Origin of the sequence: Sphingorhabdus profundilacus (genome assembly GCF_009769755.1) — a bacterium.
Taxonomy (GTDB): Bacteria; Pseudomonadota; Alphaproteobacteria; order Sphingomonadales; family Sphingomonadaceae; genus Sphingorhabdus_B; species Sphingorhabdus_B profundilacus.
The window spans coordinates 1,206,608-1,437,293 of record NZ_SDWJ01000001.1; the positions used below are offsets into that span (position 1 = coordinate 1,206,608).

207 protein-coding genes, 3 tRNA genes, 1 other RNA gene and 1 riboswitch (2 of these 212 cut by a window edge) are annotated in these 230,686 nt (G+C 55.3%); of the genes, 88 read left to right on the top strand and 123 right to left on the bottom strand.

Features of this window, described 5'->3' with window-relative positions:
• Positions 1–60: the end of a LemA family protein gene (locus EUU23_RS05615; RefSeq protein WP_160353074.1), read on the top strand. It extends 498 nt beyond the left edge of the window; 60 of the gene's 558 nt are visible here — the last part of the coding sequence; its start codon lies off the left edge, out of view; its stop codon occupies positions 58–60.
• Between the two features lie 35 nt (positions 61–95).
• Here EUU23_RS05615 and EUU23_RS05620 read toward each other — a convergent pair whose 3' ends face one another.
• A complete protein-coding gene (locus EUU23_RS05620) occupies positions 96–2,615 on the bottom strand; it encodes a penicillin-binding protein 1A (RefSeq protein ID WP_160353075.1) in 2,520 nt (839 codons plus the stop codon).
• Between the two features lie 69 nt (positions 2,616–2,684).
• A complete protein-coding gene (locus tag EUU23_RS05625) occupies positions 2,685–3,611 on the bottom strand; it encodes an N-acetylmuramoyl-L-alanine amidase family protein (protein WP_160353076.1) in 927 nt (308 codons plus the stop codon).
• A gap of 440 nt (positions 3,612–4,051) precedes the next feature.
• Here EUU23_RS05625 and EUU23_RS05630 point away from each other — a divergent pair, with 440 nt between their 5' ends.
• From EUU23_RS05630 to EUU23_RS05640, 3 genes are all read left to right on the top strand, one after another.
• A complete protein-coding gene (locus EUU23_RS05630; RefSeq protein ID WP_160353077.1) occupies positions 4,052–6,676 on the top strand; it encodes an Rne/Rng family ribonuclease in 2,625 nt (874 codons plus the stop codon).
• A 172-nt stretch (positions 6,677–6,848) separates the two neighbouring features.
• Positions 6,849–8,186 carry a M48 family metalloprotease gene (locus EUU23_RS05635; RefSeq protein WP_246156123.1) on the top strand — a complete coding sequence of 446 codons (1,338 nt, stop codon included), beginning with the start codon at positions 6,849–6,851 and terminating at the stop codon, positions 8,184–8,186.
• A gap of 97 nt (positions 8,187–8,283) precedes the next feature.
• The gene (locus EUU23_RS05640) at positions 8,284–9,108 is read left to right on the top strand and encodes a DsbA family protein (RefSeq protein ID WP_160353079.1); all 825 of its coding nucleotides are present in this window, start codon (positions 8,284–8,286) and stop codon (positions 9,106–9,108) included.
• Between the two features lie 22 nt (positions 9,109–9,130).
• Here the strand turns inward: EUU23_RS05640 and EUU23_RS05645 are convergent, their stop codons facing one another.
• Together EUU23_RS05645 and EUU23_RS05650 are read right to left on the bottom strand one after the other, a co-directional pair.
• Entirely contained in the window at positions 9,131–9,817 is a 687-nt protein-coding gene (locus EUU23_RS05645) for an RlmE family RNA methyltransferase (protein ID WP_160353080.1), read from the bottom strand.
• 2 nt (positions 9,818–9,819) lie between these two features.
• Complete coding sequence (locus tag EUU23_RS05650) at positions 9,820–11,043, bottom strand: Ppx/GppA phosphatase family protein (protein WP_246156126.1); 1,224 nt, start codon at positions 11,041–11,043, stop codon at positions 9,820–9,822.
• A 170-nt stretch (positions 11,044–11,213) separates the two neighbouring features.
• Here EUU23_RS05650 and EUU23_RS05655 point away from each other — a divergent pair.
• Together EUU23_RS05655 and EUU23_RS05660 are read left to right on the top strand one after the other, a co-directional pair.
• Positions 11,214–11,287 (top strand) — tRNA-Gln (locus tag EUU23_RS05655).
• 353 nt (positions 11,288–11,640) lie between these two features.
• Positions 11,641–12,126: a hypothetical protein gene (locus EUU23_RS05660; RefSeq protein WP_160353081.1), complete on the top strand. Its 486-nt coding sequence runs from the start codon at positions 11,641–11,643 to the stop codon at positions 12,124–12,126.
• A gap of 601 nt (positions 12,127–12,727) precedes the next feature.
• Here the strand turns inward: EUU23_RS05660 and EUU23_RS05665 are convergent.
• The 8 genes from EUU23_RS05665 to EUU23_RS05700 are packed head-to-tail and all read right to left on the bottom strand — an operon-like array spanning position 12,728 to position 24,535.
• Positions 12,728–13,264, bottom strand: a complete 537-nt coding sequence (locus EUU23_RS05665; protein ID WP_160353082.1) for a molybdenum cofactor synthesis domain-containing protein — start codon at positions 13,262–13,264, stop codon at positions 12,728–12,730.
• Between the two features lie 2 nt (positions 13,265–13,266).
• Entirely contained in the window at positions 13,267–14,274 is a 1,008-nt protein-coding gene (moaA, locus tag EUU23_RS05670; protein WP_160353567.1) for a GTP 3',8-cyclase MoaA, read from the bottom strand.
• 2 nt (positions 14,275–14,276) lie between these two features.
• Entirely contained in the window at positions 14,277–15,089 is an 813-nt protein-coding gene (locus EUU23_RS05675; RefSeq protein ID WP_160353083.1) for a peptidylprolyl isomerase, read from the bottom strand.
• Positions 15,082–15,840, bottom strand: a complete 759-nt coding sequence (gene narI, locus EUU23_RS05680) for a respiratory nitrate reductase subunit gamma (RefSeq protein WP_218939508.1) — start codon at positions 15,838–15,840, stop codon at positions 15,082–15,084. Before narI ends, EUU23_RS05675 begins: the two co-directional genes overlap by 8 nt.
• Positions 15,841–15,842: 2 nt before the next feature.
• Positions 15,843–16,535 carry a nitrate reductase molybdenum cofactor assembly chaperone gene (gene narJ, locus EUU23_RS05685; RefSeq protein ID WP_160353084.1) on the bottom strand — a complete coding sequence of 231 codons (693 nt, stop codon included), beginning with the start codon at positions 16,533–16,535 and terminating at the stop codon, positions 15,843–15,845.
• Entirely contained in the window at positions 16,535–18,073 is a 1,539-nt protein-coding gene (gene narH, locus EUU23_RS05690) for a nitrate reductase subunit beta (RefSeq protein ID WP_160353085.1), read from the bottom strand. The genes narJ and narH overlap by 1 nt, the downstream gene beginning before the upstream one ends.
• Positions 18,070–21,807: a nitrate reductase subunit alpha gene (locus EUU23_RS05695; protein ID WP_160353086.1), complete on the bottom strand. Its 3,738-nt coding sequence runs from the start codon at positions 21,805–21,807 to the stop codon at positions 18,070–18,072. The genes narH and EUU23_RS05695 overlap by 4 nt, the downstream gene beginning before the upstream one ends.
• 13 nt (positions 21,808–21,820) lie before the next feature.
• On the bottom strand, positions 21,821–24,535 hold the full coding sequence (locus tag EUU23_RS05700) for a nitrate/nitrite transporter (RefSeq protein WP_160353087.1): 2,715 nt from the start codon (positions 24,533–24,535) through the stop codon (positions 21,821–21,823).
• Between the two features lie 214 nt (positions 24,536–24,749).
• On the opposite strand from EUU23_RS05700, the gene EUU23_RS05705 reads away from it, so the two are divergent.
• On the top strand, positions 24,750–25,451 hold the full coding sequence (locus EUU23_RS05705) for a helix-turn-helix domain-containing protein (protein WP_160353088.1): 702 nt from the start codon (positions 24,750–24,752) through the stop codon (positions 25,449–25,451).
• Positions 25,452–25,492: 41 nt separating this feature from the next.
• Here EUU23_RS05705 and EUU23_RS05710 read toward each other — a convergent pair whose 3' ends face one another.
• Positions 25,493–26,713, bottom strand: coding sequence for an alginate export family protein (locus EUU23_RS05710; RefSeq protein ID WP_160353089.1), 1,221 nt, complete (start codon positions 26,711–26,713; stop codon positions 25,493–25,495).
• 90 nt (positions 26,714–26,803) lie between these two features.
• Between EUU23_RS05710 and EUU23_RS05715 the strand changes: the two genes are divergently transcribed.
• A complete protein-coding gene (locus EUU23_RS05715; protein WP_160353090.1) occupies positions 26,804–27,268 on the top strand; it encodes a hypothetical protein in 465 nt (154 codons plus the stop codon).
• Entirely contained in the window at positions 27,262–28,461 is a 1,200-nt protein-coding gene (locus EUU23_RS05720; RefSeq protein ID WP_160353091.1) for an NnrS family protein, read from the top strand. Before EUU23_RS05715 ends, EUU23_RS05720 begins: the two co-directional genes overlap by 7 nt.
• Positions 28,462–28,471: 10 nt before the next feature.
• On the opposite strand, the gene EUU23_RS05725 is transcribed toward EUU23_RS05720, so the two are convergent.
• Together EUU23_RS05725 and EUU23_RS05730 are read right to left on the bottom strand one after the other, a co-directional pair.
• Entirely contained in the window at positions 28,472–28,906 is a 435-nt protein-coding gene (locus tag EUU23_RS05725) for a hypothetical protein (RefSeq protein ID WP_160353092.1), read from the bottom strand.
• On the bottom strand, positions 28,890–29,357 hold the full coding sequence (locus EUU23_RS05730; RefSeq protein ID WP_160353093.1) for a group III truncated hemoglobin: 468 nt from the start codon (positions 29,355–29,357) through the stop codon (positions 28,890–28,892). The genes EUU23_RS05725 and EUU23_RS05730 overlap by 17 nt, the downstream gene beginning before the upstream one ends.
• An 81-nt stretch (positions 29,358–29,438) precedes the next feature.
• Between EUU23_RS05730 and EUU23_RS05735 the strand changes: the two genes are divergently transcribed.
• Positions 29,439–29,876, top strand: a complete 438-nt coding sequence (locus tag EUU23_RS05735; RefSeq protein ID WP_160353094.1) for an RrF2 family transcriptional regulator — start codon at positions 29,439–29,441, stop codon at positions 29,874–29,876.
• A 691-nt stretch (positions 29,877–30,567) separates the two neighbouring features.
• Here the strand turns inward: EUU23_RS05735 and EUU23_RS05740 are convergent.
• The 7 genes from EUU23_RS05740 to EUU23_RS05770 form a co-directional block, all read right to left on the bottom strand.
• Entirely contained in the window at positions 30,568–31,431 is an 864-nt protein-coding gene (locus EUU23_RS05740) for a CheR family methyltransferase (RefSeq protein ID WP_246156128.1), read from the bottom strand.
• Positions 31,428–32,483, bottom strand: coding sequence for a chemotaxis-specific protein-glutamate methyltransferase CheB (gene cheB / locus EUU23_RS05745; RefSeq protein ID WP_160353095.1), 1,056 nt, complete (start codon positions 32,481–32,483; stop codon positions 31,428–31,430). The genes EUU23_RS05740 and cheB overlap by 4 nt, the downstream gene beginning before the upstream one ends.
• A 42-nt stretch (positions 32,484–32,525) precedes the next feature.
• Positions 32,526–32,891 (bottom strand): response regulator, encoded by a 366-nt coding sequence (locus EUU23_RS05750; protein ID WP_160353096.1) that lies wholly within the window; start codon positions 32,889–32,891, stop codon positions 32,526–32,528.
• Positions 32,892–32,977: 86 nt separating this feature from the next.
• Positions 32,978–33,412: a chemotaxis protein CheW gene (locus EUU23_RS05755; protein ID WP_160353097.1), complete on the bottom strand. Its 435-nt coding sequence runs from the start codon at positions 33,410–33,412 to the stop codon at positions 32,978–32,980.
• The gene (locus EUU23_RS05760; RefSeq protein ID WP_160353098.1) at positions 33,412–35,787 is read right to left on the bottom strand and encodes a chemotaxis protein CheA; all 2,376 of its coding nucleotides are present in this window, start codon (positions 35,785–35,787) and stop codon (positions 33,412–33,414) included. The genes EUU23_RS05755 and EUU23_RS05760 overlap by 1 nt, the downstream gene beginning before the upstream one ends.
• A gap of 82 nt (positions 35,788–35,869) precedes the next feature.
• Positions 35,870–36,511: a histidine phosphotransferase family protein gene (locus EUU23_RS05765; RefSeq protein ID WP_160353099.1), complete on the bottom strand. Its 642-nt coding sequence runs from the start codon at positions 36,509–36,511 to the stop codon at positions 35,870–35,872.
• A gap of 57 nt (positions 36,512–36,568) precedes the next feature.
• The gene (locus tag EUU23_RS05770) at positions 36,569–36,976 is read right to left on the bottom strand and encodes a M67 family metallopeptidase (RefSeq protein WP_160353100.1); all 408 of its coding nucleotides are present in this window, start codon (positions 36,974–36,976) and stop codon (positions 36,569–36,571) included.
• 16 nt (positions 36,977–36,992) lie between these two features.
• Here EUU23_RS05770 and EUU23_RS05775 point away from each other — a divergent pair, with 16 nt between their 5' ends.
• From EUU23_RS05775 to mtgA, 3 genes are all read left to right on the top strand, one after another.
• Positions 36,993–37,934: an RluA family pseudouridine synthase gene (locus EUU23_RS05775; protein ID WP_160353101.1), complete on the top strand. Its 942-nt coding sequence runs from the start codon at positions 36,993–36,995 to the stop codon at positions 37,932–37,934.
• 73 nt (positions 37,935–38,007) lie between these two features.
• The gene (gene rpoH / locus EUU23_RS05780) at positions 38,008–38,913 is read left to right on the top strand and encodes an RNA polymerase sigma factor RpoH (protein ID WP_158898999.1); all 906 of its coding nucleotides are present in this window, start codon (positions 38,008–38,010) and stop codon (positions 38,911–38,913) included.
• A gap of 53 nt (positions 38,914–38,966) precedes the next feature.
• Positions 38,967–39,668, top strand: a complete 702-nt coding sequence (mtgA, locus tag EUU23_RS05785; RefSeq protein ID WP_160353102.1) for a monofunctional biosynthetic peptidoglycan transglycosylase — start codon at positions 38,967–38,969, stop codon at positions 39,666–39,668.
• 49 nt (positions 39,669–39,717) lie between these two features.
• Here the strand turns inward: mtgA and EUU23_RS05790 are convergent, their stop codons facing one another.
• The 9 genes from EUU23_RS05790 to gatC form a co-directional block, all read right to left on the bottom strand.
• Entirely contained in the window at positions 39,718–43,128 is a 3,411-nt protein-coding gene (locus tag EUU23_RS05790) for a TonB-dependent receptor (protein ID WP_160353103.1), read from the bottom strand.
• Positions 43,129–43,333: 205 nt separating this feature from the next.
• A complete protein-coding gene (locus EUU23_RS05795; protein WP_160353104.1) occupies positions 43,334–46,714 on the bottom strand; it encodes a TonB-dependent receptor in 3,381 nt (1,126 codons plus the stop codon).
• Between the two features lie 279 nt (positions 46,715–46,993).
• Entirely contained in the window at positions 46,994–48,265 is a 1,272-nt protein-coding gene (clpX, locus tag EUU23_RS05800) for an ATP-dependent Clp protease ATP-binding subunit ClpX (protein ID WP_160353105.1), read from the bottom strand.
• A 135-nt stretch (positions 48,266–48,400) separates the two neighbouring features.
• Positions 48,401–49,036 (bottom strand): ATP-dependent Clp protease proteolytic subunit, encoded by a 636-nt coding sequence (locus EUU23_RS05805; RefSeq protein ID WP_160353106.1) that lies wholly within the window; start codon positions 49,034–49,036, stop codon positions 48,401–48,403.
• 159 nt (positions 49,037–49,195) lie between these two features.
• Positions 49,196–50,713 (bottom strand): trigger factor, encoded by a 1,518-nt coding sequence (gene tig, locus EUU23_RS05810; protein ID WP_160353107.1) that lies wholly within the window; start codon positions 50,711–50,713, stop codon positions 49,196–49,198.
• 93 nt (positions 50,714–50,806) lie between these two features.
• Positions 50,807–50,891: transfer RNA gene (locus tag EUU23_RS05815), tRNA-Leu, on the bottom strand.
• 106 nt (positions 50,892–50,997) lie between these two features.
• On the bottom strand, positions 50,998–52,464 hold the full coding sequence (gatB, locus tag EUU23_RS05820) for an Asp-tRNA(Asn)/Glu-tRNA(Gln) amidotransferase subunit GatB (RefSeq protein ID WP_160353108.1): 1,467 nt from the start codon (positions 52,462–52,464) through the stop codon (positions 50,998–51,000).
• Between the two features lies 1 nt (position 52,465).
• Positions 52,466–53,950: an Asp-tRNA(Asn)/Glu-tRNA(Gln) amidotransferase subunit GatA gene (gene gatA / locus EUU23_RS05825; protein ID WP_160353109.1), complete on the bottom strand. Its 1,485-nt coding sequence runs from the start codon at positions 53,948–53,950 to the stop codon at positions 52,466–52,468.
• A gap of 124 nt (positions 53,951–54,074) precedes the next feature.
• Positions 54,075–54,362 (bottom strand): Asp-tRNA(Asn)/Glu-tRNA(Gln) amidotransferase subunit GatC, encoded by a 288-nt coding sequence (gatC, locus tag EUU23_RS05830; protein ID WP_160353110.1) that lies wholly within the window; start codon positions 54,360–54,362, stop codon positions 54,075–54,077.
• A 144-nt stretch (positions 54,363–54,506) separates the two neighbouring features.
• Between gatC and EUU23_RS05835 the strand changes: the two genes are divergently transcribed.
• The 4 genes from EUU23_RS05835 to EUU23_RS05850 are packed head-to-tail and all read left to right on the top strand — an operon-like array spanning position 54,507 to position 58,341.
• The gene (locus EUU23_RS05835) at positions 54,507–55,628 is read left to right on the top strand and encodes a DUF3089 domain-containing protein (protein ID WP_160353111.1); all 1,122 of its coding nucleotides are present in this window, start codon (positions 54,507–54,509) and stop codon (positions 55,626–55,628) included.
• On the top strand, positions 55,625–56,083 hold the full coding sequence (ruvX, locus tag EUU23_RS05840; protein ID WP_160353112.1) for a Holliday junction resolvase RuvX: 459 nt from the start codon (positions 55,625–55,627) through the stop codon (positions 56,081–56,083). Before EUU23_RS05835 ends, ruvX begins: the two co-directional genes overlap by 4 nt.
• A gap of 42 nt (positions 56,084–56,125) precedes the next feature.
• Positions 56,126–57,121: an aspartate carbamoyltransferase catalytic subunit gene (locus EUU23_RS05845; RefSeq protein WP_160353113.1), complete on the top strand. Its 996-nt coding sequence runs from the start codon at positions 56,126–56,128 to the stop codon at positions 57,119–57,121.
• Positions 57,118–58,341: a dihydroorotase gene (locus EUU23_RS05850; RefSeq protein WP_160353114.1), complete on the top strand. Its 1,224-nt coding sequence runs from the start codon at positions 57,118–57,120 to the stop codon at positions 58,339–58,341. The genes EUU23_RS05845 and EUU23_RS05850 overlap by 4 nt, the downstream gene beginning before the upstream one ends.
• 45 nt (positions 58,342–58,386) lie before the next feature.
• Here EUU23_RS05850 and EUU23_RS05855 read toward each other — a convergent pair whose 3' ends face one another.
• Genes EUU23_RS05855 through EUU23_RS05865 form a run of 3 tightly spaced genes read right to left on the bottom strand, consistent with a single transcriptional unit; the run spans position 58,387 to position 61,118 of the window.
• Positions 58,387–59,727, bottom strand: a complete 1,341-nt coding sequence (locus EUU23_RS05855) for an SPOR domain-containing protein (RefSeq protein WP_160353115.1) — start codon at positions 59,725–59,727, stop codon at positions 58,387–58,389.
• 30 nt (positions 59,728–59,757) lie between these two features.
• A complete protein-coding gene (locus EUU23_RS05860; RefSeq protein WP_160353116.1) occupies positions 59,758–60,375 on the bottom strand; it encodes a hypothetical protein in 618 nt (205 codons plus the stop codon).
• Between the two features lie 23 nt (positions 60,376–60,398).
• A complete protein-coding gene (locus tag EUU23_RS05865) occupies positions 60,399–61,118 on the bottom strand; it encodes an AAA family ATPase (RefSeq protein WP_160353117.1) in 720 nt (239 codons plus the stop codon).
• A 245-nt stretch (positions 61,119–61,363) separates the two neighbouring features.
• On the opposite strand from EUU23_RS05865, the gene EUU23_RS05870 reads away from it, so the two are divergent.
• Positions 61,364–62,287, top strand: coding sequence for an SPOR domain-containing protein (locus EUU23_RS05870; protein ID WP_160353118.1), 924 nt, complete (start codon positions 61,364–61,366; stop codon positions 62,285–62,287).
• Positions 62,288–62,311: 24 nt separating this feature from the next.
• Here the strand turns inward: EUU23_RS05870 and EUU23_RS05875 are convergent, their stop codons facing one another.
• Positions 62,312–62,839, bottom strand: a complete 528-nt coding sequence (locus tag EUU23_RS05875) for a hypothetical protein (protein WP_160353119.1) — start codon at positions 62,837–62,839, stop codon at positions 62,312–62,314.
• On the bottom strand, positions 62,836–63,195 hold the full coding sequence (hisI, locus tag EUU23_RS05880) for a phosphoribosyl-AMP cyclohydrolase (protein WP_160353120.1): 360 nt from the start codon (positions 63,193–63,195) through the stop codon (positions 62,836–62,838). The genes EUU23_RS05875 and hisI overlap by 4 nt, the downstream gene beginning before the upstream one ends.
• A gap of 130 nt (positions 63,196–63,325) precedes the next feature.
• On the opposite strand from hisI, the gene purF reads away from it, so the two are divergent.
• Together purF and EUU23_RS05890 are read left to right on the top strand one after the other, a co-directional pair.
• Positions 63,326–64,783: an amidophosphoribosyltransferase gene (gene purF, locus EUU23_RS05885; protein WP_160353121.1), complete on the top strand. Its 1,458-nt coding sequence runs from the start codon at positions 63,326–63,328 to the stop codon at positions 64,781–64,783.
• A gap of 3 nt (positions 64,784–64,786) precedes the next feature.
• A complete protein-coding gene (locus EUU23_RS05890; protein WP_160353122.1) occupies positions 64,787–65,497 on the top strand; it encodes an SDR family NAD(P)-dependent oxidoreductase in 711 nt (236 codons plus the stop codon).
• Between the two features lie 6 nt (positions 65,498–65,503).
• On the opposite strand, the gene EUU23_RS05895 is transcribed toward EUU23_RS05890, so the two are convergent.
• Genes EUU23_RS05895 through EUU23_RS05910 form a run of 4 tightly spaced genes read right to left on the bottom strand, consistent with a single transcriptional unit; the run spans position 65,504 to position 70,861 of the window.
• Positions 65,504–66,901 (bottom strand): cryptochrome/photolyase family protein, encoded by a 1,398-nt coding sequence (locus EUU23_RS05895; protein ID WP_160353123.1) that lies wholly within the window; start codon positions 66,899–66,901, stop codon positions 65,504–65,506.
• A complete protein-coding gene (locus tag EUU23_RS05900) occupies positions 66,898–67,860 on the bottom strand; it encodes a metal-dependent hydrolase (protein WP_160353124.1) in 963 nt (320 codons plus the stop codon). Before EUU23_RS05900 ends, EUU23_RS05895 begins: the two co-directional genes overlap by 4 nt.
• A 59-nt stretch (positions 67,861–67,919) precedes the next feature.
• Positions 67,920–68,954, bottom strand: coding sequence for a 2-oxoacid:ferredoxin oxidoreductase subunit beta (locus tag EUU23_RS05905; protein WP_160353125.1), 1,035 nt, complete (start codon positions 68,952–68,954; stop codon positions 67,920–67,922).
• Positions 68,955–68,989: 35 nt separating this feature from the next.
• Positions 68,990–70,861 (bottom strand): 2-oxoacid:acceptor oxidoreductase subunit alpha, encoded by a 1,872-nt coding sequence (locus EUU23_RS05910; RefSeq protein WP_160353126.1) that lies wholly within the window; start codon positions 70,859–70,861, stop codon positions 68,990–68,992.
• Between the two features lie 146 nt (positions 70,862–71,007).
• On the opposite strand from EUU23_RS05910, the gene EUU23_RS05915 reads away from it, so the two are divergent.
• A complete protein-coding gene (locus EUU23_RS05915; RefSeq protein ID WP_160353127.1) occupies positions 71,008–71,967 on the top strand; it encodes an alpha/beta hydrolase in 960 nt (319 codons plus the stop codon).
• Positions 71,964–72,449 carry an RNA pyrophosphohydrolase gene (locus tag EUU23_RS05920; protein WP_160353128.1) on the top strand — a complete coding sequence of 162 codons (486 nt, stop codon included), beginning with the start codon at positions 71,964–71,966 and terminating at the stop codon, positions 72,447–72,449. The genes EUU23_RS05915 and EUU23_RS05920 overlap by 4 nt, the downstream gene beginning before the upstream one ends.
• A gap of 313 nt (positions 72,450–72,762) precedes the next feature.
• Here the strand turns inward: EUU23_RS05920 and EUU23_RS05925 are convergent, their stop codons facing one another.
• From EUU23_RS05925 to EUU23_RS05945, 5 genes are all read right to left on the bottom strand, one after another.
• The gene (locus tag EUU23_RS05925) at positions 72,763–73,287 is read right to left on the bottom strand and encodes a tetratricopeptide repeat protein (protein ID WP_218939509.1); all 525 of its coding nucleotides are present in this window, start codon (positions 73,285–73,287) and stop codon (positions 72,763–72,765) included.
• A gap of 35 nt (positions 73,288–73,322) precedes the next feature.
• Entirely contained in the window at positions 73,323–74,504 is a 1,182-nt protein-coding gene (locus tag EUU23_RS05930) for an RsmB/NOP family class I SAM-dependent RNA methyltransferase (RefSeq protein ID WP_160353129.1), read from the bottom strand.
• 3 nt (positions 74,505–74,507) lie between these two features.
• Positions 74,508–75,968 carry an IMP dehydrogenase gene (gene guaB / locus EUU23_RS05935; RefSeq protein ID WP_160353130.1) on the bottom strand — a complete coding sequence of 487 codons (1,461 nt, stop codon included), beginning with the start codon at positions 75,966–75,968 and terminating at the stop codon, positions 74,508–74,510.
• 66 nt (positions 75,969–76,034) lie between these two features.
• Positions 76,035–77,519: a M28 family peptidase gene (locus tag EUU23_RS05940; RefSeq protein WP_160353131.1), complete on the bottom strand. Its 1,485-nt coding sequence runs from the start codon at positions 77,517–77,519 to the stop codon at positions 76,035–76,037.
• A gap of 25 nt (positions 77,520–77,544) precedes the next feature.
• Entirely contained in the window at positions 77,545–78,366 is an 822-nt protein-coding gene (locus EUU23_RS05945; protein WP_246156131.1) for an HpcH/HpaI aldolase/citrate lyase family protein, read from the bottom strand.
• Between the two features lie 142 nt (positions 78,367–78,508).
• Between EUU23_RS05945 and EUU23_RS05950 the strand changes: the two genes are divergently transcribed.
• Positions 78,509–79,426 carry an SPFH domain-containing protein gene (locus tag EUU23_RS05950; protein WP_160353132.1) on the top strand — a complete coding sequence of 306 codons (918 nt, stop codon included), beginning with the start codon at positions 78,509–78,511 and terminating at the stop codon, positions 79,424–79,426.
• A 113-nt stretch (positions 79,427–79,539) separates the two neighbouring features.
• Complete coding sequence (locus EUU23_RS05955; protein ID WP_160353133.1) at positions 79,540–79,986, top strand: NfeD family protein; 447 nt, start codon at positions 79,540–79,542, stop codon at positions 79,984–79,986.
• Between the two features lie 274 nt (positions 79,987–80,260).
• Here EUU23_RS05955 and EUU23_RS05960 read toward each other — a convergent pair whose 3' ends face one another.
• Together EUU23_RS05960 and EUU23_RS05965 are read right to left on the bottom strand one after the other, a co-directional pair.
• Complete coding sequence (locus EUU23_RS05960) at positions 80,261–80,713, bottom strand: hypothetical protein (RefSeq protein ID WP_160353134.1); 453 nt, start codon at positions 80,711–80,713, stop codon at positions 80,261–80,263.
• A gap of 38 nt (positions 80,714–80,751) precedes the next feature.
• Complete coding sequence (locus EUU23_RS05965; protein WP_160353135.1) at positions 80,752–82,353, bottom strand: phosphoenolpyruvate carboxykinase; 1,602 nt, start codon at positions 82,351–82,353, stop codon at positions 80,752–80,754.
• A gap of 145 nt (positions 82,354–82,498) precedes the next feature.
• Here EUU23_RS05965 and EUU23_RS05970 point away from each other — a divergent pair, with 145 nt between their 5' ends.
• Genes EUU23_RS05970 through EUU23_RS06000 form a run of 7 tightly spaced genes read left to right on the top strand, consistent with a single transcriptional unit; the run spans position 82,499 to position 87,671 of the window.
• Complete coding sequence (locus tag EUU23_RS05970; RefSeq protein WP_160353136.1) at positions 82,499–83,206, top strand: response regulator transcription factor; 708 nt, start codon at positions 82,499–82,501, stop codon at positions 83,204–83,206.
• Entirely contained in the window at positions 83,175–84,755 is a 1,581-nt protein-coding gene (locus EUU23_RS05975) for a sensor histidine kinase (RefSeq protein WP_160353137.1), read from the top strand. Before EUU23_RS05970 ends, EUU23_RS05975 begins: the two co-directional genes overlap by 32 nt.
• Entirely contained in the window at positions 84,752–85,228 is a 477-nt protein-coding gene (locus EUU23_RS05980; protein ID WP_160353138.1) for an HPr kinase/phosphorylase, read from the top strand. The genes EUU23_RS05975 and EUU23_RS05980 overlap by 4 nt, the downstream gene beginning before the upstream one ends.
• A gap of 20 nt (positions 85,229–85,248) precedes the next feature.
• On the top strand, positions 85,249–86,190 hold the full coding sequence (rapZ, locus tag EUU23_RS05985) for an RNase adapter RapZ (protein WP_343032684.1): 942 nt from the start codon (positions 85,249–85,251) through the stop codon (positions 86,188–86,190).
• Positions 86,187–86,600 (top strand): PTS sugar transporter subunit IIA, encoded by a 414-nt coding sequence (locus tag EUU23_RS05990; RefSeq protein WP_160353140.1) that lies wholly within the window; start codon positions 86,187–86,189, stop codon positions 86,598–86,600. The genes rapZ and EUU23_RS05990 overlap by 4 nt, the downstream gene beginning before the upstream one ends.
• Positions 86,587–86,865 carry an HPr family phosphocarrier protein gene (locus EUU23_RS05995; protein WP_160353141.1) on the top strand — a complete coding sequence of 93 codons (279 nt, stop codon included), beginning with the start codon at positions 86,587–86,589 and terminating at the stop codon, positions 86,863–86,865. Before EUU23_RS05990 ends, EUU23_RS05995 begins: the two co-directional genes overlap by 14 nt.
• Entirely contained in the window at positions 86,865–87,671 is an 807-nt protein-coding gene (locus EUU23_RS06000; protein ID WP_160353142.1) for a TrmH family RNA methyltransferase, read from the top strand. The genes EUU23_RS05995 and EUU23_RS06000 overlap by 1 nt, the downstream gene beginning before the upstream one ends.
• A 9-nt stretch (positions 87,672–87,680) precedes the next feature.
• On the opposite strand, the gene EUU23_RS06005 is transcribed toward EUU23_RS06000, so the two are convergent.
• From EUU23_RS06005 to EUU23_RS06015, 3 genes are read right to left on the bottom strand one after another with little or no spacing between them, the layout of a single operon-like run.
• Entirely contained in the window at positions 87,681–89,021 is a 1,341-nt protein-coding gene (locus EUU23_RS06005) for a DNA recombination protein RmuC (protein ID WP_160353143.1), read from the bottom strand.
• A 51-nt stretch (positions 89,022–89,072) separates the two neighbouring features.
• Positions 89,073–89,840 (bottom strand): CDP-alcohol phosphatidyltransferase family protein, encoded by a 768-nt coding sequence (locus EUU23_RS06010; RefSeq protein WP_160353144.1) that lies wholly within the window; start codon positions 89,838–89,840, stop codon positions 89,073–89,075.
• Positions 89,840–90,574 (bottom strand): phosphatidylserine decarboxylase, encoded by a 735-nt coding sequence (locus EUU23_RS06015; protein ID WP_160353145.1) that lies wholly within the window; start codon positions 90,572–90,574, stop codon positions 89,840–89,842. The genes EUU23_RS06010 and EUU23_RS06015 overlap by 1 nt, the downstream gene beginning before the upstream one ends.
• A 143-nt stretch (positions 90,575–90,717) precedes the next feature.
• On the opposite strand from EUU23_RS06015, the gene EUU23_RS06020 reads away from it, so the two are divergent.
• The 3 genes from EUU23_RS06020 to EUU23_RS06030 all read left to right on the top strand — a co-directional run bounded on the left by EUU23_RS06020 (position 90,718) and on the right by EUU23_RS06030 (position 94,720).
• Positions 90,718–91,938 (top strand): NADP-dependent isocitrate dehydrogenase, encoded by a 1,221-nt coding sequence (locus EUU23_RS06020; protein ID WP_160353572.1) that lies wholly within the window; start codon positions 90,718–90,720, stop codon positions 91,936–91,938.
• Between the two features lie 104 nt (positions 91,939–92,042).
• A complete protein-coding gene (locus EUU23_RS06025) occupies positions 92,043–93,812 on the top strand; it encodes a cation:proton antiporter domain-containing protein (RefSeq protein ID WP_160353146.1) in 1,770 nt (589 codons plus the stop codon).
• A 125-nt stretch (positions 93,813–93,937) separates the two neighbouring features.
• Positions 93,938–94,720 carry a hypothetical protein gene (locus tag EUU23_RS06030; RefSeq protein ID WP_160353147.1) on the top strand — a complete coding sequence of 261 codons (783 nt, stop codon included), beginning with the start codon at positions 93,938–93,940 and terminating at the stop codon, positions 94,718–94,720.
• 18 nt (positions 94,721–94,738) lie between these two features.
• Here the strand turns inward: EUU23_RS06030 and alaS are convergent, their stop codons facing one another.
• From alaS to dapA, 8 genes are all read right to left on the bottom strand, one after another.
• Positions 94,739–97,381: an alanine--tRNA ligase gene (gene alaS / locus EUU23_RS06035; protein WP_160353148.1), complete on the bottom strand. Its 2,643-nt coding sequence runs from the start codon at positions 97,379–97,381 to the stop codon at positions 94,739–94,741.
• A gap of 76 nt (positions 97,382–97,457) precedes the next feature.
• Positions 97,458–98,084, bottom strand: a complete 627-nt coding sequence (locus EUU23_RS06040) for a glutathione S-transferase family protein (RefSeq protein WP_160353149.1) — start codon at positions 98,082–98,084, stop codon at positions 97,458–97,460.
• Between the two features lie 182 nt (positions 98,085–98,266).
• The gene (gene recA, locus EUU23_RS06045; protein ID WP_160353150.1) at positions 98,267–99,352 is read right to left on the bottom strand and encodes a recombinase RecA; all 1,086 of its coding nucleotides are present in this window, start codon (positions 99,350–99,352) and stop codon (positions 98,267–98,269) included.
• 180 nt (positions 99,353–99,532) lie between these two features.
• Positions 99,533–101,938, bottom strand: a complete 2,406-nt coding sequence (locus tag EUU23_RS06050; RefSeq protein WP_246156133.1) for a hybrid sensor histidine kinase/response regulator — start codon at positions 101,936–101,938, stop codon at positions 99,533–99,535.
• A 9-nt stretch (positions 101,939–101,947) separates the two neighbouring features.
• Positions 101,948–103,993, bottom strand: coding sequence for a M13 family metallopeptidase (locus EUU23_RS06055; protein ID WP_246156140.1), 2,046 nt, complete (start codon positions 103,991–103,993; stop codon positions 101,948–101,950).
• Positions 103,994–104,055: 62 nt separating this feature from the next.
• A complete protein-coding gene (locus EUU23_RS06060; RefSeq protein WP_160353151.1) occupies positions 104,056–104,622 on the bottom strand; it encodes a DUF2062 domain-containing protein in 567 nt (188 codons plus the stop codon).
• Complete coding sequence (gene smpB, locus EUU23_RS06065) at positions 104,619–105,101, bottom strand: SsrA-binding protein SmpB (RefSeq protein ID WP_160353152.1); 483 nt, start codon at positions 105,099–105,101, stop codon at positions 104,619–104,621. The genes EUU23_RS06060 and smpB overlap by 4 nt, the downstream gene beginning before the upstream one ends.
• The gene (gene dapA, locus EUU23_RS06070) at positions 105,101–106,000 is read right to left on the bottom strand and encodes a 4-hydroxy-tetrahydrodipicolinate synthase (protein ID WP_160353153.1); all 900 of its coding nucleotides are present in this window, start codon (positions 105,998–106,000) and stop codon (positions 105,101–105,103) included. Before dapA ends, smpB begins: the two co-directional genes overlap by 1 nt.
• 88 nt (positions 106,001–106,088) lie before the next feature.
• Between dapA and EUU23_RS06075 the strand changes: the two genes are divergently transcribed.
• Together EUU23_RS06075 and EUU23_RS06080 are read left to right on the top strand one after the other, a co-directional pair.
• The gene (locus tag EUU23_RS06075) at positions 106,089–108,122 is read left to right on the top strand and encodes a transglycosylase SLT domain-containing protein (protein ID WP_160353154.1); all 2,034 of its coding nucleotides are present in this window, start codon (positions 106,089–106,091) and stop codon (positions 108,120–108,122) included.
• Complete coding sequence (locus EUU23_RS06080; RefSeq protein ID WP_343032685.1) at positions 108,119–108,625, top strand: GreA/GreB family elongation factor; 507 nt, start codon at positions 108,119–108,121, stop codon at positions 108,623–108,625. Before EUU23_RS06075 ends, EUU23_RS06080 begins: the two co-directional genes overlap by 4 nt.
• Positions 108,626–109,189: 564 nt before the next feature.
• On the opposite strand, the gene EUU23_RS06085 is transcribed toward EUU23_RS06080, so the two are convergent.
• Together EUU23_RS06085 and aspS are read right to left on the bottom strand one after the other, a co-directional pair.
• Positions 109,190–109,972 carry a polyphosphate kinase 2 family protein gene (locus tag EUU23_RS06085; protein WP_160353155.1) on the bottom strand — a complete coding sequence of 261 codons (783 nt, stop codon included), beginning with the start codon at positions 109,970–109,972 and terminating at the stop codon, positions 109,190–109,192.
• A 68-nt stretch (positions 109,973–110,040) separates the two neighbouring features.
• On the bottom strand, positions 110,041–111,825 hold the full coding sequence (aspS, locus tag EUU23_RS06090) for an aspartate--tRNA ligase (protein WP_160353156.1): 1,785 nt from the start codon (positions 111,823–111,825) through the stop codon (positions 110,041–110,043).
• Positions 111,826–111,920: 95 nt separating this feature from the next.
• Between aspS and rnd the strand changes: the two genes are divergently transcribed.
• Together rnd and EUU23_RS06100 are read left to right on the top strand one after the other, a co-directional pair.
• Entirely contained in the window at positions 111,921–113,105 is a 1,185-nt protein-coding gene (gene rnd / locus EUU23_RS06095; RefSeq protein ID WP_160353157.1) for a ribonuclease D, read from the top strand.
• Positions 113,102–113,413, top strand: a complete 312-nt coding sequence (locus EUU23_RS06100; protein ID WP_160353158.1) for an I78 family peptidase inhibitor — start codon at positions 113,102–113,104, stop codon at positions 113,411–113,413. Before rnd ends, EUU23_RS06100 begins: the two co-directional genes overlap by 4 nt.
• A 201-nt stretch (positions 113,414–113,614) precedes the next feature.
• On the opposite strand, the gene EUU23_RS06105 is transcribed toward EUU23_RS06100, so the two are convergent.
• The gene (locus EUU23_RS06105; protein WP_160353159.1) at positions 113,615–114,199 is read right to left on the bottom strand and encodes a P-loop NTPase family protein; all 585 of its coding nucleotides are present in this window, start codon (positions 114,197–114,199) and stop codon (positions 113,615–113,617) included.
• Between the two features lie 12 nt (positions 114,200–114,211).
• Positions 114,212–115,261, bottom strand: a complete 1,050-nt coding sequence (locus tag EUU23_RS06110; protein WP_160353160.1) for a heavy-metal-associated domain-containing protein — start codon at positions 115,259–115,261, stop codon at positions 114,212–114,214.
• 70 nt (positions 115,262–115,331) lie between these two features.
• Here EUU23_RS06110 and purM point away from each other — a divergent pair, with 70 nt between their 5' ends.
• Together purM and purN are read left to right on the top strand one after the other, a co-directional pair.
• Complete coding sequence (gene purM, locus EUU23_RS06115) at positions 115,332–116,438, top strand: phosphoribosylformylglycinamidine cyclo-ligase (protein ID WP_160353161.1); 1,107 nt, start codon at positions 115,332–115,334, stop codon at positions 116,436–116,438.
• Between the two features lie 114 nt (positions 116,439–116,552).
• A complete protein-coding gene (gene purN / locus EUU23_RS06120; RefSeq protein ID WP_160353162.1) occupies positions 116,553–117,503 on the top strand; it encodes a phosphoribosylglycinamide formyltransferase in 951 nt (316 codons plus the stop codon).
• Positions 117,504–118,072: 569 nt separating this feature from the next.
• Here purN and ndk read toward each other — a convergent pair.
• From ndk to EUU23_RS06135, 3 genes are all read right to left on the bottom strand, one after another.
• Positions 118,073–118,495 (bottom strand): nucleoside-diphosphate kinase, encoded by a 423-nt coding sequence (gene ndk, locus EUU23_RS06125; protein ID WP_160353163.1) that lies wholly within the window; start codon positions 118,493–118,495, stop codon positions 118,073–118,075.
• Between the two features lie 135 nt (positions 118,496–118,630).
• Positions 118,631–119,068 (bottom strand): DNA polymerase III subunit chi, encoded by a 438-nt coding sequence (locus tag EUU23_RS06130; protein WP_160353164.1) that lies wholly within the window; start codon positions 119,066–119,068, stop codon positions 118,631–118,633.
• A 100-nt stretch (positions 119,069–119,168) separates the two neighbouring features.
• Positions 119,169–120,626, bottom strand: coding sequence for a leucyl aminopeptidase (locus tag EUU23_RS06135; protein ID WP_160353165.1), 1,458 nt, complete (start codon positions 120,624–120,626; stop codon positions 119,169–119,171).
• Between the two features lie 179 nt (positions 120,627–120,805).
• On the opposite strand from EUU23_RS06135, the gene EUU23_RS06140 reads away from it, so the two are divergent.
• The 8 genes from EUU23_RS06140 (at position 120,806) to EUU23_RS06175 (ending at position 131,100) form a co-directional block, all read left to right on the top strand.
• Positions 120,806–123,037: an LPS-assembly protein LptD gene (locus EUU23_RS06140; RefSeq protein WP_246156147.1), complete on the top strand. Its 2,232-nt coding sequence runs from the start codon at positions 120,806–120,808 to the stop codon at positions 123,035–123,037.
• Between the two features lie 103 nt (positions 123,038–123,140).
• Positions 123,141–124,481, top strand: a complete 1,341-nt coding sequence (locus EUU23_RS06145) for a peptidylprolyl isomerase (RefSeq protein ID WP_160353166.1) — start codon at positions 123,141–123,143, stop codon at positions 124,479–124,481.
• On the top strand, positions 124,481–125,494 hold the full coding sequence (gene pdxA, locus EUU23_RS06150; RefSeq protein ID WP_160353167.1) for a 4-hydroxythreonine-4-phosphate dehydrogenase PdxA: 1,014 nt from the start codon (positions 124,481–124,483) through the stop codon (positions 125,492–125,494). The genes EUU23_RS06145 and pdxA overlap by 1 nt, the downstream gene beginning before the upstream one ends.
• A complete protein-coding gene (gene rsmA / locus EUU23_RS06155; protein ID WP_160353168.1) occupies positions 125,491–126,315 on the top strand; it encodes a 16S rRNA (adenine(1518)-N(6)/adenine(1519)-N(6))-dimethyltransferase RsmA in 825 nt (274 codons plus the stop codon). Before pdxA ends, rsmA begins: the two co-directional genes overlap by 4 nt.
• Positions 126,316–127,287: 972 nt before the next feature.
• Positions 127,288–128,496 (top strand): hydrolase, encoded by a 1,209-nt coding sequence (locus tag EUU23_RS06160; RefSeq protein ID WP_160353169.1) that lies wholly within the window; start codon positions 127,288–127,290, stop codon positions 128,494–128,496.
• Entirely contained in the window at positions 128,493–129,524 is a 1,032-nt protein-coding gene (locus tag EUU23_RS06165; protein ID WP_160353170.1) for an arginine N-succinyltransferase, read from the top strand. Before EUU23_RS06160 ends, EUU23_RS06165 begins: the two co-directional genes overlap by 4 nt.
• 3 nt (positions 129,525–129,527) lie before the next feature.
• Positions 129,528–130,781, top strand: coding sequence for an N-succinylarginine dihydrolase (locus EUU23_RS06170; RefSeq protein ID WP_160353171.1), 1,254 nt, complete (start codon positions 129,528–129,530; stop codon positions 130,779–130,781).
• Between the two features lie 94 nt (positions 130,782–130,875).
• Positions 130,876–131,100 (top strand): hypothetical protein, encoded by a 225-nt coding sequence (locus tag EUU23_RS06175; protein ID WP_160353172.1) that lies wholly within the window; start codon positions 130,876–130,878, stop codon positions 131,098–131,100.
• A gap of 42 nt (positions 131,101–131,142) precedes the next feature.
• Here the strand turns inward: EUU23_RS06175 and ssrA are convergent.
• Positions 131,143–131,487: a transfer-messenger RNA gene (gene ssrA / locus EUU23_RS06180) on the bottom strand.
• A gap of 66 nt (positions 131,488–131,553) precedes the next feature.
• Here ssrA and EUU23_RS06185 point away from each other — a divergent pair.
• A complete protein-coding gene (locus tag EUU23_RS06185) occupies positions 131,554–131,817 on the top strand; it encodes a hypothetical protein (RefSeq protein ID WP_160353173.1) in 264 nt (87 codons plus the stop codon).
• Positions 131,818–131,836: 19 nt separating this feature from the next.
• Here EUU23_RS06185 and EUU23_RS06190 read toward each other — a convergent pair whose 3' ends face one another.
• Genes EUU23_RS06190 through EUU23_RS06200 form a run of 3 tightly spaced genes read right to left on the bottom strand, consistent with a single transcriptional unit; the run spans position 131,837 to position 134,249 of the window.
• Positions 131,837–132,169, bottom strand: coding sequence for a 2Fe-2S iron-sulfur cluster-binding protein (locus EUU23_RS06190; RefSeq protein WP_160353174.1), 333 nt, complete (start codon positions 132,167–132,169; stop codon positions 131,837–131,839).
• Positions 132,166–133,212 carry a cysteine desulfurase family protein gene (locus tag EUU23_RS06195; RefSeq protein WP_160353175.1) on the bottom strand — a complete coding sequence of 349 codons (1,047 nt, stop codon included), beginning with the start codon at positions 133,210–133,212 and terminating at the stop codon, positions 132,166–132,168. The genes EUU23_RS06190 and EUU23_RS06195 overlap by 4 nt, the downstream gene beginning before the upstream one ends.
• Complete coding sequence (locus tag EUU23_RS06200; RefSeq protein ID WP_160353176.1) at positions 133,209–134,249, bottom strand: cysteine desulfurase family protein; 1,041 nt, start codon at positions 134,247–134,249, stop codon at positions 133,209–133,211. Before EUU23_RS06200 ends, EUU23_RS06195 begins: the two co-directional genes overlap by 4 nt.
• Before the next feature lie 114 nt (positions 134,250–134,363).
• Here EUU23_RS06200 and EUU23_RS06205 point away from each other — a divergent pair, with 114 nt between their 5' ends.
• Positions 134,364–135,020 (top strand): alpha/beta hydrolase, encoded by a 657-nt coding sequence (locus EUU23_RS06205; protein WP_160353177.1) that lies wholly within the window; start codon positions 134,364–134,366, stop codon positions 135,018–135,020.
• A gap of 31 nt (positions 135,021–135,051) precedes the next feature.
• Here EUU23_RS06205 and EUU23_RS06210 read toward each other — a convergent pair whose 3' ends face one another.
• Positions 135,052–135,303: a hypothetical protein gene (locus EUU23_RS06210; RefSeq protein ID WP_246156149.1), complete on the bottom strand. Its 252-nt coding sequence runs from the start codon at positions 135,301–135,303 to the stop codon at positions 135,052–135,054.
• Between the two features lie 69 nt (positions 135,304–135,372).
• Here EUU23_RS06210 and rpiB point away from each other — a divergent pair, with 69 nt between their 5' ends.
• Positions 135,373–135,825 (top strand): ribose 5-phosphate isomerase B, encoded by a 453-nt coding sequence (rpiB, locus tag EUU23_RS06215; RefSeq protein WP_179956513.1) that lies wholly within the window; start codon positions 135,373–135,375, stop codon positions 135,823–135,825.
• Complete coding sequence (gene glyA / locus EUU23_RS06220; RefSeq protein WP_160353179.1) at positions 135,822–137,126, top strand: serine hydroxymethyltransferase; 1,305 nt, start codon at positions 135,822–135,824, stop codon at positions 137,124–137,126. Before rpiB ends, glyA begins: the two co-directional genes overlap by 4 nt.
• Positions 137,127–137,154: 28 nt before the next feature.
• On the opposite strand, the gene EUU23_RS06225 is transcribed toward glyA, so the two are convergent.
• Positions 137,155–137,376 carry a hypothetical protein gene (locus EUU23_RS06225; protein WP_160353180.1) on the bottom strand — a complete coding sequence of 74 codons (222 nt, stop codon included), beginning with the start codon at positions 137,374–137,376 and terminating at the stop codon, positions 137,155–137,157.
• Between the two features lie 61 nt (positions 137,377–137,437).
• Between EUU23_RS06225 and EUU23_RS06230 the strand changes: the two genes are divergently transcribed.
• The 4 genes from EUU23_RS06230 to EUU23_RS06245 all read left to right on the top strand — a co-directional run bounded on the left by EUU23_RS06230 (position 137,438) and on the right by EUU23_RS06245 (position 139,264).
• Entirely contained in the window at positions 137,438–137,788 is a 351-nt protein-coding gene (locus EUU23_RS06230) for a zinc ribbon domain-containing protein (RefSeq protein WP_160353181.1), read from the top strand.
• Positions 137,789–138,250: a transcriptional regulator NrdR gene (gene nrdR / locus EUU23_RS06235; RefSeq protein WP_160353182.1), complete on the top strand. Its 462-nt coding sequence runs from the start codon at positions 137,789–137,791 to the stop codon at positions 138,248–138,250. It abuts the gene before it with no gap.
• A complete protein-coding gene (locus EUU23_RS06240) occupies positions 138,247–138,975 on the top strand; it encodes an RNA methyltransferase (protein WP_160353183.1) in 729 nt (242 codons plus the stop codon). The genes nrdR and EUU23_RS06240 overlap by 4 nt, the downstream gene beginning before the upstream one ends.
• Before the next feature lie 61 nt (positions 138,976–139,036).
• Positions 139,037–139,264 carry a hypothetical protein gene (locus EUU23_RS06245; RefSeq protein WP_160353184.1) on the top strand — a complete coding sequence of 76 codons (228 nt, stop codon included), beginning with the start codon at positions 139,037–139,039 and terminating at the stop codon, positions 139,262–139,264.
• Between the two features lie 26 nt (positions 139,265–139,290).
• Here the strand turns inward: EUU23_RS06245 and EUU23_RS06250 are convergent, their stop codons facing one another.
• Positions 139,291–139,611: a chorismate mutase gene (locus tag EUU23_RS06250; protein ID WP_160353185.1), complete on the bottom strand. Its 321-nt coding sequence runs from the start codon at positions 139,609–139,611 to the stop codon at positions 139,291–139,293.
• A 179-nt stretch (positions 139,612–139,790) separates the two neighbouring features.
• Between EUU23_RS06250 and rpsD the strand changes: the two genes are divergently transcribed.
• The 9 genes from rpsD (at position 139,791) to EUU23_RS06295 (ending at position 147,534) form a co-directional block, all read left to right on the top strand.
• The gene (gene rpsD, locus EUU23_RS06255) at positions 139,791–140,405 is read left to right on the top strand and encodes a 30S ribosomal protein S4 (protein WP_160353186.1); all 615 of its coding nucleotides are present in this window, start codon (positions 139,791–139,793) and stop codon (positions 140,403–140,405) included.
• A gap of 172 nt (positions 140,406–140,577) precedes the next feature.
• Positions 140,578–142,197, top strand: coding sequence for a M28 family metallopeptidase (locus EUU23_RS06260; RefSeq protein ID WP_425505102.1), 1,620 nt, complete (start codon positions 140,578–140,580; stop codon positions 142,195–142,197).
• 6 nt (positions 142,198–142,203) lie between these two features.
• Positions 142,204–143,184, top strand: coding sequence for an agmatine deiminase family protein (locus EUU23_RS06265; RefSeq protein ID WP_160353188.1), 981 nt, complete (start codon positions 142,204–142,206; stop codon positions 143,182–143,184).
• 65 nt (positions 143,185–143,249) lie between these two features.
• Complete coding sequence (locus EUU23_RS06270) at positions 143,250–144,116, top strand: class I SAM-dependent methyltransferase (RefSeq protein WP_160353189.1); 867 nt, start codon at positions 143,250–143,252, stop codon at positions 144,114–144,116.
• 7 nt (positions 144,117–144,123) lie between these two features.
• The gene (locus EUU23_RS06275) at positions 144,124–144,474 is read left to right on the top strand and encodes a DUF3147 family protein (RefSeq protein WP_160353190.1); all 351 of its coding nucleotides are present in this window, start codon (positions 144,124–144,126) and stop codon (positions 144,472–144,474) included.
• 7 nt (positions 144,475–144,481) lie between these two features.
• The gene (gene aguB, locus EUU23_RS06280) at positions 144,482–145,348 is read left to right on the top strand and encodes an N-carbamoylputrescine amidase (protein WP_160353191.1); all 867 of its coding nucleotides are present in this window, start codon (positions 144,482–144,484) and stop codon (positions 145,346–145,348) included.
• A gap of 1 nt (position 145,349) precedes the next feature.
• On the top strand, positions 145,350–145,856 hold the full coding sequence (gene folK / locus EUU23_RS06285) for a 2-amino-4-hydroxy-6-hydroxymethyldihydropteridine diphosphokinase (protein WP_160353578.1): 507 nt from the start codon (positions 145,350–145,352) through the stop codon (positions 145,854–145,856).
• A gap of 50 nt (positions 145,857–145,906) precedes the next feature.
• A tRNA-Lys gene (locus tag EUU23_RS06290) sits at positions 145,907–145,982 on the top strand.
• A gap of 121 nt (positions 145,983–146,103) precedes the next feature.
• Positions 146,104–147,534 carry a S41 family peptidase gene (locus EUU23_RS06295; protein ID WP_160353579.1) on the top strand — a complete coding sequence of 477 codons (1,431 nt, stop codon included), beginning with the start codon at positions 146,104–146,106 and terminating at the stop codon, positions 147,532–147,534.
• On the opposite strand, the gene EUU23_RS06300 is transcribed toward EUU23_RS06295, so the two are convergent.
• Complete coding sequence (locus tag EUU23_RS06300) at positions 147,531–149,024, bottom strand: MFS transporter (protein ID WP_160353192.1); 1,494 nt, start codon at positions 149,022–149,024, stop codon at positions 147,531–147,533. The two genes, EUU23_RS06295 and EUU23_RS06300, sit on opposite strands and share 4 nt — an antisense overlap.
• A gap of 105 nt (positions 149,025–149,129) precedes the next feature.
• Positions 149,130–150,155, bottom strand: a complete 1,026-nt coding sequence (locus EUU23_RS06305) for a LacI family DNA-binding transcriptional regulator (RefSeq protein ID WP_160353193.1) — start codon at positions 150,153–150,155, stop codon at positions 149,130–149,132.
• Between the two features lie 281 nt (positions 150,156–150,436).
• Here EUU23_RS06305 and EUU23_RS06310 point away from each other — a divergent pair, with 281 nt between their 5' ends.
• The 7 genes from EUU23_RS06310 to wecC all read left to right on the top strand — a co-directional run bounded on the left by EUU23_RS06310 (position 150,437) and on the right by wecC (position 162,315).
• Complete coding sequence (locus tag EUU23_RS06310; RefSeq protein WP_160353194.1) at positions 150,437–153,319, top strand: TonB-dependent receptor; 2,883 nt, start codon at positions 150,437–150,439, stop codon at positions 153,317–153,319.
• A gap of 118 nt (positions 153,320–153,437) precedes the next feature.
• A complete protein-coding gene (locus tag EUU23_RS06315) occupies positions 153,438–155,156 on the top strand; it encodes an alpha-amylase family glycosyl hydrolase (protein WP_160353195.1) in 1,719 nt (572 codons plus the stop codon).
• Entirely contained in the window at positions 155,153–156,778 is a 1,626-nt protein-coding gene (locus EUU23_RS06320; protein WP_160353196.1) for an alpha-glucosidase, read from the top strand. Before EUU23_RS06315 ends, EUU23_RS06320 begins: the two co-directional genes overlap by 4 nt.
• 22 nt (positions 156,779–156,800) lie before the next feature.
• The gene (locus EUU23_RS06325; protein WP_425505098.1) at positions 156,801–158,861 is read left to right on the top strand and encodes a glycoside hydrolase family 97 protein; all 2,061 of its coding nucleotides are present in this window, start codon (positions 156,801–156,803) and stop codon (positions 158,859–158,861) included.
• Entirely contained in the window at positions 158,858–159,787 is a 930-nt protein-coding gene (locus tag EUU23_RS06330) for an alpha/beta hydrolase (RefSeq protein WP_246156153.1), read from the top strand. The genes EUU23_RS06325 and EUU23_RS06330 overlap by 4 nt, the downstream gene beginning before the upstream one ends.
• Positions 159,788–159,911: 124 nt before the next feature.
• Positions 159,912–161,042 carry a non-hydrolyzing UDP-N-acetylglucosamine 2-epimerase gene (gene wecB / locus EUU23_RS06335; RefSeq protein WP_160353197.1) on the top strand — a complete coding sequence of 377 codons (1,131 nt, stop codon included), beginning with the start codon at positions 159,912–159,914 and terminating at the stop codon, positions 161,040–161,042.
• The gene (wecC, locus tag EUU23_RS06340) at positions 161,020–162,315 is read left to right on the top strand and encodes a UDP-N-acetyl-D-mannosamine dehydrogenase (RefSeq protein WP_160353198.1); all 1,296 of its coding nucleotides are present in this window, start codon (positions 161,020–161,022) and stop codon (positions 162,313–162,315) included. Before wecB ends, wecC begins: the two co-directional genes overlap by 23 nt.
• Here wecC and EUU23_RS06345 read toward each other — a convergent pair whose 3' ends face one another.
• From EUU23_RS06345 to EUU23_RS06475, 27 genes are all read right to left on the bottom strand, one after another.
• Positions 162,316–163,875 carry a fatty acid--CoA ligase gene (locus EUU23_RS06345; protein WP_160353199.1) on the bottom strand — a complete coding sequence of 520 codons (1,560 nt, stop codon included), beginning with the start codon at positions 163,873–163,875 and terminating at the stop codon, positions 162,316–162,318.
• Positions 163,876–163,978: 103 nt separating this feature from the next.
• Positions 163,979–164,608, bottom strand: a complete 630-nt coding sequence (locus tag EUU23_RS06350) for a DUF938 domain-containing protein (RefSeq protein ID WP_160353200.1) — start codon at positions 164,606–164,608, stop codon at positions 163,979–163,981.
• Positions 164,605–166,176: an aminomethyl-transferring glycine dehydrogenase subunit GcvPB gene (gene gcvPB, locus EUU23_RS06355; protein WP_160353201.1), complete on the bottom strand. Its 1,572-nt coding sequence runs from the start codon at positions 166,174–166,176 to the stop codon at positions 164,605–164,607. Before gcvPB ends, EUU23_RS06350 begins: the two co-directional genes overlap by 4 nt.
• Positions 166,173–167,531: an aminomethyl-transferring glycine dehydrogenase subunit GcvPA gene (gene gcvPA, locus EUU23_RS06360; protein ID WP_160353202.1), complete on the bottom strand. Its 1,359-nt coding sequence runs from the start codon at positions 167,529–167,531 to the stop codon at positions 166,173–166,175. Before gcvPA ends, gcvPB begins: the two co-directional genes overlap by 4 nt.
• A 42-nt stretch (positions 167,532–167,573) precedes the next feature.
• Complete coding sequence (gcvH, locus tag EUU23_RS06365; RefSeq protein WP_158899432.1) at positions 167,574–167,945, bottom strand: glycine cleavage system protein GcvH; 372 nt, start codon at positions 167,943–167,945, stop codon at positions 167,574–167,576.
• Entirely contained in the window at positions 167,942–169,081 is a 1,140-nt protein-coding gene (gene gcvT, locus EUU23_RS06370) for a glycine cleavage system aminomethyltransferase GcvT (protein WP_160353203.1), read from the bottom strand. The genes gcvH and gcvT overlap by 4 nt, the downstream gene beginning before the upstream one ends.
• A gap of 132 nt (positions 169,082–169,213) precedes the next feature.
• Positions 169,214–169,303, bottom strand: a riboswitch (glycine riboswitch).
• A 141-nt stretch (positions 169,304–169,444) separates the two neighbouring features.
• Complete coding sequence (locus EUU23_RS06375) at positions 169,445–170,587, bottom strand: deoxyguanosinetriphosphate triphosphohydrolase (protein WP_160353204.1); 1,143 nt, start codon at positions 170,585–170,587, stop codon at positions 169,445–169,447.
• A 39-nt stretch (positions 170,588–170,626) separates the two neighbouring features.
• Positions 170,627–172,423, bottom strand: coding sequence for a hypothetical protein (locus EUU23_RS06380; RefSeq protein WP_160353205.1), 1,797 nt, complete (start codon positions 172,421–172,423; stop codon positions 170,627–170,629).
• Between the two features lie 154 nt (positions 172,424–172,577).
• Positions 172,578–174,077, bottom strand: coding sequence for a cell division protein FtsZ (ftsZ, locus tag EUU23_RS06385; protein ID WP_160353206.1), 1,500 nt, complete (start codon positions 174,075–174,077; stop codon positions 172,578–172,580).
• A gap of 104 nt (positions 174,078–174,181) precedes the next feature.
• Positions 174,182–175,447, bottom strand: a complete 1,266-nt coding sequence (gene ftsA / locus EUU23_RS06390) for a cell division protein FtsA (RefSeq protein WP_160353207.1) — start codon at positions 175,445–175,447, stop codon at positions 174,182–174,184.
• Positions 175,444–176,358 (bottom strand): cell division protein FtsQ/DivIB, encoded by a 915-nt coding sequence (locus EUU23_RS06395; protein WP_160353208.1) that lies wholly within the window; start codon positions 176,356–176,358, stop codon positions 175,444–175,446. Before EUU23_RS06395 ends, ftsA begins: the two co-directional genes overlap by 4 nt.
• The gene (locus tag EUU23_RS06400; RefSeq protein WP_160353209.1) at positions 176,358–177,281 is read right to left on the bottom strand and encodes a D-alanine--D-alanine ligase; all 924 of its coding nucleotides are present in this window, start codon (positions 177,279–177,281) and stop codon (positions 176,358–176,360) included. The genes EUU23_RS06395 and EUU23_RS06400 overlap by 1 nt, the downstream gene beginning before the upstream one ends.
• A complete protein-coding gene (murB, locus tag EUU23_RS06405) occupies positions 177,278–178,174 on the bottom strand; it encodes a UDP-N-acetylmuramate dehydrogenase (protein ID WP_160353210.1) in 897 nt (298 codons plus the stop codon). The genes EUU23_RS06400 and murB overlap by 4 nt, the downstream gene beginning before the upstream one ends.
• Positions 178,171–179,577: a UDP-N-acetylmuramate--L-alanine ligase gene (gene murC / locus EUU23_RS06410; protein ID WP_160353211.1), complete on the bottom strand. Its 1,407-nt coding sequence runs from the start codon at positions 179,575–179,577 to the stop codon at positions 178,171–178,173. The genes murB and murC overlap by 4 nt, the downstream gene beginning before the upstream one ends.
• On the bottom strand, positions 179,574–180,755 hold the full coding sequence (gene murG, locus EUU23_RS06415) for an undecaprenyldiphospho-muramoylpentapeptide beta-N-acetylglucosaminyltransferase (protein ID WP_160353212.1): 1,182 nt from the start codon (positions 180,753–180,755) through the stop codon (positions 179,574–179,576). Before murG ends, murC begins: the two co-directional genes overlap by 4 nt.
• The gene (locus EUU23_RS06420) at positions 180,752–181,975 is read right to left on the bottom strand and encodes an FtsW/RodA/SpoVE family cell cycle protein (protein WP_160353213.1); all 1,224 of its coding nucleotides are present in this window, start codon (positions 181,973–181,975) and stop codon (positions 180,752–180,754) included. Before EUU23_RS06420 ends, murG begins: the two co-directional genes overlap by 4 nt.
• Positions 181,972–183,261, bottom strand: coding sequence for a UDP-N-acetylmuramoyl-L-alanine--D-glutamate ligase (murD, locus tag EUU23_RS06425; protein WP_160353214.1), 1,290 nt, complete (start codon positions 183,259–183,261; stop codon positions 181,972–181,974). The genes EUU23_RS06420 and murD overlap by 4 nt, the downstream gene beginning before the upstream one ends.
• Positions 183,258–184,328, bottom strand: a complete 1,071-nt coding sequence (mraY, locus tag EUU23_RS06430; protein WP_160353215.1) for a phospho-N-acetylmuramoyl-pentapeptide-transferase — start codon at positions 184,326–184,328, stop codon at positions 183,258–183,260. The genes murD and mraY overlap by 4 nt, the downstream gene beginning before the upstream one ends.
• Positions 184,328–185,713 carry a UDP-N-acetylmuramoyl-tripeptide--D-alanyl-D-alanine ligase gene (locus EUU23_RS06435; RefSeq protein ID WP_160353216.1) on the bottom strand — a complete coding sequence of 462 codons (1,386 nt, stop codon included), beginning with the start codon at positions 185,711–185,713 and terminating at the stop codon, positions 184,328–184,330. Before EUU23_RS06435 ends, mraY begins: the two co-directional genes overlap by 1 nt.
• On the bottom strand, positions 185,710–187,137 hold the full coding sequence (locus EUU23_RS06440) for a UDP-N-acetylmuramoyl-L-alanyl-D-glutamate--2,6-diaminopimelate ligase (protein WP_160353217.1): 1,428 nt from the start codon (positions 187,135–187,137) through the stop codon (positions 185,710–185,712). The genes EUU23_RS06435 and EUU23_RS06440 overlap by 4 nt, the downstream gene beginning before the upstream one ends.
• Positions 187,138–187,139: 2 nt before the next feature.
• Positions 187,140–188,873 (bottom strand): peptidoglycan D,D-transpeptidase FtsI family protein, encoded by a 1,734-nt coding sequence (locus EUU23_RS06445; RefSeq protein WP_160353218.1) that lies wholly within the window; start codon positions 188,871–188,873, stop codon positions 187,140–187,142.
• The gene (locus EUU23_RS06450) at positions 188,870–189,430 is read right to left on the bottom strand and encodes a hypothetical protein (RefSeq protein WP_160353219.1); all 561 of its coding nucleotides are present in this window, start codon (positions 189,428–189,430) and stop codon (positions 188,870–188,872) included. The genes EUU23_RS06445 and EUU23_RS06450 overlap by 4 nt, the downstream gene beginning before the upstream one ends.
• Positions 189,427–190,383 carry a 16S rRNA (cytosine(1402)-N(4))-methyltransferase RsmH gene (gene rsmH, locus EUU23_RS06455; RefSeq protein ID WP_160353220.1) on the bottom strand — a complete coding sequence of 319 codons (957 nt, stop codon included), beginning with the start codon at positions 190,381–190,383 and terminating at the stop codon, positions 189,427–189,429. The genes EUU23_RS06450 and rsmH overlap by 4 nt, the downstream gene beginning before the upstream one ends.
• Positions 190,380–190,871, bottom strand: a complete 492-nt coding sequence (locus tag EUU23_RS06460; protein WP_160353221.1) for a division/cell wall cluster transcriptional repressor MraZ — start codon at positions 190,869–190,871, stop codon at positions 190,380–190,382. Before EUU23_RS06460 ends, rsmH begins: the two co-directional genes overlap by 4 nt.
• Positions 190,872–191,103: 232 nt before the next feature.
• On the bottom strand, positions 191,104–191,940 hold the full coding sequence (locus EUU23_RS06465; RefSeq protein WP_160353222.1) for a Gldg family protein: 837 nt from the start codon (positions 191,938–191,940) through the stop codon (positions 191,104–191,106).
• Between the two features lie 2 nt (positions 191,941–191,942).
• The gene (locus tag EUU23_RS06470; protein ID WP_160353223.1) at positions 191,943–192,233 is read right to left on the bottom strand and encodes a hypothetical protein; all 291 of its coding nucleotides are present in this window, start codon (positions 192,231–192,233) and stop codon (positions 191,943–191,945) included.
• A gap of 56 nt (positions 192,234–192,289) precedes the next feature.
• Positions 192,290–193,282 carry a cysteine synthase A gene (locus EUU23_RS06475; RefSeq protein WP_160353224.1) on the bottom strand — a complete coding sequence of 331 codons (993 nt, stop codon included), beginning with the start codon at positions 193,280–193,282 and terminating at the stop codon, positions 192,290–192,292.
• A gap of 202 nt (positions 193,283–193,484) precedes the next feature.
• Here EUU23_RS06475 and EUU23_RS06480 point away from each other — a divergent pair, with 202 nt between their 5' ends.
• Both EUU23_RS06480 and EUU23_RS06485 read left to right on the top strand, forming a co-directional pair.
• Positions 193,485–195,578 (top strand): TonB-dependent receptor, encoded by a 2,094-nt coding sequence (locus EUU23_RS06480; protein WP_160353225.1) that lies wholly within the window; start codon positions 193,485–193,487, stop codon positions 195,576–195,578.
• Between the two features lie 92 nt (positions 195,579–195,670).
• Entirely contained in the window at positions 195,671–195,793 is a 123-nt protein-coding gene (locus tag EUU23_RS06485) for an entericidin A/B family lipoprotein (protein ID WP_160353226.1), read from the top strand.
• A gap of 4 nt (positions 195,794–195,797) precedes the next feature.
• Here EUU23_RS06485 and tatC read toward each other — a convergent pair whose 3' ends face one another.
• From tatC to EUU23_RS06530, 9 genes are all read right to left on the bottom strand, one after another.
• Positions 195,798–196,571, bottom strand: a complete 774-nt coding sequence (gene tatC / locus EUU23_RS06490; RefSeq protein WP_160353227.1) for a twin-arginine translocase subunit TatC — start codon at positions 196,569–196,571, stop codon at positions 195,798–195,800.
• Complete coding sequence (gene tatB / locus EUU23_RS06495) at positions 196,568–196,903, bottom strand: Sec-independent protein translocase protein TatB (RefSeq protein ID WP_160353228.1); 336 nt, start codon at positions 196,901–196,903, stop codon at positions 196,568–196,570. Before tatB ends, tatC begins: the two co-directional genes overlap by 4 nt.
• A gap of 48 nt (positions 196,904–196,951) precedes the next feature.
• Positions 196,952–197,173, bottom strand: coding sequence for a twin-arginine translocase TatA/TatE family subunit (locus EUU23_RS06500; RefSeq protein WP_160353229.1), 222 nt, complete (start codon positions 197,171–197,173; stop codon positions 196,952–196,954).
• A 68-nt stretch (positions 197,174–197,241) separates the two neighbouring features.
• A complete protein-coding gene (scpB, locus tag EUU23_RS06505) occupies positions 197,242–197,847 on the bottom strand; it encodes an SMC-Scp complex subunit ScpB (protein WP_160353230.1) in 606 nt (201 codons plus the stop codon).
• Positions 197,844–198,623, bottom strand: coding sequence for a segregation and condensation protein A (locus EUU23_RS06510; protein WP_160353231.1), 780 nt, complete (start codon positions 198,621–198,623; stop codon positions 197,844–197,846). Before EUU23_RS06510 ends, scpB begins: the two co-directional genes overlap by 4 nt.
• The gene (gene nagZ, locus EUU23_RS06515) at positions 198,620–199,669 is read right to left on the bottom strand and encodes a beta-N-acetylhexosaminidase (protein WP_160353232.1); all 1,050 of its coding nucleotides are present in this window, start codon (positions 199,667–199,669) and stop codon (positions 198,620–198,622) included. Before nagZ ends, EUU23_RS06510 begins: the two co-directional genes overlap by 4 nt.
• Positions 199,670–199,750: 81 nt before the next feature.
• Positions 199,751–200,437, bottom strand: a complete 687-nt coding sequence (locus EUU23_RS06520) for an SPOR domain-containing protein (RefSeq protein WP_160353233.1) — start codon at positions 200,435–200,437, stop codon at positions 199,751–199,753.
• 25 nt (positions 200,438–200,462) lie between these two features.
• Positions 200,463–202,184 carry an arginine--tRNA ligase gene (gene argS / locus EUU23_RS06525; RefSeq protein ID WP_160353234.1) on the bottom strand — a complete coding sequence of 574 codons (1,722 nt, stop codon included), beginning with the start codon at positions 202,182–202,184 and terminating at the stop codon, positions 200,463–200,465.
• A gap of 26 nt (positions 202,185–202,210) precedes the next feature.
• Positions 202,211–202,861 carry a hypothetical protein gene (locus EUU23_RS06530; protein WP_160353235.1) on the bottom strand — a complete coding sequence of 217 codons (651 nt, stop codon included), beginning with the start codon at positions 202,859–202,861 and terminating at the stop codon, positions 202,211–202,213.
• 148 nt (positions 202,862–203,009) lie between these two features.
• Between EUU23_RS06530 and ispH the strand changes: the two genes are divergently transcribed.
• Genes ispH through rnhA form a run of 3 tightly spaced genes read left to right on the top strand, consistent with a single transcriptional unit; the run spans position 203,010 to position 205,396 of the window.
• The gene (gene ispH / locus EUU23_RS06535) at positions 203,010–203,975 is read left to right on the top strand and encodes a 4-hydroxy-3-methylbut-2-enyl diphosphate reductase (protein ID WP_160353236.1); all 966 of its coding nucleotides are present in this window, start codon (positions 203,010–203,012) and stop codon (positions 203,973–203,975) included.
• A gap of 1 nt (position 203,976) precedes the next feature.
• Positions 203,977–204,942, top strand: a complete 966-nt coding sequence (gene thrB, locus EUU23_RS06540; RefSeq protein WP_160353237.1) for a homoserine kinase — start codon at positions 203,977–203,979, stop codon at positions 204,940–204,942.
• Positions 204,943–204,955: 13 nt separating this feature from the next.
• Positions 204,956–205,396, top strand: coding sequence for a ribonuclease HI (rnhA, locus tag EUU23_RS06545; protein ID WP_160353238.1), 441 nt, complete (start codon positions 204,956–204,958; stop codon positions 205,394–205,396).
• 62 nt (positions 205,397–205,458) lie between these two features.
• Here the strand turns inward: rnhA and EUU23_RS06550 are convergent, their stop codons facing one another.
• From EUU23_RS06550 to EUU23_RS06560, 3 genes are all read right to left on the bottom strand, one after another.
• A complete protein-coding gene (locus EUU23_RS06550) occupies positions 205,459–205,635 on the bottom strand; it encodes a YegP family protein (protein ID WP_160353239.1) in 177 nt (58 codons plus the stop codon).
• A 132-nt stretch (positions 205,636–205,767) separates the two neighbouring features.
• A complete protein-coding gene (locus tag EUU23_RS06555) occupies positions 205,768–206,877 on the bottom strand; it encodes an NAD(P)/FAD-dependent oxidoreductase (RefSeq protein ID WP_160353240.1) in 1,110 nt (369 codons plus the stop codon).
• A complete protein-coding gene (locus EUU23_RS06560) occupies positions 206,874–207,830 on the bottom strand; it encodes an alpha/beta fold hydrolase (protein ID WP_160353241.1) in 957 nt (318 codons plus the stop codon). Before EUU23_RS06560 ends, EUU23_RS06555 begins: the two co-directional genes overlap by 4 nt.
• Positions 207,831–207,870: 40 nt before the next feature.
• Here EUU23_RS06560 and EUU23_RS06565 point away from each other — a divergent pair, with 40 nt between their 5' ends.
• The 7 genes from EUU23_RS06565 to EUU23_RS06595 all read left to right on the top strand — a co-directional run bounded on the left by EUU23_RS06565 (position 207,871) and on the right by EUU23_RS06595 (position 214,875).
• Positions 207,871–208,344 carry an A24 family peptidase gene (locus EUU23_RS06565; protein ID WP_160353242.1) on the top strand — a complete coding sequence of 158 codons (474 nt, stop codon included), beginning with the start codon at positions 207,871–207,873 and terminating at the stop codon, positions 208,342–208,344.
• 44 nt (positions 208,345–208,388) lie between these two features.
• Entirely contained in the window at positions 208,389–209,438 is a 1,050-nt protein-coding gene (gene cpaB, locus EUU23_RS06570; RefSeq protein WP_160353243.1) for a Flp pilus assembly protein CpaB, read from the top strand.
• A 1-nt stretch (position 209,439) separates the two neighbouring features.
• Entirely contained in the window at positions 209,440–210,942 is a 1,503-nt protein-coding gene (locus EUU23_RS06575) for a type II and III secretion system protein family protein (protein WP_160353244.1), read from the top strand.
• A gap of 21 nt (positions 210,943–210,963) precedes the next feature.
• Positions 210,964–211,569 (top strand): CpaD family pilus assembly protein, encoded by a 606-nt coding sequence (locus EUU23_RS06580; protein ID WP_160353245.1) that lies wholly within the window; start codon positions 210,964–210,966, stop codon positions 211,567–211,569.
• Positions 211,569–212,825 carry a P-loop NTPase family protein gene (locus tag EUU23_RS06585; protein ID WP_160353246.1) on the top strand — a complete coding sequence of 419 codons (1,257 nt, stop codon included), beginning with the start codon at positions 211,569–211,571 and terminating at the stop codon, positions 212,823–212,825. The genes EUU23_RS06580 and EUU23_RS06585 overlap by 1 nt, the downstream gene beginning before the upstream one ends.
• A 67-nt stretch (positions 212,826–212,892) precedes the next feature.
• A complete protein-coding gene (locus tag EUU23_RS06590) occupies positions 212,893–213,858 on the top strand; it encodes a type II secretion system F family protein (protein ID WP_160353247.1) in 966 nt (321 codons plus the stop codon).
• Positions 213,859–213,879: 21 nt separating this feature from the next.
• Positions 213,880–214,875, top strand: coding sequence for a type II secretion system F family protein (locus EUU23_RS06595; RefSeq protein ID WP_160353248.1), 996 nt, complete (start codon positions 213,880–213,882; stop codon positions 214,873–214,875).
• A 52-nt stretch (positions 214,876–214,927) separates the two neighbouring features.
• On the opposite strand, the gene EUU23_RS06600 is transcribed toward EUU23_RS06595, so the two are convergent.
• From EUU23_RS06600 to maiA, 6 genes are all read right to left on the bottom strand, one after another.
• Complete coding sequence (locus EUU23_RS06600) at positions 214,928–215,935, bottom strand: fumarylacetoacetate hydrolase family protein (protein ID WP_160353249.1); 1,008 nt, start codon at positions 215,933–215,935, stop codon at positions 214,928–214,930.
• Between the two features lie 69 nt (positions 215,936–216,004).
• On the bottom strand, positions 216,005–216,553 hold the full coding sequence (locus tag EUU23_RS06605; protein ID WP_160353250.1) for a VOC family protein: 549 nt from the start codon (positions 216,551–216,553) through the stop codon (positions 216,005–216,007).
• Entirely contained in the window at positions 216,550–217,644 is a 1,095-nt protein-coding gene (hppD, locus tag EUU23_RS06610; RefSeq protein ID WP_160353251.1) for a 4-hydroxyphenylpyruvate dioxygenase, read from the bottom strand. The genes EUU23_RS06605 and hppD overlap by 4 nt, the downstream gene beginning before the upstream one ends.
• An 82-nt stretch (positions 217,645–217,726) precedes the next feature.
• Entirely contained in the window at positions 217,727–218,179 is a 453-nt protein-coding gene (locus tag EUU23_RS06615; RefSeq protein ID WP_160353252.1) for a MarR family winged helix-turn-helix transcriptional regulator, read from the bottom strand.
• Positions 218,179–220,287 (bottom strand): TonB-dependent receptor, encoded by a 2,109-nt coding sequence (locus EUU23_RS06620; RefSeq protein ID WP_160353253.1) that lies wholly within the window; start codon positions 220,285–220,287, stop codon positions 218,179–218,181. Before EUU23_RS06620 ends, EUU23_RS06615 begins: the two co-directional genes overlap by 1 nt.
• 8 nt (positions 220,288–220,295) lie before the next feature.
• A complete protein-coding gene (gene maiA, locus EUU23_RS06625; protein WP_160353254.1) occupies positions 220,296–220,931 on the bottom strand; it encodes a maleylacetoacetate isomerase in 636 nt (211 codons plus the stop codon).
• Positions 220,932–221,025: 94 nt separating this feature from the next.
• Here maiA and EUU23_RS06630 point away from each other — a divergent pair, with 94 nt between their 5' ends.
• Positions 221,026–221,448 carry a DUF2147 domain-containing protein gene (locus tag EUU23_RS06630; protein WP_160353255.1) on the top strand — a complete coding sequence of 141 codons (423 nt, stop codon included), beginning with the start codon at positions 221,026–221,028 and terminating at the stop codon, positions 221,446–221,448.
• Here the strand turns inward: EUU23_RS06630 and EUU23_RS06635 are convergent.
• Together EUU23_RS06635 and EUU23_RS06640 are read right to left on the bottom strand one after the other, a co-directional pair.
• Complete coding sequence (locus EUU23_RS06635; protein ID WP_160353256.1) at positions 221,393–221,656, bottom strand: hypothetical protein; 264 nt, start codon at positions 221,654–221,656, stop codon at positions 221,393–221,395. The genes EUU23_RS06630 and EUU23_RS06635 overlap by 56 nt on opposite strands.
• A gap of 78 nt (positions 221,657–221,734) precedes the next feature.
• Positions 221,735–222,592 (bottom strand): ABC transporter permease, encoded by an 858-nt coding sequence (locus EUU23_RS06640; protein WP_160353257.1) that lies wholly within the window; start codon positions 222,590–222,592, stop codon positions 221,735–221,737.
• A 93-nt stretch (positions 222,593–222,685) separates the two neighbouring features.
• Between EUU23_RS06640 and EUU23_RS06645 the strand changes: the two genes are divergently transcribed.
• Positions 222,686–223,348 (top strand): GcrA family cell cycle regulator, encoded by a 663-nt coding sequence (locus EUU23_RS06645; protein ID WP_160353258.1) that lies wholly within the window; start codon positions 222,686–222,688, stop codon positions 223,346–223,348.
• A 42-nt stretch (positions 223,349–223,390) separates the two neighbouring features.
• Here EUU23_RS06645 and EUU23_RS06650 read toward each other — a convergent pair whose 3' ends face one another.
• A complete protein-coding gene (locus EUU23_RS06650) occupies positions 223,391–226,981 on the bottom strand; it encodes an ABC transporter permease/M1 family aminopeptidase (protein WP_160353259.1) in 3,591 nt (1,196 codons plus the stop codon).
• 12 nt (positions 226,982–226,993) lie between these two features.
• The gene (locus EUU23_RS06655) at positions 226,994–227,869 is read right to left on the bottom strand and encodes an ABC transporter ATP-binding protein (protein WP_160353260.1); all 876 of its coding nucleotides are present in this window, start codon (positions 227,867–227,869) and stop codon (positions 226,994–226,996) included.
• Between the two features lie 160 nt (positions 227,870–228,029).
• Here EUU23_RS06655 and parE point away from each other — a divergent pair, with 160 nt between their 5' ends.
• Both parE and EUU23_RS06665 read left to right on the top strand, forming a co-directional pair.
• Entirely contained in the window at positions 228,030–230,018 is a 1,989-nt protein-coding gene (parE, locus tag EUU23_RS06660; RefSeq protein WP_160353261.1) for a DNA topoisomerase IV subunit B, read from the top strand.
• A 20-nt stretch (positions 230,019–230,038) separates the two neighbouring features.
• Positions 230,039–230,686, top strand: the 5' end (the start) of a protein-coding gene (locus EUU23_RS06665) for a serine hydrolase (RefSeq protein ID WP_160353262.1). It continues 651 nt past the right edge of the window; the window shows 648 of its 1,299 coding nt (coding positions 1–648); it begins with the start codon at positions 230,039–230,041; its stop codon lies off the right edge, out of view.

Consider the following 230,686-nt stretch of genomic DNA (forward strand, 5'->3'; position numbering starts at 1 on the left):
TGGGAATTGGGCGCAGAAGAACGTCCGACGATCAGCGCGGCGCCGGAGGTGAAGTTCTAGGCAAGGGGGCGCGCCCTGGCGAAATGTCCATATCCCTAATAAATCCCGCCTTCTTGCTGGATAAACTCCTGATCGCGTTTTGTGCCTGCGCTTGGGCCTTGGGGTGTTCCGCCGCTGTTGGAACCCGTGTCGGACGAAGCCGTTGTCTTTTTCTTTGGCTTGTCGCCGCGTGCTTCGATATCTTCGCGCCGGATCGAGCGTTTGGGTTCCGTTTCGGCCTTGAACGCCTCCCAGATTACGGCGCTTTTGGGGTCGTCGCCGGGCCATGATCCATAGACGCGCTTGCCACTCTTGCGGTCGATGCGGACCAACCTTGTGCCATAGGGCGCGACAAAAGGTGTTTTGGGCATGCCGGCCATCGCGGTGCGGGCAAATTGCTTGAACACCGGGGCGGCGAGTGATCCGCCCTGGGCATAGCCGCCCATATTGCGTGGCTGGTCAAAGCCCAGGTAAAGCCCCGCGACCAAATGGGGTGATCCGCCGATAAACCAGACATTGGTCGGTCCGGTCGTTGTTCCTGTTTTGCCGAAAAGCGGGCGGTCAAGATCACGCAGGATCGTCGCGGTTCCGCGCTGGATCACACCTTCCAGCATGTGGACGGTTTGATAGGCGGTGATAGGGTCCATCACCTGTTTACCGGTTGCGATAAAGCGTGGCATGGGCTTCCCATCCCAATCTTTCGCGCGGCAGCGTTGGCATGGCTTCCATTTGTCCGGAAAGATGACTTTCCCTTTCCGGTTTTGGACAAAGTCGATCAATGTAGGCTTCAATTCGCGGCCATGGTTGACCAGCATCGAATAGGCATTCACCATCTTTAACACCGTCGTATCCCCTGCCCCCAAAGCATAGGCCAGATAATCGGGATAATCGCCAATGCCCATGGCCCGGAATGTATCGGTGACATTGTCCATGCCCGAATCCGCGGCCGCACGCACGGTCATCAGGTTTCGCGACTGTTCCAGACCCCAACGCATCGTTTGCGGCCCTGCCCCGCTACCGCTAAAGTTCCGGAAACATTTCTGGCCTAGCGAGGCACCTTGCCACACACAATAGGGACCATCGACAATGATGGACGTGGGCGTCATGCCATTGTCGAGCGCAGTTGCATAAACAAAGGGCTTGATGGTCGAACCGGGCTGACGCTGCGCCTGTGTGGCGCGGTTGAAACTGGATATGCGGTTGTCAAACCCGCCCTGTATGGCAAGCACCCGGCCATTTAAGGGGTTTTGTACCACCATCCCGCCGCCGACTTCGGGGACGGTTCGTACCGAATAACTGCCACCGCCATTGGGAACGACCGCGATAACATCGCCTGCCTTCATCGCCGCGGGACCGCCGTTCAGAAGCCCAATGGTACCATCGGCAAAACCAACACGGTTTTTGCCCAACGCGACCCCTGCCCGCCAATTGGAATAATCGATACTGATGTTGGTGGATGCAAAGCGTGACGACCATTTGTCATCGGATACATCAATTGTACCCATATTGGCCTTCCACGCCTTGCCAGCATTGTACCGCAAAAGGCCGTCGCGCAACGCCTGCGTCGTCAGCTTTTGATATTCCGGATTCATCGATGTGCGAACCCACAGCCCGCCTGCATAGACGCTATAAGGCCCATCCTTATCAGTTTCGCCAAATTTCTCGATCAATTGGCGGCGCACCTCTTCGGTGAAATAGCCGCCGATATTCTTATACCCCGTCCCGCGCTGGACGATCAGGCCGAGCGGCTGGGCGCGTGCCTGCGTCAACTGTGCCCTAGTGATCCAGCCATTGGCGAACATTTCGCCCAATACCCAGTTGCGCCGACTGATTGCAGCATCCTTGTTTTTGGCCCGGCCATAGCGTTCAGGTGCCTTGGGAAGGATCGCCAGAAACGCCATTTCGTGCAGGACAAGCTGGTCCACACTTTTGCCAAAATAGGCTTGCGCCGCCGCCTCTACACCAAATGACTGACGCCCAAGCGCAATTTCATTGAGATAAAGCGACAAGATTTGCGGCTTGGTCAGCGCGCCTTCGATACGCTTGGCAAGGATCGCCTCTTTCACCTTGCGGGTATAGCTATATTCATTGGTCAGCAGCAGGTTTTTGGCCACTTGCTGGGTAATCGTCGAAGCCCCGCGTGATCGGCCGCTGCTAAATATATTGGCAAATACCGCCGATGCTATTCCGGGATAATCGATGCCGCCATGGCTGAAAAATGTCTTGTCTTCAGCCGCCAGATAGGCGCGGATCAGGAGGCGCGGGAAATCCGCATATTCCAATTGCACCCGGCGTTCGCGCGCATAGCTTTGAAATGGCTCACCATTCACATCGCGGACAACAGTGGGCAGTGGCGATTCATATTCGATAAGCGCGTCTGCATCGGGCAGATTTCGAGCAAAAACGACCCAAAACAGGGCCAGGAACAGGAACAGGGCGCCCACCGCATAGATGGCCCAACGAAAGCGTTTTCGTTGCCACCAAATTTGCCAACGGCCAACAAATCCATCAACATCACGTTTCAACTTATAGCTGATGCTCGCGGATTCTTCAGGTGGGGTCACTGCGCCTGTCATTATCGCGTCTCTCTAACCGATTTGCCGCCAAGGTCCAGATTGTTCCTGCCCTGGATCGCGAATTTACCTCTATTTTGTCGCAAGCCGGCGGGCAAAATGGATCTGCACCGCACGCGCCACACTTTGCGCGACCTTCTTTTGTCCCGCATCAGAGCCCAGAAAATCGACATCATCCTTATTGCTCAGATACCCCGTTTCAAAAAGCACCGACGGCATGTCCGGCGCTTTTAAAACAATGAAGGAGGCAAAGCGGTGCGAATTTGTCCGCATCCGCATATTGGGCCGCGATTCGCGTAACAGCAATTTGGCAAAATCCGCAGACACATTCATCGTTTCGCGCTGGGTCAGATCGATCAGGATGGAAGACACATTGGCATCCGCCGTCCCCAGATTGATGCCATTGATGATGTCGGACTTGTTTTCACGCGCCGCCATTCGCTGCGCCTCCCTGTCGGATGCGACTTCCGACAATGTATATACGGTTCCACCGCTGGCCTCAGGATTTTCGGCGCTATCGGCGTGAATGGAAATAAACAGATCCGCCTTCATTTTTCGCGCGATGCCATAACGATCCTGCAATATCAGAAATTTGTCCGAATCCCGGGTCAACGCCACCCTGATCCGTCCGGTTTTCAGCAATTCCGTGCGGATCGACCTGGCTATTGCGAGTGTCACGTCTTTTTCAAATTTCCCCCCATGCGGACTGATCGCACCGGGGTCATGTCCGCCATGCCCGGCATCAAGCACGACCAAAGGAAGCGTCCGGTCGGCAGGGCCGCTGATTTTGGGAAGGTTTCGGGTGATTGCCGGTTTTATCGGCGCAGTTACTTCATAACGCCGTCTGGTTGTTTTCGTTCGATAACTGGCCAAATTTGGTGTTGTCGCGCCCGCCGCCAATATGACTGCCTCGCCAGAACCAGCATGAGGCATCGCCCCTGCGATCGTGGGCAATATGGTCCATGAAAAGGCAGCGATGATCGCCGGTAACAACATCATCGCCTTATGCGTTTTTGATTGCCAATCGGTCCAGAAATTTCTTCAATCGGGCCGTTTCAGGTAAATAGGTGGTCAGTGACACAGCTTTTTACGCATTCCCTTGCCCATATTGCAAACGGGTGCTAGCTAGCCCTTATGGGGCTCATATATCTTTGTCCCTCTTATCGGGTGCAGATAATTTACTGCCCATTTAACAGGTTGACGCTGCATGAAGCATGATATTTCCGCCACCGCCGCCCTTCAAGGGTATGGCGTATGGGCTGGAAATCAAGCGCGCGCGATATTCGCCCGCCATGCACAAGCAGCAGACGCAATTTTTTCTTACCAACCATATCGCCATGCCGCCGCCGACGCACTGCGTCCCATGCGGCAGGGCTTCAACAATAGAGCAGGCGGCCAAGGGCTGACAACCGGAACGGTCACCTGCTGGAGTAATTTCAATGACCACGCGTATGCTAATCGACGCGCGTCACCGGGAAGAAACCCGGGTCGCAGTCGTCACAGGAAACCGGATTGAGGAGTTCGATTTTGAATCAGCCGAGCACAAGCAGCTCAAAGGCAATATCTATCTCGCAAAAGTAACCCGCGTCGAACCGTCGCTTCAGGCGGCCTTTGTCGACTATGGCGGCAACCGCCACGGATTCCTGGCTTTTGCAGAAATCCATCCTGACTATTACCAGATTCCCAAGGAAGACCGCGAACGTCTTTTGGCTGAAGAGGCCGAAGCTGCTGCCGAAGAAGCCGCGCTTCGCGAACAGGAAGAAGAGGAAAGCGAAGAGCCTTCCGATATTATGCAAGGCTCGGAAGAGCGTGAAGATGAAGTGTCCGATTTCATCGAAATCGACAGCGATGATAGCGTCGACACTATCGACATGAGCGAAGGCGAAGAGCCTGACCTTAGCGAAAATGGCGGCGATTCTAACGACGAAAATGGCCGGGATGAAACCAACGCCCGCAACAATCGCCGTCGTCGTGGCCGTGGTGGCCGCAATGGTGGTGAAGGCCGTGCGCCCAAGGCCAGCGACGAAGTCCGCGCCAAGCGCATGAACCTGCGCCGCCGCTACAAAATTCAGGACGTCATCCACCGCCGTCAGGTGTTGTTGGTGCAAGTCGTCAAGGAAGAGCGTGGCAATAAAGGTGCGGCGCTTACCACCTATCTCAGCCTTGCCGGCCGGTATTGCGTATTGATGCCCAACACCTCGCATGGCGGCGGCATCAGCCGCAAGATCCACAGCGCGGCGGATCGCAAGCGCCTGAAGTCGATCATTTCCGACCTCACCCTGCCCGCGACCATGGGTTGCATCATACGCACCGCAGGACTTGCCCGCACAAAGCCTGAAATCAAGCGCGACTTCGATTATCTTGCGCGTTTGTGGGATGAAATCCGCGAGCGGACGCTGCGCGGCGCTGCGCCGATGCTGATCCATACCGACAGTGACCTGATCAAGCGTGCCATCCGCGATATATATAACAAGGATATCGAGGAAGTTTTCGTCGAAGGTCCGGAAGGGTATAAAGCCGCCAAGGATTTCATGAAGCTGCTGATGCCAAGCCATGCCAAGCGTGTGCAGCATTATGCCGACCCTGTGCCTTTGTTCCAGCGCTACCATGTCGAAGACCAGTTGAACGCGATGTACCAACCGATCGTACAGCTGAAATCGGGCGGCTATATCGTGATCAACCCGACCGAAGCACTGGTGTCGATCGACATCAACTCCGGCCGGTCGACCAAGGAACATGGCATCGAAGCCACCGCGCTTTCGACCAACCTCGAAGCCGCGCGCGAAATTGCCCGTCAATTGCGCTTGCGCGACATGGCTGGTCTGGTCGTCATCGACTTCATCGATATGGAGCATCATGGCAACGCGCGCAAAGTAGAGCGCGCCATGAAAGAGGCGCTCAAGCACGACCGGGCCCGCATTCAGGTCGGACGGATATCCGGCTTTGGCCTGATGGAAATGAGCCGCCAGCGTTTGCGTACCGGTGTCTTGGAAGCATCGACCCGCCAATGCCCGCATTGCGAAGGAACGGGCCTTGTCCGCACTGCATCTTCGGCGGCGCTGTCTGCCCTGCGCCTGATTGAAGAGGAAGCGGCGAAGGGCAATGGCAACCAGATCGTGCTACAGGCGAGCCAGGAAGCCACCATCTATTGCCTGAACAACAAACGCGGCGAGTTGGCAGATATCGAAGAACGCTATCATGTCCGCGTGCTGATTGTTCCTAATGGAGAGACCGAAGGTGCCAAGCTGGCCGTAAGCAGCTCAGGCCCGCGCCCCGAGGCGCCGATTGCCTTGCCCCCGATCATCGACATTGAAGAGGATGATTTCGACGAAGAAATCGACGATTTCGACGCCGAAGAAGAAGAGGCAAATGAACCGCGCCGCGCTCGTGAGGATCGTCCACGGGACGATAGCGAGGGTGGCGAAGGACGTCGGCGCAAACGGCGTCGTGGTCGCCGTGGCGGTAAATCACGTGAGCGGGATGAACGGGGCGAAAATGCCGATGGACAAACCGATCAGGCGGACGAACCCCGCGAAGACAATGCCGAAACACCGGCAGACGCGACGGTCGCATCTTCTGATGACGCAAAACCCAAGGCCCGCCGGGGACGTCGGGGTGGACGCGGACGCGGCCGGACCGACGCGGATATGTCGGACGCTGGTGTGGAAACGGTATCAGCGACCGATAACAAAGCGGAAGAACAGCCCGCCCCTGCGCCGGTTGCCGATGAACCAGCCGCAGAAAAGCCCAAACGCCGCAGCCGTGCAAAGCCAAAAGCCGAAGCCGAGATCGTGGCTGTGACGGATACAGCCGAAACCGCTGCACCCTCGGAAGAAAAGCCGGCGCCCAAAAAGCGCAGCAGGGCCAAAGCAGCCAATACCGATGCCAAAGCGGCACCTGCGCCTGCGCCTGAACCGGTGGCTGAAGAAGCGCCTGTGGCAAAGCCCAAGCCGGGCCGCAAAAAAGCCCCGGCAAAGGCGGTCAAGGATGAAGCCGTTACAGAACAGCCAGCCGAAAATGACGGCCCTGCGCGCACCGGTTGGTGGCAACGCACTTTCGGTTGACGCCTTGATACGCTAGGCCGTCAAGGCATGTTTAGAAAACCCCGCCCGTTCCGACTGGCGGGGTTTTCTTTTCACGTGCATGGCGGGATCACCTACCGTTTCTTCATTGCCTGTTCACTTAGTTAGCGGCACAACCCTGATCATGGCTCTATCTTCCTCCAAATGTCTTCGGATGCTTATTGCATATGTGCTGGCGTTATCGTTGACTGTGCAACCTGCAATGGCGCAATCGATTTTGAGGGACGCAGAAACCGAGGCCTTTTTCGAAGAAATTTCCGCACCCTTGATAAGGGCAGCCGGACTTGAACCCGCCAATGTCGATATTGTTTTGATAAATGATTCGTCGATCAATGCTTTTGTCGCCGGTGGCCAGATCGTTTACGTGCATAGCGGCCTGATCGAAGCAGCGAAGTCCGCAAATGAAGTACAGGGCGTCATCGCCCACGAACTGGGCCATATCGAAGGCGGCCACGTCATCCGCTTTTCCGAGGGCGTTGGGGCCGCCAACGGGATCAGTATTGCAACACTGATATTGGCGGCGGCGGCGATCGCTGCGGGTGCAGGTGAAGCGGGCATGGGCATTATGGCCGCCGGTCAGCAAGCCGCATTGGGCAAATTCCTCGCGTTCAGCCGCGCTCAGGAAGGTACAGCCGATGCGTCTGGCGCACGATATCTCTCCGCGGCAGGTATCACCGGGAGGGGATCGATCAACTTTTTCAAAACCTTGCAAAATTACGAATTTCGCCTCGGGATTCCGCAAGAGGACAGCTATGGCCGAACGCACCCCTTGTCGGGCGAACGCATATCGGTTCTTGAAGATACCTATTCTGCCGATCCGGCTTGGGACAAACCCTTGAACCAGAAATGGGAAACGGATTTCAAACGCATCAAGGCGAAATTAACGGGTTTTCTGGCGGACCCTACCGAAACAATGCGGGATTACCCCGAAACGGACAAAAGCATCCCTGCCCGTTATGCACGCGCCTATGCCTGGCATAAAGGGGCCTATCCACAAAAAGCGCTGGAAGAATCCTCCGCATTGGTGGCGGCTGCGCCTGACGACCCGTATTTCCTTGAACTTCATGGCCAGATATTGCTTGAATCGGGCAAGCCGGTGGATGCTGTCCAACCTTTACGCAAAGCTGTCGAACTGACCGGCAGCCAGCCGCTGATTGCGGCAATATTTGGCCACGCGCTTGTCGCCACAGAAGACAAGGCAAATCTCGATGAAGCCGCCACAGTTTTGAAAGCGGCGGTGGCAAAAGATAATCAGAACCCGTTCGCCTGGTATCAGCTGGGCGTTGTCTACGCCCAAAAAGGCGACACATCCCGCGCAGCGCTGGCCAGTGCGGAACGCTATCTCATGGAGGGTGCCCCGCAATTCGCCCTGCCCAACGCCCAAACCGCAATGGCCGGCCTGACTGAATATACCCCCGACTGGATCAGAGCGCAGGATATTAGCATGGTGGCAGAGGCACAATTGGCGCAGTTGAAAAAACGACGGCGTTAGGGGGCTTCACTCCGGGATAGAAACCCGGGGTCAGGACCTAAAGCGCCACTATCCAAATGACTGGCATCTCCCCGATTTACCTTATAAGCGCAAAGCCATGAACGATATCGCCCAAAATAGCCGAATTCCAATTTACCTCACTGCCTTGGCGTTGGCTGCGCTTGCATTGGCCGGTGCCTATATATTCTGGCAGCATTCGCCGGAGGCCGATAATGGTCAGGTCGGCCAAAATGCCCGGCAGGCATCGACCGCCGCCGATGCAGCAGTCGCCGCCGCCGGTATGTCGGACGCACAGCGCAAGGCAACCGAGGCGCTGGTTCGCGCCTATATATTGGATAATCCGGAAATCATCACCGAAGCTGTAGAAATCTTGCAACAGCGTGAAACGGCAAAGCGGCTGACATCGGTCCAAAAGGAAATCGCCACCCCCTTCCCCGGTGCAGAGTCAGGAAACCCGAAAGGCGATATCACCATCGTCGAATTCACTGATTATAGCTGCGGATTTTGCCGAGCCAGTGTTGCCGATGTAAAGCGCCTGCTGACCGACGACCCGCAAATCCGTCTTATATATCGCGAGCTTCCGATCCTTTCACCTGCAAGCCGTGAGGCCGCAGCCTGGGCCCTTGCCGCCGCACGTCAGGGGAAGCATCAGGCATTTCATGACGCCATGTTTGCAGCAGGGCCACCAAACGCGCAACGTATCCGTGCCGCCGCGTCCAAGGCGGGGCTGAACCTGTCGGCGGCCGAAAATTTCGTCGCATCCGCGCAGGCCAAAAGAGAGATTGAGAGCAATCTGTCGATCATGCAGCAGGTCGGATTTAACGGGACCCCCACCTTTATAATCGGCGACCAGATTTTGGAGGGCGCATTGGGGTACGAAGCCTTGAAAGCAGCGGTAAAAAAGGCGCGTGACCAAGGTTGAGCACCTCGATCAGGGTCAGGGCCTAACCCTTTTTGCCTTGCGCGATGACATACCATTCAACCGACCCCTTCCGGCTGGCCGGAGGTTTTGCGTGTTTAACGGTGGTAAAACTGCTTTTCAATATGGATAGCAACGCAGGGTCGGTTCCGCCCGCAAATACTTTTGCAACGAAATCTCCACCGGGTTTCAAGACATTGACCGCAAAATCCACCGCTGCTTCGACAAGGCCCATTGTGCGTAAATGATCGGTTTGCTTATGGCCAACGGTGTTGGCGGCCATATCCGACAGGATCAGATCCGGGGCGTCGCCCAACGCTTCAATCAACCGGCCGGGCGCGGCGTCATCCATGAAATCCATTTCGAACAGGATAACGCCCTCGAGCGGCTCTACAGGCAATAGATCAATGCCGACGACGCTTGCTTTGGGGTTTTGCCGCCGGACAACCTGCGCCCACCCGCCCGGCGCAACGCCAAGATCGAGTACGGACTTTTTACCGCGCAATATATGAAATTTCTCATCCAGCTCGACCAGCTTATATGCCGCCCGGCTCCGATATCCTTCGGAATGCGCGCGGCGGACATAGGGATCGTTCAATTGCCGCTCAAGCCAACGCGTGGATTGCATAGAACGACGCTTGGCGGTTTTTACCTTTTGCCGCCCGGCAAGGCTGCGCCCCGAATTTTTCCCGCCAAAAAGATTATCTGCCATATTCAGTTCCGCCGGTTGCGACGTTTTGCGTCGCTTGCCATAAGGGCGCGTAAAATACCTTCACGAATGCCCCGGTCAGCAACGCCCAAACGTTCGCCCGGCCAGATATCAAATATAGATTCCAGAATGGCGCATCCGGCGACGACAAGATCGGCGCGTTCATGGCCAATCGTCGGGAATTCCGCCCTGCCCTTGATTGATCGGCGGGCAAGCTCGCGGCTGATTTCGCGCATTTTCTCCGTGGGCAAATGCAGCCCGTCGACGGCACGGCGATCATAGCTGGGCAGTTTCAGGTAAACGCTGGCCAAGGTTGTAACTGTCCCCGATGTGCCAAGCAACCGATGATCGCCGCCATCCTTTGGCAGGCGTGCCGCAAATTCGGTAAAGCTTGCCGAAACCTTGTCGCGCATGGCTTTATAGGTGTCGGCAAGGCTTTCCGCATCTTCGGCGTCCTGGCGTTCGCTCTCGGTCAGGGACACTACGCCCCAGGGTACGCTCACCCAATCAATTATTTCGGGAACCACGCCATTGGTCGACACCAAAACCAGTTCGGTCGAACCGCCGCCGATATCAAATATCAACGCAGGCCCCTCGCCCGCCTCTAACAAGGCATGGCAGCCCATTACCGCAAGCCGCGCTTCTTCTTTCGGGCTGATGATATCGAGATGGATGCCCGTCTCACGCTTTACCCGTTCGATAAATTGGGCACCGTTGACGGCTTGGCGGCACGCCTCGGTCGCGACCGACCGCGCGAGAACAACATTGCGCTTTTTCAGCTTGTCGGCGCAGACAGACAGGGCTTCCACCGCACGGTCCATCGCCTCGTCGCTCATGCGCCCGGTTGATGTGAGCCCCTCACCCAACCGCACGACGCGGGAAAAAGCGTCCACCACAGTGAAATCATCCCCGCCGGCCTTGGCAATGAGTAACCGGCAATTATTGGTGCCAAGATCAAGCGCGGCATAGGCTGTGCGCTCAAACCAGCTCCGCCGGGCGGATTGCGCGTTGGGCCGCGCCGCGTTTGCGGAATTTTCAGCTTTGGATTCGCCGCCACGTTCCTGTCTGGAATCGCCATTAGGCGCTAACCGGACAGCAGAACGCGACGCGCCATTGGCCGAAGCCGGCTGCCCGTTAGCAGCCATTGGTGCCGCTTTTTTGCGACGGGGCGTCTTCTTGTTTTTACGCCCACGTCCCTTTTGCGGCGATGGTGCGATATGTTCGCCCATGGCCGTAACTCTCTTCTTATATTCTATCCGGATCGGATATGCCGCCGGTACCTGACGCCAGTGCTACGACGAACAGGTTAAAATATCAAGATTTTTGCAAACCCGCCGCAATACCACCGATTCAGCGACTTGACCGCCCCCCGACACAGGCATATAGGCCCGCCCACTGCTCCCCGGTCGTCTAACGGTAAGACTACGGACTCTGACTCCGTCTATTGAGGTTCGAATCCTTACCGGGGAACCAGAATAAATTACTGATTTATTTCAATTATTATTGTCAGAATAGCTGCCAAATCGCGGTGGCTGCTTTACGTGAAAGTATCACGCATTTCCGTGGGTTTCCCTCCTTTTACGCTGGGTTCCGGCAGCTCCATGCAACATGGGCCAATGCCCGTCGAGACTAAAACGACCACGCAAATGACTGGGTATTCCTGCCGACTACGGGCCGTGTTCGTCATCACACAAGTGTATTCGGTATCCATGCGTTGTTGAAATACCGTTTTGAAGATTCACATTAGAGTGGAGACAAACGTGATACCCGCGGTCAAAGATAACCCATTCCCTCATGCGGACACAGACGCCGCCCTTGCTCTACAGTTGGCGATAAACACAGCCAAAGTAAAAAACAAAACTAGCCTTCGAACAATCGCAAAGCAGTTAAACTATAAACAGGCTGCGGTATTGAGTCATATGGCAAATGGTCGAATACCAATCCCGGTTAAGCGTATAAAAGACATCGCGATTGTGCTGGATTTAAACCCTGAGGCGTTCTTTAAATTGGTGCTGAAGCAGCGGTGTCCTGAGATTTCGTCATCGGTTGAAGATGACGGGACCAATCATTATGCTTTATTAAGCGATCTTCGCCATCCGGACATGCCTCTCGGCCTTGCCAATGCGACGCCATCCCAGATGCGTATTATTCGAGAAGTCCCCCATGATGATCATGCCGCTGAACGATGGCTATCACCGCACGAAATTCGATATGTAAATGAGATACGGAAGCTCAAACCGGAGGTCGTAACAGACCGATTGTCGCCCCGTGATTTGCAACTGTTATCCCTTGCGTTGGGGCCGCTGCCTTAGCAGGAGAAGTGGGGTACCTGACCCTTCCCATATTTGCAATGCTGGAGTCATCGACTCTAATTCTTAAATTATATTATATTTTTCAATAATTTAAATCTTATATTTGGGAACGATGCGGGCGTGATTTTTCTTCAGGCAAGCACTGGGCTAGCACCTTAAGTGTTGTACAGGCCGCAGTGATGCGGTCTATTGCAGGAGCTTAAGCCTTATAGCGTGCTGCGGAATGGCCTCTTTGCGTCCACCACCGGTCATTCAAAACATTTTCCGATGACCCAATTCGGCCGGCCGTTAACCTCTGCATTCGATAGCCATTCGAATGAAAGCCATGGTTTCCTGGTCAAAGAGCTTCGGTGCAATCCATTGACCTGCCAAATGCACCTCCACCTGAAGAGAAAGAACCAATATTCGGAAGCGGCGGTCCTATTTGTCTGCAATGTGGTTGTGTCGGCATGATCCGCGAGGAAGGGTGTAATAAATGCTTAAGCTGCGGCTATTCAAAATGCGGTTGAACAAGCCCAGCAGGTCAATGTACCTTATAGGAATCGACGGAAGATCAAGACACTGATGATGATTTAAACGTCCGTCAAAATTCCAAAATCAATCATGAACAAATGTCACGCAACCGCGGCAGAGCGCCGGCTATCGAGCAAGGTTTATGTCTGCTGTCGAGTTCAAGTTCCAACAGCCCATCCCATGCATCACGACAAGCTCCGGTCGATCCCGGCACGCAAAAAATGAAACTGTCGCCTGCCTGCCCAGCAAAAGCGCGTGATTGCATTGCGGCGACGCCAACAGTTCCTAGGCTCTTTTGCTGGAAGGCGATAGCAAAGCCGTCCATTTCGCGGCGCAGTAACGGCTTCACAGCCTCGGGCGTGTTATCGCGCGGAGAAAACCCTGTGCCTCCGGTTGTCAGAATGATCTCGATTTTCTCATCGGTTATCCACTGCCGTAAACTCTTTTGAATCGCCTCGATATCGTCGCGAACAATCGCTCGCTCGATCAATATATGTCCGGCGCTTGTCAGTCGCTCGACGAGCAACGCGCCGGACGTATCTGTCTCCTCGTCACGCGTGTCCGAGATCGTCAGTACCGCAATACCGAGCGGGTAAAAAGTCAGATTTTCGTCAATTCCGGCCATGATTATCCCCCTATGGATGCAAGGTGCGGGGTGGCACCGCTATTGCCCTGATGCAGCAAATGCGCAGGTGCTTTTCCGGCTACCAGCTTTTGCAATCGGGCGATCAGTTCTTCCTTCTGCGCATCATCTTGCAACCACGGCTTCAAGTCGACGCCGCCATCGCCAAACAGGCAAAGGTGCAACTTACCCGTCGCGGACACTCTCAACCGATTACAACTGGCACAAAAGTCTTTGGAATAAGGGGCAATGATGCCTATCCGGCCGGGACCCGTTGGGTTTGCGTATTCAATCGCTGGCCCGGCACCGGCCTGTCGCGATTGACGCAGCCAGCCGGAAGATTTCAACCGGTCGCTGACAAAACTGCCGGGTAAGTGATGCTCGATAAAATATCCCGGATTATCGTTCGTCCGCATTACTTCAATGAATCGCAATGTAAGGTCGTGCTCCACCACAAACGCGATGAAATCGTCCAGTTCGTCATCGTTCAATCCTTTGAGCAGCACTGAATTCAGTTTGATTGATGCTATTCCAGCCGCTTTGCATGCATCGATTCCACTCAAAATTTCAGCGAGTCGGTCATGACCAGTGATGGCGTGAAATTTCTCAGGCTTCAGCGAATCCATGCTGATATTGATCGCGCTGATACCATGATCGGCATAATGCTGCGCACGCGCCTCAAGCCGGTAACCGTTGGTCGTGATTGCGATCTGCCGAATACCTTCGATGCCAGAGACGGCTTTAGCAATTTCAAGAAACTCCGTCCGCAGCGTCGGCTCGCCGCCCGTTAGACGAATTTTCCAAAGTCCAAGCGTGGCAAAACCGCCAACCAGCCTGCGGATTTCGTCGACTGAAAGATGGGTTGGTGCACCCTTTGTTTTACGATATCCATCAGGCAGACAATAGCTGCACCGGAAGTTGCAAACATCGGTGAGCGACAACCTCAGATATTCAAACCGGCGGCCGTGGAGGTCGGTCAGTTCGGGTCCAGCTGGGTTGGACGTTAAAACCATCGTCACTGGACCAGTGGCCCGTCCGCACCGCTGATTTCAACGCCTTCTATTTTGGCCGCCGATGCCAATATCGACAGATATTGGGAAACAGCGCGTCGGAAGCTCGCTTCCTCCAGATATTGGGCAATCTTTTCGTGCACGAGATCGAACGGCAATTGCTGCCCCTCAACCCGCCGCCCGGCGCGGATCACATGGACACCGAAACGCGTCTTAACCGGTTCGGGGTGCAACGCACCTGCTGGTAACTTCAACAGCACGTCCTCGAATTCCTTAACAGTCTGGCCGGGACCAATTTGTCCAAGATTGCCGCCCTGCTCCTTTGAAGGACATGCCGAATGCTTTTGCGCCAGCACCGCAAAACTCTCTGGTGCGGCTTGCAACGCGCGGATGGTTGTCCGGGCATCACCAGTCGCAAGACCGTAAGCAAGGGCATCATCGGGCGATGCAGCAAACAGTATATGTTCTGCCTCAACCAAAGTTGGCGAGGTAAACCGATCCAAATGCTGATCATAGAACCGGCGTGTCACCGCTTCGTCGGCCGCCGGACATTGCACCTCCTGTTCAAGCAATGCCTCAATCCTCGCATCTTCTTCGGCAAGCGTTCGTCCCTCGGCATCGGTCAGCTCGTCGCTGACAATGTCGAGCCGGTCGGCCTCGTCAAGAAGGAGCTGCCGCAAAACGAGTGCCCGCGCAGCAGCTGCCCACGCTTCGACTGCATCGGTGGCAGGGTGGTTTTGCACCTCGGCAGCAATCATCGCTGCGCTGATTTCCCTGCCGTTTACGATTACGGGCGAGTGATCAAGAACGTCAACCATGACCCGCTCCCAGCTTACGCGAACGCACGATCTGATATCCAGGCCGCCAGACGTAGCGGATGGGCACCGACAGCATGTGAACAAGACGAGTGAATGGGAAAATTAAGAATATCAGCATCCCAAGCACAAGATGGACCTGATATGGCCAATCTAGCCCTGCAACATAGTTTGCTATGCCCGGCTGAAACGTGAAGATGCCCTGCGCCCAAGCGGAAAGTCTTAGCATGACTTCTGCGTCGCCATGCGCCAGCGAAAATGGGACAGTGGCCAAACCAAGCATCAACTGCACAAACAATATGATCAGGACCGCATTATCGTTGATGGTAGATGTCTGCCTGATCCGCGCATCGAAGAAACGGCGATGCATTAGCAATATCAACCCTGTGAGGCATACTGCGCCTGCAAGTGAGCCAGCAATTATGGCCACCAGCTGTTTGTTCTCAGCTGAAATGACATGCTGATATATGCTGTGCGGTGTCAGCAAGCCGACAAAGTGACCCATCAATAGGAACAAAACGCCGCCGTGGAATAGCACCGAGCCCCACATGAGCTGCCTGCGGCGGAGCAATTGGCTTGATCCAGTACGCCATGTATATGGCTCTCGATCATAACGAATGATCGACCCGACGACCATTACTGCAAGTGCGATATATGGAAGAATGCCAAACAAAAAGGTGTTTATCCAAAGCTCGATTGGGATTGACCCGAGGGCTTCATGCCCGGCCGGGGAGGCATTAGGGGTTACGGACATAATCATGCTCCTTGTTCCAGCTGCATTGCCAAAATTTGCCGATTTGAAATCGGACAGGCGGGTTCTGCTAAGGGGGCGGCAGGTGCCATTGCGCCAAAAGTTATTTCCTCTTCCTCCCATGCTGCATCCAACGCTTCTAAATCATTTGGGTCATCGACAGGTGTCAAGGCTTCTGCCGGAACACTCTGGTCGCCGGACAGGTCACGCAATACCCCAAGCAGACCGGCATAGTCGGTCCCACGCGACTCCAACCGTTCCGCCAAAGTCGCAATAATCGTTCCCGCCTCCGCAAGCTCTGTCAAAGCCGTGCTGCGTGGCAGTGTCGAACAATATTCGAGAAACAATGGCAAATAGTCGGGCAGTTCATTTGTTGCCGGATCAAGCCCGGCTTCTATGTAACGCTCTCGAAGGTCAACCATCGCTTGGCCGCGGTCACGGCTTTCGCCGTGGACATATTCAAACAGATGCAGGCTGTGTGTTCGGCCCCGATCGAAAAGCTCGACGTAATGCTCTTGAAGCGCGATTAGGTCACCGCCCGAGAGTCTGAACAATAGCGGATCCAAACGAAGCATCTGCTTTTCGCTGACGATACGTTCTACCAGCAAGGTCGCCCGAATGTCGGGAACCGCAGCGCGCAGATTTTCATCAGGATAGTGCAACAGCGCAGACAGCGCGCGCAAGGTTATCATGCTCATCAGAACATCTCCCCAGTTATATGTGACGTTGGAGTTTGCAGTTTCTTGCGGGTAGGGCCACCAAATATGTTGGTTTTCGTTTCGCCGCTCGAACAGCCATTGCCGAAGGAAAAGCCGCAGTCACCGCGCTCTTCGAACATATCTTCGGCATCTTCGCGGTGGCCCGTTGGGATGACGAAGCGGTCCTCGTAATTAGCAATTGCCATGACGTGATACATGTTTTCGATCTGCGAACCGGTAAGGCCGACGGCAGTGGCGATGCTCTCATCAATCACGCCCTCGACAGTTTTGGATCGCATATAACCGCGCATGGCGAGCATGCGTTCAAGGCAAAGCGCAATTGGCTCCTCATCACCTGCCGTCAGCAGGTTCGCAAGATATTTGAGCGGAATGCGCAATGACCGAACATCGGGCATATTGTTGTTGACCGAAATTTGCCCGGCATTGGCGGCCGAACTTATCGGCGACAATGGCGGCACGTACCAGACCATTGGCAAGGTCCGATATTCGGGATGGAGCGGGAACGCAATTTTCCATTCCATCGCCATTTTCCATATCGGCGAGCGGCGCGCAGACTCCAGCCAATTTTCGGGAACACCATCTTTGCGTGCTTGTTCGATGACTGCCGGATCATTGGGGTCAAGGAAGATGTCGAGCTGTGCCTGATACAAATCCTCAACATTTTCCGCCGAAGCGGCCTCTTCGATCCGGTCGGCATCATAGAGCATGACTCCCAAATAACGGATGCGCCCGACACAGGTTTCCGAACAGACGGTCGGTTGCCCTGCCTCTATGCGCGGATAGCAGAAGATGCACTTTTCCGACTTGCCCGATTTCCAGTTATAATAGATTTTCTTGTAGGGGCAGCCCGACACGCACATCCGCCAGCCACGGCATTTTTCCTGATCGATCAAGACAATGCCGTCTTCCTCGCGCTTGTAGATCGACCCCGAAGGACAAGCTGCGACGCAGGTGGGGTTGAGGCAATGTTCGCACAGCCTTGGCAGATACATCATGAAGGTGTTTTCGAACTGACCGTATATCTCCTTCTGTACGCCTTCGAAATTATAGTCTTTAGACCGTTTGGAAAACTCTCCGCCCAGGATTTCTTCCCAGTTGGGGCCCCAGTTGATTTTCTCCATCCGTTTGCCCGTAATTAGCGAGCGTGGACGTGCCGTCGGAAAAGCCTTGCTCTCCTTCGCTTCTTGAAGGTGGGAATAATCGAAGGTGAAGGGTTCGTAATAATCGTCGATTTCTGGCAGGTCGGGATTAGCGAAAATCTTTGACAACAGTCGCCATTTACCACCCATTCTGGGCTTTAATCGTCCACCTTTGACATCCCAGCCGCCATTCCAGCGCTTCTGGTTCTCCCAATCCTTGGGATAGCCGATGCCCGGTTTGGTTTCGACATTATTGAACCACGCATATTCCATGCCTTCGCGGCTGGTCCATACATTCTTGCAAGTGACCGAGCAGGTGTGGCAGCCGATACATTTATCAAGGTTCAAGACCTTGCCGATTTGCGCGCGGACTTTCATTGGGTTGCCTCCAGTGCGGTCATCGGCCCTTCGAGCCAGTCGACCTTTTCAAGCTTGCGGACGATGACATATTCGTCGCGGTTGGAACCGACTGTTCCGTAGTAATTGAAGCCGTAGCTCTGCTGGACGTAACCACCGATCATGTGCGTGGGTTTCAGTACCGCGCGTGTGACGCTGTTATGAATGCCGCCACGCTGGCCTGTGAGCGGGGACCCTGGGACGTTCACGATCTTTTCCTGTGCGTGATACATGAAGAGCGTGCCGTCTTTCATGCGTTGCGAAACGACGACACGAGCGACTAATGCGCCGTTCGAATTGAACGCCTCCACCCAGTCATTGTCGACCAGCCCTGCCTTGGCTGCGTCGGTCTCTGACATCCAAACAATCGGGCCACCGCGTGACAGCGTTAGCATCAGTTGATTGTCGGTGTATGTGGAATGGATGCCCCATTTCTGGTGCGGCGTGATGAAGTTCAGGATCACATGCGGCGCGTCTTTCGCCCGGTCGAGCATCGGCTTTACGGCCTTTGTGTCGATCGGTGGGCGGTAGACGCAGAAACCCTCGCCAAAGGCGCGCATCCATTTATGATCCTGATAGAGCTGTTGCCGTCCCGTCAGTGTCCGCCAAGGGATCAACTCGTGGACATTGGTGTGCCCCGCATTATAGCAAACATGCTCACTTTCGATGCCGGACCATGTGGGTGACGATATGATCTTGCGCGGTTGTGCCTGTACGTCACGGAAGCGAATTTTTTCTTCCTCCTTAGGACGGGCAAGATGCGTGTGGTCGCGGCCGGTATTCTTGGACAAGGCAGCCCATGCCTTTACCGCGACCTCACCATTGGTTTCAGGCGCCAAGCTCAGGATAACCTCACAGGCATCGATGGCGGTCTCGATTTTTGCCATGCCTTTTGAGGTTCCTTCTTCGCGCACCTCTCCGTTTAAACGGCGAAGCAGTTCGACCTCGGGTTCGGTATTCCAAGCGATACCTTTACCGCCATTGCCGATCATTTCCATGAGCGGACCAAGAGCGGTAAAACGTTTGTATACATTGGGGTAATCGCGGGTAACGACCGCAATATTCGCCATCGTCTTGCCTGGTAATGGCAACACTTCGCCCTTGCCCCAGTCGGCGACATCAAATGGCTGCGCGATTTCACCCGGCGTATCATGCAGGATTGGCGTCAGCACTACGTCCTCTTCGACACCCAGGACTTCCGGGGCGACCTCGGAGAATTTCTTCGCAATTTCTCTATAGATATCCCAATCGGACTTGGACTCCCAAACCGGATCAATCGCAGCCGATAGTGGGTGGATGAACGGGTGCATATCCGATGTGTTCAAGTCATCCTTTTCGTACCAGCTTGCAGTCGGTAGAACGATGTCGGAATAGACACATGTTGTCGACATGCGGAAATCGAGAGTGACCAGCAGGTCGAGTTTGCCTTGCGGTGCATCTTCATGCCAGACGACTTCAACTGGCTTCTGCGCGCCGGTTTCACCAAGATCCTTGCCCTGAACGCCATGCTGCGTACCCAGCAAATGTTTGAGGAAATATTCGTGGCCTTTACCCGAAGATCCGAGCAAATTTGAACGCCAGACAAACATGTTACGCGGCCAGTTCGCTGGGTCGTCGGGGTCATTGCATGACATTTCAAGGTCGCCCGATTGGAGCGCCGAAACGACATAATCCTTGGGCTCCATCCCAACGGCTTTCGCCGCCTTGGTAATATCCAGCGGGTTAGACTTCAGCTGAGGCGAGCTGGGTAACCAGCCCATGCGTTCGGCGCGGACATTGTAATCAATGAGCGAACCCGACCAATCTCCGTCAGGCGCCGTCGGCGACAGGATTTCATCAACATCTAGCGTTTCGTACCGCCACTGGTCGCTATGCGCGTAGAAGAAACTGGTCGAGTTCATCTGACGCGGCGGGCGAACCCAGTCGAGTCCAAAGGCGAGCGGTGCCCAGCCGGTTTGCGGACGCAGCTTTTCCTGCCCTACATAATGTGACCAGCCACCGCCCGACTGGCCGACACACCCGCACATCACCAACATGTTGATAATGCCGCGGTAGTTCATGTCCATATGGTACCAATGGTTTAATCCAGCCCCCAAAATGACCATCGACTTGCCTTTGGTTTTTTCAGCGTTGGTTGCAAATTCACGGGCAACGGTGATGATTTGTTCAGCGGGAACACCAGTAATTTTCTCCGCCCAAGCAGGTGTATAAGGCTCATTATCCGCATAGTTTTTGCTGACATGATCGCCGCCCAATCCGCGATCCAGACCGTAATTGGCGCAAAACAGATCAAACACCGTGGCTACAAACGCTTTGCCTTCCTTGGTATCAATCTGACGCACCGGCACACGGCGCTTCAAAACATCAGGATGGTCGGTTCCTTTGAAATGGTCATGTTCACGATTGCCAAAATAGGGGAAGGCAACATCAACCACATCGTCGCGGTCTGCGTCCAGAATGGCGGTCATTCGCAGCTTTACATCTGCGCCTTGTCCGTCCTTCTCCTCGAGGTTCCACTTGCCTTCCTGACCCCAGCGAAAACCAGCTGAACCCAAAGGTGCCACGAGCTTCCCATTGGCATCATCAAAAGCGACGGTTTTCCATTCGGGATTATTACGCTCGCCCAGATCGCCCTTTACGTCAGACGCGCGCAATAGTCGTTCGGGGATATAGGCCCCATCCTTTTCAACCAGCCGGACGAGCATCGGGAAATCGCTATAACGGCGGCAATAATTCTCAAAATATTCCACCTGCCGGTCAAGGTGATATTCACGAAGGATGACATGGCCAATCGCCATTGCGAGCGCGGCGTCAGTCCCTTGTTTGGGGTTGAGCCAAATATCCGCAAACTTCGTCGCCTCCGCATAATCAGGCGAAACGACCGCAACCTTTGCTCCGCGATAGCGCGCTTCGGTCATGAAATGCGCGTCGGGCGTGCGTGTCTGCGGGACGTTCGATCCCCACATCATCAGGAAACCGGCATTATACCAGTCGGCGCTTTCGGGGACGTCAGTCTGTTCGCCCCATGTCATCGGGCTGGCCGGCGGCAAGTCGCAATACCAGTCGTAGAACGACATGCAGGTGCCGCCGATCAGCGATAAATAGCGCGAGCCGGCAGCATAGCTGACCATCGACATAGCGGGGATAGGAGAGAATCCGATAATCCGGTCCGGTCCATATTTCCGAGCAGTGTACGCATTGGCGGCGGCGATTATTTCCGTGACCTCATCCCAGCGCGCGCGAACAAAGCCTCCATGGCCGCGGATCGACGTGTAGCTCTTCCGCTTGGCATCATCCTCAACAATCGATGCCCAAGCTGCGACCGGAGTCATCGACTTACGTGCTTCGCGCCACAGACGGACGAGGCGCGAGCGGATCAGTGGATATTTCAGCCGCTGGGCCGAATAAATATACCAGCTGTAGCTTGCGCCGCGCGGGCAACCGCGCGGTTCATGGTTAGGCAGCTCAGGCCGCGTGCGGGGATAATCGGTTTGCTGCGTTTCCCAGGTGATGATCCCGCCCTTGACGTAAATCTTCCACGAACAGCTGCCGGTGCAGTTCACCCCGTGGGTCGAGCGCACGATCTTGTCATGCTGCCAGCGTTTGCGATAGCCATCCTCCCAATCGCGCGCCTCACTATTGGTGACGCCGTGGCCGTCGGAGAATGTCTCACGATTACGGTTGAAGAAGGTCAATCGGTCGAGAAGTTGGCTCATGGTCTTAACCCTTTCAAGCGGTGGCTAATGTGGATTTTGGCGTGCGTTCGATTGCGTGGAGGAGCCCGCCCGGCCGTGTGTATACAAACCATGTCAGCACGGCGCAGCTGGCGTAGAAGAGAGAGAACCCGATGAGCGCGGCCATAGGCGATCCGGTCGCGGCAATGGCGCTACCAAAGCTTTTCGGAATGAAGAAAGCGCCATACGCAGCAATGGCCGAGGTGAAGCCGACAATCGCCGCCGATTCCGTTTCCGCCTGCCGCACTTGTTCGGGCTTGCCAAGTTCGGGCATCAGACGCGGAATTTCGCTGCGCATGATGCTGGGGATCATCTGGAAGGTGGAGGCATTGCCGACGCCGGTGACAAAAAACATGAAAATGAACATGCCGAGGAAACCCCACCAACTGGCGGCTTGCAGGAAATACATCACGCCGACGACGCCGATCATCATGAAGATGAACACCCAAAAGGTTACGCGGCCACCGCCCCAGCGATCCGAAACCCATCCCGTGGCAGCGCGGCTAATCGCACCCACCAGAGGTCCGAGGAAAACGAACTTCAGCACATCGACATCGGGGAACTGGTGCTTGGCAAGCAACGGCAGGCCAGCGGAGAATCCGATGAACGAACCGAACGTTCCGGTGTAAAGCCAGCACATCAGCCAGTTATGCTTGCGCTGAAAGATGACGGCCTGTTCGGCAAAGCTTGCCTTCGCATCGGCAATGTCGTTCATCCCGATCCACGCAAGCAGCGAAGAGGCAATGATAAACGGCACCCAGATGAAGCCTGCATTTTGTAGCCACAACTCGCCGCCTTCTTTGTTTGGAAGCGGATCGCCACCCAATGCACCAAAAACGCTCGCAGTAATCACCAGAGGAATGATGAATTGCATCACTGACACGCCCAGATTGCCGAGCCCGGCATTTAGCGCCATCGCATTGCCTTTTTGCGCCTTTGGAAAGAAGAAGCTGATGTTCGACATCGACGACGCGAAATTGCCGCCGCCAAAGCCGCAAAGCAGCGCAAGCACCAGGAAGATGATGTAGGGCGTTTCTGTATTCTGCACGGCGTAGCCAATTCCGAAAGCCGGAATGAGCAAGGATGCCGTGCTCAGAGTCGTCCATAGGCGTCCACCAAATATCGGCACCATGAAGCTGTAGAATATACGGAATGTCGCGCCGGAGAGACCCGGCAAGGCTGCGAGCCAGAAGAGCTGGTCCGTGGTATATTCAAACCCGATCAGCGGTAGCTTGGCGACCACAATTGACCAGACCATCCAAACCGAAAAAGCCAGCAGTAAAGCGGGGATCGAGATGTACAGATTGCGCCGCGCGATCCTTTCGCCTGTTGTTTCCCAAAACGCGGTATCTTCGGGCTTCCACTCTTTGATCAGCATGCCATCGCTTGGCGCATGCTTGGCAGCATCGTGCAGTTCGGCCATTTCGGGGAATTGCGGTAAGCTGCGGGCGTCGATGCCGCTCGCTTTCTGTTCCATCTGACGGATCGCGGTGTGCATCCAGCCGAGCGCGACTACTACCAGTGCGAACAGCACCATGAAGCAGCTGGTCCAGATATTGGTCAGGTCGCTGACAACGCCGAAAATAATGGGGAGGATGAAGCCGCCCAGTCCGCCCACCATCCCCACCATGCCGCCTACAGCGCCAACATGATCGGGGTAGTAAACCGGAATATGCTTGTAGACCGCAGCTTTGCCGAGCGACATGAAAAAGCCGAGCACAAACACCGTCAGGACGAAAGGCACCAGCCCCATGGATGTGGAAAAGGCGATGTCTCCCTTCACCCCGTGAATAACATAGTCGGTTGATGGATAGCTGAGCATGAACAGGCAGATCATCGACATGCCAAAGGTCGCATACATGACCTTGCGCGCACCAAATTTGTCCGAAAGCATCCCGCCATAAGCGCGGAACAGGCTGGCCGAGAGCGAAAAAGTGGCGGCCAGCATGCCTGCGACCTTCACATCGAGATCATAGACCTCGATCAAATATTTGGGCAGCCATAAAGCGAGCGCAACAAAGGCGCCAAAGACAAAGAAATAATAGAGGGAAAAACGCCAGACCTGCTGGTGACGGAGCGGTTCGAGTTGCTCGGTGAGTGATTTTGGTTTCGTACCGCTCAGCTTACGCGCGGCAAAGTCAGGGTCGTCTTTTGCAAATATGAAGAAGATCACAGCCATAACGGCGAGCACTGCAGCCCATATTTGTGCGACTGCAGTCCACCCCATAGCCACCATCACTATAGGCGCTGCAAATTTGGTAACCGCCGCGCCAACGTTCCCCATACCGAAAAAGCCAAGCGCTGTTCCCTGCTTTTCTTGCGGAAACCATTTGGAAACATAGGCGACACCAACCGCAAATCCGCCGCCTGCAAGCCCAAGCCCCAAAGCGGCGAACAGCATCATGACGTAGGTGTCAGCATAAGAAAGAAGTAAAGTCGACGCGGCCGAGGCCAGCATTGTCAGCGGAAAAACAAGCCGCCCGCCATATTGATCCGCCCATATCCCTAAGAAAACCCGAATCAGCGAGCCCGTCAGAATCGGTGTGCCGACGAGAAGGCCGAACTGGGTATCGCTGAGCCCCAACTCAGCCTTGATCTCGATCCCGATTATGGCGAAAATAGTCCAGACGGCAAAGCAAACCGTGAAAGCGGTTGTACTGAGCCAAAGGGCGCCTTGCTGTTGTTGCGGCGTGACCGTTGATGAAACCATGACCTGCCCCTTGTGCGGAGAGAATAATCTGGTTCTTCGATGACGGTTCTAGCTGTGCCGTTTGTTGACATGGATCAATATGATTGGCGGAAAATGTTCAAACTCGGTTTGGGATAACGAGCGTCATGGCTCGCCGCATTATGCATCATTTGAATGATTGATATTTATCAATTGGCCGCTAATACTTCCGGCTATCCAAGCGGAGGAACAATGCATGCGCGCTGCAGAAAAGCCGGAAATTGCCGCATTGCCCTTTTTCGCCTCGATGGCTCCCGATGAGCGCGAGCGAATATTTTCCGCGTCATTCCTTCAGGTGTTTCCACCATCGCTGAAATTGTTCGATGCAGGGCAAAAGCCAGACTTCCTGCACATACTTATCGACGGCATGGTCGAGTTGTTCACCGGTAACGGGGACCGCACGACGACGATGGCCATCATACGTCCCGTGCGCAGCTTCATTCTGGCAGCATCCTATACCGATCAGCCATATTTGATGTCGGCACGAACACTGACCGCTTCGCGCATCTTGATGATCCCTTCACCGCTTGTTCGCGAAACCATCGACAATGACCGTGCCTTGATGCGCGGAGCAATGCAGGAACTGGCATTCGGTTTTCGCTATTTTGTGCGTGCACTCACCGACATGAAGCTAAGGCAGTCGGTCGAACGGTTGGGGAATTATCTATTGGTCGAAAGCGATGAGCGCGGCGGCGCGTTCCAGTTTGAAATTCCGATAGAAAAACGGACACTGGCATCGTTGCTGGGAATGACACCTGAAAATCTCTCCCGCGCTTTCGGCGCTCTGGCCGCGCACGGTGCCCTTGTTGAAGGATCGACGGTTCAGATTGTGGACCGGGATAGGCTGGTCGCGTTTGTTCGGCCCGACCCCAATCCCGTCAGAGACGAAATCTGGTAACGAAGTTGAGTTCCAGAAGTTCGTGAAGGAGGGGCTTTCAATCAAAACTTGGCATCAAGCGCAAACCAGAGTTTAGTCGTGTCAGTGGCAAAACGATCTGCATTAAAGTGCGCGAATTTCAGCGTGGCGGCGAGCCATTTATTTATTGGTGCGACCACCAACCCGCCCCATTCAAGACCATAAGCAATGTCACCCCGCGTTGAGTGGTAATCGTGATATTGCAGCCGCAGAGTCGTCCCCTTAACACCGGCAATAAGGGGAAGCTTCACAGACATATCCGCATAGCCGTCGCGCAGGCCATCGGCTGGAGTCGACAGAAATTTGTCGGCCCAACCGTTAAACGCATGCAGTGTCGCCAGTGGCGTTTGTAACGCAGTAACCCCATCGCCCTCCAATCGCTCCAGCCCTAATTTCATGGTTACAGCGCCGACGGTGATCCCAGGTTCGATAAGCAGATAGTCATGCGAAAAACTGCGCGGATTTGGGCTTAGGTCACGCTGATTGGCATACTCTAAATAGTATAGCAGTTTTGCTTTGCTTGATAATTTCTGATCACCCGAAATGCGGATTCCGACAGTCTTTGAAGACAAAGCAACTGCATCAGGCAATTCGAGGAAATAGCCGTATGCAGTCAATGTGCCAACCGGCTTAACCTCAAAGCTCGCACGAAGCAGATGAATGTCGCTGTCGCGCCAGATGCCCTGCATGGAGTTCGGACCGAATATCCGGTTGACCCGCCAAGCATAGCTGTATTCAGCCGTTACACCCGCAATTGGCTTAACCGCCACCCGGGCTGCATCTAAGGTTTGGTCATTCTGGCGCCAGCCAACCGAACCCACCCAGCGCTGATTGTCATAATTCAATGTTTGCCGACCCACAATGGCCTCGACTTCCTTGGAGGGCTTGAAACGCACCCAGGCTTGATTGAGCAATATATCAGACGGATCGGCAACTACGGGATAGTCGGTCCTGCCATTCACGGTATCGTTATAATGCCTCCGGCCCAGGCGTGCGATCGCCTCACCTTCGATGAGCGCACTCAACCCATGCCACTCGGTCGTTTTAAGTCCGGCTCTAAATCGGGCCGTCGATGCCGTCGCATTTTCCGGCACACCTTCTTGGTCGACGAGTTCAAGCCGGTACCGGATTTCGGCATAGGGTTTCACAGTGATCGGTTCGCCAGCAGATTGCGCCAGCACGGGCGTTGGGGCAGATAGCTCGACGAGCGCGCACGAGATTGATACGAGAAGAAGCTTGTTCATGCCCGCTGAATAGCGCAAACCGTAGCAACGATATTTGATTTTAGTCAATGAACTTGATGATCATCAATCGTAATAAGGCCGAGGTGGAAAATGGATGATTTGGCAATCGCTCGCGTGGTTCATGTCGTCGCTGTCCTGATGTGGATTGGCGGGGTAGCATTTGTGACGACTGTAGCGATGCCGGCAATCCGCCGACAATATGGCGCACCAGCTCGCCTGTCCGCCTTTCATGATCTCGAAAGTGGCTTTTCATGGCAGGCAAAGATTTGGGTGTTGCTTGCGGGTGCCAGCGGTTTCTGGATGACGTGGCGGGCCGACATGTGGAGCCGCTTCAAAGAGGCGCAATATTGGTGGATGTGGGCGATGCTGCTGATCTGGACTATATTTTCAGTCATGCTCTTCGTTCTTGAGCCGCTATTCCTTCACAGGCGTATGGCAACATCGCCAAGTCCTGAGAAAGATTTCAGGCGCATGGAGATTGTACACCGCGTTTTGCTGGCCGCATCAATTGTTGCAACCATAGGTGCTGTCGGCGGCGTTCACGGGCTATGGTGAAATCGGCGATCCTGTTTGCCGCGCCGCATCGTTTGCTGTTTCTGACAGGCATCGTGCAACTGGCCGCGACGATGCTGTGGTGGACGGTCGCGCTTGCGGGCATCCACTTCGGCACGGTGGCACTACCTACCGAGGACATTCCCGCGTCGCTGCTCCATGCTCCGATATTGATCTACCTCGTTTTGCCGCCTTTATTTTTCGGTTTCTTGCTAACAGTCTTTCCGCGGTGGATGGGATATCCTGACCTTGAGCGGCGTGCTTACGCTCCTGTGGCCATTGGCTATGCGTTATCGGCTGTGTTGTGCTGGGCCGGACTATTTGTGGGTAGAGATATATTGTTGACCGGAGCCTTCGGCACCGCATTTCTCGCCAGCCTTTGGGGTGCGTTTTTATTGGCTTCGATTGCGAACCGCGAGGTTCGCGATAGCAAAAGCCCTACATGGCATGGATGGTCGATCCTCGCTGCTTTTGCTTGTGGCATCGTGGGGCAAATCGCCTTGCTAGCATTCATGGCTGATCTGGCGACTGACACCCTGCCTTTTGCCAATAGGATCGGGCTGTGGGCGTTTGTACTTCCAGTCTTTTTCACCGTCTGTCACCGGATGGTTCCATTTTTCGCCGGTAATGTTGTCGAAGGATATGTCCGGTGGCGGCCGTTCTGGCTTCTCACTGCATTTTGGGTTGGAACAGTGTTACTGATTGCCGCAGAGGTAACGGGCCGGATGATGTTGCTAAGCCTCGGCAGCGCTTTTATAACCACGGTCACGGCGATGATGGTCTTAAAATGGTGGCCGCGTGCTAAGGCGCCAGCATTGCTGTGGGTTTTAATCATTGGCTTTGCTTGGGCACCTATAGGCTATGCATTAGCTTTTTTGGGTTCGATCGGAATCGAATTAGGTCGTGCGCCGGAGCATGCGCTGACGATCGGATTTGCAAGCAGCATCCTCGTGGCCATGGTCACCCGAGTTACCCATGGCCATTCAGGCCGACCGTTATCCTTCCCCGCAGTCGCATGGATTGCTTTTGTCGGCATGCAGACCGCCGCGCTGGCCCGCATCGCCGCCGCCGTGCGTTATGACAATCCAGCGTGGCTGCTTGCTTCTGCGATAATTTTTGTCGCCTGTTTTGCGCCATGGATGCTGCGCAATGGTGCCATATACTTACAGGCGCGAATTGATGGCAAAGCAGGATAGGACGCGAATTTTACGGCGTTACACTCACCCAGATTAGCGCAATCACAACGCCAAAAAATGCGACCATAATTGGCACAATTAGAATTTGTGCAAAGGCCGCCGCTTTGCCAAGTTGACCCGTGAAGGTATCGATATCGCCATACACAGTTGCCGGTCTGCCCGGGGCGCCGACTGTGTTCATGGCTGCGGCAGTCCCGAAATACATCAGCGTATAGCACGCGCTGATCGCGATCATGAACAGCGCGCTTTTGTCATGACCCGTTACCATGATGAGTGCGCCAAAGAATATGGCATAGGCAAGAAACATTGTCGCCCAGACTGATTTTGGCAGAGCGAATGTCCTGAGTTCCTGGGTGGGCTTGATCGGCATAACCAGATCAACATCGTGCTGCTGATATTCGACTGACCGAGTTTCGGCGGCTATCAGATTAAAATCCATCAACATCGATTTTCTCCTTTGTGAGAGAGGCGAGACCGCCATGGTGCAAGGCGATCCCCGTTTGCAGGCTGGCCGCGATCCGATGTGCGCGGTCGCGGAAGAGGTCTTGGGCATCAGGATGAGCGACCACTTCAGTCACCGTCTCATCCCAAAGGCGAAGCCACATCACGAAATGTTCAGGCACAATACCGGATATCGCGACATGCTTGAGCATCGGATTGCCGCGAAACCGGCCGGATTCCATTGAGATTGACGCCCAAAAATCCTTCATTCTTGCCAGATGGGGCTCCCAGTTCACGATCTTACCTGCAAACATCGGTCCGAGCACGACATGTCCCCGGATGTGCGCGTAAAATGTTTCGACTAGCCGAGAGATCAGAGCATCATTTATCCCGATTGCATCGGCTTCAGCAGCCTTTCGAAGCCTGGCTTGTTCTACATAAGAATGCGCGCTCATCAGTTCGACTCTATATCATATATTTGATATGCCTTTTATAAACTGATTGCCCCGATAAGCAATATATAATATGCATGTTTTATGAGATTGACTGTCCAAACCGATTTCGCGCTCCGCACATTGATGTTTCTTGCCGCAAGCGAAGGACATCAAACCATTGAAATAATTGCAACCCATTATGGCATTTCCAAAAACCACTTGATGAAAGTGGCGCAGCGGCTTGTCGCCGAAGGATATGTCGAAAGCGTTCGTGGGCGTGGCGGCGGATTAGCACTTGCCCGCGCACCTGGAGCGCTGAACGTTGGTGAGATCATCCGTAAGTTTGAAGATGTCGGGACGTTCGTAGAGTGTTTTGACCCGGTAACAAACCAGTGCACAGCCACCCCCGCCTGCGGCCTGAAGCATATTCTGGCAGGCGGAGTAACAGCCTTCATGACCCACTTAGACAGGTTTAGCGTTGCTGACCTGATCAAGAACCGGACTGATTTTAGATTAGCGCTGAATCTTGTTGGGGCGTAGGCAGAACATGCGAACGCCATATTTATAGAAAGCTGAATGAAGGGCAGTTCTGGTCGTTCCGGCGAACTTTTTGAATGTCCGCAGTGTTAGCGGGAGCATCCAGTCGTTTTGGGATGCCTCAACGGCAGCAACTGATCGATACCTACAAAGAACCGGACAGTCGGCTCCCTGCCCAATTCCAGTCGTCAAAGTTTAAAAACGCCGGTGGATGGGTCGGCGATATTTTGGACCGCCAAGTCGGCACGATCAGGGTGGCTATATTACTTTCATTTCTGGGACTTCTCAATTGCAATCCGCTCATCATGTGCGGAGTCTTGGGTCATAGGGCATCCAGTCGATGCACTTATGTCAGCATTGTCGTGTATCAATATGGTATACCCTCCCTGAGCAGCTTCACGAGACACCCAAACTGACTCAATAGACTTAACTACGCAATTTTGGGCCAGCATAGCTCAATGGTCTAAACTCATTTGAGACATGGGATGGTATGCTGGTAGGTTATCGGCGGTGTTTGGGGGAAAAGCGATTGCGCCAATAAGATTCCCTAGGGTCAAAATCGGACTCCGACTCCGTCTATTGAGGTTCGAATCCTTACCGGGGAATCAGTTTAAACCACTGATTTATAACAATAATCATTGCCCCGACGGCTATATAAACTGGCGGAGCAATTGCCAGATCATAGCCTTACCGTTTACCCGAAAATGCGGTGTGCGGCATTGAGATGAGAGGCGGCGCGGCTTACCGGTTCATAGAAACCGCGAAATTCCTGGCTGGCCCTGAAATCTTGCGTTTGGCCGATCACGGTTTCCGCCGCGCCCAGCATTAAAATCCCGTCATCCGCCATTCTGGTGCCGATGGCGTCCAGCACCTGCGTCCGCCTTTTTTCGCCAAGATACATCAGCATGTTGCGACATAAAACAACGTCGAACTTACCAAAATGTGGCGCAGGATTTAGCATATTATGTTCGGTAAATGTCACCGCACGGCGCAGATTTTCCTTGGCAATCCAGTCTTCGCCACTTTGGTCGAAATAGCGCAGCATCTGCATGACCGGAAGCCCGCGCTGGATTTCAAACTGGGAATAGCGACCGGCACGCGCCTGTGCCAGTGCTGAGCTAGACACGTCCGTCGCAAAAATCTGGATGTTCCAACCACGCCATTTTTCGGCATTTTCATTGAATGCCATGGCGAGCGAATAAGGCTCCTGTCCGGTCGAGCAAGCCGCTGACCAGATACGCAGCTTTTTCGTGCCCATGCGCTGTTCGCGCAGCATATCGAGCACAGGGCCGGTCAATAGCGCAAAATTAGCTTGGTCCCTAAAGAAACAGGTTTCATTATTGACCATTGCTTCAACACAGGCGCTAGTCAGTTTTGGATCGGCGTCGATATCGATCAGCGAAATCAACGTATCGAGATCAGGTATCGAGTTTTCCCGCATCAACGGTTTCAACGCCATATCGATACGCCAGTGACGGTTGGCCATCAGAGTCTGGCCCGTATGTTTTTCCAGCAGGTTCGACAAGGATGTATAGGCTTGCGACTGGACCATGCTCATCTCGACTTCGCAATCCGGCCAAGCAATTCCGTCATTTGCGCAGGCGATAAAATCGCACTCGCACATCCGGCTTTGGCAACTGCCCCTGGCATTCCCCAGACGACCGAAGATTCGACATCCTGAACAAGCGTTGTTCCACCTGCTGCAAAAATGTCGGATGCCCCGGCCGCGCCGTCATTACCCATTCCGCTAAAAATCATTCCCATACAGCCCGCCCCGTAAATGCCGGCGAGCGACGCGAACATTGCGTCGACCGACGGACAATAGCGGCTGTGTGAATATTGATCCAAACGATCAATGATGATGCGGTCTTTTCCCCGCCTGCACGTCAGATGCGCGTCGCCGGGTGCGATATAAATATGGTTCTTTTTGACGACCTCACCGGCCGTTGCCACCGAAACGGTCCGTTCGGTCAGCCCACCCAATTGCCGTGCGAAAAAGCTCATAAATGCGTCGGGCAGATGCTGCGTAATGAAAATAGGACAATCAAGCGCTGGAACAAGATTGCGAATGATTTCATAAATTGGCGGAATGCCGCCGGTTGACGCACCAATGGCGATGCATTCCGGTCGGGACAGGCTCTGATATTCGACCGCCAATTTTGCAACGGCTATGGCGTCACCATGCTTTGTATTGCGTCTGGATCGCCCCAGCCGAACCACTTTATCGATCAGAATTTCAGAAAATTTTCCCGAAAACCCGGACTTTCCGGGTTTTGCCAATGTGTCACACGCACCTAGCGACAGGGCATTGAGCGCCGCTGAACCATTTTCTTCGGCAAAAGCCGAGACAACCAGAATGCGCGCACCATTTGACCTGACAAGAATATCCGGCAAGGCGTCCAAGCCGGATCTTTTGGGCATTTCGATATCGAGCAAGATGATATCGACATCATTGCAATTAAGCTGCGCTAACGCAGCATCGCCGTCGGCGGCTTCACAGACAATCTCGATATCCCGATGCTGCCCAAGCACACGGGAGAATATCGACCGGGCAACAACGCTGTCATCCACAAGCATTACGCGGATCGGTGCCATTTCCAATTCAGGCACCGCGCAAGTCGATAAGTGAGGGACAGTCACAATCAATGATTTCTATAAGCAACCGACGATTTGCAGCTTTGCCTCAAGCGTTTCGCGATCAAAGGGTTTCATGACATATTCGTCAGCCCCGGCATCAATCGCCGCTTTAATATGGCCAACCCCGTTTTCTGTGGTGCAAAAAATTACTTTGGCTTTCGGCAATTCCACCGTCGAGCGATAGGCGCGCAGAAAATCCATTCCGCTCATCACCGGCATATTCCAATCGAGCAAAATGACATCCGGCGTTGTTCCGGAACAATGGTCGAGCGCTTCCTTGCCATCGGACGCTTCGGCCACGTCGAATTGCATCGTTTCAAGAATATGGCGGGCAACCTTTCGGATGACCTTGCTGTCGTCAACGATCAAACAGGTTCTCATTATATATTCACTTTCATTCTGGTCCTGAACGAAACCTATACTGCTGTTGTTATCGACACGTTAATATGCAGGTTTCACTTTTGAATTCAGGCCGCCATCGACAAATCGCCCTGCACCAGTTTTGCAGGATTAAGGATCATTACCAATTGATCCCCCACTAAAGCTGTTTCCGAAACGACGGATTTCCATTGCGCCGATGGCTGGATGGATTTCTGGATCTGTTCAGCGGCAATCGAAACAACATCTTCCACCTTGTCCACGGCCAAACCAAAATGATGTCCTGCAATTTCTGCCACGACCGCAAGGCATCCCTTTTCCAGCCGACGGCGAATTCCGGTGACGGCATATTGGCTATCGATCAAAGTCAGCACCCTGCTGCGTAAAGCGAACAATCCGGCTATGGACGGGTCCGCGCGGGGAACGAAGATGATATCGGGAATCTGTACGATGGATTCGATACGGTCGCTGTTGATGGCAACCCGGCAGCCGTTGATATGCGCGATCAAAAATAAACTGGTCATCACGCTGCTCCTGCTAATTTCAGCTCAATCGCCGAGAGCAGGCCGATCCGGTCATATCGGTAAATACTGGAAGACGGCATTTGCGATGCGTGAACAGTGTCGCGCAAATGCAGCGTTCTGGTATCGTCTATGTCCTGCGTTCCGCTCCCCCGGCAAAGGACAATCGCCGCATTTTTCCGGTCGGCGTCGTCAAAGCTGACAGCATAGCCCGACGCGGTCAACAACGGGGCTAGAATGCGCTTTTCCCATTCGGCGTCTCCCACGGTCCCGATAAAGCAAAGGGCTTTGGTGTTCGATGCAAGGGCGACATCGGAACAGGTTTCGAAATAATGGTAAATGTTGACCAGTTCGACGCTTTCATCTTGCGCCATGACAACGCCTTCAAAAATTTCGGGCTGTGCGCTTGGATAGATTTCGCCATCAAGTGTGAAAATATCCAGCACGTCCTCAACAGCGAGAAATTTGATATTTTGACCATCGCTGAGGCGGAGCAATTTTATCTGGCCGGTATCAGCTATGCTGTCCAATTCGCATATGTCATACAGTCGATCGGCGATTTTTGCCCGCATTTTACCGCCGACAAATGTGATGTCTGCGACATCGATATCCTCAATTCGGTCGACGACATTTAACCGGATCGCCCGCTTCACCCCATTGGTTGCAATGAACAGCAGGGCCGATGGGCGCTTTATGGTCTGCTGCACAATTTCGTCGGATTTGCCGGCACCATCATCCTGGACCTGTTCGACACCTATGGCTGCCCCCAGTCCGCTGGTGTCGAGCAAAAGCATGGGACGTCCATTGTCAGGCAAGGTTGTTCCGGCATAAAGACCCGTGGCCATGATGATCGGCGCGCCGGGTTTTACGACAAGTTCTTCATTGTCGATCACGCTTTCGACATCAAGTACATAAGTCGCGCCAATAGCAGGCTTGATCACGATCAGTGTCCGGCTGACCGGAGATGAATCCACAACCTCCCCGATGTCCAGCAATTCTTCCAGCCTTGCGTAAGGATAGCGTTGACCGCGTATGTGCGCCACGCTGATGCCGCCTAATTCTTCTATTTTCACATTCTTGTTTGTTGCCGACAGAATTTCCACGACAGAGCTGCGCGATACGCCAAAGAATTGATCGCCTGCCTTGATCGAAAGACCCGCTATGATGGACAGGGTTAGCGGCAAACGCAGGGTCATTTTCAAACCCTGTCCTTCGAAATTTTCCAGATCGACGGTGCCGCCAATGACCTGAAGATTACTTCTGACGATATCCATTCCGACACCCCGACCGGAAATCGACGTAACCTGCTGTGCGGTCGATAAGCCCGGCACGAATATGGTGTTAAGCTTCGCCTTTTCGCTCCAGATTTGCCAGTCAGCCGCAGTGGCTATTTTCGCCGCAATTGCACGACTGCCGAGTTTCTCCAAATCTATGCCGCGGCCATCATCTATGATCTCAATCAGAATCTGGTTCCCCGACTGCCGCGCAACAATCTGGATTTGACCTTTTGGATTCTTTCCGGCGGCCATTCTTTCGTCGGCCGTTTCAATGCCGTGATCGACCGCATTTCGTAAGATATGCTTCAACGGATCACGCAGTGCCTCCACCATTTCGCGGTCGACTTCAACTTCGCTTCCCTCAATCCGCAATTCGACATCCTTGCCCAGTTCAATCGAAATGTCGCGCAACAGACGGGGCAAAGAGGAAAATAGCCGATCGATATTCTGCATCCGCATCAGGCCGACAGCATCGCGCATTTCCGCAACAGATGCCGACAGTCGGGCGAATGCATGATCGACCTCTGCGCCTGTTTGCGACTTTCGCAATTGCCGGGATACTTCATTTCGGGCCAGCACCATGTCCGAAACGCCGCTCATCAACCTGTCGAGCAAGTTCAAAGATACCCGGACAGTCCGCGATTTTGCAGGTCCTGCGGCGGCGAATATCCCGGCGTCGTCAGGCAATTCGGAATCAATGATGACGTCGGCACCATCCTGTGTTCGTTGCGATGGAAGAAAGCCCAGCATGGCATCAATAAGATGGGCGTCATCATCATAAAGAGCGCGGCCGGATTCCAACGCCTCGGTCAATGCGGCAATGCGATCAACGACCGCTAAAATGGCAGAAACGAGGGCCGGCGATGCTATAATCTGGCCATCGCGCGCGCAGCTTAACACATCTTCGGCGGCATGGCTGAGCCGCAGCAGGCGCGGCAGGTCGAGAAAGCCGCAGCTGCCCTTTACCGTGTGAACAAAGCGAAAGACACTGTCGATCAGTGTGCGGTCTTGGGGATTTTTTTCCCATTGAACCAATTGCCAAGCAAGTGTTTCCAGCGTTTCGCGCGTTTCAGCGATGAAATCGTCAAGCAATTCGTCCATGTATCAGGCCTCGATAACCGAAGCCAAATATGTGACGTCATATGGTTAAGATGCCGTTTACGCGGCCCCTGATGGCGATCTGCTAATTACGGATCAGCGCGCCGATGATCAGATGTTCAGGGTCCGGTTCGGCAAGCTGCACCAAGCCACCACCCCGAATCGCCAAGTTGCGCGCCATCCAGGCCGCAGCCGTGCGCGAATCCACCAGCGAAGCATCAAGATTGCCGGCTAGCGTTGCCCGAATGGCATCATCCATGACGATTCTAGGCCCATTCGCCCGGATCACGATTTCATGTTCCCCGTCACGGCTTTCGGTTCCGACAAAAAGCGTTCCGCCCCGAACCAACGAGTCATTTGCAAGCAGCACAAGATTTAGCAGAATCTTGATCGCGCGCTTTGGCATGAATGCCGGTGGGACAGCCCATTCCAGCGTCGTGCGGCCACTGGCGGTCACCAATGGTTCGATCACAGCTTTTGCATCATTCGGATCTACTTCAGCGCCGAACCCTCCGGCAGCACCGAAGGCGAGCCGGAAGAATTTCAACTTGTCGGCCGCAGACTTCGCACTTTCCGCCAGCAAATCCATGCAGCGTTGGCGCATTTCCGGATCATGTTCGTCGGCCAACAGTTCCAGACCATTGTTCATGGCACCAACCGGGCTCAACAAGTCATGGCACAGCCGAGAGCATAACAGGCTGGCAAGGTCTACTTCAGACTCCATCATTGAAAAATGTCCCCAATTAGCTTGTTGCTGCGCTCATGGACGTTGTTTCCAGCGGATTCAACCCTCGACTAGGATGGGAATGGATTCAAATCGGTTTACATGCGCGCCTTCGCCAAGGGGGCGCCATGCCGTCACATTGTCCCGCGCGATAATCAGCCAATAGCGCCCATCAGCCACCGCCTGCGCTGCGTCGGTTGCCGATGGCCGGGAAAGACCGTTGGGATGCGAATGATAATGGCCGATAATCGGCAACCCACCGTCACGCATCGCCTTGTGACGGGACAACAATATTGCTGGTTCCAGCTCGAAATTCCGTTCGGGGTCCTTGGCGATATTGGCACAGGGTACAAGTTGCGTCAGGCAATCGTTCCGTCCCAAGAGAAGCCCGCAACATTCGAGATTTCCGGCCGCCGCTGCCTGTTCCAGCAGTTCGTTGAGGTGCTTCCTTGATATTCGCAGCGGCATCACCCATGTCTAGGCGATGCTTGGGGAAAATACCATATTTTCAGGTGTGTTAGGCGAAGGTCGCCTGGACAGTGCATTGGCCCATGCCCTGCCCCAATTTTCGCGCGCCCGTATCCAGGGCCTGATCGCGGACGATGCCCTGCGTATTGGCGGCAAGGCGACCAATGATGCCGCGTCGAAGAAATTTGCCGGACAGAGTTTCGAACTCTGCGTCCCCGCCCCGCGCCCGGACAAGGCGGAGGCGCAGGATATTGGGCTGACCGTCATTTTTGAAGACGAACATCTCATCGTCGTCGACAAGCCGGCTGGCCTTGTCGTGCATCCCGCTGCGGGCCATGCCGACGGCACTTTGGTCAATGCCCTGCTGCACCATTGCAAGGGCCAATTATCCGGAATCGGCGGGGTCGAGCGCCCCGGAATAGTCCATCGAATCGACAAGGATACTTCGGGCCTTCTGGTCGTGGCCAAGAGCAATGCCGCGCATGAGGGGCTAGCCAGGCTATTTGCCGCCCATGATATCGAACGCCGCTATTTCGCGGTCGTTAGCGGAGTGCCTGCACCGCCTGCCGGAACAGTCAAAACGCAGATCGGCCGATCAACAACGAACCGCAAAAAAATGGCGGTATTGCCGGAAAACAAGGGAAAACATGCAGTTACCCATTATCGGACGGTCGAGCATTTCGCCAAAACCGCGCTGGTCGAATGCAGATTGGAAACAGGCCGCACGCATCAGGTCCGCGTCCATATGGCGCATCTGGGACACCCGTTGATCGGTGATTCCGTTTATTCTAATCGACAAAACCCATACAGAATCGGACAAAACCAGTCCAAATTCGATAGACAGGCATTGCACGCCGCGTCGCTGGGGTTTATTCACCCGATATCTGGAGAAACATTATTGTTCGAAAGCAGTTTACCAGAAGATATGCAGCTTCTGTTAAGTCATCTTCGGCTATAAGGTTTCGATAGGGAACGCTTGCTATCGGGTGCTTGATGAGGCCCGCGCGCAGGCAAAACTGAAAGAGAGAAACATGTCTGATCGTAAGAATGTTCCGGCAACGATCCCTGCTCTTGGGGGGGATGCAAGCCTTAATCGTTATTTGAGTGAAATCCGGAAGTTCCCGGTCTTGAAGCCCGAGCAAGAATATATGCTTGCCAAGCGCTATCAGGAACATGGCGACCCCAAAGCTGCTGAGCAGCTGGTCACGTCACATCTGCGCCTCGTTTCGAAAATCGCAATGGGATACCGCGGCTACGGCCTGCCGGTGTCCGAGCTGATTTCCGAAGGAAATATCGGGTTGATGCAGGGCGTGAAGAAATTCGATCCCGACCGTGGTTTCCGCCTTGCGACCTACGCAATGTGGTGGATCCGCGCATCGATGCAGGAATTCATCCTTCGCAGCTGGAGCTTGGTGAAAATCGGTACCACCGCCGCGCAGAAGAAACTGTTTTTCAACCTTCGCCGGATGAAGAACAATCTGCAAGCCTTTGAAGATGGCGACTTAAATCCTGAAGCCGTTGCCAAGATCGCGACCGATCTGGGCGTATCGGAAGAAGAAGTGCACAATATGAACCGGCGCATGGCAATGGGCGGCGATACATCGCTGAACGTACCCATGCGCGAAGACGGCGATGGACAGTGGCAGGACTGGCTTGTCGATAATGAACCATTGCAGGACGAACGTGTCGCCGACGCACAGGAAGGCGATATGCGGCACGCCATGCTTTCCGAAGCACTGGACAGCCTGAATGACCGCGAAAAGCATATTTTGACCGAGCGTCGCCTGATCGATGAGCCCAAGACGCTCGAAGAACTGAGCCAGACCTATAATGTCAGCCGCGAGCGTGTGCGCCAGATTGAAGTACGCGCATTTGAAAAGCTGCAAAAGGCCATGATGCGAATTGCGGGCGAAAAGCGTTTAATCCTCGCTAATTAACGCAATGTGTAAAAATAGGTGACGGGCGGATTGCGCTGCGCTAGCTTTGATCCATGATCAAACCGAAGCGCTCGTTTTCCGCCCGTTTCTCTCGCTTTACCTTCAAATGGTTGTTATATTTCGTAATCGGCAGCGTCGCGCTGACCGCGATTTATGCTATTGTCCCGGTACCAACCACCCTCACCATGCTGTTCGACAGCAATGGCGCGACGCGGGACTGGACGCGATTGTCCAATATCTCCCCCAATCTGGTGCGTGCGGTCATCGCGGCAGAAGACGGCAAATTCTGCATTCATGACGGATTTGACCGCGAAGCGATTGAACAGGCGTTGCAGCGCAACAAAAGCGGACGCCGCATGCGCGGTGGCTCTACAATCAGCCAGCAAACCGCCAAAAATGTCTTTCTGTGGCAAGGCAGCGGCTGGACCCGTTATCTTCGCAAAGTACCCGAAGTGTATTTCACATTTCTGATCGAAACCATTTGGGGCAAGCGCCGGATCATGGAAGTCTATCTGAACGTCGCAGAAACAGGCATCGGCACTTATGGCGCCGAGGCAGGGGCGCACCGTTATTACAGGAAAAGCGCAAAAGACCTGACCCGGATCGAAGCGGCACGGCTGGCTGCCATATTACCCTTGCCCAAAAAGCGGGCGGTCAACGGGGTCGGCGGCTTCACCCGCCGCTATGGCAACAGCATCGCCGCCCGCATCCGCGTGGTCCAGCGCGACGGGCTGGATAGCTGTATTTATAAATGAAAAGGGCGCGGGGATTGCTCCCCACGCCCTTGTTTTTATTGAATTCGGATCAGAACTTATAGCTCACCCCAACCTGCATGCGCCACAATGAGGAGCTGGTTTGGATGGAGTTATTCTGCTGTTCGAACGAGTTGCTGACGATATAGCGGCCTGCGCTATCGATGCCGCTAAGGCCGACTGGGCTAACTTCAAATCCGAAACGACGGAACACATTCGCACTGTCGCTGATTAAATTCAAGAAGTTGTCAAAGTCGACAAACAAGCGGACTGAATCTTCTACACCGAACAATCGTCCTGGCCCAGGCAGTTCCTGACTAAACCGAAGGTCAAGATCGTAGAATGAATCGTTGGTACAGCTGTTGCGTGGTAAAGTCCGACCCCGGAATTTTGCTACGCAAGGATTAGCCGCCACAAACTTTTCGAGTTCGGCGACACCGGCGGCATTGGAAGTCGGCGAGAGATTGGGGTCCGTGATGCCCGTTGGAACATAGAGCAATGCATTGTCCGCACCTGAGGCTGCGTCGTTGAATACCGCTCCGTCGTTCCATGTCACGCTATATGGACGGCCTGAACGTGCAACAAAAACAAATCCGAACTGCGTGTCATAATCTCCAAAGAACTTCTCTTTGAAGTTCATCGAGAAAGTGAGATTATGCTTGTTTGCAAATTCGCTCGTCGCAACAGCCGAATTTTGGCGATCAAATGCGGCGGCAAAGTCGTAATTGGAAGTTGCCGTTGCGCTATTGTTGAAACGGTTGTTTTTTGCATCGGTAAATGCATAACCTAGGTTGAAGTTTACACTGCCACCGTCCGTAAACACACCACTACCGAACCGTTTTGACAATACAACCGACGCAACATGGCTATCGAAAGCCGCGCCATTTGTCAGCTGTATTTCATCGTCGCGACCGGTGTTGAAACACGCCGGTGAAACGTTGGAAAACGTAAATCCAGGACCACCGGTGCCGTTCAACTTAGCCGTACATCCGGCTACGGTCGGATCGATCGCACGATAAATGGGCCGGCCATCGACCGTAAATCCATTGAGGCCTAACCGGGTATCGACCACTTGGGCGAGGTCGACAAAATCAACAGGGTTTTTGAAATGGCTGTAAATATAATCGAAGTTAAAACCCCAATTGTCAAAGAAGCCACCGTCACCTGAACCAAATTTGGTACCTATGCCGATATTGGCACGTATGACTGTGGGAACTTTAAAGTTTGGATCAGTGGATTGCGTATCCGCCAGGCCACGCGCCGAATTCACTCCGGCATCTTTGGCGACGCAAGCCGGGAGACCGGTAAACTGGCCATTCACAACAACATCTACACGCGCGCCATTGGCGGGGAAACAACTGGCAACACCAGTTTGACCTGCACCGGTTGCAAATCCGTCGTTCGAAAAAGCGTTAGACACAAAGACAGCCGGATCGCCGCCGGTGAACACGCCAACCCCGCCTTTGATCTGCGTCGAGCTTAAAAACCCGTCATTGCCGACATCATAAGTGAACCCTAAGCGCGGTAAAAGAACGGGATCGAATTTTCCGAACGACACTCTGTTGCTAAAGCCATAACGAGCCAGGAAATTGGGGTTGGCTTTCGGTGCATCGCCTTGATACCATTCAAGCCTGACACCAGCCAAAATGTTTAGGCTATCCGAAGCTTGCCATTTATCCTGCGCCAACACCGAAAAAGTGCGACGCTTCCAAGAAGCTGCGGCATCATTGACGTCGCCCGTTGCGGTGAAGTTACCAAAAGCACCCGCAGCTTGAGCGGCAAGAACAGCAGCTGCGTTTGGATTGGTGTTATTTCCGCCCGACAATATTCCGTTTCGGAAATCGTTAATGTTGGCAAAGACCAACGTTCCAGTCGAGTTTGGCGCAAACAAATTGAACACATCAAGTTCGTTAAAGTCGACTCCGAACAAGAAATCATGGCTATTGCGCTTTAATGAAGCTTGGGCACGAACCTGTGTTATTGTTGTTGCTAGATCATTTGCTGCTCTGAAGAATCCGGGCCCGGCCTGCAAAGTCCCAACAAATGTTGTTCCGTTTACAACATTGCTGGTTCCAACGATAAAGCGCGGTATTGGATTATCAGACTGTGCTTCACCACCACCGACTGGTCCCTGCACGTCTTGTACTTCGGCGCGCGAAATACGGATCTGGGTCGAAAAATCGTCCGTCCATTGTGAATAGATGCGGCCTGAGTAGTAATTGGATTGCGTGCCTTCCTGCTCAAACGTATTCAAACCCGTAAAGTTCGTGCCCGAAAAGTCATCCGGTTCGACATTGAGTTCGTCAAGACGCTGATAGCTGAGTTCGACCCGATGATCTTCATTGATATATGCGTCAATACGGCCGAACAAGCGGCGGTTCTTCTCAGGCAAAGTCCGGGCGATGCCGCCAGTATCTTGGCCATAAACATTCTTCAGCACGTCAGAAAATTCATTGAATTGAGCTTCATTGACGAATTTCAGTTCGTTGGCAAAGCCAGCGCCGACAGGACCGTCATCTTGGCTGTCACCCGTATCGGTTTCTTCATATCCTAAAGAAAAGAACAGGCGGTCCTTGATAATCGGACCGGAAAGTGTTGCCCCCCAACGATATTCTTTGAATGGAGCTGGCGTAAAATCAGTTCCTGCAATTGAGTCACCTTGCAAGCCGTCGCTGGCAAAGGTGAAAAAGGCTGTGCCGTGAAAATCATTTTGGCCGGCCTTGGTTACAACGTTGATCGCGCAACCGGTAAAGGCACCATATTGAACGTCAAAAGGTGCAAATTCGACTGACGTTTCCGCAATCGAATCAAATGGCAATGGCAAAGAGTTACGCGATGCGAATGGCGTTCCGTTCAGGCCAAAAACATCGGACTGAAGTATGCCGTCAACAGAAAATGCGTTCGATCGATCATTCCCGCCGAGACAAGAAATACGGTCAACTTCGTCGGTACGATCTAGGCTGACGCGCGGGTCAATGCGGATGATATCGCGGATGTCGCGGGTAATGGAAGGAAGATTTTCAAGTTCATCTGCACCGAAAGACGCGCCTGGCCCGATTGCCAAACGAGTCAATTGTGCTCGGGCCCCTGAAACAACAATGGTCTCCGCATCGGCACCGCTTGCCAGCGCGAATTTGAGTTGGGAATTGCCCTGCAGGTTGATGTTTACATTTTCAACAGTCTGCCCTTCATAACCATCGGCTGTAGTCGTTACCGAATAGGGTCCGCCAGTTGTCAACGTATCGGCACGGAAAAAGCCGTTGCTGTCTGTCGTCAATGTGCGCGTGTTTCCTGTACGGGTATCGGTTACTTTAACCGAGGCGCCCGATATCGCGGCGCCTGATGCATCGTTCACTTGGCCTTCAATACCCGATGTGATTTGCTGGGCAGAGGCAGGAACAGCAACGACAGACGCAATCGAAAGGGCCGCAGCACTGGCGGCCAAAAAATAACGAAGTTGCATATACTTAGATCCTCAATACTTTTGGTCTGTCGCAAGTTCCGCATCTAGCGTGACGAATCCGTGCGAATTGAGTGATCGTAACGCGCCCCCATTGGCGCTAAATAATTGCAGTTATATGACAAAATCAAGGTCTATGCCGCAGTTGCGAACAACAAAAAAAGGCGGAGCCGAAGCCCCGCCTTATTATTTTTCATTGGCTTAAGAGTTAGAAGCTAACTTTTACACCCACGCGAATGCCATAAAGCGACTGGCGTGAAACCAGGTCAACATTGGGCGATACCACGTTAGAATAGCGATATTGCGCGCATGTCTGTGTGCTTGTTGTATTCACAACCGCAGGCAGATTGTTCGGGTTTTGGGCCGGTGTGCTGCCAATGTTTACAACGCCCGTTCCGCTTGGAACCGCGGTGCTCAGACACTGAACATTGGCGATTGTCGCAGCATAGGGGAATGCCACCTGACGCAGCGCGCCCCAATCATGGTCGATGATGTTCAAGACATTTTCGATATCCGCAAACAGCTTCAATTTGGCACCGCCGATAAACAAGGGCAATTCCTGGCTGACGCTCAGGTCGACCTTGAAAAAGTCAGGCGATGTCTGCGAATTCTTCGGCAAGATCTTGCCGCGGAATTTCTCAAGACCAAGGCTGGTGACCAGCGAGTTAAACGCGGTTTCGGCCTGTGCTGCTGTTTGGACGACGACATTGTTCACAACATTGTCGCCAAAGGAAACCCGTGTATCGCCAATTGTCGGAACATAGAGCAAATGGCGGCTGCCTGTGCCGGTTGTTCCAAACACCGCGCTTCGTGCAGATGAGCTTGTTCCGGTGCTGTCAAATGAGGTCAGGCTGAACGGACGGCCTGATCGATATTCACCAAACAGGCTAAAACGTGTTTCATTGTCGCCAAAGAATTCCCGCTTGAAGTTAACACCGAATTTCCATTGATCCTTGATCTCATAGATCGAGCGACCGTAAGATGCTGCATTTGGCGTGTTGAACACATTGTTGTTGTACAAGGAACCGGCTGTCGTCGATGTAATGGCATTTTCATCCTTTACATCTGACCGCGTATAGCTGCCTTCGATACCAAGCCCGAAGTCCCATTGTTTGGAGATACGCGCCACGGCAACATAGCTGCGTCCGCGTGTGCTGTTGGTCATCAAAAGGTCCTGGTTGGGACCCGATGTGCCTGGCAAATTGCCAAAGCGCGCGCGGCCATCAGGCAATGTGCCAATCTGCACCGAACGGATGTCGGTCCATTGATAGGCCTGCAAGACGTCGCCATAAAGGAAGTTGCCGCCAAGCAACCAGCCATCGCCCAAAGGACCAAGGTCCGCGTCATAATCGACCGACAATGTCGCCCGCAATTGACGCGCAATCTTCAAATCAGGGTCGATTGCATTGACTGGCGCATTTTGGAGCGACGAGACGTTGGTCGCAAGAAACTGGCCAACCAAACCCGGAATGGTTGAAAGCGAAACATTGTTTAACGCAGCCGCACAAATGGCCGCCACATTCGGTGTCGTTGCCGCAATATTGCACCCTGCAGCTGACGTATTACGGTCAATGGTTACAGAATTGGTAAGCTGACCCGTGTTCGAAAAGCTGTTCGACAGGAACACGTCCGGTGTACCGCCGGCAAAAATCCCAACGCCGCCCTTGATAATCAGCCGGTCCGTCGCTTCATAGCTAAAGCCGACCCGTGGCTGAAATACGCCGCGACCATCAAAGGTTACGCGGTTTGAAAAGCCTTGGCGGGTCACAAAATTGGGGTTCAACAGCGGCTTTTCTTCGTTCGCAAACAGGTCATAACGGGCACCGAGATTCAATAGAAGCTTATCGGTAACCTGCCAATCATCCTGCAGACCAAAGGTAAAGCTGGAGCTGCCAAATTCGGCTGCGCCGTCATTGGGATCAAGGCTTGGCACCGCATTTTGATAGATTAAGCGCCCTGCATTGCCCGCCTGAAAATCGGCGACCGAGTCAAAATAGAATACACCCAGTGAACTTGGAACAAACAAGTTGAAAACATTCGTCTGTGAATAGCCGAACAATGCCTTGAACTGGTGATCGCCCGCATCCAGCCGTGCCGTGAAATCAATCGACAGATTGTCGGTGTTCAAAGCGTTCGCATGACGGAACTGATCGGGGCCGAAGAAGATGCGGGGAACGCCATTGGTGCACGACGTCACCGATCCTGCGGTAACGGCATCGGCGCACACAGCGATTTCGCCAAGCGTTGTCGCGCCATAAGGCGTCTGACCACGATTATAGTCACGGTAAGAAGCGCGTAGCTCGGTCGAGAATTTTTCCGACCAGTTGCTGTTCAGTTGGAACACACCGGAATTCACTTCTTCCGACAATTCATAGCCGGTCGAGAACAGGCCAAGCGTCGGGCTGGACGTGCTGGTCGAGGTGTTGCGCTGGTTGGCCTGTGTGCCGACGTTGCGGATATAGGTGAATGACGCACGGTGGTCGTCATTGACGTTCCAATCGAGCTTGGCGACGATTTTCTCGTCTTCTTCAATACCGTTCAGAATAACGCCCAATGTGTCGTAGCTGTACCGGGTTTGGGCAATCGTGCTGATTTGATCAACCAGTGCCTGGCTCACGCCCGGAATTGGCGCGGAGAATCCCTGACCTTGCGGGCCACTATCAAATGGATCGCTTTCTTCGGTCTTTTCATATGCAATCATGAAGAACAATTTGTCCTTGATGATTGGACCCGAAAGTACGCCGCCATATTGCTTCGAATCGAAATCCAGAATGATGTCGCGGCCCTTGGTGCGCGAGCCGGTCAGATTTTCATCGGTGTAGGAATAAAAGGCGGAGCCATGGAATTTATTTCCGCCGGAACGCAGCAAGACGTTGATCGCGCCGCCCTGAAAGTCACCTTCCGAAACATCATAAGGGGCAACCTTGACCGAAAACTGTTCGATGGCATCCAGTGGTACAGGACCGCGTGATGTTGGCAAGCCACCGTTGTTGAGGCCGAAATCGTCGGAAAACTGGGCGCCATCAACCGAGAAACGGTTCAAACGGCCATTTTGCCCTGCGATTTCAATCGTCCGGCTATTGGTAAGGTCGATGGTTGCGAACGGATCGCGGCGTGCAAGGTCGCGAATGTCGCGGTTAATTGATGCGACGCCTTCAATATCTTCACGGTTCAATACGGTGATCGGACCGCTTGAACTTTCCGTAGCCCCTTGAAGTGCAGACGCGGTTACGACGATTTCCTGCTGGGATTGCAGAATGATCGGCAAGCGAAACGCCTGGCCTGCGCTCAGCGAGAGGTCGGTAATTTGCGCTGTTTCAAAACCGGCCGCGTCAACGGTTACGGTGAATGGCCCGCCGATGCGAAGGCCATTGGCGCTGAAATTGCCGTCCGCGTCAGACGTGCTGGTTGCCGTTGTACCCGATGGCTCATGCACAACCGTTACCGTCGCGCCAGCAACAGGACCTTTGTCACTCTCGATCGTCCCACGAACTGACGACGTTGTTTCCTGCGCCATAACTGGTGTGGAAACAGAAACCGCGATTGATAACGCAGCGGCACTGGCGGCTAAATAGTAGCGAATTTTCATGTGTTGGATTCCCATTATTTTATAATCCATCCGGATATTCGCATCTTGTGTGTCGAATTTAGCCGAACGGGGAGGTGATGTTTTTCGCCATGAAAGCAAAAAATTGCAGTTATGTGACAGCCAAATCGACTGGTGGACGCATACGTATCAATGGTAGATAGCAAGCAAAATATTGCAGCGCACAATTTTATGCAACGCCCTAAAATTGCTTCTATTTTTGGTGCAATGTTGCGTTATTGCAACAGTGAAGGTTTATTCAGCCCACACCGGGAATTTGGCCTAGGCTGCGTCTTCCTTGTCTGCTTTTGCCGATTTTGCGTAGACCAGAACGGGTGTCTTGCGGCCTTCGACAACATCCTTGTCGACCACGACCTCATCCACACCGTCAAAAGTGGGCAAATCAAACATCGTATCCAGCAGGATCGCCTCAAGGATTGACCGCAGGCCGCGCGCACCGGTCTTGCGTTCGATAGCCTTTTTGGCAACCGCCTCGAGCGCGTCATCGGTGAAGCTGAGCCCCACATCTTCCATCTCGAACAATTTGCGATATTGCTTCACCAGCGCATTTTTCGGTTCGGACAGAATCTTGACCAAAGCAGCGATGTCGAGATCTTCAAGCGTTGCCGTCACGGGCAAACGGCCCACAAATTCAGGGATCAGGCCATATTTCAGCAAATCTTCTGGCTCAATCTGCTTCAACACCTCGCCCGTGCGGCGTTCATCAGGATCGGCGACATGCGCGCCAAAGCCGATGGACTTGCCTTCCAGCCGGTTGGAAATAATCTTCTCCAGACCCGCAAAAGCACCGCCGCAGATGAACAGGATGTTGGTCGTGTCGACCTGTAGAAATTCCTGCTGCGGATGCTTGCGGCCGCCCTGCGGTGGAACGCTGGCCGTGGTGCCTTCCATCAACTTCAGCAAAGCCTGCTGAACGCCCTCCCCACTGACGTCGCGGGTAATGGACGGGTTTTCTGCCTTCCGGCTGATCTTGTCGATTTCATCGATATAGACAATGCCGCGCTGCGCCTTTTCGACATTATAATCGGATGCCTGCAACAGCTTCAAAATGATATTCTCGACATCTTCACCGACATAGCCGGCTTCGGTCAATGTCGTCGCATCGGCCATCGTGAACGGCACGTCGAAAGTCTTGGCCAATGTTTGCGCCAGCAAGGTCTTGCCGCAACCGGTCGGCCCGACGAGCAGGATGTTCGACTTCGCCAGTTCGACGTCGGCACCCTTTGCCCCATGGTTCAGACGCTTATAATGATTATGCACCGCCACCGACAGAACGCGTTTTGCCTGTGGTTGGCCAATGACATAATCATCCAGAACATCGCAGATTTCCTGCGGGCTGGGCACTTCGCCTTCCTTGCGGCCGGTCAACGTCCCCTTGGTTTCTTCGCGGATGATATCATTGCACAATTCCACGCACTCATCACAAATGAATACCGTAGGCCCGGCAATAAGCTTGCGGACTTCGTGCTGCGATTTGCCGCAGAATGAGCAATATAAGGTGCTCTTGGTGTCAGATCCGCTTAACTTCGTCATAATTCGTCCTGCTTTCACGTCAAAGCGACGCGAATTGTAATCAAAACGTCATCCTAAAGATGCGTTCGATTTTGGCAATAGCCCAAAAGGGGGTGTGTCTTGTTAGCAAATCTGGTGGATGAAAAGCTAACAGTATCAGCCCGCCTCTGCTTCCGCATTGGCCGGGCGCTTGTCAAAAACCTCGTCCACAAGGCCGAAAGCCTTGGCTTCGTCGGCCTCAAGGAAGGTGTCACGATCCATAGCTTTTTCAATATCCTTGAGCGGCTTGCCGGTATATTTGGCATAAAGATCATTCATCCGCTTGCGAATACGCAAGATTTCATTGGCCTGAATCTGGATGTCCGACGCCATACCGCGGGCACCGCCCGAAGGCTGATGCACCATGATGCGGCTGTTGGTGAGCGCAACGCGCATGCCTGGCTCGCCCGCGGCCAAGAGGAAACTGCCCATTGATGCCGCCTGCCCGATGCACACTGTGCCAACCTTGGGACGAATATATTGCATCGTGTCGTGAATCGCCATGCCCGCAGTCACTACGCCGCCGGGCGAGTTGATGTACATCCAGATATCCTTTTTGGGATTATCCGATTCGAGGAACAGCAACTGCGCCGTAATGATCGAGGCCATGCCGTCTTCGACTTCGCCCGTCACAAATATGATGCGTTCACGCAAGAGCCTTGAGAAAATATCCCAACTGCGCTCGCCTCTGTTAGATTGCTCAATAACGACAGGAACAAGTGCGGTTGTGGGATCGAAATAAGGATCGTGCATAAATACCTCTGCTTTGGCTCAATTGCCTTTGCGCCTACATCGGCGTCGCGCGTCAAAGTTTCAAGCAGGAAAAGGGTTAAGATCAGGTTCGCCCTGCCCTTGTCGCGCAAAAAAAAGGCCCCGGAAACGCCGGAGCCCTTTTTTGCCCTTAAAGCCAAATTATTTTTTAGCAGGCGCTGCCTTTTTTGCCGGTGCCTTTTTGGCAACCGCTTTTTCAGCCTTGGGTTCATCTGCGTCTTTTTTGGCAGCCGCCTTCTTGGCCGCTGGCTTGGCTTCCTTGGCAGGCGCCTCGTCCTTGGCCGCGGCCTTTTTTGCAGGTGCCTTTTTCGCGGGCGCAGGCTTTGCGTCCGGTTCGGCCTCAATGGCCGCTTCCAATACATCCTTCGTTACCGTCTTTTCAGTGACAGTCGCCTTGTCGAAGAGGAAATCCACAACCTTGTCTTCGAACAGGGGTGCCCGCAACTGCGCGGCTGCCATCGGGTTTTCCTGCAGATATTGCACGAAACGCTGACGGTCTTCGGGACGATATTGCTGGGCCGCTTGCTGGACCAGCATGTTCATTTCCTGGTTGCTGACTTCAACGCCATTTGCCTGACCGATTTCGGACAGCAACAGGCCCAAACGCACGCGGCGAACGGCGATGTCGCGATAATCTTCGCGCTCTGCTTCCATTTCCTTCTTGGCCGCTTCGGGATCTTCCTCGCGTGCAGCTTCCTGCTCGAGTTGCGCCCAGATTTGCTCGAACTCCGCTTCCACCATCGATGGCGGAACTTCGAAATCATGTCCGGCGGCCAATTGGTCCAAAAGCTGACGCTTCATATATGTACGGGTCAGACCATTATGTTCCTGTTCGACTTGGACTTTCATCAGCTCGCGCAGCTTGTCGATACCTTCAAGACCGAACATCTTGGCCAGATTATCGTCGGCTTTCGCTTCGACCGGCTTGCGGACTTCGGCGACAACGATGTCGAAGGTCGCAGCTTTACCTTTCAGGTTCTCGGCGTTGTAATCTTCGGGGAAGGTTACGTTGATGACCTTTGCATCATTGGCTTTGACGCCGACCAACTGGTCTTCAAATCCGGGAATAAGCTGACCCGAGCCAAGCTCGACCGCCATGCCTTCGCCCTTGCCGCCGTCGAACGGGACGCCATCAACCTTGCCTTCAAAATCGATGACGACGCTGTCGCCCAGTTTGGCGGCATATTTCTTGTCGGCCGCTTCAAAGCTTTTTTGGCCAGCGGCCAGCTTCAAGATCGATTCGTCGACAGCGGCGTCGGTGACCTCGACCGTCAAACGCTCAAGCGCAATCCCGTCAATCGAGGGGGCCGCAATCGCGGGCAGCACTTCGAGGTGAAAATCAACAACGGCGTCTTTCCCGGGCGCATAATCATTATCGAGATGCACATGCGGTTGCGTCGCAGGGCGCAGCTTGTTGTCGCTGATCGCTTTCTGCACACCTTCTTGAATGGAACTGTTCAGCGCGTCCTGCAACAAGGAGTCCTTGTGCATTTTCTTGACCAGATTGGCCGGAACCTTGCCGGCGCGAAAACCGGGCATCCGCACTTGCGGCGCAATTTTCTTTACCTCGGCATCAATGCGCGATTCGACGTCTTTTGCGGTAATCGTCATCCGATATGCGCGCTTCAGGCCTTCATTCTGTGTCTCGACGGTCTGCATGTTATCTTCTCTATCTGGGACAAGCGGTGGGCTTGCCTTAAACTGTTAAATGGCTTTCGGGTTCAACAACAGCTTGGGAAAAATCCCATTTCGTGGTGCGGGCGAAGGGACTCGAACCCCCACACCTTGCGATGCCAGAACCTAAATCTGGTGCGTCTACCAATTCCGCCACGCCCGCTTACGAAAAGCTGCCGTTTCACAAACGACGGGAGCCTCTAACGGGAAAGGCAAAGGAGGGCAAGGGGGTTGCGGTGATTAGCTTATCCCAATCCTGCCCGCTGCAATCATCCCAAGACCTTCTTCAAAAGATCATTGATAACCTGAGGATTTGCCTTGCCTTGCATCGCCTTCATCGTTTGACCGACAAAAAAGCCGAACAGCTTGTCCTTGCCCGAGCGATATTCGGCGACCTTGTCTTCGTTCGCGGCCATGATCTTGGCGATTTCGGCTTCGATGGCGTCGGTATCATTGGTCTGCTTCAGGCCACGTTCGTCGACGATGGCTGCGGCGCCCTGCCCGGTTTCGAGCATGATTTCAAAGACCTGTTTGGCGATGCTGCCACTGATTGTGCCATCTGCCACCAGCCCCAGCAATTCCGCGGCTTGCGCCGGATTTACCGGGCTTTCGTCCAACGACTTGCCCAATTTGTTGAGCGCACCGAACAGTTCGGACATCAGCCAGTTCGACCCCTGCTTGGCATCCACGCCATGGCCCAGCAGGTCTTCAAACCAGAACGCCGTCTCCGCCTCTGCCGTTAAAACAGCCGCATTATAAGCTGTTAGCCCCATTTCCTCATAACGCTTGCGCTTAGCATCGGGCAGTTCGGGCAAGCTCGCCCGGCACTCCTCCAGAAACGCATCGTCCAGTTCGACGGGCAATAGGTCGGGGTCCGGGAAATAGCGGTAATCATGCGCGTCTTCCTTGGAACGCATGGACCGGGTTTCCATTTTATTGGGGTCAAACAGGCGCGTTTCCTGCACGACAGCGCCACCGCCTTCGATCAGATCGACCTGACGCTGCGCCTCATATTCAATCGCTTGCATCATGAAGCGGATCGAGTTTACATTCTTCGTCTCGGTCCGTGTGCCGAGTTCACCGCCCGGCTTGCGGACCGATACGTTGACGTCGGCGCGCATGGAGCCCTGTTCCATATTGCCGTCGCACGACCCCACATAACGCAGGATCGACCGCAGCTTTTTCAGATACGCCCCTGCCTCTTGCGGCGAACTCATGTCCGGCCGCGAGACGATTTCCATCAAAGCGACTCCCGAACGGTTGAGGTCGACAAAGGACATCGTCGGATGCTGGTCGTGCATCAGCTTACCGGCGTCCTGCTCGACATGGATCCGTTCGATGCCGATTCTCTTGGTCGGGCTATCGGGATCTTTCTCGTTCAGCGTCACCTCGATTTCGCCCTCGCCCACGATCGGGTGGTATAACTGCGAAATCTGGTAGCCCTGCGGCAAATCGGCGTAGAAATAATTCTTGCGGTCAAAACGCGACCAGCGGTTAATCTGCGCGTTGATCGCCATGCCGGTACGCACAGCTTGACGTAGGCATTCGCGGTTCGGCACCGGCAACATCCCCGGCATCGCGGCATCGACCAGCGACACATGGCTGTTCGGCTCCCCGCCGAAAGCTGCGGAAGCACCCGAAAAGAGCTTGGCATTGGACGTCACCTGCGCGTGAACTTCAAGGCCAATCACGACCTCCCATTCGCCTGTGTTTCCTTGGATACGGTATTCACTCATATTACCACCACTCTCCGGCTTCCGCCGTAAATCCTGACCGCTCCTCAATTGCCAGACCCGCGTTCAGCACGGCTTGCTCATCGAGCGCCTTGCCGATGATTTGCAAGCCAAGCGGCAATCCATCTTTGCTGAGGCCGCCGGGGACCGACATGGCGGGAAGACCTGCCAAGGATGCGGGTACGGCAAATACGTCGTTGAGGTACATTGACAATGGGTCGCTGGTTTTCTCGCCTAGACCGAAGGCTGCGCTCGGCGCGGTGGGTGCGAGGATCAGGTCGCAGCTTGCCCATGCCTGTTCGAAATCGCGGGCGATCAGCGCGCGGACCTTTTGCGCCTGCGTATAGTAGGCGTCATAGAAACCGGCGGACAGCACATAGGTACCGATCATGATGCGGCGGCGGACTTCTTCGCCGAAACCGGCGGCGCGGGTCGCGGCGTACATGTCCTGCAGCCCCGAACCTTCGGGCAAGTCACGCAGGCCGAAACGGACACCGTCATAGCGCGCCAGATTGGACGATGCCTCGGCAGGCGCGATGATATAATAGGCCGGTAAGGCATATTTGGTGTGCGGCAGGCTGACGTCGACGACTTCGGCGCCAGCGTCTTTCAGCCAGGCAATGCCATTGTCCCACATGGCGGCGATGTCATCGTCAATGCCGTCGAGGCGATATTCGCGGGGGATACCGATCCGCTTGCCCTTCAAATCGCTGTTCAGACCAGCCTCCCATGCAGGCACGGGCAAATCGAGCGACGTCGAATCCTTGGGATCAAATCCCGCCATCGCCTCCAGCATGATCGCGCAATCGCGCACATCGCGCGCCATCGGGCCTGCCTGGTCGAGCGAGCTTGCAAACGCGACAATGCCCCAGCGTGAGCAGCGGCCATAGGTCGGCTTGATCCCGCTAATGCCGGTGAACGCGGCAGGCTGGCGGATCGAGCCGCCGGTGTCGGTTCCGGTTGCCGCGGGGCATAAACGCGCGGCGATGGCGGTGGATGATCCCCCCGAGGAACCGCCGGGCGCAAGTGCGGCGTTGCCACCGTCGTTGCGCCGCCAAGGCGAGATGACATTGCCGAAATAGCTGGTTTCGTTGGACGACCCCATGGCGAACTGGTCGAGGTTGAGCTTACCCAGCATCCCGGCGCCCGCTTTCCACAAATTGGCAGACACGGTCGATTCGTAGGTCGGCACAAAGCCTTCGAGAATGTGGCTCGCCGCTGTGGTCTGCACGCCTTCGGTGCAGAACAGATCTTTCATGCCGATCGGCACACCCGCCATCTTGCCAAGCGGCTTGCCTGCGGCGCGGTCAGCGTCAACGGCCGCCGCGGCCTCAAGCGCCTTTTCCGGCGTTTCGACGATGAAGGCATTCAGCGCCTTGGCATTGGCGACGCGGGTGTTCAGGGCTTCGGCAACTTCGACGGCCTTGAATTCGCCATTGGCCACGCCGTCGCGGATGGCGGCAACGCCCAGTTTTGAAAAATCGGTCATTTCACCGCTCCGTCACCCTGAACTTGTTTCAGGGTCCATTTATCCGTTCCTGCTCCGGTTAAGCTGCACGATAGACCCTGAAACAAGTTCAGAGTGACGGCTGTGTGGAGAGATAATCTACCCATCATTCAATCACCTTTGGCACGCCAAAAAAGCTGCCTTCACGCGCCGGGGCGTTGGCAAGGACCTTTTCGCGCACATCGCCATCGGTGACGACGTCGTCGCGCAGGCGCAGCTTGTTGGCGATGACGGCAGTCATCGGCTCTACGCCGGTGACGTCCACCTCGCCCAATTGCTCTACCCAGGCCAGAATGCCATTGAGCTCGCCGACCATTTTGTCAGCCTCTGCATCGCTGATCGCGATGCGCGAAAGCCGTGCGATTTTGTTCACGGTATCTTTATCTACAGACATAGCAGCGCCGCTAGCATTGCGTATGGCTCGCTTCAACGGAAAAGCGGCGCTTGTCAGGCCACATTCAATTTTGCGATGCTATTTTCGCCAAATAGACTAAATGCGCTGGCTGTTTCAGCCGCACGATTATCGGGAATTACAACTTTGGCTCGCAAATTTCTCTATCTGTTCGCTTGCCTGATCGTATTGGTCATTGCTGGCGGGTTTGTCTTACGCATCTATCAGGACGAGTTGACCGACTTTGCGATTGGCCAGTTGGAACCCACGGTAAAGTTCGAAAAACAGGCGGCGCTGGCCACCAATGTCTATGAAGATCCCGCCATGTGGTTTTCGCGGGCCGGGCAAAAAGACAATAACCCGACTCTATGGGAACCTGTCGGTGCGCCAAAGGCCGAAATGCCGGGTTCGGCTGCGATCTTCTTTATCCATCCCACATCGTTCATGGCCCGCACCCATTGGAACGCACCATTGGATGATCAGGAATCGCAAGCAAGGGCGCGGTTATTCCTACGCGGGTTGGCAACACCCTTTGCCGCATCGGGCGAAATCTGGGCACCGCGCTACCGTCAGGCCGGGATTGGTGCGTTTCTGACGACCAAGCCCGAAGGGGCGCAGGCGCTGAACGATGCCTATCAGGATATCCTGCTTGCCTTCGACCATTTTGTAAAAACGGTGCAAAAAGACCGGCCGATCATCCTAGCGGGCCACAGCCAGGGCGCGCTGCATTTGACGCATTTGCTGAAAGACCGGATCGCGGGCAAGCCTATCGCGAGGCGCATCGTTGCGGCCTATGTCGTCGGCTGGCCAGTGTCGGTTACGACCGACATTCCGGAAATGGGCCTTCCGATATGTACGTCGCCCGATGACATAGGCTGTATCATGGGCTGGGAAAGCTATGCCGAGCCAGCGAGATATAGCAAAATCCTCGAACTTTATAACGCCACGACGGGGTTTAATGGCGAACCGCGCAAGGACACGCCGATTCTGTGCACCAATCCCCTCAATGGCGGGGCACAGGCCAAGGCGCTGGCCGAGGCCAATCTGGGGACGCTTAAGCCATCGGGCGATATGAGCACTGGCGAACTGATCCCGACCACCGTCCCTGCCCGCTGCGATGAAAAGGGCTTTTTACTGATCGGTGATCCGGTCGATATGGGCCCCTATGTGTTGCCCGGTAACAATTATCATGTGTATGATTACCCGCTGTTCTGGGCCAATATCCGCGCCGATGCGCTGTGGCGGGTACGGAAATATCTGGCCAGATGATTTTTGAAAAAGTCTCTGATTTTCGGGACGCCTTGCCGGATGGGGGTGTGCTGATCGGCCTGGATGTCGGCAGCAAGACGATTGGCACCGCCTTTTGCGACGCAGGATGGACCTTCGCTTCGCCTGCCGACCTTATCAAGCGGAGCAAGTTTTCGAAGGATAAGGTGGCACTGATCGGTGCGATCGCCACTCGCCCGACCAAGGGGATCGTCATCGGCCTGCCCCTGAACATGGACGGCAGCGAAAGTCCGCGCAGCCAGTCGAGTCGCGCCTTTGCCCGCAACATTGCCGATATCGGGCTACCCATCCTGCTGCGCGATGAACGGTGGTCAACGCAGGCGGTCGAGCGTGATATGATAGCGGCCGATATGAGTCGCGCCAAAAGAGCCGAAAAGATCGACAGCGGCGCGGCAGCATTCATCCTGCAGGGTGCGATTGACGCGTTGACCGCGTGAAGCTTGCTAAGTATCTGCTTTCCCTCTAAGGGCATCGCTTTAATGACATGGACACAGAATTTTACCGCCGACGCTTTCCCAGCCGGATCGGATGCTTTTCAGCATAAACATTTGCTGGGCATATCCGGACTTCAGAAATGGGAAATTCTCTACATTTTGAAAGAGGCCGAACATTGGGTCGCGTTGAACCGGTCCGGCCCTGCAAAACATGATGACCGATTGTCGGGCATGACCATCATCAACGCCTTTTTTGAAAATTCGACCCGGACGCTACTTTCTTTTGAAATTGCCGGGAAAAGGCTGGGCGCCGATGTCGTCAACATGCACGCCGCGCAGTCCAGCGTGAAAAAAGGCGAAACACTGATCGACACGGCTATGACGCTGAACGCCATGCGCGCCGACGCGATCGTCATCCGCCATGCCAGTTCGGGCGCAGTCCAGCTCATTTCTAGCAAGGTGGATTGCCCCGTTTTGAACGCAGGCGATGGCAGCCATGAACACCCCACTCAGGCATTGCTCGACGCGCTGACCATCATGCGGCGCAGGGGCAGTGTGGAAGGCCAAACGGTGGTTATTTGTGGCGACGTTCTGCATAGCCGGGTCGCCCGATCCAACCTGTTTTGCTTAAAAAGCCTGGGGGCCGAGGTCCGCGTTGTTGCCCCGCCCGCATTGATGCCGCATGCAATAGAGGCTTTCGGTGCCAAGGCCTTCAGCAATTTTGACGAGGCCTTGTCCGGGGCCGATGTTGTTATGATGTTGCGCTTGCAAAATGAACGGATGCAGGGTGATTTCATCCCGTCACCACGTGAATATTATCATTTATACGGCCTTGACGAAAGGCGATTGTCCCTTGCCAAAACCGACGCGCTGGTGATGCATCCCGGGCCGATGAACCGTGGTGTCGAAATTGCCAGCAATGTCGCCGACCATATTGAACGATCGGCCATTACCGAACAGGTCGAAATGGGGGTTGCGGTCCGCATGGCATGTCTGGACATCCTGACACGAAAGGCACGTGCTGTGGAGGGTTGGGCATGACCGCGATCAGTATTTTAAACGGCCACGCCCTGCTGCCCGGCACCGATAAAGCCGAGGCTATGCCGCTGCAAATTCAAGATGGTAAAATTGCTTCATTCGGCGATTCCACCGGAAAACCTGTGCAGCTTGACGCCACCAATCTTTTGATAGCGCCGGGCATTATCGACTTTGGCGTGTTCAAAACCGACAAGCCTGCCTTTCGTTTCGGCGGGATAACGCGCGCGGCGTTGATGCCGGACCAATCACCGGTTCATGATGACCCGGCAACGGTCCGTTATGCCGCACTGAAGGGCAAACCCGACCTATGGGTCCATCCCCTCGCAGCCGCCACGCAAGGATTGGCTGGTTTGCAGATGGCAGAAATCGCCCTGATGAAAGAGGCGGGGGCGGTGGGCGTTGCCACGGGCCGAAAATGGATTGGCGATAGCGGCATCATGCTGCGGATCATGCGCTATTGCGCCGCACTTGATCTGCCCGTGATTGTGCACAGTGAAGATGCGGCTTTGGCCGGTAATGCAGTGGCAACCGAAAGCGAAACTGCCACATTATTGGGGCTTTCCAGCGCATCGCCAATAACCGAAACCTTGGCAATTGCGCGCGATTTGATGCTTGCGGAAGAAAGCGGCGCACATGTGCATTTCCGGCAGGTCACGACCGCACGCAGCCTGGACCTGATTCGGGAAGGCAAAGCCAGGGGGCTGAAAATCAGCTGCGGAATAACGCCGGGGCATCTGTTTTTGTCGAACAATGCGATTTTCGATTTTCGGACCTTCGCCCGACTTTCGCCGCCTTTAAGGGACGAAAGCGATCGGCTGGCCTGCATCGCGGCCATAGCCGACGGCACCATTGATGTGATTGCATCAGGGCACGATCCGCGCGGCCCCGAAGACAAGCGACTGCCATTTTCAGAAGCGGCACCCGGTATGGCCGGTGCGGAAACGCTTCTGGCCCTGACGCTTAATCTGGTGCGTGATGAAATCATCACGACGGGACGGCTGTTTGAGCTTTTGGCAACCAATCCGGCACGCATATTGGGCCTGAATAGCGGACAGATTTCCATCGGATATGAAGCGGACCTGATCCTTATCGACCCATATGCGCCGTGGCAGGTCGATAGTAACCGGATGACCGCGCTGGCGGGCAATACGCCTTTTGACAAACTGCCGGTTCAAGGACGAGTGCGGCACATGCTAAAGGGCGGCAAGATTATTGCAGCCTAGGGTCAGGAACCTAGGTGGTGTTGACCCTAGTTAATTTCGCCTATTTTAGCGCGCTGCAATCCGGCGGCTTTTGGCAATGGCCATGCGAACCGGCTTGTCAGCGGCCATATTGCGGACCAGACATGCACCGCCTTGCGACTTTATCTGTTCACACGCGGCTTTGGCCGTTGAACCATTGGCAAATCCCATGGCTGCCAGACGCACCAGTTTTTTGCCATTGACGGTCACCGTCGAACTGGCGGAGTTCTTGCCGCTCAACGCTTTGTAATTTTTGCTATATTTTGCCCAGGCAGCGGCGGCGTTGGCTGTGTTTGAAAATGCGCCAAGTTGCACAATAAAGCCTGACGAAGCCATGCTGGACGTCGATGATGGCACATCAGCGATGGCCAGCTTGACCGGTGCCTTCGTCATTTCGGTCTTCATCGGGCCGACCTGTGCTTTTATCAGTTCGGCGTCCGAGATTTTCAGAACAGGTGCAGGCTCACTGGTCTGGACCGCAGCTTCGACGGCAGCAAAGCCGACGCTGTCGGCGGCTGGTGCAGGTCCGATGGCGGCAAGTTCTGTTTCAGCGACAACGGGTGCGATTTCAGCGGCGGACGAAGCTGTGTCAACCATCGCCAATCCCGGATTCTGGCCGGAATTCAGTGCCAGACGGACCGGCTGACCGGTATCGGCCAAATTCGGGCGGACTTTCAACAGACCTGCCACACGCAGGGTATAGGCTTCGGGGCGGGCGAATTGGGCCCATTCGGCGATACGGTCATTGACCGCTGTTTGCGCCATATCCTGCGACGCCATGACCCGCGCATCGCGCCACCGCCCGTCGAGCGCATAGGCAAGAGCGAGATTTTGCCGTGTCCGTGCGTTGGCACCATCCATGCGGATCGCATCGGTCAAAATAGTGATGGCGTCGCCCGAGCGTCCGGCGAGTGCAAGTGTTAGACCATAGTCGCTCACCGGAACAATCGCGCGGTTCGCCTCGACCAGCATCACTGCGGAATCCACATTGCCCTGCGCGATGCGCGACAGGGCCAGGCTGATGACCGTGCGTGGATCAACCTGCCCCAGTTCCATGACGTCCATCAAGGTGCGTTCGGCGGAGACAAAGCGTCCCTGTGCCATGTAAATCCGGGCGAGAAGCCCACGATAATTGCGATTTTGCAGGTCCGCTTCGACAGCAAGCTCAGCAAAGGTCAGTGCGCGTTCGGTCTTGCCTTTTGCAAGCGCCTTTTCGGCTTTTTTCGCCCAGGCATAAGCTTTTTCAGGTCCTGCCTTTTTGGCCGAGACGTTTTCGGTGCTACCGAAACCGGCGGTCGAGGTTGTCATCGCAGGAACCGCCACAAAGGCAGTTGATAGTGCGAGCTTTACAACAAAATTGCTATTCATGGTGTCACCTCAAAAAAGCTCAACTCGGGTTCAATGTTTCTTGGTCGGCACATGCGCCGCCAAATGACCAATTTCCGGCATGGATTCGAGAAATGCGTCCAGCGCATCGGTCACCAGATTTTGGGCCGACTGATGGCGGACCGCGCATGCCAGACGCAGCTTCAGATGCCGCTCGCCGTCAAGGCGCAGCGTGAATGCTGCCTTTTCTTTCAGTCCCGGCTTTGACCGGGCCCTTGACCGGGGCGCATCTGTTTTGCCGCGTCGAGAAATCGGCTGAACGGGTGGTTCAGGGATCATGCTGACAACGGTTAACGTAGGCTCAACTTCGGGGTCCGCCGCGCCAAGGCTTTCAAAACCGGCGCCAAAATCGGATTCAAATTCTCCGAAAATGCGGTCCTGCTGGTTTTTCACTTCGGGCACAGCGCCGGCCAGAGGATTTTGTCCATGGAAGCCATGTTCATAATCCATCGGTGTATTGGGATCGGGATCGACATCATAGCCCATGTCGTTCCAGCCGAGATCATCCTGCGACAAGGCCGCATTCCCGTTGCTGCCGAGCATCGAAGGCCGACGCATTGCGGGACGTGCCAGTCCCTTGCGCGCCAGCAAAATTCCCGAAAGTGATGCAATTGGTTTTGGTTCGCCCATTTTAGTTGCCCCTTATCCTGCGTTTAACCAACAACCCGGCGACCAAAGCCGCCCATTGGTCTGGCGGTGGCAGCTTGCGGATTGGCCGCGGCGGCAGGGGCGCTGAATACAGTGCGGCGGAAATTCTTTTCCAGACGATCGGAAATATACGCCCAAAGCTGGATCACTTCTTGTGAGGAACGGCCATTGGGGTCGATTTCCATCACGGTGCGCCCGTCGATCATGGATGCTGCAAAATCTGTGCGGTGATGCAGGGTGATGGGTGCGACCGTGCCATGTTGCGAAAGCGCAACGGCGGCTTCGGATGTAATCTTGGCCTTGGGGGTCGCTGCGTTGACCACAAAGATCAAGGGCTTGCCAGCGCGTTCGCACAAATCAACCGTCGCCCCCACAGCACGCAGATCATGCGGACTTGGCCGGGTTGGCACGACGATCAGTTCCGACACTGAAATAACGCTTTGAATGGCCATGGTGATGGCAGGCGGGGTGTCAATGACAGCCAGTTTGAAACCCTGTTGCCGAAGAACCGCCAGATCCGCCGCGAGGCGTGCGACCGTGGTCTGTGCAAAAGCGGGAAGTTCAGCCTCACGTTCATTCCACCAATCGGCGAGGGAACCTTGCGGATCGATATCGATCAATACGACTGGTCCGGCACCGGCAAGTTGCGCCTGAACCGCCAAGTGGCCAGACAGCGTGGTTTTGCCCGACCCGCCCTTCTGTGATGCTAATGCGAGAACCCTCACATCATTCCCCTTTGTAAATGTTTCAAAAGGGGATGTGACAGAACAGGGCTAAAAATCCGTTAACGCTGCGGGGGATTTCAATGCGCTAAAATTGGCTGGCACCGCCTGACTCTTAAATTTTATAGCAACCAAGCCTGTTTTGCTTTGGATATTGCCCGCGATATTGGATATGGGACATATAAAGTCGAATTCGGAGGAAACCAATGAAGATAGGGTCGCACCTTTCAAAGTTTTTGATCACCGCCATGGCATGTTCCATCGCCGCAGCACCCGTTGCCGCTGACGTCAAGTCAGGCGTTGATGCATGGAGCCGTGGGGATTATGAAGCAGCCGTCAAAGAATGGCGTGAACCTGCCTTAAAGGGCGATCCCGACGCCCAGTTTAACATGGGGCAAGCCTATAAAACCGGACGCGGTGTCCAAACCGATCTGAACATTGCCCTGGAATGGTATAAAAAGGCCGCCGCGCAGGGTCATTTGAAAGCGACGGACAGTTACGGCCATCTCCTTCATTATCAAGGGAAAGTTGCTGAAGCTTTGCCTATTTTGCAAGCGTCTTCTGACCGGGGCGACCCGCGCGCGCGCTATTTGCTCGCAACGGAATTGTTCAACGGAACCCATATCGCCAAGGATTGGGTTAGCGCCTATGCGTTAATGTCGCTGGCTTCTTCGGCCGGAATGACACCCGCATCGGAAAGCCTTGCCCAAATGGACAAATATATTCCGTTGGAACAGCGGCAGGCAGCAAGCGTTCTGGCCGGAAATCTGGAACAGAGCGCAACCCGCAATGCGGCCCAGCAAGCCGATGCCTTTCCGATCAACACGCAACCACCTGTAAAAACAACCAAGCAGGTTGCCGTGCCGCCTGCGCCTCAACCACAACCAAAGCCAAAGCCTGTTCCTGTCAAAGCGGCACCCACCGTCGCAACCAATAGTGCAAGCCCGTGGCGTATTCAGCTCGGTGCCTTTGGCGAAGAAGCAAATGCGAAGAAACTATGGTCTTCGTTGAAAAGCGGCATGACCGAAATGGCCGCGCTTCAGCCTATCTATAAAAGCGCCGGAAATATAACGCGGTTGCAAGCCGGTCCTTTTGCCAGCAAATCGGCGGCGGACGCGATGTGCGCCAAGTTAAAAGCCGCTGGCAAGGCATGTCTGGTCGTTCCGGCCTAGGCCGTGCGTTCGCGGCATAAAGTCCTAATCGCAAAGGCGCTCGATTTCGCGTCCTAGCGTTCCGCGTGCAGCCTCATTTCCCGGCTGGACCATGAAATAATGGGTGCCTGACAGACTCGCTTTGTCCGAACAATAGGCCGTGCATCCATTTTCAACTACCCCGGGAAAGCGCAATTCTGTGCCGTCATAACGCGCGTCAAATGCACATTGCCCCTTGCCGGTAAAAACCAGATGGACATTCTCGCCTTTGACAGAAGCCGTCCCCACCGCTTCACATTTGCTTTCATCGCCAAAAACGGCCAAAAATCCGATGTCATATTGTCCCGAGCCATTGGACACCGCACAAAATTTATCCGTGCCCAATTCACTGCGGGTTTCATAACGACCGGCAAATTCCATATCTTTGGGGTCCGGTAATAGGCCCGCGTCGATCGCCTGCAAATCGAGCGCATTACCGGCACTTGAACCACCCTTGGGGCTGGTAGTTTCGGTTTTGCCGCAGGCGGACAGCAGCAGCGCCGCGATAGTTGCGATGACGAGTGGTCTTTTCAAATGCTTTCCAGTTTTCCGTTGACGATCCGCCGGTAGAAACAACTGCGCGCGCCTGTATGGCAGGTCGGACCTTCGGGTTTTGCGATGATCCATATGGCGTCCTGATCGCAGTCAACCCGCATTTCCACGATATGAAGAAAATGTCCGCTGGTTTCGCCCTTTTGCCACAATTGCTGACGGCTGCGGGAAAAAAAGACCACCGTCCCGCTTTCCTGACTTTTTGCCAGTGAATCGGCGTTCATATGCCCGACCATCAATAAAGTACCGTCGGTTGAATCGGTGACGACCGCCGTCAACAGTCCATCGCCATCAAATTTCGGATCGAGCGCCAAGCCTGTTTCACGTAAGTTGGTCATGAAAATGCGATTAAACCATGCAAAAAATCTGCGCCAACAATTTCTTTATGACACTATCACGACAAGGGGGAAGACAATCAGGCGAAGCATGCCTATATGCAGCCAGCGCAGCGCAGCGGGATTCGATAAAATGCTGACCACCGACCCTTTTGATGACGACAAACTTCGGGAGGAGTGCGGGATTTTCGGCGTCTATGACACCGAAGGCGCTTCCGCCATGGTGGCGCTCGGCCTCCATGCCCTTCAGCATCGCGGTCAGGAAGCGGCTGGTATCACCAGCTATGATGACCATGATTTTCATACCCACCGGGCAATGGGGCATGTTGCCGGAAATTTCGACCGTGAAGAAATTATCGGCGGATTGGTCGGGCGTTGCGCGATCGGTCATGTGCGATATTCGACGACCGGCGAAACTTCGCTTCGCAATGTGCAGCCGCTATATGCGGACCTTGCAACCGGCGGGTTCGCAATCGCGCATAATGGCAATATTTCCAATGCGATGGCAGTTCGCAAAGATCTGGTACGCCGTGGTTCGATATTCCAGTCAACGTCCGATACCGAAGTCATCATCCATCTCGTCGCAACATCAGGTTATCGAACATTACTCGACCGTTTGATCGACGCGTTGAAACGGGTTGAGGGCGCCTATTCGCTGATCTGCCTCACCACAGAAGGGATGATCGCCTGCCGCGACCCGCTGGGCATTCGCCCATTGGTTATGGGCAAGCTTGGCGATACGATTATTTTTGCGTCGGAAACCGTTGCGCTGGATATTGTTGGCGCAGAATATATCCGTTCCGTCGAACCGGGCGAACTGATCGTCGTCCGCAATGGCGAGATTCATTCACACAAACCCTTCATTCCGGTCGCCCAGCGCCCGTGCATATTTGAACATGTCTATTTTTCCCGCCCGGACTCGATTGTCGAAGGCATCAGCGTTTATTCGGTGCGTAAGGCCATTGGTGCCGAATTGGCGCGCGAAAACGGGATTGATGTCGATTATGTCATTCCTGTCCCCGATAGCGGAACACCCGCCGCCATCGGCTATGCCGAAGCGGCAGGCATCCCCTTTGAACTGGGGATCATCCGGTCGCATTATGTCGGTCGCACCTTCATTCAGCCCGGCGACGGCGTGCGCCATTTAGGTGTGAAGTTGAAGCATAATGCGAACAAGAATCTTGTCGCGGGCAAGAAAATTGTCCTCATTGACGATTCGATCGTGCGCGGCACGACGTCGCTGAAAATCGTGCAGATGATGCGCGAAGCAGGCGCCGCAGAGGTGCATATGCGGATCGCCAGCCCGCCCACGATGAACAGTTGCTTTTACGGCGTCGACACGCCCGAACGGTCCAAATTGCTCGCCAGCCGGATGGATGTCGAAGAAATGCGGAACTTTATTCAGGCCGACAGTTTGGCATTTCTGTCGATAGACGGACTGTATCGTGCCTTGGGTGAAGACGCGCGGAACAATGGCAAGCCGCAATATTGCGATGCATGTTTCACCGGCGATTATCCCACAAGCCTGACCGACCATGAAGAGGCAGAAGCTGGTGACCTCATCATGCTTGGCGAAAGAAAGCTTGCCTGATTCATGAGCGGTATTTTTGAAGACAAGGTCGCACTGGTGACCGGTGCCAGCCGGGGGATCGGTGCCGCAACGGCAAAGGCGCTGGCCGCGCAAGGCGCGCATGTGATCATCACGGCGCGTACCGCAAAAGATCTGGAAGCCGTTGAGGACGAAATTTTTGAAGCCGGTGGCAGCGCAACCATCGCACCGCTGGATCTAACCGACGGTGACAGCATCGCCCGCCTTGCCGCCGCAGTGACCGAGCGTTGGGGCAAGCTTGATCATCTGGTGCTCAATGCCGCGATGCTCGGAACTTTGGCCCCTGTGCCGGCCATTGACGGGGCGGAATTTGCCCGGCTGTTCACATTGAACGTCACTGCACAGCAGGTATTGATCGCATCTTTTGACGCCTTGCTTCGCAAGAGCGAGGCGGGACGCCTGATCGCCCTCACCTCGTCCGTAGGCGCAACACCGCGCGCATTTTGGGGCGCTTATGGCGCGTCCAAGGCTGCGCTAGAAACATTGGTACGCAGCTATGGCGAAGAGGTGAAGAATATCTCCGCCGTCCGCGTGGCTATTATCGACCCCGGCAAAACCCGCACCAAAATGCGTGCCGCCGCCTATCCCGGCGAGGACCCGTCCACCCTGAAGGAACCGTCGGTCGTTGCACATGCCATAGTGGATATGTTGCAGCATGCGTGTGAAACGGGCACACGCATCGCCGTCGACGGGTAATTCAACTCAGCCTTTCGTACCCGCAAAAGCCCCCAAGGCCCGCTCACGCGCCTGTTTATGCCCGATCAATTTGCGCGGATAGCCTTTTGGCCGGACCCCATGTTCTTCAGGGTCGTGGATATAAGGTTCGCCCAAATCGGATAGCTCAGGCACCCAATGCCGGATATAGTGCGCCGCATCGAATTTTTCGGACTGCGATAGCGGTGCCATGATGCGGACGAACATATTGCTGTCGACACCGGACCCCGCCGTCCATTGCCAGTTCACGGCGTTCGATCCATAGTCGGCATCGACAAGTGTGTCCCAAAACCACTTTTCCCCTGCCCGCCAATCAATGAGCAAATGCTTGATCAGAAAAGACGCAGCAATCATCCGCACGCGATTGTGCATCCAGCCTGTTGCCCACAACTGACGCATCCCTGCGTCGACAATGGGATATCCCGTCTGCCCTTTTGTCCAGGCGGTATAATCGGCCTTTACCGCCGGATCATCAAGGTCACGCCACGGCATCCGGTCAAAGGCGTCGCGCGCATTCCTGCCGCCATATTCGGGAAACTGGCAGATGACATTTTGGGCATAATCCCGCCACACCAGCTCTTTCAGAAAAACATCGACCGATCCGCCGGCCGCCATGGTGGCATGCCAGCAACTCGCGGCCGATATTTCGCCAAAATGCAGGTGCGGCGATAAAAAGGAAGAACCCGCAATAGAAGGCAGATTGCGCTTTTCGTCATAGAATTTCGCCTTGTCGGCAAAGGCTTCCAACCGCGCTTTTGCGCTCTGTTCGCCGGGCGTCCACAGCTGCTGCATGCCACCCGCCCAATCGGGTTTAACCGGAAGCAATCCCCAATCCGAAAGGGCATCGCTGGTGGGCCAATGGGCAAGCGCGGTCAGTTTTTCAGGCGCTGGTACAGGCTTGGCCGGGGGCATATGCTGCCACAATGCCCGCATGAACGGCGTGTAAATCTTATACTGCCCGCCGCTGCCTGTGGTGACACTGCCCGGGGGAAGCAGATAATTGCCATCATGGCATTCAAGGTCGCAACCTGCGGGCAACGCCTTTGCCAACGATTTTTCGGCATTTCGCCACCATGGTTCATAGTGTTTGATAAAATGGATTGCCGAAGCGCCCGTTTCTTTGGCAAGCAGAGATAATATATCATCGGACTTTCCGCGGCGCAAAATCAGGCGCGCGCCGATTGATTGCAAATCGGCGTCCAGCGATGCGAGACTGTGGTGCAACCACCAGCGCGATGCGCCGCCCATCTTGCGATGCCTGGGTGTTTCGTCGTCGAGGATATAGACGGGTATGACGGGCGCGCCGCTCGCAACCGCAGCCGCCAACGCCGGTTGATCGGCAAGGCGTAAATCGCGACGAAACCAAAGGATGACGGGCCGGGTCATTGTGCAGTGCGGGGCGCGGGTACCTCGACCCTGAAACGGTCTTGCACCATCGGATTGCCAAAACGCTGGTCGGTCAGGATTCGCACCTTGGACGATCCACGCTGTTCCTCGCGCAGTATCGGCATGCGTGACCAGAACAGATAGGCCTTGGCGTTTTTGTCCCGGGACATTTCAGCTAGGGCAGACACATCGGTCATGCGGTGCTGGCCAATTTTGGGATCGAGCATAACAGCATCGGGTGCCGAGAAGGTGCCTTGTCCGTAATGATTTGAATCACGCCACAGCATTTCTCGTTTCCAGAACTGCACAGGCACCGGATTAGCAACTACCATGGCAGGAACGATACCAAATTGGCTCTGCACAGCTTTGCCAGTCAGTTGCTCCGCCCGACCGGTGATCAATCCATTGGCGGCGATATATAGGAAAATGGCGAACATGCTCATAAGCGCGGGCATGCGCCAATTCGGCGTTCCGCGCCGTTCCCCCCGAAGCGACAGCCAAACGCCTGCAACCAAGGCGATCCACAACCAGATATCGATGATAAAAATCGTGTCGCCATAAAACCACTGGCTGGAAAAAGGTTCGAGCAAGCGGATGCCATAGCTGTTGAACCAGTCGAACAGCGGATGGCTTAGGCACCCGATATAGGCGAGCGCCAACAGCCATTTTGCATGGACGGGCAACCGCTTTTCCGGACGCGTGCCCCGCATGCTTTGCCAACGGTCAAACCATAGCATGATGCCCCAAAGCAACAGCGGCAGCAGCAACATGGCGACCGGACCATGGGTCAACCCGCGCCGAAGTGCCAAATGCTGGTCCCCGCCAAGCAGCACCGCGACCGCGTCGATATCGGGTATATTGGCAGCGATAATGAGGGTCGGCATCGCCAAACCGGTTTTGCGCTTCAATCCTGCCTGCCCCAGCAATGCGCCGACCAGGCTATGCGTAAGATTATCCATAACATTGTGCTGGCGCAGGTATCCACCGATTGCAATACGGCTTCATGTCGGCACCGGCGTCAGACTTCCGGATGCCCGTCTGCCACGGTCCAGGTCTGTCCCTTGGCCAGAAGCTTTCCAAGGTCGGCTGTCTTGCCAACGCTGGCGGAGGCATTTTGCGCGATGACCGCGTCGTTGAAGGTCGGACGCGGATCGTCATACAGGACGCCCAAGGCCATTGGAAATTCGCCAAAGGGCATTTCCACCAGCATATGCGCCACCGAACGGTTGGTCACATCATGAACGATGACGCCTGCCGATTGCCAGTCGCCGTCAACCACATCGACAACTTTCAGGTTCAGGGCCTCTGCGTCGAGCGCGATGCCCTTGGTGCCTTTGGCAAAGATCATCGGCTCGCCATTGTGCAACCACAGTTGATGGTCCTCCGCCCCCTTGGGCGCGGCAAAATCTTCGAACACATCCTTGTTATACACAATGCAGTTCTGGAAAATTTCGATGAAGGCCGCGCCGCGGTGGGCGTGGGCGGCTTTCAACACTTCGGGCAGATTCTTGGAGACGTCAAACCCGCGGGCAACAAATCGCGCGCCAGAGCCCAAGGCAAAAGCGCATGGTGTCGCAGGACGGTCGACGGAACCATAAGGCGTCGAGGGGCTTGTGGTCCCGACACGGCTCGTGGGCGAATATTGCCCCTTGGTCAGGCCGTAAATCTCGTTATTGAACAGCATGATCTGGCAGTCCAGATTGCGGCGCAGCAGGTGCATGGTGTGGTTGCCGCCGATGGACAGGGCATCGCCGTCACCAGTGATAATCCAGACGTCAAGGTCGGGATTGGCAAGCTTCACGCCCGTCGCTACGGCCGGTGCGCGGCCGTGGATTGTGTGGAATCCATAGGTTTCCATATAATAGGGAAATCGCGACGAACAGCCGATGCCGCTGATGAAAACGGTATTTTCGGGCGTGCTGCCCAATTCGGGCATCGTGCGCTGCACCGCCTTCAATATGGCATAGTCGCCGCAGCCGGGGCACCAGCGGACTTCCTGATCGGTTTCCCAATCCTTGGGGCTTGTCGCTTTGACAGGGGTCATGTCGTTCATGGGCGTTTCCTTAATGGGGCAGCAACGCGTGCGCGTCAGCCCAATGCACTCTCGATCGCGGCTTCGATTTCGGCGATGGTAAAAGGTTGTCCGGAGACCTTGTTGACCGGTTTGGCATCGACAAGAAACTGGTCGCGCAGCACCGTTTTCAACTGGCCCGTATTCATTTCCGGCACGATGACCTTGTCAAAACTCTTCAGCAACGCGCCCATATTCTTGGGCATTGGCCAGATATGACGGATATGGATATGGGCAACATCAACGCCCTCCGCGCGCTTGCGGCGGACCGCCTGCTTGATCGGCCCATAGGTCGAGCCCCAACCGACGACCGCCAGTTTAGCGCCTGCGCCGCCCTGTTCCACGATCTGGTCAGGGATGCTGTCCGCAACGCCGTTTACCTTTGCCGAACGGATGTCCGTCATCGCCTGATGGTTTGCTGGCCCATAATTGATATGGCCAGTATCGACTTCCTTTTCGATCCCGCCGATACGGTGGAGCAGACCCGGCGTACCGGGCTTGACCCAGGGCCGTTTCAGCTTGTGGTCGCGCGAATAAGGTTTAAAACCATCTTCCGGCGCACTTTCCAGAAACGCGACGGGGAACGGCGTATAGCTGTCCAGATCGGGCACCAGCCAGGGTTCCGCCGCATTGGCGATATACCCATCGGTCAGCAACATCACCGGGGTCATATATTCCACGGCAATCCGAACCGCTTCAACGGCGCAATCGAACGCATCGACGGGCGAGCGTGCGGCGATGACCGGCATTGGCGCGTCGCCATTGCGGCCATAGACCGCCTGATACAGGTCGGACTGTTCCGTCTTCGTAGGAAGACCGGTCGATGGCCCCCCGCGCTGGCTGTTGACGATAACCAACGGCAACTCGGTCATGATCGCAAGGCCCATCGCCTCACCTTTCAGCGCAATTCCTGGGCCGGACGAACTGGTCACACCCAACTGCCCGGCATAGCTTGCGCCGATAGCCGAACAGATCGCTGCAATCTCGTCCTCTGCCTGGAATGTGGTGATGCCATATTCCTTCAACCGGCTTAGATGGTGCAAGATCGCCGATGCAGGCGTAATCGGATACCCACCGAAAAACATTTTCAGACCAGCCAGCTGCGCGCCAGCGACCAGACCATAAGAAATCGACTCGGCACCGGTTACTGTTCGATACAGACCGGCAACCGCTGGCGCTGCATCGACATGATATTGCTTCAAAGGCCCCGCAAGCTCGGCGGTTTCGCCATAAGCATGCCCTGCATTCAGCGCGGCGACATTGGCGTCGGCCAGAACCTGGTTCTTGGCGAATTTTGCATTGAGCCAGTCGATAATCGGCTGACGGTCACGGTCGAACATCCACAGCGCCAGACCCAGCGTCCACATATTCTTGCAGCGCAAAGCATCCTTGTTACCCATGCCGAACGGTTTGACCGCCTCCAGAGTCAAGGCGCTGATGTCAAACGCCAACACCTGCCATTTGGCGAGGCTGCCATCTTCGAACGGGTTACTGCTATATTTGGCCTTATCTAGGTTCCGCTGATTAAACTCACCGGTGTCCGCGATAATCAGCCCGCCTTCGCGCAAGGCACCGACATTGGTTTTCAATGCCGCAGGGTTCATCGCAATCAACACATCAGGCTGATCGCCAGCTGTATCGATGGCCGACGATCCAAAATTGATCTGGAAAGCCGAAACGCCGAACAATGTCCCTATCGGTGCCCGGATTTCCGCCGGGAAATCGGGAAATGTCGCAAAGTCATTGCCTGCCAGAGCCGCAGACAGCGTGAACTGCCCGCCGGTCAATTGCATGCCGTCGCCGCTATCACCTGCAAAGCGCACGACAACCGCATCGCTATGGACAGGCGTATGCGCGCCTGTATGCTCTTCTTTGAATGCCGTAGCCATTCGTTCCAGCCCGTCTAAAATTGCTTGTCTATTGGCAGTTTGCCTAATCCCATTATGACGACACTGCAATGTTAGAAAATCTATGTACGGATATGCTAGACCTGTCTGGCACGGCACCGTATCACAGGTGGCAGAGGGAGAATAAGATGAGCGATACCAAACCCTATGTGCGGCCCGATGTCGCCCTGTTCCTGCAATTTCTGAATGCAGTGCCCGGTCCGAAATTTTGGGAAGTGCCAGCGGACGACGCACGGGCCATGACCGCGGCGATGCGCGACGTCGCCGACGCTCCTGTTGGCGAATTGGCGGTTATTCGCGATATTTCCATTCCAGGTCCGGCGGGCCCTATCCCTGCCCGCATATATAACAAGCGGGCGGACCGAAGCGCGGGACCGGTCATGGTCTTTTACCATGGCGGCGGCTTTGTCATCGGCAGTCTTTACACCTATGAACCCTATTGCGCCGAAGTTGCGCGTCTGCTCGATCTGCCGGTTATTTCCATTGACTACCGCCTGTCGCCCGAACACCCTTTCCCCGCCCCTGCCGAGGATTGTGAAACCGCGACCCGCTGGATTGCCAGCAGTCCGGCAGAATTGGGATTGACCGTAACCGGGCTTATTACATCGGGCGATAGCGCGGGGGGGAATTTGGCAATTGTGACAACGATGGCGCTGCGCGACAATCCCGCTGCTGTTCCGGTTCTTGTTCAGCATCCCATTTATCCGGTCGTCACGCTGGATGCCGACTGGCCGAGCATGCGGGAATTTGCGACTGGCTATTTGCTGACCGACGAAGCCATGGCATATTTCGGTGAAGGCCATGCGGCAACAGCCGGTGATTATCGCGCAGAGCCGCTCAACTTCGATCAGCGCGGCATGCCGCCCAGCCTTGTCACCACGGCCAGCCTTGATCCATTGCGGGACCAAGGCATTGCCTATGTTGAAAAGCTGAAGCAGGCCGGTGTCCGGGTCGAACATCGCAGCGCCGAAGGCACGATTCATGGCCATATCAACATCCGTCAGGCCATCCCTTCCACCCAGCAAGATGTGGAGGGCAATATTGATGCCTTGAAATCCATGCTCGCAGAGGTCATGGCCATCGCATGAACCCGAAATTAGACGATTTACCTTACCGCCCCTGTGCGGGAATCATGCTTGCCAATACCGAAGGAAAGGTCTTTGTCGGGCAACGCATCGATAAAGCCCCCGAAGGCGACGCCTGGCAAATGCCCCAAGGCGGCATAGATGATGGCGAGGACGCCGAACAGGCCGCATTGCGGGAACTGACCGAAGAAACCGGCATTTCGCCCGAACTTGTCGATGTCATCGCCCGCAGCCGGAACGAACATTTCTATGACTTACCCGATGAATTGCTGGGTAAAATCTGGAAAGGCAAATATCGCGGCCAGCGCCAATGGTGGTTCCTGATGCGTTTCAAAGGTACGGATAGCGAGATTGATATCCAAACCGACCACCCCGAATTTTCCCGCTGGCAATGGGTCACGCCGGACCGGCTGCCGCAATTGATCGTCCCGTTCAAGCGAAGGCTGTATGAAAGTCTGGTCACGGAATTTGGCGAATTGATCTGACGGATCGATATTTCCAACATATCGTCACCCTGAACCCCCAACTACCGTCACCCTGAACTTGGTTCAGGGTCCATCGTGCAGCGGTTCCCTTTGCGTGAGAAGAAACCCGACCGCGCGTCGCTGTTTGGCGAACAACAACACGGCAGGAACAACCTGACAAATAGACCCTGAACTCGTTTCAGGGTGACGGGCTTGGGGTGGGGTTATGTGTTGCGTTAACTTTCACCGAGGGAGGGTTCACGCAAAGGCGCGAGCCATCCCCTATACCCTTCAGCGCAGAGACGCGCAGCGACCGGGTGGTAGGCGTTAAAAATTATGGCTTTGATTCCGGTACGTCGCCAACGCTTGGCTTAATTTCGACGGCGCTGGCCTGCATTTGCGATTTTTCGCTGGCCTTTGTTGCGGCAATCGCCAGCTTGTCCACATCTGCACATTCGCTGCGGCACAGCATTTTCAGGCGCGCAATATTTTTCCGCGCCGGTTCGATCGCGCCTTTCGCAATCATGGCCTCGGCCTGGCCACCCAACGCCATTTGGTCATTGGGCTCTATTTCAAGCGCCTCTTTATAAAAGCGAATGGCTTTGCCATTCAAACCCTGTTTTCTGACTGCCCCGGCCATGGCGACATAGGCCGCACGATTGCGGGGATCGACGGCCAGTGCCGTTTCATACCATCCAATGGCATCCTCGACCTGACCGGCCTTCAGTGCATCATTGCCCGATTGGAGCAGCGCGATCGACTGAGGATCTATATCATCGTCGGCGCGGCCGCTGATACCAGCGCTCGAAATCATGGCAAGGGTCAGGGAAAGGGCAATAGCAGCCGGAGAAAAACGCATAATCAATATCCAAATTTGTTTAAGTTGCATCACTATCACGGCTTTGCCAGTTTCGCGAAGAAAAATCCATCGCTGCCGTCATGATAGGGCGTCACGATTATACCGTCGCCTTCCGGACGTCCGGCACCAACACCGGGTTCGACGGCGCGCCAGCCAATGTGCGACTTTAGAAAATTGGACACTTGGCCCCTGCCCTCATTCGCGATGATCGAGCAGACCGCATAAACCAAATGTCCGCCCGGCGCGACCATATGTGCGCCGATGTTCAACAGCTTTTCCTGTTCCCTCAACACGCGGTCAAGACGCACGGGATTAAGCCGCCACCGGGTTTCCGGGTTACGCCGCCACGTCCCGCTGCCCGAACAGGGCGCATCGATCAGCACAACATCGCAATGGCCTACCAAGTCGGAGAGCATGTCGATTTCCCGGCCCGGATTCAGTAACCGGGTTTCCACAATGGTCGCCCCTGCCCTGTTTGCCCTTGGCTTTAACTGGTCGAGCCGGTTCCGGTTCGTATCGCTGGCGATCAGATGGCCGTCATTCTTCATGGCCGCGGCCAACCCCAGCGTTTTGCCGCCTGCCCCCGCGCATAAATCGAGCACGGTCATGCCGGGCCGGACAGTGCAGGCATCGACGATAAGCTGACTGCCCAAGTCCTGAATTTCGACAAGACCATCGAGAAGCAATGGGTGATTTTCAACCTGATAGCCCGTTGGCAATCGTAACGCATGGGATGTTTGCACCAGCACGTCCGCATCGGGCAACTGGGCGGCTACATCCTCGCGGTTCGTTTTAAGCGCATTGGCCCGCAGGTCCAGCGGCGCCCGATCAAGCAATGCGGGCCGCTCATGCGTTTCGATCAGGTCGCTGAGATGCGGGATAATCCATAAAGGAAGCGGCCCGCCCCTGGCGCGGGGTTCATCGGCACCCATTGTTGCTGGACCATAGTCGCTTCCATCAAACAGATTGGCCAGTTCCACATCTTCTTCAGCCAGTGCAACAAAGGCAGATCGGGCGCTTTCGGGGCGTTCACCGAAACGTCGTATCGCCTGCCAGGCCAGCTCGCGCACGGCTCTTCGGTCCTTCGAACCTGCATATCGCCGCTGGGCAAAAAAGGCTTTCGCAAGCTGATCGGCCGACGCCCCACCCTCTTTCGCCGCGACCAGTATCGCGTCGAGCAACTCGATTGCCGATTGCAGACGTGCCGATGGCGTCATGGATTATCGCGTCGGATAATTGGGTGCTTCGCGCGTTATCGTCACGTCGTGCACATGGCTTTCACGCAAGCCTGCATTGGTGATGCGGACAAATTGCGCGCGCTGTTGCAAATCGGCAATGGTCCGCGAACCGGTATATCCCATCGCGGCTTTGACCCCACCGACCAGTTGATGAATGATATCGCGCGCGGGGCCTTTGAAAGGCACCTGCCCTTCAATACCTTCAGGCACCAGTTTTAGCTGGTCTTTGATATCCTGTTGGAAATACCGGTCCGCCGAACCGCGCGCCATTGCACCAACCGACCCCATGCCGCGATAGCTTTTATATGTTCGGCCCTGATAAAGAAATGTTTCGCCCGGCGCTTCTTCGGTACCTGCCAACAAAGACCCGACCATGACGGATGATGCGCCTGCCGCCAACGCCTTGGCAATGTCACCCGATGTCCGCAATCCACCATCGGCTATGACCGGTATGTTGGACTTGGCAGCTTCGGCGGCGCAATCCATAACCGCTGTAAGTTGCGGCACGCCCACGCCTGCAACGACGCGGGTGGTGCAAATCGACCCCGGTCCGATCCCGACTTTAATGCCATCGGCGCCGGCATCAATCAGGGCGCGGGTTGCCCCGGCGGTTGCGACATTGCCCGCAACGATTTGGATTTCGGGTGCCATTCTTTTGATTTCAGCGACTGCTGCGGCGACCATGGCGCTGTGTCCATGGGCCGTATCCACCACGATCAGGTCGCATTCCGCATCGATCAGGGCCTTGGTGTAGGCCAGGCCTTTTTCCCCCACGGTGGTGGCCGCAGCGACCCGCAACCGGCCCGAAAAATCCTTTGTGGCATTGGGATAAAGTACCGCTTTTTCTATGTCTTTGACCGTAATCAGGCCGATGCACCGATATCCATCATCCACGACAAGAAGCTTTTCGATCCGCCGATGATGCAGCAGGCGGCGCGCTTCTTCCTGCGTTACGCCCGACGATACCGTTGCCAGATCTTCATGGGTCATAAGCTCGGACACAGGTTGCAGGGGATTTTCGGCAAAGCGGACATCGCGGTTGGTCAATATTCCGGCAAGCTTGCCGCCTGCCTCCACCACCGGAATGCCCGATATGGCATTGGTCGCCATCAACGCCTGGGCTTCGGCAAGCGTGGCGTCGGGCGCGATTGTGATCGGGTTCACCACCATGCCGCTTTCAAAGCGCTTGACCTGCCGTACCGCGGCGCATTGTTCTTCGATGCTCAGATTGCGGTGCAACACGCCAATGCCGCCCAGCTGCGCCATCACGATCGCCATGCGGGCCTCGGTGACGGTGTCCATCGCGGATGACAAGATCGGGATGTTCAGCGAAATCGCGTTGGTCAGGCGGGTTTGTGTATCGGCCTGGCTGGGCAGCAGGTCGGACGGTCCGGGCTGTAACAGCACATCGTCAAAAGTAAGGCCGAGGGGAATTTCTTTCATGCTGCCACCGCTTCTTCATTCGCGTTATCGTTCGATTCGTGGCGGCCCATGTAAACAGTAAGCCTTTTATTCGCCAGCCTTCGTCGATTTATATTTTCGGGTATCGGCAAAATATTGCCCGAGCGCGATGTGCAGATCCGCATCTTCGGCGGCACCGCCCAGTTCGGTCTTGTCCGTCAGCTCGTCATTGGGGCCATGATAGTCGCTGCCCAGAAACTTCTGCATCAGGTCAAGATCGGCGAACGAACCACCGACCATCAACGCAGGCACACCCTTTTGCGCCAGCGCCCATCCGTCCTGCCGCTGGATAAAATCATTCGCGTCGGTCGAGCTTTCGATCGCCCGCCCCGTCTTTCGCGCCACCGCCTCCACCGTCGCATCCAGCGGGGTCGTCCCCCGGCCGATGATGGCAACTTTCGAATTGCGTTTCGCAATCGCGATCGTATCGATGTTGAGCGAAATGACGATATCCTCCAACGGGAAGACCGGTTTGTCCGCATAGGCATAGGCGCCCAAAAGGCCGCTTTCCTCAGCGGTGGTGGCGATAAAGTAGATATCGCGATCATGGCGTTTCCGGGCCAGCCGCTGCGCGACCTCGGTCAACACCGCAATGCCGCTCGCATTATCGACTGCGCCATTGCAAATCCGGTCGGTCGCATCTTCAGGGCCGCACAAGCCCAGATGGTCCCAATGCCCCATAAAAAGCACGGCCCCGCTGCCCTTTTTCCGGCCCGTCAGCTTGCCGATGACATTGGAGCTGTTAAAACGGTAGATATCCGTGCTGACATTGAAATCGGCATCCACGCCCAAGGCTTCGCCGGTATAATCAGCGCCCTTGGCGTGCGCCCGCAATTTGTCCCAGTCGCGTCCCGCCGCAGTGACCAGAGCAACTGCGAACTCTGTGCTCATCGCGCCTTCGAGCTCTGCCCGTTTCTCCCGGCTTTCCAAGCCTATCGGGCGCGACAAAAGCTGCCGCCGGAGTGTCGGCCAATTGCCCTGACTGTCGCCAACAAAAATGACAGCTTCCGCCCCGGCTGCAATCAACGCCTCGCGCCGCGCGCGCGGGGATTTCATTTTTGGCGGGGCATTGTCCGCTTCAAATAGCACCAGCGCAAGCTTTCCTGCGACATCGGCGGCAACACCGCCATCCGCCGTAACCCCGATGCCGACAAAAACCACCGGCAAGCCGGTTTTGGCATATTGGGCGTCTTTTCCGATCAAGATGATTTCGTCCGAAACAATCCGCAATTTTCGACCGCCGGAATGAAAAACAAAGGTCGCATCCCCCCGGCCACGCTGGATAAGGGGAACCGGTTCAAACCAGCCGTGGTCCGACGCGGCGGGTTTCAAGCCTGCTTTTGCCCATTGCTCCGCGATATATTTGACGGTCTTCGCCTCGCCCGGCGTACCGGGCTTGCGGCCTTCAAATTCATCACTTGCCAGCACGGCAATATGTTCGCGCAGCTCGATTTCGCTGACGCCCTTTGCCACCGCAGGCGCCGTCACCAAAAAGGTGAAGGTTGCAAAAACCGCTAATTTAAAAAGTCGCATTCCATTCCACTCCAGATAGAATGATTCAGCCGTCACCCATCGTATGCCGGGAACGTTCTATCGTTAATTTTGCCTCCTCTACATGCATCGATTCAATCATGCGACCCTTAAAACGCTGCGCCCCTCCCTGACTTGCGGCGACAAGTTCCAACGCTTCTGCAATTTCCGCTTCGCCGGGGCCAAAAGCTGCATTTGCGATGGCGATTTGGTTCGGGTGGATCACTGTTTTTCCGGTAAAACCAAATGTGGCCCCCTGTCGGCATTCAAAATCGAAGCCATCCATGTCATCAAGCCGGTTGCACACCCCATCAAAGCGCGGCTTGCCCGATGCCGATGCCGCAAGGACAATCATCTGTAGCGAAAGTTCCAACCCTTCCCGATGCGGCCCGGGACATATTCCTGTTTCCGCCGCGATATCGTTTGTTCCCGCGATCAAACCAGCCACAGCGGATTGGGCCGCGATCTCGCGGGCGGCATATAGCCCTTTTGGCGTTTCGATCATGGCCAGCACAGGCCGGTTAAACCCATTTACATCCGAAATATCCTCAACCTTGGGCAATATAAGCAGATTGGCGGCACAGCCCGCCAGCGCCGCCATATCCGCCTGGTGATCCGGACTATCGATACCATTTACCCTGATCGCCAAAAGCTTGCCACCTGCACCTGCCGCCACAAATGCTATCGCTGCTGCGCGCGCGCCTGCCTTGGCTTCTCCGGCAACAGAATCCTCAAGATCGATAATCAGCATGTCGGCATCCAGTCCCCGCGCTTTTTCAAGCGCACGGGCGTTTGATCCGGGTACGTACAGCGCCGAACGAACGAACCTTAACATGTTTGCGACATCCATAAGAGAAACTCCATATCCCGCTAAAGTCCAAAGCGGGTGGCGGGACGAAAATGACGATTATTCGCATGCCCGTTCCGATTTTCCTTGGCAAGTCGTCCCATATTTACGACAGGTATAGCGACGTCAAACGGAGGGGTTTTCTATGGAATATTTTTTCGGTCTGCTGGTGCTGATCGTCATCATTTTCGTGATGATGGGTGTCACCGTCGTTCAGCAGGGATTTGTATATACCATCGAAAGATTCGGTCGCTTCACCCATGCGGCACAACCTGGCCTGACGATCATCATACCCTTTTTTGACCGGGTCGGGCGAAAAGTGAATGTGATGGAACAGGTGCTGGACATTCCCGGGCAAGAAATCATCACCAAGGACAACGCCATGGTTGGCGTCGATGCGGTAGTGTTCTTTCAGGTGCTCGACGCCGCCAAGGCCGCCTATGAGGTCAGCGACCTATATGTCGCCATCATGCAGATTACGACGACCAATCTTCGCACCGTCATGGGCAGCATGGATCTTGATGAAACCTTGTCGAAACGCGACGATATCAACGGCCGCCTGTTGTCCGTAGTGGATCATGCGACCAGCCCGTGGGGCGTGAAAATTACGCGCGTAGAGGTCAAGGATATCCGTCCGCCCGCCGACATCAGCAATGCGATGGCGCGTCAAATGAAGGCAGAGCGTGAAAAGCGCGCACAAATTCTGGAAGCCGAAGGGATGCGTGCTGCTGAAATCTTGCGCGCAGAGGGTGAAAAACAGGGCGCGATCCTGCAGGCCGAAGGCCGCAAGGAAGCCGCCTTCCGCGACGCCGAAGCGCGCGAGCGCGAAGCAGAGGCCGAGGCCAAGGCAACGGTGATGGTTTCTGAATCCATTGCCTCTTCGGGAACACAGGCCCTGAATTACTTCATCGCCCAAAAATACACCGAAGCCATAAGCCAGTTTGCGACATCGCCCAACGCCAAAACAATCCTGTTCCCGGTTGAAGCAACGCAATTGATCGGGTCCCTTGGTGGAATTGGTGAATTGACCAAGTCCATGCTGGCCGATCAGGAAAAGAAATAACTGATCCCAAATGCCGGATAATCCGCCAAGCCTCATTCCTCCACATGCGGGCCTAAACATGCGGAAATGCCAAAATTCGGTCATGTTAAAACCGAACAGAAAAGGACAGCAAAATGGCCGAATGGCTCGATAGCATTTCGACACATTGGTTCTGGCTTTCGCTGGGCCTGATCCTCGGCGCAGCCGAAATGGTCGCACCGGGATTTTTCCTGATGTGGCTGGGCCTTGCTGCCATCATCGTCGGGGTTCTCGATTATTTCTTGCCAATCACCGTCGCCTATCAGGTCGCAATGTTTGCCACATTATCGGTGTTGACCGTTTTTGCCGGCAAGAAATTCCTCGCCGACAACCCGATTGAAACCGACGACCCGAATTTGAACAACCGGGGCGCGCGGCTGACCGGGGAAATTGTGTCGGTGGTTGAGGCGATTGCCGACGGCCAAGGGCGCGTCAAGGTTGGCGATACCGTCTGGGCGGCGCGCGGCACGGATGCAGACGTCGGCGCACGGGTCCGTGTAACAGGCGCGGACGGCGCGGTTTTGCTGGTGGAAAAAGTATAGGCGGCAAACCTCTCCTCTTTGCGGGACGAAACGGTTGGGGACAGTCCCCTTGCCCCCTGCACGAACCAATCCCCCATCCCCACACCGTCCCACTGAACACCCAATTACCGTCACCCTGAACTTGTTTCAGGGTGACGGATTCGATGGGAAGGGAACTAAAGTTCGGGATGAAGTCTATCTCCTCCGCGCTCTCCGCGCACTCCGCGTGAACCAAAAAACGCCGCGCTAGTGGGTTCACGCGGAGTGCGCGGAGAATTTAGCATAGCAGCTTCGCCTAAATGGCGGATAGTGGTGCGATATCGGGTGCGACAAAACCCCGCCGCGCCGGAACCGAAAACAGCAATTCTTTCGAATAGAAATGTAAAGCCAGATCGCGGCGGCCGCGCGGAGACAGCAGCAGAGTATTCACCGCCTCCCGCAATGGAGTTCCGTCGGGCGTTTCAGACAAATGCGCTTTTACACCCGCAATATAAACCTGCGTAATTGTTTCATGATAGCCTTGGTGATCGTCATTCACGCCACCTGCCGCTTCGTTATAACCCGAAATGATGGCCGCCATGTCCCGTTCCGGCGCGATATCGGCACGATCGCGTACTATCCATAGGCACGCGGCCAGATGTGCCTCATGCGTCCAAGCTTCGCGGGGCAGCGTGCGGGCAAGCAAGCCCTCGCCTATCGCAATGATTGCGGCATCATCTTGGAACAGGCGGACTTCAAATTCGGACATTTCCGGGCTTTCACTTGGGCCCGGAAATGTCCGGGCGATTACGCTGCTTTTGGTGCGGACTGCCTTACACCTTCATCGACATGATCGGCAAATTGCGCGAAATTATCAATGAATTGCTGGACCAGATTGCGGGCCGTTGCATCATAATCCGCTTTGTCAGCCCAGGCTTCGCGCGGATTGAGGATGGCGCTGTCGACGCCGGGAACCGCTACGGGGAATTCGAAACCGAAATTCGGATCCTTCTGGAATTCCGCATTGTTCAGGCTGCCGTCAAGCGCGGCATTCAACAGGGCGCGCGTTGCTTTGATGGGCATGCGGCTGATGCCGGGCATCGTCGCTTTGCCGCCGGTCCAGCCGGTGTTGACCAGCCAGCATTGCACGGCGCCCTTGGCAATCCGCTCTTTCAGAAGATTGCCATATATGCTGGGGTGACGCGGCATGAAGGGCGCGCCAAAACAGGTCGAAAAGGTTGCTTCGGGCTCGGTCACGCCGATTTCCGTACCCGCGACGCGTGCGGTGTAGCCTGACAGGAAATGGTACATCGCCTGTTCCGGTGTCAATTTCGCGATGGGAGGCAGGACGCCATAGGCATCGGCGGTCAGCATGATGATATTCTTGGGCACAGGGCCCATATTCTTTTCCGACGCATTCGGGATGAACTCGATCGGGTAAGACCCACGGCTGTTTTCGGCCAGGGTCGCATCGTCAAAGTCGAGTTCGCGCGTTTCGGGGTCCATGACAACATTTTCCAGCACGGTGCCGAAACGCTTTGTCGTCGCGAAGATTTCTGGCTCGGCTTCTTCGGACAGGCGGATCATCTTGGCGTAGCAGCCGCCTTCGAAATTGAATACGGCCGTGTCGGACCAGCCATGTTCATCATCGCCGATCAAAGTGCGGCTGGCATCAGCGGACAATGTCGTCTTGCCGGTACCTGATAGACCGAAAAACACCGCCGTATCGCCCTTTGGCCCGATATTGGCGGAACAGTGCATCGGCATGACACCCTTTACCGGCAACAAATAGTTGAGAATACCGAATACCGATTTTTTCATTTCGCCGGCATAGGCCGTGCCGCCAATCAGGATCAGCTTTTCGGTAAAATTGACCGCAATCACCGTTTCGCTGCGGCAGCCGTGGCGCGCAGGGTCAGCCCGGAAACTGGGCAGATCAATGATGGTATATTCGGGAATGAAGGTCGCCAATTCGGCATGTGTTGGCCGAACCAGCAATGTGCGGATGAACAGATTGTGCCAAGCCAGTTCATTGATGACGCGCACGTTGACGCGGTGTTCGGGTTGCGAGCCGCCAAAAAGATCGGCCACATACAGCTTTTCCTTGCCACCAAGAGCCGCAAGAAAATCTTCCTTCAGCGCAGCAAAATGGGCAGGATCCATCGCCACATTTGTCTTGCCCCACCAGATGCTCTGTTCCGTTTCGGCATCACGAACAATGAACTTGTCCTTGGCGGAACGGCCCGTGTGCGTGCCTGTTTTTACAACCAGCGGGCCATTTTTGGCCAAATGGCCCTCACCATTTTGAAGTGCGGCCTCCACCAGAGGGGCGGTGCCCAAGTTTGAAAGCACATTCGCAGTGGTTGCAATGCCTTGCTGTTCAAGTGAGATATTCAAAGCCACGGACATCACAAAACTCCCCAGTCGGAAAATAGCAGATCGCGAATCTAGGGCATACGTATGCACTAGATGTTGCGGCGCCGGTAGCCGAGACAAAAGAAAACGTCAAATGCAATGGATTGAACCTGCGCCCGGACGGCCCTATAGCCATCCTATGAGCGCAACAATCGCCCTTGTGGATGATGACCGAAATATCCTGACATCCGTCTCAATCGCGATGCAGGCCGAAGGATATGTGACCCGGCTTTATCCGGATGGGGAAAGCGCGTTAAAGGCGATCATCGATAATCCTGCGGATCTTGGTATATTCGATATCAAGATGCCGCGCATGGACGGCCTCGAACTGCTCCGCAGGTTGCGTGAAAAAAGTGATATGCCGGTGATTTTTCTGACCTCGAAAGACGAAGAATTGGACGAGGCGCTGGGGCTTGCGATGGGCGCCGACGATTATATCACCAAACCATTTTCGCAACGTTTGTTGATCGCGCGGGTGAAGGCCATATTGCGGCGCGCCACATATGATCGGCCCACGGCCAGCGGCGAACCTACCGAGGAACCCGAACCGATGGTGCGTGGCCGATTGGAAATGGACCCTGCGCGGCACCACGTGAAGTGGGACGGAAAATCACTGACCCTGACCGTGACCGAATTCATGATTTTGGAGGCGCTGGCCAACCGGCCCGGTGTGGTCCGCACGCGCGATCAATTGATGGATGCGGCGTATCAGGACGATGTCTATGTCGATGATCGCACGATCGACAGCCATATCAAACGCTTACGACGCAAGTTCCGGGAAGTAGACCCTGATTTTGCCGCTATCGACACATTATATGGGGCCGGTTATCGCTTCGCCGATAGTTGAGCCCGCTGATTTGCAGTTGGGTTGGAGCCGGGGGTTATCGTTGACCGCCCGTATTCTGGCCGTGAATCTGTTTGTTCTGGCCTTGCTTGGTGCCGGGCTGTTCTTTCTGGACAGCTATCGGGTCAGGTTGATTGAAGAGCGTCAATCCGCCGCGCGAACCCAAACCGAATTTCTGGTGCGAAGCCTGCCGCTGGTTCCTGTCGAAAAAAGGGGTGTATATGTTGCAGCATTCGGCGCGAAAAACATGTCGCGAATCCGGATTTATGACGGATCCGGACGCAAGCTGCTGGATAGTTTCGAGCTGGGTGAACCCACTTATGTTTTCCGGGATCCCGAAAAGGAACCGGTAAGGAAAATTGCGGCGCGCTTTATTGATCGGGTATTCGATTTCCTCGTTCTTTCTCCGGAGCTGGACGCCTTTATCGAACCGAAAATCGACACCGCGCGCGCCTGGCCTGAACTCCGGCAGGGCAAGGCCGGGGTTGCACACTCCTCGGCAAGATTTGCGCCGGATCTTACCCATGTAATTAGCGCAGGGGCCGCAGCGCCCAGCGGCAATTTTAGCGTACTTAGCACGGCCAATGAACGGGATATCCGCCTGTTTGTGCGGGCAGAGCGCTTCAAAATCGGTATGTTTTTCCTGCTTGCATTGGGTATCGGGATATTGCTGTCGATGTTTTTGGCCCGCACGATTGTCCGGCCGTTGCGGCATCTTGCCCGGGCGGCGGTCAAGGTGCGGCTGGGCCGGGCGCAAGAGGTAACCGTTCCGCGATTGCCTTCGCGCCGTGATGAAATCGGCATGCTGGCGCGGGCATTGTCGGATATGAGCATAGCGTTGCGGCAGCGCATTGACGCTACCGAAGCTTTTGCCGCGGATGTGGCGCACGAAATCAAAAACCCGCTGGCATCGCTCAGATCGGCACTTGACGGGGCAGAACGGATCGAAGACCCTGCACTTCGCAAACAATTGATGGATGTGGCAAAAGCGGATGTGCTGCGGATGGATCGGCTGATTAGTGACATTTCAGATGCCAGCCGCGTGGACTCTCAATTGGCAAAGGCCAAGTTCGAACCTATTGATCTGGGCGACATGATCGAACAATTGCTCCAGGCCCGCGAACACAGGGATAGTGATGGCGATGTTAACATAGCCTATGCCCGCCCCCACAAAACAATCGCGACGGTTATGGGTGAAGACGTGCGGCTGGAACGTATGCTGACGAATTTGATCGACAATGCGGTTTCTTTTTCTCCACGCGGTTCAGTTGTTGAAATTTCAGCCACTCTAGCAGAAGATGAAGTCATTATACGCGTTAGCGATGAAGGCCCCGGAGTTCCAGAGCAAGACCGCGAGGCGATATTCCGCCGATTTCATAGCGAACGACCAGCTTCTGAAAATTTTGGCAAACATAGCGGGCTAGGCCTCGCAATTGCACGAACAATTGTCGAAGGACATCATGGCCGTATTTCGGTTAGAGATCGAGTCGATGGCAAACAAGGCGCCTGCTTTGAAATTGCCCTGCCTTGTGCCTCATCATCGAGCCAATGAAACGCGAGTTGGTTCATGCTACCGCAGTCGCTGTGAACGGCCATGGTGTTTTGTTGATTGGCCCGTCCGGTTCTGGAAAGTCCGATCTTGCCCTCCGTCTCATTGATCGCGGTGCTGTTTTAATAAGTGACGATGTCGTGCTGGTCGAAACTGGCAAGCGCGCGCCTTCAATCGGTATCGCGCCCAATATTGAAGGCCAAATCGAGTTGAGAGGTGTTGGAATCGTCCAAGTCAGCCATATCCAAAGCGCCAGTTTGCGAATCATAGCCCAAATGGTACCCAGTGTAGAGCGCATGCCACCAAGTGAACTTAAAACCGAATTGGCTGGCTATATTGTCCCACTTTTAAAAGTAACTCCATTTGAAGCCAGCGCACCTTTGAAAGTCGAGTATGCTTTACGTTCGGTCATTGACGATGACATATGGCCAATGGCACTGTCCTCTAATCGACCTTCCGAAAGCCCGTTCCATTGACCCGAAAATCCAGCCATAAAGTGCAAACTATATTACTGGTGACCGGTCTGTCGGGAGCTGGAAAAACCACTGTTTTGAAAACGTTAGAGGATTTGGGATGGGAAGCTGTCGATAACTTCCCTATTCGTCTCGCGGGTGCGTTGCTCGACATACCGGCATCTGGCGGGCGTTCAAATCCATCAATCCCGTTAGCTCTTGGGTTTGATAGTCGCACCCGCGGTTTCAAGGCAGACGCCCTTATACGACAGATAATGCAGCTTCAAAAGCGCGCAGAACTTAACATCATGACGCTTTTTCTGGATTGTTCCGGTGCGGAAATCGAACGGCGTTACACAGAGACACGCCGCCGTCACCCTATGGCCCTCGACCGGCCTGCAATGGACGGGATTGCCCAAGAACGCATGATGATGGAGCCACTGCGCCGCTGGGCCGAAACGGTCGTCGACACTAGCAAAATGTCCGCCAATGAACTGCAAAACGATATTCGGACTCGCTTTTCAAACAATGCAAATTTGCATTCGACAATATCAATCACCAGTTTCGGCTTTTCCCGCGGTGTGCCGCATAATGTTGATCTGGTATTTGATTTGAGATTTCTCAGGAATCCACATTGGGACAATGCGCTTCGTCCGTTGACTGGAATGGATCCGGAAGTGGCCCAATATGTCGAATCCGACCCGGCATATGCAGAGGCCATGTTCAAGATTAGAGAGTTACTGAGATTCCTTTTGCCGCTTTATGACGCGCAAGGAAAAGCTTATGTCAACATCGCATTTGGCTGCACTGGTGGGCGTCACAGGTCGGTACATGTTGCAGAGCAATTCGGCAAATGGTTGCGTGATGACGGTTTTTCGCCCACGGTTGTTCATCGTAATCTGACGTCAAGACCGATTGACGCACTGGAGGGGCCTGCTAACGGCGCCAATAACAAAAAGGCTAAACGGGGTAGCGAACGCAAATGATCGGGTTGATTTTGGTAACGCATGGCAGATTGGCGGAAGAATTTCTTGTGGCGCTCGAACATGTCGTGGGCCCTCAACAAAACATTGCAACTGTGTGCATAGGGCCACGCGATGATATGGAGGGACGGCGTAAAGAAATCGCCGCCGCGATTAAGCAGGTCGAAATCGGCGATGGCGTCATCATTCTCACCGACCTTTTTGGAGGAACACCCTCCAACCTATCCATCTCTCTTTTGGATGCAGGGCGGGTTGAGGTTATTGCGGGTGTCAACCTGCCAATGCTAATCAGGCTGGACAGTGCACGCAAGAATATGAACGTGCGTGAAGCGGTTGCTGCTGCGCGTGAGGCTGGCCGGAAATATATCAGCGTCGCCTCCGAAGTTTTGGAGGCATCGCGTGAGCAGGCTTAGCGGTCAGGTCACTATCGTAAATCAAAAGGGCCTGCACGCCCGTGCCAGCGCCAAATTCGTCACTTTTGTCAGCCGCCTGCCGGACGGAATCAAGGTCGAGGTGGAAAAAGACGGGCAAAGTGTCACCGGAACCTCGATCATGGGCCTCATGATGCTGGGCGCCGCCAAAGGCAGTGAAATCACCATATATGTCGAAGGCGAACAAGCCGAATTGGCTTTGGGCAAACTGGTCGGTTTGGTCGTAGATGGTTTTGGCGAAGACTGATGCGCCGTGAAATCACGGGATTTTCCAACCCCCTATTAAAGGAAATTCGCGGGTTACGGGAAAAAAAGCTACGCAAACGCGCCGGCCTTTTTCTGGCCGAAGGCTTGCGGATCATGACAGAAGCGCGCGACGCAGGTTTCTTGCCCGAAATGCTGTTCCGGGTAAAAGACCGCGACGTCCACGCATTGGAAATCGCGCTTGAAACCGCGGTATTAGCTGCCGGCGGTGACGTGATCGAAACCAGTCCCGACATCTTGGCGAAATTGTCGGGCAAGGAAAATGCCCAAATAATCATGGGTGTGTACAAGGACCATCCCACCGCTTTGGAAGATATTGACCGCGAACAAGCGCCAATCTGGCTGGTCGCACACGCGATGCGGGACCCCGGAAATCTTGGTACAATGCTGCGGACGGGTGATGCCGTCGGCGCAGGTGGCTTGATTTTGATCGATGATTGCACCGACCCGTTTTCAGTCGAATCGGTCCGTGCCAGCATGGGCGCGATTTTTACACAGAAAGTGGTTCAATGCCGGTGGGACAATTTCCTGCCCTGGTTGCGCGCCGGCAAGGGCCAATTGGTCGGCACCAGCCTTCAGACCAGTGTCGACTATCAAGCCGCGGCCTACACCGCGCCTTGCTTCATCCTTACCGGTAATGAAGCCCAGGGATTGCCTGACGATTATGAATCCCAGTGCGACCTGCGCGTAAAAATGCCGATGTGCGGCAAAGCCGACAGCCTGAACGCCGCCGTTGCAACTGCGGTCATGGCCTATGAGGTGTTGAACCAGTTTCGGCGGCCAAGCTAAAGTTCATCGCTATTCCGCTGCGTCCCGCTGGTCATCGATCAATGCTTTGGGAAGATCGTCATTGTACCGCGGCAACGCCTCCACCGCATGAACGTCATCAAGTTCACGCTTCCCGGTTTCGATGTTCAATTCCGCGAATTTTCGGCCGGTCGAAAGGACATTCCTTTCAAAACTTCCGACAAAGTCATTATATTGCCCAACGGTTCGGCCCAAACTTGAGCCCACTTTTTTCAGATGTTCCGCCGCGACGGCCAATCGGTCGTACATTTCTTTACCCAATGCACCAATTTGTCGCGCTTCATCACTCAATTTTTTCTGACGCCACATCCCTGCGATTGTTTTTGCCAACGGAAAAAAGGTGGCAGGGCCGGATACGATGACCCTGTTTCGTGCGGCCCGTTCCCACAAATCAAGATCATGCTCCAACGCAGCCGAAAGGAAATTGTCTCCGGGAATATAAAGGACAACATAATCGGGGGCTTTTTCAAACTGGCTCCAATACGCTTTTGATGCCAGGGATTGGACATGTCCGCTAACCGCATTTGCATGCCGCTTCATATGAACTAGCCGGCCATCGGCTTCTGATTCGTCGACGGCCGCCAAATATGCGTCGAGCGGACATTTGATGTCGACGATCAGCGTCTGGTCACCGGGTAAGTTTATAACGAAATCAGGACGGAAAACACCGTCCTGCGTTGTAACACTGACTTCCTTTCGATAGTCGATCCCATTTTTCAAGCCCGCAATTTCAAGTAAATTTTCAAATTGTTGCTCGCCCCATCTGCCGCTTGCTTTTGGCGCGGAGCGGAGCGAATTTACAATCTTGGCCGCTTCGGTTGTTACACGCTCCTGGCCCTGCCTCATCTCTCCAAGCAGACCTTTGAGATCACCGAATGCAGCAGAACGTTCCTTTTCTATGCGTTCAACCTGTTCTTCATATGCTTTAAGCTTATCCCCCACAGGTGTCAGCAATTGCTTGATTTTGGCTTCATTCTTCTCACCGGCTTGATCAAAACGCTCATTGGCCCGTTGCAGGAATGTGGTTTGCGCTTCTTGAAGCAATTTTTGGCTTATTTCGGAAAATTGTCCAGCGAGCGAATTCTTTGCATCCGCCAAGATCGCCAATTGCGCCTCAAAAGCATGCTCGCGTTCTTTTAATGCTGTTTCGGCTTGGATAAGCCTCATCTTCGCCTCGTCCCGTTCCTCGACAACGCCATCCAGACTCAACCGCATGGAAGCAACGGTGTCGGCCCCGTCATTGATACTGCGGCGGCCGGCAAACCAGCCCATGGCTAACCCCAGAAGCAGGGCACCAATGGCGGCAAAGGTGATCAATAAAGGCTCCAACATGCATCTCCGGGAACAGAACGAAAATGGAACATAGTCCGTTGGAAAACGAGGTCAAGTTTCTAAAACCGGTTCCTTACGCGCACGCTTTACCTTTGCGTAGCTGAATATGCTGAAAGGCAAAAGCCCGACATAAACTATACTCGCCCCGATTAACGCAACCCAAGGGGCTGCGACCAGAGTCGCGCCAAAGAGGCCAACCCCTGCCAGAGCAAGAAAGCGGAAGCTTCGCCGCACCTTTATCGACGACCAGCTAAATGTCGCTACGTTGGAAATCATCAGCACAGCCACGATGAGCAGCCAAGGGGCGATAAAGCGATAATCCCGCACCCAATCCTGGCCGGTTTCAAACCAGACCAGCATCGGAAGCAGCGCCAACCCGGCGCCTGGCGGGGATGGTACGCCTGTATTGAAACCCGCAGATTTATGAGGCTGGTCATCTGTATCTATCCGGGCATTAAACCGCGCCAGACGCAACGCGGCACAAAGCACGAAAAACACAGAAATCGTCCACCCGAACCGTGGCATATCCTGCATCACCCAGATATAGATGATTAAAGCAGGCGTAGCGCCAAATGCAATCACATCGGACAGGGAATCCAATTCCGCACCAAAACGGCTTTCCCCCTTGAGCATCCTTGCGATACGCCCGTCCATCGCATCCAGAACGCCCGCGACAACAATCGCGGCGACCGCATTTTCCCATCGACCCTGCAACGCAAACCATGCACCGGACAAGCCCGTACAAAGCGCAATCGCGGTCACAGCGTTCGGCGCAAGGGCCCGCAATGAAATGCCGGGTAAGGACGTGCCTTTACGCATCAGTGTGCAACAGCGATCAGATCTTGGTCAACGCCAAGCTCCGCAATAACGGTTTCCCCGGCGATGCACCTTTGGCCCTTTATGACCCGTGAAGCTGTGCCTTGCGGGAGATATACGTCGACGCGGCTACCAAAACGGATAAGCCCCACGCGTTGCCCGTTGGCAACGCTATCGCCCTCTTTCACAAATGCGACGATCCTGCGGGCGACCAACCCGGCAATTTGCGTAAAGCCAATACGCACACCATCACTGCGTTCGACAAGGAAATGCTGACGTTCATTTTCTTCACTGGCTTTGTCCAGATCGGCATTCAGGAATTTGCCGGCAATATAGACCACAAGCTTTATCGTTCCGCGAATTGGGGTCCGGTTGATATGAACGTCAAACACACTCATAAATATGGAAACCCGGGTCAAAGGTTGATCGCCTAGTCCGTCCGGACCGGACAGTTCAGCAGGCGGCGGGACACGTTCAATCAACGTCACCAGGCCATCGGCTGGCGATACTACAAACCGGTCATCAATAGGCGTTGCGCGCACGGGATCGCGGAAAAATGCCAATGTCCAGATCGTGACCGCAGCCATAGGCCATGCAAGGGTTTCCCACGCCATGATGGCGAAGAATAAAGTTAATCCCCCAGCAATCAGACCGAATTTCCGGCCTTCTGGATGAACGGGAGGAAACGACCATTTTGCGACCCCGGTTCCCCGGTTCGTCAGTTCTTGTCTGCTCATAGGCCCTAGCTAGGGGATGGCGTGCGATGTTACAACCATTTCCGCCAAATGCCGCGCTTGTGATAGCGCAGTTGAACATATGGCAGACTTTGCTATGGCACCGCTCAAAGATCCAATCATCCCAATGGAAAGCGCGTCCCGTCATGGCCAAAATCAAGGTGAAAAATCCAGTCGTCGAACTAGATGGCGACGAAATGACCCGCATCATCTGGGAATGGATTCGCGAACGCCTCATTCTCCCATATCTTGATATAGATCTTAAATATTACGATCTTGGCGTCGAAAAGCGTGACGAAACCGATGACCGCATCACGGTTGATTCGGCCAATGCCATCCGTGAATATGGCGTAGGCGTCAAATGCGCGACGATTACACCGGACGAGGCGCGCGTTGAAGAATTTGGCCTTAAAAAAATGTGGAAGTCACCCAATGGCACTATCCGCAACATATTGGGCGGCGTTGTTTTTCGTGAACCTATTGTCATTCAAAATGTTCCCCGCCTAATTCCCGGCTGGACCGACCCCATTGTTGTCGGCCGTCACGCCTTTGGCGACCAATATCGCGCAACCGATTTCCTTGTTCCCGGACCGGGCACATTGCGCCTTGTATGGGATGGTGACGATGGCCGGACTATCGACGAAGAAGTGTTCCGTTATCCGTCATCGGGCGTTGCAATGGCGATGTACAATCTTGACGATTCGATCCGCGATTTTGCCCGCGCCTCGCTGAATTATGGTGTGGGTCGACAATGGCCGGTATATCTGTCGACAAAAAACACAATATTGAAGGCCTATGACGGCCGGTTCAAAGATATTTTTCAAGATGTATATGAAAATGAATTTGAGGCGAAGTTCAAGGAACTGGGCATTGTTTACGAACATCGCCTGATTGACGACATGGTTGCATCGGCCTTGAAATGGTCGGGCAAGTTCATTTGGGCCTGTAAGAATTATGACGGTGATGTGCAGTCGGACCAGGTTGCCCAAGGCTTTGGCTCACTCGGCTTGATGACTTCAATCTTGATGACACCAGACGGTAAAACCGTCGAAGCAGAGGCCGCACATGGCACGGTAACCCGCCATTTCCGCCAGCATCAGCAAGGAAAGGCAACGTCCACCAACCCGATTGCCTCGATCTTTGCATGGACAGGTGGATTGAAATTCCGTGGTAAATTCGACGAAACTCCCGACGTTACCCGCTTTGCCGAAACCTTGGAAGAAGTGTGCATTCAAACGGTTGAAAACGGCCATATGACCAAGGATCTCGCCATATTGATCGGACCAGATCAGGCATGGATGACCACTGAACAGTTTTTCGAACAGGTACGTTTGAACCTCGAAAACAAAATGGGCAGCTGGCAATAAACGCCGCCTGTTAACAGCGACAATCGAAGCGCGGGGCGTTTGTCCCGCGCTTTTTTGTTGGCACCGCCCTTCCCTTTACATCATGCTTGTGCGTAAAAAGCACAATGGCAGGCGAACTCCAGACAGAAGGCCTCAGCAACGCGCTGGTGATATTAGGCGCCGCCGGAGTTGTCATTCCGGCATTTGCCCGGGTGCGTATCAACCCGATTGTCGGATTTCTCCTTGTCGGGCTATTGGTTGGTCCCTTTGGCCTTGGGTCTTTGGCTGACAGTTTCCCGTGGCTTCGCTGGATTACCATTTCTGATATCGAAGAAATTAGTCCGCTGGGCGATTATGGAATCATCCTGCTTTTGTTCACTATCGGTCTGGAATTGTCGTTCCGTCGGCTGTGGAAAATGCGAAGGACGGTTTTTGGTTTAGGCCCGGCGCAGCTTTTTGGCGGTGGCCTGCTGATTGCATTCGGGCTGTCATTTCTCGATTATAGTGCGGCAAGTGCCGTTGGTTTAGGGCTGGCACTGGCACTTTCGTCGACGGCGTTGGTCGTTCCTATCGCAGGCACCCAATCCGCCGTTGGCCAACGCGCACTCGGTATGCTCTTATTTGAAGATCTGGCGATTGTACCGATCATCTTTTTCCTGGGGGCATTGGCTCCAAAAGCGGCCAGCGGGTCTTTCGACGGGTTGGTTACGGTCATCATGGAAGGTGCATTGGTTGTTGGCATCATGCTGGTACTTGGCCGGTTTTTGCTGCCATATCTATTCGGACAGGCAGCGCGCACCAAAAGCCCGGAACTATTTTTGGCGGCCAGTTTGCTGGTGGTCATCATTGCCAGTCTGGCAACCAGCGCCGTTGGCCTGTCGCCCATTTTCGGCGCGTTGATTGCAGGCTTACTGATCGCCGAAACCGATTACCGGCATGAAGTGGAAGTCATCACAGCGCCGTTCAAGGGCCTCGCCTTGGGGGTGTTTCTGATCACCATAGGGATGCAAATCGATCTGAACTTCATTCGCCAAAACTGGACTTTATTGGTGGCGGCTGTGTCGGGCATCATCATTGTGAAGTCGCTGGTAACCGGTGGGTTGCTGAAAATTGCCGGTGCGCGGACTGGCACTGCGACAGAAACAGGTCTTTTAATGTCCAGTCCGTCCGAGACAACTCTGATCGTGCTGGCCGCCGCGAGTGCGGCGCAATTGATCGACCCCGATACCGCCACTTTCTGGCAAGCGACCACGGCCATCGGGTTGACAATCACACCCATTCTAGCGCGGATCGGCCATGATATGGCGAAGCGGATTGAATTGCGGGAAAGCGAACCGCTGCGTCTGGTAACAGTACCAGATGGTGAGCGTGCGATCATTGTGGGTTTTGGACGTGTTGGTATGTTGATTGCCGATATGCTGTCTAAACATGACCAGCCCTATATTGCCGTGGAGGCGAACGTTGATGCGGTCACGTCGGCGCGGCGGCGGGGTTATGATGTCATGTTTGGCGACGTGTCGCGGCACGAAGTGCTGGAAAGGATCGACATCGCCAAGGCCAAGGCGCTTATATTGACGATGGATGAGCCGGTTCTGACGGCCCGGATTGTCAAGCGCATCAGGTCTGAATTTCCTGACCTGACCATCATCTCCCGCGCGCGGGACGCCGATCATGCGGCGGAATTATACCGGGCCGGGGTGACCGATGCGGTGCCCGAAACGCTCGAAAGTTCGCTCCAATTATCAGAGGCCGTACTGGTCGATCTTGGCATACCGATGGGCTTTGTCATCGCCTCCATCCATGAAAAACGCGACGAATTCCGCCGTATCATCATGGAACAAGGCGGGTTGGACGAAGCGCCAAAATTGAAGTTGCGAACAACCGAAAGAAGTTAGCTCTTTATAGGCGTAATTGACCCCATTGGCCCCTGATCTTTACCAAAGACTGGTCATCAATTCGTCATACGCGACGCGCAACATTTGCGGAAATCTGCCCTGCTCCTGCAAAGAAAGCATTCATAATGTCGAAATTGAAACCGCCGCACATGGTCCGGCACCTGATGACTAAAGGGTGCATGGGTGAATTCGCGTCTGGTACAAGCGCATTCAATCCCGATGAGAGTGTTGCATTGGTGCGCTACTTCGCCCGGCTGGCAGCAGAGCGCACACCGGACACAAACGACCAACTCGTCGAAATCTATCGCGCGATCGGCGACGTCAGCATGGCGCGGCACAAACCTTCGCAAAAACTCGCATGCAGCAAAGGTTGCGAAAGCTGTTGTTATCAACAAGTGTCCGTCAACGGGGTGGAAGTGTTCTACATTGCCCGCCGTCTTCGCCGTGCAAAATTGATCGGCGAACATGAGGCGCGGATTGCCAAGAAGCTGGCGAGTGCCGACCGCGATTCCGGCAGGTTACTCGACCCGGCCAACCCTTGCGCCTTCCTGGTTGATGGTGTGTGTAGTATCCATGTCGACCGACCTTTTGCATGTCGAGCCATGGTGTCCCTCGACCTATCGGCCTGCCTTCGCCGATTTGAAAGCGGTACAGGTCTTATTCCTTACCCGATTGCAAACGAACCGATCAAGCAATGGCTCAATGTTTCATTGTGGACAGCATTGAGAGTGAATGGTTTCCCGCCGCACAGTTACGAATTGACCGCCGCCATTGATGCTGTGCTGCGCGATCCCACAATTGAACGCGACTGGTATGCGGGCGATGATCGTATGGCGGCAGCTATTGACGACCGTGTCCCCGATCACTTCCCGCCATCGGATGCGCTGAGGGCGTTGGCGCGAATTTGATACTATTGTATCCGTTCTTTAATCCGCCATTGCCCTCTTAACCGCATCAATCGCAGCCTGCGCCTGTTCTGCGCCTGCCAGGCCGCCACCCTGCGCCATATCAGGCCGACCACCACCGCCCTGCCCGCCCATTGCCGCCGTTGCGGCGCGGACGAGGTCGGGTGCGGTGACTTTTCCGTGCAGCTCGGCAGAAACTGCGACGACGATCGTGTTGCTCGCTTCGTTCGCCGCGACAATTGCGACCACGCCGGTGCCAATCACCTTCATTTGGTCATCAGCAAGGCCGCGCAGCGCCTTGGGTTCGATGCCGTTTATGACCTGGCCCAGGAAGGCTGTGCCATTGACATCTTCTGCCTCGGCCTTCGGGCCAGAGCCGCCCGAAAGCGCCAATGCCGTCTTGGCGTCGCCCAGCTCCTTTTCGAGCCGTTTGCGTTCCGCAAGCAAGGTTTCCACACGCGCCGCAACCTCATCAGGTGCGGTTTTCAGCATCGCGGCGATTTCTTTCAACTGGTTTTCGCGACCTGACAGATATTGACGCGCCGCCTCACCGGTCAGGGCCTCTATACGGCGAATGCCACTGGCCACGGCGCCCTCGGAAATCACCGTGAACAGGGCGATATCACCCAGTGCATTGACATGCGTGCCGCCACACAGTTCGACCGAATAATTCACCCCGTCCGCATCGCCCATACTCAGCACCCGCACTTCGTCACCATATTTTTCGCCAAATAAAGCGAGCGCGCCGGCTGCGACAGCATCGTCCGGGGTCATCAGCCGCGTCGAAACCAAACGATTGCCGCGGATTTGCGCGTTCACATCGGCTTCAATCTGCGCCATATCATCGGCGCTGACGGCCTGATTATGCGAGAAGTCAAAGCGCAAGCGATCTGGCGCAACAAGGCTGCCCTTTTGGGTCACATGGCCGCCCAACCTGTTCCGCAACGCCGCGTGCAGCAGGTGGGTCGCGCTATGGTTCGCGCGCAGGGCATCGCGGCGTTTAGTGTCTATTTTCAACGTGACGACATCGCCAACCTTGATCTCGCCGCTTTGCAGCGTGACCTGATGCGCGTGCAATCGTCCGAGAGGCTTGGCAGTGTCGGTCACTTCACCCCGCATGGACGCGCTGGTGATTGCGCCCGCATCGCCCATCTGCCCGCCACTTTCGCCGTAAAATGGGGTCTGGTTGGTAATCACCGTCACCGTGTCATTCGCGACAGCAGATTGCACCTCGACACCGTCATTGACGAGGGCCAGCACCTGACCTTCACCCTCACTGGCGGAATAACCGGTAAATTCGGTCGAACCGACGCGTTCGGCAATATCGAACCACACATCATCCGAAGCCTTGGCGCCCGATCCTTTCCACGCCGCCCGCGCGCGTTCTTTTTGCGCCGTCATTGCCGCGTCAAAGCCAGCGGCATCAATGCCAAATCCTTGCGCGCGCAAGGCATCTTCGGTCAAATCATAGGGAAAGCCGAACGTGTCATAAAGCTTGAATGCGGTCTCACCGGCAAGCGTATCGCCCACCTTCATGCCCGCCGTTGCTTCATCCAGAAGCTTCAGTCCCTTGTCCAAGGTGCGACGAAACTGGGTCTCTTCCTGATTGAGGGTCGCCTCGATCAACTGTTGCGCGCGCACCAATTCGGGATAAGCGGCCCCCATTTCCGACACCAGATTGCCCACAAGGCGGTGCATCAAGGGTTCTTTCGCCCCCAGGATATGGGCATGGCGCATAGCGCGGCGCATGATGCGGCGCAGAACATAGCCGCGCCCTTCATTGGACGGCATGACCCCGTCGGCCAACAGGAAGCTGGTCGAACGCAAATGATCGGCAATGACCCGGTGGCTGGCCATCTGTTCGCCTTTGGCCTTGGTTCCCGTCAATTCCTGCGACGCAGCAATCAGGGATTTGAACGTGTCGGTATCGTAATTGTCGTGCACACCCTGCAACACCGCCGCGATGCGTTCCAGACCCATGCCGGTGTCGATCGACGGTTTGGGCAAAGCGGTCTGCGAGCCATCATCATGCCGTTCAAACTGCATGAAGACCAAGTTCCAGATTTCAACAAAGCGGTCGCCATCTTCATCCGGGCTTCCGGGAGGGCCGCCAAAAATATGGTCGCCATGATCGTAGAAAATTTCGCTGCATGGGCCGCATGGGCCGGTGTCACCCATGGACCAGAAATTGTCATTGGTCGCAATCCGGATGATCCGTTCTTCAGGAAGTCCGGCGATCTTGCGCCACAGGTCGAACGCTTCGTCATCGGTATGATAAACAGTGGTCGTCAGCCGGTGGGGATCAAGCCCCCAGACTTTCGTTAGCAATGTCCATGCATGAACAATCGCCTCTTCCTTGAAATAATCGCCGAACGAGAAATTGCCCAGCATTTCAAAGAAAGTATGGTGCCGCGCGGTATAGCCGACATTATCAAGGTCATTATGCTTGCCACCGGCGCGCACGCATTTCTGGCTCGACGTCGCGCGCGGAATCTCCCGGCTTTCAAGGCCCGTGAAGACATTTTTGAACGGCACCATCCCTGCGTTGACGAACATCAACGTCGGGTCATTATAGGGAACGAGCGGGGCAGACTGCACCACATCATGGCTGGCATTGCCGAAATAGTCGAGAAAACCGCGGCGGATATCATTTGTTGAGGTCATAGCGTGTGCGACTTAGATGGATTTCTGCTTAGATGGAACCTGTAACGGACAGCATTTTGCGCCGATCCGTAAAAATTCAGGCATAGGCATAAGGCCCACCTTTTTCGAGCGCCCGTTGAAAGGCAGGCCGCGCATGAATGGCGGCGACAAAGGCCGTAAGTTTAGGCTTGCCGGATGCATGGCCCATTTTGACAGCGGCTTCTGCTGGAAAACTGAGCATGATATCTGCACCGGTCAGATTATCACCGACGAACCAGCCCGATGGCAAAAGCCGGTCTTCCATATATTGGAAATGGCTTTGCAATTGTTGATCAATACGGGGACGGAGGGGAGCCGCTGCATCGCCAAGTCGTGCTGTATAGATGTTGAGCAAGATCGGCGTCATCGCCGAACCTTCGGCAAAGTGCAGATATTCGAGATAGCGAATATGGTCAGCCGTCCCACGCGCAGGAACAAGATGGTCGCCGCCATGCCGTTCGCAAATATATTCAACGATTGCAGCTGATTCATAAATGATATGGCCATCATCTTCAATCACCGGAGATTTACCCAGGGGGTGAATCGCCAGCAATTCGGGCGGGGCCAGGTTGGTGACGGCATCGCGCTGATGGTGGTGGATGGTATAGGGAATTTCCAATTCCTCCAGCAACCAGAGGATACGTTGGGAACGCGAATTGTTCAAATGATGTACGGTCAATGCCATTTTGCTGTCCTTGGATGCTGGTTTGTTAACTCGGCTGAACGTTAAAAAGGTTTTTTCGTTAAAGATAGCAAATGCTGACCCGGCCCCAAAAAGAATGACCCGCCCCGGGGTGGACCAGGGCGGGTCGTAAGCATCGGTCTCAGGCAAGACCGCGCTTAATCCTCTTTAGGGGGAGAGGAAATTTATTCGATGATATCATCTTCCGCGTCGGAACCGGTCATCATCACTTCGGCCACTTCCTCGGTCTTGCCGCGGATCGCGGCCTCAAGTTTTGCGGCCACTTCGGGATTTTCGGTCAGATAGGTTTTGGAGTTTTCACGCCCCTGCCCGATGCGGATCGAATCATAGCTGAACCAGCTGCCCGATTTTTCGACGATACCGGCCTTCACACCCAGATCGAGCAACTCGCCGGTCTTGGAAATGCCCTGCCCGTACATGATGTCGAATTCGACCTGCTTGAAGGGCGGTGCCACCTTGTTCTTCACAACCTTCACGCGGGTGGTGTTGCCGACAATATCCTCACCCTGCTTGATCTGGCCGGTGCGGCGGATGTCGAGACGGACCGATGCGTAGAATTTGAGCGCGTTACCGCCAGTCGTGGTTTCAGGCGAACCGTACATCACGCCGATTTTCATGCGGATCTGGTTGATGAAGATGACCATGCAGTTCGACCGGCTGATCGAACCTGTAATCTTGCGAAGCGCCTGGCTCATCAAACGGGCCTGCAGACCGACATGGCTGTCGCCCATTTCGCCCTCGATTTCGGCGCGTGGAACCAGCGCGGCCACCGAGTCGATGACCAAAATGTCGACGGCGTTGGACCGGACCAGCGTATCGGCAATTTCCAGCGCCTGTTCGCCCGTATCCGGCTGCGACACGATCAGATTATCGATATCGACGCCCAGTTTCTTGGCATAGGCGGGGTCGAGCGCATGTTCTGCGTCGATAAAGGCCGCCGTGCCCCCTGCCTTTTGCGCCTCCGCAATGGCGTGCAGGGTCAGGGTCGTCTTGCCCGAGCTTTCCGGACCGTAAATTTCAATCACACGCCCCTTTGGCAAACCGCCAATTCCGAGTGCGATGTCGAGGCCCAGCGAGCCGGTCGAAACCGCATCAATGGCAATCGCCTCCCGACTACCCAGCTTCATGGCGGAACCCTTGCCAAAGGCGCGGTCAATCTGCGCCAACGCTGCTTCCAGCGCTTTATCACGATCTGAACTGTTCATATTCTTTGCCTGAACTCCATCGATTACTTTAAGACTTGCTGCCATTTTTCCACTCCTTAGCGTCATGCCTGGGTCCGGAACATCACCGGAACGAAGCATGATGTACGATATTTGTTCTAAAAGAACAAGAGCGGAACATATTTTTTATTAGCGTTATTTTTTAGATAGTTAAACTGTTTTTTCTGAAAATCCCTGTTGTTGGGGACAGTCCCCAACCCTTACGCCTTACTCCATCGCCATGGCATCATGCACAGCTTCTGCAATTTGCTGCACCGAAAAGGGTTTGGGCAGGAACGATACATTGTCCAGACTGATGGTTTCGCGCAATTGTTCCTCGGCATAGCCGGACATGAAGAGCAACCTTATGTCGCCAAATTGTCCACGCAAATTGCGGGCCATTGTCGGGCCGTCCATATTGGGCATCACCACATCGGACACGACAAGATCATAGCGTTTGCCATCTGCGAACAGCGCCAGCGCCTCTTCGCCGTCGCAGGCAGTTTCAACGACATAGCCCTGCCGGACCAGCGCGCGTTCCGCCACCGCGCGGACCATATCTTCATCCTCGACAATCAATATCCGGCCGCTGCCCCACAAATCCTTGGGCCGGTAAAATTCCTTTTTGCCGGTATCGGCCGCCGGGGCTTCGCCCACATGCACCGGAAGATAGATATCAAACCGTGTTCCCTGGCCCAATTCGGATTCGGCAAAGATGAACCCGCCAGATTGTTTTACAATACCATAGACCGTCGACAGGCCAAGACCCGTGCCCTTGCCCACTTCCTTGGTCGTAAAAAACGGTTCGAAGATCTTGCCCAGATTTTCCTTGGATATGCCCGTTCCACTATCTTCCACCGACAGCAAGGCATAGTCGCCAATGGGCAAAATATCGCTGCCCATCGCGCGGACATCATCCTGCGACACCGATTTGGTGCTGATATGCACCACGCCGCCCTTGTCCATCGCGTCACGGGCATTCAGGCCCAGATTAACAATGACCTGTTCAAGCTGGCCCGGGTCAGCGCGCACCGGCCCCAGTGAACGGCCATGATGCACTTCCAACCGGACAGTTTCACCAAGCAGGCGTTTGAGCAAGCTGGACACATCGGCGACCACATCGGGCAATTGCAATATCTGCGGTCGCAAGGTTTGCTGCCGCGAAAAGGCGAGCAATTGCCGCGTCAGGCTGGCCGCGCGATTGGAATTATTCTTGATCTGCTGGATATCGTCATAATCGCCATCACCCGGCTGGTGCCGCAACAGCATCAGGTCGCAATAGCCAATGATCGCGGTCAGGATATTGTTGAAATCATGCGCCACACCGCCGGCCAGCTGCCCGATGGATTCCATCTTCGTTTGTTGTGCGACCTGCCGTTTTAGCTTCGTTTCCTCGCTATTATCTTTCAGGCCGAGCAGCACCGCCGCCTCACCCAAGCCACGCACACCGGCAATGGAAAGCGCGATAACCTCGTCCGGACGTTCTTTAAGGCGGACCGCGATATCGCCCGATGTCATCGCACCACTGCCATAGCGGCGGATGCTGTCGAGCACGGCGGCGGTATCTTCGGCTATGACAAGATCGCCGGGATAGGGAGGAATCGCCTCTGGCGACAGGTCAAGCACCCGGGCAAAGGCATCATTGGCAAATAGAAACCGGCCGTTGCGGTCGACCAGCGCCAGCCCCAAAGGCAGCGTCGATAAAAGCTGTTCGACATGCGCCAGGGCAAGGCCGCGTTCAACCTTTGCCCCTTCCTCATCGACGGCGAGCAGCAAGGATGATCCATCCGCCTTTTCTTCGGCCAATGCGATATTCAACAGGCGGATCGGCAAGCCGCGCCGACCTTCTCGTTCGAAAAACACGCTGCCGCCTTCGTCCATCCGCATATAGCTGGCAAACGGCTTTCCAGTAATGACGTCAGTGTCGCTGCCGGTGGCGCGTAATGTGAAGGCGATATTGGCGGCGCGAATATGGCCATCGGCTCCTATGGACACAGCCATGATTCCATTTTGCGCCATGGCCCGGCCGATGCGCCCGCTGACCAGTTCCATCGCCCGGCTTTCGATATCCAGCCGCTCGATCACGGCCAGCCGCCACAGCAGATATTCATCCGCCGTTCCGGCCCGCGCGACCTTTACACTATATTGCCGATCGCCCATCGACAGCACGTCAATCCGTGCGCTGCCGTCGCGCCATGCGGCGCGACCTGCGGTAACCAGAAATTCGCGGTTGGCATCGTCAACACCCAGATCTGGCGGCGCTTTCAACCCGGGAAAGGCTTTGATAAAATGGTCATTGGCGCACACCAGACGACCGGCGCGGTCACTTATTGCAATGGCGGCGGCGCTCAACTGTGCGGCGGCGTGGGTAATCGACCAGTCAGGTGGCAACATCTGCGCTGTCACCTCGACCGGGCGGGTGCGCCGGACAAAATTGACCAGTCCCCACGCCGCGATCATCGCAGCGGCGCAGCTTCCCAGCAGCACCGGATTTTCAGTTACAACCCATAAAATGCCGAGCGAGACGAGTGTCGCACCCGCCAGCCACAATATGGGTTGAAACTCGACCTGCGAAGCGTCCTCCCCCTCCTGCCCGAAAAGTGTCAATTGCGGTGGGGGGACTCGGCTAGTCAAATTGGTTCCTTACCAGATGCGGACGCGTTCCTCGGGTTTGAGGTATAATTTGCCGTCCGCTTTCGGCTGGAACGCATCGTACCATTTGTCAAGATTGCGTACCACCCATACCCGCTGGGCCGAAGGGCTGTGCGGGTCGGTTATCAACCGCTGACGCAAATTGGCCTCGCGATAATTGCGCCGCCAAACCTGCGCCCAGCCCAGGAAAAAGCGCTGATCGCCGGTCATGCCATCGATAACCGGCGCCTCTTTGCCGTTCAAAGACGTGCGATAGGCATCATAAGCAATGGTCAATCCGGCCAAATCTCCAATATTCTCGCCCAGCGTAAATTCGCCCTTCACCGATGCGTCGGGGAAAATCTGATAGGCATCATATTGCGCGATCAGTTGCTTTCCAGCGGCCTCAAACGCCTTGACGTCGCTTTCGGTCCACCAGTCGGCCAGCTTGCCATTCTGGTCATATTTCGCGCCCTGATCATCGAAATGGTGGCTGACCTCATGCCCGATAACCGCGCCGATGCCGCCATAGTTGACGGCTGGGTCCGCCTTGGGGTCAAAGAAAGGCGGCTGCAAAATCGCAGCGGGAAAGACGATTTCGTTCATACCGAAATTCGCATAGGCGTTCACCGTTTGCGGCAACATGCCCCATTCCCAGCGGCGGATGGGACCGCCAAGCTTGGAGATATTATCATCAAAGCCCCATTGGTTGGACCGCATATCATTGCCAAACAGGTCGCCCCGCACGATTTTGAGCTTGGAATAATCTTTCCATCGGTCGGGATAGCCGATCTTGGTCGTGAAATTGGCCAGCTTTGCCCGGGCCTTGACCTTGGTTTCGGGCTGCATCCACGAAAGATTGTCAATTCGGCGACCCAATGCAGCAAGGACATTTTGCACCAGAACATTCATCGATGCCTTGGTTTCGGGCGGGAAATATTTGGCGGCATAGGCTTTGCCCACTTCGTCACCCAATGTACCCTCGGTCAACGCCACGCCGCGTTTCCAGCGCGGTTCGCGCTGGGGTGTGCCCTGCAAAGTGGTGCCATAAAATGCAAATGTGGTGTCCGAAACCGAATCAGGCAACACATTGGAATAGGCCGCCAGACTGTTGACGATCATCTGGTCCTTCAGAACGGCCAAATCGGTCTCGGCAAAAATCTTTGAAATGCCGGTGATGGCGCTTGGTTGTCCCACGACGACTTCGGTAATGTTCTTGCTGACACCTGTCAGCACCGATGACAGCTTCAGGCCGGGCGTGATACCGTCCAACTGCGCCAAAGTCATCTTGTTGTAGGTTTTGGTCGCGTCCGAACTATCTTCCCTAGTCCATTGAACTTCTGCAATTTTCTTTTCCATTGCAAAAATGGCATCGGCGCGCGCCGCAGGGTTCTTCTCCCCCGCCAAAGTCAGCATCTTGCCCAGATATTCCTTATAGGCCTTGCGAATGGACTCGAATTTGTCATTTTCGACCAGATACATGTCGCGGTCGGGCAAACCGGTTCCGCCCTGGAAAATCTGGAAAATATAAGCTTCGGGATTTTTATCGTCCTGCCCCACAAAACCGCCGAACAATGCGCCCACGCCGTTGCGCGCTGCGGTCGGCAGCAGCTTTTCAAACGCCGCCTTGCTCTTGATGCCACGCACCTGTTTCAGCCATGGCTGGATGGGCTTCAGACCTTTTTTCTCGACTGTCGCGATATCCAGATAGCTCGCATAGACGTCACCTGCCTTGCTGCCCTTCACATCCTTTTCCGCATCCAGCACCAGCTTTACCCGATCTTTCGACAAGTCGTCGAGCGCGGTAAACATGCCATAGTTGGACTTGTCGGCCGGAATTTCGGTCTTTGCCGCCCATTTGCCATTGGCAAAAAGGTAGAAATCATCGCCCGGCGCAACCGATGCGTCCATGCCGCTATCGTCAAAACCAAAGCTGCCCAATTGTGGGCCGTCCTTGGCCGGTGCATCTGCGGCCGGCGCTGTCTGCGCCAAGGCCGGCGAGGCCAAAGCCAATGTGGATACAGACGCGGCCAAAGCCATTTGTTTCAAGAATTTCATGTTCAACTCCCCATAGCTAAAGTGGGAGCCGGTCTATAATCCTGCCGAAAAGGCGCGAGTGCTTATCTACTAGCGGCAATAGCTTTCGACCGGCGTCGCCATTTCGAGCTGATCCACCAACGCCAGAACCATGCCGCGAGCACATATCCGACGGCCGCGGCCACGATTGAAATAATCGCAAGCCCCGCAACGCCCTGAACAAGCGCCAATGGAGCCTCAGTCCAGAGGAAATCGAGCCATTGTGACAAAGGCGCACCTGACTCGATCAATTCATAAAAGCGACCCGAACCTCCACTGAGCCGCAAAACCGATTCGCCGACATAAACCGATGCAATCAGGATGAACGGCGTGGTCGCAGGCATGCTCAAAAAGGTCATGGCCGCGCCGATCGGAATATTGGCGCGCGCCGGAAGGGCAAGCAATGCCACCCCGGCGATCTGGACACCGGGTATCAAGAGGAAAATCCCGACGAGCAATCCAAGCGCAACCCCGCGCGGGACCGAGCGGCGCGTAAAACGCCACAAGGCAGGGTGAAACACCCGCTTGGCAAATGGGCGCAGAAAACGGCTGCGTTCAAAGCTGTCGCGGGTCGGGGCCTGCCTGTTTATCCAAGCGCCTATTCTGCTCATCCACGGTCTCGCATGATACGTCCCTGTTCGCGCTTCCAATCGCGTTCTTTTTCCGTTGCCCGTTTGTCGGGCGCCTTTTTGCCCTTGGCCAGCGCCAGTTCCACCTTTGCCCGTCCTTTACCATTGAAATAGATCGACAGTGGGACAAGCGTCATGCCCTGACGCATCACAGCACCATGCAGCTTGTATATTTCACGAAGATTAAGGAGCAATTTACGGGGGCGCTTGGGTTCGTGATTGTAGCGATTTCCGTGGCTGAATTCGGGAATATTGGCATTGATCAGCCAGATTTGGTCATCCTTGACCTCGGCATAGCTCTCCGCAATCGACCCTTCGCCAAAGCGCAGCGATTTGACTTCGGTCCCGGTCAGCACGATCCCGGCCTCATATTTATCGTCGATATGGTAGTCATACCGTGCGCGCCGGTTTTCGGCGACGGTTTTGACTTTGTTAAACTCTTCGGTTTTGGGACGCGACATCAAATAAGTCCTGCATTCTCCAAAGAAATAAGTCCTGCATTCTCCAAAGCGACGTCAACCTGACGACGGCTAGCCTCGCTCGGCGGGGTCATGGGAAGGCGCAATTCGGTGGGGAAGCCCTCGATTACGCGCGACAAGGCATATTTGATCGGCCCCGGCGATGCATCAGAAAATAGCGCCAAATGAAGCGGATAGAGCTTATCATTCAGATTACGCGCCAACTCATAGTCCCCCGACGCACAGGCCGCCTGAAACTCCGCGCACAGCTTCGGCGCGACGTTGGCGGTCACTGAAATGCAGCCCACCCCGCCCGCAGCGTTGAAGGCGAGCGATTGTTCATCGACACCCGACAACAGGCAGAAGTCCGGACCACAGGCGAGACGATGGTCGGTTACCCGCGGCATATCGCCGCTCGCGTCCTTGATGCCGATAACGGTCGGCAGCTGCGCCAGCCGCGCCACAGTCTCGGGCTTGATGTCCGTCACCGTCCGCGCCGGGACGTTGTACAGCACGATCGGCAGGTCATTTTTCTTCGTCATGGCCTCAAAATGGGCGTAAATGCCCTCCTGATTGGGCCGGTTGTAATAAGGCGCAACCACGAGTCCCGCCGCAGCCCCGCTCTTTTTCGAAAAATTGAGGTGCAGGATCGCGTTGTTCGTATCATTCGACCCGCATCCCGCAATCACCGGCACGCGCCCGGCGGCCTGTTCAATACACACCTCAATCACGCGATGATGCTCTGCATTGGACAGCGTCGATGCTTCTCCAGTGGTCCCGGCAGGTACCAATGCGCTTGATCCCTGCTCGATTTGCCAGTCAATCAAGGCCCGAAAATGCTTCTCGCTAAACGCTCCGTCGCAAAAAGGAGTCACTAGAGCGGGTATTGAGCCTGAAAACATGGCAAATATCTTTCAATTTGGACCATAGGGTTAATCTATGGGGAATATAGTCGTTCGTTCAGCACCTGATAAGGATGGGGCACATAATATGTCCAGCATGGTAAAGCATCTCATTTCAGCATCGATGCTGATTCTTCCGGCCACAGCGATGGCTGCGGCGCAGCAAGAACCTGAAATTCAGTGGCAACGCGGCACCGGGGAACCTGCACAGCCCAGCGCCACCGGCACTCCGACAATCGCGCCAGCCGTCATCCAATATGACCCCAGCGAGGGTAAAATCCCCGCTGCCTTGCAACAATGGAAGATGTTGAGCGCGTCGACTGTTTACAGTTTTAGCGAATATGCGTCCTTTTTAATAAACTACCCTGATTGGCCCAATGCCGAAGAGATGCGGAAAAATGCGGAACAGGCCATCAATCCGCTGACCTATTCCCCCAATCAGGCCGTCGCCTATTTTGACCGACTGCCGCCATTGACCAATACCGGTCGCGCAAAATATGCGATGGCGCTTGATGCCACCGGGGACAAGGCCCGCGCCGCCGCGATGACGCGTGAAGCATGGCGCAGCGGCCCTTTGAGCGATGATGACGAAACGCGCCTGTTCAAGATTGCAGGGACCGCGCTAACCTCGGCAGATCATGATGCGCGGGTCGACCGCCTGCTCTGGTCAAGCGCGACACGCGCGGCGCAAAGGTGGATTGACTATACATCGCCGCAACGCCGGCCTGCCTTTATCGCCGCCCTTGCGACCCGCCTGAACAGCCCCGATGCGGCCCTGAAAGTGCAGGAAGCAGGCGACAGCGCGAATGGAGAGGCAAGCTTGCTCGCCGCCCGGGCGGATGCCTTGCGCCTGTCTGGCAACAGTTTTGCTGCGCGCGAATTATTGGCCAACCGGTCACGTCTGGTTGCGCCGGCGCCGGTTTTGAAAGACTGGTACAAGCTGCTTTTGACCCATGCCCAGGCCGCAGCGAATGATGGCCAATATGATATTGCCTACCGGATCGCATCACGTCTGGACGATGCCCCGCCTGCGGGATTGGTGATGGTCGATCAGGATCTGTCGACACGCGATAATTATACCAGCCTGACATGGATGGCAGGCAGCCTTGCGCTTGAACGGCTGGGCCGTCCGGGTGATGCCACCGCAATGTTTGCCCTGTATGCGGCAGCAGCGAAATCACCGCAAACGCGGTCCAAGGGCTTGCATTGGGCCGGAAAGGCCGCCGCCCAAAATGGCGACCCAGCCCGGGCTGCAAATTATTACGAACAAGCTGCTGTATATTATGACAGTTTTTTCGGGCAATTATCGCTTGAGCAACTCAGACGTCCTTTGCCGCCTGTTCCGCAAGTGGCGGTCACGCCTGCGCCTTTGACAGACGCCAGCACACCGGCCGTGTTCCTCGCCGCTGCACTGGCATCAAAATATGGCAGCTGGAAAGACCAGAGCAATTTCCTGCGGGCCATTTCCAAAAATGCTAAAACACCGCAGGATTTTGTCGCAGCGATCAACTTGTCGAAAAAGATCAACCGCCCCGATCTGGCGGTGATGGCCGGACGCAGCGCGCGGTATTTCGGCTATGCCGATCTGCTGGGCAATGGCTATCCGACGGTCGATGTCCCTGCGTCACAAAGTCATAACTGGACGCTGGCGCACGCCATCATGCGGCAGGAAAGCCAGTTTGACAAAGCCGCTGTAAGCCATGCTGGCGCGCGCGGTTTGATGCAATTGATGCCCGGCACGGCGCGCGAAACCTCTGGCAAGATCGCGATGGCCTATCGTCCCGAAGATCTGACCATTGATACCGATTATAACATATCGCTCGGATCGACCTATATCCAGCGGATGCTCGATTATTATGACGGCAGCTATCCCTTGGCGATAGCCGCCTATAATGGCGGCCCGGGCAATGTGAACAAATGGCTGAAAGCCTTTGGCGATCCGCGCACCGGAAGCATCGGCATGTTAGAATGGATCGAAAAAATTCCGCTCAGCGAAACCCGCGATTATGTGTACCGCGTCCTCGAAAACGCCGTGATGTATGATCACTTGCATCCCGAAAAAGCGCGGGTGCGTTCGGCAACGCCGCTCAGCACCTATCTAGGCAAATCGACACCGGGGTGACCAATCACCGCCCGCTGGAACGCACCAATCCGATAACACCCGCCGGGTTCGCCGCCTTGCGCGAACGCTATGAACAGCTTTTCGCCATCGACCGCCCGGCGGTGGTCGAAATCGTGCATTGGGCGGCGGGTAATGGCGACCGCAGCGAAAATGGCGATTATATTTACGGCCGCCAAAAACTGCGCGCCATTGACCGCGAACTCGGGCAGCTTTCAAAGAAGATGAAGGTTGCCAAAATACTCGATCCGTCCCGCCAGGAAGACCGCAGCCGCGTATTTTTCGGGGCGTCCGTCACCATCGCCGATACCGATGATGTGCATCGCACGATCACACTGGTCGGCGATGACGAAGCCGATGCTGGCGCAGGCCGGATCGGATGGAACTCCCCCCTCGCCCGCGCATTGCGCGGGTCGTCTGTGGGGGATGTGAAGACGGTAATGCTGCCGACAGGTCCGAAAGAATGGGAAGTGATCGGGATTATATATCCTGAACAGGCGGGGTAAGGGGCGGCGCAAGCTGGGTAGAAGGCGGCTCGCGCCTAACCCGTCACGCTGAATTTATGACTCAAACCCGTCACCCTGAACTTGTTTCAGGGTCTTACTACTGCGGCGCTGAAAACTAAGACCCTGAAACAAGTTCAGGGTGACGGGAGAGGAGGAGAAAGTCACGGGATGGCAGTTTAAGATCAAAGCTAGCTCCTCCGCGTCCTCCGCGCACTCTGCGTGAACCCTAAATGCACAAGTTATTTGGTTCACGCAGAGAGCGCAAAGTTCGCGGAGGTTAAAACCGGGCCGTTTTTTCTCTCTCTTCGTCACCCTAAACATTTAGTCCGTCACCAACTCAAACCCGTCACCCTGAACTTGTTTCAGGGTCTATCATGCAGCGGCAACTTATAGCCCGAAAGAGAGCACACCCGTGCGTCCTAGCTTGATTTTTCTACGCACAACAAAGGAATAAGCTGACAAATGGACCCTGAAACAAGTTGTGCTCTGCACGCCTTCGGCTCCAGGGTGACGACGGGTGTGAATTTGCTGTGCGTCACCAAGGAGACCGCAAGCACCTACCCCTCAATCCGCCTTATACCCCAATGTCGCCGTCGCCAGTGCCATGATCCCTGCATCCACCTCGGGAAATTCCTGCGGTACGCTGGCTTCGAGTTCCTTCACGACATGGCTCAGCACCGCCATGCGCGCCGCTTTCTGGTTATTGCCGTCAATGACAGTCCAGGGTGCCCAATGGGTGTCGGTGCGTTTGAACATATCTTTCATCGCGTCCAGATAGGCGTCGCGCTTGGCGCGATTGCGAAAATCTTCTGCCGTCACCTTCCAGCGTTTAGACGGATCGTTCAAACGCTCAGTTAACACCTTATCTTGTGTTTCCTGTGTAACATGCAGAAAAAACTTGATGATCTTTGTACCAATTTCACCTTGCCGCGATTCAAATTCGTTGATTTCGTCAAAGCCGCGCCGCCATTCGGCTTCGCTACAGAATCCTTCGACCCGTTCGACAAGCACACGGCCATAATGGCTGCGGTCCCAGATGTTGATTTCGCATTTGCCCGGTAATTTGTTCCAGAACCGCCAGAGGAAATGCTTGTCCTTTTCCTCGGTCGTCGGGGCGGAAACCGGATAGACCTGATAAAAACGCGGGTCGAGTGTGGCCGTCATCCGCTTGATCGCACCGCCCTTGCCCGCGGCGTCCCAGCCTTCCATGACGATTAATGTACGCGCGCCATGCAGAATATGCAGGGATTGTTGCACGGCCAGCCGGTCCTGAAGTGATTTCAGGCCTTCATCATAGTCCCGGTCATATTTATTGCCGGACTCAAAATCGGAAAGATCGATTGCCATCGGCGCGGTTCAGCACCTTACGCCGGCCTAGACAAGGGCGTCAAAAAGCCCGTCCGATTTCGGGACAATCAGGCTTTAGAAGGTTGCTCCACCACGCGGATATGCAATTCGCGCAATTGCTTCGCCATGGCGGGCGACGGTGCGCCCATCAACAGGTCTTCGGCGCGCTGGTTCATTGGGAATAGCGTGATTTCGCGCAGATTTTGTACGCCGCACAGCAGCATCACCATACGGTCGACACCTGCCGCCATGCCGCCATGCGGGGGGGCGCCATATTGGAAAGCACGGTACATGCCGCCAAAGCGTTCCTCGACATCCGCCTGCGTCAGGCCGGTCAGTTCGAACGCCTTGACCATCAGGTCGGGATGCTGGTTCCGGATCGAGCCAGAGGCAAGTTCATAGCCGTTGCAAACCATGTCATATTGGAATGCCTTGATGGTCAGCGGGTCCTGCGTTTCCAATGCTTCGAGGCCACCTTGCGGCATCGAGAAGGGGTTGTGCGCGAAATCGACCTTCTTTTCCTCTTCGCTCCATTCGTAGAAGGGGAAATCGATAATCCAGCAGAAACGGAACGCGTCCTTTTCAATCACGTCGAGCTGCTCGCCGGTGCGGGTGCGTGCGGCACCGGCCAGCTTCGCCGCCTGATCTTCCTTGCCAGCGGCAAAGAAACAGCCGTCATCGGGGCCAAGGCCAATGGCCTCGTAGAGCGCCTTCATACCCTCTTCGCCATGGTTCTTCGCGATCGGTCCGCCAAATTCGCCGCCCTTGCGCGTGACATAGCCAAGGCCTGCATGGCCTTCGCTGCGCGCCCAGTCGTTCATGTCGTCGAAGAATTTGCGGCTTTTCTCAGCCGTGTTCGGCGCAGGGATAGCGCGCACGACGCCGCCGCCTTCGACGATGCGTTCAAACAGGCCAAAGCCGCTTTTACGGAAATGCTCGGTCACATCATGGATGATGATCGGGTTACGCAGGTCGGGTTTGTCCGTTCCGTAATCAAGCATCGCCTTGGAATAGGGAATGCGGGGGAATTCGCCTGCGGGGGTGACCTTACGGCCTTCGGCAAAGCTTTCGAACACACCCGCCATGACGGGTTCCATCGTCTCCCACACTTCTTCCTGCGTGACGAAGCTCATTTCGAGGTCGAGCTGGTAAAATTCACCCGGCAGACGATCGGCACGCGGGTCTTCGTCGCGAAAGCACGGCGCGATCTGGAAATAGCGGTCGAAACCGGCGACCATCAGCAATTGCTTATACTGCTGCGGCGCCTGCGGCAGGGCGAAGAATTTGCCCGGATGGATACGGCTGGGCACGAGGAAGTCGCGCGCGCCTTCCGGGCTGGATGCGGTCAGGATCGGAGTTGAATATTCGGTGAAGCCGATATCTTCCATCCGGCGGCGGGTTTCGCGGATAATCTGCGTACGCTTGACGATATTGGCGTGCAGCGTTTCGCGGCGCAGGTCGAGAAAACGATATTTCAGGCGCGTTTCTTCGGGATATTCCTGCTCCCCTGCGACCGGCAGCGGCAATTCTTCGGATTTGCTGAGGATGGTTACGCTGCGCGCAAATACTTCAATATCACCGGTGGGCAAATTGGCGTTTATGGTCGCGGCACTGCGCGCCTTAACGTCGCCGTCAATGGTGACCACGCTTTCGAGCCGCAACCCTTCGAGAATCGGCAAGGCTGGACTGTCACTGTCCGCGACAATCTGAGTCATGCCATAATGGTCACGCAGATCGACGAACAACACCCCGCCATGGTCGCGCTTGCGATGGACCCAGCCCGACAGGCGGACCGTGTCTCCGACATTGGAAGCGCGAAGTTCCGCGCATTTGTGCGTGCGATAGGCGTGCATTGTTCACTCAATTCAAAAAAGCTGTGGAAAGCGCGCCTAACAACCTTGCAGCAACACTTTGTCAAGTCGTGAATGCCTGTTATGGCCCATGCCACATGCAGATTCATCCACTCATCACCGACAGCAAACGCCTCGCCGAATTATGCGCGCGCCTTGCACACTCGCCTTTTGTTGCGGTTGATACCGAATTTATGCGGGAAAATACCTATTATCCCGACCTTTGCCTGATCCAGTTGGCCGACGCCAATGAAGCGGCGGCGATCGATCCCAAGGCCGACGGGCTGGATATGACCCCGATGCTCGATCTTTTGTGCAATAACGAAGATGTGCTGAAGGTTTTCCATGCTGGTGGGCAGGATATCGAAATCTTCTTCAATCTGACCGGCAAGACACCGCACCCTATGTTCGACACGCAGATCGCGGCAATGGCGCTGGGCCAAGGCGAACAGATTGGCTATTCCAATCTGGTTGATCTGTGGATGGGTATCCAGCTCGACAAGGGCGCGCGTTTTACCGACTGGTCGCGCCGCCCGCTCGACAAAAGGCAGATTGATTACGCGATTGCCGATGTGACGCATCTGTCGGTGATTTTTCCGATGATGCTGGAAAAGCTGAAGTCAACCGGGCGCGGCATGTGGCTGAATGACGAGATGGAGCGCATTTCGGACGCTGCCAATTATCGCAATGATCCCGAAAATGCGTGGAGCCGGATCAAGGTGCAATCGCGCAAGCCCGATGTGCTCGGCCGCTTGCAGGCGATGGCCGCATGGCGCGAGAAAGAGGCGCAGCGCAAGAATATCCCGCGCGGGCGGATCATGAAGGACGAAACCCTCGCCGACATCGCCGCACATCCGCCCAAGTCGCAGGCCGATCTGCCCAAGGTACGCGGCCTGTCGCCCGCCTGGCGCGATAATGAGATCGGCGCGCGCCTGATTGCCGTGATCGAATCGAGCCAGCCCATGGCACGCGACGCCTTGCCCGATCGAATTCGAAGCGCGCCCGGTGGTGGCAAGGACGGATCGCTGGTTGCCGACTTGCTCAAGCTTTTGCTGAAAATCCGGTCCCGCGAAATCAACGTCGCGCCGCGCCTGATTGTCCGCACCGAAGAACTGGAACGGCTCGCGGCGGGTGAGCGGGACGATCTGGAAATGCTGACGGGTTGGCGTTTCGAACAATTTGGGCGCGATGCGCTGGATTTGGTCGAGGGACGGTTGGCCTTTGCGGTGGTCAATGGTAAGTTGAAGATGACGCGCACCCTTGATGAGGAATTGCTTTCATGAACAGGTTTGCCCCCATTGCGATTCTGGCATTATCCGCTTGCACCAACCCCGTCCGCGAAGCGCCCTATACAACCGAGGTGGTTCCGATCGAAAAGGCCGGTGGCTTTGCCTGTGCTGCCGAATCGGTGCAATATGCCATAGGTCAGAAAACCAGCGCCGAATTGGGCAGCAAATTGGTCGCCCAAAGCGGATCGGCGTCGCTGCGCTGGTTGCCACCGCATTCGATGGCAACCATGGATTATCGTGCCGACCGGCTGAATGTGCATTATAATGACGACATGATCATCACCCGCGTCAATTGCGGCTAGGTTTTTGGTAGACTTCTTAATTTGCCGTCACCCTGAATAAATCCAACACCGTCACCCGGAACAAATCCAACACCGTCACCCTGAATAAATCCAACACCGTCACCCTGAACTTGTTTCAGGGTCTTATTTCTTCAGCGTCTAAAACTAAGACCCTGAAACAAGTTCAGGGTGACGGTGAAGATATCGGAAATTTGTTTGCCGTTAAACTTCCAGTATCTTCTTCACCAAAGCCAGGTTGACCGGCGCATTGTCTGCCAGCGCCTTTGCGTTGGCGTTGCGCGCAAAGCTTTCGATTGCCGCATAGCTGCGTTCGATGCGGCGCGTGACATAGCGGAGCGCGTCGATGCTGATAACGGCACCGCGATCCGCCAGTTGTTTTTGCAGCAATTGTTCGATCATTTCATCATCCGGGGCGCCGATCTCAAGCAACAGCGCAGCCCCGATCCGCGATTGCAGGTCGGGCAACACAATGTTCCAATCCACCGGGTGCCATCGCGATAACAGAAGCAACGGGACGGCACTTTCCTGCGACCGGTTCCATGCATTAAACAAAGCTTCAGCCGCGCTCGCTTCTGCATCGTCAATCACCGTGCCACCCTGCCCTGAAAAATAGCGCGCCATGAGGCTTTTGCCCGAGCGCGCCGGGCCGGTCAAAATGGCGCAGCCCTTGGGCCAGTTCGCACTACTGCTTATGCCTGCAAAAGCGTTTGCGTTGGATGGCGTGATGATCAGACTGGATGACGCGCCACCGCGCAATTCGTCCAAAGGCAAAGCTATCTGGCGCATGGTGCGATAAGCTTAAGGCCGGGGCTGAGCAGGAGCAGCGGGTGTAGGCGGTGTTTCAGGAACAATGGAGCGCACAACATCGTCGAGCGACTGGACAATAGGCGCCTCGATATTCGGGTCAATTTCACCGGACGGCATCGCCTCTTCTTCGGCATCCAGCTCCTCGTCTTCGACAACCTCTTTTTCAAGAACAAGCGAAGCATCAGCGCGCAGACGGCCATCGGCGAGCGCCGATTGGAAAAGCTGGTCCATCCGCACCACGGCCTGGTCCATCATGGCCGGAATGCCTGCGCTGCTGCCGGTGCGAAGTATAAATGACCCCAGAAATTTGTTATCAGGCCCATAGCGTGCCGAAAATTTTCCGACCACGGGTCCGCCGGGCCATTGTCGTTCGATCCTCGCGATCGGTATGATGACATCGGCTGCACCAAATTGATCCAAAATCGTCCGCCACCAGATACGGCTGCGCCGATCCATCTGTCCGGCGTTGAGCAGCAATGATTCGCCCCCTGCCCCGCTTGGGCGGACATAATCCACCCGGCTGTCGGCGGTACGAAACTTTGCCCAGCTTCTTTGCCATGATGTGCGTTGTTCAAACACTGTCGGCGCACCTGCCGAATAGGTCACGGGCAACAGCAACAGCGGCGCGGATCGCTGGGTGACGCCGCTGAATCCCAGCAGCTGTCCCGCGCGTGCGCGATCAAACAGCACGCTGAGTTTTGCGATATAGCGGCGGGGACCTGTTTGTTCATTTTCCACGACAATCGCCGCAACAATGCCGTCGAGGGTCGAATCCGATAGTGTTGAACCGGCGGCCCCATGTGTCTTGCGCCAAAGCGCTGACCATGCCAGCCGCTGCGCCTCTTCCCAGCCTTTTTGCCGGGCTTCAAAGGCGTTTTTACCTGTGACATTGACCGAAACACCCGTCACTTCAAAATCACCGGTGCTGGCAATCGGCGCTATGCCGCGCTTGGGGCCTTCGATCTGAGCCACAACAATCCCGCCGCCGATCAGCGCCAGAGGCAGGCCGATCGCCGCAATGCCAAACCATTTCCTGCCCATTTTTAACATCATCCTGCCTTTAGGCGACATAGACGTGGAATTCCAACCCTGATCTCGCTAACGGCGACAAATGGACGCAAAAGATCAGCAATCCGAATCCTATACCTATGCCAAGGCGGGTGTATCCATCGAAACCGGCAACGCACTGGTGCGCGCTATCGCACCACTGGCCAAGGCGACACGCCGCGCGGGGGCAGACGCCGATCTTGGCGGATTTGGCGGCTTTTTCGACCTGAAAGCAGCAGGATTTAACGATCCCCTTTTGGTGGCCGCCAATGATGGTGTCGGTACAAAGTTGAAGCTCGCCATCGAATCGGGCCGTCATGAAGGCGTCGGCATCGACCTCGTCGCCATGTGCGTCAACGATCTGATCGTACAGGGCGCAGAGCCACTCTTCTTCCTCGATTATTACGCCACCGGCAAACTCGACAATGACGTGGCGACCGCCGTCGTCGCCAGCATCGCCGAAGGCTGCAAACAGGCGGGCTGCGCGCTGATCGGCGGGGAAACGGCCGAAATGCCGGGCATGTATAGCGAAGGCGATTATGACCTCGCCGGATTCTGCGTCGGCGCGGTCGAGCGTGATCGGGTGCTGACCTCCGACAAGGTCGCCGACGGCGATGTCATCCTTGGCCTCGCATCATCGGGTGTGCACAGCAACGGCTTCTCGCTTGTCCGCCGCCTTGCCGCCGACAAGGGCTGGAAACTCGACCGCCCTGCCCTTTTTGACCAGAATGTCCTGCTGATCGATGCGCTGATGGCGCCGACACGTATCTATGTGAAATCGCTGTTGCCGCTCGTCCGCACGGGCAAGGTGCATGCGATGGCGCACATCACCGGCGGCGGTCTGCTGGAAAATATCCCCCGCGTCCTGCCCGCCGGTCTGCACGCACATATCGATGCGGACGCATGGGAACAGCCCCGCCTGATGGCATTCCTGCAGGCGCAGGGACATATCGAACCTGAGGAAATGGCGCGCACATTCAACTGCGGCATCGGCATGGCAGTTGTCGTCGCGGCTGCCGATATGGCCGATGTGCTGGCGGCGATGGAAGCCGCCGGGGAAACCGCACATCGCATCGGCCATATCGCGGCCGGTGAAAAAGGCTGCACGGTGACAGGCAGTACCGAGACGTGGAGCGCAAAAAGCGATTGGACCGCAACGCATGCGGGATAACAATCCTGTGCCCAAAACTCCCGTCACCCTGAACTTGTTTCAGGGTCTTGGTCTTCCGATGTTGAAAACTAAGATGCTGAAACAAGTTCAGCATGACGATCTAAAGGCGGCACAATGACCAGAGCCAAAGTCGCCGTCCTGATCTCGGGCAGTGGCACCAACATGGCCGCTTTGCTCTACGCCGCCAAGCACCCCGATTGCCCCTATGAAATCGTTCTGGTGGCCAGCAACAATCCCGATGCCGAGGGGCTGACCTTGGCGCAAGGCGAAGGCATTGCGACCTTTGCCCATGCACATAAGGGAATGGACAGGACAGCGCACGACGCGATCATGCATGCCAAGATTTTGGAATCGGGCGCGACCCATGTCGCGTTGGCCGGATATATGCGGATAGTAAGCGAGACTTTTGTGGAGCAATGGGAAGGCCGGATGCTCAACATCCACCCGTCGCTCCTCCCCAAATATCAGGGGCTGCACACGCATCAAAGGGCGCTGGATGCGGGCGACAAAGTGGCCGGATGCAGCGTGCACCTTGTGACGGCGGAGCTGGACGCCGGTCCTATTTTGGGCCAGACCGAAGTGGCCATATTGCCGGACGACACCGCCGAAACACTTGCGGCCCGCGTCCTGTTTGCGGAGCATCAGCTTTATAGCCGCACACTCGCCGCTTTTGTATCGCGCGACACCGACCCCGAATGGCTGGTGGCGCAAGTGCGCGAACGCGCGATGGCGCAACCCGAAGCCGACGAGGTGTCGTCCCACGGCATGCCCTGTTTCGGCATCATCGGCGGCAAGAAATTCGCTTATGTGTCGGTCGACCATCATGGCGACGGCAAAACCGCGCTTTTGGTGAAAATCAGTGGCGCGGAAGAACAGGCGATGCTGATCGACAGCGACGAAGACCGCTATTACCGCCCCGCCTATTTCGGCGACGGCTGGATCGGCATCCGGCTGGATCTGGGCGACACAGACTGGGACCATATCGCCGACTGGCTCGCCAAAAGCTGGCGCGCGGTGGCACCCAAGAAGCTGACCAAGCTGATGGATGTGGCTGGGGAGTTTTGATCTGACCTGCCACTCTCCGACACCGTCACCCTGAACTTGTTTCAGGGTCCATCGGTCAGCGAAGCCCTGCATTTCAGGGGGCAGCGCCATAGTGCGTCGCGGTGGCGCATCCATCAAGGTTCGGGGGTAACTTCGAAATGGACCCTGAAACAAGTTCAGGGTGACGGGTCGGAGATGATTGCAACCTTCTCCGCGTCCTCGGCGAACTCTGCGTGAATCATGTACGCGTCCGTTCTTAGTTCACGCAGAGAGCGCAAAGTTCGCAGAGGCTGGAAATGTCTTGGGCCCACCTAGACAGGGTATGTTCGAGCCATATTCTCGCACCCGTTACCCTGATGCCGAAGATGTGCAGAGCACACCCTGTCTCTACCCGTCACCCTGAACTTGTTTCAGGGTCTTAGTCAGCAACGTTGCAGTAATAAGACCCTGAAACAAGTTCAGGGTGACGGGCGGTTGGGTTTGGGTTTGCTGACCAACCGACAAATTCCGCCTCACTGCGTGACCTCAGCAGCCATGAAAAAAGGCCGCCGAATTGCTCCGGCGACCTTGAATTCTTCGTGTAAGTACCCTTACCCAACAATTTCTTCCGGCTTGAAGAAGTAAGCGATTTCGATCGCGGCGTTCTCGTCGCTGTCCGAACCGTGGACGGTGTTGGCTTCGATGCTTTCGGCCAGTTCCTTGCGGATCGTGCCGGGTTCAGCATTGGCAGGGTTGGTTGCGCCCATGATGTCGCGGTTGCGCTGCATGGCGTTTTCGCCTTCCAGAACCTGCACGACGACGGGGCCGCTGATCATGAAATCAACCAGTTCGCCGAAGAAGGGGCGCTCTTTGTGCACGGCGTAGAAGCCTTCGGCCTGTTCGCGGCTCATGTGGATGCGCTTGGACGCAACGACGCGCAGGCCGGCTTCTTCCAGCATCTTGGTGACCGCACCGGTCAGGTTACGGCGGGTTGCGTCGGGTTTGATGATCGAAAAGGTGCGGGTGGTCGCCATGGGAGATGCTCCTGATAAGTATGCGTGAAAAACTGGCGCGCCTCTAGCCGCTGCGGTGCAGCATGGCAAGGGTTGTGATATCCGGGTGGCTTCAGTTCTTCGCGCCGCCTGTGATGACGGCGCACTATAACAAGTTTAAGGCCCCTGCACCCATTTGCCGCCATCCTGTTTCCAATAGCGGCGCTCGACATCCTCGCGATTGGCAAGTGTGCGCCAGGCGGTGCGGGCATTGTCCGTGTGGCTGGGCGGAAACAGGTAGAAAATGCGGTCGAAACCCAGGGCCTCATCGCGCCATTCGCCATCGGCCAGCGCCACGAAGCGTGCGCCGTTGGCCGCGTCCGGCGCGGTGGAGAGCAGGATGGGCTGCAACGCATCGTCCCCCTCGCCCGCCTTGGCATGGGCGAGGAAGCTGTCGGGCTTGGCATTCCACAGCGCGGTCGACAGCCGGTTCAGTTGATCCCCTTCCCCGCTAACCACCAGCATCCGCCCGCCCCCGTCCAGCACGCGCTGGGCGAGAACGGGTATCACCTTTTCGGCAGGGTCACGGGTCAGCTGGTAAAAATCGACTTGCACTTGCTCCCCTCCCGCTTGCGGGAGGGGCTGGGGGAGGGTCAGTCTTGCCTTCCGCCACAGTCACCCTCCCCTAGCCCCTCCCGCAAGCGGGAGGGGAACTTTAGCCTTCGAAATTATCGGCCACAAAGCGGTCGAGCAGGCGCACGCCGAAACCGGTCGCGCCCTTGTCCCAGACGGCGCCGGGCTTGTCGGCCCAGACCGTACCGGCGATGTCGAGATGCGCCCATTTCACGCCATCCTTGATGAAGCGCTGCAGGAACTGGGCCGCGGTGATCGAGCCTGCGCCCTTACCGCCGATATTCTTCATATCGGCAATGGGGCTGTCGATCATCTTGTCATAGGCCTTGGACAGCGGGAAGCGCCAGAGCGGGTCGCCCGAGGCCTTACCTGCGGCGGTCAGCTTGTCGGCAAGCCCATCATCGTTGGTGAACATACCGGCATATTCGCTGCCCAGCGAAACGATGATCGCACCCGTCAGGGTCGCGAGATCGACGATATATTCAGGGTTATAGGTTTCCTGCGTCCAGTGCAGCGCATCGCAGAGGACCAGACGGCCTTCGGCATCGGTGTTCAGCACTTCGATGGTCTGCCCCGACATGGAGGTGACGATGTCGCCCGGACGCTGTGCATTGCCGTCGGGCATATTTTCGACAAGGCCGCAAATGCCGACGACATGGGCCTTGGCCTTGCGTCCGGCGAGCGCCTTCATCACGCCTGCAACGGCACCTGCGCCGCCCATATCCCACTTCATATCTTCCATACCTGCGGCAGGCTTGATGGAAATGCCGCCGGTATCAAAGGTCACGCCCTTGCCGACGAAGGCTACGGGACGTGCCTGCGCGCCGCCGGTTCCGTCCCATTTCATCGCCAACAGACGTGCCGGACGACGAGAGCCTTGCGCCACGCCCAACAGCGCGCCCATACCGAGTTCGGCCATTTGCTTGTCGTCGAGGATGGTGATTTCAATGCCCAGATCCGCCAGATGCTTGCACCGTTCAACGAAGCTTTCGGGGTAGATGATATTGGCAGGTTCCGTGACCAGTTCCCTGGTCAGTGCGACACCGTCCGCGATGGCGGCATAACGCGACCAGAGCGTTGCGGCCTCTGCCGGTGCGCCAGCGACGCTCAGCGCCTCGACCGAGGGTTTCGACGTATCGGCAAGCTTGGTGCGGTATTTGTCCATCCGCCAGTTGCGTAAAGTTGCGCCATAGGCGGCCTCGGCAGCGGCCTGCGCCGACAGGTTTTCGGCGTGGATCGCGATATGCTTGGCGCCCGAGGTCTGCACCTTGGCGATGATTTCGCCGCCTGCTTTTTGATAATCGCCTGCATCCCCCTCCGCAACGCCCAGCAAAACAATCCGCACCAGCTTTCCACCTTCACTTGCGATCAGCAAAAAGCTTTGCCCTGCATCCCCCTTGAAACGGGCGAGTTTCGCGGTGTCGTGCACCATTTGTGCGTTATCGAGCGGGAATGCGAATCCTTCAAAACTGCTTTTTGTAACAATGAATGCAAGCACATCGGCTGCTTCGGGTCGTGTTGTGGCAAATTCAATCTTCATGAAAATGGTCAGCCTTTCCGCTGGGCGTTATGTATTGACGCTTTCTATAGGCTCAATTGTGTGCGCTATTAAAGCAAAAGATAGGCTTGGTTGCCGCCCCGTTAACCGCATATACAGTGATCGGGCGCAAGATGGGTGGACCTGAGCTTAGAGCGGCTATAAAGGACGTGCCGGTTTATATGATGATCCCCGCCCTTCGGCCCTCCTATATACAGCTTTTGCTGGCACTCTTGCTGATTGGCGGCATCACTGTGCCATCGACCGCTATGGCGCAGGATGTACCAGCGCCTGCCAAAGATCCCGCCTCCGAAGACAAGATCGGATTTGCAGCAGCGACGGTCGAATATGATTCGAACAGCGATATTGTGACAGCAAAAGGCGATGTTTTCGTGGATCGCGATGGTTACACGCTGCGTGCCGATATGGTTGTATGGAACCGCAAAAGTGGCGAAGTCACCGCTGAGGGCAATATCCGGTCAGTCGGCCCCGAAGGCGATGTGGCCTATGGCGACAAAATTTCTGTAAATGACAGCCTGAAAGATGGCATTGTCGACAATTTGCTGGTCGTTCTGGCCGACGAAAGTCGTCTGGCGGCGCATCGGGGGTCGCGCAAGGACGGTATCTATAAACTCGACTATGCAGCCTATACCGCATGCAAAGTCGAGGGACCCGACGGATGCCCCAAAAATCCTAGTTGGGAAGTGAAGGCCGTCAAAGTCATATATGATCCGGCCACAAAACGTGTCAAATATGAAGGCGCGCGGATCGAATTGTTCGGATTACCCATCGTTCCCCTGCCCTTTTTGTCGCACCCGGTCGATGCAAAGGCGGGCAGTGGTTTCCTTGTCCCCAGCGTCGGCTTTTCGCGCAATAACGGCCTTGAAGTCGAACAGTCCTATTTCTGGCGTATTTCCCAGAACCGCGATCTCACCGGTGCGATTACCGCATTTTCCGACGCCGCTCCGCTGGGGCAGGTCAAATTTCGGTCGCTTGAAAAAACAGGTGCGTTCCAAATCGCCGCCTATGGAACGTACAGCAACCGAATCGACACCAGCGGTGCCGTCGTTCCGGCCGGGAACAATGTTTTCCGCGGCTATATAGAGGGTTCCGGCAAGTTCCAGCTTAACCCCAACTGGTCGATTTCAGCATCGGGTCGAAGGGCGTCGGACCGGACATTTCTGCGCCGCTATGATATCAGCCGCGATGACCGGTTGCGATCCACCTTCGCGGCTGAACGCATCGACAGCGACAGCTATTTTTCATTGTCCGGCTGGGCAGTGCAAACTCTGCGTACCGGCGACCGTCAGGGCCTCGCCCCGATTGCCTTGCCTGAGATCGACTATCGTCGCCGGATCAATGACCCGCTTTTTGGCGGAAAATTCAATATTCAGGCGAACAGCCTGGCCATTGGCCGCACCGCCGGGCAGGATACCCAGCGGGCTTTCGGGTCGGTCAAATGGGACTTGCGGAAATTAACCGGGCTGGGACAGGAAGTCACTTTTACAGCGCTGGCCCGGGGCGATGTTTATCACAGCGACGAAAATGCGAGCACCGCAACGGTTATTTATCGCGGCCAAAGCGGATGGCAAGCAAGGGCGATATTTGCCGGTGCGGCCGACATAAAATGGCCCTTTGTTGGCAAGGCGCTTGGCGGGTCGCAGATATTTACACCGCGCGTGCAACTGGTCGCCGCGCCGTCGGTAAAAAATCTCAAAATCCCCAACGAAGATTCGCGCGCAGTCGAGTTGGAAGACAGCAACCTGTTCGCGCTGAATCGTTTCCCGGGCTATGACCGGTTTGAAGATGACTATCGCATCACCTATGGTTTTGATTGGGCGCTGCGAAAAACGAGCTTTACCGCAGATGTGAACATCGGCCAAAGCTATCGTTTATCGAACCGTGCCTCGATTTTCCCGGATGGAACCGGGCTATCCGATAAGGCATCCGATTTTGTCGGCCGCAGTGAATTTCGTTTCAAGGACATAATAAAGCTGACCCACCGTTTCCGGCTCGACAAGGACAATCTGGCGATCCGGCGCAACGAAGTGGACGCGACAATCGGGTCGCGGGGCACTTATGTGCAAGCAGGTTATCTCAAACTGAACCGCAACATCGGGCCAACGGTCGAAGATCTTTCGGACCGCGAGGAAATCCGGTTGGCCGGGCGCGTGCGTGTTGCGCGCTATTGGTCGGTTTTCGGATCGACGATTATCGACCTTACCGACACGACCGAGGATTCAACCACATTGGCAGACGGGTTCGACCCCATTCGGCACCGCTTAGGCGTGGCTTATGACGATGACTGCCTGTCACTCAGCCTGACCTGGCGCCGGGATTATCAACCGACGGGCGATGCGCGGCGCGGCAACAGCTTCCTGTTCCGGCTGGCATTTCGCAATCTGGGTGTGTAAGGCCCTGTGACTTGGGGGATAAGGTCCGGTATTGCTCATCTGCTGTTCAGCAGGTTCTGGCTATTTCCCAATCTTGTTTTGATTTAGTACTGGATTGACATCGATGAAGTTTTCCAAGCGCCTTTCCATTGCTGCCATGCTTGCAACCGCAACAGCATTGACGCCATTGATCGCGCAGACCGTGTCCGATGATGCGCCACCCAAAGCGCAGCTTGATATACCCGAGGGCCAGACGCTTTTCGGCAAAAATGACCCCAATGTCCGCCGCGCCACAGCGCAGGTGAATGGGGAAATCATTACCGGCACCGACATCGATCACCGGCTTGCGTTGATTGTCGCGGCCAATAACAACCAGTTACCCCCAGAAGAAGTCGCCCGTTTCCGCGCGCAAATTCTGGCCAATCTGATCGACGAAACCCTTCAGATTCAAGAGGCGGCTGCCAATGAAATTGACGTGACCGAGGGCGAAGTTAACCAGTATTTCTTCCGAGTCGCCCAACAGAATTTCAACCGGCCTGCGAATGAAGTTGAGAAATATCTGTTGTCCATCGGGTCATCGGTGGCAACGTTGAAACGCCAGATAAAGGGCGAATTATCGTGGAGCCGGCTTCTTTCGCGCAATGTACGCCCTTCGGCCAATGTCAGTGACGACGAAGTGAACGCCATCATCGAACGCATAAAGGCAACCAAGGGAACCACCGAATTCAGGCTTGGCGAAATCTATCTTTCCGCGACCCCCGAAACGATCGAAGCAGTGAGTGAAAACGCCAAGAAAATTATCGAACAACTTCGGCAGGGCGGCAATTTTGTTGCCTATGCCCGGCAGTTTTCCGAAGCATCGACCGCGTCGGTCGGCGGTGATCTGGGCTGGTTGTCGCTGGCGCAATTGCCGCAATCGCTCGCAACGGCGGCAACAGAAATGGGACCAAATGAAATTCGCGTGGTGGAATCGCCGGGCGGCCTATCGATCCTGCTGCTGATCGACAAACGTCAGGTTGCAACTTCTGACCCGCGCGATTCGGTATTGAGCCTCAAGCAGATCGCAATCAACTTCCCGGCAGGGACCAAAGAAGCGGACGTGGCACCGTTGGTGAAGCAGTTCAGCGAAGAAACGCGGAATATTACCGGCTGTGGCGCAGCAGATGAGATGGCAAAAAAATTGGGGGCCGATGTCGTGAACCGCGATGGCATAAAAGTCCGTGACCTCCCCGCCCCGTTACAACAGGTCATGCTTGATCTTCAAGTCGGCCAGTCAACACCGCCTTATGGTTCGTTAGACGACGGCGTCCGTGTCTTCGTCATGTGTGGACGCGATGCCCCGCAGGAAGCTGCTTCGGAATCGTTCGACGAAATCATGTCGCGGCTTGAGGAAGAACGGGTCAACAAAAGGGCGCGTATCTATCTGCGCGACCTTCGCCGTGACGCAGTCATCGAATATAACTGATGCCGTCAAGGCGACTTGATCTGCCGTTGGCGATTTCGGTCGGCGATCCGGCAGGTATTGGACCTGAAATCATAGGCAAGGCATGGGAAGCGCGTAAAGCCGCGAATCTGCCGCCCTTTTTTGCCATTGGTGACATGGGCAGCTTTACCCCACATTGGGATGGGCCCGTCGTCAAGATCGACGATCCCGCCGATAGCTTCGCGCATTTTAATTCCGCCCTACCGGTTATCGAGGTGCACAATTGCATCTCGGTCATCCCCGGCGAACCCGATCTGGACGGCGCGCATTGCGCCTATCAGGCGCTGGAAATGGCCATCGGCTTCGCCCGTGCAGGCAGCGCGGCAGCATTGGTCACAGGGCCTGTTTCAAAAACCCAGCTATATGCCGTTGGCTTCACCCATCCCGGACAGACTGAATTCATCGCCGAACGCTGCGGCGTGTCCAAGAATAATGCGGTCATGATGCTCGCGGGTCCAGACCTTCGCGTCGTACCGATGACGACCCATATCCCGCTCGCGTCGGTGGCGTCCAAACTGGACGGGCGTTTGATCCGGCAACGGCTGCGCGCCACGGCCAAGGGGTTACAGCGCAATTTCGGGATCGAAAACCCGCGTCTGGCAGTCGCCGGTTTCAACCCCCATGCGGGCGAATCGGGCAATATGGGCCGCGAGGAAATCGACATTTTCGAACCCGCCATCGCGCAAATACGCAGCGAGGGCTTTGACGTTGTCGGCCCCCTGTCCGCCGACACCATGTTCCATGCCGAGGCGCGTTCGCATTATGATGCAGCTTTGTGCGCCTATCATGATCAGGCGCTGATCCCCTTAAAAACACTCTACTTCCATGATGCCGTCAACATCACGCTTGGTCTGCCCGTGGTCCGGACATCGCCAGACCACGGCACCGCCTTTGGCATTGCGGGCCAGAATATCGCGATGCCCAATTCAATGATCGCGGCCATTAAAATGGCGGAAATGGCGGCGCTGAACCGCCAAGCCGCAGACGCGGCATGACCCTGCCCACATTGCCCCCGCTTCGGGATGTTATCGCCCGCCATGGCCTGTCGGCCAGCAAAGCATTGGGCCAGAATTTCCTGTTTGACGAACAATTGCTCGACCGCATTGCCGCCATCCCGGGATCACTCAAGGGACAGAATGTCTATGAAGTCGGCCCCGGCCCCGGTGGCCTGACCCGCGCATTACTTCGCGCCGGGGCAAATGTTCTTGCAGTGGAACGCGACCATCGCTGCCTGCCCGCGCTCGCCGAATTGGCGGAGGCGTTTCCCGGACAGTTGCGGGTGATCGAGGGCGACGCCCTGAAAATAGATCCGGCAAAGGAAATCGGCGGACCGTTCCACATCCTGTCCAACCTGCCTTATAATGTCGGCACGGCGCTCGCTGTCGGCTGGCTTGGCGGCGACACATGGCCGCCCGAATGGCTATCGCTGACACTGATGTTCCAGCGCGAAGTCGCTGACCGCATCGTCGCGCCTGCGGCCAGCGATGCTTATGGACGGCTGGCCATATTGGCGCAGTGGCGCTCGCACGCAAAGATCGCGATGCCCGTCCACCGCTCCGCTTTCACGCCCCCGCCAAAAGTCATGTCGGCCGTCGTGCACATCACCCCCGGCGAAGCGCCCGAAGGCGTGAAGATGGCGGTTCTCGAAAAACTGACCGGCGCCGCGTTCGGGCAACGACGGAAAATGCTGCGGCAAAGCCTGAAGGCTGTTCCCGGCGCGCTGGATGCCTTGGAAAAGGCCGGGATTGCAGCGGATCGCAGGCCGGAAACGGTGACAATCCCCGAATGGTGTGACTTGGCGCGGCAGTTGGGGTAAGCGCCTTCAATATATTTGAAACCGCCGTCACCGACCTCTCCGCACCGTCACCCTGCCGCCCTGCACCATACTCCGTCACCCTGAACTCGTTTCAGGGTCTTAGTCCTTCGACGGTGAAAACTAAGACCCTGAAACAAGTTCAGGGTGACGGCGGTTTTGGTTGGAAAAGGTGCGTACAGGTTTAATTGGGTTAGCTTTTCGAACGTCGACTTGCAGCACTTCCACATTAATTCACCGTCACCCTGAACTTGTTTCAGGGTCCATTTGTCAGTTCTTCCCCGCCTTGTCGTGACACGCCAAACGGTGACGCACGGATGGGTTTTAACTCGGACAATAGGTGCCGCTGCACTATGGACCCTGGAACGAAGTCACCGAAGGTGAAACGAGTTCAGGGTGACGGGGGTTTTGGTTGGAAAAGGTGCGTATAAGTTCAACTGGGGTAGCTCTAAGGGGATCATCCTACCGGACTTCCACATTAATTCACCGTCACCCTGAACTTGTTTCAGGGTCCATTTATCAGCCCTTCCCCGCCTTGTCGTGACACGCCAAACGGTGACGCACGGGTGGGTTTTAACTCGACCAAAGGGTGCCGCTGCACGATGGACCCTGAAACGAGTTCAGGGTGACGGGTGTTTTTGATTGGAGATGGTGCGTACAGGTTTAATTGGGTTAGCTTTAAGGGGATCATCCTACCGGACTTCCACATTAATTCACCGTCACCCTGAACTCGTTTCAGGGTCCATTTATCAGCCCTTCCCTGCCCCGTCGTGGCACGCCAAACAGTGACGCACGGGTGGGTTTTAACTCGACCAAAGGGTGCCGCTGCACGATGGACCCTGAAACGAGTTCAGGGTGACGGTTGTATTTACAAAACAACAGTTCAATCATCGAGAAGCCGCATTTTCAGCTCAAGACCCATGTTCCATTCCGCTAGGGGTGGCGCTTCGCTTTGTGCGCGGCTAAAGGCGGTGGATGCAAAACCTGCCTTCATCCGAACGCGCTGCGCTTGAAAGGATCACCCATGATCCGATGCTGGCACAGGTGCAGCAATGGGCCGCGATAAATAGCGGATCGGGTAATCTTGCAGGATTGAAAGCAACCGCCGAACTGTTGGCCGATGCCTTTGCCGTTCTTCCCGGAATCATCGACTTGCGCGAACCCGCACCTGTCGAAAAAGTGCGCGCCGACGGGGTAGTCGAAATCGTCGAACATGGCCGCCATCTGGTCGTGACCGTCCGGCCTGAAGCGCCGGTGCAACTGCTTTTTACCGGCCATATGGACACCGTCTTCCCCGCCGACCACAGCTTTCAGCAGCAGCGTTGGCTGGAGGACGGCGTGTTGAACGGCCCCGGCGTCGCCGATATGAAGGGCGGCATTGCCGTCATGCTGGCCGCCCTCACCGCTGCCGAAACGGCGGCTGAATTTGCGAATGTCGGCTATCAGGTGATGATCAACAGCGATGAGGAAGTCGGTTCGCCCTCGTCCGCGCCGCTGATTACTGCCCTCGCCAAGGGGAAGACCGCGGCGCTGACCTATGAACCAGCCCTGCCCGATGGAACCTTGGCCGGTGAACGCGGGGGCAGCGGGAATTTCTCGATCATCTTTACCGGTAAAAGCGCGCATGCCGGACGCAACCCGCAAGATGGCCGCAATGCCTTGCTCGCCGCCGCCGACCTCGCCTTGCGGTTGAAGGCGCTCACCCGCCCCGGTCTTAACGTCAATCCGGCGCGGATCGAGGGGGGCAGCCCCAATAATGTCGTGCCCGACCACGCCATTTTGCGCGTCAATTTCCGGCCCATGACACCACAAATTGTCGAGGAAACCGATCTTGCGCTTCGCATGTTGATTGCCGACATTGAGCGGGAGCATGACGTCAGCGCCCATGTGCACGGCAGCTTCGGCCGCCCGCCCAAGCCCATTGATGCAGGGGCTGCCAAGCTGTTCGATCTGGTCAAGCAATGCGGGGCCGACCTTGGCCTGTCGATTGCGTGGAGAGCCAGTGGCGGCGTGTGCGACGGCAATAATATAGCCGCCTGCGGCATCCCCGTGGTCGACACCATGGGCGTGCGCGGCGGTGCGATCCACAGTGCCGATGAATTTCTGATTACCGAAAGCCTGGTCGAGCGCGCGCGCCTGTCCGCCTTGACCATATTGCGTATCGCCAAAAAGGGAGCCTTATGACTTTCATCATCCGTCCGGCAAATATGGACGATTTGCAACCCATCTACGAAATGGCCAAGCGGACCGGTGGCGGGTTCACTAACCTGCCGCCTGACCGCACGGCGTTGACGGCAAAGCTGGAGCGGTCGGTTGCAGGGTTCAGCCGCGTTGAAGATGGCGTCAGCGATGATCTTTATGTCTTCGTTTTGCAGAACACCGAGACGGGCGAAGTCCGCGGCACCTGCCAGATTTTCGGCACGGTCGGCCAAAAATGGCCGTTCTACAGCTATCGCATCGGGGCGTTGACGCAGCATAGCGAAGAGCTTGGCCGGACCTTTCGCGCCGATATTTTGAACCTGTCGACCGATCTGGAAGGCACCACCGAAGTCGGTGGCCTGTTCCTGCATCCCGGCGAACGCGCCGGCGGCCTTGGCATGTTGATTGCGCGCAGCCGCTATCTGTTCATCCGCAACCATCGGACGCGCTTTGCCGACCGGACCATTGCCGAGCTGCGCGGTGTCATTGACGAAGCGGGTGGTTCGCCCTTCTGGGACGGCGTTGCAGGCCGCTTTTTCGGGATGAGCTTTCAGGAAGCGGACGAATTCAACGCCAAGTTCGGCAACCAGTTCATCGCCGACCTGATGCCCAAGCACCCCGTCTATATCGCGATGCTGCCCGAAAATGCGAAATCCGTGATTGGCGTTCCGCACCCCTCTGGCCGGGCAGCTATGCGGATGCTGGAAAATGAAGGTTTCGCCTGGGAAAATTATGTCGACATATTTGACGGTGGTCCCACAATGACCGCACGCACCGACCAAATCCGCAGTGTTCGCGAAGCCAAAGACACCATTGTTTCGAAAATCAGCGACATGCTGGGTGAGCATAAGGAAGGCGACAAAATGCTGATGAGTAGCGGACGGCTTAATGATTTCATCGCCGCCTATGGCTGGGTAACCGACCAAGATGGCGGCGTTGCCATCGACCCGGTCAGCGCCAAGACATTGAAGCTTTCGGTGGGCGACGCAATCACTTGTGTCCCGAGGTGGTAAGGTATGACAATTGCAGAAATCAACTTTGACGGCATCATTGGCCCAAGCCATAATTATGCGGGCCTGAGCCTCGGCAACATTGCGTCGGCCAATAATGCAGGGGCAGTATCGGAACCGCGTGCTGCCGCGTTGCAGGGTGTCGAAAAAATGCGCGCCAATCTGCGCCTTGGCCTGTCGCAGGGTTTCTTCATGCCGCTCGACCGGCCGAACACCGCATGGCTGGCGGGACTTGCGACCGACATGGAAAGCGCCGAGCCGCACATTCGCGCCGCCGCTTTTTCCGCATCGGCCATGTGGGCAGCAAACGCCGCGACGGTGTCGCCTGCGCCCGATACGCTGGACGGCAAATGCCATCTGTCGGCGGCGAACCTGCTGACCATGGCGCACCGCAGTCATGAATGGACAGGAACGCTCGCGCAACTGCGTTTGGCCTTTGCCGATGAACGGTACTTCACCGTCCACGGCCCCGTCCCGCCGCCCTATGGCGACGAAGGGGCCGCCAATTTCATGCGGCTATGCCCTTCGCATGGCGAGGCGGGCATCGAGATTTTTGTCTATGGCAAGGCGGGCGGCCCCTTCCCTGCGCGGCAGCATGTCGAATCGTCCAAAGCCATCGCCCGCGCCCACCGGCTGGACCCGGCAAAGACGCTGTTCGTGCAGCAATCGGAAACGGCCATTGCCGCCGGGGCCTTCCACAATGACGTCGTTGCCGTCGCCAATGAGCGCGTGCTGTTCACCCATGAACAGGCTTTTGAATATCCGGACGAAACCTATGCCGACATCAAAAGGCTGATGCCCGAGGCGGAGATTGTGATTGTCCCTGCCGACCGCGTGTCACTCGCCGATGCGATCCAGAGCTATTTGTTCAACGCGCAGCTTGTGACCCTGCCCGATGGCGGCATGGCGCTGATCCTGCCCAGCGAGGCGCAGGAAAACACGCGGGTCTGGGGCTGGCTGAGCGAGATGGTCGCAGGCAATGGCCCGATCCGCACGCTCATCCCGGTCGACGTGCGCCAGTCCATGGCCAATGGCGGCGGACCCGCCTGCCTGCGGCTGCGCGTCGCCTGCGGTCCCGCCACGGTCGATCCGCGCTTCATGGCGGACGAGGGGAAACTGGACCGGATTTCGGACGTTATCGCGGCGCATTGGCCCGAAACAATCGCGCCCGATCAACTCGGCGATTCCGCGCTGGTTTCCACCGTCCTCAAGGCCCGCGAAGCGTTGCTGGATGTGTGCGGTCTGGCGGAGCTGTCCTAACCGTCGAAATCCTTTACAAAAGCCGTCGGCGTTAACCATTGTGACGCCTGCAAATGCTCAACTGGCACAGGCATTGCTGTTTAGTTTCTTAACTATGAAAAAAATCGCGCGCCTGTTCTCGATCAAGACCAAATTGGAGGTCTTCCTCATCACCTACGCGCTCGGTCTGGGCGCGGCTGAACGGGGTAAGGACTATATGGTCCAATATCCGGGCAATGTGGGCAAGATGTTCTTTGTGCTGTGCACCGTCGCGGTGTTCATCGCGGCGTCCAAGATGCTGGAGGCGATCGAGCTGCACAAGGCGTTCGGGGTGGATTGAAGGCAAAAGTCCCCGGATTCTGTTGCCCGGCTCCGGGGGGCCGCTGTAACCTTTCTGTTGCCCGGCCGGTTCGGCCGCGTTCTTTTAGGATAATTTCAGACCGTGAGGCCCAAAATTACGCTGCGAGAGCAAGTGCTTCGTTATCGTTTGCACTTATGAGTTTTGAACCATTTAACGGCTTATCCATGCCGGGCAAAAACAATGCTTTTCAACGCACGTCGATCCTAGTTCAGCCCCTTCAAAACGCCCGGAAATCCGGGAGATATGGTGGAGCTGCCGGGTACCGCCCCCGGGTCCGCTGCATCTATTGCACATCGCAATTTATCGCCATAGCCGGGCGAACCCGGCAAGGACCCATATAGGCGATCTTTCGTGAATGGGAAGTGAAGAGCGTTAAATTAAACATTGTAACAGCATGATTAGCCATTAAAGTTTGCCCAAAGGGGCGTTGAAATGGATATTGATTACTCTAGGATCCTAGCAATTGCAGTGGCAACTGGACTTCTCGGAGTTTGGCGAGGTTGGAAAGAATATCGAAACAATCTGCCGGATGACATGCGCAGTGAAATATTTTGGAACGATCGCAGATACGAAGCCCTCAAAAAGGCGATGGCTGCAGCTTGGAAAGTATATTTTTGGGCGCTCGTTGTAGTTAGTGCGATTGTGGCTCTTTTTATATTTGAAATCGTTCCACCTGAGTGGGTCTTTGGCCCTTAATTACTTCGTGGTTTAGAATTCAAACGCCCTGCATATTCCGGCTCTCCGCCGGAATACGGACGATGAGGCCGTCGAGTTCGTCGGTCAACAGTATCTGGCAGGACAAGCGGCTTGTGCGCCGTGCGCCGCTGGCGAGGTCGAGCATGTCTTCTTCATCTTCGACGGCGGGCGGCAATTTGTCGAACCATGCCTTGTCGACAATCACATGGCAGGTGGAGCAGGCCATCTGCCCTTCGCACGTCCCTTCGAGCGGCATTCCGGCACCCTGTGCGACTTCCAGCAACCCCAGGCCCGTTTCAGCCTCCACCTCTTGGGCGTCGCCTTCGGCGTTGATGAAGGTTATTTTGATCATATCATCGCCCCTGCTGCATGGTTGATTGCATCGGCGGCAATATCAATTTCCGCAAGCGTCGTATAGCGCCCAAAACCAAGCCTTATCGAAGATTTTGCCTGTGTTTGGGACAGTCCGAGCGCCGACAGGACATGGCTGGGACGGCCCGACCCGCTGGCGCAGGCGGAACCTGCGGAAAAGGCAATGTCGCGGCATTCGGACATCAGGCGGCCCACATCCACCCCGTCGCGGCGGATGTTGAGATTGCCTTTGTAGCGGTGGGTTATCGAACCGTTCACGGTCCAGTCCGAAAATGCCGCAATGGCGTGGTCCCATAAGGATGCAACATGCGCGGCATCCTGCTCCATCCGCCGGGCAGCCAGCTGCGCGGCTGCACCGAACCCCGCGCACAAGGCAGGTGACAAGGTTCCCGAACGCAACCCCTGTTCCTGCCCGCCGCCATGCATCAAGGGTGTAAGTTCAATCCCGTCACGCACCCACAAAGCACCGATGCCCTTGGGTCCATGAATCTTGTGCGCGGACACGGCAATCATATCCGGCCCGTCGGGGATTGGCATCCGGCCAAAGGCCTGCACCGCATCGCACAGCAACAGGCCGCCCTGCATATGGCATTGCTCCGCCAGCTCGGCGACCGGCTGGATCGTTCCGATTTCATTATTCACGAGCATGGCCGCAAACAGGTCCTGCCCCGCACCATCAAACCCCGCGCGTCCGTCGGTCCCGACCGGCACAACCGCCCCGCCCAGATGGGCCACGCAATCCAGCACGGCCGCATGTTCGGTGGAAAGCGCCGCAACCGGCAAGCCGCAGCCTTTGATGGCAAGGTTGAGCGCCTCGGTAGCACCGCTGGTGAAAATTACCCTGCCCCCTTTGGGCAGCAAGGCGGCAATCTGGTCCCGCGCCACTTCCACAGCCGCCGCCGCTTTCCGGCCCCCGGCATGGGTACTGTGCGGGTTCCAGAAACCGTCTTTCAACCAGGGCTCCATCGCCGCAAAGGCTTCGGGGGCCATGGGCGTTGTGGCCTGATAATCGAGGTAGATCATGCCGCCTTTGTCCGCGCAGATATGCCGCGCCACACATCGACAAAGCGGTCGATATGGGCTGCGTTGGTTTCGGGGCCGAAGCTGACCCGGATGACTTGCGATGCCGCCTTTTCATCCCAGCCCATTGCGCCCAGCACATGGCTGGTTTTCAGCGTACCCGACGAACAGGCGCTGCCCGCGGATACCGCAATCCCTGCCATATCGAAGTTGATCAACTGGCTCGATGCCGCCGCGCCCGGCATCTGGTAACTGGCGATGGTCGCAAGCCTGTTGCTCGCATCGGCAACCACAATGCCGCCCGCCTCACGCACCGCCGCATCGAGGACGGCCCGCAGGCGTGCGGCTTCGGCAAGCCATGCAAATCCGGCTTCCAACGCAACGGCCAAGCCAATCGCAGCGGGCAGGTTTTCGGTGCCCCGGCGATAGCCCTGCTCTTGCCCGCCGGTCGGTTGCAACAACCCCAGATTGCGGGTCAGCAACGCGCCGACACCCGGCGGTCCGCCCAATTTGTGCGCGGATATGGCAATCAGGTCCGTGTCGGGTAGCGGCAGCTTTCCCGCGCTTTGCGAACAATCGGCGAATAAAGTCCCGCCCACGGCCCGAACCGCTGCCGCTATATCCGACAACGGCTGGATCACGCCGGTTTCGTTATTGACCGACTGCACGGCATAGCGGGCGGCCGCCTGAATCGCGCCTAGCTCGACATAACCGTCTGCCTTGACCGGCAGGTGGGCTTTTCCAGCAACCGCCAGCACTGCGTCATGCTCGACCGCGCTGGCGATGGCATCCTGCCCACGTAAGCCAAGTGCAATGGCTTCGCTGGCACCGCTTGTCAGGATCAGTTCGCCATCCCAGCCCAAGGCCGCGTTGATCCGCGCCCGCGCATCTTCCAGCGCGGCACGCGCTGCACGACCCTCGCTATGCGGGGAGGACGGGTTCGCCCAGCGCGCCATCGCGTCGGCCATGGCTTCGCGCACCGCTGGCAGCAGCGGCGTCGTGGCGGCGTGGTCGAGATATATGCGCGGATCTGGGGCCATTTGTTCCATGACAGTTGCGAAAATCGTGACTGCTTCTATATAGCGCTTCGACTTCCTGCAAAGCCCGAACAATCGGTTGCTGCGCGGCACTTAAATATAGAATCGAAAAAATAAATGCCTGCCATTGCTATTCCAGGTCCCGAAGGCCGTCTCGAAGCCCGTTTTTCGCCCCCGCCACGCCCGCGTGCACCGGTTGCGATGATCCTGCATCCGCATCCGCAGGCAGGCGGCACGATGAACGACCGCATCACGCAGGCCTTGTACAAAACCTTCGTGGCGCGCGGCTTTGCCGTATTGCGCTTCAACTTCCGCGGCGTCGGCCGCAGCGAAGGCGAATTTGACAATGGTATCGGTGAATTGTCGGACGCCGCATCGGCGCTCGATTGGGTGCAAAGCTTCCATCCAGAAGCATCCACGACATGGATAGCCGGTTTCAGCTTTGGCGCTTGGATCGGTATGCAGTTGCTGATGCGTCGCCCCGAAATCCGTGGCTTCATCTCTGTCTCGCCGCCGTCGAACATGTATGATTTCAGCTTCCTCGCCCCTTGCCCGTCCTCGGGTATCATCATTCAGGGTGCCCAGGACGAAGTGGTGAACCCCAGTGCAGTGCAGAAGCTGGTCGATAAATTGCGGACCCAGCGCCACATCACGATCCACCATGACGAAATTCCCCGCGCCAACCATTTTTATGAAAATGAAATGGATATGCTGATGGCGTCGGTGAACAATTATCTGGATTTCCGTCTGGACCCCAATTCCCCCATCAAGTGAGATTGGCCGAATAAGGTCGACAGGCGAAGTGCTATTTCACTTCGCCGGTCACCAGACTGTTGCCCTTATCATCGGGCACGACCCAGATTGCGATATTGGCAAATATCACCAGCGCAGCCGCGATCATAAGCCACATTTGCTGGCTTAATCCTTCCCGCCGCCAACGCTTCCACGCGCCGAAAAGAAGCAAAAAGGCGGCAATCATGGCGAGCGAGAGAATGGCGTTGAGCATATCCCCCCATAAAGCCCGTGGAAAAGCTGCACAATCGGGCAAATTCGCCATAGCGTTTTAACTGTCGCTCGCTTAGAGGGACGCCATTGACGAGTCCCCACGCCCGCGAAGGATATGCCCATGCGTATCGCCATTGCCTCCGACCATGCCGCCCTTGCGCTGAAATCCGCGCTGGTCGACTATGTGCGCCAACTGGGCCATGACATCACCGACCTTGGTCCGCACGACGAAAGCTCGGTCGATTATCCCGACTATGGCTATAAACTCGCCGCCGCAATTGCCGATGGCGATGCCGAGCGTGGCATTGCCTTATGCGGGTCGGGCATTGGCATTTCGATTGCGGTCAACCGCAACCCCGCCGCGCGCGCCGCGCTCGTATCCGAACCGCTGTCGGCGCAATTGGCCCGCGAACATAATGACGCAAATGTGATTGCCATGGGCGCACGCCTGATCGGCATCGAAATGGCAAAAGCCTGCGTCGACCGCTTTCTTACAACGGAATTTGGTGGTGACCGCCACCAGCGCCGCGTCGATAAATTGTCCAACCCGCAAAATGCGAAGGAATCAGCATGAGCAGCCATCCCGCAAATGACATCCAGAACAACGGATTTTTCACGCAACCCCTCGTCGAGCGTGATCCTGAAATTGCAGGCTGGATTGCCAAGGAATTGGGCCGCCAGCAGGACAAGATCGAACTGATTGCGTCGGAAAACATTACGTCACGGGCGGTGCTTGAAGCCACGGGTTCGATCCTGACCAACAAATATGCGGAAGGCTATCCCGGCAAGCGCTATTATGGCGGCTGTGAATATGTCGACGAGATCGAGACCATCGCTATCGAACGCGCCAAAAAGCTGTTCGGTTGCGAATTTGCCAACGTACAGCCCAATTCAGGCAGCCAGATGAATCAGGCGGTGTTTCTCGCGTTGCTTCAGCCGGGCGATACGTTTCTGGGGCTGGATCTGAATTCCGGCGGTCACCTAACGCATGGCTCGCCTGTCAACATGTCTGGTAAATGGTTCAATCCGGTCGCTTATGGTGTGCGGCAGGACAATCATTTGATCGATATGGACGAAGTTGAGCGGATCGCAAAAGAGACAAAACCAAAGCTGATCATCTGCGGCGGCACGGCTTATTCGCGCGGCTGGGATTGGGCACGCTTCCGCGAGATTGCGGACGAAGTCGGCGCTTATCTGATGGCTGACATGTCGCACATCTCGGGCCTAGTTGCAGGCGGAGCGCACAGTTCCCCTGTTCCGCACGCACATGTTACAACGTCCACAACCCACAAGTCGCTGCGTGGGCCGCGTTCAGGTATCATCCTGACAAATGACGAGGCGCTGGCCAAAAAGTTTAACTCGGCGATTTTCCCGGGACTTCAAGGCGGTCCATTGGTGCACGTAATCGCAGCGAAAGCCGTATGTTTTGCCGACGCGATGAAGCCGGAATTCAAAAGCTATGCCGCGAGTGTCGTCGAGAATGCCAAGGCATTGGCGTCGTCTTTGCAGGAACAGGGGCTCGATATCGTGTCGGGTGGCACTGACAACCATTCGATGCTCGTCGACCTTCGCCCAAAGCAGGCAAAGGGCAAACATGCCGAGCATGCGCTCGACCGCGCCTCAATCACCTGCAACAAGAATTCGATTCCGTTCGATCCAGAAAAGCCGTTTATAACGTCTGGCCTGCGATTGGGTACACCTGCGGGCACAACGCGTGGATTTGGTCCAGCCGAATTTCGACAAGTCGGCCGTATGATCGCCGACGTTGTGGAAGGCCTGCGCCACAATGGAGAGGCCGGCGACGGCCAGATCGAAGCGCGGATCAGAGAAGAAGCCGAAGCAATGTGCGCGCGCTTCCCAATCTATCCCTCTTGAACTATATAGGTGACTTACCCATCTAGGGTCAGGGTTGCTTCAATGCACGTTCGAGGTTTGAGGCCATTTTGCTCAGGGCAAGGAAGGAAGCCGCAGGGATATAGATATATCTCAAGGCTTTCTGACGCGGCCATGGGCAAAATGGGTCAAATCCTTCGGACGCCAAAATGGCTTTGATCTCGGACCAAAATACGCTTGCAGGCAGAATGACTGCCTGACGGCGCGCATTTTGCTCCGATATCTTCGCCATTTTGACGCCTCGAACGTGCATTGAAGCAACCCTGACCCTATACACAGAAGGGATTTTGATCATGGGATATTGTAACGATTGCGACGGCGAGTATCAGGACGGAGCCAAATTCTGCCCTCAATGCGGCGCGAAGACACCCGAGCAGCGGGCGGCGGAGAGCATTCCGAACCAGGCCAAGCATTATGTTGGTGAGGCCGCCGACGAATTATGGGGTGCGACCAAGGACGCATTCCACACCGGCAAGCATCTCGCCGATCAGGATACGGTCAAGAAAGTCGCAGGCGGTGCTGCCATCGGCGCAGCCGCAGCGGTCATCGCGCCTATCGGCCTTGCCACCGGTGCGTTGATCGGCGCCGGGATTGTCGCTTACCGCCATGTGAATAAAAAGAAAAATCAGGAAAACCAGAAATAGATGCGTTGCCCATTTTGCGGACATGATGACAGCCAGGTCAAGGACAGCCGTCCGACCGAGGACAATAGCGCCATCCGCCGCCGTCGCCAATGTGAAGGCTGTGGCGGGCGTTTTACGACCTTTGAACGAATCCAGCTTCGCGAATTGACGGTTATCAAAACCGAGGGGAATCGCGAACCGTTCGAACGGGAAAAGCTTGAAAGATCGTTATCGGTCGCTTGCCGCAAGCGCCCCGTTGACAGCGCGCAGATCGAAAAACTTGCGTCAGGCATCCAACGCCAATTGGAAACTTTAGGTGAAAGCGAAATTGAATCGAAGCGGATCGGCGAATTTGTCATGGATGGCCTGAAGGCGCTCGACAGCGTTGCTTATATCCGTTTCGCCTCGGTATATAAGGATTTCAACGAGGCAAAGGATTTCGAAGATTTCGCCGGGAGCGTCGTCGAAGCGGCAAAGAAATGAGCTTGCCGCCCATTATCATCCTCGTCCGCCCGCAATTGGGCGAAAATATCGGCAAGGCTGCGCGTGCCATGCTCAATTTCGGACTGACCGAGATGCGGCTGGTCGCGCCACGCGATGGCTGGCCCAATCCCTCTGCCGGCCCCGCCGCATCGGGCGCGGACATTGTGCTGGCCAATGCGCGGGTTTATGATACGCTTGCCGACGCAACTGCCGATATTAGCCACATTTACGCGACCACAGTTCGAAAACGTGGCGTAACCAAGCCGGTCATTACGCCCGAAGACGCCGCGCTGGAGGTCCTGGGGAATGCGGGACGCAGCGCGATCCTGTTCGGTGCGGAAAGATCAGGGCTTGAAAGCGATGAGGTTAACGTGGCCCGCGCCATCATCACAGTCCCCATCAATCCCGATTTCGGGTCCCTGAACCTGGCGCAGGCGGTCATCTTGTGCGCCTATGAATGGTCAAAGACACAAAATCTCGCAAGCCCGCCCAAAACCGACCTTGATCCACCCGCAAGTCAATTTGAGCTGGACGGCCTGATCGAGCAACTGGACGATATGCTTGATCCACTCGGATATTTCAGACCCGCCGACCGCGCCCCCGTCACGCGCCGGACATTGCGGAACCTTCTGACCAAAGCGGGCTGGAATGCCCTCGAAGTCCGCACATTACGCGGTGTGCTGACGACTTTGGCAAAGCGACGAGTGGAGCAGGTTAAGGACTAGCGTGAAGCAGTCACCCAATATAGTATGTCGCCCGACCCTCACTTAACCAAAGCGACGATATATGCATTTCTTCACTATTTTATTGCTGCTGGTTGCTTCACCAGAAGTCGCGACCTTGGAACAGCCATCGGAAATTCCTGATGCAAAGCCGGTTAAGCCTAAAAAAATCTGTCGCGCCGGGGCCGAAACCGGAAGCCGGTTGACAGCCAAAATATGCAAAACGCAGGCCGAATGGGATGCCCAGGTCGGGGCGGATCAATCATCGCTGAACCGCGCAAAAAGCAGATAAGCTGCACCGGTGGAACAAAATCCAAGCTAGTTCGACCTGCTGTCGTCCCATTTCTGCAATTCATAGGCGATGGACTGCTCCACCAGTTCATCCCATATCCTACAAATTCTCGCCGGATCCAATCCCATGGCCATTGCGTGGCGCTCAACATTTGCAAGCACCTCAAGCTTTCTGGCCTCGTCACGGACGGCATTTCGATCTATCTTGATTCGCGCCGCAGCATCCATATAGCCGAAGCGCTTGGCCAATAGAGCAACGAGCTGGACATCAATCGCATCAACACCTGCCCGTACATCGGCCATGGACGTGCAATTCTGGGGGTCAATCGGGTCGGCATTTTTTGACATGGCCGCGCCTTAGAAAGCTGCACCGATAAAGTCGAGCGCCATATTGACAATCCGCCTCGCAACGCCCATAGGCCCGCCTTCGCAATTGACCCTGCATCCCGGTGAAGCAGGCGTCCGGCCCATCTAGCATGTGTCGCGCGGTACCGGGAACATCGTTGTTAGCAAATTGGAGACTGTAAATGTCGAAGCGTACAAGCTCGAAATATAAACTTGACCGCCGGATGGGTGAAAATATCTGGGGCCGCCCCAAATCACCTGTCAACAAGCGTGAATATGGCCCCGGCCAGCACGGTCAGCGCCGCAAGGGCAAGCTGTCCGACTATGGTATACAGCTGCGCGCCAAGCAGAAGCTGAAGGGCTATTATGGCGACATCACTGAAAAGCAGTTCAAGCGCGCTTATCAGGAAGCCAACCGCATGAAGGGCGATACCTCGCAGAACCTGATTGGTCTGCTGGAGCGTCGCCTGGACATGATCGTATACCGCGCCAAGTTCGCACCGACGATTTTCGCCGCGCGCCAGCTCGTGAGCCACGGCCATGTTCGCGTCAATGGCGTGAAGTGCAATATCGCCAGCCGCCAGGTTGACGTAGGCAATGTCGTCAGCCTTGGTAACAAGGCGAAGGAAATGGCACTCGTGATCGAAGCCCAGGGCCTCGCCGAACGTGACATTCCCGAATATGTTGCCGTTGACGGAAATGACAAGGTAACCTTTGCGCGCGTTCCTTCGCTTGACGAGGTGCCTTATCCTGTAAAGATGGAACCCAATCTGGTGGTCGAATTCTATTCGCGCTGATTTCGGTATCCAGCCAATCAAAGGGGCGGTCCTTCGGGGCCGCCTTTTTTGTTTGGGGATATTGCCGCTGTCTGGCAAAAGAACCGGTACGATGGAAATTTAGGAGTTTTCGATGCGAATTCTGACGCTTGCTTTGGCTTCGGCCTTGATGTTGACCACTGCCTGTAAACAAATGGACGATAAGTCCGTCGATCGTTCGGTACTGCCTGAAGTCACGGTTCCGGAACTGTCCGAACAGACCATGAAGGACGTCGTCAAGGAATTGTCGCTGGACAGCTACGAAGGTCGCGCGCCGGGTTCGGTGGGTGAGGAAAAGACGGTTGCTTTTCTGATCGACCGCTTCAAGAAAGCTGGGCTGGAACCCGGGAACAACGGCAGTTGGACGCAGGATGTCCCTCTGGTCGAGATCACCGCGAAAAATGTGTCCGCCCTCAGCATTGCGGACAAGAGCGGCAAGGCCATGTCCTTTGCCTATGGGAGCGAATTTGTTGTCGGCAGCTATCGCGAAACGCCCAAGACGAAGATTGACCAGAGCGAAATGATATTCGTCGGCCATGGCATCGTCGCCCCGGAAAAGGGCTGGAACGATTATGAAGGCCTGGACGTCAAGGGCAAAACCGTGGTGATCATGGTCAACGACCCCGATTTCGATGCCGCCGGTCTCACAGGCGACTTTGGCGGAAAGGCGATGACCTATTATGGCCGCTGGACCTATAAATATGAGGAAGCCGCGCGGCAGGGTGCTGCTGCTGCGCTGATCATTCACGATGACGCCCCCGCCGCTTATGGCTGGAATGTCGTCAATTCGAGCTGGACCGGAACGCAGTTTCTGGCCCAGTCCAAAGACGCAGGCGCGAGCCAGACAGCCGCCAATGGTTGGATCCAGAAAGATGTCGCGAAGGAAATCTTCGCCGCCGCCGGACAGGATTTGGGCAAGCAGATGGCGGCCGCAAAAAAGAAAGGCTTCAAGGCTGTGCCTTTGGGCCTGACGGCCTCGTTGAGCTTTGACAATGACATTGCGCGTAAGGCGAGCAAGAATGTCGTCGGCGTCCTGAAAGGCGCAAAACGGCCTGAAGAATATGTCCTCTACACCGCCCATTGGGACCATCTGGGCCGCTGCACAGCGGCAGCCGATGGCGACGATATATGCAACGGCGCCGTCGACAACGCGACCGGCACTGCTGCTCTCGTTGCCTTGGCCGAAGGCTTCAAAAAAGCTGGCGCGCCGGACCGCAGCGTCGTGTTCCTTGCGGTAACCGCAGAGGAATCGGGTCTGCTTGGTTCCAAATTTTACGCCGAAAACCCGGTCTTTCCGCTGAGCCAGACCGTCGGCGGCGTCAACATGGACGCCTTCTCCATGGCAGGCCCTGCGAAGAACCTGACCGTCATTGGCAAAGGCAAATCGCAGCTTGACGATTATCTGAACGCCGCCGCCAAGGCCGAGGGACGCACCCCCGAAATGGAGCCGACGCCTGAAAAAGGTTTCTACTACCGCTCGGACCATTTCAGCTTTGCCAAATTGGGCGTGCCGATGGTCTATTTTGAAGGCGGAGATGATCTTGTCACCGGCGGTAAGGAAGCGGCCAAGGCGGCTGCCGAGGATTATGAGAAGAACCGTTACCACGCACCCGGCGACGAATATGACGAGGCATGGGACTGGTCCGGTGTGATGGCCGACCTTCGCCTTTATTATCGCGTAGGCCGGATGCTGGCGATGACCGATGCTTGGCCCAATTGGAATGACGGCGACGAATTCCGCGCCATCCGTGACAAAAGCCGCGACGGGAAATAAAGTCCCATGACGTTTAGAATGCCCGCCGAATGGGCACCGCATGAGCGTGTCTGGATAGGCTTCCCGAGCTTTTGGGGTCATTGGGAAGAACCCTTTGCTGCCGCCCAGAAGCAGATCGCGGCCTTTGCCAATGCTGTCTACGACGATGGCAAGGGTGAGACGGTGTATCTGATCGCGGGCAATGCCGATGCGGCAAAAGTCGCGCGCGACCTCGCCGCGCCGGGTGTGATTGTTGAGGAACGCCATATCGGCGATGTGTGGCTACGCGACACAGGCTGCATCATTGTCGGTGAAGGCAATGGCCGGATCGCACGCGATTTCGGCTTTAACGGCTGGGGCAACCGGTTCAACTTTGACGGCGATCAGGATATCGGCAAGACGCTGGCGCAGGCGGCGGGCCTGACTGTCACGCCGTGCGATTGGGTATTGGAAGGCGGCTCCATCGATGTCGATGGCGAAGGCCGCGCCGTGACTACGGTCGACTGCCTGCTGAGCCCCAACCGCAACCCGGAGCTGGGCAAGGCGCAAATCGAAGCACGGTTACGCAGCGACCTCGGGATCGAGCAACTTCTCTGGCTCGGCGATGGCCTTGCCAACGATCATACCGACGGCCATGTCGACAATCTCGCGCGTTTTGTGGGGCCGAACCATCTGGTCATTCCCGAAGCACGCGATGCGGACGACCCCAACAGCGCCGTCTATATTGATGCGCGCAAAGCGGCGGAGGCCTTCGGCTGCCGGGTGACGCCCCTGCCCTCGGCCGGGCGGTTCGAACAATATGGCGAAGCCGTTCCGGCCAGTTATATGAACTTCTATATCGGCAACAGCGCAGTTATCGTTCCCACCTATGGCAGCCGCCATGATGAGACTGCCCTCGCGGAGCTGCAAAGCCTGTTCCCTACCCATAAAGTCGTGGGCCTACCCGCCGATGCCGTCCTGACAGGCGGTGGCAGCTTCCATTGCTCCAGCCAACAAGTTCCACTTTAGCTATATTGGCTTTTTACCACTTCGGACCCATATAGGCCTGCAGTTCAACAGAGAGGAATCCCCCCATGAAAAAGTCCCTTCTTTTCGCCCTCGCCGCAACCATGCTGACCGTTCCGTCCTATGCCGATGACCATCAGGGCATGAGCAAAGCCGAACATGACAAGATGCACAAGGCGCATCAGGATCGTTTGGCCAAGATATTGGCTGACCCATCGCGTGCCGAAGATTCCAAGCGCGACAAATATCGCCATCCTGCCGAAACTTTCGAATTTTTCCGCCTGCACCCCGATCATATCATCGGCGAATATGCCCCCGGGGGTGAGTGGATTTCGCGCATTCTCGGTAAATATGTCGATGAAAAAGGCAAGTTTAACGGCCTGTATTTCAGCACCGACGCCGGGTTTGGAACACCCGAATCGCATGCCCGGATCAAGGCCAGCGCGGCAAAGTTTGGCGAAGATGTCTCCAAGGTTACCGGGCGCCCGGCAACCGATTATAATGGCTTTACACTCGACGCGATTCCTGAAGGCGCCAAAGGTACATATGACCGCATACTCGTGATGCGGATGCTGCATAATTTGATCCGTTTCAATATTGTCGATACTGAACTCAAGCGTATGCGCGAACTTCTTAAGGATGACGGCTTGATTGGAATCGAGCAACATCGTGCAAAGGCCGATGCGCCGTACAGCTATTCGGACGGCAACAAAGGCTATTTGCGCGAAGCCGATGTCATCAGGTTGATGGAAGTAAACGGTTTTGAACTGGCCGGGAAAAGCGAGATAAATGCCAATCCAAAAGACACGGCCAATTGGCCCGACGGCGTCTGGACTTTACCGCCGCAGTTGACACTCAAAGATCAGGACAAGGCAAAATATGAAGCCATCGGCGAATCCGACCGCATGACGCTCTTGTTCAAAAAGCGGCCTTGATCTCGATATGCTGGCCTTTGCGATCAAAGCGATACTCTCCGGAGTCATTATCGCGCTGATCGCATTGGTTGGTAAAAAAGCACCGGCGGCAGGGGCGCTTATCGCGTCGCTGCCGCTTATATCAATTTTGGGCATGATCTGGTTGTGGCGCGACACCGCCGACCCGAAGTTGCTGGCCAACCATGCCGAGGCAACATTCTGGTACGTATTGCCCAGTTTACCGATGTTCCTGATCATCCCTTGGATGTTACGCACCGGGATCGGCTTTTGGCTGACGCTGACCGCGTCCGGTCTGGTGACAATCCTGCTCTATCTCGCAACAATCGGCATTGCCGCACGTTTCGGTGTGCGGCTATAGCGCGTTCATGAACCGCTCAATCTCCGTCGCCGCACTTCAGCTGCCTTTGGCAGGCTCCGAAGCCGCAAATATTGATGCTGTGTCCGACCTCGTTAGTCAGGCCGCGGGACATGGCGCGCAGATCATACTTCCTCCGGAGCTCTTTTCCGGCCCCTATTTCTGCAAAACGCAGGAAGAGGCGCACTTCGCCCTTGCCCGCCCGACCCTGGAACACCCCTCGGTCCAGGCGATGGCAAAACTCGCCAAGCAATTGGGTGTCGCTATACCCACCAGTTTTTTTGAACGCGATGGCGCGCATTTTTACAACACTGTGGCGATGATCGATGCCGAGGGCGAAATTCTCGGCACCTATCGCAAAAGCCACATTCCCGATGGACCCGGCTATCAGGAAAAATATTATTTCCGGCCCGGCAATAGCGGATTCAAGGTCTGGGACGTGTTCGGCACCCGCATCGGCGTCGGCATCTGTTGGGACCAATGGTATCCCGAATGCGCGCGGGCAATGGCTTTGATGGGCGCGGAGATGCTGTTTTACCCCACCGCCATCGGGGCGGAGCCGCAGGACGATACGCTCGACACGCGGCATATGTGGCGGCGCGCCATGGTCGGCCATGCGGTCAGCAATTGCATGCCGGTGATCGCCGCCAACCGTGTCGGCAGTGAAGATGATCATGGCCTTGGGCCGCAGAAATTCTATGGCACCAGCTTTATCGTCAACGAATGGGGCGATGTCGTTTCGGATTTGGACGACGCCGAAACCGGACTTTTGGTTGCAACTTTTGATCTTGATCAGGCCCGCGCCCATCGCGCCAGCATGGGTTTCTTCCGGGATCGACGGCCCCAGCTTTACGGTCGTTTGGTCGAGGACATTTAAGCTGTCCCACCTATATCTTGTCGGCCTTGGTTCTAACCAGCCCCACCCCTTGATCGGCAAACCCGCGCAGATCATTCATCAGGCTATAGCTGCGCTTGAAATGGATGATATCGACGTATTTGCCCAGTCTGCGGTCATCACCAGCGCAGCAATGGGGCCTTCACGCAGATGCTACGCCAATGCCGCGACTATTCTGTCCACTGAACTGCTTCCTTCCGAACTTTTGACGCGGCTTCAAGAAATTGAATCACATTTCGGGCGCATCCGTCGTGGTCAACCCTGGGGCGCACGGACGCTGGATTTAGACATCATCTTATGGTCCGGCGGCTTTTGGGCGGATCGCAACCCGGACCTCAACATACCCCATCCCGAAATGCGAAACCGCAATTTCGTGCTTACCCCGGCGGCGATGATCGCACCAGATTGGCGCGACCCCATAACCGGCCTGTCGATACGGCAGTTACAAACGCGATTTAACCGTCCAAAGCGGCTTGACCACGCACCCTAGCGCCATTAGGGGGAGCGCTCTCTATCAAACCACATAAGCGGTTTCGATAAGGGCCCTTAGCTCAGTAGGTAGAGCAACTGACTTTTAATCAGTAGGTCGCTGGTTCGAACCCAGCAGGGCTCACCATATTATGGTTACGATTTTCTCCGGCTTTTTAACTCTGAAAAAAGTGGACATATGCCGGATCGGTCAATAGCTTTGACGGTGCCATCTCAATATGGATGGCGCAGGCGGAAGATCTGTGAACATGAAAATGGGCCCATTGAAAAACATCGTCGTCATTCTTGCCGCCGGACTGACGGCGTGCGGTGGCTCAGGTGGAGGGTCCGTTACGGCGCCTCCGACTAGCATAACACCCGGCACGCCGCCGACTGCGACAAGCTGTGGCCTTGTTGACCGGCAAAATTTCGCATTTTCCGTGCTGAACGAATGGTATCTTTTTCCCGACACATTGCCATCTGCGCTAAGTCCGGCGGGCTTTAACTCTGTACAATCCTATATCGATGCATTGACCGCGACCGCACGCGGACAGGGGCGCGACCGGTTTTTCACCTTTATAACTTCGATTCAGGAGGAGAATGCATTCTTTTCCTCAGGTTCGACCGCAGGTTTCGGATTGCGGTTTGCCTATCAGGGTAATCGCCTCTTCACGATCGAGGCATTTGAAGGCGCGCCTGCGCTTAATGCCGGCATAGATCGCGGGACCGAGATTCTAGCTATCGGCACGAACAGCTCGAATCTGGTTGCGGTTGCCGATATATTGACGGCGCAAGGGCCCAATGGCGTCAATGATGCACTTGGGCCAAGCACCGCCGGAACCAGCCGCGTGTTGCGGATCACCGATACCGCAGGCACGCGCGACGTGACTGTGACCAAGGCCAATTTCAATATCGATCCGCTGTCTCCGCGCTATGGATCGAAAATAATCGACGATGGTGGCCAGCGGGTTGGCTATATCAATATGCGGACATTCATTACGACCGCCGACAATCAATTGCGGACCGCATTCGCCGATTTTCGGGCGCAGGGCATTACGAACTTTGTGATCGATTTTCGCTATAATGGCGGCGGGCTCGTCTCAACCGCCGAATTGATGGGCGATTTGATGGGCGGCAACCGGTTTAGCAGCGATGTTTTTTCAGTAACTCGTTTTCGCGCATCAAAATCTTCGAACAACGAAACACGGCGGTTTTCGCCGCAACCGCAATCCGTCTCCCCGGTGAAAATTGCCTTCATTTCAACCAATGCCACGGCCTCCGCCAGCGAATTGGTGATGAACAGCTTCACACCCTTCCTTGGCGTTAACGCGGCGTTGATTGGCAGCAACAGTTTCGGCAAACCTGTGGGGCAAATTGCCGTCGATCAGGCATCATGTGACGACCGGATACGCGTCGTTGCCTTTGCCAAGGACAATGCCGCCGGTCAGGGTGACTATTTCTCCGGCCTCGCTGGAACCATGGGCACAACGTGCGCCGCCGCCGATGACATTACCCGTCCGCTGGGCGATCCGCAGGAAGCATCTTTGCGGACGGCGCTTGATTTTGTCGCAGGACGCAGCTGCACGCCCGTAGTTGCAAGTCAAAGCGCACAGCGGACATCGTCGCGCAGCCAGCGCGAGATTTTGCCGCTTCCGACAAATCCCAGCCTTGCACAACGCGAAGTTCCAGGATCGTTTTAAGCCGAAGCCCCGGCTTCTTTCACCCGCAACATGGCAAGCGCAGCGCAGAGCATAACGATCGCGGCGAATGCCATTGTCCAGATCGGTTCGGTCGGAAAAAAGGCCTTCAGGATACTGCCCATGACCGTTGCGACCAGCAATTGGGGGATGACGATAAATACGTTAAACAACCCCATGTAAATGCCCATTTTATTAGCAGGCAGGCTTGACGCCAAAATGGCATAGGGCATCGCCAATATCGACGCCCACGCAATGCCTACGCCGATTTCCGAAAAGATCAGCAAGTTCGGATCGCGTATGAAAAGAAAGCTGGCATAGCCCGCAGCCCCGGTGAGAAGGCAGGCCATATGCGTATGCACCTTGCCGAATTTCTCGGCCATTTTCGGCAAGATGACCAACGCCGCCAATGCGGCAACACCGTTGTAGATTGCGAACAATGTGCCAACCCAATTGCCGCCGTCACCATAGGCTTTGCTGGCAGGGTCGGCCGAACCGAACATATATTGGGCAACCACTGGTGTCGTGTAAATCCACATGATGAACAATGCGGACCAGCTGAAAAACTGCGCGACGGCCAGTTTTTTCATGATGTCGGGCATCCCCGAAAAGTCGCCGACGATATGCGCCAAAACATTATTGCTGCGGCCCGATTGCGCCAGCGCGATGGCCAAAAGGCTGGCAACCCCATAAGCGACAAGCAAAGCGCCCAACAAATATACTTCCTTTTCCAGACCGGTGATTTCGACCAGAGCAACAACCAAAGCGCCGCCGATGATCCAAACAACCGCGCCGGACATGGACCGTGCGGCAAGCGCCCGAATCGTAGCGCCATTGTCTGCCGGCGGACCGTCGAACATCTCCATTTCTGCCGGACTATATTCCTGTGTCGTCAGAACCGTCCACAAAACGGCGGCGAACAGGGCGATACCGCCAAACCAGAAGCTATATCGTACCGTATCCGGAATCTGTCCGACCGGCGCGAGGTTGGATACGCCCCATGCATCCAGAAAATATGGAAAAGCCGAACCGACGACTGCGCCAGCGCCGATAAATGCGGTCTGGATCGCATAGCCCGCTGTATGCTGATCCTTACGAAGCATATCGCCGACAAAGGCGCGGAATGGCTCCATCGAAATATTCAGCGACGCATCAAGCACCCAAAGCATGATCGCCGCAAACAGCAATATTTCTGCCAAAGGCATCAGGATAAGCGACAGGGCCGACAATATCGCACCCGCCAGAAAATACGGACGACGTCGGCCGAATTTGCCAAACCATGTCCGGTCGCTAAAATGACCGATCAGCGGCTGGACCAGCAAACCGGTTAGCGGCGCAGCAATCCATAGTGCAGGCAAATCATCCAGACTGGTGCCGAGCGCCTGAAATATGCGGGACATATTCCCGTTTTGTAGGGCGAACCCGATCTGGATACCAAAAAAACCAAAGCTGATGTTCCACAGCCCCCAAAATCCCTGACGCGGCTTTTCCACGAGCGCTCCTCTCCCAAATTTATATTATTAAACGTCAGGCTGACAGAAAGAAACGCGGGTCGCAATGGGCGCAACAGGTTACGCATACGTATAAGGAAGCAGAATTCAATGCGCCCCGCAGGATTTCCGCACGATCAGTTTTGCCGGCAAAACTTCGGTTGGAACCTGTTCATTGCGGATTTGCTTCAATACACCATCGACCAGAACTTCACCGGCGAGCCGGTAATTCTGCTGGATGGTGGTCAGCGGCGGGTGGGTCAGGCTTGCCGCCGGAATATCGTCAAACCCGATAATCGCAACGTCTGTGGGTATATCGAGGCCATGTTCGCGCAGCGCCCGCATCGCGCCAATTGCGATTGTGTCGCTCGCGGCAAAAATGGCGTCAAATTCTGCGCCGCTGGAAATCAGCATTTGCGCCGCATCATAGCCTGCATCCTGCGAATTCAGGGCATCAACCTGCAATTTTGGATCAGCGATAATGCCTTCGCCGCCCTGCGCTTCGCATGACCCGCGATAGCGATCCTGAAATTCGGGATAATGGCTGCTTGCATCACCCAGAAATGCGATTTTGCGACGGCCATGCTGCATCAAATGCCGCGCCGCATCCATCCCGCCCCTGAAATTGTCGCAACCAATGGTCGTTCCCGGCTGCCCTTCCTGGGCAAAGCCCCAGCGGACGAAATGCGTCCCCTGCTCCACCAATTGTTCAAGTTTCGCGCGATATAGTTCATAGTCGCCATAGCCCAACAAGATGATGCCATCAGCCTTGCGGCTATCTTCATAATCGACATGCCAGTTGGACGAAAGCTGCTGGAATGAAATGAGCAGATCATAACCGCGATGCGCGCAGGTGCGGGTGAGCGAGCCGAGCATCGACAGGAAAAAGGGGTTGATACCGGTTTCGTCAGGCGTCGGCTCTTCAAAAAACAGCAATGCTAAAGTCCGCGTTTCCTGCAATCGCAGGTTCGACGCATTTTTGTCGACCTTGTAGTTCAGTTGTTGTGCAATCGCCTCGATACGCAGGCGGGTTTGTTCCGAGACGGTGGGGCTACCTCGCAACGCCCGTGAAACCGTCGGCTGCGACACCCCAGCAAGCTGTGCGATATCAAATGATGTGGCTTTGCCTGCCATTACCGGTCAGCGCCTTTCCAACTCCTGACGCCAGCTTAGGAAGACAAACCGAGTGAAGCAATGATGGCGGGGCAACGTCAAAGAATGCGTTACGAATGTTGCAAAATTGCAACAGTCCAAAATGCATATTCTGAATACGTATGTGGATTTCTGGTCAATACGCAGCGTCAGGCGCACTTTGTCATGGTCATATTTGCATCGATGCGAGCCTGCGTGTCGATGTGTCAACGTAGCCGGTTACTGTCCGATAAATTGGACGGGGCCTTTTAGGGGAGTTTATCATGGCCAAGTTCCAGTACAATTCTGCGCGCCAATTCGCGCACAGTGCAAGTCGCTTTGCCCTTGGCACCGCAATGGTCGCCGCGCTCATCTCACCCGCCGCCGCACAAGATGCGGCCCCGGCGGACGGCGACGAAGACGCGATTGTTGTTACGGGTTTTCGTGCCTCTATTGAAAATGCAATATCCGTAAAACGCGAATCCGACTTCATTGTCGATATCGTATCTTCCGATGATATTGCGGGTTTGCCTGACGTTTCCATCGCGGAATCTCTGGCGCGCCTGCCGGGCGTGTCTGCCCAGCGCACGGGCGGCCAAGCAAGCGCCATCAATATTCGCGGGCTTAGCCAGGATTTGGTTTCGGCAAGTTTGAATGGCCGCGAACAGGTGGCAACTTCGGGCAACCGGACGATTGAATTTGACCAATATCCATCGGAACTGATCAATCAGGCCGCCGTCTACAAGTCGCCGCTTGCGCGCCATATTGAAGGTGGCATTGGCGGAAAAATCGATTTGCAGACTGTTCGTCCGTTGAGCAATAAAGAGAATTTCAAAGGTCAGGTAAACATCCGCGGTCTTTACAATGATCGCGCCAGCGAAAGCCCCGATGTCGGTTCGACCGGATATCGCGCATCAGGCTCGATTCAGTTGAAACTGGCGGATGATACAATCGGCTTCGCCCTTGGTTATGCCCGCCTGTTCCAGCCCAATGTTGCCACGCGCTTTGTTCAATTTGATTTTCCAACACCCGGCAATAACGGCTCTCCAACAAGAGATTTGGACGGAAATGGCAAGCCGGACGCATTCAACTTTGGATTCGAAGGGATCCAATTTGGCGGGCGTGAAACGCGCGATGCTGTGATTTCGGTTTTGCAATGGGAACCGTCGGACAGCGTCAGGTTGCTCGTTGACGGCTATTATTCGAGATTCAAATCTGATGTCGCCAGGCGCGGATTTCGCGTTGTATCGACCCAGAGCGGCGACAACCAAATTACCAATCCAGTCGTTATAAACGATGCCTTGGTTGGTGGTCGCTTCACCAACCAGATTGGCAGCAACGGATTTGGCTTTGGCTTAGGTACCGAACTGGTTAATCAGGACGAAAGTCGTCGCGACGAACTCTATACATTTGGCGGCAACCTCGCTTATGATTTTAGCGACAACATAACGGCTTCGGTTGATGTATCTTATTCAAGCGGCACCAGCTTCTTTAACAATTCCGGTATAAACCTTAGGCCATATGTAACCGGTGTAGCACCCGTATCGGCGCAAAACCCGCTGGGTGTTGTTCGGGCTGATCAGGTGCCGGGCAATATCATTGTCGACTATCGCCTCAATGGTATAAACCTGCCGACAATAAACTTCATTTCTACCAACTTTACGGACACCGATATCGCTGGTGGAAGTGCATTTTTGCTTGATGGCCAGTTCCTCGTTCCGCAGCGTGATGAAGATGAATTATTTGCGGTGGCCGGTGACGTGAACATCGCAATGGATGACAATTTCTTCAAATCGATCGATTTTGGCTTCCGTTATGCCGACCGTAATGCCCAGCGCGTTGTAACCTCATTCAATACATTTGGTATTCTCGGCGGTCCATTGCAGGTTCCAGCGGACATTGTAAAAATCGGTGGATTTTCAGGTGGATTTGCCGGTGCTGGTTTACCCAATTTCGCGGTAGTGGACATCGACAAGGCGTTTAACCTCGCATTCGGCAATAATTTTGGTTCGCGCCAGCCGACCGATCAGATCGCTTTTGATTTTACAATCGACCAAAGCTTTAGAATTAAAGAAGAAACCATAGCCGGATATGGTCAGGTCAATTTTGACTCAACGCTGGGCGGTCTTGGATTCCGGGGTAATTTTGGTCTTCGTGTAGTCAAGACCGATCAAAGCTCGACCGTTCTGTTCGCAGATCCTAATCTACAAGATAATCCAGCCACTCCGCCACCTGCCCGTGAAAACCGACGCTTGGTGACGCGTGGTGACAAGTTTACCGATTTCCTTCCGTCGGTGAACATGATCTTGGACCTGAGCGAAAGCGATCTTTTGCGCCTTAGCTATAGCCGCCAAATTTCACGCCCCCGCTTTTTTGAACTGCGTGGATCGATCAGCGTTAATACTGGTTCAGACGGCAATACAAGTGGTAGTGGCGGTAACCCGTCGTTGCAGCCTTTCCGCGCCAATCAGTTTGACTTCAGCTATGAACATTATCTTGGACGCAGCGGAATTATCGCCATCGGTGCCTTTTATAAGGATTTACGTTCGTTCATCATCAACGACACGATCGCCCAGTTCAATTTCGTTGAAAATGGCGTAACTCCCCCGCCTATTCCGGGTACGAATATTCCGGGGAACGCCACGGGTAGCTTTGGCGCACCGATTAATGGCGATGGTGGTTATGTCTGGGGCATCGAGTTCCAGCTTTCGAAAACATTCACCGAACTCCCGGCTCCATTTGATGGATTGGGCGTCCAGTTGAACTATGCCTACAGCGAAAGTGACTTGAACTTCCCTAGCTCGACAAGCGGCGCCAACATCAATTTGCCATTGCCGGGTCTTTCACGTCACGTTTTCAATCCGGTCGTATTTTATGAAAAATCCGGCTTTGGTGCGCGTGTCAGCGCCCGTCATCGCTCAAGCTTCGTAAGCCCGCAAATCGGCATCAGCGAATTGATCCTGACAAGCGCGCCTGAAACTGTGGTGGATGCCCAGCTATCCTATGAATTCCCAGTATCAAGCGCATTGGCTGGCCTGAAATTGTTGGCGCAAGCCAACAACCTTACCGATGAACCAACGCGGACCTTCTTTGGACGGGAAGATCAAACAGGTACGCTGCAGAATTTTGGACGAACTTTCTTCCTCGGAGCAACATTCAACTTCTAATGCATCGGAATTGAATGATAAAACGCCTGGCAATGAAGTTTCTCATTGTCGGGCGTTTGCTTTTTATCCCGACTTTGCTGGGAATGTAGTAAGTTGAATTGCTGAGTTGGAGGCCCCTATGACACGCAAGATTGGTCGCTTGGATTCCCTTTTAAAGTTCACGTTGCTTGCAACATTCGCTACTACACCTATCCTAGCCCAAACCCTTCGCGACCGTTTACCCGAGGACGAGGTCATTTATTTCGTCCTTCCTGACCGCTTTGAAAATGGGGACCGAACAAACGACAAGGGCGGGCTTTCCGGTGACAGGATGGTCACCGGTTTCGACCCGTCGCATAAGGGCTTTTATCATGGCGGGGATTTGGCGGGGCTGGTGCAGCGGCTGGACTATATCCAGGGCATGGGCGCCACCGCAATCTGGTTTGCGCCGATTTTCAGGAACAAGCCGGTGCAAGGCGGGCCGGGTGAGGAATCAGCGGGATATCATGGTTATTGGGTGACGGATTTCACATCTGTTGACCCACATTTCGGCAGCGATGCGGAATTCAAGGCCTTTGTGGACGCCGCCCATGCACGCGGGATGAAGGTCTATATGGACATCATCACCAACCATAGCGCCGACGTCATCCAATATGCCGAATGCCCGAATAGCGCATGTAGTTATCGCAGCCGGGCCGATTATCCCGACAAAGCCTATACCCCCATCGTCCCCAAGGGTGAGGAAAAGGTCAAGGTGCCTGCGTGGATGAACGATGTTCAATATTACCACAATCGGGGCAACACGACATTTCGGGGTGAAAATTCCATCATGGGCGATTTTGTCGGCCTGGATGACTTTGCCACTGAAAACCCGCGCGTTGTCGAAGGCTTTATCGATGTCTACAAAGGCTGGATCGACCGGTTCGGCATTGACGGCTATCGCATCGACACGGCGCGCCATGTGAACCCGGAATTCTGGGCAGTCTTTGCCCCGGCCATCATGGCCCATGCAAAAAGCCGCGGGATTCCCAATTTCCACATCTTTGGCGAAGTCGCATCGGACGGCATCGATGTGCAAGCGCAGGCCTTGCATACGCGGGTTGCCAAATTGCCAACCGTGCTCGACTTCGTCTTTCGCCGTGCGGCTATTGAAACAGTTACCGGCCGCGCCGGAACCGATTTGCTGGCAACGCTGTTTGAAGGCGACGACCTGTATGAAGGCGGAAAGCAGACCGCCAAACAATTGCCCTCCTTCCTGGGCAACCATGACTTCGGGCGCTTTGCCCGCGAAATGCGTGTTGCACATCCCGAAGCCGACGATGCCGAGATATTGCAGCGCGTCTTGCTGGGGCATGCCATGATGATGACATTACGCGGCGTTCCCACCATATATTCGGGCGACGAACAGGGCTTTGCCGGTGACGGAAACGATCAGGATGCGCGCGAAGATATGTTTCCCTCCAAGGTCGCTGTATATAACGACAATGATCTGGTCGGAACGGACGCAACCACGGCGGACAGCAATTTCGATACGCGCCATCCGATTTACACCGCAATTGCCGATCTTGCAAAATTGCGCCACGAACAGGTGGCATTGCGTCGGGGTGACCAGATTGTCCGTAACTATAGCGAAAAACCGGGCCTCTTTGCCGCGTCACGGATCGACCCTGCGTCGGGCGAACATGTCCTGATCGCGTTCAACACGTCAAAAGAGGCATTGAATGCAAATGTTGAGGTTGAAAAATCGGTCAAAAAATTGGAAGTGTTGCGCGGAAACTGTCCCAGCGCCCCGCGCTTGGCAGGATCGGTTGCCGTTTCGCTTCCCGCATTCGGATATATGGTGTGCAAGGTAAAATGAGCAAACCCCTTCCATCCTCCGCTGTGCAAGGCGAACGCGCTTGGTGGCGCGGAGCGGTCATCTATCAGGTCTATCCCCGCAGTTTTGCCGACTCCAACGGCGATGGCATTGGCGATTTGCAGGGGATAACCGCCAAGCTGGATTATATCGCATCGCTTAACGTCGATGCCGTCTGGTTGTCGCCATTTTTCACATCGCCGATGAAAGATTTCGGATATGATGTGGCCGATTATTGCGGCGTCGATTCCCTATTCGGAAGCCTTGCCGATTTCGATGCTTTGGTCGCAAGAGCCCATGATCTGGGCCTAAAAATCCTGATTGATCAGGTCTATTCGCATACGTCTGATCTGCATGGTTGGTTTGCCGAAAGCCGGTCGAGCAGGGATAATGGCAAGGCCGACTGGTATGTCTGGGCCGATGCAAAGATCGACGGCTCGCCGCCCAACAATTGGCAGTCGGTATTTGGCGGTCCGGCATGGACCTGGGACGCGCGGCGCGGTCAATATTATATGCACAATTTCCTCAGCAGCCAGCCGCAAATGAATGTGCACAATCCCGACGTGCAAGAGGCATTGCTGGCTGTGGCCAAATTCTGGATGGATCGCGGCGTCGATGGCTTTCGCGTCGACGCCATCAATTTTGCGATGCACGATCCGGAATTGAAGGATAATCCCCCTGCCCCTGCGGATAATGGGGTCAGGACGCGGCCTTTTGACTTCCAGTTAAAAATCAACAATCAATCGCACCCCGATATTCCTGGCTTCATCGGCCGTATCCGGTCGCTTCTGGACCAATATCCTGACCGGTTTACCGTTGCGGAGGTCGGCGGACCCGATCCTGACGGGGAAATGAAAGCCTTCACCGCCGGTGAAAAGCATTTCAACAGCGCCTATGGCTTCAACTTTCTCTATGCCGAAAAACTGACCCCGGCACTGGTGCGCGAAGCGTTGGAGGCGTGGCCGGATGAGGATGGTATCGGCTGGCCAAGCTGGGCCTTTTCCAACCATGACGCCCCGCGCTGGATAAGCCGTTGGGCACCAGCCCATGCCCAGAAACCATATGCGGCGATGGTCATGATGCTATTTGTGTCGCTGCGCGGCAATGTCATACTCTGGCAAGGTGAGGAACTGGGCCTTACCCAGGTCGACATTCCCTTTGAAAAGCTTCAGGACCCAGAAGCCATAGCCAATTGGCCCCTTACCCTCAGCCGCGACGGCACGCGTACCCCGATGCCCTGGGTTGCCAATGCGCCGCAATGCGGTTTTAGCAGCGTCGAACCCTGGCTGCCCTTTGGGGCCGACCACAAATTGCTGGCGGTCAACCTTGCGGAGTCTGACCCCCATTCGATGCTAAATTTAACCCGTGACCTTATCGCATTTCGCAACGACAATGACGCGATGCGAAGCGGAAACCTTCGGATAATCCAGGCGCAGTCAAATCTTCTGGTATTTGAACGGGAACATGACGGTCAGCACCTCATATGCGCTTTCAATATGGGAGAAGATGCAATTGACTGGCAACCGGCACAACCCGACCGGTGGCGCATGGTAAAATCGGTCAATGGGGCCCAAGCCGGATCTTTGCGGGCATATGGCGCTTATATCTTGGAAAAAATTGCATAATCGCCAGAGCGGGAGTCGCAGCATGGGTAGGAATGAAGTACAACAGGCAATTGTCAGAAGCATGGTCACTATGGGCGCAGCTTTGCTTGCTGCGACATCGGCGCTGGCGCAAAATAGCGCGACCGCAACTTCCCCTGATGGCGACGTGCAGGTCAGCGTGTCGATCGACGGCGACGGCCGTGCCGCTTATGCTGTAAACCGCAAGGGCAAGGCAATTCTCGCGCCATCCAAGCTTGGGTTTTTGCTAACCGATGCGGTCAAAATTGACCGCCGCCTGTCCATCACCGGACAGGAAACTCGCGATTTCGACGAAAACTGGACACAGCCGTGGGGCGAATGGAAGACGATCCGCAACCGCTATCGTGAACTGAAAGTCCATTTCAAGGAAACGACCGCCCTCGCCCGCGTGTTCAGCGTGACGTTCCGCCTTTACGACGATGGCGTCGGCTTCCGCTATGAATTTCCGGAACAGCCCAATCTTGCCCATGCCAATATCGCTGACGAGTTGACCGAATTTGCCTTTGCCAGTGACGGCATAGCGTGGTGGAAACCTGCGTTTCTCTGGAATCGCGAGGAGTATTTGTACAACAAGACTCCGCTGTCAGCGGTCAGCAACGCCGACACCCCCATCACGATCAAATTGGCAGACGGCACCCATGTTGCCTTGCACGAAGCGGCGCTGGTCGACTATTCGGGCATGGCGGTTTCCAGAACCGAAGGCACAACCTTGCGTGCCGCCCTTCATCCGGGTGCCGGCGAACCCAAAGTCCAGAAAAAGGGCGCTTGGACAACGCCGTGGCGCAGCCTTATCATCGCCGATGATGCCGCGGGCGTGTACCACAGCCATTTGATGCTCAACCTGAATGAACCCAATAAGCTGGGCGATGTCAGCTGGATCAAGCCGGGGAAATTTGCCGGTGTCTGGTGGAACATGATCAAGGGGGAATGGAGCTGGGCGCGCGGCCCCAAGCATGGCGCCACCAATGAAAATGTGAAACGCTACATCGATTTCGCTAGTGCCAACAAGATCCCCCATTTGCTGGTCGAAGGCTGGAATATAGGCTGGGATGGCGACTGGTTTGGCAATGGCTATGATATGGACTTTGCCAAGCCAACCGAAGATTTCGACGTCGATATGCTGGTCGCTTATGGCAAGAAAAAGGGTGTGCGCCTGATTGGGCATCATGAAACCGGCGGCGCGGCAACCCATTATGAAAAGCAGTTCGACACCGCATTCAAATTCGCCGCCGATCATGACTATATGGTCGTTAAAACCGGCTATGTCACCGATGCGGGCCAGATGGAACGTGAAGACGCCGACGGCAAAAAATATCGCGAATGGCATCAGGGGCAATGGATGGTCAACCATCAGCTTCGCGTGGTGGAAACCGCCGCCAGATATAAAATCGGGATCGATAGCCATGAACCGGTCAAAGGCACCGGTTTGCACCGTACCTATCCCAATTGGGTTGCACGTGAAGGTATGCGGGGCATGGAATATAATGCCTGGCCGGGCAAAAACCCACCCGAACATGAGGCCAATGTGGTGTTCACCCGCATGCTGGAAGGACCCATGGATTTCACCCCCGGAATCCTGAGCCTAAAGGGCAGCGACGATAGCGATTTGCTCTCGACCATCGCAAAGCAACTCGCGCTTTATGTCGTCATCTATTCGCCGGTTCAGATGGTTGCAGACACGCCTGAAAATTATGCCAAATATCCCGGGCCGTTGAAGTTCATCCGCGATGTCCCCACCGATTGGCAGGAAACGCGCGTTCTGAATGCGGAAATCGGCGATTTTGTGACCATCGCCCGCAAGGAACGCGGCGGTGAAAACTGGTATATTGGCGCGGTCGGCGATGAAGAAGCGCGCACCCTGTCGTTCAAACTGGACTTTCTGAACCCCGGCACATCTTATGTTGCGGAAATTTACCGGGATGGGGATGAAGCGGATTATCGCACGGAAAAACGTCATTCGATTGTCATTGAAAGCAAGACGCTCCGCAATACAGACAGCCTGACATTGCAAGTCGCCCCCGGCGGCGGCTTTGCCATCCGGTTGGTACCTGCCAAGGGCAAATGATTAACCGGCGCAACATGATCGCGATGGGCGGCGCAGCGGCTTTGTTCGGGGCGTTACCGCAAATTGCCGCCGCACAGGATATGGGCCGTTTTGTCGACTTGGGATTTATCGCATCTGATGCAATTGTCCCTGCCGGGGTGGTGGTCTGGCTTCCCCCAGGATATGATCATTCCGGGCAACGCTATGGCGTCGTCTATATGCATGATGGCCAAAATCTATTCGATCCGAAAAGATCCAATTTCAATAAGGTCTGGGCCGCCGACAAATCTGCATTGCGCTTGATCGCCGCAAAAAAGACCCAGCCATTCATCATTGTCGGAATCGATCAACCCGGCACCGACCGGTACCGCCAATATTTTCCTAAGCCGATGATGAACCTCGTGTCCCCGGGGGTAAAACAAAAAATTGAAGAGCAAAGCGGCGGTAAAGCAATAACAGCGGACGCATATCTGAAATTCATCGTCACACAGTTAAAGCCCCGCATCGATCGGGAATTTCGCACCAAAGCGGATCGCCGGCATACCACTATTGCCGGTTCAAGCATGGGCGGGCTTATCTCGCTTTACGCCCTTACCCAATATCCGGATGTTTTTGGAAATGCAGCGACGGTATCCACCCATTTGCCGCTGGCCGATCCGAACTGGAGCGCGGATGAACGCAGCGATATTGATGCGGCCTGGCGTACATATGCAAAAGAATATCTTGGGCCGCCTGCGGGTCGCCGGATTTGGTTCGATCATGGTACAGAGACACTCGACGCCTTTTACCAACCTTATCAGGAAAATCTGGATGCCGCTCTGACGGCAAATGGTTGGCAACAGGGGCGCGATTTTTCAAGCAAAGTCTACGCCGGTGCGCCGCACGAAGAAAATGCCTGGGCCGCGCGGCTTGACGACATTTTCGGATGGCTTTTACAGAATTATTAGGTCGCCCATCTGATCATTTGCGTTTTCAACCGCAAAAATTTTGCGGGCATGTTTTCGTGACTTTTTAACGTCTTGTGCCTTAGACCCAGTTCTAGGCAACCGGTCGAAATCACAGGACAGAATCATGTACAAGAATATGGTGATTTTCGGCACACGTCCCGAAGCCATTAAATTATTTCCTGTAATCAATGCGCTGAAACAACAAGGTAAGATGCTTTGCGAAGTGTTGGTGACAGCGCAGCATCGCGAAATGCTGGATCAGGTCCTGCATATCACCGGAATAACGCCCGACCACGACCTGAACATCATGCAGCACGGACAATCGCTCGATGCATTGACGGCTCGCCTGCTGGAGGGGATTGGACATATTCTCGATAGCGCAAAACCAGATCGTGTACTGGTGCAAGGCGACACCGCCACGGCCATGGTGGGCGCGCTGGCGGCCTATTATCGGCAGATTCCGGTCAGCCATATCGAGGCAGGCCTTCGCAGCTACGATATTTATCGCCCTTGGCCAGAGGAAGTGAACCGCAAAATCATCGGCTCCATCGCCGACCAGCATTTCGCCCCGACCAATGTATCGGCATCGGCATTAAAAGCCGAAGCGGTTCCAGATGACCGGGTGTTTGTGACCGGTAATACGGTGATCGACGCGCTTTACTGGATAACCGACCGCATTTCACATCGCCCGGAAATGGTCGCCAATCTCGCCGGTCTGGAAGCCCGCTTCGAAGGCAAGAAAATCATCGGGATAACGACGCATCGCCGGGAAAATTTCGGTGACGGAATGGAAAATATCGCGCTGGCGATCAAGGCCATCGCCGCGCGCGATGATGTCGCTTGCATTTTTCCGGTGCATCTCAACCCCAATGTGCGCGGTGTGATGGAAAGAATGCTGGGTACTGAACCCAATGTCGCAATGATCGAACCGCTGGATTACCCCAATTTTGCGCGCCTGCTATCAATCAGCCATATTCTGTTGACCGACAGCGGCGGGGTGCAGGAAGAGGCCCCTGCCCTTGGTAAACCCGTGCTGGTCATGCGGGACACGACAGAGCGGCCCGAAGGCGTTACCGCAGGGACAGCAAAGCTGATCGGAACCGATAAAAATCGCATAATTTCCGAAATTTTCACTCTTTTGGACGATGATGCCGCTTATTCGGCGATGGCCCGCGCGCACAATCCCTTCGGGGACGGCAAGGCTAGCCAGCGCATAGCGGAGATCATTTGGAATGCTAGTCGACAAAAAACCTGATGTTTGCGTCCTAGGGCTGGGCTATATCGGGCTGCCTACCGCCGCCGTGATCGCCCGTTCAGGTTGCCGCGTTGTCGGTATTGATGTGAACCGGAATGTTGTCGACACCATCAACCGCGGCGAAATCCATATTGAGGAAGTCGACCTTGATGGCCTGGTGCAGGGTGTGGTTGCCCGCAAAATGTTACGCGCATCACTTTGTGTTGAGCCATCCGATGTTTTTGTGATCGCCGTTCCGACACCGTTCGATGAAAATCACGCACCAGATATCAGCTATGTTCTGGATGCAGCGACGAACATTGCCGCCGTTTTGAAGTCCGGCGATACGATCATTTTGGAATCAACTTCGCCAGTCGGGACCACAGAAAAAGTCCGTGACATGATCGCCAAACTACGCCCCGACCTGAAGGTTCCCGGTATTGCCAAGGATACAGCCGACATTGCAATCGCCTATTGCCCGGAGCGGGTTCTACCCGGGCGCATTTTGGAAGAACTGACCAACAATGACAGGTCGATTGGCGGAATAACGCCACGCTGTGCACGCAAGGCGCTGACATTTTATAAACGCTTCGTGCGTGGCGAATGCATCACCACCGATGCACGCTCGGCCGAAATGACGAAGTTGGTCGAAAATGCGTTTCGTGATGTCAACATCGCCTTTGCCAATGAATTGTCGATCATCTCCGATCATATGGGGCTTGATGTGTGGGAGGTTATCCGTCTCGCCAACCGCCATCCGCGTGTCAACATATTGCATCCCGGCCCCGGTGTGGGCGGGCATTGCATCGCGGTCGATCCTTGGTTCATCGTACACAGCGCACCCGACCAAAGCCCACTGATCCGTACCGCGCGTACCGTCAATGATGGCAAGGTTGACCATGTTATCGCACGCGCGACAGACATGATTGCCGCGAACCCGACGTTAAAGGTGGGCTGTATGGGGCTGGCCTTCAAAGCGAATATTGACGATTTTCGCGAAAGCCCTGCCTTGAAAGTCGCCGAGCAGTTGGCGCATAAATTTGGCGCAAGAGTTTCAATTATCGAACCTTATGCGTCATCGCTTCCCAGCGAATTTGATGGCACAGCCGCGCGTTTGATAGATATTGATACAGCGCTGCTTGAATGTGACATACTCGTAACGCTGGTCGACCACGACGCTTTCAAGGCCATACCGCTCGCGGAACGGGCCGATAAAATCGTCTATGACGTCAGGGGTATCTGGCACGACCAACCCGGCCAGGCCCCGCAACGGCAATTGCGCCTGGTGGGGTGATCAATTCACCTGCCGGTCGCGACCTTGCCAATAGGGCGCGCGCAAATCTTTACGCAGGATCTTTCCGGATGCGTTTCGCGGCAAGGCTGCGATGGTGTCGATTGAACGCGGGACTTTGAAACCGGCGATCCTCTCCCTGGCCCAAGCGATAACTGTATCAGGGTCAATCGACGCCCCGGGCTTTGGAACGCAGACCGCTTTTACAGCTTCGCCCCATTTTTCATCGGGAACACCAATAACGGCCACCTCCAAAACATCGGGATGTCCAAAAATGGCGCTTTCAACTTCGGCAGGATAGACATTTTCGCCACCGGAGATGATCATATCTTTGACCCGGTCATGGATGAACAGATAGCCATCTTCATCAAGATATCCGGCATCGCCTGTTTTTATCCAGCCTCCTTCGGTCATCGTTTTATCGGTTGCTTCGGCGAGATTCCAATAGCCGATCATATTGTTGGAAGACCGCGTCCAGATTTCACCGACATCGCCAACTGACATATCTTCGCCATTTTCGCCGACAATGCGGATTTCGACCCCCGGCAGTGGCTTTCCGGCAGAACGCATCCGCAAATTGCCATTGGGATCATGATCTTCGGGCGGCAGCATGACAATTGAACCTGTCGTTTCGGTCATGCCATAGACCTGAATAAATTCGGCACCGAACATCGTTATACTCTGCCGCAATAATTCGAGCGGCATTGGCGCTGCGCCGTATAAAATATACTTCAACTTGCTGAAATCCACGTTTTTGCAGCGCGGTTGTTGCAACATGATGTGTAAGGCAGCGGGTACGACAAATAGGCGGGTCACACCATTTTTCTCAATCGCGTCAAACACGCCGTCGGGGGTGAATTCCGCCAGCACCAGCGCAGGCAGCCCCGACGCCACGGCCATAATGCCAAGACCTGTGCCACCGATATGGGCGCAGGGCATTGCCACCAGAACGACTTCATTTTCGTCCCATCGCGTATAGGCCAGATCAAGTTCGGAACTATGTTTACGTAAGGCGAACAGATTGCGGTTGGACAAGACCGCTCCCTTTGGATTTCCCGTCGTTCCTGAAGTGTATAATTGCAGGACGGCATCGTCGGGGCCAGATGCGTCGAATGCCGTTCTTTCAGTCTTTGCGATGTGCTGGCGCGCTTCATTTTCGCCGATTATCTTTTCGACATAAGGCAATTGGCCGGTCAATTCTGTCCGAATATTTTCAAACTCTGCGCCAATAAAAAGCAGCTTGGCTTGCGTATCATTGACGATATACACCCATTCCGCAGGCGCCAGTCGCCATCCTATCGGGACCATGACGATACCGGCCCGCGCCGCTCCATAGAACAGGCTGAAATATAGATCGCTGTTTTTGCCGATCCAGACAATCCGGTCCCCCTTTTTAAGACCAGAGGCATGCAAATAGGAAGCAATCCGGGCGGTCATTTCCTCAAGATCGGCATAGCTTTGCATCCGGTCTTCTTGCAGCAATGCAGGGCCATTGGGCTTTTCAACCGACCAATGCCGCAGAAATTCATCAAATGTCAGGATATCCGAGGTGAGGTCGCCCATATTGATGTCTCTCCAAATCAACGGGCCTGCTTTTGCCAGAGGCCTCTTTGCGTTTTGTCGAGACATATTGGTCGCAAGTCAATTGCCGCGCAAAAAAGATGTGTCAGGCCCGGAACACAAGGGAGAGGTTATTTGCAGGCATTTCGATCACTTCATCCAAATTCAACCCATATCGCAATGCTTCCTGCGCCACATCTTCGACGAAGCGAAGGCCCCAATCTGCATTTCGGCTTTTTAAACTATGGTCAAATTCTTCATTGCTGGCGGCTGTCGGCACACCATATTGCCGAAACGGTCCATATACATAAAGCAGGCCGCCTTGCGCCAAGATACGCCCCGCATTGCGGACAAGCCCCTGTGTCGCTGCCCAGGGACTAATGTGGACCATGTTGATGCACATGATCGCAGCAACATCCCGGACTTTCCATTCGGATGCTGCATCCAGATGAACAGGCGCTCGCAGATTATCCCCGCCAAGATCGGCACTCCACGCGGCGATTGATGTGAGGGCCAAGGCATCGCTGTCACTGGGTTGCCAGATCAACCGCGGGAATTGCGCTGCGAAATGGACAATATGCTCGCCCGTTCCGCTGGCGATTTCCAGCACTGTTCCTTGCGGGGGCAACAGGGTCTTCAAGACATGGGTGATCGCATCCCGATTGCGCTCGGTTGCCGGGGCGGTGCGTTTCGCCTCTGCCGACGGTTCGAACACAAAGGGCTTGGGATCGCTCATTCAGCCGCGACCGCCACATCCGGTTCACGCCACACCAGCACGGGCTTTCGCGCCGCAAGCGTTTCGTCCAACCGGCGGCGCGGGGCATGGTGCGGTGCGGATTTGAGCGAGGGATCGCCGGCTTTCGCCCGCGCTACCACCGAACGCATCGCCCCGATAAACTGGTCGAGTGTCGCCTTGCTTTCCGTTTCGGTGGGCTCGATCAGCATCGCGCCATGTACGACCAGCGGGAAATAGACTGTCATCGGGTGATAGCCTTCGTCAATCAGACCCTTGGCAATGTCGAGGGTAGTGAAGCCATCGGCCAGACCATTGTCGCTGAACAAAGCCTCATGCATGCACGGCCCGCTATGCGCGAACGGCGCGTCAAGCGAGTCTTTCAAACCGTGCAAAATATAGTTCGCGTTGAGTACGGCATCCTCGGCAACCTGGCGCAAGCCGTCGGCGCCGTGCGATAGGATATAGGAAAGCGCGCGGGTGAACATGCCCATTTGCCCGTGGAAAGCCGTCATCCGTCCAAAGCTGTGCGGATGCCGTTCGCCCACCGTTTCTTCTTCGACCAGCGAATAGCGACCGTCGGCATGGCGTTCGGTAAAGGGCAAAGGTCCGTAGGGCGACAACGCCTCCGACATCACCACCGGACCGGAGCCCGGACCGCCGCCGCCATGCGGGGTCGAGAATGTCTTGTGCAGGTTGATGTGCATCGCATCGATGCCCAAATCACCCGGCCGCACCCGCCCGACGATGGCGTTGAAATTTGCACCATCGCAATAGACATATCCGCCCGCGGCATGGACCGCATCCGAAATGGCTTTCATGTCCCGTTCGAACAGGCCGCAGGTGTTGGGGTTGGTAATCATGACACCCGCCACATCCGGACCAAGCCGCGCCTTCAATGCGTCGAGATCAACCCGCCCTTCGGACGTTGCAGGAATATTTTCGACCGAAAATCCGGCAAAGGCCGCCGTCGCCGGGTTGGTGCCATGCGCGCTTTCGGGCACCAAAATGACGCTGCGTGGATCACCGCGCGCTTCCAATGCGGCCTTGATCGCCAATATGCCGCACAATTCCCCATGCGCGCCCGCTTTTGGGGTCATGGCAACGCCGTACATACCGGTCAGCTTGATCAGCCAGACCGCCAGTTCATTGATTACCGCAAGCGCACCTTGCACCGTTTCGACCGGCTGCAAGGGATGCACGTCGGCAAAACCCGCCATCCGCGCGACCTTTTCATTCAGGCGGGGATTATGCTTCATCGTGCAGCTTCCCAGCGGGAAAAAGCCCAGATCAATCGCATAATTTTGGCGGCTCAGTCGCGTATAGTGACGGACCGTTTCAGGTTCGGACAGACCGGGCAATCCGATCGTGCGGTTGCGTTCCAGACCACCTAGGCGTGACGCGACGCCGCCGACCTCCGGCAAGTCTACACCGGTCGTATCGGTCGTGCCGATCTCGAAAATCAGTGCTTCTTCCAGCATCAATGCGCGATTTCCGGTAAAGGTCGCCGGCTTGGAATCGCCCGAAGGCCCCATTTCAGGCTTCCATCCGCTTTGATTGAGCGCGCTCATGACAAAATCTCCTGCAAAGCCGTGGCAAAGGATTCGATGTCCTCGGCTGAAGAGGTTTCCGTCACCGCCACAACCAGTCCATTTTCCAAGTCGGTGGTATTGGGATAAAGGCGTCCGAGTGACACGCCGCCCAACACTTTCTTGTCCGCCAAAGCGCGCACAACCGGCCGTGCTTCCTTTGGCAAGCGCAGGGTGAATTCGTTGAAGAAGCTGTCGTTGACCAACTCCACGCCGGATATTTGGGTCAACCGGTCAGCCGCCTGAACTGCCAATGCGTGATTGACCTGCGCCAATCCGCGCAGTCCCTTTTCACCCAGCAACGTCATGTGAATACTGAAGGCAAGGGCGCATAATCCTGAATTTGTACAGATATTCGACGTCGCCTTTTCCCGTCGGATATGCTGCTCGCGGGTCGACAGGGTCAAAACAAAACCACGCTTGCCTTCGGCATCAACCGTTTCGCCACATAGACGCCCCGGCATCTGGCGCACGAATTTTTCCTTACAGGCAAACAGCCCGACATAAGGTCCACCAAATTGAAGGCCGACCCCGAGGGACTGCCCCTCGCCCACCACGATGTCCGCCCCCATTTCGCCGGGTGCCTTAATAGCACCCAAAGCAACGGGCTCTGTGACGACCGCGATCAGCAATGCGCCATGTTCATGCGCCTTCGCGGCAATTGCCGATAGATCCTCAATGCGCCCCAGAATGTCGGGATATTGGACCACAACACAGCTTGTTTCGCCATCAATGGCATCCAATAGACGCGCGCTGTCGGTGGTGGGTGTCAAAGTCGGCAACGCCGTATCGAGATTGTCGCCCGTATATTTTGCCATGGTGCGGGCGACGCTCACATAATGCGGGTGCAGGCCTGACGACAGAATTGCCTTGTGCCGCTTCGTGATCCGTCCAGCCATTCCAATGGCTTCCCAGCATGCCGTCGAACCGTCGTACATGGACGCATTGGCAACATCGCATCCGAACAGCCGCGCAACCTGCGTCTGGAATTCAAACAGCATCTGCAGCGTGCCCTGTGCAATTTCGGGTTGGTAGGGCGTATAGGCTGTCAGAAATTCACCGCGCTGGATGATATGATCCACCGACGCTGGCACATGATGCTTATAGGCCCCGCAGCCCAGGAAAAAGGGATGGTGCGACGCCGCCATATTCTTGCGCGCAAGATCGGAAAAGTGCCGCTCAACTGCCATTTCGCTCGCATGGTTGGGCAAACCGGCGATGGGGCCGGCCAACTGGGCCTCTGCGGGAACATCGACAAAAAGGTCATCGATGGATTTTGCGCCGATAACAGCCAACATGGCCTGACGGTCCGTATTGGTAAGTGGGAGATAACGCATGCAATCTTATCCTTATTCGCAATTCCAGATGCAGGATTGCGTTTACAATGCTTCGACAAATGCCTTGTAGGCGGCTGCGTCCATAAGGCTGTCGAGTTCGCTGGTATCGCTCAGGGTCAGCTTGAAAAACCAGCCTTCACCTTCGGGATCGCTGTTGACGAGAGCCGGATCGCCTTCCAGGGCGTCATTGCCTTCGGTTACCGTTCCGCTGACAGGGGCATAGACGTCCGATGCCGCCTTTACGGATTCAACCACCGCCGCATCCCCGCCTTTTTTCAGCTCGGCACCAGGTGCGGGCACTTCGGCAAACACGATGTCACCCAACTGGCTTTGTGCATAGTCGGTGATGCCGACGGTTGCGCTGTCGCCATCAACATCAATCCATTCATGATCTTCGGTGTAATAACGGGTCATAGGGCTTTTCCTCTCCGGTGATAGTGATGGGGAATGAAGGGTAAGGCGGCGACGGTCAGGACAACGCGTTTGCCGCGAACCTCGGCCTCAAGCTTGGTGCCGACCGGCGTGTGTTGGCTGGCCACATAGCCCATGGCGATAGGCGCACCGACGCTGGGGGCGAAGCCGCCGGACGTGATTGATCCCACTTGGCCGTCTTGTGCATAAACGGGCGCGCCTTCGCGCACTGGCATTTTGCCGTTCACAGCAAACCCGACCAGCTTTTGTGCTGGACCCTGCGCCAACGCCTTCAAAATGCGGTCTGCACCATTAAACCCGCCCTCTTCACGGCGACGCTTCGATATTGCGAAGGATGCATTGGCTTCAACCGGGTCAAATTCCGGGTTCATATCATGCCCGTACAGGGGAAGCCCGGCCTCCAGCCGCAGCGAGTCCCGCGCGCCTAAGCCGATAGGCTTGACTTCAGCTTGGGCACATAAGGCGTCTGCCAATGCTTTTGCATGCGATGCGGGGACCGAAATTTCAAATCCGTCTTCGCCGGTATAGCCTGAACGGCTGATCCAGAGGGGTTCGGGATCGGATTTTGGTCCCCAGAAAAAGGAACCTGCTTCCATGAAAAACAGTGCGTCGACGCCCGGGACAACACGCAAAAGCGCGTCAACCGCTTTGGGGCCCTGAAGTGCGAGCAATGCCCGGTCGTCCATATGGTTGATGGTGATTTCATCAGGCAGATATTCCCGCAAAAAGCCGATATCGTCCCACTTTACCGCGCCATTGACGACCACATACAACCCCATCGGCGTGGCCGTGACCATCAGATCGTCCAAAATACCGCCATCTTCGTCGAGCAGGAGCGAATAGCGCATCCGTCCCTCTTTCAACGCGCTGATGTCGCCGGGCACCAGCTTTTCGAGGGCATCCGCCGCACCTTCGCCGGACAGCATCAACTGCCCCATATGACTTACGTCGAACAGACCCGCGTTTTCGCGCGTCCATAAATGTTCGGCCATGATGCCTTCATATTGGATCGGCATATGATAGCCGGCAAATTCGACCATGCGGGCACCGCGTGCCCGATGCCAGTCACCCAGCGGCAATTCCAATATTTCTATGGGTTCTAATTCTTCGTCGCTCATATCAATCCGTTCCAAGAGTCGCAGCGACAGACACCGGTTGATGCCTTATCTGCTACCCCCTCTGTCACGGATACCTGAGAGCTTTACCCCTTCGGTGGCCCACATAAGGTGAGCTCTTTCCAGAGTGTCGCAAAAGCCGAAGCGGTCCTTTTGCCTGAGAGATTCCGGGGCGGTTGCTCCTTCGGCGAACAGGCGAACCTGTCACTCTCCCGTTTCGTCAGCGACAAGTGTCCTTTGGCTACTTGGTTGGGGAGAGTCAACCGTCTAGCGGAGTGTGTAGACGAGAACCGGTGCAAAGGTGCGCGGGGTTTCGATCCAAATAATGCTTATCGGCGTTTTGTTTGCCGACTCCGTCACCCGCCGTTACGCGCTGGCCTCCTCATATCTGTTTGTCGCATAACGGTCGGTCATCCCGGCCAAAAAGTCGGCGATGTGGCGGCTGGCTTCCGGTTCTGTCGCGGGCATATTCTCTTGCCATTCCGCCGGCATCCGATGCGGATCTGCATGATACACTGCAAACAGCCGCGAAATAATGCTCTTGGCGTGATCCGCCGCATCCAACTGTGTCGGGTGGTGGTAAAGATTTGCGTACATGAATGTTTTCAGCACCCGCTCTTCTGCCGCCATCGCGTCAGAAAAGCCACCAATCATAATGCCCGCTTGACGCACATCATCGACGCTAGAAACTGCCAATTTACGAATGCGTTCGCGGGTCGCGCTGATCACATCGTTGACCATCGCTCCGATCTGCTCGCGGGTCAGTTCCCCGACCAGCCGGCGGGGTTTGACATTCGGGAACCGCGCCTCAATCCCCCGCCACCGCTCCGCGACGAACGGCAGTTCAAACAACTGATCGATATCGAGCAATCCTGCCCGTATGCCGTCATCAATATCATGATTGTCATAGGCGATATCGTCGCTAATCGCGGCGATTTGCGCCTCAAGCGACGGCCAGCTTCGCAAGTCCAGCTTGTGCCTGACATCCACTTGCGCCAGTGCCCAACCGGGATTTTCAACCGGCCCATTATGTTTAGCCAGACCTTCTAGCAATTCCCAACTCAGATTGAGCCCTGTCCACCCGGGATAGGGTGATTCAAGTTCGGTCAAGGTCCGAAGGGTCTGGGCATTATGGTCAAACCCGCCATAGGGTTTCATCGCTTCTTCAAGGGCATCTTCACCCGCATGACCGAATGGCGGATGCCCGATATCATGGGCCAGACACAATGCCTCGGTCAGATCTTCATTCAAACCCAATGCCCGTGCGATCGTGCGCCCGATTTGAGCAACTTCCAGACTATGCGTCAGGCGGACCCGATAATGGTCGCCATCCGGAGAGATGAATACCTGCGTCTTGTGCCGTAAACGGCGGAACGCAATGGAATGGATAATACGATCGCGATCACGTTGGAAGATGTTGCGGGGGCCGCGAATGTTATGCTCTGGTTCCGGATGGTATCGCCCCCGGCTCTTTTCAGGGTGGCATGCATAAGAAGCTAATGAAGTCATGCGCGGCTTATGCCGCTTCGCCATGGCAACTGCTAGCCGCTATTTTCCTTTTAGCGCGGTCACCACGACGCCATTTTCGCTTTTCCACATAAAGCCGTCGCCGCCAGCCTTTTTATAATCGGCTTCCCATTTCTTGGCGAGCTTCTGGTCTACGAAAGGACCGACGAGCAAACGGCTGGTTTTTCCCCATGATGAAGTCCAGCCCGAAGTTGATTTGTACAGATCAGGGTTCTTCTTGACAAATTTGCGATAATCAACGGCCAAAGCGCCCGCTTCTCCCGTTGCGATTTGAACCCAAAAACGGGCGGGACTGGGCGCTACGGCTTTGACCTTGGGTGCATTTTTCGGGTCCGTTTTTGGCATTTTTGCGGGATCTTCGGCAACCGCTATCTTTGGTGCTGCGGGTTTGATTTTCTTCAAATCAACTGCAACGGCGGAAGGTTTTTGTTCGCTTTCAGGTATTTCGATGGCACCGACAATTGCCGCAAGATCGAACGCCGCAGCAGCAGGCGACGGGGACACAGGCTGTGGAAACTGCGGTTGGTTCTGAACCGTCGCCCTGTTTGGTTCGCGAACGATCGGTTGAGCAGCCGGTACCAAAGGTTCAGGCGAAGGCCGTACCTCGACACTGGCCGGGGGCGGCGGTACCTTAACTTCGGTACCGCTGTTCTGGACGGGTAGTTCAACCTTTTGCAATGGCCGCGCGGTTTCAGGGGGTGGTAAAGCGGTCGACGTTACGCTGGTGATTTTCGATGTCGAAACTTCGGCAATCTTTGCCCTTGCCGTTTCTGTCCCCAGTCTACTCGTATCGGTTTTTGGAAGTTTGATCGCTTCAGGAATATTGGCAACGATGGCCTTTACTTGCTCGTCATCGCGGGCCTTGCGATCACGTCGGTTATCCACAGGTTTCGGCTTTTCAGCCGTCACCGGTTTTGCCGGTTTGATTCCGAAGGGATCTCCAGCTGGAATAAGACGGTTGTCATTTGGTTGCGATTGAACAGGGGGAATGGTAGAGGCGACCTTTCGCACCTGGTCGCTATCACGCCCGACATATTGACTTGCCGGAAAATGCCCGAGATGGATGGCCGCCGCCTGTTGTGCCCCGGTCAGGCTAGGCATCAATCGCAAATAGCGTTCCATCCGCTGCGCCGATTCCGCATCCATGAAACCCTGCGTAACCTGGGCAGATTCACGAAAATCTCCGCGGGCGGCCAATAGAAAAGCGCGGGCGCGCCATGCCGCAGCATTGTTTTTCTGGAGCAGCGGAACCAGCATGGCATCCGCCTCCGCCTTTTGCCCGGCCAGAGATATTGATATCGCGTGCCGAACGATCAAATCGTCGGAATTGGAAACGGTGCGCGCCAGTCGATAATCCTGTTGCGCCCGGGCAAAATTGCCCAAAAGGTCAAATGCAAGGGCCCGGTCGGCCGCAATCGACCGTTCGTTGATCCCCAGCCGAACTGCATCGTCGAACAGTCGCAGGGCCTCAAATGGATTTTCCGCCCACACCGTAGCCGCAGCGAGGCCAGCCACGATCCGCCCGTTATTGGGCCGCAGAGCATTGGCCCGTGTATAGAAATTCAATCCCGCATTCGCATCGCCCAAAATGAGTGCGGCACTGCCCGCGTCCGCCAACGCGTCGGCATCATTTGGACTGAGCGAAATACGACGCATCGCCGCACGCAATTCGGCCGCACCCGCCGGTTCGGCAATGGCGGGCTTGGCCGGCGCGGGCGCATCGGATTCCTCCAGACCATGTTCATCAACAGGTTGCGCGGTCGCCCCTGTCGCTAGCATCAGCATTGATATCGCCAAAAGCACAGGTAACATTGTCACATTCATACGCCCCTATGGTGTGACAAGCCGCCATTGGAAAGCAGCTCGATGGCCCGTTCCGTCCAATGGTTGCTTAAAAAAGGCAAAATGACGTCACCAAAGTCCTGCTTCAGAAAACAGCGCCGCCAAACCCCATTGGTATCACGCCCAAAGATCAGTTGTTACTTTGCCGATCTAGAAAGCGGGGGATGTTCAGACCACCGGCCGCACCCTCAGGCTTTGCCGCATCTTCTTCCTCTTCGGGCCGAGTCAGGCCGCGTGACAGGTTTGACATCCGTTCAAACAACGTCCCGCCAGTCGAAATACGCGGGGCCGGACGTTCCGGTGCAGGCGTAATGTCCGCCGCAGGTTCATAGGCGGGTATGGCCGCCTCAAGCTCAGCCTCGGCCTCGCCTTCGCCTTCGCCTTCGACAACATGCGCGTCGCCGAGCTCCAGCAAATCGTCGGAATCTTCGTCATGCCCCGATACCGGTGCCGATGCCAGATCTTCATATTCGGCATCCGAAACATGGTCACCGCCCGGTTCACTACCCGTTTCAGCAGGTGCGAAAGGGGTAGAATGGCTTACCTCGGCGACCTCAGGCTGAGGCGCTAAATCCATGACAGGCTCAGGCGCTACAACAGGTTCCGCAGGGCGGCTAAATGCAAAGGGGCGTGTGGCATGTGCACTGGGCGATGCTGCTGTTCCGTCATTGTCGATGCCCGTGGCAACGACAGATACGCGGATCTTGCCATTTAGATTTTCGTTAAATGCGGAACCCCAGATGATATTTGCGTCCGGATCAACCAGTTCGCGAATATGGTTGGCGGCCTCGTCAACTTCCATCAGGCGCATATCTTCGCCACCGGTGATCGAGACGATGACGCCCTTTGCACCCTGCATGGACACGCCGTCGAGCAGCGGATTTGCAATCGCCTTTTCGGCAGCCTCCAGCGCGCGGCCATCGCCTTCGGCCTCGCCAGTACCCATCATCGCCTTGCCCATTTCGTGCATGACAGACCGCACGTCGGCAAAATCCAGATTGATGAGGCCCGGCATGACCATCAGGTCGGTAATACCACGCACACCCTGCTGCAAAACTTCGTCCGCCAGCAAAAATGCCTCTTTGAAAGTCGTGTTCGGATTGGCCACGAGGAACAGATTCTGGTTCGGAATGACGATCAACGTGTCGACATGCTGTTGCAGTTCCGTAATCCCGGAATCGGCCGAGCGCATCCGGCGCGACCCTTCGAACAGGAAGGGTTTGGTGACAACGCCGACCGTAAGAATGTTCATTTCACGCGCTGCTTTGGCGATAATGGGCGCCGCACCGGTCCCGGTACCCCCGCCCATGCCCGCCGCGATGAAGCACATATGGCAACCGGCAAGCGCCGCCTTGACCTGTTCGATGGTTTCTTCAGCAGCCGCACGACCTACTTCTGGTCGCGAACCTGCACCAAGACCCTGGGTAATATCCGGGCCAAGCTGAATACGATATTCAGCAGGTGATGCGTTGAGCGCCTGCGCGTCCGTATTGGCAACGACGAAATCTACGCCTTCGACCTTTGCACCAATCATGTTGGCGACCGCGTTTCCGCCAGCCCCGCCGACACCAATGACAGCGATCTTTGGCTTTAATTCATCAACCACGGGTGGACCGATATTGATGCTCATGTCTACATCCCCCTAGCCATCATTGGCTCGTTAAAATTTTCACGCTTCTGACACAAAAGAGAACGGCGCACACTCGAAAATTAACCTTTTTGCACAGCTTTCTGTTAAAAATTCTCTCGAATGGCACGTTTTATCCGTTGGAGCAGATTTGGCATGCCGCCCACCATGTGTTCGCCATGCAATTCATAACCGGATTTCAGATCAACCCGATCAAATGCCGCATAGTGAATCAAGCCAACAAGCGTTGAAAAGGCTGGCCCCGAATGGGCGTCGGGTATTCCGCTCAAGCCCGACGGACGACCGATACGGACCGTCCGGCCCAGCGCGCCTTGCATATGTTCGGCAATACCCTTGAGTTCGGCGCCACCGCCGGTCAGAACGATCTGGTGGCTTGAAGGACCGGAAAAGCCCAGTGTTTTTAACGCCCGACCAATTTCATTCACAATCGCATCGACGCGCTGGCAAACCACGGCATTCAGCTGCGCCTTTGTAATTTTCGGGGCATGTGCACTGGCTTCATTGCCATTTTCGTCGGGTCCGACATCTAGGACTTCCTGATGGTCACGCGGACTGGTCAGGGCAGATCCGTGAAAGCATTTCAGCCGCTCGGCCTGCGCCCGCCGGATACCGAAGGCAGAGGCGATATCGTCGGTAATATCGGACGCGCCTTTTTGAATGGTTTCAAGACCGACCAGCATCCCGCCAATGAAAACCGAGACATTGGTGATGGCGGCCCCGAATTCGACCAATGCGACACCCAGCTCTCGCTCTTCAGACGTCAAACAGGCAAAACCGGTGGCAATAGGCGCAACGACAATGGATTCGACATCCAGATGGGCGGCACGCACCGTCATATCAATATTTCGGACGGGCGATTGATCGGCCAGGACAACATGAATATCGACGCCCAACCTGTCCGCATGCAAACCCACAGGGTTTGCAACACCGCCGACACCGTCGAGCGAATAGAGTGTCGGCTGAATATGAAGCGGCATTTTGCCGCCTGTGTGAATATTGGCCCGGCCCGCTTGTAAAAGCTGATCCACATCGTCCTGCGTGATACGATCCCCACCCAGCTCGATTTCGACGGGTGCAAGCAAACTGTCCAACCCGCCCGATGACATACCGACCCACACACGTTCGATATTGATGCCGGCTATCCGCTCGGCCTGTTCAACGGCATGGCGCACCGACAGTTCAGCCTGTTCGATATCGGCAATACAGCCGCGGGTAACGCCACGGCTTTCGCGCTGACCTGTACCCAAGACCAGCAATTCGCCACTATCGGTTTGCCCCGCGATAAGGGCAGACACCTTGGACGACCCGATATCAATGGCCGAAATCAATTTTTCAACGCGCGCCGCCTTCATGCCTGGGTCCCGCTATTTGTAGAATCAGGGCCGCTGGTTTCCGTCGTTACCGGCTCCGCCTTTGGCACTTTTCGAAAATAGGCACGTTCAGGATCGCGCAAGTCGAAATGGATGATATCGCGGCCAAGCAAGCGATGGATACCATCCATCCGTGCAAAATTCAGCAAAGCTTCGGCAGCGGCGCTTTCCCCTTCTGGCAAGGCAAGGGTTTCACCGCTTTTGAACTTAAGATCCCACCGTCGGTTCCCAATCCAGCTCGCACCGGAAATCTGGGCCTTAAGCGCGCTTGCTTTGTCCAGCAACGCGTTCAACGCGATGGCATGTTGGTTGGCATCGGCACCGTTCAAAATCGGCAATGTGCCTGCATCGCCCGGCTGAACATTTTCAAGCACATTGCCTCGGGCATCGATGAGCGAATATTTCCCGTCCCGTTGCCACACCGCCGCAGGTTTGCGTTCCACAATCTCCACCGCCAATGTATCCGGCAAACGGCGTGAAACCCGTGCATCTTCGATCCAGCCATATTGCAACAGATCGGCGCGCACCTTGTCAATATCGACCAAAGGCATGGCCCGATCCTTTTCCGCCAGTACCAGATCATAAACCTTTAGCTGATCGACGCGTTCCATGCCGGTGACTTCGACCCGTTGAACCTGAAAACCGGCACGGGCGGCGATTTCCGAATACTGCAGATAGGCGGCGGTTGTAATTCCCGCCCATTGTGCAGCGGCAAAGGCAAGGACCGTCAATGCAGCGATTATCAGCCAAGTAGTCGCACGCTGAATATCTTCTTCGGAAAAAGGTAAGGCACGTAACGCCCGGTCCATGACGGAAATCTGCTGCACTTTTTGACGCGGCCTCGGCGGCTGGGCATTGCGCCGTACATTTGATTTGCGGGTTTTGGTGGCCATTATGCCAACGCCTCTTTCACAATCATATCGACCAGTTGTTCATAGCTGATGCCGACATATCTGGCCTGCTCCGGCACCAGGCTCAAGGGCGTCATGCCCGGCTGGGTGTTGGTTTCAAGGACGAATATGCCGTCCAAGCCCAATTCATCGTCCCAACGAAAATCGGTACGGGATGCGCCTTTGCAGCCCAGTAACCGGTGCGCTTTCAATGCCATGTCCATCATGGTTCGGGCTGTATCTTCGGGAATTTCAGCCGGGCAGACATGTTCGGTCAAACCATCGGTATATTTGGCATCAAAATCGTAAAAGCCGCTTTTGGGTTTCAATTCTGTAACACAAAGCGCCTTGTCGCCCAAAACAGCGACAGTCAGTTCCCGGCCCTTGATAAATGGTTCGGCGAGCAATGAACCAAATTCCTGCCAAGGCCCTGTTGCGTCCCGCGAAATCGGGTTACCGTAATTGCTGTCCGTTTTGACAATAGCAACGCCGACCGAACTGCCTTCATTGACCGGTTTTAACACATAGGGCCGAGGCAAAGGGTCGCCGGAAAACAGGCTTTCGCTGTCAACAATCGTTCCTTTGGGCATGGGTATACCGGCTGGAACCAGTCGCTGCTTTGTCAGTTCCTTGTCGATTGCGATTACCGACGTCACCATCCCGCTATGGGTATATTTTATACCCATGAGGTCGAGCATTCCCTGCACGCTGCCATCCTCACCGGGAACACCATGCAATGCGTTGAACACGACATCCGGACGCAAGGCTGTCAAAACCTGCGCGACATTGCGATCCATATCGACGCGGCTGACCCTATACCCGCAATTTTCCAAGGCATCGGCCACACCATTGCCGCTCATCAACGATACGGGCCTTTCGTTCGACCATCCGCCCATAAGCACCGCTACATGTATTGACCCACTCATTTCGCCACACCCACGCGCTGAATTTCCCATTGCAGATCGATGCCCGATTTGGCCTTGACCCGGCGGCGGACTTCTTCGCCCAAGTCCTCGATATCGGCGCTGCTCGCATCGCCTGTGTTTATCAGGAAATTGGTGTGCTTTTCCGAAACCTGTGCACCGCCGATCTGCAGCCCCCTGCACCCTGCTTCATCAACCAATTGCCACGCTTTGTGCCCGTCGGGGTTTTTGAATGTCGAACCACCGGTTTTCGACCGCAATGGCTGCGATGCTTCGCGCGAGTCCGAAATCCGGTCCATCTCAGCCTGAATATCCGCAGGCTCGCCCCGCTTGCCCTTGAAGCGGGCGGCGACCACAATGGCACCTTCGGGCAATTCGGAATGGCGATAGCTGTAATGAAGGTCCGTCACAGCAAGTGTGCGAAACTGGCCGTCGCGCAGCACGATGTCGCAATCCACCAAAATATCTTTCACTTCCCCGCCATAGGCGCCGCCGTTCATGCGAACAAAACCGCCAACGGTGCCCGGAATAGATCGTAGAAATTCCATGGCTGCGATCCCGTTATCGCGGGCGGTAGACGACACAAGAATGCCCGATGCGCCAGCGCCGCAATCCAAAGTGACATCATCGGTTTTTGTGACCTTTGCAAAGGCCTTACCGAGGCGGACGACAACACCGCGGACGCCGCCATCGCGGATAATCAGATTGGACCCGAGCCCGAGCGGCATGACGTGTTCCACCGGATCAAGGTCACGCAAAAAGGCTTGAAGATCATCCAGATCTTTAGGTTCGAACAGATATTGCGCCGCACCACCGGATTTGAACCACACCAGCGGGGCCAATGGCGCATTTACCGTCAGTTTTCCGGCCACCTTTGGAAGTTCGGCTATACTCATCCGCGCGCAGCCCTGATTGCTTCGGCAAGGCCAGCCGCCCATTTTGTTATGTCACCGGCGCCCAGACAGACGACCATATCCTTGTCCTGAACAATTCCCGCCAATTTTGTGGCAAGATCGGCGGCATCGCTGATGGTCGCGGCGGAACGATGGCCGCGCGCTTTGATACCGTGGACCAATGCTTCGGAATCCACGCCCTCAATCGGCATTTCGCCGGCGGCATATACAGGGGAGATAAACACCATATCGGCATCGTTAAACGCTTGCTGGAAATCGTCCATATGGTCCCGCAGTCGAGTGAAGCGGTGCGGCTGTGCCACGGCGATCACCCTGCCCTGCGCGCCTTCACGCGCGGCAGACAATACTGCGCGAATTTCGACGGGATGATGGCCATAATCGTCAATGATGGTGACGCCATCGATTTCGCCGACTTTGGTGAAGCGCCTTTTGACGCCCCCAAATTTGTCAAAGCCATGGGCAACGGCCTCGTCGCCCATGCCCATCTCCAATCCGACGGCGATCGCGGCCAAGGCGTTTTGGACATTGTGCCGTCCGGGCATGGGCAGTTCGACACCGATAATCGACCGTTGCGACCCATCACGGGCGCGGACAACTACATCGAAGCGGTTGCCGCCGGGGAAAGGCGTTACATTTTCACCACGAATATCGGCCTGCGCGGAAAACCCATAAGTAATGATCCGCCGGTCGCGTATCTTCGGCAAAATGGCCTGCACCTCAGGGTGATCGAGGCACATGATGGCGGCACCATAAAAGGGAACATTTTCGACAAATTCGACAAAGGCTTCCTTGATGGCGTCAAAGCCGCCATAATGGTCGAGATGCTCGGGATCGATGTTGGTGACAACGGCAATTGTGCCGTCCAGCCGCAGAAAGCTACCGTCGCTTTCATCCGCCTCGACCACCATCCAGTCGCTCGCGCCTAGACGAGCGTTGGAACCATAGCTGTTGATGATGCCACCATTGATGACGGTGGGGTCAATGCCGCCATGGTCCAGCATCGCGGCGATCAGCGACGTGGTGGTCGTCTTTCCATGTGTCCCGGCCACGGCAACCGTATTTTTCAGACGCATCAGTTCGGCCAGCATTTCTGCACGGCGGACCAATGGTATGCGGCGTTCCAACGCTGCGTCGCGCTCGGGATTTCCCGCTTTGACCGCGGTCGAAGTCACGACCACGGCCGCATCGCCGAGATTGTCGGCACTATGACCGATCATAACCTTGATACCCAGTTTGCGAAGGCCGTCGATAACATAGCTGTCGGCCATATCCGACCCTTGGACCGTATAGCCCAGATTGTGCATCACTTCGGCGATGCCGGACATGCCAATGCCGCCAATACCGACAAAATGGATGGTGCCGATGTCGTTCGGGACGCCCTTCATTGCGCCATGTCCTTGGCGAGCGCGGGCGATGGCGCAAAGCCCGAAGACTTATCCGCTTTTGGCTTAATGATGTGCATGATGGGGGCTTTTCCAAAGGATTCGACCAGATCAGCCAGGTCGGAAACCGCCAGCGGTCGGCCACAGCCTTTCGCCGCTTTGGCCGCATTTTCAAGCGCACCGGGTTCCAATGCGATTTTCTGGATCTGCTTGGCCAGCTCAACGGGTGTAAAGCTGGCTTGTGCAATCGCGCGTGCGCCGCCTGCGTGCACCATTTCCTTCACATTATAGCTTTGGTGATTGTCCGTTGCGCTGGGCAGCGGAACCAATATGGCGGGGCGTCCGGCGCAGGTCAGTTCTGCAATCGTCGAGGCCCCTGCCCGCGCGATGACAAGATGCGCCCAGCCCAGCCGCTCGGGCAGGTCGGGCAGATAGGTCGCAAGCTCTGCCGGGATTTCATGCGTCGCATAAGCCTGCCGCACCGCATCAATATCTTCGGCACGGCATTGCTGGGTTACTTGCAAACGGCGGCGAAGGTTCAGCGGCAATCGCGCAAGGCCATCGGGAACGACATCCGACAAAATCGTCGCGCCCTGGCTACCGCCGGTGACGAGCACGCGGAAGATGCCGTCAGCCGACATCGGGGGATAGGGCTGATCGCGAAGGGCCAACACCTCTTCGCGCACCGGGTTACCGATCAGATGGACCTTGTCCTGATAACGGGGTGACAGGCGCAATATGTCGGGATAGGCTGTCGCAATCGCGTTGACCTGCCGTGCGGTGAAGCGGTTGACGCGGCCTAGCACAGCATTTTGTTCATGGATGATGGTGGGCACATTTTCCGCAAATGCGCCAAGTAGCGCGGGAAATGCGGGATAGCCGCCAAAGCCGATGACCGCGCTGGGTTCAAAACTGTCATACAGGCGGCGCGCCATCAATCGACCTTGGGCAATTGCCCTGACACCGGGCAGCCAACTTCCGGGATTTCTGGTAATGCGCCCTGCGGGCAAGATATGCGTTGCAATCTTGTCCGGTGCGCCGGGAATCTTCGCCCCCCGCTCATCCGTGATAAGCGCAACATGGTGGCCGCGGTGCAGCAATTCCTGCCCCAAGGCGAATGCCGGGATGAGATGACCGCCAGTACCACCGGCGGCGAGGACATAGTGCCGTGAAATGCTCATGGCGTCTGTCCCTTCACCATATAGGCCGACCGGTCAAGATACGGGTTGCGCTTCGTCAGTGCCAGTATGAGACCGCATGTTATCGACAGCGCCAAAATCGACGACCCGCCATAGCTGATAAAGGGCAAGGTCATCCCCTTGGAGGGAAACACGCCGAGGTTCACCGCCATATTAATCATCGCTTGGCCGCAAAACTGCGCCCCCAAACCAGTCACGGCAAGAACAACAAACTGATCCTTTTCATCGAGCAGCCGGATAATGATCCGTACAAGTATGGCGAAGTACAAAATGGCAATCACCATACAGGCCAGCAATCCAAATTCTTCCCCGATAACCGAAAATATATAATCGGTATGTCCCTCCGGCAGGGTATATTTTTTGGTTCCCAAACCCGGCCCCAAACCGACAAAACCGCCATTGGTCAATGTCGCCATCGCCATTTTATCGTGCGTCAAACCTTCTGTTCCAAATATCCAGGCATCGATACGCTGTGTTGCCACGGGATAGAAATTATAGGCCAAAACCAAGCCAACAACTCCGACGATGATCAACCCCCAAAGACGCGATGCAGGAACACCCGATACCATCATCAATGCAAACCAGGTGCCCGCAAACAGGATCGTCTGCCCAAGATCAGGCTGCGCCATAAGGAACAAGCAGACCAGGCCGGTGACAAAGCTGCTTATCAACCGCACGGGCAATGAAGGATCTTTTAAGCGCCAACTGATAACCCAGGCCATTGTGACTGCAAAAAAAGGCTTCAAAAATTCCGAAGGCTGAAGCCCTGCGAAACCAGCCCCGATCCATCTTTGCGACCCGTTTACCTCTCTTCCAAACAAAGGTACCAATGCCAAGGCCACGAAAAACAGGCAAAACCCAACGACCGCAAACCGCCGCGCTTGTTCGCGCGGATACATTGATATGACCAATATCAATGGCACACCTGCAAACACCCACATCAATTGGCGATAAAAGAAATAAAAGGAATTGAGCTGGGTCGTGTTCGACGACAGACGATGGGCACCGGCTGGCGAGGCTGCCGCGACCGCCAACAGACCGATAGCGATCAATACCATCATAAGAGACAGCAAAACGCGATCCAGTTCCCAAAACCAAACACCCAAGGGTGAACGGTCGCCGCGTCCTAACCGGTTGGCAAATCCGATCTTGCCGGTTTTTGCAGCCAACACCCAAGGAACTTCGCCGCGATCACCTTTCATAAAGCCTCGACAATCGCCTTGAACGCATCACCGCGCGCTTCAAAGTCTTTGAACTGATCGAAAGACGCGCAAGCAGGTGATAACATGATAACATCGCCTGGCAGCGCTTGCGCCGCAGCAGAATGAACCGCAGCGCCCATCATTTCGCTGCTTTCGACCGGCACATAGGGTGACAATAATTTTGTAAACATCGGTCCCGCTTCACCAATGGTGTAGGCTTTGACCACATGACCGAAATTCGGGATACATTCATCGAGATTATCGCTTTTGGCCAAGCCACCTACAATCCAGTGCACGCGCGGATAGGCGGCCAATGCAGGTGCCGTTGAGGCCGCATTTGTTGCCTTGCTGTCATTGACGAACAGAACACCGTTTCGTTCTTTCACAACCTCCATGCGGTGCGCCAGTCCTTTGAAACTCCGCAATGCAGGACGCCATTGCGCTTCGGTCAAGCCAAGCGATTCGACCAGAGCGACCGCGACCGCGATATTCTGCAAGTTATGCGGACCCTGCAAGGACGGCCATTCCAATTGCCCATCGAGTTTTTCAGGGTCCGCCAAATGGACGAAGTCTGTGCCTCGACGTTCAAGTACTTCGCTATAAATTCGGGCCGTATCTTCGTCGCCCTTACCAAAAACCGAATGCTGTTTCGCGGTCTGCATGTCAAACAGCCGGGCCTTGGACCGAAAATAGGCTTCACATCCGTCATATCGGTCCAGATGGTCCGGCGACAGATTTATAAGCGCCGCAGCGTCGCATGCCAGACTTTTGGTGAGATCGATCTGGTAACTCGACAGCTCAAGGACATAGACCCCACCCGCAGGTAGTGGCACCTGTGACAAGATTGGCAACCCGATATTGCCCCCCATTCGCGCCGGAAGCGCTGCGCTTTTCAAAAGATGATGAACCAGTGCCGTCGTTGTGGATTTACCATTTGTTCCGGTAATACCGACCACACGGTGCGGCGGCAAATCCGCCCTTGCCATAGAGAATAGCTCTATGTCCCCAATCAATGGGATGCCCTGCGCCCTTGCCTTTTCGGCAATGGGGTGGCGATTTATCGGAACGCCCGGGGACACGACGATAGCGGCATAGCCAGACAGGTCGGTACCCAACGGATCGGCAATCGTAGCAATATCGGCCACTTTGGCGCGCGCGCCTTCATCATTGTCCCACGCCAAAATGTCGGCCCCGCCTGCGACAAGCGAACGCGCCGCTGCAAGGCCCGAGCGCGCGAGGCCCAAAAGAGCAAATTTGCGGTTTTTAAAGGCCGAACTGGTAATCATCTGAGCTTGAGGGTTGATAGACCCGCAAGCGCCAGAACGAAAGCCACAATCCAGAAACGGATGACAACGGTTGGCTCTGACCAGCCAAGCTGTTCGAAATGGTGATGGATCGGCGCCATTCGGAAAATACGTTTGCCGGTGCGCTTGAACCAGAACACCTGGATGATGACCGACAAAGCCTCCACGACGAAAAGGCCCCCGATGATAGCCAGCACAAATTCATGATGTGCGACTACGGCAATCGCCCCAAGCGTGCCGCCAAGTGCGAGGCTTCCGGTGTCGCCCATGAACACCGCCGCTGGTGGGGCGTTGAACCACAGAAATGCCAAGCCCGCGCCAACAATCGCGCCGCACAGCATCGCCAGATCGCCTGCCCCAAGGTAAAAGGGAATGCCAAGATAGGCGGCATATTTGGCGTTACCGACCATATAAACAATCAACATGAAGGCGATGGAGGCGATAATGACTGGCATCGTGGCCAAACCATCAAGGCCATCAGTGAGGTTAACCGCATTGCCAAAGGCTACAATAACAAAGGCTCCGAAGGGCACATACCACCAGCCCAGATCGAGCACCGGACCATTTACAAAGGGTAGATACAACATACCGCCCGACTGCCAGACGATTAAAGACACCGCCACACCCGCGATAGCAAATTCAAAAAGCAGACGGACTTTGCCCGAAACGCCTTTATGGCTGCGCTTTTTGACCTTGTCATAATCGTCCATGAACCCGACAATACCAAAACCTGTCATGACCAATAGGCACGCCCACACATAGATGTTTTCAAGATTCATCCACAAAAGCATCGAGGTTGATATCGCAATCAGGATCATGAGGCCGCCCATCGTGGGCGTTCCTACTTTGGCCAGATGCGTTTGTGGGCCATCGCTGCGGATGGGCTGCCCCTTACCCTGACGGACACGCAACATTCCGATGAATTTCGGTCCAATAAGCAGGCCGATCACCAGCGCTGTTGCCACAGTGGCACCTGAACGGAAGCTCAAATAACGCAGCAAGTTGAAAATACCGGGAAACCCTAGATATTCTGCCAATAAATAGAGCATCAGTTTTTCCCACCCACCAATTCACTGACAATCGCCGAAAGCCCCATGCTGTTGGAGCCTTTGACCAAAATTGTATCGGATTCACGCATATTGCTCTTGAGAAGTTCCAGAGCATCGTTTGCAGTGGCGCAATGCGCGAATTCGTGCAGCCCCTCAACCCCCGCTTTCAACCGCTCGGCAAGAATTTGCATCTCTTCACCGACTAAAATTGTAAAATCTACTTTTGCCGATGCCAAAGGTCCGACCAGGTCGAGATGGTAATCGCGGCTTTTGTCGCCCAATTCCCTCATTGCGCCCAACACCGCAATTTTGCGACCTGCTACCTTTCCGAGTTCGGCCAAAGTCGCGGCCATTGATGCCGGATTTGCGTTATAGCTTTCATCAATGAGCAATGCAGTGCCGTGTTGCACCATGATAGGGTGGCGTGCGCCGCGTCCTGCCAGTCCGCCCATTTCGGCCAACGCCAGACCAGCCGCTGCAATATCTCCACCAACTGCTTCGACGGCGGCCAATACGGCAAGGGAATTGGAAATCCAATGCTCACCGGATTGCGAAAGGCCATAGCATAGCGCGCCATCGGGCAAGCGCGCCGTTATTAAAGTTTCACCATTTTTGCCTTCCACATGGTCGAGCAAGCGGACATCGGCTTCTGAAGCAAAGCCGAAACTTACAACATGGCTGGCATGAAGGTCCGCCGCTTTCCGCAACCGCAAATAATGCCGATTGTCACGCGGTATGATAGCAGTGCCATTTGCGAGCAAACCCTCAAATATCTCCGCCTTGGCGTCGGCTATTCCGCTTTCGTCTTTGAAAAACTCGATATGCGCGGGCGCGATGGTCGTGATGATCGCGGCATGCGGGCGAACAAGTGCGGTAAGCTGCCGAAGCTCGCCTGCGTGGTTCATTCCCATTTCGAAGATACCGAACACCGTATCGCGTGGCATACGCGCAAGACTAAGCGGGACACCGACATGATTGTTATAACTTTTGACCGAGCGATGCGCCTTGCCGCGCGACGAGCGATCAAGCGCAGCAAACAGCGCCTCTTTGGTTCCGGTTTTACCGGCGGACCCGGTTACACCAATCACCTGGCCGCCCATGCGCGCGCGCGACGCATGGGCCAAAGCGTTCAGCGCATCAAATGTATCGTCCACAAGTATATGGGGGAAATTGACAGGCGCGCTGACTATTGCACCGGCAGCCCCGTTGGCAAATGCCTTGTCGACAAACAGGTGACCGTCCGTAGCCTCGCCTTTTAAGGCAAAAAATAAATCGCCAGCCCCGATTTCACGGGAATCAAAGGCAACGCCATTGGCATCAAATGCACCGGACGCTTGCCCTCCTAATGCCGCCATCAATTCTGAATGGGTCCAAAGTGGGCTCATGCCGCACACTCCCGCGCCACTTCGACATCGTCGAACGGTAAAATACGGTCCATTATGATCTGGCCCTGTTCATGCCCTTTGCCGGCAATAAGGACGATGTCATCGGGCTCGGCATGTTCGATAGCAAAAGCAATCGCATAGCGGCGGTCGCCAATGTCATGTGCTCCGGGGGCACCCGCCATGATGTCGGCACGTATTAGGCTTGGGTCTTCACTTCGCGGATTATCGTCGGTGACGATGGTGATATCGGAATCGGCAACGGCGATAGCGCCCATTTCGGGTCGCTTGCCCTTGTCTCGGTCCCCGCCTGCACCAAAAACGGTGATAAGCTTGCCCTTGGTATGCGGGCGCAGGGCGGCAATGGCGGCTTTCAACCCGTCTGGCGTATGGGCATAATCGACATAAACGGGCGCGCCGCTTTTGGTTATTACAGCCCGCTCAAGGCGACCGCGCACCGGTTGCAGGCGCGCGATATGTGCAAGCACATCATCCACATTGCCGCCACTGGCCATCACAATTCCCGCAGCGACCAACACATTGGCGGCTTGATAAGCCCCGATAAGCGGCAGCTTGACCTTCGTCACATCGCCCTGAATTCTCAGTTCGAGCGTTTGCCCCAATTGCGTGGGCAGACGCGACAACATCTGTATGTCCCGGCCATTTTCGCCAACGGTAATCAGCCGGATTTCCCGCTTCTTTACCCGCGCGATCACCTTGTCGGACCATGCGTCATCTGCCCAGATCACCGCAGTTCCATTTGCATCAACGACGTCATCAAACAGCCTCATCTTGGCTTCGAAATAGTCGTCCATCGTGCCGTGATAATCGAGATGATCCCGGCTCAAATTGGTAAATGCAGCGACCGATACCGGCACACCTTCACTGCGATATTGCGACAGGCCATGGCTGGACGCTTCGAAGATTGTGTGGGTCACACCTTCGCGCGACAGGCCCGCCATATTCGACAGAAAGGTCACAATATCCGGGGTAGTCAGCCCGGTCTTCGCTTGATCGGAAGCCGTAGTGATTCCTAGCGTTCCGATGGACGCGGCGTGATGTCCGTCCATCCGCCACAATTGCCGCGTCAGCTCGGCAGTGGAAGTCTTACCATTTGTGCCCGTCACCGCGGCGATATTTTGCGGGAAAGGCCGGAAATATTTCGCTGCCAGTTGCGCGAATAGGCGCCGTGGAACGGTGTCGGCTATATGGACGGCACCTGACACTTTTGCCTCAGGGCGCGCAACAATGGCGATCGCACCGGCAGCGATAGCTTCGTCGATGAAATCTTCACCGTTGAAGGCCGCGCCTTGAAATGCTCCGAATATTGTTCCCGGTGCAATTTTCCTATGGTCTATGGCAAAACCGGTGACAGTTTGTTCGGCGGCTGTACCGTCCAGATCGGTCAGCAATTGTCCCAGCCGCATTATTACTCTCCCTTTGCCTTCCACAATAAAGGCATCAGTTCCGAAACATCAACATCGCGCTTCATATCGGGGATTATGCCCAACAAAGGACCGATACGCGTAATGGTTTTCTGTACGACAGGCGCGGCAGTGTAGCCCGCTGTCCGCTGAAAACTTGCTTCAGCCGTCCCTTTTGGTTCATCCAACATGGCCAATACGATGTAACGCGGATTGTCCATCGGGAATGCAGCGGCAAAAGTTGCCACCACCAAATTGCGGCTATAGCCACCTACGCCGGGTTTTTCAGCTGACCCTGTTTTTCCACCAACACGATAACCAAGCGCGTCGGCCTTGCGTCCGGTGCCGTCGACGACGATCATCCGCATCAACTGGCGCATCCGTGCGCTTGTCGCCGCCGAAAAGACCCGCTTTCCGGGAATTTTGGCATTTGCACTGGTTTTGAACATGGTGGCGGGACGATATATTCCGCCGTTCACCATAGCCGCATAGGCGCTCGCCAAATGGAGCGGTGTCACGGCGATACTATGGCCATAACCGACGGTCATATTCGTCAGCCGCCCCCATTTTTTAGGGTAAAGCGGCATCGCCTTTTCCGCCAATTCGATATCAGGACGTGCATTGAAATGCATTGTCCGCAGCATGGCGTCCATTCGCTGCGCTCCAAGATTGTCGGCAATCTGTGCGGTGACGATGTTTGAACTATGTACCAAAGCTTCTGGTGTATTGAGCCAACGACCCGATGGATGGGTATCCCGGATTTTGAAACCACCAATTTCGAGTGGCTTGGTCGCGTCATAACGGATGGAGAGATCGCGCACCGTACCTGCGTCAAGCGCAGCAGCAACCGTCAATGGTTTGAATGTCGAACCCAGTTCATATACCCGATTGGTCACATTATTGGTCTGACGGGAAATCGGATAGCGCCCTTCTACGATGGTTTCCCCTAGGTCGGGGATATTTGCGAATACTGGCCGGTTCGGGTTAAAAGAGGGAAGCGTGGCCATCGCCACGACTTCGCCGGTCTGTACGTCAAGGACAATTCCGGCCGCACCTTTTGCACTGTTCGATCTCATGCCGGACAGCAATTCGCTTTCCAATGCCGCTTGCACACGAACGTCCAGCGCCAGATTCAGCGGCTTCGACCGCGTTGCCGGGTTACGAAGATGATCATTCATCACCCGCTCCATACCCATGGCACCTTTGCCATCACGATTCACAAAACCCAGCACATGGGCCGCCATATCATGTTGAGGGTAAAGCCGGGTGGCTTCACGCGGAAATTCGATGGCAATTTCACCAAGATCATGAACCTGCCGCACCTGCTCCGGCAATGCCCGTTTACGCAGATAGCCCGGCTTGTCCGCACTCAGCTTTGCATAAAATTCGGCGGCCGAGGTATCGGAAAATATTGCGGCAAGCTGGCCTGCCAGCTCCCTTTTATCACCCAATAACTGGTCCGGCTTCACCCATATGGCATAGCCATAGATGCTGCGCGCCAACGGAACACCGTTCCGGTCCACAATATCGCCACGATCAGGGACATATTCGGTATTTGTCGCGCCATATGCGCGCGAACTTTCGAACAAGGCCAATGTCGCCAAGCGTCCGATAAGCAAAAGAACGAATAGTCCAAAAATCGCAAGCAACACCAACAGTCGCCAAAAACCAAGCGCCTCAAAAGGCGGGGTACCTATTCCGCTTTTACGGGTCGTTGTCCGGGCGGCCAAAATAGTCATAGGCCTTTACGTTCCCTGTCGGCCTTGGCAGCAATGTCGCGCATCAGATCATCAGACAGCAATTTTTCGTCCATCCGGGCAAGCCGCTCCGTGCGGCTTTGCTCTACCTTTGGTTTTTGGACAGCGGGTACCGGTTTTTCGGCGATCACGATTTCGAAGCTGGAACCCGTGTTTTGCGACGCCGCGTTGGATTTACCCGCATTCACCAACCCGGAAGGCTGTTCGTTTACGGCAACCATCACAGGTTTGGTTACCGGCATATCGGAACCCAATCCAGCAAGGGCCGCTTCTCCATCCACAAATTGCGCGGCCGTTGGCGGGGCATAGCCGTAAAGCAGCTCATTCCACTCTTCGAGTTGCTGTAAACTCGCACGGGTCCGTATTTCGGCCTGAAGAAAGCTGATCTCGCGCTTTGTATCCAATATCTGGCGATCCACCGCAATCAGATCGCTATGGACCGCAGCGACGTTGAGCGACAGCGGGTAAAGAAGGATAGCCACCATGAAAACCAGCGCCAACCAACCTAAATTCTTCAATCGCTTCATGGCGAGGCTCATGCTGCCATTCCTCCTTCGGCCCATGCGGGCGCTGCTGTGCGGGTTGCTGTTCTTAACGTGGCAGAACGTGCCCGCGGGTTTCTGGTGAGTTCCGCCTCAGATGGACGGACGGCCTTGTCTGCTTTTTCGAAAGTGGATGCAGGGCCAGCATTTGCGACCACCGGAATATGCCTGGACCCTGCACCCTCCGCGCCACTTCTGCGGCGCAGAAACTGTTTCACTATCCGGTCCTCAAGGCTGTGAAATGTTACCACAGCCAATCGACCGCCGGGCTTTAACAACCGCTCAGCCGCCTCTAACCCGCCTGTCAGTTCGTCAAGTTCGCGATTTATGTGAATGCGGATGGCCTGAAAGGCGCGTGTTGCAGGGTCCTTGGGCGCACCCGGCTTGTGACCGACGGCCTTGCGGACAATCGTCGCCAATTGCGCGGTTGTCTCTATTGGACGAGCGGCAACAATGGCCCGTGCGATCCGGCGCGAGCGATGATCTTCGCCATAGCGGTAAATAATGTCGGCGATGTCGGCTTCGTCCGCATCATTGACAAAATCGGCGGCGGTCATGCCGTCCTGGGCCATCCGCATGTCGAGCGGACCGTCCTTTTGAAAGGAAAAGCCACGTTCAGCGCGATCAAGCTGCATCGAAGAAACGCCGATGTCGAGCACCACGCCATCAACTTCAGTGATGCCATCGGCGAGCAGCACATTGTCCAAATCTGAAAAGCAGGCCGAGTAAAGACGCAGAGCGCCTCCACTGCGGCCTGCAAGTTCAACACCTTCAGACAGCGCATCGGGATCACGGTCAAACGCATAAACGCGCGCGCCGCCAGCCAGTATCGCTTGGCTGTATCCTCCTGCACCAAAGGTGCCGTCCACAATCTCTGATCCAGGGGTGATGGCCAGAGCGTGAATTACTTCATCCAACAAAACGGGAATATGTGGCGGCTGCGCGGTCATTTTTCGCGCTTTCCTGCCTGGGCAAGCCAATATAGAAGTTCGTCCTTGACTGCGTTGTAACCATCGGGCGCTTCGGCCAGGAAGACGTCCGGATTCCACAGCATGAAATGGGTGGTTGCCCCAAAGAAAAAGGCGCGATCTTCGATTTTTCCAAAATGTCGTAACATAGGGGAAAGCACAAAACGGCCACTGGCTTCAAAGTTCGTTTCGAATATCGAAGATGCCGTGACACCGGCCAATTCGCGGTCAAATTCGACGCCCCGGTTCAACGCGCTCTGCCATTGCGCCTCGACATCTGCCCGTAATTTCAAACGCTCCGCGCCACCAAATCCGATTAAGCAGGGCAGCTTGGGGTGGCGTGATATGCATACCGAATTTGCGCCGCTCGAAGCCTGAACACTGTCCCGTAGTTCCGCAGGTATGGTCGCACGGCCTTTGGCGTCGACTGTCGACACCCCTGAACCTGCATAGACCACCAATCCTGACACGACGTTAATCCACCCTCAACAACAGGGCGCAGATCTCCGATCACAGCGACAGGTAATCGCCATGCGGACGCCGGAACGACCGTCAGAATCAGGAATCCACCCCTTGGACAACTGGGCATACCAAGGGATTTTATGGATGAAAAGAGGGAATTTATGGATAAATAGTCAGAAAACTGGATATATCACTGTTTTTAAACATTTTTATCGCAAATATTTTTACTTGGAGCAGGATTTACTGGGTCATAGCGCTTATCCCGCCTCCGGTTCGAAGTTTCAAAATCAGGCTTTCGACCCATTTCACGTTCGGGAATTCGTCGGTGCCTGTCACCATTCGAACGCCCTGCCCCTCCCAATACACGGAATCGAGCAAATCAGCGTCGGCGACAAGCAACGCCCTTCCCTTGCCGATTTTACAATCAGCCAAAATCCTTTGCTCCAGAATTTGGCATTTTTCAGGACCACCATCAGCCTTAGCCAGCCATTCACCAGGAGTTTGCGTGCGAAGAGTCAAATCGTTGATTTCCAACAATATAACAGCTTGCTGCTCGGTCATCGGCAAAACAAGTTCTATCCCCCAATGCGAAAATAAGGGTGACAGCAGGCTGGTAAAAAGCGGGCGTCTTTTGTCTCCGATTGGATATAAACTGCCCCATTGCAGCGCCGGATCGGCCAGTATCAATAGACGTCCGCCGGCGCGGACCCAGTCGTCCAGCTTAACAAGCTCTGCCGGGGCAAGTGCCCGGGGTTGTGCCAGGACCAACACATCAATGGCCTGACGATCCAATGCGGTAAAATCGTCCATCGGTATGATCGTATATTGCTGTTCCAACCGGGCAAATGCGGGATGCGCTTGTGCATCCGAGGCAAGGTCGGCCTCAATCCCGCCTTCACTCCATTGCAGAGGCAAGGTCGTCATCAGCCCGATGGAGGGTTTCACCCCATCAGCCTCGTTTTGAAAATAGCGCATGGCCGAAAGGAAAAATATTAACCCCAGAACAAGCAGCAACCCGACCAGCAGGCGCTTTTGCGCGCCAGTACGCGATGAAATGGCCAGATTAGTCAATCGCATTACTATTGCGCGCGACCCTGAACCTGCCTTATCGATTGCGCCGGTTCATCCAACGCTTTTTCAGCGCCATCATCTTTGGCAATGGGTGTCACGCCAAGTTCGGCCAGAGGTTCGTCGGGCGGTGTTGCGGGGTCGGAATTCGGTGCGGTACCATTTGAATTTGCAACAGATTCAGGACCGGTTTGTACCCGGTCAAGCACCATGGTTGCAAGACTGACAAATAAAAGGACGACGACCAAACCGATAACGCCGACCTGGATACGTTGCATCGCCGATTGTCGCGGTTCTACCATAAGACGTCCTTTTGATGATATTTCCCAGACATGAACCCTATATCGGGACGATAGCTTCAGTTTTCCAGTTGCCAAGGCATTGGCGGTAAGTTTTTGGCCTGCATCCATTCGGGATTGTAGATTGTCGAGAGATATCGAAAGCCGGTGTCACATAAAATCGTCGCAACCCTCGTTCCTGCCCCAAGCTGCCTACCCAACGCGATTGCGCCGGCAACATTGATACCCGACGAAAGTCCAAGACATAATCCTTCTTCAGCCAGCAAGCGCCGCACCCACAACAGGCCTTCTTCATCGGAAATGCGAAATTGCGTATCGATCGGTGCGCCGTCAAGATTGGCAGTCACCCGCCCCTGTCCGATACCTTCAGCAACAGAGCTGCCTTCGGCACGCAGTTCGCCGCAAGCATAATAGCTGAACAGCGCGGCCCCATGGGGATCGGTCAGCGCGATAGTGACCCGCTCATCCTTGGCCTTAAGGCCCATTCCTACGCCAGCGATTGTCCCGCCGGTGCCGGCAGCACAGGTAAATCCGTCAATCCGGCCATCCATTTGCGACCAGATCTCCTCTGCCGTGGTTTCGATATGCGCTTTACGGTTGGCGATATTGTCAAACTGGTTCGCCCAGACTGCATTTTCAGTTTCTTCTGCCAACCTGCGCGAGGTATGCACAAAATGGCCGGGATTGGAATAAGGCGCGGCCGGGACAAGGACCAATTGTGCGCCCAATGCCCGCAACGTATCTTTCTTTTCCTGCGATTGTGTTTCGGGCATGACGATGATTGTTTTATATCCAAGCGCATTGGCGACCAAAGCAAGGCCAATCCCGGTGTTACCTGCCGTCCCTTCGACAATAGTACCACCGGGCCGCAACAGCCCTTGGCGCTCCGCATCGCGCACGATGAATAACGCGGCCCGGTCCTTCACCGACGCGCCGGGGTTGGCAAATTCACATTTCCCGAAAACATCGCAACCAGCTTCTTCGCTAGGCCCGCGAAGCCGCACCAGCGGCGTGTTTCCGATAAGTTCAAGGGTATTGGGCAAGACAGTCATAGCCTCGTCCGCTAGAGATTTTCGGGGATAATCGCAAGCAGCACTGTCACTGAAGCGACGCTGACGACATGCACCGGCGCCATAGAGATGCGAATGGTCGGCTGATAACTTCATTTCGTCGAATTCGGATATTGTGTATTGTTATATTATAACATAATGACTATTCCGTCCTCTCTTCCAAATAGAATATGGTCTCTTTTCAATGTCCTTACCGCGTATTGCTCTATATCCCGTCAGCCTTTTCGCCCTTTCCTATGCCCTAACCGTTCCGGTGTTCGCTCAACAAGACGCAGTCAATGCGGGCGAAGATGATTTTCATACCGATAAAGAAATCGTGGTTACCGCCCCTTATGTCGAACGTCTCGACATTCTCTCTGGCACGTCGGCGCTATCGGGCGAGAAATTGGCGGCTGAATCTCAGGGGCAAATTGGCGATATGCTCACACAAATACCCGGTGTTTCGGCAACAAGCTTCTCACCCGGTGCTTCGCGCCCTGTTCTGCGCGGCTTCCAGGGCAATCGTGTTGCCGTTTTGACCGATGGCATTGGAAATATCGACGCGTCGAACACATCGGCAGACCATGCTGTTACTATTGACGCACTGACCACGGAGCGGATCGAAGTGCTTCGTGGACCCGCTGTCCTGCTTTTCGGCGGGCAGGCCGTGGGTGGGGCTGTCAATGTCATTGATAAACGTATCCCGCGCGCGGTCCCGCAAGAAGCCGTGCATGTTGATGCGATATTGGGATATTCAACAGCATCGGACGAATATTCGGGTGGCGGCTCGATCGACCTTCCGATCTCAACTCGGTTTGTGGCCCATGTGGATGGCAGCTACCGCAAATCGAGCGACTTGCGGATTGGCGGATTTCTCTTGTCGCCGGAATTTAGGGATGAGGCACTTGATGTATCTGCAGATGAAGCTGCATCGGGGAACTTAACCGGGGCTGCCAATGCCCGAGACTGGGTCAATTTCCGGGGCCGGTTACCCAATAGCGGTGTCGAGACTTGGTCATTTGGAGCCGGTGGCGCATTTATTGATGACGGCGGCAATCTCGGCATTTCATTCAATATATATGACACTGCATATGGCATTCCAGAACGGCCCGATTTTTCAGAGCCGGTTGGCGGCGAAGTGTCTATCGACTTACGCCAATATCGTTTTGACTTACGAGGAGAGGTCGAATTGGGCGATGGCCTATTCGACAAAGCCCGCATACGCGCCGGCTATGCGGACTATACCCATAAGGAGCTCGAAGGCTCTGAAATTGGCACGACGTTTTTTAGCAAGGCGATCGAAGCGCGGTTGGAGCTGACTCAAAATGAACGCGGCGGTTGGCGCGGCGCGACCGGCCTGCAATTCCAGACCCGCGACTTTGAAGCCGTTGGTGATGAAGCATTCATCCCGCCGACGCGATCAAACCAATTGGGCTTGTTTACCTTGCAGGAATTTTCTCTGGGTAACCTTGATGCCGAAGTTGCGATCCGTTTCGATCATGCCCGTCTTGAAGCACAGACTTTGGCGATCGAACGCAGCTTTAACAATGTATCGGCAGCATTTGGCATTGGTTACAATATTGGCGATTTGAAAATTGGTACCAATATTTCGCGCACGGGTCGTGCGCCGTCGGTCGAAGAGCTGTTTTCCAACGGCCCTCATGTCGCGACACAATCATTCGAAGTCGGCGATCCAACTTTGCGGAGCGAGCGCAGTTGGAATGGTGAGCTTTATGCGCGATACGACAGCACGCGCTTCGATTTTACGACAACCCTTTATACCAATCGGTTCGGCAGCTTCATTTTCGAAAATGACACAGGCAACATCGTCGATGACTTGCCCGAATTCGTCTATTTGCAGCAAAAGGCGCGTGTCTGGGGCGTCGAAACCGAGGCCTCTGCCCAATTAGGTCATGCCGCGGGATTCGACTTTGTCGTCGATGGCGTTGCCGATTATACGCGCGCAACCATTACCGGCATTGGTCCTGCCCCGCGGATTCCGCCGCTGCGTTTATTGGGCGGCCTGGAATTGCAAAGTGCCAATCTTGATCTGCGCGGTGAAGTGGAATGGACGGACAGCCAGAACCGCACAGCCAGTTTTGAAAATCCAACCGATGGCTTTACCATGGTGAATGCAGCTCTGACTTGGCGGCCCTTTGGTCGTGACAAGAATATCAGCCTGATCGCGGCGGCCAACAATATTTTCGATGTCGAGGCCCGCCGCGCGGCGTCTTTCACGAAAGACTTCGTCGCCCTGGCCGGTCGCGATTTCAGGGTTACAGCTCGTTTCAGTTTTTAGAGCAGGTTAGGTTGACGGAAGTCGGTGACTTGTAAGGCTATATTCAGTTTGGCAGGTGCAAAGAGCGGCATCTGCCTTACTGGAGACTTTTCATGCGTAAAATAGCAACAGCAATCCTGATTTCTGCGACAATCCTATTGTCGGCTTGCAACACCGTAAAAGGGCTGGGCGAAGATATTGAATCTGTCGGCGAAGCTGGCGATCGGGCGATCTGATATATTATTCCGCCGCGGCCTCGGATGAATCCGGGGTCGTTTTTACGCGACCTCTATGTGTTAACCAGATGGCGATGATCGCCAATTCGTAAAGGATACAAAGGGGGATGGCCAAGAGCAGTTGCGACACAACGTCCGGCGGGGTCAACACGGCCGCAATCGCGAAAGCACCGACAATCGCATAACGCCGACCGCCCTTAAGCTGGGCGAGCGTTATGATGCCTGCCTTTTCGAGCAACATGAGCAACACGGGCAGCAAAAAAGAAATGCCGAAACCGAAAATGAACTTCATCACGAAGTTGAGATAATTGTCGACTCCAGGCAAAGCCTGTTGTTCAACGCCGCCGACATTGCCGCCAAAGCCAAGTAAATAATTTAGCGCGACAGGGATTGCCATATAATAGGCCATCGCGGCACCGAGCGTAAAAAGCATCGGGGTTGCAATTAGAAAGGGGAGAAACGCCCGCTTTTCTTTTGCGTATAACCCAGGTGCGACAAAGCGCCAGAGTTGGGTTGCAAACACCGGGAAAGAGAAAAAAGCTGCCGCAAAAAAGGCGACCTTTATTTCGACAAAAAATGCTTCGAAAATTGCTGTATATATCAGCTTGGTTTGACCCGAAGCCAAAAGCGGCTGAACCAGAAATCCGAAAATCGGACGGGCAAAATAGATCGAAATACCAAAGGCAACGGCGAGAGCCAGAAAACTCCACAAAAGACGCGTTCGCAACTCAATCAAATGGTCGAGTAGCGGCATTTTGCTCTCATCAAGATCGCTCATGATTTGGACGGCGCTTCCATATTTACCGCTGCCGTTACGGGTGCGTCATGAGGCACCGGCGCAGCCTCTTCATCGACGATGTCGGGACGCGCTTCGGCAGGATGTTCGCGCATGATACGTTCATTTTCGGCTTTCCACTTTTTCTCCAGCTCTTCCAGTTCGGATTGGCGGACCATTTCATCAAATCCCGAGCGAAATTGTGCGGCAACGCCGCGTGCCTTGCCCACCCATTTGCCGACAACGCGCAACAATTTAGGTAAATCTTTGGGCCCAATGACCAGCAAAGCGACAAGCACGATGAGCAGAAATTCCGATGACGCAACGTCAAACATTTCAGGCCCCCGACGGCGAGGGTAAGGTGTGCGCCAGTGTCACTTGCCTTAGCCTTGCGTCTTGTCGGTCTGCTTTTCGGCGTCGATAACAGTGGTCGCACCGATTTGCGGCGGGGCCTTGGGAGCCTCATCCTCTTCGGTCATTCCCTTTTTGAAGCTTTTGATGCCCTTGGCAACATCGCCCATCATATCTGAAAAACGCCCTTTGCCGAACAAAAGCAGCACCAGAATGCCGACGATCAGCCAATGCCAGATGCTCAATCCACCCATTTCATACTCCTAACGGGGATGTCCCCGGCAAGGGCAGCACATGCTGCCTGTTCACACCAATATAGCATCTAGTCATTGTCTTCGACAATTTCCAGTTCGCCGTCACTTTCTTCGCCGAAATGCATGTCACCCAACGCAATATCGATCGGGTCCAGCAATCCGGCAGCCTTCAGATCTTCAATACCAGGCAGATCTTTGCGCGAAGTTAACCCGAAATGCGTCAAAAAGCCTGTCGTCGTGGCGTAAATCAAGGGCCTTCCAGGAACTTCACGTCGTCCCGCCGGTCTGACCCAGCCTGTTTCCATCAACACATCCAATGTGCCTTTTGATATCTGGACGCCGCGAATTGCCTCTATTTCTGCGCGGCTGACAGGTTCGTGATAGGCAATGATCGCTAAGGTTTCAACGGCAGCACGGCTCAATTTCCGTGTTTCTTCCCGTTCCCGGCGCAGCAAATAGGCGAGATCTGCCGCAGTCTGGAAATGCCAGCTATTGCCACGCCGAACCAGTTCGATACCTCTACCGTCATATTGCTCGCCCAATTTGGTCAAAGCTGCTGCGACATCTACGGAATCCCCAACATATCTGCGGATATTCTCCACCGTCATCGGGTGTTCAGCGGCAAATAAGGTTGCTTCGACCGCACGGATATCGGGATCATGTTCGATCATCATGCTTTCAACCTGACCATTAACGGGGCGAATATGGCATCTTGCTGCAAGTCGATTGTACCACGCTTGGCGAGCTCCAGCGCAGCAACAAAGCTGGAAGCAAGTGCCGATTTTCTCAAGCCGGCCTCTGGCAAATCTGGCAGAAATGACTCTATGGCGGTCCAGTCGACGGCCCGGCCGATCATTGCCGAGACACGTTCCAACGCCTCTTCCAACGTCATCACCGCGCGTCTTTTGACGACATGCAACACAGGCTGCGTCCTGGCCTTGATCTGCCCATAGGCCAGTATCAGTTCGAAATAGTCGCAATCCCAAGCGCGTGCTTTCACCACCCGCAATCCTTCCGGCGCGCCACGCATGAACACGTCGCGGCCCGCCCGGTCGCGCGCCATCAACCGTGCGCCGCTTTCCCGCATGGCGTTCAGGCGTTCCAGCCGGAGCTGCAATCGCAAGGCCAACTCTTCTGGTGAAGGGTCAATCGCCGGGTCCTTTGGCAGCAACAGGGCGGATTTCAGATAGGCCAGCCAAGCCGCCATCACCAGATAATCGGCAGCCAATTCCAGCTTCAGCGTCCGCGCCTGTTCAATAAACACCAAATATTGTTCCACCAACGCCAATATCGAAATCGCACGCAAATCGACTTTCTGATTGCGGGCCAGTGTCAGCAACAGGTCGAGCGGCCCTTCCCAACCGTCGATATCGATCGTCAGCACATCGGTGTGTATGCTACCTATTTCGTGCAGATCGCTATCTTCGTCAAAAAGCCCGTTCTCGTTCATGCTGCACCGGTTGCCCCGTGTGTCAGCTTGGCCCCGACGTCTGTCAACGCCAGTAACTGGTCCCGCTTTGCAAGCAGAAATGCCAGCCTGTCAGCGTCAAATGCCAATTTCGAACCCGCCATGGCCCGATCAAGGCGTACCCGCGCGGCCTCAGTTATGTCCGGCAACTTTTCGGATATTGCAACCATTTCGTCAAAGCGCCCCCAGCAATTAAGCGCGAGGTCCAAACCGGCAGCCACGCAATTGGCCGCGCGGGTTGCAACATCACCGGTCAGTGCGTTCATATCGAGATCATCGCTCATCAACAGACCGTCAAAACCGATTTTGCCCCGGATGATATGCTCAATAACAAAGGGCGACATGGTTGCGGTGTTCAGATTGTCCCAAATGTCGTAAACCACATGTCCCGTCATACCCATCGCAGCATTTTTCAGGGCGCGAAAAGGGGCGAGATCTTGTTCCAGATCATCCTCACTTGCAAGTACATGCGGCAGATCATGGTGGGTATCCACCACCGAACGGCCTTGCCCCGGCATGTGTTTTACCACGCCGACCACGCCACCAGCCGCCAAACCGTCCAAAATCGCCTTGCCCAAGGCGGCAACCTGCAACGGATCGCTGCCCAAGGCACGATCTCCAATGGCTGAATGGGTATCGGGCACACGCACGTCCAGGACCGGCAGGCAGTCAACATTTATGCCAACTTCGGCGAGGGTTAGCGCAATTGCCTCTGCATTGTTCCGCGCGGCTTCGATAGCGGTTATCGGGGCAAGGTCATAGAGTGCATCAAAAGCCCCGCCGGCGGGGAATTCGGGCCATTCAGGCGCACGCATCCGCGCAACCCTGCCACCTTCCTGATCGATCAAAACTGGAACATCATCGCGACCGTGCAATGACCGGACACTATCGGTCAGGGCCCGAAGCTGGGTGCGATTTTCGATATTGCGTTTGAAAAGAATATAGCCCGCAGGTTCGACATCGCGAAACAGGCGTTTCTCTTCGTTGGTAAGCGTTAGACCCGAAAGGCCAAATATCACTGGCTTCATAAACAGGATGCTAAGCCGTCAGCATGCCAAGCGCAAGTCGTGCGCCCGACGGTAGATCGGCTTAGCTGTGCATAACCGGTTCTAACGCACAATCAGGCAGTTTTCGCCTGCCGCTTTCAACTTTGCACATAATTGCTGTGCAGCAGCGGCGTTGGCGGTAACCGCCTGTAACCGGAATATCTTGCGCCCACCTTCGACGCTAGCTGTTGCAATACGGCGGTTTGTTCCCGACAAAAATCCAAACCGTTTGCCAAAGGCAGCCCACGCCGCTTCGGCCTTCGCCGAATCTCCAAAAGCACCTAATTGAACCATAACAGCACCGTCAGGGGCAGCGGCGTTCGCGGCCTTTGGTGCCGTTGCTGCTGTGGCAGGTCCGGTGGCGGGTGCCTTGGCATCAGCTGTTTTTCCCGTAGGTGCGATCGTCGCGCCGGTCTTTTTGCCTTCGCTTGCCGCAAAGGCAGAATCGCCTTCACCTTCAAAAGTCTTGCCGCCGGCCTCGTCAGGTTTTGCCTTATAATCGCCTGCAGGCGCAGCAATCAGCTCGCCTTTGCCAGTCTGTGCGTTATTTTGATAGCGTTGCGCCCAATAGATACCGCCAACAATAGCAGCCAGCAAAACCAGGCCACCAAGGACCATCGCAGCAACCTTTAACGGCGATGCACCTTCGTCATATTCATAACCATCTGCCGTTTCCAACCAGGGCAAACGATCCGGATCATCCAATCCCAATGACTCTGTGTTCCGGTTGTCGTTGGTCTCATCGCTCATGCCAAATTCCCCAAATTCAATTTCGCTACATGCTGTTTGCGGCTTCGACGCCCATAAGTCGAAGCCCGTTGCGAATAACTTGCCCGATATTGGTCGCTAAGAAAAGCCTTGCCCCCGTTAATGCCGGATTATGTGCCAATATGAACCGCTTATCGGGCTGATCATTGCCCAAATTCCAATAGGCATGGAATGCCGCCGCCAAATCGCTGAGATAGAAGGCGATCCGATGCGGTTCGCCGGCTTTGCCCGCAGCTTCGACAATGCGCGGGAAATTTGCCGCCTCTTTGATGAGGTTTAGTTCGGCATCACCCAGCAAATGCAATTGCGATCCATCGGGCTGCATCCCTTCTGCTTCGGCCTTACGCAATGTCGACTGGATGCGGGCATGGGCATATTGAACATAAAAAACCGGATTATCTTTGGACGCTTCAACAACTTTGGCGAAGTCAAAGTCCATCTGCGCGTCGGATTTGCGCGTCAGCATCGTAAACCGGACGACATCTTTGCCGACTTCGTCGACCATTTCCGACAAAGTAACAAAGCTGCCCGAGCGTTTGGACATTTTTATGGGTTCACCACCGCGCAAAAGCCGGACCATCTGGACCAGTTTTACGTCGAATTGCACCTTACCGTCTGTCAGCGCATTCACAGCAGCCTTGATCCGTTTGACAGTACCGGCATGGTCAGCACCCCAAATATCGACCATCGCATCGACATTACGGCTTTTTTGGTAGTGATAGGCAAGGTCAGCACCAAAATAGGTCCAACTGCCATTTGATTTCTTGATCGGGCGATCTTGATCATCGCCAAATTGGGTCGAACGGAACAGCGGCAGGGTAACCGGTTCCCAATCGTCGATTTCCTTGCCCTTGGGCTTTTCCAGTTCGCCGTCGTAAATCAAGCCACGGGCGCGCAACTCCGCCTCTGCTGCATCAGCTTTTCCCGCATCATGCAATTCGGCTTCGGACGAAAACAGATCGTGATGGATTCCGAGTAAGGCAAGGTCCGCCTTTATCATATCCATCATATCGGCAACCGCCGCCTTGCGAAATGGGATGAGCCATTCGCTCTCAGGCGCCGACAGGTAGCGATCACCAAATTCCGCTGCCAGTCGCGCGCCAACCGGGATCAAATAGTCCCCCGGATAAAGTCCTTCGGCAATTTCAATCGTCTGTCCAAGTGCCTCGCGATACCGCAGATGCGCCGAACGAGCGAGCGTATCGACCTGCCCACCAGCGTCGTTTATATAATATTCGCGAATGACCCGGTAACCGGAAAATTCAAGTAAGGATGCCAAGGCGTCTCCTACCACCGCACCACGACAATGCCCCATATGCATGGGGCCGGTTGGGTTTGCGGAGACATATTCTACATTGACCGCCTTCCCTTTTCCGCTGACCGACCGGCCATAATCAACGCCAGCACTGGCGATATCCCGCAATTCATCCAGCCAGGCAGAGGCATCGAGACGCAGGTTCAGGAAACCTGGGCCAGCCAGTTCGACATTGGTAACACCCGCCACCTTTGCAAGCTCTACGGACAAGGCCTCGGCCAAGGCATGCGGGTTGGTTCCGGCGGGCTTTGCCAAAACCATGGCCGCATTGGTCGCCAAATCACCATGCAGCAGGTCACGAGGCGGTTCCACAGTGACTTGACCGCGATCAAGCCCTGTCGGCAGCACTCCAGCCGCAACCAACGCGTCAAGCGCATGGTCCACATGCGCGGCATATTTTTCAAAAAGGGTCATAGCCTGTGCCTTTGACGGAGCGCCGGTCAGCGCGTGACGTTATAGCGCAGTTGCTCTTCGGTCAGTTGGAAACCAATCAGCATTTCAAAACTGGACCGGACCACAGCCGCCCGAACTTCTGGATCAGCCATCGGGTCGAGTGCTGCATCGGAATCGCCTGGCTTGCGCTTTTTGGTGATTTTCTGAACAATTTCAGCGGGCAGTCGCGCAGAATTGCCGTCAACATAGCTCGCAGCCTGCGCCGTTGCCGAGGCCTTGGATTCTCCATCAGCGAATTGCAATGTAGCCTGACCGACGCGCTTGGCTACAACGGCACTACCGCCTTGAACAACCGTTGTAAAATACGGGATCGTGACCGTCTTGGTCCCTCGCACATCATTTCGACGGGCCTGTATATCGAAACTTGCCTGCGAATAGATTTTTTCGCCCGTGCTGTTGCAGGTTGGGCGGACATTGGTAATTGTCGCCACCAATTCAATCGCATTGGCATCCTGACTGCCTGCTGTGTTGAACAGGGTAATATCGCCGGTGCCATCAGGAACAGCAACGCTGGGGCAGCCGGTTCGAGTCACACTGATTCCGACGCCGGAGGACAAATCAAGTTCGCCATCCTTGGCGCATCCGGCAAGTGATGCCAAGATTGTTCCCGCGACAAGGACTTTGGCAACGAATTTCATATAGGCTGATCCTCAGGATTTTATTTGGTCCCGCCTTGGGTCACGACCCAAAGCATATTTCTAACCGGTCCTTATCCGTCCGTCGCAGGACACGCAACAGGGGAAAGGTCTTGGCGGATGCGGCGACTTTACCTAAAGGACATTGCCGATGACTGAACAGATTCAATCCAAGCGACCTTTAAAGCTGCTTCTGGCTGCCCCGCGCGGCTTTTGTGCGGGCGTTGACCGGGCAATTAAAATCGTAGAGCTTGCTCTCGAACAGCATGGCGCGCCCGTTTATGTCCGCCACGAAATTGTACATAACAAATTTGTGGTAGACAGCCTGAAGGCCAAGGGCGCGGTATTTGTCGATGAACTGGACCAGATCCCTGATGGCGGCCATGTTGTCTTTTCCGCGCATGGCGTTCCCAAATCGGTCCCCGCTAATGCAGAAGAGCGTGGCCTTGCCTATCTGGATGCGACCTGCCCACTGGTGTCCAAGGTCCACCGGCAGGCCGAACGTCAGGTTGAGGCCGGCCGCCATATCATCTTCATCGGACATGCCGGTCATCCCGAGGTCATTGGCACGTTCGGCCAAGTGCCAGCCGGATCGATGTCGCTCGTCGAAACAGTCGATGACGTCGCAACATTGACGATTGATGACGCCGGAAATCTGTCTTTTTTGACCCAGACAACATTATCGGTCGATGACACCGCTGAGATTGTGGAGGCATTGCAACGCCGCTTCCCCACTATTGTCGGCCCAAAGGGCGAAGACATTTGTTATGCCACATCAAACCGGCAGAATGCGGTTAAGGCGATTGCGAGCGAGTGCGATCTGGTTATCGTCATCGGTGCACCCAATAGTTCAAATTCAGTACGTCTGGTTGAAGTCGCGGTGCGCGCAGGTGCCAAGGCGCATCTTGTGCAACGTGCGGACGATATCAGCATGAACTGGTTCGACGGCGTCGACACTCTGGGCCTGACCGCGGGTGCATCTGCGCCTGAATTGCTGGTAAGGGAAATAATAGATTCACTGTCGCGTCATTTTGACCTTGATGAGCAGCAGGTTACGACCGCCGAAGAAAGCATCATATTCAAATTACCCCGCGAACTGTCTGACTCGGGGGTTTGAGTTGGCGGTTTATACGCATTTGGGGCCGGAACAGGTTTCGCTTTTTCTTTCCCAATATGATGTCGGTGATCTGATCGCTTTAAAGGGAATCGCTGAAGGTGTTGAAAACAGTAACTATTATCTGGAAACAACCAAAAACCGTTTCATTTTGACTCTATACGAAAACCGGGTCGATCCGGCCGATCTTCCTTTTTTCTATGCCTTGTTGAAACATCTGCATGAGGCAGGGTGCAAAGTTCCGCGCTTTATCGCGGATCGTGACGGGCGCTGGTTACAGGAAATCGCCGGGCGACCTGCCTGTCTCATCGAATTTCTGCACGGCGTATCCGTCACCCAACCCAATCGGTTACAGGCCGAAGCGACGGGCGCCGCCTTGGGCCAGATGCACGCCGCACTTGCCGATTTCCAGCCGCAACGGCCCAACAGCCTCGGCATATCAGTCTGGCGCAGCTTGGCCCGGCAATGCACCACATCGGGGCTTGAAAACATATATCAGGGACTGGCGCAGCGCATTGAGGCCGAGTGCGACTTTTTGGAGCTTCATTGGCCCAAAGACCTACCAATGGGTGCGATCCATGCGGATTTGTTTCCGGACAATGTATTGATGCTGGGCAACCAGGTTACAGGACTGATTGACTTCTATTTTGCGTGTACCGATTTCTGCGGATTTGATCTGGCGGTAACGCATAGCGCTTGGTGCTTTGCACCTGACGGGTCGACTTTCCACCCTGACCTGAGTGCAGCTTTACTGGCAGGCTATAATCGGCATTTTGCCATAGATGTGCCAACGAGGGACGCGCTCCCTCTGTTTTTGCGCGGCGCATGCTTGCGCTTCTTGCTGACACGCTGTTACGATTGGATAAACACGCCAGCCAACGCACTGGTTACACGCAAAGACCCGTTGGCATTTTTACGCAGACTCGATTTTTACAGCGATAAAGACAATATATCAGCCATTTTAGGATGATGGGGATCCGCAATTGAAGCAGGTAGAAATTTTTACCGACGGGGCATGCAAGGGCAATCCGGGGCCCGGCGGCTGGGGCGCAATCGTCCGTTATGGCACACGGGAAAAGGAAATTTCAGGTGGCGATCCTGATACGACCAATAATCGTATGGAAATGTGGGCCGCTATTCAGGCGCTCAATATCCTGATCGAGCCGTGCCATGTCAGAATGCACACGGACAGCAAATATGTCCTCGACGGGATCACGAAATGGGTTCACGGCTGGCAACGCAATGGCTGGAAAAACGCGTCTAAACAGCCTGTCCGCAATGCTGATTTATGGCACGACCTGATCGAAGCCGTGGCAAAACATGAAATCGAATGGATCTGGGTGAAAGGTCATGACGGTCACCCCGAAAATGAACGGGCCGATCGCCTCGCCAGCGATGCCGCCGAGGCTGCGCGCAAGTCATAGATCGAAGCCCCTTTTGCCAGACGGGCGTCAGGTGCGATCAAAATCGAATCCAGGATGGAGACCTATTCTGCGTCCCGTACTTCCGCGCCAGGACCATTTTTCAAAATAGACTCGATGGCGTTTTTAGCACCGGCCTTGCTTGAATAGCCCTCGGTCCAGAAAATCGATTCATTATTATATTTGAAATAGGCGACATGCTCGCCTTTTTTATTCTTTTTGATTTCAAAATAATGCGCCATGGGTCTTCTCCTCTTGAGCAGCCAAATCGAAGCTTGGATATCCCGGGTCCGTTTCAATTTTACGGCTATATCAACCTCTTTTGACCCGAGAACTTGATAGCAATAACAATGACCGGGCAAATGCCAAGTAAATCAGTGTAAACGGTCCGGCAGATAGTCGATCGCGTGAACCCCGGCTGGTGGGGCTACTGTATCGACGATCATCGATGCAGCAAGTTTGGCAGCCGCAGGGGCGGTCTGGATGCCAAAACCACCCTGCCCCGCCAGCCAGAAAAACGATGCATTTTGTGGATCCGGCCCGATGACCGGTTTGCGATCAGGCGCGAAACTTCGCAATCCTGCCCATTTATGTTCAACCCGGCGAATGTCCCAATCAACCACCTGTTGCAAACGGTCGATGGCAAGCGCCACGTCGATTTCCTCTGGCGCAGCGTCGCACGCTGCCGTCGGTGTTTCGTCATGGGGGCTTAACCACAATGTCCCGCCACTATCGGGCTTGAAATAGAAACTGCCGTCAAGCCCGATCACCAACGGCAAATTGGCCGGGGCCGCGGGCGATACCGACAATTGGGCAATTGTGCGCCGATAAGGCTGAATGCCGAGTGGCCGGACTTGCGCGAGTTCGGCCACTTCATCGGCCCAAGCGCCCCCTGCATTTACGACCATATCCGCCGTCCAATCCACGCCCGCAGCCGACACGTGCCAACGCCCGGCTTTCCACTGCACCGATTGCACGCGCGCATTACATTGCAGCCTGACACCTTGCCTCTTGGCCTGACGCAGATACGCGCCATGCAAACCGCCAACATCAATGTCGCAGCAATCTGGTTCCCAAAGGCCCGAATTCCAACCCGGCAATAATCCGGGGACATGGTGCTCAATACCCGCGCGGTCGAGCCGCTCAAACCGGACACCACTGCTGGCAAAGTCGGACAATAGAGCGTCGGCAAGCATATGGTGCTCCGATTTCCCTAAATGCAGCGCGCCACGCGCGTGCATCAGCGGGCCGTCATGAAAATCAGCAGCGGGATTTGCCAAAAAAGGGCCTGACGCCGTCGTAAGCGGCTGAACGGAAGGCCCGCCATAGCTTTCATCCCAAAATGCGGCAGAGCGGCCGGTCGAATGATATCCCGGCTGCGCCTCTGCTTCAATCAGCAGAACAGATTTCAAAGCGGATAGTTCGGCGGCAAGACTTGCGCCCGCGATACCTGCTCCAATGATGGCTATATCAAAGTCGCTCATTTCTGCGGTGCATATTGGTCCATGAAAAGAGTGATCCGATCAAGGCATTGATCACGCACCGCGTCGACTTCGCGCAACAGTTCATGCGCTGCTTCTTTCCCGAATATCAGAGTTTCCGAATGCGGCAGCCGCTTGCTGTCTTTGATAACCCGGGGCGTGCTGACCAATTGGTCGGCCGTCGTTGCCATTAACAGAATCGGAGTTTTGACTGCTTCAAGTTTACCCGGTTCATCCAATAGCCGGATGGACGCAATCGCCCTTTCGATCCAGTGCCAGCTTGGCGGCCCCAATTTGACCTCGGGTCGCAATGCCCACCATGCCAATTCATCTTCATACCGGTCCTTATCGCCGGTCAAAATATTGCCACGCACATTCATAGACGACAGCGGCTTTTCGCTGACTTTCCACGCCGGCAAATCCTCCCGGCCGATTTTGCACATCAGTTTGGCAAAGGCGTGGTTCAACCAGAGTGGTAAACCGCCTGTTTGTATGCCAAGCATCGGCGCACTTAACGCCACAGCATCTGGGTCGAACGCGCCTTCGACCAGAGCGCGCATCGCCAAATGGCCGCCCATGCTATGCGCGAGCACGACATGCGGGCCAGGCGTCGTCGCCTTCCAGCTTTTCCAGAAATAGCGAAGGTCCGAAATCCAGGTGGAAAAATCGTCAATATGCCCAACTTGCGGATCTTCAAGCAATCGGCCCGACAGGCCTTGCCCGCGCCAATCGATCGATGTCACCCGCCAACCCAAAGCAGCGTAAAAGGCAAGGGTTTCGAGATATTTTTCATAATGATCGCCGCGACCAGGCAAAAACAGCATTGACCCGCGCGGCTGTGTTGCACCTTGCCAATCTATCCGGCGGATCGGCCAACCGTCCGCAGCTTGCCACATGCTCTCGGTTGCATCGGACGGTATCGCGCGTCGGTTTATTTCAATTTTCTGGGCGTGCATGGTTACCTTTTAGCAAGCTTTGATGGTTAATGCTCGGCGAATGACAAGTGAAATACTCGCTTACGCACTCCTGGGGGGATTGGCAATTGCGCTGATCGCCTCGATATATACCGATGTTCGATATCGGCTTATTTTCAACAAGATAACATTGGCAATAGCATGTGCCGCACCCGCCTTTTGGTATGCTACGGGGTCATTTACGCCGCTGGCTATCGGGGTACATCTGCTGACGGCGACGATTGTTTTCGTCTTCTTTGCGATTGCCTTTCGTTTTGGTGCAATGGGGGGCGGAGATGTCAAGCTTTTCGGGGCTTTAGCATTGTGGTGGCCTTGGGTCGATGTCGTCCGCATGGTTCTTTATGCTTCGATACTCGGAGCCGCAGTAACCATTGTTTTTGTCATAATTCATAAATTAAAACAAAAAGATGGCCGTGTTCGCGTGCCATATGGCGTTGCCATCGCCCTTGCCGGCCTATGGATAGCCGGTGAACGGATTTTTAACCATTTTACGTGAAATAGCATTCTTCAAACAGGGGACCTTTCAGGGGACAGTTCGTCATGGATAGGAAAAAAGTCATATTGCTGGTGGCCGCGCTTTTCATAGCAGCCATTACCGCCTTTTTGGCGCGCAGCATGTTTACCGGAGCGGCAGCGCCGACAGCGGCAGCGGCCAAACCGGTCGAAACCGGCCCCAAGGTGATGGTCGCCACCAAGGCATTGCCCGTGGGTACAATCATCACCGCCGATAGTTTCCGGTATCAGCCTTGGCCAAAAGAACTGGTCGAAGATGCCTATTTCATTGAAACACCCGGTGGCGGCGAAGCTCCAGATGGTGCGACGGCCAATGCCGGTATCTCGGCCGATGAACTTGTCGGTACCGTTGTTCGCAACTCAATCACCGCTGGGCAACCGATTACCAAGGGTTCACTGGTCAAACCGGGCGACCGAGGCTTTCTTGCCGCTGCCCTTGGACCAGGCATGCGTGCTGTTACTGTTCCGGTGTCAGCACTGACCGGCGTCGCTGGCTTTGTGTTCCCCGGTGACCGCGTGGATCTTGTCCTGACCCAGAACATCGCTGGCCCCGGCGGACCTCCGCTCAAAGTTTCCGAAACAATTTTGCGTAACATGCGCGTTCTGGCAACGGACCAACGCTCCACCAATGCCGTCGATGAAGCAGGCAACACCGTGGTTCGCAAATATAAGCTTGTCACGATGGAAGCGACGCCTTCCATTGCAGAACGTATCACCGTAGCTCAATCGCTGGGTACGATCAGCCTCTCGCTCCGTTCGCTTGCCGACAACGCAGCCGAGCTGGAACAGGCCTTGGCCTCTGGCGAAGTAAGCATTCCTGAAGGCGCAACTGCCGAACAGGAAGATGCCATCATGAAGAAGGTCGCACAGCGCCCGATTTCGGGAAAGAGCACTTATACCACCGGTGGTGATGTATCGCGTTTCCAGCGCAGCAGCATCCCTGCCCAAACGCCGCTGGCAATTGCCTCGGAAAATGTCCGTATCCAAAGGCAGGTCCAGAAAGTCGTCAGCTCGCAGACGGTGCGCGTATCGCGCGCAGGTGCCGAAACCGTTGTTGACGTAAGCCGGAGACAGTAAGATGAAAATGATATCAAAAATCAAATCTGGCTTTGCAGCAACCGTGCTGACCGCGGCCCTGGGAACCACTGCACTGGTTGCAATGCCCGGCGTTGCCCACGCTCAATCGGCGAAAGACGCAAAGTTGGTCACGCTCGCAATTGGCCGGGGTCAACAAATCAACCTGCCCTCTACGATCACTGATGTTGTCGTTGCCAACCCGAGTGTTGCCGATGTCGAGGTCAAATCGGGTCGCCAGATTTACATTCTGGCAAAGGGGCCAGGCGAAACCAGCATTGTCGCAACCGATGCCGCTGGTCGGACGGTCTATTCCGCGACCGTCCGCGTTGGCGCCAATCTGGACTCGATAGACCAGATGTTGGCCGTCGCAATGCCGGACGCCGACATCAAAGTTACAACGATGAACGGCGTGATCATTTTAACCGGAACCGTGAAGCAACCCGAAGAAGCGTCTGATGCCGCCGATCTGGTTTCGACATTCAGCAGCGGTCAGGCAAAGATCGTCAATCGCATCAAAACAGCGACGCCATTGCAAATCAATTTGCAGGTTCGTGTTGCCGAAGTCAGCCGATCATTGTCGAAAGAAATCTCCGGCAATTTGCAAAGCGGGAAAAGCGGAACCAACGGTTCGGGTGATCCCTATTTCTTTGGACTTGGCCGAGGCCGCGATTTTACGACCGGGTCGACCGTTACATTCCCTGAAAGTACAACCACAATTGCTGGTATCGGCAAACTGTTCGGCATCGATGTCGAAGCTGCGTTTGACCTGTCCGAACGTGCAGGCCTGATTTCGACGCTTGCCAACCCGAACCTGACGACGGTTTCAGGCGAAACCGCCGAGTTTCTGGCGGGCGGCACATTCCCCGTCGTGACATCAAGCGACAACGGTGTTTCGGTGCAATATCAGTCCTATGGCGTCAGCCTGACCTACACGCCGATTGTGTTGGCCGATGGCCGCATTTCCCTGCGTGTCCGCTCGGAAGTGTCGGATATTTCCTCGCAAGGTGCAGTGCGCGTCGGTGGACTTGAAGTCCCGGCAACAACCACCCGCATGGCCGAAACGACGGTCGAGCTGGGGTCGGGCCAAAGCATGATGATCGCAGGATTGTTAAGCAACCAGTTGAACAGTTCAGTCGACAAAACGCCCGGTGTTGGTGACATTCCTGTCTTGGGGGCCTTGTTCAAATCCAATGGCTGGCGTCGCAACGAGACCGAGCTGATGATCGTCATTACACCTTATCTGGTCAAACCTGTCTCTGACAGCGAGATCAAGCTGCCCACCGACGGTATCCATTCAACAAACGACGCCGAGCGTATTCTATTGGGCAAAGTACTCGACAAGAATGGCGACAAGAACCGGCCTATGCCGACCATTGCCCCTGCACCTGCCGGCGGCCCGGAAATGGGTTCGGTCAGCGATGCAGCGCCTGCATTGCCGCAAAAAAATGACAAAGCAACAGCTCAAGCTGCGGTTTCAGGCCCCGGTTTCAGCTTCGACAATTGATCCCAGTTCAGGAGAATGACTATGCGTAACATGAAATTCCTGACCGCAGTTGCAGCCAGTATGACATTGGCTGGATGCGCTGCTGGCTCGCTGGGAACGTCCAATACTTCGATGTATTCAATCCACCAGCCGGTGGTCGAGCGGACCAATTTTGCCATTGATCTCAACAGCGACGGCAGCGGTGTTTCCTCTGCCGAACAGACCCGCCTGGGCGAATGGTTTGATGCGTTACGACTGGGTTATGGCGACCGTGTATCGGTGGACTTTGGTTCGTCCTATGCCAACCAATCAGTGACCAAGGCAGTGTCGAGAGTTGCTGCGGAACGAGGCGTCCTGCTTGACGAAGTTGCACCGGTTACAGCAGGTCAGGTTGCACCTGGCATGATGCGCGTGATTGTGACCCGTTCGAAAGCATCGGTGCCGACGTGCCCCGATTTCACTACGGATCATGACCGCAATTACAACGCCAGCAACCACAGCAACCACGGCTGTTCGGTCAACAGCAACCTTGCCGCAATGATCGCCAATCCAGAGGATCTGGTGCGCGGACAGGAAAACAAGCGGCTTGATACCAATAGCGGCAAAAGAGCGGTCGATACCTACCGCGCCAAAACCGGAGGCAACTAATGAACGCTCCTTGGAAATCCGGCGTTGCCGGCACGCGTGACCCGATCAACGCTTATGTCTGCGACGACCTTACTTTGGACGTCATCCGCGGCGTATGTGAAGAAATGGGCTGGAGCCAGGATAAAGCCTATAAGGGCGGGCTCCGCAACGCGATACAGTCGCTCTCGGTATCTGCCAGTCCGCAAATCCTGCTGGTTGACTTATCGGAATCAGGTGACCCAATTTCCGACATCAACAGCCTTGCCGAAGTTTGCGAGCCGGGCACGATTGTGATTGCGGTTGGACAGGTCAATGATGTCCGTCTCTATCGCGATTTGCTGATGTCGGGGCTTCAGGACTATCTGCTGAAACCCCTTAGCCCTGATGCATTGCGCGACGCATTTGCAAACGCACAGACCATCCTCAACGCACCGAAGATTGAAGAAAATTCGGCTGATCGTCCGCATGTTTCCACCGCAGTTATAGGAACACGGGGCGGATGTGGTGCGTCAACGGTCGCCGCTTCGCTGGCGTGGACTTTTTCGCAGACACAAGGTCATCCAACGGGATTTCTCGACCTTGATGTGCATTTTGGTACAGGCGCCCTGGCGATGGACCTCGAACCAGGTCGCGGCCTGACCGATGCCATCGACAATCCCAGCCGCATCGATGGACTTTTCATCGAACGGGCAATGATCAAGGCCAATGACAAGCTTTCCATTCTGTCGGCAGAAGCCCCGATGAGCAGCCCGGTACTGACCGATGGAAGCGCGTTTTATCAATTGCAGGAAGAATTCCGCGCTGCTTTTGAAAATACAGTCATCGACATGCCACGCAGCATGTTGATCGCTTACCCGCATCTGATGCAGGATGTGAATATGGCGGTTGTAACGACCGAGCTGACTTTGGCGGCTGCGCGCGACACCATTCGCGTTCTGGCCTGGCTCAAACAAAATGCACCGCATTGTAAAACGATAATTGTCGCCAATAATGTGCAAGCTGCCGCGCTGGAAATCAGCCGCAAGGATTTCGAAAGCACGATCGAACGCAAAATCGATCTTTTACTGCCTTCGGACCCCAAGGCTACGGCGCAAGCTGCCAAGGTTGGCCAACCCATTGTGCAAGCCGTTCGGGGCAGCAAACTGTCGACCGGCATCATCACATTGGCCGATATGATCGCGGGGAGCGCCGCCGAAGTGGCCGAAGCTGCTCCGCAAGCCGACAAAACCAAAAAGTCTGTCATGTCGGGCTTTAAATCGCTGTTGAAAAAGAAATAAATCTCATGCGGTGCGTGGTATCCCATTTTGATGCCATGCCCGCTGACACCCTCGGGCTGAGCAAACAATGATGCAAAATCTTATACTTGCTACAGGTTTCATACTGGTTCTGGTCCTGATTGCTGTCGCTTTTATGGGCCCGAATATCGGCAAAGCCACTTCGCGTCGCTTGGGCGCGGTCAAGATGCGACATTCCGACAGCGCCGACGCGCGCGTCGAACAGCAAATGCGTAAGGCGTTGGCCGCACGCCGTCCGATGATCTTTACCGATGGACGCAACATCAGCCGAGCCGATCGTTTAAGACTGCGTTTGGCACAAACCGGGAAAAACTGGACATTTCAGCAATATCTGTCAGCATCAGCCAGTATTACAGCGCTGGTCATGGTCGCGCTGTGGATCAAGGGTGCGCCTTTATATCTCTCGCTTTTCGGCGGCCTCATGCTTGGTGCGGGGCTGCCCCATTTCGTGATCAATTTTCTGATCGCCAAGCGGATCAAGCAGTTTACGAACAATTTCCCCGATGCCATCGAATTGCTGGTGCGCGGCCTGAAATCGGGTCTGCCCGTGGGCGAAACGCTGGGCATGGTTGCAAAGGAAATTCCCGGCCCCGTCGGTGAAGAATTCAAGATGGTCAATGAAAAGATCCGGATCGGGAAAACCATGGAAGATGCGTTGCAGGAAACTGCCGACCGCATGGGAACCCCGGAATTCCAATTCTTCGTGATTACGCTTGCGATACAACGCGAAACAGGCGGTAACCTTGCCGAGACGCTTTCAAACCTGGCAGATGTTTTGCGTAAACGCGGACAAATGAAGCTGAAAATTCGCGCAATGTCCTCGGAATCCAAGGCTTCGGCCTATATCGTCGGATCCTTGCCATTTTTCGTGTTCGGCATGGTCTGGTCAGTGAACCAGAAATATCTGGCTGGTTTCTTTTTCGAACCAAGGCTGATGATCGCAGGGATTATTGGCATCGTATGGATGTCGATTGGCGCCTTTATCATGGCCAAAATGGTCAATTTCGAAATTTAATGTTGGGGGCGGGATAAAGACATGACCAATCCGGGTGGACCTCAACTTTTAGGCATCGATGTCTTGTGGGTGGCAACGATCTTGTCGGCCGTTGCCGCCGTTTCCGTAATTTTTGCAATTTATGCAGCGGTCACCGTTCGCGACCCCATGTCAAAACGGGTCAAGGCGCTGAGTGACCGGCGCGAACAGCTGAAGGCCGGTATTACCGCCACGACATCCAAAAAACGCGCAAAACTGGTCCGGAAAACCGAGACAACGGACAAGATGCGCCAGATGCTGTCAAAGCTTCAGGTTTTGCAGGAAGACCAAATCAAGATTGTGCAGCAGAAACTGGCGCAGGCCGGTATCCGCCGCAAAGAACTCGCGGTAACAGTTATTTTCAGCCGCCTGGTCCTTCCCGTTATCTTTGGAGGCGGCGCTGCACTTTGGATATATGGCCTCGGCGGGATGGCGGACTTCAGCACGTTCAAGCGCTTTGCCGCATTCGCAATCCTGACGATTTTGGGATATAAGGCCGCGGATATTTACCTCAGCAACCTCATCCAAAAGCGCACCGATGCAATCCGCAAAGGCCTGCCCGACGCACTCGACCTTCTCGTCATTTGTGCAGAAGCAGGTTTGACCGTGGACACATCGTTCAATCGCGTGGCCAAGGAGCTGGGTCGCGGTTATCCCGAATTGGGTGACGAATTTGCCCTGACGGCGATCGAACTGGGTTTCCTGACAGAACGTCGCATGGCTTTTGAAAATCTGGCGTTTCGCGTCAATCTGGACTCGATCAAGGGCGTTGTCACGACCATGATCCAGACCGAGAAATACGGGACACCGCTCGCCTCTGCACTTCGGGTTCTCTCCGCAGAATTCCGGAACGAACGCATGATGCGCGCCGAGGAAAAAGCCGCGCGCTTGCCTGCGATCATGACGATACCGTTGATCCTGTTCATCCTCCCGGTATTGTTCATCGTCATTCTGGGACCAGCAGCCTGTTCGATCGGCGACGCATTCGCCAAGAAATAGAGAAGCGGGGGTTCAAAAAAGGGGGACTGTCCCGAGCCTAAGCTCCGCCATTTTATTGCAAACGCACAACCTGTTCGATGGCCCCAAAAATACTGTGCCCGGCGTCGTCGCGAACCTCGATCCGGACAGTATCGCCGTCCTTCAAAAATGGCGTCGTCATTTCGCCTGTCTGGATTTTCTCAACCATTCGCACTTCGGCGATACAATTATAGCCTAGCCCCCCTTGCGCGACGGGTTTACCTGGCCCGCCGTCGGCATCACGATTGGACACTGTACCCGACCCGATTATGGAACCTGCACCCAGATTGCGGGTTTTCGCAAGATGTGCGATCAATATACCGAAATCAAATGTGCAATCATCCGACGCCACCGCACGGCCAAAAGGCGCGCCATTTAGATCGACCATCAAGGTACGATGCAGCTTTCCATCGCGCCAGAAATCCCCGAGGCTATCAGGTGTGACGAACACAGGTGACAGTGCGCTGGCCGGCTTGGACTGGACAAAGCCAAAGCCTTTTTCCAACTCCGCAGGGATCAGGTTCCGCAAGCTGACGTCATTGACCAACCCGACAAGACGGACATAGGACAGCGCATCTTGCGCCGAAACGCCGCGCGGTACATCGCCGGTTACGACCACAATTTCCGCCTCCAGATCGCAACCCCATTCTTCATTGGCGAGTGATATATCGTCGCGTGCGCCCAGAAATTCGTCCGATCCGCCCTGATACATCAACGGATCATGCCAGAAACTGGCGGGCAATTCTGCCCCCCTTGCCTTTCGCACCAGTTCCACATGGTTGACATATGCAGAGCCATCGGCCCACTGGAAAGCGCGCGGTAAAGGCGCGGCGGCATCATGTTCGTGAAAGCGTTCGCGCGGTATTGCGGCATGTTCCAGATCGGTTGCCAACGCTTGCAACCGGGGGGCAGTTCTGTCCCAATCGTCCAATGCCGACTGCAATGTGGGCGCTATATGTCCGGCATCGGCGTACCAGGCGAGGTCATTTGAAACGACGACCAATTTGCCGTCACGGCCCGATTTTAACGATGCGAGTTTCATATACACCCTCTCCTGTTTTTCCCATGATGCCTGCAGTTTACCGATGCGGCAACCATTTGGTGGAGCTTTTCATTCACCCCCCGGTTCGATGTGGAGCCAATCGGCATGTTTGGGGGCTTTTTTCGTGCGGTCCCATTCTTCCAACATGATGGGGGCCACCGATTTCAATTCGGCATATTGATCATCTGTGCCTATGTCACAGGCCAGTTCCAACCGGTGACCATTGGGGTCGAAAAAGTAGATCGACCGAAATATGCCGTGATAGGTTGGCCCGAGCACGTCAACGCCCTCGGCCTCGATATGGGACTTTGCGGCTTTCAACATGTCAAAGTCGGCGACCTTGAACGCCAGATGCTGAACCCATTCGGGTGTTTGCGTGTCACGGCCCATTTCAGGCTGATTGGGCAATTCGAAAAAAGCAAGGACATTGCCGCCACCACAATCAAGGAAGATGTGCATATAAGGATCATAGGCCCCGGTAGAGGGCACATAATCTTCGGCAAAGGCGTTGGTGTAGGTAAATCCCATCACCCGTTCATACCACTCGACGGTCGTTTTGGCGTCCTTGCACCGATAGGCGACGTGGTGAATGCGTTCCGATTTAAATGGTATTGTCATTGCGACGCCTCCAAGACACCTCTGTCGATTTGATCGCGTTCAATGCTTTCAAACAACGCCTTGAAATTACCCTCGCCGAACCCTTCATCGCCGCGGCGCTGGATAAATTCAAAGAAGACCGGACCAATTTGCGGCTGCGCGAAAATCTGCAGCAACAGGCGCGGCTGCCCGCCCTCGGTTGTACCATCGAGCAATATGCCGCGCTTTTGCAAAGCATCGGCGGGTTGCCCATGCCCCGGCAGGCGTTCGTCCAACATCTTGTAATAGGTTTCGGGCGGCGCGGTCATGAACGGCACACCCAGCTTTTGCAGATTATCCCAGCAGCCGATCAGATCGTCACAAATCAGCGCGATATGCTGGATACCTTCGCCATTATAGGCGCGCAGATATTCCTCTATCTGCCCGCCGCCGGCCTTGCCTTCTTCGTTCAGGGGAATGCGGATCTTGCCATCGGGGGCGGTCATCGCACGACTGGTCAAGCCGGTATATTCGCCCTTGATGTCGAAATAGCGGATCTCGCGAAAGTTGAAGATGCGTTCATACCAGGCGGACCAATGGGCCATGCGTCCACCATAGACATTATGCGTTAGATGGTCGATTTTCTGGAACCCTGCCCCCACAGGGTTACGCAGTATCCCAGGCAAATATTCAAAATCTATATCATAAATCGATAGCGCCTCCGGATTTTCCAATGTCGCGTAGCGGTCCACCAGATAAATGAATGCGCCGCCTATGCCTTTGATCGCCGGTATGCGTAACTCCATCACACCTGTCTTGCTTTCAACCGGTTCCGCACCGCGTGCAAGCGCCTCGGCATAAGCTTTGGCGGCATCTTTGACGCGAAAAGCCATGCCGCAAGCCGATGCGCCGTGCTCGGCAGCAAAGAAGGCAGCGGGGCTGCGCGGTTCATAATTGGCGATCAGGTTAATCTCCCCCTGACGCCAGAGCTGGACATCCTTGGACCGGTGCGACGCGATATGCGAAAATCCCATACCTTGAAAAACTGGTTCCAACACGCCTTTTTCGGGCGCGGAAAATTCCACAAATTCAAAGCCATCTAGGCCAAGGGGATTTTCAAACAGGTCGGTCATGGGTCGCTCCGGTTATCGAAAGGGGCAGCAAGGCTTGCAATGGAATTTTGGTATCAAATGAAACTAATTCGCACAAGCGGATTCAGCCCAGTTCGGCAACCCGCGCCCGCAACAGGGCCAGCATATTTTCCAACGCCTGCGCTTGCCCGCTGCCGAGTATTTTCTCAAGCTCCGCCTCGACTGACAAAGCGAGCGGGACGATCTGATCATATAGTTCGCGGCCGGTACCGGTTAGCGCCAAATGATGCGACCTTCCGTCTGCGGCATTCGGGGCACGGCCGATTAGTCCGCGATCTTCCAATGCCTTTGTTGCGCGGTTTACGGTCACCTTGTCCATTGCAGTTGCCTCGCATAATTCGCGCTGAGTGGCCGACACCCGTTCGCCCAATACCGCCATCAAGCGCCATTCGGGTATTTTCAGGGCAAAACGCCCGCGATAGGCACGGGCGATAAGATCACTGATTGCGTTCGATGTGATCGACAATTGATAGGGCAGGAATTCAGCCAGTTTCAGTTGCTGCTTTGTCGGTGCCATCAGAAATCCAGTGCAATCCCAACCCAAATTGTCCGTGGCATCGCCCTTTCAATCACGCCATCGGCAGCGATTGCGGCATCCACCTGAGCATCGAACAGATTTTCGCCCCGCAGTTCAAGCTCGATTTTCGTACCAAGCCGATAATGAAGCCCGCCATCAATCGTGAACGCACCGCCCAAATGGCGGCTGTTAACGTCATCTTCAAACTGGCCGCTGACAAAGCGACCGGACAAATCGGCCCGCACCTTAGCCCCGTCATAACCAATGCCAAGATTTGCAAAATGCCGCGGCACCTGAGCGGGGCGCAGTCCGTCAAGGAGAGCAGCATTTCCGGACGCCTTGACCTGCGCGTCAACAAACGCATAGCTTGCCCGAACCCAAAATAGATTGACGGTGTAGGCCGCCTCGATTTCCAACCCCTTACTGTCGATAGCGTCGAGATTGCGGCGCTGACGAAACACGCCACCTGCACCGACAAAGCCGACGCCGGGAAAATTGCCAGGCCCGTTGCTCAACCCGACATTGGCAATGGCATTGTTAAGTCTGTTCGCAAAAATCGTACCACTTAAGGTGACGCCGCCTTTTTCAAAGTCTGCGCCTATCTCCGCGCCCCTCAGGCGTTCTGGTGCAAGCAGTTCATTTGCCGCAGTCGCATCGGCCCCCACACGAAATGGCCGGTATAACTCGTTCAGGGTTGGCAATCGCCATGCAAGATAGGCTGCGCCGCGAACCTTGAAGATATCGGTACTGCGCCAAACAATGCCGGCGCGGCCTGTGCCTTCCCAGCCGGACCGGTCCGAAAATCTATCGTCCGACCGAACAGAGCCGCCAATATTCACTTCTTTCCTAAAACCGTCCGCGATACGCCAATGGTCTGCACGCGCGCCTGCGGTCAAGGTGAGCATATCGGTCAGATCAAGGCTGGCCTCGGTGAACAGACCAACGGTGTCGCTGCCCCCCCCGGCACGACGATTTCGGCCGGGTGTCAGGCCTGTGAAAAAGAAATTCTCATTGGTTTCACCTACTGTCCGCCGCCAATCGGCACCCACGCGCAGTTCGGCGGAATCGCCAAGCGGGGGACGGACTTCAATCCTTGTACCAAGCCCGGTCGATGGCACCGAAAACTGGTCGAGCGTCAGACTAACCGAATTTCGGCCCGCGCCAATCGCGCCGAAACGGTTGGCAAACTGCCGTACCTGCACATAGCCAAGCGCACTCCATTGCCAGCCGCCTGGCGTGCGATTGACCACCCGCAAGCTGGCATCGACGCCGCTATTCTGATTGTCCGAAAAATCAAAGCCACGGTCCCGATCATCAGTAAAGGCGCGCATATTGGCCTGTAATTCGGTGTTCGCGGACAAGGGCGCAACCGCCCGAATGGCGATACCCCCCTGTTCATAGGCCGCCGGACGATCAACAGCGCCGCGTTGACCTTCCTTGATCGGGATGAAGCCGTCACCGCGCGTGAAACTGCCTGATACCGAGATGCTGCCAGCGCCCAGGCTTTGCAAGATGGCTGCCTTGGCATCGGCGCTGTTCCGGCTGCCAAAATAAGCAGCGCCTGTAATCCGATCCATGTTTTGCAGGCTATCCAGTTCGACCACACCCGCAAGCGCGCCTGTTCCGGCCGCCACCTGACCTGCGCCGCGCCTGATGCGTACTGAGGCAAGCTGCAAGGTGTCATACCCAGGCCAGCTAATCCAGCCGCCAAATGGATCAGCCTGCGGGACATCATCCAGCAAGAGTTGCGCCCGCGACGACGCATTGCCGCCCAGCCCTCGCAATGTGATGCCCTGGCTTGTTGGATTGGCCGAGCGTGCATCGGAACGCCGGAATTGCTGCAATCCTGCTGCTTGGGCCAATGCATTTTCAATGCGGGTGATATTCCCGCCTAATGTTATCTGAGATATCGGGTAACTGCTGTCGCTTTTTGTTTCCGCCAAAGCCCCGGTGACGACAATGTCCTTTTGATTTATTTTCACTGGATAATCGTCAAAGCGGCGGACACAGCCATAGGTTGCCTGATCATCCGGATCGCGCACGGGCCATTCGCAATCTTGCGCCACCACCGGCGCAGCTATTATCAGCAGTGGTACTGCGGTTAACATCGCAGCTTTCATGCTTCAGGATTTACCACATCAGGGTGTGCTGCTTTGAACGCTGGCAGGTCGGTCAAAACAGCATCGATCCGGACCAGTTTCGGAAATGCCGCCAATGGCGTTTCAAACCGTCTGGCATTTGCCATTTGCGGCACCAGACAGACATCCGCCAGATTAGGCAAGTCGCCGCCGAACAGGCCGTCCGCTGGAGCCATGGCTTCCAAAGCTGTAAAGCCTTCGATTATCCAGTGGCGGTACCAATTGTCGATGGCATTCTGATCCTGTCCCATTTGGTCTTTCAGATATTTCAGCACACGCAGATTGTTGATCGGATGGATATCGGCGGCAATCAAAAGGGCCTGCGCCAAGGTTTTCGCGCGATCCACAGGGTTTGATGACACCATTGCCGGATCAGGATAGTTCGCGTCGAGATAATCGATAATCGCAAGGCTTTGGATCAGGTCATGCCCGTCAATCGACAGCATCGGCACAAAACCCTGCGGGTTGCGGGCGACATAATCAGCAGACTTATGCTGCCCTTCTATCAGACTCGTTGGAACACTTTGGTAGGTCACACCCTTTAGGTTGAGAGCGATGCGAACACGATAGCTGGCCGAAGAGCGCCAATAGTCAAAAAGCAGGATTTCGTTCATGTCGGTCGGGTTAGCATGCCGCCACAAAAAGGCAAAAACATTGCGGCAATATGATTGTACGCTATGAACGGTAAAGAGAAATTGAGGAGCACGTATGTTTTATAGAAAATTATCCACTGCCTGTATTGCCCTGGGCTTATTGTCCGCATCGGCCCATGCCGCCGCGCCGGTTACGGGACGCTGGGTGACCCAAAGCAAAGATGGTGTGGTTGAAATCTACGAATGCGGGGCAACGATTTGCGGAAAGCTCGCCAAATTTCTGGTGCCACCACCCAACGGGATTGGCCAGAAAGACATTAACAATCCGAACAAGACGCTGCGTGGCCGGACATTGCTGGGGATGGATATTCTGACTGGTTTCAAAGAAGCCGGAAATGAATGGAAGGGACAGATTTACGACCCCAAGTCGGGCAAAACCTATCGGTCAGTAATTTACAAAGGCAAGTCGGGCAATCTGGTTGTCAAGGGCTGTATCGGACCATTCTGTCAGGCACAGTCCTGGGCTCCTGCGCGTTAAATGGTAGATCCGCAACCTTGCGGAACAGTCGCATATGGTTTTTGAACTGGTCAGGCTCTTTGCGCCAATAGCCCAGCTTATAGAGCTCCACCAAAGATTGCCGCAGCAATTCCCGCGCCGCAGCAATTTCGGTGGAGGTCCCAATTGCCAGAACGGCAGTTAGTCGTTCACAGCGATGTTGCAGCTTGGCCAAGGCAACCAAGGTCATAAAGCCTTCTCCCGTTAGGAGATTAAACGGCCCCAACTTTAGCTATTTTAGCTTTGTGTCCGTTTTGGACATCTCTATTTATGCGCGCAATTTCCAGCCTGATCGCAGCAGCGCGTAACAGATGGCTGCCAGCACAATATTGATCGTAAGCAACAACAACGCGCCAAATTGCACCGGACTGTCGGCGCTGCCGATAAAGCCGTACCGAAAGCCCGATATGACGTAGAAAAACGGGTTGGCATGGCTGATCGCCTGAAAAGTCGGGGCGAGTTTGTCTACCGAATAAAATGTACCCGACAGCAAAGCCGCTGGCGCCACGACAAAATTTGAAACCGCAGCGGCATGATCAAATTTCTCCGCCCAGATTGACGTCATAACGCCAATCAAAGCGAGCATCATTGACCCCATCAATCCGAACCACAAAACAGCCCAGAAATGGAGCGGAATGACATTGACATTGGGCCAGAATGCCATCGCCAGCCAGATCGTCCCGCCCACCATGAATGCCCGCGTCACGGCCGCTGCGGTCAATGCGGTAAGCACCTCTGCGTTGGAAAGCGGCGGCATCAGATAATCGACAATGGTGCCCTGTATCTTGCCGACAAGCAGGGAAAAGCTGGAATTGGCAAATGCGTTTTGCATCATGCCCATGATTATCAGGCCAGGTGCGATGAAATCGGCGAAAGAAACGCCAAGCACCGTCGGTTTGACTGTCCCCAACGCGACCGTAAAAATGATAAGATAGAGCAGCGTCGTAATCGCCGGTGCCCAGATTGTCTGGAGCTGAACCTTGAAAAACCGCCGCACCTCTTTCATATAGAGCGTGTTCAGACCGATCCAATTGACATGGCGGATGTGCCTGACCCCATCGGGCAGTTGAACGATTGGTGTCGAATCCCTATCTGGGCCATGTGCGGTTTTTTGGTGGATACTCATCGCGCAATCGACTATCGGCTTGCAGCTTCGACCGCAAGGCGCAATTGCGCGCCAACGGCGGCGCGGCGTAATTGAATTTGGGAAAAGAAACATATGTCCTGGACTGACCAGCGGATCGATCAATTGAAAACCCTTTGGGAAAAGGGTCTGACCGCGAGTCAGATCGCCGAAGAGCTGGGCGGTGTGTCGCGTAACGCGGTGATTGGCAAGGCCCACCGGCTGGGCCTGAAATCGCGCCCTTCCCCTGTAAAGGCCAATGAGCCTGAGAAAAAAGCAGCGCCAAAAAAGGCGACGCAGGTAAAACCCATCGCGATAGCGCCTGCCAAGCCAAGAGTTGCAGCCGCAGCACCGGCCGCGCGATCGGCAGATGCAGCTCCAGCCTCTGGTGAAGCGCCAGCGGAGCGGACAGCATCGCCGATGCCCCGCATCGTTTCGATCGGACCGGGCGGTTTCATGCGTCAAGGCCCCGGCGATCAACAGGCCCCTATCCCGCCTGCACCACCACGGCGCCTTGTCCCTGCAAAACCCAGCCCGGAAATGGCGAACAAGACGTCCTTGCTCGATCTGAATGAACGCGTGTGCCGTTGGCCCATGGGCCATCCCGGCGAAGCGGACTTCCATTTTTGTGGTGACGCTGTGAACCCGGGCTTTCCTTACTGCGTCGAACATTGCGGCCGCGCTTATCAGGCGCAGTTACCCCGCGGTGTCCGTCGTCCCCCGCCGCCCATGCCATTTGGCGGCCCGCGGGTTCGCTAACCAGACCATAAAGGGCGACCTGCAAGGGCCGCCCTTTTTGATTCAGCTTGTGACATCAATCACATTGTCGTCGGAATTGCGGTCAATGTAGAAGTTGTAGGGATCGATGCCCGCAAAGGCCGGTTTGCGCTTGGACTTGATGACGATCTGTTGCTTGCCACCTTTGACTGGCGTCCGATCAATCGAGATCACGTCTTTCGCACCAAAGGCCCCTATTCCGGGCCGGGCGCCAAACAATCCGATTTCGATATTCTCGTCAAGTCTGGCCGGTTTTTCTTTGCCTTTGCTGTCTGCATAAAATTTATCGGCTTCCAACATGACTGTGGTCGTCCAAAGGCCATCACGACCTTTTACTGCCTTGGCTTGCTTGGCTTTCAAATCATAAATTGTGATGCGTTCGAACAGGTCGGTAATCAACGCCTGCTGCTCGGCTGTTGTCGCTTCCTTTCGCAATTCGGAAATCAGGTCGACAGACCGGTGGAATGGTGCAGGCTTGAATTTCCACGTCCGGATGAAACGGCTGAGTGCCCGGTTTACCGCGTCTTCACCCAGTCTTTCCTGCAAAAGATAGAAAACCAGCGACCCCTTGCGATAGTGGATATAGGGCTGATTTTCTACGCGGTACAGGGGCTGTTCACCGATCGCATCACCTTTGCGTCCCCCCAGATATTGGTCGAGTTCATATTTCAGGAACCGGCGGATCTTGTCCGGTCCATAGATTTTTTTCATGACCATCAAGGCAGAATATTGGGCCAGCGTTTCGCTGGTCACGGTCTGCCCTTGCATATCGGCACCGACCACCTGATGCGCCCAATATTGGTGCGCCAGTTCGTGCGCGGTAATATAGGTTACATAGTCTATGGCATCGGGGTCCGTCACATCGGCGGCAAAACCCACGCTTTCGGAATAGGGCATCGTCCCGGCAAAAGCCTGCGCGAAGCTCTGATATCCCGGAAACTCAATGATGCGGGCATGGTCAAATTGATATGGACCAAAATTGGCCTGATAATAATCCAGCCCTGCCTCCAACGCCCTGATCATTTTGGGCACATTCCATTCATGACGCGGGTCGTGATATATGGACAGCAACACGCCCTTATGATTTTTCTCGGTTAACTTGTAACGAGCCGACTGGATCGACAGGAAATTGTGAATGGGCGCCGAGCTGACAAAATGGGCTGTCCGGCGTCCGTTTTTACTTTCATCTGATACCTTTCGACCCGGAGCAATCGGCACCTGATCGGCGTCGGTGGTGACAGTGATGTCGGACAAGACCCAGTCGGTGCGGACATAATTTTCCCGCGTCGCCGACATATTCTCAAGCTTTGCCATCCGTAGCTCGGCAGGCAGCCCCTGCCGCCGTCGCTGGGTTCGATCTTGCAACACCCCTTGACGATTCATGCCGACAATCGGTGCGAATTCGAAATTATTGACGAATGTCCCGTTCAGATTGACCGATGTCGCCGGTGCACCATTTCGAAACCCGCGATGATGTATGCGGGACTGGAAATCGAGCCGGGTTTCCGCACCGGGCTGTAACGGTTGGTCGAACCGGAAGATGCGGTATCCAAATTTCTTGTCGTCCTGCACCAATTTGGCACCTGCGAGCGCAAGTTTAGGATAAACCACATCTCGATCACCCTGACGGATATGAACCTCGGTTATCGGTTTGCCCGTTTCATTCCGCATAGCATAGCTTCCGGTCACCTCCATCCGCCGGTCCTTGGGGAAGATAATTGCGTCGAGCTTGACCGATTTTACCACCGGCCGCAGCAGGTTTTCATATTTTAGATATTTCTTCTCATAATCCGCTTGAAATGCCTCCGCCTCGTCACTGGTTTCGTAGCGGTTGAGCACCTTGAAATTCTGCCAGGCATAGACGCCGGTCACAGTCATGGCGGCGATGCTGACGCCGATCAGGGCCAGGGGCACGCCGCGCAAGCCTGGCTGAACCCTTCTGACACGGCTGCGCCAACGTGTGTCGGTGCCACGAGGCCACACCAGATGCGCGATCACCAGCAAGATCACGCCAAATGCCAGCCAATATCCGCGCAATATCCACGCACCATAGCCAAAACCACCATCGCCGTTCATATCGCTCAGCGGCGTCAGCGGGTTTGCACCATAGATATAAAGGGCGTTGGTATACCCCATATTCCTTAAAAAAATGCCGGATATGAACCACAGCAGAAACAAACCCCAGCCCACATATTTGTTCGGACTGACGGCTTGCAGAAACACAGCCAATATCGCGACCATCAGCATTTCTGCGGTCGTTGGCAGGACGAACCAGAACAGATAGTTCGCAAAGCCGAATTCCGCCGCGCCCTTGATGAGTTGGAATATCAATCCTGTGCCCATGGCAACGGCATTGATGCTCAATAAAATTACCAGAATGGCCAGCACTTTAGGGATGGTAATGACCCAATTGGCCGCCGGAGTGGAATCAATGATTTCATTGATTTTGACATCCCGTTCACGCCATACCAATTCACCGCCGTAAAACACCGCGATGATCAGCAGGAATATCGAAAACCCGTTGATGATATTGGTGATGATATCGGCCCCAACCGGATAGGAGGGCGTGCCATAGGCAGTCTGGGTTAGCCATAATCCAGCCATTGTGTTGATCAGTGCAATCAACATCAAAACAATTAGGCCGGGGCTTTGCAGGACCTGAAGAATTTCCAATTTGAGCCGGACCAAAAACTGCGTCCGGGTCGTGAAACTGCCAAATGTCTGGGACAATACTGGCATTGCGATCATCTGGACGCCGTCATCGCTGTCGCCCATTTTCTGCCGCGCCAGCTTTTTCAGTTTCCGTTTGGACGGCGCGCGTTCTTCCATTGAAAAGCGCCAATAGGTTACCGCCAGCAGAACGGCAGAAACAAGCAGCACCAGCACTCTGTTGAACAACAGCTGTTCACTGAACGGCAGCAATTTTGTATTCATATCCGCCGCCGTCCAATAGCGGGTTGCCTCACCCAACGCCCCGAAACCCAAGGGTTCGAACCGCGCGAGCAAATCCTGATATTCGACTTTTGATCCCAATATCGTTGTCACGATCAAATAGCCCATGAAGAACAATACGACGCCGATGTAACTCCACAGCATCGACCGCGTGATCGTCGCGAGACCGAACAGCAGGCTGCACATCAGGAAAATATTCGGAACCGCCAGGATCAGATAAGGCCAAAGATAATAAGCAGGATTATTCGGCCCAACGGTTTCAGGGTCGACCCATGGCATGGACACACCGACCAGCATCCCCACGGGAACGGCAAAATATCCCAGCAGCGCAACGGCCAGACCGCCAATATAGCGCCCCAGAACATAGTTGGTTTTGCCAATGGCTGTCGCTTTTATAATCGGGCCAAACCCGCTGGAATCGTCGCGGACAACCGCGTTGGCGACAAAGGATGTGATCACGAACAGATAAAAAAGCGACGTCAGGGCCATCATCGATGCGATTGCATGGGGGGCATTTTCATGCACAGTCCCGGGTGTGCCAATGCTGACATTTTCACTGGCGGTGACACCAAAGCCCAGAAGAAAAAACAGCAGCAGCGAAACCCAGAACACCGGATTGCGAAGTTGATAGCGCAGTTCAAAGCGCGCGACGTCAAACAGCATGGTCGCTCCTCCTCAAGCTGCGCGGCGAAGGTCGGCAAGCGTGGTGAAATACACATCTTCCAGCCCCGCTTCGACATCATCAAAACCGGCAGGCTTGCTGTCCGCAAGAATGTGAATGATCGTCCGTCCTGCAAATAACCGCGTGGAAATCACCTGATATTGCTGTTGATGCGCCTCCAACTCATCACGGCCAATTGTCTTTTTCCAGATCCGTCCCTTGGTTTGGGCAATCAGGTCAAGCGGCGCGCCTTCCAATTGTACCCGGCCACCGGCAAGAACCGCCATGCGCGGACACAGGTCAGCCACGTCGTCAACAATGTGGGTGGACAGGATGATAACAACATTATCGCTGATTCCGGCCAATAGGTTCAGGAACCGGTTCCGTTCTTCGGGATCAAGGCCGGCGGTTGGCTCATCGACGATGATCAGCTCGGGCGATCCGATCAGGGCCTGGGCAATACCAAAGCGTTGCCGCATACCGCCTGAAAATCCGGCGATAAACTGGTTTCGATGGTTCCACAAATTGGTCTGGTTCAACAGCGTTTCGACAACAGCTTTGCGTTCGCCCTTGCCCGAAACGCCTTTAAGCACGGCCATGTGGTCGAGCATGTTGAACGCGGTAACACGCGGATAAACGCCGAAATCCTGCGGCAAATAGCCCAGGCGTTTTCTCAATTCTTCCGGATTTTGCAAAATATCAAGGTCGCCAAATTTGATCGAACCACTGGTGGGGGTTTGCAGCGTCGCGATGGTTCGCATCAATGTCGATTTTCCCGCACCATTTGGACCGAGCAGGCCATACATGCCCCTTGGGATAGAGAGGTTTACGTTATCAAGTGCCCGCGTCCCGTTTGCGTAAACATGACTGATCCCAGAAATCTCAAGCATAAACACCCTCTCCGTATTATGTCCGCAATACGCTATGTCCCCATCTTTGAACAAATACTCTCTTTCGACAAGCAATCGGCTAATATCGACCAAAAACTTTCCTGTGGGCAAATCGATACGGCGCTTGCACGGGTGACTCCGCGCGTCCTATACCATTGGTATGAGTGATGACCTTTTTGGTGGCGGCGCCGCGGCGACGGCTGCATCCAATGAATATGACGCATCTGCGATTGAAGTGCTGGAGGGGCTGGAGCCTGTCCGGCGGCGGCCGGGCATGTACATCGGCGGTATCGACGAACGCGCGTTGCACCATCTGGCATCCGAAGTTCTCGACAATTCGATGGACGAGGCTGTCGCCGGTCATGCCAACCGGATCGAGGTGCATCTGGGCGTCGGCAACCGGTTGACGATCAGCGATAATGGACGTGGCATCCCTGTCGACCCCCACCCCAAATTCCCCGGCAAGTCGGCATTGGAAGTCATTTTGACGACGCTGCATTCCGGCGGGAAATTTTCGGACAAGGCCTATGCCACATCGGGCGGCCTGCATGGCGTCGGTGTGTCGGTGGTGAACGCGCTGTCGACCGACACCGTGGTCGAAGTCGCCCGCAACCGGCAGCTTTACCGCCAGCGCTTCGCGCAAGGTCACCCGCTGGGCAAGCTGGAAGAATTAGGACCCACTCCCAACCGGCGCGGAACGACCATCGCCTTTACACCCGATGCGGAGATATTCGGACCGGATGCGAAATTCAAACCGGCGCGACTGTTCCGGTTGGCGCGGTCCAAGGCCTATCTGTTCGCGGGTGTCGAAATCCGCTGGCGGTGCGACGCGGAACTGGCGAGTGCGGACGTACCGACAGAGGCGGTATTCCAGTTTCCCGGCGGATTATCCGATCACTTGCGCGAACAGCTTGGTACCAGGGCATGTGCCACCACCGATTTCTTCGCGGGAACGCAGGATTTTCCCGACAGCCAGGGCCGCGTCGAATGGGCAGTATCTTGGCCGCTCTATTCCGACGGCGCCTATAGCTGGTATTGCAACACCATCCCCACCCCCGATGGCGGCACGCATGAAGCCGGTATTCGCGCGGCATTGACCAAGGGCTTGCGCGCGTTCGGCGAACTGGTTGGCCAGAAAAAGGCCGCACAGATCACCGCAGAAGATATCTTCAACGAAGCCGAACTGATGCTCTCTGTCTTCATTCGGAATCCACAATTTCAAAGCCAGACCAAGGACCGGCTGACCTCGCCGGAGGCAACCCGTTTGGTCGAAAACGCGATCCGCGACCATTTTGACCATTTCCTGACGGATAATATGGAACGCGGCAAAGCCTTGATGGGCTTCATCCTCGAAAAGGTGGACGACCGCCTTCGCCGCAAGGCCGAGCGGGAGGTTAAGCGCAAGACGGCGACATCCGGCCGCAAGGTGCGTTTGCCCGGCAAATTGACCGATTGCGCCTCGGATGATCCGACTGGTACCGAATTGTTCATCGTCGAAGGCGACAGCGCAGGCGGTAGCGCAAAGCAGGCGCGCGACCGCAAAACGCAGGCGATATTGCCGATCCGGGGTAAAATCCTTAACGTCGCATCTGCCACCGCCGACAAAATTCGTGCCAATAATGAAATCGCTGACCTGCAACTGGCGCTTGGTTGCGGTGTTCGCAAGGACTGCAACCCCGACAATCTGCGCTATGAACGGGTCATCATCATGACCGACGCCGATGTCGATGGGGCGCATATTGCGACCTTGCTGATGACATTCTTCTTTCAGGAAATGCCCGAGATTGTGAAGGCAGGCCACCTATTTCTGGCACGACCGCCACTCTATCGCCTGACCCATGGCAGCCAGAGCGTATACGCCGCCGACGACGCGCATCGCGCCGAATTGGAAGCGACTGTGTTCAAGAACAAAAAGGTCGATGTGGGCCGCTTTAAGGGCCTGGGCGAGATGAACCCCGGGCAGTTGCGCGAAACGACGATGGACCCGAAAAGCCGTTCGTTGATCCGCATAACCTTGCCGCATGAATATGAGCGGCGTGCCGCTGTGACCGATCTTGTAGACCGTTTGATGGGCAAAAATCCGGAACACCGTTTCAACTTCATTCAGGACAATGCTGCTCAATTGGACGAAGAAGCGATCGACGCCTAAATTTATCAGGGAGAGAGAAGGTGAAGCGATTTTTGCTATTGTTCCCATTGGCCGCAATGTGCGCCTCCCCGGTAGTTGCGTTTAGCCCAGAGCCGACAACGGCAACGGCTGTTAAACCGCTCGACCAACGGATCGAACAATTGCCGGCGGTTCTTTCCGGCGCGATAAAATATGAAGATTATTTTTCGCCGAGCTTTCTGGCGGCTGTCCCTGCAATCCAGATAAAGGCAATTTCCGACCAGTTCGTCGCGCAATATGGCAAACCGTTAAAGGTCGTCGGCGTGGACCCCAAAGGCCCTGATAGCGCGACGGTTAAAATCGAATTTGAAAAGGCCATTGCCACCGCCGTCATAACGATTGAACAGGCTTCGCCGGAAAAGGTCGTGGGATTGTTGGTGACAGGATTTGACCTGAAAGGCGATACGCCTGCAAAAATCGATGCGGCATTTTCCCAATTGCCAGGAAAGTCAGGGTATCTGGTCGAAAAAATCGGGATAGACGGCAAACGCACACAAATTGCTGGACGCTCTACCGGGCAGCAATTTGCAATTGCGTCGACCTTCAAGCTGTATGTCTTGGCCGAACTTGCATCGCAGGTGCAGGCCGGACGGCGCAGCTGGTCGGATGTCGTCCCAATTTTGTCCACCAGCCATTCATCGACCGCAACG

Excerpts from the sequence above, each read along its gene's own strand:
- EUU23_RS05620 (WP_160353075.1), bottom strand. The coding sequence starts at position 2,615 with ATGACAGGCGCAGTGACCCCACCTGAAGAATCCGCGAGCATCAGCTAT.
- EUU23_RS05625 (WP_160353076.1), bottom strand. The coding sequence starts at position 3,611 with ATGATGTTGTTACCGGCGATCATCGCTGCCTTTTCATGGACCATATTG.
- EUU23_RS05630 (WP_160353077.1), top strand. The coding sequence starts at position 4,052 with ATGACCACGCGTATGCTAATCGACGCGCGTCACCGGGAAGAAACCCGG.
- EUU23_RS05635 (WP_246156123.1), top strand. The coding sequence starts at position 6,849 with ATGCTTATTGCATATGTGCTGGCGTTATCGTTGACTGTGCAACCTGCA.
- EUU23_RS05640 (WP_160353079.1), top strand. The coding sequence starts at position 8,284 with ATGAACGATATCGCCCAAAATAGCCGAATTCCAATTTACCTCACTGCC.
- EUU23_RS05645 (WP_160353080.1), bottom strand. The coding sequence starts at position 9,817 with ATGGCAGATAATCTTTTTGGCGGGAAAAATTCGGGGCGCAGCCTTGCC.
- EUU23_RS05650 (WP_246156126.1), bottom strand. The coding sequence starts at position 11,043 with ATGGGCGAACATATCGCACCATCGCCGCAAAAGGGACGTGGGCGTAAA.
- EUU23_RS05665 (WP_160353082.1), bottom strand. The coding sequence starts at position 13,264 with ATGGCCGGAATTGACGAAAATCTGACTTTTTACCCGCTCGGTATTGCG.
- moaA (WP_160353567.1), bottom strand. The coding sequence starts at position 14,274 with ATGGTTTTAACGTCCAACCCAGCTGGACCCGAACTGACCGACCTCCAC.
- EUU23_RS05675 (WP_160353083.1), bottom strand. The coding sequence starts at position 15,089 with ATGGTTGACGTTCTTGATCACTCGCCCGTAATCGTAAACGGCAGGGAA.
- narI (WP_218939508.1), bottom strand. The coding sequence starts at position 15,840 with ATGTCCGTAACCCCTAATGCCTCCCCGGCCGGGCATGAAGCCCTCGGG.
- narJ (WP_160353084.1), bottom strand. The coding sequence starts at position 16,535 with ATGAGCATGATAACCTTGCGCGCGCTGTCTGCGCTGTTGCACTATCCT.
- narH (WP_160353085.1), bottom strand. The coding sequence starts at position 18,073 with ATGAAAGTCCGCGCGCAAATCGGCAAGGTCTTGAACCTTGATAAATGT.
- EUU23_RS05695 (WP_160353086.1), bottom strand. The coding sequence starts at position 21,807 with ATGAGCCAACTTCTCGACCGATTGACCTTCTTCAACCGTAATCGTGAG.
- EUU23_RS05700 (WP_160353087.1), bottom strand. The coding sequence starts at position 24,535 with ATGGTTTCATCAACGGTCACGCCGCAACAACAGCAAGGCGCCCTTTGG.
- EUU23_RS05705 (WP_160353088.1), top strand. The coding sequence starts at position 24,750 with ATGCGCGCTGCAGAAAAGCCGGAAATTGCCGCATTGCCCTTTTTCGCC.
- EUU23_RS05710 (WP_160353089.1), bottom strand. The coding sequence starts at position 26,713 with ATGAACAAGCTTCTTCTCGTATCAATCTCGTGCGCGCTCGTCGAGCTA.
- EUU23_RS05715 (WP_160353090.1), top strand. The coding sequence starts at position 26,804 with ATGGATGATTTGGCAATCGCTCGCGTGGTTCATGTCGTCGCTGTCCTG.
- EUU23_RS05720 (WP_160353091.1), top strand. The coding sequence starts at position 27,262 with ATGGTGAAATCGGCGATCCTGTTTGCCGCGCCGCATCGTTTGCTGTTT.
- EUU23_RS05725 (WP_160353092.1), bottom strand. The coding sequence starts at position 28,906 with ATGTTGATGGATTTTAATCTGATAGCCGCCGAAACTCGGTCAGTCGAA.
- EUU23_RS05730 (WP_160353093.1), bottom strand. The coding sequence starts at position 29,357 with ATGAGCGCGCATTCTTATGTAGAACAAGCCAGGCTTCGAAAGGCTGCT.
- EUU23_RS05735 (WP_160353094.1), top strand. The coding sequence starts at position 29,439 with ATGAGATTGACTGTCCAAACCGATTTCGCGCTCCGCACATTGATGTTT.
- EUU23_RS05740 (WP_246156128.1), bottom strand. The coding sequence starts at position 31,431 with ATGAGCATGGTCCAGTCGCAAGCCTATACATCCTTGTCGAACCTGCTG.
- EUU23_RS05750 (WP_160353096.1), bottom strand. The coding sequence starts at position 32,891 with ATGAGAACCTGTTTGATCGTTGACGACAGCAAGGTCATCCGAAAGGTT.
- EUU23_RS05755 (WP_160353097.1), bottom strand. The coding sequence starts at position 33,412 with ATGACCAGTTTATTTTTGATCGCGCATATCAACGGCTGCCGGGTTGCC.
- EUU23_RS05760 (WP_160353098.1), bottom strand. The coding sequence starts at position 35,787 with ATGGACGAATTGCTTGACGATTTCATCGCTGAAACGCGCGAAACGCTG.
- EUU23_RS05765 (WP_160353099.1), bottom strand. The coding sequence starts at position 36,511 with ATGATGGAGTCTGAAGTAGACCTTGCCAGCCTGTTATGCTCTCGGCTG.
- EUU23_RS05770 (WP_160353100.1), bottom strand. The coding sequence starts at position 36,976 with ATGCCGCTGCGAATATCAAGGAAGCACCTCAACGAACTGCTGGAACAG.
- EUU23_RS05775 (WP_160353101.1), top strand. The coding sequence starts at position 36,993 with ATGCTTGGGGAAAATACCATATTTTCAGGTGTGTTAGGCGAAGGTCGC.
- rpoH (WP_158898999.1), top strand. The coding sequence starts at position 38,008 with ATGTCTGATCGTAAGAATGTTCCGGCAACGATCCCTGCTCTTGGGGGG.
- mtgA (WP_160353102.1), top strand. The coding sequence starts at position 38,967 with ATGATCAAACCGAAGCGCTCGTTTTCCGCCCGTTTCTCTCGCTTTACC.
- EUU23_RS05790 (WP_160353103.1), bottom strand. The coding sequence starts at position 43,128 with ATGCAACTTCGTTATTTTTTGGCCGCCAGTGCTGCGGCCCTTTCGATT.
- EUU23_RS05795 (WP_160353104.1), bottom strand. The coding sequence starts at position 46,714 with ATGAAAATTCGCTACTATTTAGCCGCCAGTGCCGCTGCGTTATCAATC.
- clpX (WP_160353105.1), bottom strand. The coding sequence starts at position 48,265 with ATGACGAAGTTAAGCGGATCTGACACCAAGAGCACCTTATATTGCTCA.
- EUU23_RS05805 (WP_160353106.1), bottom strand. The coding sequence starts at position 49,036 with ATGCACGATCCTTATTTCGATCCCACAACCGCACTTGTTCCTGTCGTT.
- tig (WP_160353107.1), bottom strand. The coding sequence starts at position 50,713 with ATGCAGACCGTCGAGACACAGAATGAAGGCCTGAAGCGCGCATATCGG.
- gatB (WP_160353108.1), bottom strand. The coding sequence starts at position 52,464 with ATGAGTGAATACCGTATCCAAGGAAACACAGGCGAATGGGAGGTCGTG.
- gatA (WP_160353109.1), bottom strand. The coding sequence starts at position 53,950 with ATGACCGATTTTTCAAAACTGGGCGTTGCCGCCATCCGCGACGGCGTG.
- gatC (WP_160353110.1), bottom strand. The coding sequence starts at position 54,362 with ATGTCTGTAGATAAAGATACCGTGAACAAAATCGCACGGCTTTCGCGC.
- ruvX (WP_160353112.1), top strand. The coding sequence starts at position 55,625 with ATGATTTTTGAAAAAGTCTCTGATTTTCGGGACGCCTTGCCGGATGGG.
- EUU23_RS05845 (WP_160353113.1), top strand. The coding sequence starts at position 56,126 with ATGACATGGACACAGAATTTTACCGCCGACGCTTTCCCAGCCGGATCG.
- EUU23_RS05850 (WP_160353114.1), top strand. The coding sequence starts at position 57,118 with ATGACCGCGATCAGTATTTTAAACGGCCACGCCCTGCTGCCCGGCACC.
- EUU23_RS05855 (WP_160353115.1), bottom strand. The coding sequence starts at position 59,727 with ATGAATAGCAATTTTGTTGTAAAGCTCGCACTATCAACTGCCTTTGTG.
- EUU23_RS05860 (WP_160353116.1), bottom strand. The coding sequence starts at position 60,375 with ATGGGCGAACCAAAACCAATTGCATCACTTTCGGGAATTTTGCTGGCG.
- EUU23_RS05870 (WP_160353118.1), top strand. The coding sequence starts at position 61,364 with ATGGCATGTTCCATCGCCGCAGCACCCGTTGCCGCTGACGTCAAGTCA.
- hisI (WP_160353120.1), bottom strand. The coding sequence starts at position 63,195 with ATGACCAACTTACGTGAAACAGGCTTGGCGCTCGATCCGAAATTTGAT.
- purF (WP_160353121.1), top strand. The coding sequence starts at position 63,326 with ATGCTGACCACCGACCCTTTTGATGACGACAAACTTCGGGAGGAGTGC.
- EUU23_RS05890 (WP_160353122.1), top strand. The coding sequence starts at position 64,787 with ATGAGCGGTATTTTTGAAGACAAGGTCGCACTGGTGACCGGTGCCAGC.
- EUU23_RS05895 (WP_160353123.1), bottom strand. The coding sequence starts at position 66,901 with ATGACCCGGCCCGTCATCCTTTGGTTTCGTCGCGATTTACGCCTTGCC.
- EUU23_RS05900 (WP_160353124.1), bottom strand. The coding sequence starts at position 67,860 with ATGGATAATCTTACGCATAGCCTGGTCGGCGCATTGCTGGGGCAGGCA.
- EUU23_RS05905 (WP_160353125.1), bottom strand. The coding sequence starts at position 68,954 with ATGAACGACATGACCCCTGTCAAAGCGACAAGCCCCAAGGATTGGGAA.
- EUU23_RS05910 (WP_160353126.1), bottom strand. The coding sequence starts at position 70,861 with ATGGCTACGGCATTCAAAGAAGAGCATACAGGCGCGCATACGCCTGTC.
- EUU23_RS05915 (WP_160353127.1), top strand. The coding sequence starts at position 71,008 with ATGAGCGATACCAAACCCTATGTGCGGCCCGATGTCGCCCTGTTCCTG.
- EUU23_RS05920 (WP_160353128.1), top strand. The coding sequence starts at position 71,964 with ATGAACCCGAAATTAGACGATTTACCTTACCGCCCCTGTGCGGGAATC.
- EUU23_RS05925 (WP_218939509.1), bottom strand. The coding sequence starts at position 73,287 with ATGCGTTTTTCTCCGGCTGCTATTGCCCTTTCCCTGACCCTTGCCATG.
- EUU23_RS05930 (WP_160353129.1), bottom strand. The coding sequence starts at position 74,504 with ATGACGCCATCGGCACGTCTGCAATCGGCAATCGAGTTGCTCGACGCG.
- guaB (WP_160353130.1), bottom strand. The coding sequence starts at position 75,968 with ATGAAAGAAATTCCCCTCGGCCTTACTTTTGACGATGTGCTGTTACAG.
- EUU23_RS05940 (WP_160353131.1), bottom strand. The coding sequence starts at position 77,519 with ATGCGACTTTTTAAATTAGCGGTTTTTGCAACCTTCACCTTTTTGGTG.
- EUU23_RS05945 (WP_246156131.1), bottom strand. The coding sequence starts at position 78,366 with ATGGATGTCGCAAACATGTTAAGGTTCGTTCGTTCGGCGCTGTACGTA.
- EUU23_RS05950 (WP_160353132.1), top strand. The coding sequence starts at position 78,509 with ATGGAATATTTTTTCGGTCTGCTGGTGCTGATCGTCATCATTTTCGTG.
- EUU23_RS05955 (WP_160353133.1), top strand. The coding sequence starts at position 79,540 with ATGGCCGAATGGCTCGATAGCATTTCGACACATTGGTTCTGGCTTTCG.
- EUU23_RS05960 (WP_160353134.1), bottom strand. The coding sequence starts at position 80,713 with ATGTCCGAATTTGAAGTCCGCCTGTTCCAAGATGATGCCGCAATCATT.
- EUU23_RS05965 (WP_160353135.1), bottom strand. The coding sequence starts at position 82,353 with ATGTCCGTGGCTTTGAATATCTCACTTGAACAGCAAGGCATTGCAACC.
- EUU23_RS05970 (WP_160353136.1), top strand. The coding sequence starts at position 82,499 with ATGAGCGCAACAATCGCCCTTGTGGATGATGACCGAAATATCCTGACA.
- EUU23_RS05975 (WP_160353137.1), top strand. The coding sequence starts at position 83,175 with ATGGGGCCGGTTATCGCTTCGCCGATAGTTGAGCCCGCTGATTTGCAG.
- EUU23_RS05980 (WP_160353138.1), top strand. The coding sequence starts at position 84,752 with ATGAAACGCGAGTTGGTTCATGCTACCGCAGTCGCTGTGAACGGCCAT.
- EUU23_RS05990 (WP_160353140.1), top strand. The coding sequence starts at position 86,187 with ATGATCGGGTTGATTTTGGTAACGCATGGCAGATTGGCGGAAGAATTT.
- EUU23_RS06000 (WP_160353142.1), top strand. The coding sequence starts at position 86,865 with ATGCGCCGTGAAATCACGGGATTTTCCAACCCCCTATTAAAGGAAATT.
- EUU23_RS06005 (WP_160353143.1), bottom strand. The coding sequence starts at position 89,021 with ATGTTGGAGCCTTTATTGATCACCTTTGCCGCCATTGGTGCCCTGCTT.
- EUU23_RS06010 (WP_160353144.1), bottom strand. The coding sequence starts at position 89,840 with ATGCGTAAAGGCACGTCCTTACCCGGCATTTCATTGCGGGCCCTTGCG.
- EUU23_RS06015 (WP_160353145.1), bottom strand. The coding sequence starts at position 90,574 with ATGAGCAGACAAGAACTGACGAACCGGGGAACCGGGGTCGCAAAATGG.
- EUU23_RS06020 (WP_160353572.1), top strand. The coding sequence starts at position 90,718 with ATGGCCAAAATCAAGGTGAAAAATCCAGTCGTCGAACTAGATGGCGAC.
- EUU23_RS06025 (WP_160353146.1), top strand. The coding sequence starts at position 92,043 with ATGGCAGGCGAACTCCAGACAGAAGGCCTCAGCAACGCGCTGGTGATA.
- EUU23_RS06030 (WP_160353147.1), top strand. The coding sequence starts at position 93,938 with ATGTCGAAATTGAAACCGCCGCACATGGTCCGGCACCTGATGACTAAA.
- alaS (WP_160353148.1), bottom strand. The coding sequence starts at position 97,381 with ATGACCTCAACAAATGATATCCGCCGCGGTTTTCTCGACTATTTCGGC.
- EUU23_RS06040 (WP_160353149.1), bottom strand. The coding sequence starts at position 98,084 with ATGGCATTGACCGTACATCATTTGAACAATTCGCGTTCCCAACGTATC.
- recA (WP_160353150.1), bottom strand. The coding sequence starts at position 99,352 with ATGGCAGCAAGTCTTAAAGTAATCGATGGAGTTCAGGCAAAGAATATG.
- EUU23_RS06055 (WP_246156140.1), bottom strand. The coding sequence starts at position 103,993 with ATGAAATTCTTGAAACAAATGGCTTTGGCCGCGTCTGTATCCACATTG.
- EUU23_RS06060 (WP_160353151.1), bottom strand. The coding sequence starts at position 104,622 with ATGAGCAGAATAGGCGCTTGGATAAACAGGCAGGCCCCGACCCGCGAC.
- smpB (WP_160353152.1), bottom strand. The coding sequence starts at position 105,101 with ATGTCGCGTCCCAAAACCGAAGAGTTTAACAAAGTCAAAACCGTCGCC.
- dapA (WP_160353153.1), bottom strand. The coding sequence starts at position 106,000 with ATGTTTTCAGGCTCAATACCCGCTCTAGTGACTCCTTTTTGCGACGGA.
- EUU23_RS06075 (WP_160353154.1), top strand. The coding sequence starts at position 106,089 with ATGTCCAGCATGGTAAAGCATCTCATTTCAGCATCGATGCTGATTCTT.
- EUU23_RS06085 (WP_160353155.1), bottom strand. The coding sequence starts at position 109,972 with ATGGCAATCGATCTTTCCGATTTTGAGTCCGGCAATAAATATGACCGG.
- aspS (WP_160353156.1), bottom strand. The coding sequence starts at position 111,825 with ATGCACGCCTATCGCACGCACAAATGCGCGGAACTTCGCGCTTCCAAT.
- rnd (WP_160353157.1), top strand. The coding sequence starts at position 111,921 with ATGCAGATTCATCCACTCATCACCGACAGCAAACGCCTCGCCGAATTA.
- EUU23_RS06100 (WP_160353158.1), top strand. The coding sequence starts at position 113,102 with ATGAACAGGTTTGCCCCCATTGCGATTCTGGCATTATCCGCTTGCACC.
- EUU23_RS06105 (WP_160353159.1), bottom strand. The coding sequence starts at position 114,199 with ATGCGCCAGATAGCTTTGCCTTTGGACGAATTGCGCGGTGGCGCGTCA.
- EUU23_RS06110 (WP_160353160.1), bottom strand. The coding sequence starts at position 115,261 with ATGGGCAGGAAATGGTTTGGCATTGCGGCGATCGGCCTGCCTCTGGCG.
- purM (WP_160353161.1), top strand. The coding sequence starts at position 115,332 with ATGGACGCAAAAGATCAGCAATCCGAATCCTATACCTATGCCAAGGCG.
- purN (WP_160353162.1), top strand. The coding sequence starts at position 116,553 with ATGACCAGAGCCAAAGTCGCCGTCCTGATCTCGGGCAGTGGCACCAAC.
- ndk (WP_160353163.1), bottom strand. The coding sequence starts at position 118,495 with ATGGCGACCACCCGCACCTTTTCGATCATCAAACCCGACGCAACCCGC.
- EUU23_RS06135 (WP_160353165.1), bottom strand. The coding sequence starts at position 120,626 with ATGAAGATTGAATTTGCCACAACACGACCCGAAGCAGCCGATGTGCTT.
- EUU23_RS06140 (WP_246156147.1), top strand. The coding sequence starts at position 120,806 with ATGATGATCCCCGCCCTTCGGCCCTCCTATATACAGCTTTTGCTGGCA.
- EUU23_RS06145 (WP_160353166.1), top strand. The coding sequence starts at position 123,141 with ATGAAGTTTTCCAAGCGCCTTTCCATTGCTGCCATGCTTGCAACCGCA.
- pdxA (WP_160353167.1), top strand. The coding sequence starts at position 124,481 with ATGCCGTCAAGGCGACTTGATCTGCCGTTGGCGATTTCGGTCGGCGAT.
- rsmA (WP_160353168.1), top strand. The coding sequence starts at position 125,491 with ATGACCCTGCCCACATTGCCCCCGCTTCGGGATGTTATCGCCCGCCAT.
- EUU23_RS06160 (WP_160353169.1), top strand. The coding sequence starts at position 127,288 with ATGCAAAACCTGCCTTCATCCGAACGCGCTGCGCTTGAAAGGATCACC.
- EUU23_RS06165 (WP_160353170.1), top strand. The coding sequence starts at position 128,493 with ATGACTTTCATCATCCGTCCGGCAAATATGGACGATTTGCAACCCATC.
- EUU23_RS06170 (WP_160353171.1), top strand. The coding sequence starts at position 129,528 with ATGACAATTGCAGAAATCAACTTTGACGGCATCATTGGCCCAAGCCAT.
- EUU23_RS06175 (WP_160353172.1), top strand. The coding sequence starts at position 130,876 with ATGAAAAAAATCGCGCGCCTGTTCTCGATCAAGACCAAATTGGAGGTC.
- EUU23_RS06185 (WP_160353173.1), top strand. The coding sequence starts at position 131,554 with ATGGATATTGATTACTCTAGGATCCTAGCAATTGCAGTGGCAACTGGA.
- EUU23_RS06190 (WP_160353174.1), bottom strand. The coding sequence starts at position 132,169 with ATGATCAAAATAACCTTCATCAACGCCGAAGGCGACGCCCAAGAGGTG.
- EUU23_RS06195 (WP_160353175.1), bottom strand. The coding sequence starts at position 133,212 with ATGATCTACCTCGATTATCAGGCCACAACGCCCATGGCCCCCGAAGCC.
- EUU23_RS06200 (WP_160353176.1), bottom strand. The coding sequence starts at position 134,249 with ATGGCCCCAGATCCGCGCATATATCTCGACCACGCCGCCACGACGCCG.
- EUU23_RS06205 (WP_160353177.1), top strand. The coding sequence starts at position 134,364 with ATGCCTGCCATTGCTATTCCAGGTCCCGAAGGCCGTCTCGAAGCCCGT.
- EUU23_RS06210 (WP_246156149.1), bottom strand. The coding sequence starts at position 135,303 with ATGGCGAATTTGCCCGATTGTGCAGCTTTTCCACGGGCTTTATGGGGG.
- rpiB (WP_179956513.1), top strand. The coding sequence starts at position 135,373 with ATGCGTATCGCCATTGCCTCCGACCATGCCGCCCTTGCGCTGAAATCC.
- glyA (WP_160353179.1), top strand. The coding sequence starts at position 135,822 with ATGAGCAGCCATCCCGCAAATGACATCCAGAACAACGGATTTTTCACG.
- EUU23_RS06225 (WP_160353180.1), bottom strand. The coding sequence starts at position 137,376 with ATGGCGAAGATATCGGAGCAAAATGCGCGCCGTCAGGCAGTCATTCTG.
- EUU23_RS06230 (WP_160353181.1), top strand. The coding sequence starts at position 137,438 with ATGGGATATTGTAACGATTGCGACGGCGAGTATCAGGACGGAGCCAAA.
- nrdR (WP_160353182.1), top strand. The coding sequence starts at position 137,789 with ATGCGTTGCCCATTTTGCGGACATGATGACAGCCAGGTCAAGGACAGC.
- EUU23_RS06240 (WP_160353183.1), top strand. The coding sequence starts at position 138,247 with ATGAGCTTGCCGCCCATTATCATCCTCGTCCGCCCGCAATTGGGCGAA.
- EUU23_RS06245 (WP_160353184.1), top strand. The coding sequence starts at position 139,037 with ATGCATTTCTTCACTATTTTATTGCTGCTGGTTGCTTCACCAGAAGTC.
- EUU23_RS06250 (WP_160353185.1), bottom strand. The coding sequence starts at position 139,611 with ATGTCAAAAAATGCCGACCCGATTGACCCCCAGAATTGCACGTCCATG.
- rpsD (WP_160353186.1), top strand. The coding sequence starts at position 139,791 with ATGTCGAAGCGTACAAGCTCGAAATATAAACTTGACCGCCGGATGGGT.
- EUU23_RS06260 (WP_425505102.1), top strand. The coding sequence starts at position 140,578 with ATGGACGATAAGTCCGTCGATCGTTCGGTACTGCCTGAAGTCACGGTT.
- EUU23_RS06265 (WP_160353188.1), top strand. The coding sequence starts at position 142,204 with ATGACGTTTAGAATGCCCGCCGAATGGGCACCGCATGAGCGTGTCTGG.
- EUU23_RS06270 (WP_160353189.1), top strand. The coding sequence starts at position 143,250 with ATGAAAAAGTCCCTTCTTTTCGCCCTCGCCGCAACCATGCTGACCGTT.
- EUU23_RS06275 (WP_160353190.1), top strand. The coding sequence starts at position 144,124 with ATGCTGGCCTTTGCGATCAAAGCGATACTCTCCGGAGTCATTATCGCG.
- aguB (WP_160353191.1), top strand. The coding sequence starts at position 144,482 with ATGAACCGCTCAATCTCCGTCGCCGCACTTCAGCTGCCTTTGGCAGGC.
- EUU23_RS06295 (WP_160353579.1), top strand. The coding sequence starts at position 146,104 with ATGAAAATGGGCCCATTGAAAAACATCGTCGTCATTCTTGCCGCCGGA.
- EUU23_RS06305 (WP_160353193.1), bottom strand. The coding sequence starts at position 150,155 with ATGGCAGGCAAAGCCACATCATTTGATATCGCACAGCTTGCTGGGGTG.
- EUU23_RS06310 (WP_160353194.1), top strand. The coding sequence starts at position 150,437 with ATGGCCAAGTTCCAGTACAATTCTGCGCGCCAATTCGCGCACAGTGCA.
- EUU23_RS06315 (WP_160353195.1), top strand. The coding sequence starts at position 153,438 with ATGACACGCAAGATTGGTCGCTTGGATTCCCTTTTAAAGTTCACGTTG.
- EUU23_RS06320 (WP_160353196.1), top strand. The coding sequence starts at position 155,153 with ATGAGCAAACCCCTTCCATCCTCCGCTGTGCAAGGCGAACGCGCTTGG.
- EUU23_RS06325 (WP_425505098.1), top strand. The coding sequence starts at position 156,801 with ATGGGTAGGAATGAAGTACAACAGGCAATTGTCAGAAGCATGGTCACT.
- EUU23_RS06330 (WP_246156153.1), top strand. The coding sequence starts at position 158,858 with ATGATTAACCGGCGCAACATGATCGCGATGGGCGGCGCAGCGGCTTTG.
- wecB (WP_160353197.1), top strand. The coding sequence starts at position 159,912 with ATGTACAAGAATATGGTGATTTTCGGCACACGTCCCGAAGCCATTAAA.
- wecC (WP_160353198.1), top strand. The coding sequence starts at position 161,020 with ATGCTAGTCGACAAAAAACCTGATGTTTGCGTCCTAGGGCTGGGCTAT.
- EUU23_RS06345 (WP_160353199.1), bottom strand. The coding sequence starts at position 163,875 with ATGGGCGACCTCACCTCGGATATCCTGACATTTGATGAATTTCTGCGG.
- EUU23_RS06350 (WP_160353200.1), bottom strand. The coding sequence starts at position 164,608 with ATGAGCGATCCCAAGCCCTTTGTGTTCGAACCGTCGGCAGAGGCGAAA.
- gcvPB (WP_160353201.1), bottom strand. The coding sequence starts at position 166,176 with ATGAGCGCGCTCAATCAAAGCGGATGGAAGCCTGAAATGGGGCCTTCG.
- gcvPA (WP_160353202.1), bottom strand. The coding sequence starts at position 167,531 with ATGCGTTATCTCCCACTTACCAATACGGACCGTCAGGCCATGTTGGCT.
- gcvH (WP_158899432.1), bottom strand. The coding sequence starts at position 167,945 with ATGACCCGTTATTACACCGAAGATCATGAATGGATTGATGTTGATGGC.
- gcvT (WP_160353203.1), bottom strand. The coding sequence starts at position 169,081 with ATGAGCGACGAAGAATTAGAACCCATAGAAATATTGGAATTGCCGCTG.
- EUU23_RS06375 (WP_160353204.1), bottom strand. The coding sequence starts at position 170,587 with ATGACTTCATTAGCTTCTTATGCATGCCACCCTGAAAAGAGCCGGGGG.
- ftsZ (WP_160353206.1), bottom strand. The coding sequence starts at position 174,077 with ATGAGCATCAATATCGGTCCACCCGTGGTTGATGAATTAAAGCCAAAG.
- ftsA (WP_160353207.1), bottom strand. The coding sequence starts at position 175,447 with ATGAAGGCGGCGCGCGTTGAAAAATTGATTTCGGCCATTGATATCGGG.
- EUU23_RS06395 (WP_160353208.1), bottom strand. The coding sequence starts at position 176,358 with ATGGCCACCAAAACCCGCAAATCAAATGTACGGCGCAATGCCCAGCCG.
- EUU23_RS06400 (WP_160353209.1), bottom strand. The coding sequence starts at position 177,281 with ATGAGTGGGTCAATACATGTAGCGGTGCTTATGGGCGGATGGTCGAAC.
- murB (WP_160353210.1), bottom strand. The coding sequence starts at position 178,174 with ATGAGTATAGCCGAACTTCCAAAGGTGGCCGGAAAACTGACGGTAAAT.
- murC (WP_160353211.1), bottom strand. The coding sequence starts at position 179,577 with ATGAAGGGCGTCCCGAACGACATCGGCACCATCCATTTTGTCGGTATT.
- murG (WP_160353212.1), bottom strand. The coding sequence starts at position 180,755 with ATGAGCATTTCACGGCACTATGTCCTCGCCGCCGGTGGTACTGGCGGT.
- EUU23_RS06420 (WP_160353213.1), bottom strand. The coding sequence starts at position 181,975 with ATGAAAGGTGATCGCGGCGAAGTTCCTTGGGTGTTGGCTGCAAAAACC.
- murD (WP_160353214.1), bottom strand. The coding sequence starts at position 183,261 with ATGATTACCAGTTCGGCCTTTAAAAACCGCAAATTTGCTCTTTTGGGC.
- mraY (WP_160353215.1), bottom strand. The coding sequence starts at position 184,328 with ATGCTCTATTTATTGGCAGAATATCTAGGGTTTCCCGGTATTTTCAAC.
- EUU23_RS06435 (WP_160353216.1), bottom strand. The coding sequence starts at position 185,713 with ATGAGCCCACTTTGGACCCATTCAGAATTGATGGCGGCATTAGGAGGG.
- EUU23_RS06440 (WP_160353217.1), bottom strand. The coding sequence starts at position 187,137 with ATGCGGCTGGGACAATTGCTGACCGATCTGGACGGTACAGCCGCCGAA.
- EUU23_RS06445 (WP_160353218.1), bottom strand. The coding sequence starts at position 188,873 with ATGACTATTTTGGCCGCCCGGACAACGACCCGTAAAAGCGGAATAGGT.
- EUU23_RS06450 (WP_160353219.1), bottom strand. The coding sequence starts at position 189,430 with ATGAGCCTCGCCATGAAGCGATTGAAGAATTTAGGTTGGTTGGCGCTG.
- rsmH (WP_160353220.1), bottom strand. The coding sequence starts at position 190,383 with ATGACCGCGCAGCCGCCACATATTCCCGTTTTGTTGGATGAAGTAATT.
- EUU23_RS06465 (WP_160353222.1), bottom strand. The coding sequence starts at position 191,940 with ATGCGATTGACTAATCTGGCCATTTCATCGCGTACTGGCGCGCAAAAG.
- EUU23_RS06470 (WP_160353223.1), bottom strand. The coding sequence starts at position 192,233 with ATGGTAGAACCGCGACAATCGGCGATGCAACGTATCCAGGTCGGCGTT.
- EUU23_RS06475 (WP_160353224.1), bottom strand. The coding sequence starts at position 193,282 with ATGACTGTCTTGCCCAATACCCTTGAACTTATCGGAAACACGCCGCTG.
- EUU23_RS06480 (WP_160353225.1), top strand. The coding sequence starts at position 193,485 with ATGTCCTTACCGCGTATTGCTCTATATCCCGTCAGCCTTTTCGCCCTT.
- EUU23_RS06485 (WP_160353226.1), top strand. The coding sequence starts at position 195,671 with ATGCGTAAAATAGCAACAGCAATCCTGATTTCTGCGACAATCCTATTG.
- tatC (WP_160353227.1), bottom strand. The coding sequence starts at position 196,571 with ATGAGCGATCTTGATGAGAGCAAAATGCCGCTACTCGACCATTTGATT.
- tatB (WP_160353228.1), bottom strand. The coding sequence starts at position 196,903 with ATGTTTGACGTTGCGTCATCGGAATTTCTGCTCATCGTGCTTGTCGCT.
- EUU23_RS06500 (WP_160353229.1), bottom strand. The coding sequence starts at position 197,173 with ATGGGTGGATTGAGCATCTGGCATTGGCTGATCGTCGGCATTCTGGTG.
- scpB (WP_160353230.1), bottom strand. The coding sequence starts at position 197,847 with ATGATGATCGAACATGATCCCGATATCCGTGCGGTCGAAGCAACCTTA.
- EUU23_RS06510 (WP_160353231.1), bottom strand. The coding sequence starts at position 198,623 with ATGAACGAGAACGGGCTTTTTGACGAAGATAGCGATCTGCACGAAATA.
- nagZ (WP_160353232.1), bottom strand. The coding sequence starts at position 199,669 with ATGAAGCCAGTGATATTTGGCCTTTCGGGTCTAACGCTTACCAACGAA.
- EUU23_RS06520 (WP_160353233.1), bottom strand. The coding sequence starts at position 200,437 with ATGAGCGATGAGACCAACGACAACCGGAACACAGAGTCATTGGGATTG.
- argS (WP_160353234.1), bottom strand. The coding sequence starts at position 202,184 with ATGACCCTTTTTGAAAAATATGCCGCGCATGTGGACCATGCGCTTGAC.
- EUU23_RS06530 (WP_160353235.1), bottom strand. The coding sequence starts at position 202,861 with ATGAAATTCGTTGCCAAAGTCCTTGTCGCGGGAACAATCTTGGCATCA.
- ispH (WP_160353236.1), top strand. The coding sequence starts at position 203,010 with ATGACTGAACAGATTCAATCCAAGCGACCTTTAAAGCTGCTTCTGGCT.
- EUU23_RS06550 (WP_160353239.1), bottom strand. The coding sequence starts at position 205,635 with ATGGCGCATTATTTTGAAATCAAAAAGAATAAAAAAGGCGAGCATGTC.
- EUU23_RS06555 (WP_160353240.1), bottom strand. The coding sequence starts at position 206,877 with ATGAGCGACTTTGATATAGCCATCATTGGAGCAGGTATCGCGGGCGCA.
- EUU23_RS06560 (WP_160353241.1), bottom strand. The coding sequence starts at position 207,830 with ATGCACGCCCAGAAAATTGAAATAAACCGACGCGCGATACCGTCCGAT.
- EUU23_RS06565 (WP_160353242.1), top strand. The coding sequence starts at position 207,871 with ATGACAAGTGAAATACTCGCTTACGCACTCCTGGGGGGATTGGCAATT.
- cpaB (WP_160353243.1), top strand. The coding sequence starts at position 208,389 with ATGGATAGGAAAAAAGTCATATTGCTGGTGGCCGCGCTTTTCATAGCA.
- EUU23_RS06575 (WP_160353244.1), top strand. The coding sequence starts at position 209,440 with ATGAAAATGATATCAAAAATCAAATCTGGCTTTGCAGCAACCGTGCTG.
- EUU23_RS06580 (WP_160353245.1), top strand. The coding sequence starts at position 210,964 with ATGCGTAACATGAAATTCCTGACCGCAGTTGCAGCCAGTATGACATTG.
- EUU23_RS06585 (WP_160353246.1), top strand. The coding sequence starts at position 211,569 with ATGAACGCTCCTTGGAAATCCGGCGTTGCCGGCACGCGTGACCCGATC.
- EUU23_RS06590 (WP_160353247.1), top strand. The coding sequence starts at position 212,893 with ATGATGCAAAATCTTATACTTGCTACAGGTTTCATACTGGTTCTGGTC.
- EUU23_RS06595 (WP_160353248.1), top strand. The coding sequence starts at position 213,880 with ATGACCAATCCGGGTGGACCTCAACTTTTAGGCATCGATGTCTTGTGG.
- EUU23_RS06600 (WP_160353249.1), bottom strand. The coding sequence starts at position 215,935 with ATGAAACTCGCATCGTTAAAATCGGGCCGTGACGGCAAATTGGTCGTC.
- EUU23_RS06605 (WP_160353250.1), bottom strand. The coding sequence starts at position 216,553 with ATGACAATACCATTTAAATCGGAACGCATTCACCACGTCGCCTATCGG.
- hppD (WP_160353251.1), bottom strand. The coding sequence starts at position 217,644 with ATGACCGACCTGTTTGAAAATCCCCTTGGCCTAGATGGCTTTGAATTT.
- EUU23_RS06615 (WP_160353252.1), bottom strand. The coding sequence starts at position 218,179 with ATGGCACCGACAAAGCAGCAACTGAAACTGGCTGAATTCCTGCCCTAT.
- EUU23_RS06620 (WP_160353253.1), bottom strand. The coding sequence starts at position 220,287 with ATGTTAACCGCAGTACCACTGCTGATAATAGCTGCGCCGGTGGTGGCG.
- maiA (WP_160353254.1), bottom strand. The coding sequence starts at position 220,931 with ATGAACGAAATCCTGCTTTTTGACTATTGGCGCTCTTCGGCCAGCTAT.
- EUU23_RS06630 (WP_160353255.1), top strand. The coding sequence starts at position 221,026 with ATGTTTTATAGAAAATTATCCACTGCCTGTATTGCCCTGGGCTTATTG.
- EUU23_RS06635 (WP_160353256.1), bottom strand. The coding sequence starts at position 221,656 with ATGACCTTGGTTGCCTTGGCCAAGCTGCAACATCGCTGTGAACGACTA.
- EUU23_RS06640 (WP_160353257.1), bottom strand. The coding sequence starts at position 222,592 with ATGAGTATCCACCAAAAAACCGCACATGGCCCAGATAGGGATTCGACA.
- EUU23_RS06645 (WP_160353258.1), top strand. The coding sequence starts at position 222,686 with ATGTCCTGGACTGACCAGCGGATCGATCAATTGAAAACCCTTTGGGAA.
- EUU23_RS06650 (WP_160353259.1), bottom strand. The coding sequence starts at position 226,981 with ATGCTGTTTGACGTCGCGCGCTTTGAACTGCGCTATCAACTTCGCAAT.
- EUU23_RS06655 (WP_160353260.1), bottom strand. The coding sequence starts at position 227,869 with ATGCTTGAGATTTCTGGGATCAGTCATGTTTACGCAAACGGGACGCGG.
- parE (WP_160353261.1), top strand. The coding sequence starts at position 228,030 with ATGAGTGATGACCTTTTTGGTGGCGGCGCCGCGGCGACGGCTGCATCC.